The organism is Agromyces sp. NPDC004153, from assembly GCF_053603635.1.
On record NZ_JBSGFY010000002.1, the window covers coordinates 849,649 to 1,074,889 of the forward strand.

Consider the following 225,241-nt stretch of genomic DNA (forward strand, 5'->3'; position numbering starts at 1 on the left):
GCCGTGCGACGGCGCAACCTCACCCGGTACCTCGAACAGCTCGCCGAGCGCGGCCCCACGACGCTACTCGTCGGCGAGGCGCCCGGCTATCGGGGCATGCGCATCACGGGCGTGCCGTTCACGAACACGGCGATCCTCGCCCGCGGCGTCCCGGAGTTCGACCTGCTCGGCACCGCCAACGGCTACGAACTGCCCGACCCATTGCCCGGGGTCGCCGCCGAGCCGACCGCGACCGTGATGTGGACGACGCTCGTCGAGCTCGACGTCGTGCCACTTCTGTGGAGCGCCTACCCGCTGCATCCGCATCGGCCGGGCGCGCCGCTCACGAATCGCAAGCCCACCACCGCCGAGACCGCAGCCTGGACGTGGTCGTGGCAGGAGCTCGAGCGGATCTTCCCGATCCGCTCGATCGTCGCCGTCGGCAACGTCGCCGCCGAGGCGCTTGCGCGAGCCGGCCGCTCGGTGCCTCGCGTGCGGCACCCGGCTCACGGCGGACGCGTCGAGTTCGCGAACGGGCTGCGTGCGCTGCTCGACGATGGCGTGATCAACTAGCCCTGTTCTAAAATCGAACACACTGTTCGACTGATGAAGCAGGAGCCCATGCCCGCCGCCACCGACGAGACCACGCCCGGAACCCACTCGCAGACGTTGTCGCGCGGCATCCGGGTGCTCGAGATCCTCGCCGATGCGCGCGAGCCGCTCTCGATCGACGAGCTGGCGCAGCGGCTCGGCGTGCATCGCTCGGTCGCCTACCGGCTGCTGCGCACGCTCGAGGCGCACCGCCTCACCGTGCGCGACGCGCGCGGACGGATCACCCTGGGGGCCCGGCTCGCCGCGCTCGCAGCGGGCGTCGCGCACGACCTGCAGGCCGAAGCGCTGCCCGAGCTCACGGCCGCGGCGAACGACCTCGGCATGACGTGCTTCCTCGCGGTGCTCGACGGTGATGAGATCGTGACGCTCACGAGCGTCGAGCCGCGCCACGCGATCGCGTCGGTCGCGCAGCGTCCGGGCACGCGGCACTCGATCGGCGTCGGCGCACCGGGCAAGGTCATCCGCACGCTCACGCCGCAGGGCGAGTGGGGCGACGTGGATGCCGCGCACCGGGTGGAGCTCGAGGAGGCCCGGTCGCAGGGCTACGCGATCAGCCACGACGAGGTCATCCCCGGCCTGCGGTCGACGGCCGTGCCGCTGCAGCTGCCGAGCGGGCAGCCGGCCGCGCTCGCGGTCGTCTACGTGTCGAGCGGGCGGACCGACCCCGAGATCGCCGAGCGGCTCACATCCGCGTCGCGGTCGATCCGCAGCGCGCTCGGCGCCTGAGGACGGGCGCGCTCGGCGCCTGAGGACGGGCGCTTGAGGACCGACCGCGCACGCCGGCACCGCGCGGCCGCGCCGCCTCACGCCCTCGCCGGCTGCGCCTGCCTCGCCGAGAGGATCGGCCGGAAGAACGCCGCGAGCTCGTCGGTGGCCGCGAGCGGAAGCACGTTCGCCACGTACTGGTCGGGACGCACCACCACGACGGCTCCCCCGCGGTCGATGCCGCGCTGCTCGAAGACGTCGTCGGCCGGGTCGGCGGCGTACACCTTCTCGTAGTCGGTGAGCTGGAACGGCCCGCTCGCCGGCAGGAACACCCGCGGCACGGCGCCGAGGTCGACGTCGGTGTAGGCCTGCTGGTAGACGACCTTCACGTCGAACCACGCGTCGCGGTCGGCACCCTCGGGCGTCGCTGCGAGCGGCGAGTCGGGCGCGGTCGCGAGCCAGTCGGCGAGGTCGGCGACGGCGGATGCGTCGCCCGCGCGTGCGGCGTCGGCGAACACGTAGATGCGCCACCGGCCGTCGGCCGTCGCGTGGTGACCGAGGTGGACGGGGTTGCCGTCGCACACGCGCGTGACCATCGCGGACTTGAACCGCTTGCCGATCGGGTAGCCGTCGGCGAGCGCCTGGTGCTGCCCTGCGCCCACGATGAGCGACGGCGCGTACTGGGTCATGAAGCCAGCCGGGAACTCGAACGTCGCCGCGTAGAACTCCTCGAGCTCGTCGGGCGACGAGAACTCCTCGGGCTTCTTCGCCATCATCGAGGACCACTGCTTGTCGAAGTCGATGAGGCTCTGCGCCACGACCTGGCGCTCGGCGGAGTACGTGGCGAGCAGCGCCTCGGGGGCGCGGCCCTCGAGCACGTGGCCGAGCTTCCAGCCGAGGTTCCAGCCGTCCTGCATCGACACGTTCATGCCCTGGCCCGCCTTCGCGCTGTGCGTGTGGCAGGCGTCGCCGGCGATAAACACGCGCGGGGTGCGGGTGCCTGCGGCATCCGTCTCGACGTCGTCGAACCGGTCGGTGAGGCGGTGGCCCACCTCGTAGACGCTGTGCCACGCGACGTCCTTCACGTCGAGCGTGTAGGGGTGCAGGATCTCGTTGGCCCGGGCGATGATCTGCTCGATGGTGGTCTGGCGCACGTGATGGTGGTCGTCGAGCGGCACCTCGCCGAGGTCGACGTACATGCGGAAGAGGTAGCCGCCCTCGCGTGGGATGAGCAGGATGCTGCCGGCCTCGGACTGGATCGACGCCTTGAGGCGGATGTCGGGGAAGTCGGTGACGGCGAGCACGTCCATGACGCCCCACGCGTGGTTGGCCTGGTCGCCGGCCATGTGGCATCCGATCGCCGAGCGCACCTTGCTGCGCGCGCCGTCGGAGCCCAGGACGTACTTGGCACGCACGACGCGGGGCTCGCCCGCGTGCTCCCCCGCGGTGTGCACGAGGTGCACCGTGACCGGGTACTCGGCGCCGTCGGCCTCGTCGGCGATCTCGAGGCGCTCGAAGTCGTAACCGTAGTCGGGCTTCGCTCGCGTGGGCGACTTCGCCATGACGTCGCCGAAGTAGTCGAGCACGCGCGCCTGGTTGACGAGCAGGTGCGGGAACTCGCTGACGCCGGCGGGGTCGTCGGGCGTGCGCTTGACCCGCACGATGCTCGACGGGTCGGCCGGGTCGGGCTTCCAGAACACCATCTCGGTCTGCCAGAACGCCTCGGCGATGATCTCCTGCGCGAACCCGAACGCCTGGAACGTCTCGACGCTGCGCGCCTGGATGCCGTCGGCCTGCCCGATCTCGAGCCGGCCCGGGCGGCGGTCGACGATGCGCGTCATGACGTCGGGGAACTGCGACAGCTGCGCCGCGGCGATCATGCCCGCCGGACCGGCGCCGACGATGAGCACGTCGACCTCGTCGGGAAGCTCCTCGGGCCGGTCCAACCCGACGCCCGCGGCGGGCTTCACCCGGGGGTCTCCGGACACGTAGCCGTGGTGGTGGAACTGCACGGGCTCTCCTCACTCCATCGTGTGGCGGCGATCGGTGTTCGATTATCGAACATGACATTCACATATCGCGCATATCGATGGTAGAGCGCGTCACACAGTGGAGCAAGCCGGATGCTACGCGGCGGGCGTCAGTGCATCGCTGCCCACGCGCACCCAGGCGGACTCGTGCTCCGAGCTCTGCTCGACCGCGGCGAGCACGCGCTGCACCTGCAGGCCCTCGGCGAACGTCGGATGCGGGTCGAACCCGTCGACGATCGCCTCGACGAGGTCCTTCACCTGGTGCGAGAACCCGTGCTCGTAGCCGAGCATGTGCCCGGCCGGCCACCACGCGCCGACGTAGGGATGCTCGGACTCGGTCACGAGGATCCGCGTGAAGCCCTGCGTCTGGTTGGGCTTCGTGCGGTCGTAGAACGAGAGCGTGTTGAGGTCCTCGAGGTCGAACGCGAGCGCGCCCTTGTCGCCCGACACCTCGATCGAGAGCGCGTTCTTGCGCCCGGTCGCGAACCGGGTGGCCTCGAACGAGCCCAGCACGCCATTGTCGAACCGCCCGGTGAAGATCGCGACGTCGTCGACCGTGACCTCCCCGTAGCCGTCGGCGGCCGTGCCCTTCAGGCCCGATCCGCTGCCGAGCAGCGGGCGCTGCTTCACGATCGTGTCGACGACGCCCGATACCCGCTCGAGCTTCAGGCCGGTGACGAACTGGGCGAGGTCGATCGCGTGCGCGCCGATGTCGCCGAGCGCGCCCGATCCGGCGTGCTCCTTCTGCAGGCGCCACGCGAGCGGCATCTCGGGGTCGACGAGCCAGTCCTGGCGGTAGCTCGCACGCACCTGCGCGATGCGTCCGACCGCGCCCTGCGCGATGAGGTCGCGCAGGAACGTGACGGCCGGCACGCGCCGGTAGGTGAAGCCCACCATGGCACGGATGCCCCGAGCCGCCGCGCGAGCCGCGGCATCCGCCATGGCTTCGGCCTCGTCGACCGTGTTCGCGAGGGGCTTCTCGCACAGCACGTGCTTGCCCGCGTCGAGCGCGGCGATCGCGATCTCGGCGTGCGAGTCGCCCGGCGTGACGATGTCGACGATGTCGATGTCGTCACGCGCGATGACCTCGCGCCAGTCGGTCGCCCACTCGGCCCAGCCCCACTTCGCCGCCGACTCGGCGACGGTCTCGGGGTTGCGGCCGACGATGACCGCCATCTCGGGCTCGGCGGGCAGGCCGAACACGCGCGGCGCCGTGCGCCAGCCCTGCGAGTGGGCGGCGCCCATGAAGCCGTGGCCGATCATCGCCACGCGCAGCGGCCCCTGAGTCCGTCGCTGGGTCATGCGAGCACCACCTCTCGTTCGACGGGCACCCGGTTGGTGACGTAGCGACCGGGGCCGCCGTCGACGCCCGGCATGATCTGCATGTAGAGGAGTCGCATGGTCAGCACGACCTCGACGGTGAGCTCCTCGCCGTGCTCGGGCGCGCGGCCGAGGTCGACCAGCACGTCGGGACGGTCGGCGACGAACCAGAGCGTGTCCCACTGCTCCGGCAGCTCCTCGATCCGGTATTCGCGGCCCTCCAACGCGAAGCGCAGCCGATCCGTCGGGATCGCCTCGCCGTCGACGGTGACCGCGACGTCGTCGACGGCCGAGAGCCAGAGGCTGCGGTACCAGGGCAGCTGCACCGAGACGGCGATGCCGTCCTCGGTGCGGCGGACGTCCTGCTCGGAGAAGAGCGAATTGTGCGTGGCCACGGATGCCTGCCTTACTTGAACGTGTCGGTGAACGTCTCGTGCGGCACGGGCGGTGCCGGCTCGAGCGTCTGACGGGTCGAGGGGTTGTACGGGTGGTATTCGGTCGGCACCGGCTCGTCGGCCGGCGGCATGAAGACGGGCTTGCCGTCGTCGCCGAAGTACATGAGGTCGAGGTCGAAGGCGGCCTGGTTCTTCTCGCCGAAGCTGATCCAGTCCTCGTGGAACGGGGCGCGCGCGAGCTCGTAGCAGCGGAACTTCCAGATCTTCCACTCGCCGTCCTGGCGGAGGAAGTCGATCGCGTACTTGCACCACACCCAGTGCGCCCAGACCTTCTTGCCCTGCACGTCGCCGGGCGAGTACATGTCGGGGAAGGCCGTCGCGACCTCGGGGTCGGTGAGCCCCGACTCCGTGCCGGCCATGATCCACACCCCCTTCGCGGTCTCGCCGTCGGCGGCGACCTCGATGACCGGCGTGGTCGTCGCGTGCAGGATCAGCTTGCCGACCGGCGTCGGCCGCCCCTGGTGGTAGCGGATGACGCTGTCGTAGTCGGTGTACTGGCCCGCGTTCGTGTACCGAGCGCGGATGCCGGGCGTGCCGCGCTTCACCCACAGCGGGATGATCTGCTCGTCCTGGAAGGCGTTGTGCAGGTACATGTAGCGGTTGAAGAGGTTCTCGACCTCGCCCCGGTCGGCGGCGCGGCGGGCGAGCCGGGTCGCGTCTTCGACCTGGCCGCGGAGCCGCTCGATCTCGGCCTGCAATCCAGCGACGGATGCCTCGGTGAGCTGCTCAGACACGGGCGGCCGCCTCCTGCTCGATCGCACGACGCATGAGCGCGTGCTGCTTCTTCACGAGGTCGATCGGGTCGGCCTCGCCGAGGTCGGCGAACGCGTGCCCCTCCCACTCGCTGGAGAGGTAGCCCGTGTAGCCGCCGTCGACGAACTGCTTCACGATGCGCGGGATGTCCATCGCCGGCTCGTCGCCGTTCGCGTCGATGTCGTAGAACTTCGCGTGCACGTGGAAGATCTGCGGCATGATGTCGAGCCACTCCTCGGGCGGCACGAGCCCGTGCATGTTGAACGCGAGACGCGTGAACGGCCCGAAGGTGAGCGGGTCGACGCCCTCGCCGGTGAGGTAGTCCTCGAACTTCTGGTTGCGCACGTGCATGGGGGTCGGCTCGTGCCAGATCTCCTCCATGACCGGGAAGTGCTTCTCGTCCATGCCCATCTGGCTCAACGTCCGCAGGAGCATGGGCGAGAGGCTGTGCATGGTCGACGAGAAGTCGGCGGTGAAGCCGAGCCGATCACTGCCGAGCTCCTCGTACAGCTCGCGGATGGCGATGACCTTCGGGTCGTTCGGGCCGGACGGCGCGTGGATCTCGTAGCCGAGCCGCTGGTCGTACTGCTCGGCGAGCGGCAGGAGGCTGCGGAGCAGCTCCTTGCCGGCCGAGCGGATGACCACCGTCGTGAAGCCCAGGGTGTGGGCGGTCTCGAGCTGGCGCGCGAGGAAGTCGTGCTCCTCGTCCGGCGTCATGTCGCGGTCCTTGCGACGGCCCATGTCGAGGTTGGTGCCGACGGCGCTCGCCTCCAGGCCGTACTGCTCGAGCGAGTCGAACCAGAGCCTGACGAAGTCGGCATCCACGTCGGGATACGTGCGCAGCAGCTGGGCGATGTTGAACTCGACGCCCGGGCCGATGCCTTCGTCGTGCACCGCCGTGATGAGCGTCCCGGGGGTGTAGAGCCCCGCCGCGAACTCGCTGGTCATCGAGTACAGGGTGGTGCCGAGCTTGATGCCCGTTCCGGCGATGCCGTCGGTGATGTCGGTCATGCCTGGACCGCCTTCCTGAGATGGGTGTCGAGGACGCGCCGCGCCTCCGCGGCATCCGTGATCATGCGCGAGCCGGCGTCGTTCGCCGCCGATCGCTGCACGGCCTGCTCGGCCGCGATGATGTCGAACGGGCTCTGCCAGAAGTTCCAGTGCCAGCCCTCGTACTCGCTCGAGATCGCGCCCGAGTAGCCGTTGTCGACGAGGAGCTTCACGAGGTCGCGCACGGGAACCGAGGGCTCCTCGCCGCGCTCGTCGATGCCGAAGAACTTGCCGTGCACGTGGCGGATCCAGGGCATGATCTCGAGCCAGTCGTCGACGCGGGCCGGACCGAACAGGCCGGTGCCGTTGATCGCGAAGTCGATGCCGAGGTCGGGTCGCCCGTTGCGGGCGGCGAGTCCGATGAACGCGCCGAACCGCTGCCCGTGCTCCGCCTGGTCGGCCGGCGGGCCCTGCTCGGCGAACGTGTTCCAGAGGTCGACGACCTGCGCGAGCAGCTCGTCGGAGGCGCCGCGGCGGCGGTACGCCTCGAGCAGCGAGGGCGCGAAGCCCGTGACGGTGGCGCCCCAGTCGGCGGTGAAGCCGAGGAACGGCGAGCCGACATGTTCGTAGCGGTCGCGCAGTGCGAGGATGCGCGGGTGCGACGCGTACTGGTCGGCGTGCACCTCGAGCGCGAGCGTGACGCCGTAGCGCTCGGCGATCGGCGCGAGCTGCTCCATGGAGTCGGGCGTGAGCGAGATCTGCACGCGAGCGATCGGGAAGCCGAGCTTCGCGGCCGCCTCGATCTGGCGGCGCATGTACTCGATGAGCTCGTCCTGGGTGAGCAGCCGGTCGCGGTGGATGCCGATGTCGGCGTTCACCGCGAGCGACGTGGTGACGAGGCCGACCTCGTCGACGAGGTCGCGGAACCGGCCGGCGAAGCGGTCGTCGATCTCGGGGAAGCCGCGGAAGCTCGAGAAGCCGATGATCTCGAGACCGGGGCCGTAGCCGTCGGCCGCGACCTTGCGGACGAGGCCCTCGAGGTCGTACTCACGGCCGTGGAACGCACGCGTGAAGCTGTAGAGGGTGACGCCCTGCACGGGCGTGCCGAGCTGGGTCACGACTGCACCGCCTTCATGGTCTTGGTGTCGTGCTCCTCGATGTGGAGCACCTCGTTCTCGCCGATGACGATGTAGGGGATGTACAGCGTGAGGTCGACGTCGACCTCGTGGTCGGCCTCCCCCGATGCGACGGGCACGTCACCCGACAGCACGACCGAGTCGGTGGGGAACCACCATTCCTCGGTCTCGTCGACGAGCTCCTCGAAGGTGAACGTGCGGCCGTTCATGGTCCAGCGCAGCGAGTCCTTCGGGGCGGCGACGCCGTCGACGCGGAGTCCCGCGCCGGCGATGCACGAGCCGGGCAGCGCCCGGTACCACGGCAGCCGCACCTCGACCGCGCTGCGGGCGCCGTCGGTCGTGAGCGTGCCCTGTTCGATGATGCGATCGGGGATCACCGGGACCTCCTCGTCAGTGGCGGATGCATCCCGCCGGACTTCTTTGTCATGATTTCCTCATTCTAATGTCTGTTTTCGACATAAGCAAGACGGCGCCCGCAGAATCAGGCGGCCAGGTCGCTCGCGATCCGGCGCGCGCCGCGGATGGCGAGGGCCACGCTCGTGAGCGTCGGGTTGCAGGCCGTGGCCGTCGGGATGACGCCGTTGCCCGCGACGAAGACGCCGGGTATGGCCCAGACCTCGCTGTCGGGGCCGCACACGCTCTCGCCGTCGTCGACGGCGCCCATGCGCGTGGTGCCCTGGTAGTGCAGCGACGCACCGAGCGGCATCGTGAACGGGCGCGGGTCGAGCGGGTCGCCGACGGCGGCGCCCAGCCGCACGATCTCCTCGCGTGCCCGGTCGATGACCTCGTGGTCGCGGTCGGTCAGGCGATAGTGGATGCGCATCGCGGGCAGTCCGTAGGCGTCGGTCGCGTCGTCGGCGAACTCGATGCGGTCGTCGCGCTGCAGGTCCTTCGCGCAGAAGAGTCCGAGGCCGACGATGGAGCCCGGCACGATCGGGTCGTCGTCGGCGAGCGGCACCGGCGAGGCATCCAGCTGCATGATCTGGCCGTGGAACGGCACGTCGTCGGTGAACGGCACCCAGCTGACGCCGCTCTGCTCGCTCAGGGCGCCCTCGGCGGCCACCTGCTCGCGGGCGCCACGCTCGCCGCCGGCACCGGCCAGGAGCCGCTCGGCGTCGCGGATGCGCGATGCGAACACGACCTGGGCCTGGTCGTTGAGGTACCGCCCGAGCGCGTCGGGACGGATGCCCGAGGCCCACAGCAGCTGCGGCGTGCGCAGCGCGTCGGCCGCCACGACGACGGCGCGGGCGCGCACGCGGTGGGTCTCCCCCGTGCGGACGTCGCGCACCTCGACGCCGGCGGCCCGGTCGCCATCCACGAGCACGCGCGTGACGAGCGACTCGTCGACGAGGCGGAAGTTCGCGTTGGCGCGGGTCGCGTCGCCGAGCACGACGTCGGAGCCCGACCACACCAGGCGGCCGTCCTCGCGGCGGTGCACGGCGAGCGGCATCCGCTGCACCTGCGTCGCCGGCGATCGGCCCTCGTCGACGGCCTCGGCGAGCCGCTCGCGCACGACCGCGCCGAACGGCGAGCCGTCGAACGCGTCGGTCGTCACGCCGAGGAGCCGGTCGGCCTCGTCGAGGAGGGCGTCGAGGTCGGGCAGGAACGCGATGCGCTCGCTGCCGCCTGGACGCGGACAGGCCGCGGTCCAGTGCGCGGCCATCCCGCCGACGTTCGTCGACATCGCGGCGACGGGGAGGCCGTCCTCGCCTGGGAATGCGTAGCCGTCGGCCAGGAGGAAGGTGCCGGGCCGCGCGCGGCGCTCGCCGCTCTTCACGGCGCCCGGCGAGTTCACGGTGTCGGCGCCGGCACCCGGGCCCTCCGACGCGCGCTGCGCCGCGGCGCGGCGGTCGGGGTCCTCGATGTTCTTCACGTGCGCGCCGGGCGGGTCCGACACGGTCGGACCGGCCTCGAACATGGCGATCGTCAGGTCGGGCGCCTCCTCGCTGAGGATGCGCGCGTAGGCGGCGCCGGTGGGGCCGCTGCCGACGATGGCGACGTCGACCGCGTCAGGGTAGCGCGCGGCGCGCTCGAGGTCGGTGCCGCTCATGCCGACACCGACAGTTCGCGGATGAGCGCGACGGACGCCTCGGATTCCTGCGTCGGGTAGTACTCGAGCCCGATCGGGCCTTCGTACCCTGACGCGCGCAGGATGCCGAGGCGCTCCGCCCAGTCGAGCGAACCGGACCCGGGTTCGCCGCGGCCCGGAGCGTCGGCGAGCTGGACGTACTTCACGAGCGCGCCCGCGTTCGCGAGCTCGGCGGCCATGTCCTCGCCCTCGACTGCCGAGTGGTAGATGTCGTAGAGCACGCCGAAGAACGGCGAGTCGACGCCGCGGGCCACGTACACGGCCTCGCTCGTGCGGTCGAGCAGCGCGCCCGGGTGGTCCACGCGGATGTTCACGGGCTCGAGCACGAGCGTGATGCCCGACCCCTCGATCTGCGCGATCGCCCTCCGGTAGATCTCGACGAGCTCGTCGAGCTGGGTCTGGCGCTTCGCGCCGCCGAAGCCCGTTCCGCTGCCCACGACGATCCGCGGGCAGCCGAGATCCTGGGCGATCTCGACGCCCTCGTCGAGCTTGCGGTAGAACTCGGAGTGGTCCTTGGGCGGGATCATGAACTGCGTCCGCGGCTCCGAGAGCTGGGCGGTCAGTTGGGTGCCGGTCTCCACGAGTGCGGCCTTGAGCGCCGGGAGGTCCTTGGGCTTCGCCGGGGCGTCCACGCCCGTCGGACCCCACATCTCCACGGCGGTGAAGCCGGCGGCGGACGCCGCGCGAACGCGGTCGTGGTAGTCGCCGGCCTCGGTGAAGAGGAGTTCGATGTTGGGTGCGAGCTGGTACACGTGCATCTCCTGTGGTCAGAACATCGGGTGGTCGTGGACGGCATGCACTGGGACCTGCTGCAGCACGTCCCAGTGCTCGACGATCCGGCCGTCCTCGAATCGGTAGATGTCCGCGACCGCGGCGTCCGGAGCGCCTGGTCGGGTGGCCTTGACGTGCACCATCGCGAGGTCGCCGTCGACGAGGATCCGCTGGACCTCGAACGCGGCATCCGGCGAGCCCTCGAACTTGGGCGTCAGCAGCTCGATCGCGGCGGAGGGCCCGTCGACGATGGTCGGATTGTGCTGGCGGTAGTCGTCCGAGACGAGGAAGGCGAAGGCATCCGCTACGCGCTTCTGCGTGTAGAAGAGGTCGACGAACGTCTCGAACGCCGCGCGGTGGTCGGCGCTCATCGATTGCGCCCCCTCAGCCCTTCAGCCCGCCGGCGAAGCCCTGGATGAACCGCTTCTGGGCGAACATGTAGAAGAGGAGGATCGGCACCATCGAGATGATCACGACGGCGAAGATCTTGTTCCACGCGGAGACGAGGCCGCCGACGTAGGTGTACATCGCCACGGGCAGCGTCTGGGTCTCCGAGCCGCCGAGGAAGATCAGCGAGTTGAAGAAGTCGTTCCAGACGATCAGGCCGGCGAGGATCGCGACCGTGCCGGTGGCCGGCGACATCAGCGGCAGCACCACGCGGAAGAACGTCTGCGTGGGCGAGGCGCCGTCGATCACGGCGGCCTCCTCGTACTCGGTCGTCAGTCCTCGGAAGAAGCTCGCGTAGAGGAACACCGACAGCGGGAGCAGGATGCCGATCCAGAGCAGGATCATGCCGAGCGCGTTGCCCGTGAGTCCGACCGAGCGCGCGCCGATGTAGAGCGGCACGGTGCCGAGCTGCGCGGGGAGGATGATCGCGATCAGCACCAGGTAGTAGGTGAGGTTCGTCCACGTGCGGGTCCGTCGGGCGATCACGTAGGCCGCGACCGAGCCGAGCAGCACGAGGCCGAGGATCGCGCCCGCCGTGATGATGACGCTGTTGAGGATGCTCATCGGGATGCTGTTGCGGCCCGTCGTCGTGAGCACCTCGATGAACGCATCGAAGGTGACGTTCGACGGCGGCGCGACGGCGCTCGTCGTCAGCACCTCCTCGTCGGGCTTCAACGCCGTGACGACGAGCAGGTAGAAGGGCAGGAGCCCGATCAGCGTGACGATCCAGACGAGCACCTCGCGGACCGCGGTGGCCTTGGTGTAGCGGAACATGACTCAGGCCCTTCCCGCCGCGTCGCGGTCGCGGGTGACGTACTGCTGGAGGATGGCGAACGCCAGGATGATGACGGTGAGCACGAGCGCGAGCGCCGAGCCGAACCCGAACTGGCCGAGCGAGAACGCCTGCTTGTAGACCTGGGTCGCGAGCGTCTCAGTCGCGCCGGCTGGACCGCCGCCGGTGAGGGCGAGGATCTGGTCGAAGATGCGCAGGCCCTGGATGATGCCGAGCGTGGTCGCGATGGCGATCGACGGGCGGATGGCCGGGACGATGACGTACTGGAAGCGCCCCCAGATGCCGGCGCCGTCGAGCGCGGCGGCCTCCTCGACCTCGACCGGCACGCTGGCCAGCCCGGCCAGGTAGATGACCATCGTGAAGCCGGTCTGCTGCCAGACGACGGTGATGAGGATGGCCCAGATCGACCACGTCGGGTCGGCCAGCCAGACCCGCTGCAGGCTCTCGAGCCCGATCAGGCCGAGGAATCCGTTCAGGGGCCCGTCGAACTGGAAGATGAACTTCCAGACGTACGCGACGGCGAGCGGGCTGAGGACGACGGGCATGAAGAGCAGGGTGCGCAGGATGTAGCGCGACTTCAGCATGCGGTTGATCGCGAGGGCGAACAGCAGGCCGAGGACGTTCGTGAGGATCACCGAACCGAACGCCAGGAAGAGCGTGTTCCAGACCGAGCCGAGGAGGAGCGGGTCCTGGAAGATGCGCTGGAAGTTCTCGAGGCCGACGAAGTCCCAGTCGCCGAGGCCCGTCCAGTTCGTGAAGGCGAAGAACCCGCCCGTCAGCGTCGCGACGTAGTGCACCGCGATGACCAGGATCACGGCGGGCATCGCCCACCACCAGTGGCCGAAGCTGATGAGCGGCTTCTTGCCGTGCTTCCTCGGCGGCGGCGTGTTCCACGCCTCGGGCGGCACGGTGAGTGTGCGAGTGCTGCTCTCGTCGATCGTCACTGTCATCTGCTCTCTGACCTCGTCGTCACGCGCCCAGTTCGATCGGCGCTATGGCCACTTTCCCATACTTGCGTCTGAATCACACATTAGTTATCTCGATATCGCGTATAAGTGCGGGGGTGATCCGTTCGCACGGTGCGGCTGGAAGGATGGCACCCCATGGGAGACCCGGCATCGACGCCCGACGCGCCATCCGATCCGCTCTGGGACGCGTTCGTCGACCCGCCGGATGACGCACGTCCGCGAGCCTGGTGGCACTGGATGGACGGCAATGTCGACCCGGCCGGCATCGAGCGCGACCTGCGCTGGCTGCACGGCGTCGGCGTGCGGGGCGTGCAGCTCTTCGACGGCGGCATGGGCGGGCCGCTCGTGGTTCCCGAGCCGGTGCGGCCGGGCACGCTGGCGTGGGACCAGTCCGTGGACACCGCCGCCCGCACGGCTGCGGAGCTCGGCCTCGAGCTCGCCGTCGCGACGTCGTCGGGTTGGAGCGCCGCCGGCGGCCCGTGGGTCGAGCCGGTCGACGCCATGAAGAAGGTCGTGTGGTCGGAGCGGGTCGTGCGCGGGGGCGGGCCGATCGAGGTCGAGCTGCCGCCCCTTCCCGCGGTCGCCGGCCTCTACCAGGATTGCCCGCGGTGGGGTGTCGCCGTCGACCCGGATGCCGCGTTCTCGGTCGACTGGCGCGTGCTCGCGTACCCGGCCGATCCGGCGCACGACGTGCTCTCCCCCGCGGCTGTGCACGCGTCCGCGCCGATCGACGATGACGATGCCGGATGCCTCACCGACGCGTCGTTCGGACCGACGCTGTCGCTCCCACGCGATCCCGACGGCTGGTCGTCGGCCTGGATCGAGCAGGAGTTCGCCGAACCCGTCACCGTCCGCTCGGTGGCGGTCGGGCTGCCGGGCCCGCGCGGCTTCGGCGCGGCGCCGCCGGCGTCGGCCGTGCTGCAGGCGAGCGACGACGGCGTCGCCTACCGCGACGTGGCCGACCTGCGGGCGACCACCGTCCCCGCCCGCACCGCGAGCTTCCCTCCTGTGACCGCGCGCCGGTTCCGCCTCGTGCTCTCGGGCGCGAGCGCCGCCGACGCCCTGCCGCCCGTCGCGCCCGGCGTGCGCCGACCGCCCGTCCTCCGGAAGGCCTCCACGTTCGAGGTGTCGGAGTTCGCGCTCCGGGCCAGCGGGCGCGTGCATCACGCGGAGGTGAAGGCGGGCTTCGGCGTCGTGCCCGACTACTTCGCGGTGGCGACCGATCCGGGGGCGGGCGCGGCATCCGTCGACCCGTCGACCGTCGTCGACGTGACCGGACACGTGCGCGACGGCGCACTGCGCTGGGACGCTCCGGCGGGCGACTGGACGATCCTGCGCCTCGGCGCCTCGCTCACCGGGCAGACGAACGGGCCTGCGCCGGCCGACGTGACCGGCCTCGAGGTCGACAAGCTCGACGGGGGGCGCGTGCGGTCGTACCTCGCCGCGCACCTGCGCCGGTTCGGGGTCGAGCCGGATGCCGCCACGCCCGCGCCATCCGCGACAGCCCCCTTCGGCGCGCTGCTCAGCGACAGCATCGAGGCAGGGCCGCAGAACTGGACGGACGCGATCCTCGACCACTTCCGCCGGCGCCGGGGCTACGACGCGACACCGCGGCTCCCCGCGCTCGCGGGCCTGGTCGTCGGCGGGCCCGACGAGTCCGACCGCTTCCTCTACGACTGGCGCCGCACGATCGCGGAGCTCCTCGCCGACGAGTACTACGGCACGCTCGCCGACGAGGCGCACCGCCGCGGCATGGCGTACTACGCCGAGGCGCTCGAGGACGGCCGTCCGCAGCTCGGCGACGACCTCGCGATGCGCGCACACGCCGACGTGCCGATGGGCGCGATGTGGACGTTCGATCCCGTCGACGGGCCACTCCCCACGTACGTCGCCGACCTGAAGGGCGCGGCCTCCGTCGCCCACGTGCATGGCAAGCATCGGGTCGGCGCCGAGGCGTTCACGTCGTTCGACCGCCCGTGGGCGTGGACGCCGCGCACCCTGAAGCATGTCGCCGACCTGCAGCTCGCCCTCGGCGTCACCCGGTTCTGCATCCACACCTCGCCCCACCAGCCGATCGCGGCACCCCCGCCCGGCATCGCGCTCGCACCCTTCCTCGGGCAGGCCTTCACCGTCAACGAGACGTGGTCGCCGCATGCAAGGCCGTGGATCGACTACCTCGCCCGGTGCTCCGCGGTGCTCGCCGCGGGCGTCCCGGCGGTCGACGTCGCCGTCTTCGTCGGCGAGGAGGCGCCGATCACCGGCCTGTTCGAGCACCGGTTCGACACGAGCGTGCCCGAGGGCTTCGACTTCGACTACGTCGGCCGCGACGCGCTCGCCGACGTCCTGCGTGTCGAGGGCGGTCGACTGGTCGCCGACGGCGCCGCCTACCGCGTGCTGTTGCTCGGCGGGTCCAGTCGACGGATGACGCTCGCGACGCTCCGGGCGATCGAGCGGTTGCTCGACGACGGGGCGACGATGGTCGGCGTCCGCCCCGAGGCGTCGCCGTCGCTCGCCGACGATCCTCGCGAGGTCGACGCCGCCTGCGACCGGATCTGGGCGGAGATGCGCACGCGCGGGCGCGTGATCGCCACCTCGGACCTCGGCGCCGCTCTGGCCGACCTCGGCATCCGGCCCGCCCTGGAGGTCGAGGGCCCACCGGTGCGGCGGATCGCCCGGGTGATCGACGGCCGGCTCGTGACGTTCGTGGCGAACCCGTCGCGCGAGGCGATCGAGCTCCGGCTGCGCCCAGCAGATGCGGGGACGCGACTCGTCGCCTGGGATCCCGTCGAGGTGCGCTCGATGCCCCTCGAGGTCGGGCCCGAGGCCGACGGGTCGACGGTGTCGCTGCCGGCGTTCGGATCGGTCTTCGTGCTCCCTAGGACGGAGAGCGTGCCCGCGGCATCCGTCGCCGAGCCCGAGCCCGACCTCGTGCCGCTCCGCGGCGACTGGCAGCTGGCGCTCCCCGGCCGGCCGCCGATCGCGATGCCCGACGGACCACGGCTGTGGACGGAGCTCGACGAGGCCGCGCGAGGGTTCTCGGGCACCGGCACGTACCGGCTCGACTTCGAGCTCGCCACGCTCCCCGCCGACAGCGAGCGGCTCGTGCTCGAGCTCGGCGCGGTGCGCGATCTTGCACACGTCGTGGTGAACGGCGTCGACTGCGGGGTCGCGTGGACTGCTCCCTTCCGCGTCGACGTCACGGCGGCGCTGAGGTCGGGCCCGAACGTGCTCGAGGTCGAGGTCGTGACCCCGTGGCACAATCGCCTGATCGCCGAGGCCGGCACGTCGTCGGGCGAGGTGTTCGAGCCCATGACGACGGTGTTCGAGGCATCCGCCGAACCGCTGGACGCGGGGCTCGCCGGACCGGTGGCGCTGCGACGCGGGTCGAGCCCGCGCTGAACCGGACGAACCCCGGATCAGCGGGACTATTGCGCCGCATAAGCGATACTAATGTCAGAATCGTGCGAATGTGTGTCAGGCTGGATCTGCGGCCAGCGGCCGAGCCAGCCAGGGCTGGCGACAACGACGTCAGGAAAGGTCCGAAATGCCACAGCACCCCAGCTCCAAGCCCCTCCGGTGGTCGCTCCTCGCAGTGCCCGTCGCCGGAGCCATGGTCCTCGCCGGCTGTTCCGGCGGCGGCGACAGCGGAGGCAGCACCGACGGCGCAGCCGCCGGCTTCTCGCTCATGGTCGCGCAGGCCAACGACGCGGATGACTTCTACGCCCAGATGGCCCAGGCCTACACCGAGGAGACCGGTACCGAGATCGAGGTGATCCCCTACCCCTCCGACGCGTACAACACGCAGGTCACCACCCAGTTCCAGGCGGGCAACGCGGCCGACGTCGCGATCCTCTCCCCCGGAACCGGGCAGCCGATCTCGGTGATCACGCTCGCCGAGGCGGGCTTCCTCGAGCCGCTCGACGAGACCTCGGCGGGAGTCATCCCCGAGGGCACCGAATCGCTCTACGAGGTCGACGGCGAGATCTACGGCCAGCCGACCGCGCTGACGCCCGTCGGCTTCGTCTACAACCCCGCCGCTGCCGAAGAGGTCGGCGTCGACGAGTTCCCGGCGACGTTCGACGACCTGCTGACGGCCTGCACCACGGCCAAGGACGGCGGCAAGAGCTTCACCGCCCTTGCCGGCTCGGTCGCGTTCAACACGGGGCTCCTCGCGCAGATCGTCGCGGCGACCCGCGTGTACGAGGCGGACCCCGACTGGAACGAGCAGCGCGCGGCCGGCGACGTCACCTTCGCCGACAGCGGCTGGAAGCAGGCCCTCGAGGACATCGTCGCAATGAACGACGGCGGCTGCTTCCAGGACGGCGCAGCCGGCGGAACGTTCGACTCGATCACCAACGGCATCGGCGGCGGCACGTCGCTGAGCGCCGCGGTGCCCGGCTCGGCCGCGACCTCGATCAACGCCGGTGCCGGCCTCGAGACCGACATGCAGGCGTTCCCGCCGGCCGACGGCCAGGGCGACTTCACGCTCGCGTCCGCCAACTACGCCTGGGCGATCAACGCCGCGGCCGAGGACGGCGCGAAGGCGTCGGCGCAGGAGTTCCTGGACTGGGTCGCGGAGCCCGAGCAGGCGCAGCAGTACGCCGACCTCTCCGGTGCCGTGCCGATCACGGGCGTGAGCGCCGACACCCTGCTGCCCGTGTACCAGCCCATCGCCGACCTGCTCGAGTCGGGCGCCTACACCGGGCTGCCGAACTCGACCTGGCCGAACCCGGCCGTCTACGACGCCCTCGGCGTCGGCGTCCAGGGCCTGCTCACCGGTCAGAAGACCGTCGACCAGGTGCTGGAGGAGATGGACGCGGCCTGGGACAGCTGATCCCGCCACCCCGTCGATGATCGGTCGCCGCCCGGAGCCTCGCGCTCCGGGCGGCGACCCCGTTTCCACCCCCTCGAACTCACCGGGAGCGAGCATGACCCCCAGCCCGCGCATTCGCGACCTCCTGGCCCGCATGACCTGGGCCGAGAAGCTCGGCCAGCTGCAGCTCGTGTTCCGGCCGTCGCTCGACGACGCCGCGCAGCTCGTGCGCGACGGCATCGGCTCCGTGTTCTGGCCGCGGTCGGCAGCCGCGGTCAACGCCCTCCAGCGCGTCGCACTCGAGGAGACCCGGCTCGGCATCCCGGTCCTCGTCGGGCTCGACGTCATCCACGGGCACCGGACGATCGGCCCGGTGCCGCTGGCCCAGGCCGCGAGCTTCGACCCGGCGCTCGTGGCCGACCTCGCACGGCTCGCCGCCGCCGAGGCCCGCTCGGCCGGCGTGACCTGGACGTTCTCGCCGATGCTCGACGTCTCGCGCGATCCGCGGTGGGGCCGGGTCGTCGAGGGCTTCGGCGAGGACGTGCACCTCACGGCCGAGCTCGGCCGCGCCATGGTGCGCGGGTACCGCGGCGACGGGCTCGCGGCATCCGATGCCATCGCCTCGAGCGCCAAGCACTTCGTCGGCTACGGCCAGGCCGAGGGCGGGCGCGACTACGACGCGGTGGATGCCTCGGAGCACCGCCTGCGCAACGTGCACCTCGAGCCGTTCCGCGCGGCGGTCGACGAGGGCGTCGCCTCGGTCATGGCGTCGTTCAACACGGTGGCCGGACGACCGATGCACGCCAACCGGCGCCTGCTCACCGACGTGCTGAAGCGCGAGTGGGGCTTCGGCGGCGTGGTCGTCGGCGACGCCGACGGCGTGCGCAACCTGCTCCCGCACGGCGTCGCGGCCGACCTCGACGACGCGGTGCGGCAGGCCTACGCGGCCGGGCTCGACGTCGAGATGGGCGGCGCGCCGTCCGACCTCCCGCCCGAGGCGATCGCCCCCGAACGGCTCGAGCCCGCCCGCGTCGACGACGCCGTGGCCCGGGTGCTCGCGCTGAAGGAGGCGCTCGGGCTCTTCGACGATCCGTACGTGCCCGAGGACGCGGAGCGACTCGAGCCGACCGACGACGCGCGAGGGCTGGTGCGTCGGGCGGCCGCACGGGCCATGGTCCTGCTCAAGCACGACGGGACGCTGCCGCTGCGCGACCCGCGCCGGGTGCTCGTCACGGGTCCGTACGCCGAGTCCACCGACCACCTCGGCGCGTGGACGCAGTCGTTCGCCGCCCCGGCCGGCTCCATCGTCGACGAGCTCCGATCGCGGATGACGCGCGCCGACGTACGGGCGATCGGGGGCGTCGGCTTCCTCGACGACGACGACGCGGGCATCGCGGGAGTCGTCGCCGCGGCCCGCGAGAGCGACCTCGTGCTGGTGTTCGCCGGCGAGCCGAGCTCGCTCTCGGGCGAGGCGGCGTCGCGCAGCGACCTGCGGCTCCCCGGGCGGCAGGAGGACCTCATCCGGGCCGTCGCCGCCACGGGCACGCCGTTCGTCGTCGTGCTCGAGAACGGGCGGCCGCTCGTCGTCGCGGACTGGATCGACCAGGCCCCGACGGTGCTCGAAACCTGGCACGGCGGCACCGAGGCATCCGCCGCTATCGTCGACGTGCTGCTCGGCGACGAGGAGCCCGCCGGACGCCTGCCGATGTCGTTCCCGCGCTCGGTGGGCCAGGTGCCCGTCTTCTACGCCCACGAACGCACCGGTCGACCGCCGACGGTCGGCGGCAGCCTCACCGAGACGACCGTCGACGTGGGACTCCACGGCCCCGACAACGTGCAGGAGAAGTACACGTCGAAGTACCTCGACCTCGAGCTGGGGCCGCAGTTCGCCTTCGGGCACGGCTCGGGCTACGCGACGTTCGAGCACGGCGAGCCGCGGCTGTCGGATGCGAAGGTGCGACTCGACGTGCTCGGCGCCGGGGGCAGCGTCACGCTCGAGCTCGACGTCACCAACACGTCGGCTCGGCGGGGCGACGACGTCGTGCAGGCCTACCTCGAGGACGTCGTCGCGATCATCGCGCCGCCGGTACGCCGGCTGGTCGCGTTCGAGCGGCGCACGATCGATCCGGGCGAGACCGTGACCGTGCGGTTCGAGCTCGGCGTGGCCCATCTCGGCTTCTGGTCGACGGATGCCGCGACCGCGCGTTTCGTCGTCGAGCCCGGGCTCTTCCGCATCCACGTGGGCGGCACGCTCGACCGCACGCAGGCGGTCGAACTCGTCGTGCTCGAGGTGTAGGGTCGGGGCCACGGCGGGTTCTCCGCGCCGGACCTCCTGATCGGCCGTCCACGCCGGCCGACGTTGCGGGGGCAAAGGGGATTCGTGTCCCCGGTGAACGAGCGAGCAGTGCACCGTTCCCTTATCCGGCGGGCCTCGGTCGCGTGGAGTCCGGGCCGAACGCCGGTTGGAGGACACGATCATGACCGCTCGCAAGCACCTCAAGCAGCTCGTCCGCGACCGCATGCGCAGGACCGGAGAGCGCTACACCGTCGCGCGACGCCATATCGCCGACGCCGACTCGTCGTCGTCAGCGTCATCGTCGTCGTCGTGGGAGCTGCGCGGCGGCGTCCACGGCGACACGGCGGCGCTCGCCAACGTACTGGCCAACCTGGGCGTCGTCGACCCGCACACGGGTGAGCCCCTGACCGAGGCCATGGTGCTCGGGGTCGGCGGCGGGCTCGGCGCCGGCTACATCCTGTGGGAGTTCGACACGCTCCCGTTCCGCGCGCGCGTGCTGACCCTCGGCTTCCGCCGGCTGTGGCAGTACCCCGACCGTTGGGCGCGTGGCACCGCCGAGCGGCTCGGCCTGCACGCCGAGGTGCACGAGACCGGCGGGGCGAAGGGCGCCGCCACGGCGCTCGACGCGCAGCTCGACCAAGGATTGCCGGCCATCGCCTGGATCGACACCGAGACGCTGGGGCACCGCTTCGAGCCGGCGTGGCGCAGCGGCTACGGCGGAGAACCGCTGGTGGTCTACGAACGCGACGGCGACGAGTACGCGATCGACGACCGCTCGGCGGCGCGGATCACGGTGCCGGCCGAGCGGCTGGCCGCGGCGCGGGCGCGCGTCGGCTCGTACAGGCACCGGCTCGTCACGATCGATCCCGACCGGATCGAACTGGACCTGATTCCGGCCGTCGAGGAGGGGCTTCGGCTGCAGGTCGAGCACCTGAGCGAGACGTCCGACTCGTTCTCGCTGCCGGCCTGGCGCAAGTGGGCGCGGATGACCACCGACACCCGCAACCGGAAGGGCTGGCCGACGGTGTTCGCCGATGGCCATGGCGTGGGCAGCCTGCGTGCCTCGATCTACACGGGCGCCGCGCACGGCGCGCACCTCAGGGGCCTGTACGCGGACTTCCTCGACGAGGCGACGGAGCTGCTCGGCCGCGATCTCGGCGCGGACGCGTGGCGCACGGCCGCCGACGCCTGGGACCGGATCATCGACGTCGCGCTGCCGCCGGGCGACGAGCTGCGCACGCTGATCGACCGCACCGACGAGCTCGTGGCCCGCGGGGAGGATGCCGCGGCGGACGTGGCCGGCGCGCGCTGGGCCCTCCAGCGCGAACGCGACGACGCCGTCGACGAGCCGCCCGCCGTCGGCGAGCTCGTGTCGGCGATGTACGACGCGGAGGTCGCCGCGCTGGCGCGGCTCAGGTCGGCCGTGTGAGTCCGCGCGAGTTCGCCGCGCCCGTCAGGCGCTGAGCGGCCGATACGCGAACTCGCGGAAGCGCACCTCGCCGTCGCCGGCGGCGTAGAGGGCGGGCCGCAGGCTCTGGAGGTCGCCCATGGTGTTCGCGTGGTATCCGGATGTCTCGTAGCGCACGCCGTGACGCACCCAGTCCTGCCCCGGCAGCCGATACCACCCCGTCACGGTGTGCTCCTCGTTGCGGAGGCGGAGGCGCAGCGTCCGCGTCGGCTCGACGGGCTCCCGCCAGTGCGTGGGGGCACCGCCCGAGTAGCTCAGCATCCGCTCGCCATCGATCCCCATGCCGCAGAAGAGCCGGTTGCTGAAGAACAGGAGGAGGCCGCCCTCCACGCTGCCGGAGACGAGTTCGACCTCGACCTCCACCTCGTACGAGTGGTCGCCGGTGACGAGGCACAGCGGCGAGGTGTCGCCGGGGCCGCCGCCCTTCGCGGCCACGACCAGCCCGTCCTCCGACCGCAGCCGTCGCGCCTCCCCCGGTCCCGGCGCGTGGAACGCCCACCGCTCGCCGAGCCGAAGTGTCGCGAAGGCCGCGGCGGCGACCTGCGGCGCAGCCCCCGCGGGCGCGGGCTGCGGAGCCCCGAGGTCGCCCACCGTCGCGACCGGCCAGCCGTCATCGGTCCACGAGATCGGCTCCAGCAGGATCTGGCGACCGAGCGTGCGGTAGCCGTTCTCGTAGCCGTGCGAGACCATCCACCAGGCATCCGCCGGCCCATGCAGGATCGTGGCGTGCCCGCGCGACCACCAGCGCTCGGCGGCGTCGCGTGTACGAGCGACCGGGTTGTGCGGGCTGTTCTCCCACGGCCCGTGCACCGAACGCGAGCGGGCGACGATGACCATGTGCCCGGTCGGTGGTCCGGCCGTGCCGCCGACGGCGCTGACGAGGTAGCACCAACCGTCGCGGCGGAGGAGCTTCGGGCCTTCGAGCGCGTACGCCTCGGTCACCCAGTCGTCGGGGTACTGCCAGCCGTCGTACACGTGCTCGAGCTCGCCGACCGTGGAGAGGCCGTCGTCGGCGAGGCCGATGCGGCGGATGCCGTTCACGAACAGCCAGCGCCGGCCATCCTCGCCGACGACGTGCCCCGGATCGATGGCGCCGCGGATCCCGAGGTCGATCGGCTCCGACCATGGGCCGGCCATCGACGGCGCATGGATCACGAAGATCGCGGCATCCGTCAGCGTCGACCACGGCGTCGGGATGAACGGGATGTAGATGAAGAACCGCCCGTCGTGCTCGGCGAGGTCGACGGCGAACGTGCTGCCGAGCGGCTCGGGCAGCGCGGCGGTCTCGAACGTCCAGTTCACGAGGTCGGTCGATCGGTACAGGAGCAGGCCGGGTGCCGACTCGAACGACGAATAGGTCATCCAGTACTCGTCGCCGACCCGGAGGATCGCGGGGTCCGGGCGGTCGCCCGCGAGCACCGGGTTGGTGAAGGTCGTCATCGGCTCACTCCGGGTTCCGGATGCCGCGGCCGATCCACTCGGCCACCGCGTCGATTGTGCGCAGCGCGCCGCCGTCGCCGGGCTGGTCGATGTGGCCGTGCCGCGCGCCCGCCTCGATCCGCAACTCCGCATTCACACCCGCATCGGCGAGCGTGGCGGCGAACGCCTCGCCCGACGGGCGGAGGTCGTCGAGCTCGCACACGACGACGAGCGTCGGCGGGAATCCGTGTCCGTCGCCGAGGCCCGCGAACGCCTGCGGGTCGGCGAGCGCCTCGGCGGAGCCGGCGAAGTTCAGCGCGAGCTGGCCGTGCGGCGACGCGGGGTCCACGTCGGACGAGGCGTCCGGACCGTTCGGGTGCACGACCGGGTAGACGAGCACGAGCCCCGCGGGCAGCCGCTCCCCCGCGTCGCGGAGTCGCGTGACCGCGCCCGACGTGAGCGTGCCGCCGGCGCTCGCCCCGCCGAGCACGAGCGCCTCGGCCGGCACTCCGAGTCGGTCGGCTGCGACCGCGCGCGCCCACTCCCACCCGGCCAGCACGTCGTCGGACGGTACCGGGTGGTGCACGTCGCCGAGGCACTTCGCGTAGTCCACGGACACGACCGGGATGCCGCGAGCCGCGAGCTCCCGTGAGAACCAGTTCGACTCGGGCATGTCGAGGTGGCCGCCGATGAACGCGCCACCGTGCACCCAGACCAGCGCCGAGCCGGTGGGCGTCGCCGAAGCATCCCGGTACACCCGCACCGGCACGGCACCGTGAGGCCCGCGCACGACCTCGTCCACGCTCTCGACGCCCGCGAGGTGCGGGAAGCGCCGCACGAGCGACGCCGTGTCGATGTCGGTCCGCGGGTCGGCGGGCTCGCCGTGCTCGGCCAGCCAGCGGATGGCGTCGGGCACCGACAGCCGCCGGAAGTCGGGGACGCCCGCTTCGGCCTCGAGCGCTTCGGTCTCGCTCATCGTCGTGCGTCCTCCGTCACGCCTCCACCACCGCCCCGTTGGCGGTTCGCAGTCGGTCGACGGATGCCGCGTCGGTCACGTCCGGCTCCTCGGTCTCGGTCGCGCGGCTCACGCCGGCTGCAGGGCCCGCATGCTGCGGCGGATGAGGTCGTGCTGGCGACGCACGAGCAGCAGCGGGTCGACCTCGCCGAGCTCGGCGAACGCGTGGCCCTCCCACTCGCTCGACCAGTAGCCGCGGTAGCCGCCCTCGACGAACACGCGCACGAGCTCGGGGTAGTCGATCGCGGGCTCCTCGCCCTGCTCGTCGATGTCGTAGAACTTCGCGTGCACGTGCAGGATCTGCGGCATGATGTCGGCCCACTCGCGCGGGTCGACGTGGCCGTGCATGTTGAACGCGAGGTGCGCGAACGAGCCCAGGCGGCCCGGGTCGAAGTCGCGCCCGCGCAGGTAGGCGATGAACTCCTCCTGCCGCTGGCGCATCGGGGCGTCGGTCGCCCAGATGTCCTGCAGCACCTGCACGGCGTCGTCGTCGAGGCCCGCCCGGCGCACCGCACGCAGCAGCGTCGGCGACATGGCGTGCATCGTGGCCGAGAAGTCCGCGACGAAGCCGAGCAGGGGCGAGTCGAGCTCGGCGTAGACGTCGCGCACCTTCAGGATCGGCTCGGCATTGGGGCCCATCGGCGCGTGGATCTCGTAGGCGAGCTTCAGCTCGAGCTCCTCCGCGATCGGCAGGAGCCGGCGCAGCAGCTCGGGCTTGGCGCTCTGGATGCGCACGAGCGGGAAGCCGAGCCGCTTGGCGCCGCGGAACAGGGTCTCGCTGAACGCGAACTCCTCGTCGGGGGTCATGTCGCGGTCGCGGCGGCGCCCCATGTCGAGGTTCGCCCCGAACGAGCTCGCGTCGAATCCGTGCCGGTCGAACGCCGACCGCCACGTGCGCACGAAGTCGTCGGACACGACCGGGTAGGTCGGCAGCACCTGCGACCCCACGATCTCGATGCCCGGCCCGATGCCGAGCTCGGCGACGCGATCGAGCAGGCCCTCGAAGTCGTACCAGCCGGCGCGGAACTCCGCGCTGGCGGAGTAGAGCGTGAGGCCGAGCTTGAAGGGGTCCTCCGCGGCGGCGGACGCCGGCGGCGCGGCATCCGTCACCAGTGCCGGCGGCGCCGCGTCGTGGTCGGTGGCCGTGAGCGTGAGCACCTGGCGGACGACGTTCGGCACGTACACGCCCGGCCCGCCGTCGGCGCCCGGTGCGATCTGCATATAGGGCAGCCGCAGCTCGCCGAAGAGCTCGACGTCGTGCGCCTCGCCGAGCGCGATCGGCTCCGCGCGCTGCACGACGAGCAGCGGGTGCGCCTGCAGGTACCAGAGCACGTCGTGCTGCTCGGGAAGCTCGTCGAGGGTGTACCGCACACCGTCGAGCTCGAACGCGAGGTCCGCGGCATCCACCGGCTCGCCGTCGACGGTGAGGCGCAGGGTCGAGACCGACGAGAGCCAGAGGCTGCGGTACCAGGGCAGGGTGAGCGAGAGGGCGAGCCCCTCGGGGTGCGTGCGCAGGCTGTCGTCCTGGATGAGTCCGTTCGGCATGGTCGTTCCTGTCTGTGTGATGCGGTGAAGCGGATGCCGCGGCTCAGAGCCCGGCGGCGATGCGGCGGATGAGGGAGTGCTGGCGACGGACCTGCTCGATCGAGCGCCACGGGGTGCGTTCGCCCTCGTACTCGCTGGAGAGGTAGCCGCTGTACCCGGCGTCCTTCAGCGCACGGAGGACCGGCTCCCACGGGATCTGCTGGTCCTCGAGGTGCTCGTCGATGTCGTGGAACTTCGCCTGGATGAACACGACGTACTTCGCGATGTCGGCGATGTCGGCGGGATCCACGCCGATGCCGTCGAGGAACGCAGGGCGCTGGCCGGGCAGCTCGCCTGGCCGCAGCGGGATGGGGCGGTCCTGGAAGATGCCGGTGTCGAGCAGCAGGCCGAAGTGCTTCGTGCCGGTGCGCTCGATGAGGTCGATGTAGTCGTCGACGACCGGGTGCCTGATCGGCGTCGGCGAGTGGATCTCGGGGCAGATCACGACGTCGAGCTCGGCCGCGAGGTCGAGCGAGCGCTCGACGGACTCGGTCCAGATGGGGTCGGGCACGAGGTCGCTCGAGACGACGCCGATCTTGGGGCGCACAAAGCGGAAGCCGAGGCGCTCGGCCAGGCGCAGGTCGCGCTGCAGCATGCCCGCGCCCTCCTCGACGGAGAGCCGGCGCGCGTTCGGCCCGCTCGAGTGCAGGCGGGTGTCGATCCAGGAGCCGTAGTTGGTCGGCTCGAGCCCGTACTGGTCGAGGAGCGCGAACCAGCGGTCGATCCACTCGGTGGTGGGCTCGGGGTAGCCCGCGATGTGGCCCTCGCCGAGGATCTCGACGCCCGTCGCGCCGACGTCGGCGACGTGGGCGAGCGCCGTCTCGAGGTCGAGCACGGTGCCGTAGTCGGTCATGTAGCTGTAGAGCGAGACGCCGTACTGGAACGGCCCGCCGTCGCCCTCGGGCGAGAGCGTGAGGTGTCGCGTGACCCGGTAGGTGCTCGGCTGGTGCTCCTCGGGGATGTACGACATGCGCAGGCGGAGCTCGATCGACACCTCGTGGATGCCCTGCGGGAGCCCGCCCTCGAGCGGCACGGTGACGACGGCGGCGTCCTCGAGCTGCCAGCGCACGCCGTCGCCGTCCCAGAGCTCGGCCAGCGTGTACGTGCGGCCGCCGAACGTCCAGCGCGGCACGTCGGGACCCACATCGACGAGATCGCCGACGCGCACCGCGATGCCGTCGATGAGGGACGCCGCCATGCCCCGATAGGAGGGCATGCGCACGCGGAACTGGAAGCCGGTCACGCGTCCGTCCTCGCGGACATTGCGGAAGCCGGTGGACTGGAGGAGGTCTCGTTCGAGAAGCACCTTCGCTCGCTCTCTCTGGGTTGGTGGGTCGGTCGGGTCGTGCGGGTCAGGCGGTCGCCGTGACGGATGCCGCGGCATCCGCTCGGAGCTGCTCGACGGCCTTGCGGGCGCCGCGCACCGCGATCGCGACGCTCATGAGCGTCGGGTTCATCGCGGTCGCGGTCGGGATGAGCGCATTGCCGCCGACGACGAGGTTGTCGTAGCCCCAGACGCGCGACCACGGGTCGGCGACCGACGTGCCGTCGTCGTCGGCGCCCATGCGCATGGTGCCCTGGTAGTGCAGGCTCGACCCGTTGGGCATGAGCCTGGGCTCGGCGACGAACGCGCCGAGCGCGCCGCCCGCACGCCGCAGCCGCTCGGTCGCGGCCTCGATCTCCTCGAGCTCGCTGGGGGTGAGCTCGTACGTGATCGTCATGTTCGGGAAGCCGCGGTAGTCGAGCTCGGCGTCGTCGAACGTGACGGCGTCCTCGTAGCGCGGGAACTTGCGCATGCCGTAGCCCATGTTCACGTAGCCCCAGCGGTTCCTGGCGTGCGGGGCGTCCTCGGGCATCGGGAACGGCGTGTTCTCGGAGTACATGACCTGCAGCGAGAACGGATGGCCCGGCTCCGAGAACGGGATGCGGTTCACCGCGGCGACCGGGTCGGCGGGGTTGGCCGCCCGTCGCGCGAGTTCCTCGTCGAGCTGCCCCTCGGTCGCGAAGCGCCCGATCTTCTCGGCGTCGAGGGCCACCGTGGAGATGACGACCGGGTGCTCGGTGAGGTAGTGCCCGAGGGCGGCTGGGCGGATGCCCGAGGCCCACAGCAGCTGCGGCGAGCGGAACGCGTCGGCCGCGACCACGACGAGGTCGGCGGGCACGAAGCTCGTCTCCTTCGTGCGCAGGTCCTCGACCGTGACGCCGGTCACGCGGTCGCCATCGTGCTCGACGCGGCGCACGAGCGTGAGGTCGCGCAGCTCGAACCGCTCGGACAGGGGGTTGCCGGGCTCGATCAACGGACCGAGCACCACGTCGGCGCCGGCCCAGCGCATCGAGCCGTCGGGCTGGGGGTCGCCCGCGACCGGCAGCGTGCCCGGGCCGTAGCCCTGGGGCAGCTCGCCCGCGAACTCCTCTTCGAGCAGCGACCGGATGCCGCCGCCGACCGCCGAGTCGGCGAAGGCTGCGCTCTGCGCGTGCAGCAGGCCCTCGGCCGTGGCGATGAGGTCGTCCCACTCGTCGTCGGCGATGAACGGGACCTTCTCGCTGAAGGCCGGACGTGGGATGGCGCACGTCCAGTGCGCGCCCTGGCCGCCGACGTTCGTGGCGGCGGCCGCCGCCGGGAACGTCGACGCGTGCGCCGATCCGTCGCCGCCGAAGTCGAACAGGTGCGTGCCCTGCCGGGCCGTGAACATGCCCTCGACGACCGTGCCGCCGGGGATGCCGAGCGACTCGCGGAACTCCCCCGCCTGCGGGCCCTGCGACCGCTCGCGGGCGCGGGCCTTCTCGGTCGGGTCGGCGATGTTGCGCACGCTCTCCCCGGGGATGTCGGTGAGCTGCGGTCCGGCCTCGAACATCACGACGCGGGCGTCGGGCAGGCCCTCGAGGAGCAGGCGGGCGTAGGCGGAGCCGATCGGCCCGCTGCCGACGACGGCGATCGTGGGGTGGTGCGACATGTGGATCTCCTCTTCGGGGTCTTCGAGGTCGTGCGGGCTCACGCGGTGAGCGGTTCGGACGCGGGGTCGGTGGTCGGCTCGGTCGGCTCGGCGGCCGGTTCGTGCTCGTCGGACAGCTGCCCGGCGGGCAGCAGCACGGCGGCGACGACGCCGAGGGCGTAGGTGACGGCGAGGGCGATGAAGACCGGCACGAACAGCCCGCCGTAGAGCTGCGCGACCTCGGCCTGGACCGCGGTCGAGGACTGATGCACGAACTGCGGGGTGAGCGTCGAGGCGTCGAGGCCGGCCGGCAGGGCCGCGGCGACGCCGACGCCGATCACGCCGCCGATGACGGCCGTGGCAACGGTCGAGCCGAACTGGCGCACGAGGTTCACGGTGGCCGTGATGGTGCCCGTCTCGCTGCGCGGCACGGCGCCCTGCACGACGGCGACGACCAGGCTCATGAAGGCGCCGGTGCCGATGCCCACGACGGCCATGACCGCCATCGGCACCCAGAGCGGCGTGCCGACCGGCAGCAGCGCCATCGCGAGCAGGCCGGCCGCTCCGAGCGCGGTGCCGGCGATCGGGTACACGCGGTAGTGCCCGGTCCGGCTGACGAGCCATCCGGTCGCGAGGTTCGACACGAGCATGCCGAACACGGTCGCGATCGGCACGAGGCCCGACACGGTGGCGGTGGTGCGGTAGGCCATCTGGAAGTACGTCGGCAGGTACGCCGTGACCGAGAACAGCCCGATGCCGATGATCGCCGAGAGCGCGACACCGGCCGCGACCGTGCGGTCGGCGAACCACTTGAGCGGCACGATCGGCTCGGGCACGCGCAGCTCGATGGCGAAGAACGCGGCGAAGCCGATCGCGGCGAGCACGAAGGCCACGAGCGCAGCGGTGACGGCGGCAGGGTCGCCGATCCACGTGACCGCGAGCACGAGCGCGACGAACGCAAGCGTGAAGACGACGGATCCGGCGACGTCGAAGCGGCGACGCCGGCCGGGCTCGATGTGCGGGATCGCGAACGCCGCGAGCGCAAGCGCGGCGAGGCCGAACGGCAGGTTGATCCAGAACACCCATGGCCAACCCCAGTAGTCGGTGATGGCGCCGCCGAGCACCGGGCCGACGAGGATCGCGATCGGGAACGCGGCCCCGATGATGCTCATGTACTTGGGGCGGTCGCGCGGCGTCGTCACGTGCGCGACGATCGTCTGCGACATCAGGTGGAGGCCGGCGGAGCTCATGCCCTGGGCGACCCGGGCGATCACGAGCTGCGTCATGTCCTGGGCGAACCCGCAGGCGAGCGAGGCGACGAGGAAGACGACGAGGGACGACAGGAACACGAGCCGCGGGCCGACGAGGTCGCCGACCTTGCCGAGCACGGGAAGCAGCACGGTGCTGGCGAGCGTGTAGCCGACGACGACCCAGCTCATCTGCTCGAGCGCGCCGAGCTCGCCGCCGACGGTTGCGAGCGAGGTCGCGACGATGGTGTGGTCGAGCGCACCGAGGATGGACACGGTCAGGAGCGACGCGACGAGGAGGCGGAGCCTCAGCGGAGAAAGCGACATTCGTTGATCGCCCGAACGATCGGGCCGTCGACGCGACCGGTTGTGCCCTCCTCCGCAGCGTCACGGTGAGGATCGGATCCGAATGGATCCCGACGTCACGTCGATTCTAGGCGATCTTTCGTCTGTTTTCAACTAAAGAGTGCTGATTCCGGGACGAACGGCGAGAGCGCCGTGGCCGCCGCCGCGTCGTGCAGGAGGTCCTCGAGGTCGGGCAGGTGCGTCGCTCCCGAGGCCACCGCGTCGACGGCCCGACGCAGCGCCGCACGCTCCCCCTCCTCGAACCGGGTCGGCGCGATCGTGCGACCCTCGGCCGTGCTCGTCGCGACCTCCCAGCGCCCCATGGCCCCGTCGATCTCGACCTCGGTCGCGGTCTCGCCGAGGGCGCGGACGCGCAGCAGTTCACCCCTCGGCTCGGATGCCGCGAGGATGATCGACCCGACCACGCGCGCGTCGTGTGACCGCAGCAACCCGGTCCCGCCGCGTGCCGTCGCGGCCGCCGACGCGACCTCGATGCGGGCGCCGCCGAGTGCGCGGATCCAGCCGACCGCGTCGCGCACGATCGCGTTCAGGCCGTCCGTCGAGCCGCGGGCCTCGGCGACCACGATCCGCGCTGGCGCGCCATCGCGCGCGGCGACCGCCTGGTCGACCAGGTCCAGGCGTAGTCGGGCTCGGTGCACGACGATCGGCGCCGTCGAGGTCTCGAGGAGCCCCCTCACGCGGTCGACCGGCACCGCGCGTGGCTCGGACACGAGCACGGCCAGGGCGCCCGCGTCGACGGCCGCCGCCGCGGCATCCCACCAGCCCGTGATTCCGTCGACGACCACGATCGCGCCGGCCTCGGTTTCGGCTCGGCTCGCGTGTCGCGCTCGCATCGGCAGGCCGCTGACGGCGACGCGGTAGGCGTCGAGCGACGCGACGACAGGAGTCGGGTCCAGGCCGTTCACGCCTGCACCCCCGGCTGCACCGGGTCGAGTCCCCGGCGCACCGCGTCGGCCGCCGCGTCGGCGAGCGAGATCGCGAATCGCGCGTCGTCGAGGATCTCGTGGTACTCCGCCGTCGCCGACCCGTCGAGCAGGGCGGCCAGGGCGCGCCATTCGCGCACGTACCCGTCCTCGGCGTCGCGCCGGTAGGTCGTCTCGCGCACGTCCCCGCCGCGCACCCGCACCACGGCGCTGCCCGCATGCACGAACGCCGGCGGGAAGTCGACGTCGACGCGGTCGGCGACCGTGGCGATCGAGAGCCGCCAGACCGGATCGGGCCCGTCGGGCAGCATCACGGCCGTCAGCAGCACGGGGATGCCGCTCGATCGGAAGCCGATCGTGTACCCGATCGGCGCGACCGGTGCGGCGAAGTCGACGCCCTCGAAGTCGGGCGCCAGGTCGCGCACCGCGGGCAGGTCGTGCACGGCAAGTCCGACGACCAGCTGGCGCACGACGGATGCCGCGACCTCCGGATCGGCGAGGTCGGGCGCGCCGCGTCCGCCAGCCGGTCCCGCGGGTGTGGCGGCGAGCTCGGTCACGACCTCGTGGAAGCGTCCGTTCGGGGGCAGCGCGACGGTCGCGGTGATGGACCGCACCTCAGACTGCAGGGCGACGAGGTGGCGCTTCGCGCGGTCCCACGCCTCGTCGTAGAGGTGGTTCGTGGCGACGAGCAGCACGACGCCGGCGCGTCGGCAGGCCTCGACGACCTCCTCCGCCTCGGCCTCGGTGGTCGCGAGCGGCTTCTCGCAGAGGATCGCGCGCTTGCCCGCCGCGATGGCCTCGCGGATCTGCCGGGCGTGCTCGGCGGGCGGGCTGCAGATGGCGACGACCTCGACGGCCGGATCCGCGAGGAGCTCGGCGGTGCCGTGCGATGCGGTCGCGCCGACCCTGGCGGCGAGCTCGGCGGCCCGTCCACCGCCGTTGTCGGCGACGTGTACGACGGTGAACGAGTCGCGCAGGCGCTCGAGCGTCGGCAGGTGCAGCGCGGCCACTCCCGGACCGGCACCGATCACTCCGACACCCCACGTCATGCGTGCGCTCCCGCCTCATTGCCGTCGACTTCCGTCTCGACTATACAAAAGTTCCTAGCCCGAATGTCCATAGTCGAGCTGAAATCGACGCTGGAGGACGTTCGTTGTGTCAGAATCTTGTGCATGACACGCGAGTCGACCCTCCGTTTCGGCGCCCAGACCGATGAGGTCACGAGCCTGCTCCGCATCGTGAACCTCGTCCGAACCGGCGAGGCCACCACGCGTCCCGAGATCGGGCGCGTCACCGGGCTCGGCCGTGGCGTGGTCACGCAGCGCGTCGACCAGGCCATCGACATGGGCTTCCTCGCCGACGGCGAGTTCGGGCCGTCGTCGGGCGGCCGCGCCCCGCGCACGCTCCGCTTCCGCTCCGAGCAGGGCCGCATCGTGGTGTGCGCGCTCGGCGCCCTGCACATCCGCGTCGGCATCGCGTCCCTCGACGGCGACATCATCGACCACAGCCACGAGCAGTGGGACATCGCGAAGGGCCCCGCCGAGACCATCGAGAAGGCGCTCGAGATGCTCGACGACATCCTCGCCCGTCACCCCGAGGTGCCCGTGTGGGGCGTCGCGGTCGGCATCCCCGGTCCCGTCGACTTCGAGAGCGGCCGCCCGGTCGCCCCGCCGATCATGCCCGGCTGGAACGGCTTCGACGTGCGCCGCCGCTTCGAGCAGCGCTTCGACGCCCCCACCTGGGTCGACAACGACGTCAACCTGCTCGTCTTCAGCGAGCGCGCGCGCCGCGACGAAGACACCCTCGACCTCATCTTCTGCAAGGTCGGCAGCGGCATCGGCGCCGGCCTGCTCTCGCGCGGACGCATCCACCGCGGCGCGAACGGCGCGGCGGGTGACATCGGCCACGTGCGGGTGCGCGACTCCGACGCGCAATGCCGCTGCGGCAAGATCGGATGCCTCGAGGCCGAGGCCGGCGGCTGGGCGCTCGTGCGCGACGCCGAGCTCGCGGTCGCCGAGGGCGGCGGCGGCGCGCTCGCGCGCGTCGTCGACGGCGGAGCACCCATCACGCCCGAGGCCATCGCCCTGGCCGCGATGGACGGCGACGCCCTGGCGATCTCGCTCATCCAGCGCTCCGCGCGGCTCGTCGGCGAGTCCATCGCGGCGCTCGTCAACATGTTCAACCCCGGGGTGATCGTCGTCGGCGGCGCGGTCTCGTCGGCCGGCGAGGTCTTCCTCGCCGAGGTCCGGCAGCGCGTGTACGAGCTCTCGCTCCCGCTCGCCACGCGCGACCTCCAGATCGTGCGCTCGCTGGGCGACGAGAAGGAGCCGCTCCGCGGCGGGGCCGAGATGGTGCGCGAGCAGCTCTTCGATGCGACCTTCCCTCGCTGGTTCGCCGACGGCCGGCCGACGATCTCTGAGGTCATGGCGGCATCCTGACCCGCTTCTTCCCTTTTCAGACATAAGGGTGTACCTTTTCGTCTCAAGTGAGCCGAGCTCGCCTGAGACACGAAGGAGTGCCATGCCCGAGTCGAAGATCCGGACGCTCATCATCACCGGGATGACCGACGTCCACCACGATTGGCGCGCCACCACGCCGGCCCTCACGCAGCTGCTCGAGGGCACCGGCCGGTTCGACGTGCGGGTCACCGAGGAGTTCCGCGGCGCGACCGCGGCCACGCTCGAGCCGTACGACCTCGTCATCGTGAACTACTACGGCCGCCACGACCCGTGGCGCGACGTGCCCGAGGAGCGCTTCGGGCCCGAGGCCGAGCAGGCGCTCTTCGACTTCGTGGCGAACGGCAAGGGCTTCATCGCCTACCACCCCACGCTCGCCGGCGGCGTCGGCTGGGATCCCGAGTACGAACGTCTCCTCGGCGGCGTCATGCGCGAGACCACCTCGCGGCGTGCCCCGAACAATGACTTCCTGCTGCACACGGCCGAGGAGCACCCGATCACCGCGGGCTGGCCGGCGGAGTTCCCGCACTACGGCGACGACCTCTACGTCGGCCTCGAGTGGCCCGAGGGCGTGCGCAAGACCGTCCTGCTCACCGGCTGGGACAACCCGCTGCGCTACACGCAGGTGCCGTCGCAGTGGCGCGCCCTCCCCGGCATGGGCGAGGAGCATCCGGTCGCCTGGACCGTCGAGTACGGCGCCGGTCGCGCGGTCTCGATCGGCATCGGCCACAACGTCGCGGCGATCGGCCACCCGGCCTTCCGCGCGCTCTTCCCGCGCAGCGCGGAGTGGGCGGCGACCGGCCGGGTGACGATCCCGACCCCCGACGACCTCGGCGAGGCGGTCGAGGGCGGCGACTGGTGGCCGACCACGCTCGAGCCGATGGTGCGCACCATGTTCGACGAGTGGGTCGCCGCCGGCGAGCCGGTCTCACAGAAGTGAGCCCGACGTGACCCTCACGGCGCTTCGCGACGACGCGCTCTCCTCGACCGAGGACGGGTTCGCGCTCCGACTCAGCCTCCCGTGGATCCGGTCGCTGCCGCTCGCCAGCCTCGATTCCCTCCAGGTGATCGTCGACGGCGAAGTGGTGCACGCCGTCGTCATCGCACTCGGCGGCCGCCTCATCGACCCGGCTGCCGCCGTGCACGAGCGGGGATGGTGGTTCCTGCAGGACCGGATCGTCATCCGCGGGCGACGGATGCTGGATCCGGGCGCTCATGACGTCTCCGTCTCGTTCCGGCTCGCCATCCCGTACCTGCAGGCCGGACCCGATGGCCCGCTCACCCTCCCGTTCCACGTCGACCGCATCCTCGTGCTCGATGCGCCGGCCTCAGCGGCCTCCGCTTCCCGCGATGTCGCCTGACCCTCGAGGACCCGCCGTGACCACCGAACTCCCCGTCCAGTGGACCCTGTCGGCGAGCGCCTTCAACTGGACGCCCGACGTGATCCGGGCCGAGCGCACCGCTCCCGAGATCGCCGTCGGGATCGTGACCGATGGGGTCGCTCCGACGATCGAGCTCGAGCCGGGCCAGCTGTGGCGATCGTTCCCGGTGCCCTCCGACGTCGAGGTCGACGCCCTGCGGCGCGAGCTCGACATCGCCGGCGGCAGCGTGAGCATCGTCGGCGCAAGCCTCGACGACTGGGCCGGACGCGCCCGACGACGCAGCGAGTCGGAACGCCTGGCCTTCCTGCTCCCCCAGTTGCACGCCGCACGGCGCGTCGGCGCATCCGGCGTCCGGCTGCCCATCGGCCAGGCCGGCGAGACCCTGCTCCGATGGCTCCTGCCCAGCCTGCAGGAGCTCGACCTCGTGCTCTACGAGGAGATCCAGGGGCAGCAGACCCCCGATTCGCCGGCGACCGCCGCGGCGATCGACCTGATCGCCGGCGTCGACGACCCGCACGTGCGCGTGCTCGTCGACATCAGCATGCTCATGCCCGCGCTGCCGACGACCTACCTCGAGCGGCTCGCCCGGGCGGATCTCCCGCCGGACCTGCTGACCCGCCTCGCAACCGACTGGCGCGACCCCGCGACCACGGGCGCCGTCGTCGAGCTGCTCCGCTCGGGCGCGGTGCCGCCCGTGATCCACACCCTGTACATGAACCTGCTGGTGCGGTTCGGCCGATCGCAGGCCTCGGACCTCCGTGACATCCTGCCCCTGGTCGGTGCCTTCCACCTGAAGTTCTGGGACCTCGACGACGCCGACGGCCGGGTGTCGGCCCCGATCCGCGACCTCGGGACGCTGCTCGCCGGCTCCGAGTTCGCGGGCACGCTGTGCAGCGAGTGGGGCGGCCACGAGTGGCTCGACGATGCGGATGCCGCGGACACGACCCGGCGGCACCTCACCCTCGCCCGCGCGGCGCTCGCCGAGGGCGTCGCAGCGGCCTGAGCGTCTGCACGGCCGGCGTGCCCACGAGGATCGGCCGGTGCGCCGTGTGCGAGGCTGCTGACATGCCCTCCTCGCAGTCGCTGAGCGAATCCGATCGCCGTGAGGTCGCCGCGTGGGCGGCCGACTGCGCCGAGCGGGTCCTGGTCGTGTTCGAGACGGAGGCTCCGGACGACGGTCGACCACGTGATGCCATCGCTCGGGCTCGGGCGTTCGCCCGCGGTGAGCTCGACACGGCCGGTGAGATACGCCGACGGTTCGTCGCCGGTCGGGCTTCGCGAGCCGTGAGCACTCCCGCGGCCGTGGCGGCCGCTCGGGCCGCCGCCCAGGCCGCCGGCGTCGCGCACATGGGCGCACACGCGCTCGGCGCTGCCGCCTATGCCGCGAAGGCCGCCGGGCTGGCCGCTCCGGATCGGCCCGAGGCCGTCCACGACGAGATCTCCTGGCAGCTCGCGCACATGACCGACCGAACGAGGTCGGCCCTTCGCCAGCTGCCTCCGGTCGGGGAGGACTCCGCCGGTCCGCTCGGCCCAGGACTTCTCGCCTCCGGCATCCTCGGATCGATCATTCGGGACATTCAGGCCGCCCTGCGCGATGCATCGCTGCAGGAGCGCGCTCGCGAATGAGCGCTACAGTTCCCCCATGAGACTCTCGGGGGTCCCGGTCCTCGTCTTCATCGCGCTGCTGCTCGCCGGCTGCACGGCCGATCCCGCGCCGACGCCGACGCCGACGCCGACTTCACCCCCGATCTCAGACGCGGCAGGGTGCCCCGCGGGAACGAGCCTGCGCGAGGAGCTCTGCCTCGCCGACACCACGACCGCTGACGAGCTCAGCGGCATCGTGCACTCGCAGTTCACCGACGCCCGCCTGAACGCCGTCATCGCGGGCGTCTGGCACGACGGCGAGCCGGTGCTCGTCGGCGCGCTCGGCGAGTCGATGACCGGCGTGCCGGCGACCGCCGACATGCACCACCTCCTCGGCAACCTCTCGACCCCGATGTTCACGACCGTGGTCCTGCAGCAGGTCGAGGCCGGCGCGCTGTCGCTCGACGATCCGCTCTCCACCTGGTTCCCCGACCTGCCGGCGGCCGACCAGGTCACGATCGACATGCTGCTGCACCACACGAGCGGCTACCCGCACTACACGGAGATCCAGTCGTTCCTCGATCGACTGTGGGCGGACCCGTTCCAGCACTGGGCGATCCAGGACCTCGTGGACATCGGCGTCGCAGGCGGACCGGTGTTCACCCCCGGCACCGACTGGCTGTTCTCGGACACCAACACGCTGATTCTCCAGCAGGTGATCGAGGAGGTGACCGGGCGTCCCGTCGGCGAACTGCTGCAGGAGGACATCTTCGACGCGCTCGGCATGGACGACTCGACCGCCGCCTTCGACGCGAACTGGCCGTCACCCGTGCTCCACGGGTACAGCGACGAGCGCGGCGTCTGGGAGGACGTCACCAACTGGAGCCCGACGTGGACGTACACGGCAGGCGGCGTCGGCGCCGACCAGGAGGACGTGCGCGTGTTCCTGGATGCCCTCGGCGACGGCTCGCTGCTGAGCCCCGAGCTCCATGACCTGCAGTTCGCAGCGAGCACCGCGGGCCTCGGGCCGTGGACGGATGAGCAGTACTGGGCGATGGGCTTCCTCCAGCTCGATGGCTGGGTGTTCCTCAACCCGGGCCTGTCCGGCTACTTCGGTGCCGGCGGCACCTTCCCGGAAGAGGGCTGGACGATGGTCGTCTACACGACCGCGAGCAAGGACGGTGACCAGTCCGCGCCGACGGCGACCGAGATCTTCCGACAGTTCACCGCCGTCGTCACACCCGAGCACGCGCTCGCGCAGTAACCGAGTCCACGGGACGACATCGACTGATCGGCGAGCGTCGGAAGGTTCTGCCCGCGTGGGCGCCGGCCGTCCCCTCACATGGCATTCGGCTTCGACACTGCCCGCCGGCGCACCGCGCCCGGCGTCTGGCCCATGGTGCGGGCGAACGCGCGGGTGAAGGCGGCCTCGGACTGGTAGCCGACTTCTGTGGCGACCTGTGCGACCGTGGCGCGGTCATCGCGGAGCCGGTTGGCCGCGAGGTTCATGCGCCAGCGAGTGAGGTAGGCCATGGGGGGCTCGCCCACCATGCCGGTGAAGCGCGCGCTGAACGCCGACCTCGACATCGTGGCGGTGCGTGCGAGTTGCTCGAGGTCCCAGGCGCGGCCGGGCTCGGCGTGCATCGACTCGAGGGCGCTGCCGACCCGATCGTCCTGCAGTGCCAGCAGCCAGCCGTCGCGGGCGGTGGGATCGTGCGCGAGCCAGCCGCGGATCGCCTGCACGACGAGGATGTCGGAGAGCCGCGTTGCGACGGCCTCCGCGCCGGGCTGCGCGCGGGTCAGCTCGTCGGCCATGAGGCGCAGCGTGTCGCGCACCGACGACGCCATCACGGGCTCGTCGCCTCGCACCGTCAGCACACTCGGCAGGCCGCGCACGAGCTCTCGGGCGGCGGGGTCGTCGAACGCGACGATTCCGCAGATCAGCTGCGTCGCCCGCCCGCCACCGCCGTGGTGGAGCACCGAGTAGTGCGGCCCCAGGTAATCCTGCGGGAGGCGGTCGACCCGGGGTGACGACCCCAGGTCGGGTGAGCTCAGGATGTCGTGCCCGCGGCCGTGCGGCACGAGTGCCAGGTCGCCGGCACGCAACTCCACGGGGTCGACGCCGTCGACGCGGAGCCAGCACGATCCGACCGTCGGCACGTGGAAGCTCACCGAGTCGGTGATCGCCGGCATCTCCAGCCCCCACGGCTCGGTGAGCTCGGACCGGCAGTAGAAGACTCCGCGCATCCGCAGCGTCTGCAGGACCCGGGCGACGCGGTCTCGGCCTTCCCACGGTGCATCCATGGCTCCATAGTGCCGCACAGGATGCTCTGACGTCCTGTCCAGTCGGACGAATGAACAAGAAGTGTGGAAGAACCAGCATGGTTACGCCGGCGCGACTCCCATACCGTCGGATGAGCGAACACCATCAACGAAGGGAGCGACTCATGTATGCAGTAGCCGGAGCGACGGGACGCGTGGGATCGGCGACGGCGCGTCACCTGCTTGCGGACGGAGCGGAGGTGAGGGTACTCGTTCGAGACCCCGAGCGCGTCGAGGAATGGACGCGGCAGGGCGCGGAGGTCCGTGTCGTCGATCTCGGCGATCGGGCCGCCGTGCGCGATGCGATCACCGGGTGCGATGGTCTCTTCGTCCTCCTGCCGTTCGATCTCACGGTCGACGACCTCGACGCCTACGCGGACGCGATCACGACGTCGGTTGCCGGCGCGGTCGCCGACAGCGAGGTCCCGCACGTCGTCATGCTCTCCGCCGGAGGAGCCGACCTTCCCGACGGCACCGGCCCCATCAGCGGCATGCACCGGATGGAACAGGCGCTGCGGGCGACGGGCACCGTGCTGACCGCGCTCCGTTCGGGGCACTTCCAGGAGAAGGTCGGCGACCTCATCGAGGCCGCACGTGCCGGGGTCTACCCGGTCTTCGCCGCGTCGGCCGATGTCCCGGTTCCGATGGTGGCGACTCGCGATCTCGGCGCGACTGCCGCGCGGGCGCTGTTGTCGCCGGATGCCACGAGCACCTCGATCGACGTGCTCGGGCCCGCGTACTCCGAACGGGAGGTCGCCGCGGTTCTCGGAGCGGCGCTGGAGCGCGAGCTCGAGGTCGCCGTGCTGCCCGAGGACGCATGGGCGCCCGCGCTGGTCGAGGCCGGCTTCCGTCCCCACGTGGCCGAGAGCCTCGCCGAGCTCTATCGCGCCGACGAGCGGGGCCTGCTGGCGCCCCGCGGGGATCGCGCGGTGCGCGTCGACACTCCGATCGAGATCACGATCGCCGCCCTGACCGCGGCCTGATCAGTCCTAGGCTGACGGCGTGACCGAGGGATCCGAGAGGGACGTCGCCGGCGGGCGTCGTGTGCATTGGCTCGAGCTGTTCTTCGACCTCGTCATGGTCGCCTACATCGGGCAGGTCGCCCACGGCATGCATGGCGACCCCGACTGGGCCGACGCGCTCGTGTTCTTCGTGCTCTTCGCGCCGGCGTGGTGGGCATGGGTGAACATGACGCTGACCCTCAACCTGTTCGGTGCTCGCATCACACCGCTGCTCTGGGCCGCGGTCACGGTCGCCATGCTCGCGATCGGAGTCATGGCGGCAGCGGTTCCGGAGGCGCTCACCGAGCGGGCATGGGCCTTCGCCGTCGGGAACGCCGTCATCCGCCTCGTCTGGATGCTGCCGTGGCTCGTGAAGCGCCGCGCCATCGGAGTGCCCTGGTGGCGACCGATCGCCTACAGCGGATTGCCTGCGGCGCTCTGGCTCGTGTCGGCGGTCGTTCCTCCGCCCGCGCAGTACGTGCTGTGGGCGGTCGCGATCGCCGTCGAGGTCGTGCTGCTCGCCTCCCTCGGCGGTCAGGCGGAGTGGTTGCAGAGCTCGCTCAATGTGGATCACCTGCTCGAGCGGGTGAGCCTTCTCGTCGTCATCGTGTTCGGGGAGTCGATCCTGGCGACGATTGCCGAGCTCGACGCGCACTGGACGCTCGCTTCGGGCGTGACCGCGGTTCTCGCCTTCCTCGCCATCTCGCTCCTCGCCTGGGTGTTCTTCCGCTATGCATCCGGTTCGGCGGAGGCGGGCTTGCGCAGGCTCCAGTCAGCCGGCCGCATCGGGGCGCTGCGAGACGCGGTGATGTACCTGCCGTTCATCCTGATCTCGGGCATCGCGTTGTTCGCCTCCGCCCTCGGCACTGCGGTCGCCGAAGCCGGACATCACCTGGCGCCCGGTGCCGCCGTCTGCATGGCGGGAGGAATCGTCCTGTTCTACCTCGCGAGCGTCGCCGAGTCGCTTCGATACTGGGTTCCGTGGCGCGACGTCGTGAGGTGGGGGATCGCCGGTGTCGTCCTGCCGTGGGCGATCGTCCCACTCGCCACCATCGTGAATGCGGAATTCGTGGTTGCCGCGGTCGTCCTGCTCATCGTGGTGATGATCGGCCTTGCCGAAGCGAACCTCCGTCGCATGCGCGTCGAGCGAGAGGATGCCGCTTCCGCTGGATGACGGGTGAACGCCTTCAGCCGTCAGTCGCATCCTCGGCTGGAAGGCTGTGCCAGATGTCGAACTCGACAGAGGCTGCCCGCTGCACCTCTCCGGCAGCGAGCAGTTCGATCAGCTGCTCATGCAGCTCGACGGACACGTGCCCGTCTCGACTGAAGCGCAGCCGCTCCGCTCGACGCACCACGGGCTCGAACTGCTCGAGCACGGCCTCGAGCGCATGATTTCCGAGGGCTGCGACCGGGATGCCGTGGAGTTCCTCGTCGACGTCCAGTGCCGTGCCCACATCACCCGCGGCGATCGCGTCGGCGAAGCGGCGATTCGCGTCCCGCATTCGGTCGACGTCGTCTCCGCTGAGCCGGCCCGCCATCTCGCGCACGGCCAGTTCGTGCATTGCGGCGACGACGTCGCGAGCATTTCGCACCGCTCGCGCATCGATGGCGCTGACCGTCGTTGATCGGCCCGGCAGAGCCACCACCAGCCCACTCGCACCGAGGCGCAGCAGAGCCTCGCGCACCGGGGTGCGGCTCACTCCGAGCCAATCCGCGAGCTCACCGTCCTTGAGCTGCTCCCCGGGCGTGAACGTGCCATCGACGATCGCGTCGCGAAGGCGCCGGTACACGTCGTCGCGCAGGAGTGAGCGATCCACGGCAGCGGCACCTGGGGGTATTGGCATGCAATATATTGCGCACATCCTCCACCCCTCCGCAACCCGGCAGACGCTTGCGGTCCTCGGCGACATGCAATATATTGCACATCGGAAGCGGCGATCGTCGCCCTCGAATCGAGATCCGCCTGGGTTGCCCGGCGCGAGAAGACAGGAGAGCAACATGAATACGACCGATCAGGAGACCAAGAACGTCGTGCTGGTGCACGGGGCGTTCGCCGATGGCTCGGGATGGCGCGGCGTGTACGACAACCTGACGGCCCGCGGCTACCGGGTCACGATCGTGCAGAACCCGCTCACCTCGCTGGAGGACGACGTCGCGGCCACCACGAGAGTGCTCGACCTGCAGGACGGACCGACGATCCTCGTCGGCCATTCCTGGGGTGGCACGGTGATCACCGAGGCCGGCAACCATCCCGCGGTCGCCGGACTGGTCTACGTATCGGCGCTCGCTCCCGACAGCGGCGAGAACACGTCGATGCAGTACGAAGGGTTCGCGCCGACTCCGAACTTCGTCATCGACGTCGTCGACGACGGATTCGGCTTCCTCAACCACGACACCTTCAAGATCGGGTTCGCTGCCGATGCCAGCGACGAGGATGCCGCGTTCCTGCGTGACACGCAGGTGCCGATCAACATGTCGGCATTCGCCACCCCGGTGAAGCACGCAGCCTGGCGCGACAAGCCCAGCTGGGCGGTCATCGCGACGGAGGACATGTCCTTCGACCAGGCGATGCTGCAGCACATGGCGACGCGCGCCGGCGCAGAGATCACCTACGTCCCGGCCAGCCACGCCGTCTTCATGACGCAGTCCGGCGTCGTCTCCGACGTGATCGTCAGCGCCGCACAGCACGCTGCCGGCAGCGCCGGCTGAACACACCCACCCAGTTCCGACCCCTCGGGCCGCCCGTGCCCGAGCGGAGTCGAGCGAATGACTCGCGCGGCTGGTGCAGACCTACTCCGACGCGAGGCCGGCGCGCCACCGCTGCTGCTCGCGCACGAAGAGCACGGCGAAGATGCTCCACAGTCCGAGGTCGTCGGCGATCCCCAGGGGGCCAAGGACGAGTTCGGGGATCAGGTCGATCGGTGCGAACGTGTAGGCGACGGCGGCGATCGCGGCGGCCCAGGTCGTCGGGGCGACGCGGTGCTCCTTGTTCTTGACCGCCTTGAGGAATCTCCACATGCATCCAGTGTGCGAGGCCACGACGATGAGCAGGGCCGCACATCAGGGGTCACGATGCCCTAGCGCTTCGGATCGACGCGGTTGATAGACTGGCATCCCGGCCCTCATCGAAGGAACACAACGTCGTGTCCGACAAGTCCTCGCTCTCCCGGCTCGACCTCAACCTGCTCGTGTCGCTCGACGCGCTCCTCACCGAACGCAGCGTCACACGGGCAGCCGAGCGCCTGCACCTGAGCCAGCCCGCGCTCAGCGCCTCGCTCGCACGCCTGCGCACGCACTTCAACGACCCGATCCTCGCGCGCACCGGCAACACCTACGAGCTCACCCCGCTCGCGTCCCGGCTCTCCGAGCACACGGCCGCCGCCCTGGATGCCGCGCAACGCGTGTTCGACAGCCAAGCCGAGTGGGATCCGAGCCAGTCGACGCGCGAGTTCTCCATCTACGGCTCCGACTACAGCTTCGCGACGACCGGCCGCCGCATCGCCGCCCTGGCCGCCGAGCGCGCACCCGGCGTGCGGTTCCGCTTCATGATGCACAACCCGCAGATCGTCGACGAGGCCGTCAACCGGCTTCGCGGCGCCGACGCGCTGCTCATGCCGCACGGATTCCTCACCGACCTGCCCTTCACCGACCTCTGGAACGACACCTGGGTGGTCATCGCCTCCGACGACAACGAGGCGGTCGCCGACGGCGTCACGCTCGACCATGTCGGGCGGCTGCCGTGGGTGTTCACCTACCTCTCGCGTTCGGCGTTCACCTCGGCGACTCGCCAGATCCAGCAGCTCGGCATCGAGCCGCGCGTCGAGGCCGTCGTCGAGAGCTTCCTGGCGATGCCGCTCTTCATCGCCGGCACCGACCGCCTCGGACTCCTCCAGGCGGGCCTTGCCGACTACGCCCGCAGCCTTGGCGGCGTGCGCGTGCTCGAACCGCCGTTCGACGCGACGCCCATCCACAACGCGATGTGGTGGCATCCGGTGCACCGTCGCGACCCCGAGCACGAGTGGCTGCGCTCGCTCGCGGTCGAGGCGGCGAGCGGGATCGAGCCGGCGGCGGCCTGAGCGGAGTTCCGGCGCCGATCCCTAGAACGCCGCTGGCCGGTTCCGCGGCCGTGACCGCGCGCGCGGGATCTCGGGAACGGGCGCTGCCGCTCCGACCACGTTCCGGATCTCGCCGATCCCCTCCACGCGCATGACGACCTCGTCACCCTCGCGCAGCGGACGCGGCGTCAGCTCGCCCCGCCTGCCCCACAGCTCCCCGAGGCATCCGCCGTTGCCGGCCGTGCCAGACCCGAGCACGTCGCCCGGCACCACGACCGAGTCGCGCGACGCGTACGCGACGAGCTCCGCGAACGGCCAGCCCATGTTCGAGAGCAGGTCGACGCCGATCCGCTCGCCGTTCACGAGCACCTCCATGCCGATCGGCAGGAAGCCCTCGTCGTCGAGCCGGCCGGCGAGCTCGTCGGCGGTCACGATCCACGGACCGAGCGTCGACGCGAAGTCCTTGCCCTTGCACGGACCGAGCCGCACCTTCATCTCGCGGGCCTGGATGTCGCGTGCCGACCAGTCGTTGAAGATCGCGTAGCCGAACACGTGGTCCCCCGCCTCCTCGGCCGTGAGGTCGCGACCCTCGCGCCCAGCGACGGCGCCGATCACGACGGCGACCTCGAGCTCGAAGTCGAGGCGCTCGGTCGTCGGCGGGCGCACGGTCGCGCGGCTGCCGACGAGCGTGTGCGGGTTGGTGAAGTAGAACGTCGGCGCGTCGTACCACTCGGCGTCGACCACGGCTCCCCCGCCGACGGACTTCACGACGCCCTCGACATGCTCCTCGAACGCCACGAAGTCGCGCACGCTCGCGGGCTCGACGGGCGGCAGCAGCTCGACGTCGGCGGGCGCGGGCGCGCGGTCGAGCGCTCCGGATGCCGCGGCCGCCTCGATCGCGGCCCGCCCGCGCTCGAGCGCCGCGGGCAGTCCGGCCCGCGTGAGGTCCCGCACGGTCGTGCCGTCGTCGAACGCGACGAGCCGGTCGACGCCGTCGACGGACTCCACGACGCCGTCGCGGACGGACCCGGCGGAGCCGCCCGCACCCGCCTCACGCCACCGCGCGAACCTCATGCGCGGCTCCCGACGGGCAGCCGCAGTGCCGCGAGCTCGGCGGCGTTCGCCCCGAGGATCGCCGCCTCGGCGTCCGCGTCGAGCCCCGCCTCCCGAACGCGCTCGATGGGGTCGTCGACTCCCATGTCGAACGGGTAGTCCGTGCCGAGCAGCACGCGGTCGGCGCCAGCGGCGTCCACGAGGGCGCGCAGCGCGCCCGGCGCGTGCACGAGCGAGTCGAAGCGCAGGCGTCGCAGGTACGACGACGGGAGCTCGCGGCATCCGTGCGCCTCTGGACGAACGTGCCACGCGTGGTCGCTGCGGCCCAGGAAGGTCGGCAGGTAGCCGCCGCCGTGCGCGGCCACGAGGGCGAGGTCGGGATGCCGGTCGAGCACGCCAGAGAAGATGAGGTGCGACAGCGCGACCGCGTTCTCGACGGGCTGCCCGACGGTGTTCGAGAGGTAGTACCGGTCGAGCCGATCGTCGAGGCTGCAGCCGAACGGATGCAGGAACACGACCGCGTCGAGCTCGACGGCCCGCGCCCAGAACGGCTCGAGCCGCTCGTCCGAGAGCTCGACGTCGCCCGCGAACGACGAGAGCTCGACGCCCGCGAGCCCGTGGCCGACGACGGCGTCCTCGAGCGCGTCGACGACGAGCTGCGGATGCTGCAGCGGCACGAGCCCGAGGCCGCGCAGGCGGTCGGGCGCGCCTGCGACGTGCTCCGCGATCGCGCGGTTGGCCTCGCGTGCCGCCCAGGCGGCGAGCTCCTCGCCCGCCCACGGGTAGTAGTGGCTCGGCGACGGCGACACGACCTGCACGTCGACGCCCTGCCGGTCCATCTCGGCGAGGCGCGCGTCGAGGGAGGTGAGCAACGGGATGCGCTCCTGGATCATCCGACCCGACGCGGCGAGGCTCTCGGGACCGTTGCGGCGGGCCTCGAGCGCCTGCGCGGCTGCGAACCCGTCGGGGTCGCGCCCGGCGACCGCCTGCTGCAGCGCGGGCAGGAGCAGGTGCGCGTGCACGTCGACGACGGGCGCAGCGTGCCGGAGCGACGATGCGGCGCTCATGCGGGCTCGCTCACGAGCATGGCGATGCGGCGCATCAGGCCGGGCACGTCCGCGTCCTGCACGTGGTCGATCTGCCACTGGCCGAGCTGCACGGATGCCTCGACGACCTCGGTCGCGCGCGGCAGGCGCCGGGCGTGGAACTCGTCCCAGAGCGCCTGGTCGACGGCGTCGCGCTCGAGCAGCAGCTCGGAGAGCACGAGCGCGTCCTCGCCGGCCTGCGCCGCGCCCTGGGCGATGGTGGGCGGGCAGCTGTGCGCGGCCTCGCCGATGATGACGACCCGGCCTCGGTTCCACGCGTCGGGCACGACGTGCTTCGTGAACCACGTGTAGTTCACCCGCGACGCGTCGTCGAGCGACTCGCGGATCTCGTTCCACGGGCCGCCGTACGCCTGCGACAGCTCCTTCATGACCTGCACGCCCTCCTCGGGCGAGAGCAGGTGCCGGTCTTGGGCGGGCTCGACGAGGTAGGCGTACATCATCTCCTCGCTCGTCGGGCAGTAGCCCGCGATGTACACGGGACCGCCGTAGTAGAGGTCGGTCTGCGTGACGTCCTTCGGGCGCGGCACGAACGCGCGCCAGATGCCCATGCCCGTGCGCTCGGGCTCGACCTCGATGCCGAGCTGCCTCCGGATGTCGGAGTTGAGGCCGTCGGCGCCGATGAGCAGGTCGTACCGGCCGGTCGAGCCGTCGGAGATCGTCACGTCGACGCCGTCGTCGTCCTGGCTGAAGCTCGTGACGGTCGTGCCGTAGTGGATGCGGGCGCCGAGCTCGGTCGCGCGGTCGGCGAGGATCCGGGCGAGGTCGGGCCGGTACATGCCCGCGACGGCCGGGTACTCGGGGCCGCCGGTCCGCGCGTCGGGGATCTGGGCGATGACCGGTGCGTCGGGTCCGGGGGCGCGCAGGCCGGTCTGGTCGAAGGAGTAGCCGGCCGCCTTCACCTGCTCCCAGACGCCGAGGCGGTCGAACACGCGCAGGGCGTTGCCCTGCAGCGTGATGCCGGAGCCGAGGGCCGACAGGTCGGGCTTCCGCTCGAAGACGTCGACCTCGACGCCGCCCTCGGCGAGCAGGATGGCGGCGGCGGTGCCGGCGACGCCGGAACCGACGATCGCGACGCGGGAGACAGCGGACATCAGGATCCCTCCATTGGGTTGCTGGCTTACTTCAGGGCGATGGGGTTGACGGGTGAGCCGACGGCCCCGGTGATCGGCAGCGGCGGCGCCACGAGCAGGAACTCGTAGCATCCGTCGGCGGCGCAGTCGGCCGCGAGCGCCTCGAGGTCCCACATCTCGCCGATCGTGAGGCCGAGGTTCGGGATCACGACCTGGTGCAGCGGCTGGAACGCGTCGTCGAACTCGTTGGGCCGCACCTCGAAGCCCCACGTGTCAGTCGCGATCGCGGCGATCTCGGTGCGGTGCAGCCAGCCGGCGGTTGTGAAGCTCAGCCCGGCGCTGGGTCCGCCCGCGTAGCCGTTCCATCCCTCGCGGAGCGCCCGGGCGTACCGGCCGGTGCGCACGAGCACGAGGTCGCCTCGGCCCACCGCGCTGGTGGCGCCCTGCGCGGCGATGCACGCCTCGAGGTCGGCGGTCGTGATGGCGTAGCCGTCGGGAAGTTCGCCGGCGGGGCCGTCCTCGCTCGCCTCGGGCCGCAAGTAGCGGCCGACGTCGAGCAGCACGCCGCGTCCGGTGATGGCGGATGCCGCGTGCTCGATGCCCGTGACGAGGTCGCCGTCGCTCGTCACGACCGAGCCGGCGGGGCGGCCGTTCCACGCGACGCCGTGGTCGAAGATGTGCCCGAGTCCGTCCCACTGCGTGGAGCACTGGAGCGGCATGGCGATGACGTCGTCGGCCCCGCCGAGGCCGTGCGGGAAGCCCTGCGTGCCCGCCGCGGCATCCGTGCCCGTGTCGAGCATGGTGTGCACCGGGTTGGTGCGGCGGCGCCAGCCCTGCTGCGGGCCGTTCATGTCGAACGGCTGCGCGAGCGAGAAGCTCGCGCCCCGGCGCACGAGCGTTGCGGCGTGCGCCCGCTCGGCGTCGCCGATGAAGTTCAGGGTGCCGAGCCGGTCGTCGTCGCCCCAGCGGCCCCAGTTGCGGAACGCCTCGGCGGCCTCGGCGATGTGGCGGCCCGGGTCGGTGCGGTCGAGCGCGCGCGGGTCCTGGGTGGGGGTGTTCATGATCGGGTCTCCGCCACCGCACGCACGGTCTGCGCCCCGAGCCCTTTGATCGCGCCCACCATGACGTCGCCGTCGCGCAGCATCCGGCCGTGCACGATGCCGTTGCCCGCCGGGCTGCCGGTGAGGAGCAGGTCGCCGGGCAGCAGCGGCATGTTCTGCGAGGCGCCGGCGATGAGCGCGGGCAGGTCGAAGAGCAGGTCGGACGTGGTCGCGTCCTGCATCGTGTCGCCGTTGAGCGTGAGCTCGAGGTGCAGGTCGCCCGGCTTCGCGACGAACGGCGCGGGCACGAGGAACGGCCCCGTCGGCAGGAAGCCCGGCGCGTTCTTGCCGCGGTACCAGTCGGTGCCGATCTCCTTCATGTCCTCGCGGAACACGAGGTCGCGGGTCGTGATGTCGTTGACGATGGTGTAGCCGGCGACGTGCTCCATGGCGTGCTCGCGATCGACGCGGTACGCCTCGCGGCCGATGACCACGGCGAGCTCGAGCTCCCAGTCGTGCTGGTCGCTGTACGACGGCAGCACGAGGTCCACGTCGTCGCCGACGACCGCGGCCGGGAGGCCGATGAAGAAGTACGGGGTGCCCTCGCGGGCCCGGGTGTCCATCATGTCGGCGGCCCAGGCGCGCAGCTCCTCGATCGGGCGCGGGTCGTTCTTCGCGCGGCCCGCGGCCACGAGGTCGATGACGTGCGTACGGTAGTTCGCGCCGGTCTGCAGCACCTGCCGCGGCGTGACGGGGGCGGTGAGCGTCACCTCGGCGAGGGGCTGCCACGAGGCATCCGCCTGCTCGGCGACGGCACGCAGCCGATCCCACGACGCGGGCGCCGCGGCGAGGAATGCGTTGAGGTCGGGAGCACCCAGCTCGTCGGGCCCGATCGCGCGCACCCGGTCGCCCGCGACGAGGCCGAGCGCGGGCTCGGCGTCGCCCGCGCGGAAGCGGACCAGGGCGAAGGGGGCGGTCAGGCCGTCGGACGACGATGTCACGGGTGGATCTCCATTCACGCACGCGTCGGTGCCGTGCGTGTCATCCAGTCAAGCGCGTGCCGAGGTATCAGTGAAGGGCCGATCGATGATGGAGTCCATCAGCGTCGTGGATGCGCTGTGCGCTCCGTCAGCGGCTCCCGTCGACGGTGGCGCCGGCCGTGACCACGTCGGGCGGGGTGAGCGTGTGCGACGTCGACGCCGCGGCCGAGGCGTACTCGAACTCGCCGGGCTTGCGCGTCACGCCGCGCGCGACGAGGAGCGCGAGCGCGATGCCGAGCACGCACCAGATGCCCATCGCGATCGACGACCACGAGAACGCGTCGGCGAGCGCGGCGGCCTGGGACGCCCCGTCCGCCACCTGGTTCGCGGTGACCGAGCTGTACACCGACGCGACGATCGCGGTCATCACGGCCGCGCCGACGTAGCGCGCCATGTTCGAGACGCCCGACGCGGCGCCGACCTCGCGCGGCTCGACGCAGGCCGTCGAGATCGACGAGCACGGTCCGTTCTGCAGGCTCATGCCGGCGGCGACGCCCACGAGCGGCAGCACGAAGAGGGCGTATGTCCAGTTCTCCTGCACGAACGCCAGCGCGGCGAACGAGACCGACATGATGACGAAGCCGACGGCGATGGTGGTGCGCGCGCCGATCCTGCCGACGATCGGCGTGATGAGCGGCGCGAGCACGACGGCCGTCGCCGCCACCGGCAGCGTGGCCAAGCCGGCCTGGAAGGCGTCCATGCCGAGCGTCGACGGGTCCTGGAAGTAGAGGCTGACGATGTACATGATCGCGTTGATCGTGCCCGAGCCGAGCAGGATCGACAGCGTCGCGCCGACCAGGATCTTGTTGCGCAGCAGCCCGAGGTCGAGCAGCGGCGCCTTCACCCGGCGCTCGACGACGACGAACCCGATCGTGGCGGCCACCGTGATGGCGAAGCATCCGAGCGTCGGGAGCGACAGCCAGCCCCACGCGCTGCCGTTCGTGAGCGCGAAGATGAGCGGCGCCAGGATGGCGGCGATGAGCACGGTCCCCGTCCAATCGATCGACCGCGGCCGGGTCGGGTCGCTGGACTCCTGCACCGCGAGGAGCGTCACCGGGACGCACGCGGCCGCGATCGCCGCGTCGATCCAGAAGAGCCCCTGCCAGCCGAGCGTCGACGCCAGCAGGCCGCCCACGAGTGGACCGGCGGCGGCGCCGATGGCGGATGCCGCGCCCCAGAGGGTGACCGCGCGCAGTTGCGCCGTGCCGGTGTTCGACGCCGACAGCAGGCTCATGCCGCAGGCGAGGATGGTCGCGCCGGCGGCGCCCTGGATGCAGCGGCCGGCGATCACGCCGAGGCCCTCCTGCGAGACCGCGATGAGCACGCAGGACGCGATGAAGAGGAACAGGCCGCCGAGGAAGATCCTCCGCCGCCCGAACACGTCGCCGAGCGAGCCCGAGGTGACGATGACGGCCGCGCCGACGAGCGAGTAACCCGTCACGGCCCACTGCAGCGTCTCCGTCGACGTCCCCGTGTCCGCCGAGATGGCCGGGATCAGGATCGACACCGCCGAGGTGTTCGCGTTCACCACCAGCGCCGAGACCGACGTGGCGATGAGCGCGCCCGTCGCGTAGCGCTGCGAAGTGGTCGAGGTCGTTCCCGTATCCCCCATGAGGACTTCCTACCACCGCGACGGATGCCGCGACCAGAGCGTCACCCGCGTCGCCGTGCCGACCCCATCGACCGCGCGATGGGCAGCCCGCCGCCGTGCCCCGTGAGCCCGCCGTCGACGGCGATCTCGGTGCCCGTGACGTACGAGGCATCCGCCGACAGCAGGTGCGCGATCACGGCCGCGACCTCCTCGGGGCCGCCGGCGCGGCCGAGCGGTGTGGCCTCGAGATTCACCTCGCGGAAGTCGTCGGGTGCGCCGGCGGTCATGGGCGTCTCGATGAACCCGGGGCTGACGAGGTTGACGCGGATGCCGCGGGGCCCGAGCTCCATCGCCGCCGTCTTCGTGATGCCGCGGAGCGCCCACTTGCTCGCGCCGTAGGCGATGCCGTAGTGCGCCATCGTGCCGGCGACCGAACCGACGTTCACGATGGATCCGCCGGCCCGCATGAGCGGTGCGAGCGCCTGCATGCCGAGCGCCGGGCCGACCGAGTTGACGGCGAACGCCTGCGCGAAGTCGTCGGCCGTCACGTCGAGGAGGCGTGCGCGGCGGGTGATCCCCGCGGCGTTGACGAGGCCGTCGAGGGTGGGCGTGTGATCGCCGGCGTCGCCGGTGCGGGCCCGGCTGGACGCGCCCTCGGCGCCCCCGAGACGTGCGGCGAGCTCAGCCCACTGCGCGCGATCCGCGACGTCGAGCACCACCCGCTCCACGAGGTCGCCGCCTCCGGCGAGGTCGTCCCAGGCGAGGTCCGCGGCGACCACCCGAGCCCCGGCCGCGGCGAGCGCGTCCACAGTCGCCGCGCCGATCCCCGACGCCGCGCCCGTGACGACGTACCGGTGTCCTGCGTGCGTCTCCATCGGCGACCCCTTCCGCTCCGAACGGTCCGGTTCCATGGTGTCGTGTGCCGGGCGTCGTGATGCCGTGCATCACGAATCACGATGATCGGCGCCGGCGCCCGTCCGTACGCTGGCGGGAGGCACTCGACGAGGAGCAGGAGACGCTGATGGCCGACACCGACGACCACGTGCGCTCCGACCTCGCGCCCGCACGCCTCTTCTCCTGCGCCGGGCAGGTCGCGATCGTGACCGGCGGCTCCTCGGGCATCGGCCGGGCCACGGCGGAAGCGCTGGCCGCCGCCGGCGCGCGGGTGCTGCTCGTCGGACTGCCCGAGAGCGATCCCGGAGGCGCGGCCGCCACCCTCCGCGGACAGGGGCTCGACGTGCACGGCTTCGGCACGGATGTCACGGCCGACGGCGCCGCGGAAGCCGTCGTCGCGGCGGCCCTCGACCGCTGGGGTCGACTCCACACCGTCGTCGCGAACGCCGGCGCCGCGCTCGACGAGCCCGGGCCGATCGACCTCGACGCCCTCGACCGGATGTACGCGCTGCATGTTCGATCGGTCGCGGCGCTCGCGAACGCCGCCGTGCCGGTCATCGCGGAGTCCGGCGGCGGAGCGTTCCTCGTGATGTCGAGCATCGCCGGGCTCCGCGGCAACCGGGTGCTGTCGGGCTACGGCATGACGAAGGCGGCGAACGCGCAGCTCGCCAGGAACCTCGCCGTGCAGTGGGGACCGCACGGCGTGCGCTCGAACGCGATCTCGCCCGGCGTCATCGAGACGGCCTTCGCACGGCCGATCACCGAGGATCCGTCGCTCGCGACCGTGCGGCGCGAGCGCACCCCCCTGCGCCGGTTCGGACGGGTCGAGGAGGTCGCGGGCGCGGTCGTCTGGCTCGCGTCATCCGCCGGCGCCTTCGTCACCGGCCAGAACATCGTCATCGACGGTGGGACGTTCGTCACCGATTGACTCGACGACTGCCCACCCCCACCGACACCCTGCTTGGCATATTGGAGACAGCCGCTTCCGATGGAGGACTGCCGTGGCCGATCTCAACGTTCTCGCCCAACGCCACCTCGACGCCGCGCTCGCGGACGAGCACGGTCGCAGCGCGGAGCTCATCCTGCGCGACGGACCCATGCGCCAGACGATCATCGCCCTCCGCGACGGCGTCGAGCTCGCCGAGCACAACTCCCCCGCCGCCGCCAGCCTGCAGGTGCTGGTCGGGAGCGTGCGCGTGACCGGCCAGGACGTCACCGACATCCGCGACGGCCGCATCGAGGTGCTGACCCATCACCGGCACGCGGTGCTCGCGCTCGAGGACGCGGTGTTCCTGCTCACGACCGTGACGAGCGTCGAGGGCAGCGTCGGCGGCCCCGAGCGGGCGCGCTGAACTCACGCCACCGGGCCGCCCGAGGCTCGCAGCGCCGCCCGCGCCGCGGCGATCGACGGAGCGGCCTCGCTGCCTCGTCGGAGCGCGAGCCGGATCGTCCGTGCGCTCCCGCTCGGTTCCAGGGCGCAGCCGGATGCCTCGGCGGAGACGATCGCCGGCAGGAACGCGACCGCGCGCCCGTGTGCGACGAGCCGCGCATGGAGGAGCACGTCGGTCGACTCGAAGCCGACGTTCGGCTCGAATCCGGCGGCACGACAGGCGGCCACGGCCCACTCGCGGGAGCGGGTCCCCGGCGGCTCCATCGCCCACCGCGCGTCGGCCAGGCCGGCGAGCGCGGCCGCGCCACGCGCACGCGGTGTCGCGACGAGCATCGCGTCGTCGAGCAGGTGCTCGGTGCGGATGTTCGTGATCGGCGCCACGGGTGCGCCCGGGTACTGCTCGTACAGCACGAGGTCGACGTCGCGCGCGAGCAGCGCTGGCAGCCCGTGCTCGGCGTGCACGTGCAGGAACGAGACCTCGACGTTGGGATGTTCGGCGGCCAGCCGGTCGAGCGCGGCCGGGATCAGCGTGTGCGCGGCGGACTGGAACGCGGCGATCCGCACGTGCCCCGAGACATCCGTGCGGCTCGCGGCGATGGCCGCCTCGGCCTGCTCGAGCTCGAGCAGCACGCGCTCGGTGTGGGCGACGAGGAGCTCAGCGGCATCCGTCAATCGCACCCGCCGACCCACGGGCTCGAGGACCGGCACGCCGACCTCGCGCTCGAGGATCGCGAGCTGGTGCGAGATCGCCGACGGGCTGTACCCGAGCGCCTCGCCGACCGCGGCGAGCGTGCCGCGGTGCTTGAGCTCGCGGAGGAGACGAAGTCGATGGAGGTCGTACATGTCGCACCATTCGATCTGCTTCATCGATACCGATGACTTACATGCTATCGATCGATGAGTCGTGCCTTCGTATCGTCGATGCATGACCGATCTGCTTCCCACTCGTACGCCGCACACGCTCGCGATCGACGCCGACCGCCTCTGGGCCTCGCTCATGCAGCTCGCTCGAATCGGCGCCTACACGGATGCCGCGACCGGCCTCGTCGGCGTCGACCGCCAGTCGCTCACCGACGCGGACGCCGAGGGGCGGCGCCTGCTCATCCGCTGGATGGAGGACGCCGGCCTGGAGGTGACCGTCGACGAGCTGGGCTCGATCTTCGGCCGCCGCGAGGGCCGCGAGCCCGACCTCGCGCCGGTCATGGCCGCCTCGCACATCGACAGCGTCGCGACCGCGGGCGCGTTCGATGGATGCCTCGGAGTGCTCGGTGCGCTCGAGGTCGTGCGCAGCCTCGACGACGCGGGCATCACCACTCGTCGGCCGCTCGTCGTCGCGGCGTTCACCGAGGAGGAGGGCGTGCGGTTCGGCACCGACATGCTCGGATCGGCCGTCGCCGCCGGCCGCCTCACCCTCGAGTTCGCGTACGACCTCGTCGACTCGGCAGGGCTGCGGTTCGGCGACGAGCTCGAGCGCATCGGATTCCGCGGCGACCGGCCGGTGCGGCTCGATGCGCCGCACGCCTATGTGGAGTGCCATATCGAGCAGGGTCCGGTGCTCGGGCAGCAGGGGTTCGCCGTCGGCGTCGTGACCGGCGTGCAGGCGATCTCGTGGCAGCGGGTCACGATCCACGGCCGAGCGGCGCACGCCGGCACCACGCCGACCGAGCTGCGCGTCGACGCCGGACTCGCCGCGGCTCAGGTGGTCGTGCACGTCCGCGAGATGGTCGACTCGGGCCGCTACGGCCGCCTTCGAGGAACCGTCGGGCATCTCAGCGCCTCCCCCGGACTGCCGAGCGTCGTGCCCGACCGCGCCGAGCTCACGGTCGACCTCCGCAACCCCGACGACGCGCTCATGGCCGCGGCCGAAGCCGATCTGGCCGCGTTCCTGGACGCCCTCCCCGAGCGGCAGCCCGGTCTCCGCGTTGAGGCGGAGCGCATGGCGAAGACCACCGCGGTGCCGTTCGATCCTTCGGTGCAGGACGCGATCGCGGATGCCGCGGCGGACCTCGGCATCCCGACGATGCGACTCTCGTCGGGCGCCGGACACGACGCCCAGGAGATCGCGGCCATCGCGCCGACCGCGATGGTGTTCGTGCGGGGGCAGTACGACGGCATCAGCCACAACCCGCGCGAGTACTCGACGCCCGAGGACTGCGCGGCGGGCATCGCGGTGCTCGGCACCACGCTGCTGCGCCTCGCCGAGGAGGTCGGCGCATGACCGACGCGTACTGGAACCCCGCCGCCCGCGCCTGGCGCACCGAGCGGCCGAGCGAGGTCATCGAGTTCCACCGGACCCTGCCGGGCTACCGTCCGTCGCCGCTCGTCGACGTACCCGAGCTCGCCGCCGAGCTCGGCGTCGGCCGCGTGTTCGTGAAGGACGAGAGCTCCCGCCTCGGGTTGCCCGCCTTCAAGATCCTCGGGGCGGCCTATGCCGTCGCCCGTGCGCTGTCTGCCCGGGTCGGATCGCCCGGCCGAGCCCTCACGCTCGACGAGCTGCGGTCGGCCCTCTCGGAGGCTCCCCCGGTGCGGCTCGTCGCCGCGACCGACGGCAACCACGGGCGCGCCGTCGCGCACACGGCGCGGCTGCTCGGCCTGCCCGCGCAGATCTGGTTCCCCGACGGACTCACGCCCGAGGCGAAGGACGCCATCGCGGCCGAGGGCGCCGAGGTCGTCGAACTGGCGATCCCGTATGACCACGTGGTCGCCGCCGCCACGCGCGCCGCGGAGGAGGCGGGGCCCGATGCCGTGCTCATCCAGGACACGGCCTGGCCGGGCTACGAGCAGGTGCCGCAGTGGATCGTCGACGGGTACTCGACGCTGTTCGAGGAGGCGGACGCGCAGCTGGCCGAGCTCGGGGTCGTGGCCGGCGCGGAGCTCGTTGCGGTACCCGTCGGGGTCGGCTCGCTCGCGCAGGCGGCGGTGCGGCATCATCGGTCGGGTGGCGGCGGTGGCGGCGCTGGTGGGGGCGGCACCCCCGCGCCGATCGTGCTGAGCGTCGAGGCGAGCGCGGCCCAGCCGATCATCGCGTCGCTGAACGCCGGTGATCTGGTGAGCGTGCCGACGAGTCACACGGTGATGTCGGGCCTCAACTGCGGCACGCCCTCAGAGATAGCGTGGCCGGTGCTGGCGGCGGGCCTCGACGCGGCCGTCACGGTCGACGAGGAGGAGGCGATCCGCGCAGTCCACGACCTGGAGGCCCTCGGGATCGACTCCGGTCCGTGCGGCGCTGCCACGCTCGCGGGCGTGCGCCGCCTGCTCGCCGACGATCGCGCCCGGTCGGCGCTCGGCGCGGACGCGACGGTACTGCTGCTCTCGACCGAGGGTCGACAGGCGAACCCGCTGCCCGAGGAGGATCGATGAGCGGCGGGCGGGCGGGCGGCCCCAATTCCGGTTCCGGCTCCGATTCCGGCTCCGGCTCCGGCTCCGGCTCCGACTCCGGCTCCGGCTCCGGCTCCGAAGAGCTCGAGCTGCTCCGCGACCTCATCGCCATCGACTCGGTCAACACGGCCCTCGTTCCAGGCGGCGCGGGCGAGGCCCGGATCGCCGACGCGGTCGTCGCCTGGCTCTCCCCGCGCGGCTTCGAATGCCGTCGGCTCGAGGCAACGCCGGGGCGTCCGTCGATCGTGGCCATCGCCCGCGGCACCGGCGGCGGACGCAGCCTCATGCTCAACGGCCACCTCGACACGGTGTCGCTGGCGAGCTACGACGGCGACGGGCTCGCGCCCGTGGTGCGCGACGGACAGTTGCACGGTCGGGGCGCGTACGACATGAAGTCGGGACTCGCCGCGATGATGGTCGCCGCCGCGCGAGCCCACGGCGGCCCGCACCTCGGCGACATCGTGCTCGCACTCGTCGCCGACGAGGAGCACGGCAGCCTCGGCACCGAGGAAGTGCTCGAACACGTCGTCACCGACGGCGCCGTCGTAGTGGAGCCGACCGGGCTCGACCTCGTCACATCGCATCGCGGATTCGCCTGGGCTGTCGTGACCGTCCACGGACACGCCGCGCACGGCTCCCGGCCCGACCTCGGCGTCGATGCGATCGCGAAGGCCGGGCGACTCCTCACCGCGATCGACGAGCTCGGCGCCCGGCTCGCGGTCGGCCCGCGGCATCCGCTGCTCGGCACCGGCAGCGTGCACGCCGGCACCATCGTCGGCGGCGCCGAGCCGTCGAGCTACCCCGACGCGTGCACGGTCACGATCGAGCGGCGCACGGTCCCCGGCGAGGACCACCTCACGTTCGAGCGCGAGCTCCGGAGCATCCTCGACGAGCTCGAGCGCACGGATGCCGCGTTCCGCGCCGAGCTGGCGATCAGCACGCATCGCGGCACATTCGAGGCCGACGCGGCATCCGAGATCGCCGCCGCCGTCGGTGCGAGCTTCGGCGAGGTGACCGGTCGTGAGCCGGCGCGTCGCGGCGAACCCTTCTGGACGGACTGCGCACTCCTCGCGGCGGCCGGCATCGACACGGTCATGTTCGGCGTCGACGGGGCCGGCGCGCACGCGGCCGACGAGTGGGTCGATCTCGCGTCGCTCGCCACGGTCACCGCCACGCTCGAGCGGACGATCGCGCGGTACGTGGGGTGAGCGGCGCGCCGTGTCGAGGCCTCGTCCTGTCGGCACTCGGTATTCTGTTCGATTTTATCTGCTACTTCTCGCACCCAGCTTCGAATGTATCTGCTAGAATGAACCTACTCGTGCCGGAGTGAACGAACTGGAGACAGTGATGCACCCGCTCCTGCACGAGAACGATCGACCGTGTTGACCGCGGATTCCGCGTGGACCACGGGAGTCGTGGCGACTGCGCGATCCGTTCCGAGCGCGAAATCCGCGACGTCGAGGTCCGACTCGACGGCAGGCACGGCAGTGGCAACCGGTCTCGACCTCATCGTCGACCGGCTCGCCGAAGCGACGGCTGCGCAAGCCGATGCCAATCGGGCCCTTGCTCGTCAGTGGATCGCGTTGGCCGAACTGATGCGGCTCGCTCGCGCGAATCCGCACGTCTACCTGCGCTCCGAGGGAATGGCTCGAGCCGACGCGCTGGAGATGGCGGAAGACGCCGCCGCGTACGACGCGGGGCTGCGCCTCCAACTCTCGGCCAACCAGGTGCGCTCCATGGCCCACGATGCGCAGGTGCTCGAAGACCGGCTGCCCGCGTTGCACGGCGCATTCGTCGCCGGACTCACCACCGTCGGGCACGTCAGCGCCGCCGTCGACCTCGTGGCGGGATGGACCGACGATACAGCCCTGCGAGCCTTCGACGAGCAACTGACCGCGTCGGCATCCACGACGACCGTGTCGGCGTTCCGTGCGCGGGCGCGGCGCCTCAAGGAGCGATTGCTCCAGGAGTCCCCCGAAGACCGTCACACCAGGGCGTTCGCCGACCGCCGCGTCTGGGTCGAGCGAGCCGACGACGGCATGGCCTACCTCCATGCACTGGTCGCGGCACCCGACGCCGTCCGGATCATCGAGCGGCTGAACGCCACAGCACGCGCGGAGCAGAAGCAGACGCGGGCCGGCGAGCCGGGCTGGCGTTCCCGTGATCAGATCCGGGCCGACCTCGCGGTCGGATGGCTCGCAGGCGACGGCACGCCGACCGCGGCCAAGGTGCGTCCGATGCTGCTCGTCCCGATGCTCTCCCTGCTGGGTGAGGGCGACGAGCCGATCGAGCTCCCGGGATACGGCAGCATCGATCGGCACTCGGCGGCGCGCCTCTTCGCGAAGGCTCCATCCTTCCGGCGCGTCGCCACCGATCCATTCACCGGCGAGCTCCTCGAGTACGACCGCACGCGGTATCGGCCGACGAAGGCGCAACGCGACTGGGTCGCGCTCCGCTTCGAGACCTGCATCGATCCCACCTGCTCGCGTCCGGTCCACGACTCAGACGTCGATCACCTCGAGGAATGGGTTCGCGACATGGGGTTCACGAATCGCGACAACCTGTTCCCGCTCTGCGAGAGCGGCAACCGCCGCAAGAATCTGAGCCGAGTCGCCTATCGACGACTCCCCTCTGGGAACGTGTCGATCACCACGCCGACTGGGCATACCGTCATCGCCGACCAGCCTCCATTCTGATCGGACGCACGGACCGTGGGCCTCTGGGGCTGCCTCACAACCGCACCAAGCCCGCGGCGGGCGAACTGACGCGCGCGGATTCCCTCGATCGAGTCATCCACGGCGTGACGAGCGCGTCAGCCGACGGAGGCGTCGGTCGACTGGTCCATGACGTAGATCACGAGACCGTTGGGATCGCGATACGTCGCCAGCTTTCCGCCCGGGATCTCGGCCGGTTCAGCCAGCACGTCGAGCCCCACCGGCGCGTCGGCGTGGAACCGATCGACGCTGTCGACGACGAACACCGGTCCGGCGGGGGCGTCGGGATCATTCGCGTCGAGCATGAGCTGCACGTCGGTGCCGGGCATGCCGAGCGCGACGGTGGTGTCACCCTCGCGCCACACCTCCTCCGCGCCGAACGCGTCGCGGTAGAGGGCCAGTGAGGCGGCCAGGTCGGAGGTGGGCGCCACTAGGAACTCGAGCTTCATCGCGCGGCCTTTCCGTGTGTCGTAACGTGACTTGCCCTCAGCATAACGGCATTATGGTGTCATGCGCGGGTGGATTCCGGTCTCGACGTCCCCGAAGGGACGACTCGTGCTGGCCGCCGCCCGCGAGTTCGGCTCACGACCCTTCGACGACGTGACCGTCGCCGACCTCGCTCGAGCCGCGGACGTCACCACCGGCGCCCTCTACCATCACTTCGACGGCAAGCTCGGGATCTACGCGTTCGTGCGCACCGACGTGGAACGCCGGGTGCTCGACCGCATGGAGGGCGCTGCGGCGGCCCTTCCCGGTGGCTCGGCGAACGCACGCATCGGTGCTGCGATGGCAGTCGGCTTCGACTTCGCGACCCGGGCCGGATTCGCCCGGATGCTCGCGGAGCCGCCCATCGGCGACGCGGACGACGCCATCGCGGGCGCGCTGGCCGAGCTGTGCGCGCCTCCGTCCGCCGAACTCGGCGCGATGCTCGCCGCCGCCTGGCGCGCTGCCGTCGGGGCGGTCGCAAGGGGCGGCGACGCCGCGACCGTGCGCGAGGCGTTGAGCCGACTCTCCGCGAGTTGAAGGCCGAGGAACTACGCCCGCGCGAACACCGCGGCGAGCGCCTGACCGCCACCGATGCACATGGTCTCGAGCGCGAGTTCGCCGTCGAGGGCGGGCAGCTCGTGCGCGAGCGTCGCGAGCATCCGGATGCCGGTGGCGCCGATCGGGTGGCCGATCGAGATGCCGCTCCCCCGCGGGTTGAGCCGCGGGTCATCTGCGTCGAGGCCCCAATCGGCCAGGCACGCGAGCACCTGCACGGCGAACGCCTCGTTGAGCTCGATGACGTCGAGGTCGTCGAACCCGATCCCCGCCCGCGAGAGCGCCAGGTTCGCCGCCGGCACGGGCGCGACGCCGAAGCGCAGCGGATCGTTGCCCGCGACGGCCCACGAGACGAGGCGCAGCATCGGCTGCAGCCCGAGCTCGCGAGCGCGGTCGGGGGTCGTGACGACGCAGGCGGCGGCCGCGTCGTTCTGGCCGCTGGAGTTGCCCGCCGTCACCGTGGCGTCGGCGTCGCGGCGGCCGAGGATGGGCCGCAGCGCGGCGAGCGCCTCGAGCGTCGAGTCTGCCCGCGGATGCTCGTCACGATCGACGACGACCGTGCCCCGACGACCCTCGACCGCGACGGGCACGAGCTCGGCGTCGAACGCGCCCGACTCCTGCGCGGCGACCGCCCGCCGGTGCGACTGCAGCGCGAACGCGTCCTGCGCCTCGCGCGAGATGCCGTACTCCGCACGCACCAGCTCCGCTGAGCCCACATTGCCGTCAGGCGTCGGGAAGCGAACGCCGCCGACCGTCTCCCGGCCACGCGACAGCGCATCGCGCAACAGCAGCCCGGCACCCGCGATGCCGCGTCGACCCTCGACCGTGTAGAGCGGCGCGTTCGACATCGACTCGACGCCGAGCGCCACCACGGCATCCGAGACGCCGGTCTGCACCTCCATCGCGGCGTTGAGCACCGCCTGCAGACCCGATCCGCAACGACGGTCGAGCTGGTAGCCGTTCGTCGTGACGGGGAAGCCCGCGTCGAGCGCAGCGACACGGCCGATCGCCGGCGCCTCCATGGTCGGGTAGCCCTGGGCGCCGATGACGCCGTCGATCGCCTCGGGGTCGACGCCCGTGCGCTCGAGGAGCGCGCCGAGGACGGTCGTCGCGAGCCCGAGCGCCGGAACCGAGGCGAGCGCGCCGCCCATGCGACCGACGGGGGTGCGCAGCGGGGCGCAGATGACGACGTCGCGGAGTTCGGCCATCAGGCGCCCACGGCGAGCTCGTCGGCGACCGTGAACGGCGCGCCCGTGGCATCCGTCACCTGCTCGACCGTCACGCCGGGCGCGAGCTCGACGAGCACGAGCCCGGCGCTGGTCACGTCGAAGACCGCGAGGTCGGTGATGATGCGATCGACGCAGGCCTTGCCCGTGAGCGGCAGCGTGCACTGCTCGACGACCTTCGCGGAACCGTCCTTCGCGACGTGCTCCATGACGACGATCACGTGCTCGGCGCCGTTGACGAGGTCCATCGCGCCGCCCATGCCCTTGACCATCTTGCCGGGCACGGCCCAGTTGGCGATGTCGCCGCCCGACGAGACCTGCATGGCTCCGAGCACCGCGGTCGTGATGCGCCCGCCGCGGATCATGCCGAAGCTCGCGGCCGAGTCGAAGTACGCCGCGCCGGGAAGCACGGTCACCGTCTCCTTGCCGGCGTTGATGAGCTTGGGATCCTCCTCGCCCTCCCACGGGTACGGGCCGACGCCGAGGATGCCGTTCTCGGAGTGCAGCACGACCTCGACGCCCGCGGGCAGGTGGTTCGGGATGAGCGTCGGCAGTCCGATGCCGAGGTTCACGTACGAGCCGTCCTCGAGCTCGCGGGCTGCGCGGGCGGCCATCTCGTCGCGGGTGAGCGGCATCAGCGGGCCTCCTCGGGCTGGTCGACGATAATTCGATCAGTTCCGGATGCCGCAGGCCGCGGCCGCACGGTCACCTTCTCGATCGGCAGGTCGGTCGCCTGCTCGGGCGTCAGCACGATCACGCGGTCCACGTAGATCCCCGGCAGGTGGATGTCGTCGGGATCGAGCACGCCGGGCTCCACGAGCTCGTCGACCTCGGCGATCGTGATGCGCCCGGCCATGCCCGCGAGCGGGTTGAAGTTGCGCGTCGACTTCTCGAAGCGCAGGTTGCCGTGCCGGTCGCCCACGGCGGCGCGGACGAGCCCGTAGTCGGCGCGGATCGCCTGCTCGAGCACGTACTCGCGTGACTTGCCGAAGACGTCGAACGGGCGCAGCTCCTTCGGGTCGCTCGTGAGCGCGACCGAGCCGTCGGGCGCGTACCGCAACGGCATCCCACCCTCGGAGACGGCCGTGCCTGCCCCCGTCGCGGTGTAGAACGCGGGGATGCCGACCCCGCCCGCGCGCAGCCGCTCGGCGAGCGTGCCCTGCGGGGTGAGCTCGACCTCGACCTCGCCCGACAGGTACTGTCGCGCGAACTCCCGGTTCTCGCCGATGTAGCTCGCGATGACCTTGCGGATGCGTCCGGCGGCGAGCAGCTCGCCGAGCCCCCAGCCGTCGACGCCGCAGTTGTTCGAGACGACCTCGAGGTCGCCGATGCCGCGCGCGAGCAGCGCACGGATGATCGTGATCGGCACGCCCGACAGGCCGAACCCGCCGACGGCGAGCGACGACCCCGAGGGGATGTCGGCAACGGCCTCGTCGGCCGACGCGTAGGTCTTGTCCATGGGTCCTCCGGAAGTCGGGAAGTCAGGCGGTCAGTCGTTCGTGTCCGGCGACGCCGCGGCATCCTGCTCGGCGAACACCTCGCGCATGATGGCGAGCGCGCTGTTCGATGCGGGCAGGCCCGCGTAGAGCGCGGTGTGCAGCAGCACCTCGGCGATCTCGTCGCGCGTGAGCCCGTTGCGCAGCGCTGCGCGCACGTGCATCGCGATCTCGTCCTCGTGGCCGCCGGTCGTGAGGCTCGCGAGCGTCGCGATCGATCGCTCGCGACGCGTCAGGCCGGGCCGGTCCCAGATGTCTCCCCACGCCGTGCGGGTGACGAAGTCCTGGAACGCCGCCGTCTCGGGCGTCGTGCCGGCGATCGCGCGGTCGACGTGCGCGTCGCCGAGCACCGCGCGGCGCACGGTCATGCCGTGGTCGTGCACGACGGATGCCGCAGCCGCTCGCTCGGCGGCACCGACGTGCTCCGCGACGAGCTCGGCCACGGTCGCGGGCTCCTCGAGCACGGCGAGGTGCGACGCGCCGTCGAGCGCGATGTGCCGCGCGCCGGGGATGTCGTCGGCGAGGTCCTGCATCGACGCCGGCGTGGTGACCGCGTCGTGCTCGCCGCTGATCGCGAGCGTCGGCACGGCGAGCGCCGCGAGGTCGGGAGTGCGATCGAAGTCGGCGAGCGCCTCGGCGCAGCACGCGTACGAGGCGTCGTCCACGTCGACGAGCGCGGTGAGCGTGCGCGCGCCGGGCCCGCCCGCGTCGCGATCGAGGAAGCCGGGCGCGAACCACCGTCCGGCGCTCGCGGTCACGAGCGACGCGGTGCCGCTCGCCCGCACCTGCGCCGCGCGGTCGGCCCAGCCCTCGGCCGTGCCGATGCGCGCGCCGCTGCAGCTCATCACGAGGCTCTGCACGCGCTCGGGGTGCGCGACCGCGAGCTCGAGCGCGATCGCGCCGCCGAGCGAGACGCCCGCGACGTGGAACCCGCCCCCGCCGGCCTCGTCGACGACCGCGAGCACGGCCTCGGCGAGTTCCGGGATGCTGACGGGACCGGGCACGGCCGGGCTCGCGCCGTGCCCCGGCAGGTCGATGCGCAGGATGCGCAGCCCCGCCGTGCGGGGGTCGGCGCGCAGGGCGGCGACGACGCCGTCCCACAGCGTCGTCGCGGTACCGAGCGACGGCAGCAGCACGAGCAGCGGATTGGCCGCGTCGGGTTCGGTGCCCGGGGCGAACGAGCCGAGGAGCCGAGGGACGGTCATGCGCGGGCCTCCTGGTCGGCGAGGCGGGTGAAGCGGGCGACGGCGCGGTCGACGATGCGATCGGATGCCGCGGCGACCACGTCGCGGTCGGGACGCTCGCCGGCCGGTCCCGACGCCGCGAGCACGGCTGCGGCACGGTCGGCGTCGAACTCGAGGCCCGCCACGAGGCGGAACGCGGACGCGGACGACGACCGCGCGAGCCGCACGAGCCTCCGGAACGCCGACCACTCGGCGTGCCAGCGACCGGCGGGCCGCTCGTCGCCCGCGACCGCCGCGTGCGCGATCACGGAAAGCAGCCCCGGCGCCTCGACGGCCGCGGCCGTGATCGCCACCGCATCGACGGGATTGCGCTTGTGCGGCATCGCCGACGAGCCGCCCGCGTCCGCGAGGAGCACCTCGCCGACCTCCTCCCGCGAGAGGAACGTCGCGTCGCCCGCGATGCGCCCGAGCGCGGCGACGACGTTGGCGGCCGCGGATGCCGCGGCGAGCACTGGCGTGCGCTCCGCGTGCCACGACCTGCCGGGGTCTGCGAGCCCGAGCCGCGCGGCGAGCTCGGCGCGGACCTCGTCGGCGGCGCCCGGACGCCCGGCCGCGGCATCCGCTGCCGTACCGGTGCCCACCGCACCGCCGAACTGCACCGGGAACGCCACGGCGTCGATCGCGGCGACGGCCGAGGTCACGCCGTCGAGCCACCTCGCGGCGAGGACACCGAGGGTCGACGCCTCGGCGTGGCGGGCGAGGGAGCGGGCGATGCGCGGGCTGCGCCGGGCGACTTCCGCCCGCTCGGCGAGCCGACGCCCCGTCTCGACGAGGAATCGCCGCGTCTCGGCCAGTGCATCGCGGGCCACCAGCATGAGCGCCGTGTCCACGACGTCCTGGCTCGTCGCGCCGAGGTGCAGCCGGTCGGCGGCGAGACCCGACGCTTCGAGCTGCGCCCGCAGCGCGGGCACGAGGGCGACGACGGGCACGCCGTCGCGGGCGACGCCGGCACGCAGCGCGTCCCGGTCGAGGGCGTCGGCATCGAGCGCGTCGGCCTGCTCGTCGAGGAACTCGTCGAGCACGCTCCCCCACGTCCGCAGCAGCGCACGCTCGACCTCGACGAGCGCCGCGAGCACGGCGTCGTCGTCGGTGCCGGTCGCGTCGGCGCCACCCGGATCGATGAGTCCCCAGTCGGTCATGCCCTCATCCTCGTCACACCTCGGTGCCGTAGTCGAGGAACACGGTCTCGCCGTCGCCCTGCAGGCGGATATCGAACCGGTAGGAGCGGGGCGCGTCGGAGCGGGCGACGAGCGTGTCGCGGCGGTCGGCGTCGACCCGCGACAGCAGCGGGTCCGCGGCGTTCGCCTCGGGTTCGTCGTCGAAGTACGCGCGCGTGAAGAGGTGGTGCAGCACGCCGCGGGCGAAGAGCGCCACGACCAGGTACGGCGCCGATCCCTCGCGGGCGGCGCCCGGCTTCAGGGTCGTGAACGAGTAGTGGCCGTCGCGGTCGACGGCGGCGCGGCCGTAGCCGCTGAAGCCGTGCTGGTCGCGCGCGAACGAGCCGCGTTCGGTCGACGGCCGGCCCGCGGCATCCGCGCCCCAGATCTCGACGATCGCGTCGGGGATCGGATCGCCCGCGCCGTCGAGCACGGTGCCGTGCACCCGGATCGCGTCGGGCTGCCACGGCGCCCGCACGTCGGGCCCGCCCGGGTACGGCAGCGCGTAGCCGAAGAACGGGCCGACGGTCTGCGACGGGGTCAGGCCGGGAGCGTGCTGGGACAGCGATTCCTCAGGCATGGTCCGCGTCCTCCGGTTCCATCCACGTCGACTTCGGGCCGGTGAGCACCACGTCCCACCGGTAGCCGAGCGCCCACTCGGGCTCCGACACGTCGTGGTCGTACCTCGCGACGAGGCGCTCGCGCGCCGCCGGGTCGACGATCGACTGGTAGATCGGGTCGAGCGCGAAGAGCGGGTCGCCCGGGAAGTACAGCTGCGTCACGAGGCGCTGCGTGAACGCCGTGCCGAAGAACGAGAAGTGGATGTGCGCGGGCCGCCAGGCGTTCCGGTGGTTCTTCCACGGATACGCGCCCGGCTTGATCGTCGTGAGCCGGTACGAGCCGTCATCGCCCGTGATGAGGCGTCCGACGCCCGTGAAGTTCGGGTCGAGCGGCGCCGGATGCTGGTCGCGCTTGTGCACGTAGCGCCCGGACGCGTTCGCCTGCCAGATCTCGACGAGCTGGTTGCGCACGGGCCGGCCGTCGCCGTCGAGCACGCGCCCCGTGATGACGATGCGCTCGCCGAGCGGCTCGCCGACGTGCTGGATCGTGAGGTCGGCCTCCTCGGGCGACACGTCGGTGTGCCCGAACGCGGGTGAGACGAGCTCGATCTCCTCGGGGTCGGCGCGCACGAGCTCATGCGTCGGATGCCGCAGCAGCGTCGACCGGTACGGCGCGAAGTCGCGGCGCGGGTGCGCGGCGAGCGGTGCGCCGGCGGATGCCGCGGCCTCGCGCTCGCGGCCGTGCCGGTCGGCGATCTCGTCGCTGATCGTCGCCTGCGTCAGCTCGGGCTGGGGTGCGGGTCGTTGCATGGTCACTCCGTGGTGAAGGGAAGGCCGGCGTACTGCTCGGCGAGGCTCTGGAGGGCGGCATGCGAGCCGGTGACGTACTCGAGCTGGCCGACCTGGCTGCGGTAGCGGAACGCGCGCGCCGAGGCATCCGGGACCTCGTGGTGCACGTGCAGCATCTCGGTCATCCACTGCGAGAAGTGCTGCACCTTCCACTGCCGGGCGAGCGCGCGGTCGCTGTAGCGCGCGAGGCCGGTGTCGTCGCCGGCGCGGTGCTCGAGGATGCCGCGGGCGAGCAGCGCGACGTCGGCGATCGCCGAGTTCAGGCCCTTCGCGCCCGTCGGCGGCACGATGTGCCCCGCATCGCCCGCGAGGAACATGCGGCCGTGCTGCATCGTGGATACGACGAAGCTGCGCATCGGCGTGATGGACTTCTCGGTGATGGGGCCTTCGCGCAGCTCCCAGCCGTCGACGCCGAGGCGCGTCTGCAGCGCGTCCCAGATGCGGGCATCGCTCCAGTCGTCGATCGACTCGTCGGGTGCGACCTGCACGTACAGGCGCGAGACCTCGAGCGAGCGCATCGAGTGCATGCCGAAGCCGTCGCGGTGCAGCGCGTAGATGAGGTCGTCGGTCGAGGGCGGCACGTCGGCGAGGATCCCGAGCCAGCCGAACGGATACGCGCGCTCGAAGACCTCGATGCCGCCGTCGGGGATGCTGCGACGGCACACGCCGTGGTAGCCGTCGGCCCCCACCACGAAGTCGCACTCGAGCTCTTCGGTGACGCCGTCCTTCGTGTAGATGACGGTGGGACGCGAGCCCGTGACCCCGACCGGCTCGACGTCCTGCGCCTCGAACACGACCTGCGAGCCGATGCGCTCGTGCTCGGCGAGCAGGTGCTTCACGAGCGCCTGCTGGCCGTAGACCGTGACCGTGCGGCCCACGAGGTCGACGAAGTCGACGTGGTGTCGCTGGCCCTCGTACTGCAGGTAGATGCCGTGGTGGGTGAGGCCGCGCTCGCGCAGGTCGGCGTCGAGGCCGTGCTCGGCGAGCAGGTCGACCGAGCCCTGCTCGAGCACGCCGGCGCGGATGCGGCCGAGCACGTGCTCCCTGGTCTGGGCCTCGAGGATGACGAACGGCACGTCGGCCTGCGCCAGGAGGTGGCCGAGCATCAGCCCGGCAGGGCCGGCGCCGATGATGGCCACGGAGGTGGACTGTCGCACGTGGGTACGCCTCTCACGTCGTCGGGAAGGACGTGACGAGGATGCCGCGGTGCCGCGGCATCCGGAACCGCACTTCCGCTCAGTGGAAGAAGTGGCGAGACCCTACTCGCCGGGGGTCCGATAGCCCAGCGCCGACGAGATCCCGCGTGCGGCCATCCGGACGCCCAGCGCGAACTGCGGCTCCCCCACGCGCTCGACGTGGGCGATGACGGACACCGCCGCGACGACCTCGCCCGTGGCGTCGCGCACGGGCGCCGCGACCGAGAACGCGCCGCGCGTCAGCTCCTCGACCGAGGTGGAGATGCCGAACGAGCGGATCTCGGCGAGGCGCCGGCGCAGCTCGCGCTCCTCGGTGAGCGTGTTCGGCAGGTACTTGCGCGGCTCCGACGCGAGCACCTCGTCGAAGACCTCCGTCGGCGCGTGCGCGAGGAGCACGAGTCCCACGCCCGTCGCGTGCAGCGGCAGGCGCGAGCCGACGTCCGAGATGACGGAGACCGCATCGGGCCCCGACAGCCGCTCGAGGTAGATCGCCCCGAGGCCGTCTCGGACCGCGAGGTGCACGTGCTCGGTCGTCGCCTCGAGCAGGTCCTCGAGGTACGGCATGGCGATGCGCCGGAGCCGCATCGCCGTGGGCTGCCGCACGCCGAGCCGCCAGACGCGCATGCCGATGCGGTAGCGGCTGTCGTCGCCGCGCACGAGCCCGCCCCACTCCGCCCACTCGGCGACGAGCCGGTGGGCGGTCGACAGCGGGAGGTTCGCGCGGGCGGCGATCTCACTGAGCGAGAGGTCCTCACGGCCCTGGAACGCGTCGGCGATCGCGAAGAGCTTCTCGGCGACGGAGCGGCCGTCGCTGCCTCCACCGGCCATGCGCACATCGTATGCCTCGGGTGTGTATCAGACTGATCGATCCGAGGCATCATCAGATTCAGCTTCCCTGATGCGCCCTCCTCGCCGAGAGTGGATGCAGTGCCGAAGCGGCACGCACCATCCTGCGGCTCGGCGCCGCCACCCGGAACGAAGAAGGATCGACGATGATCACCCTCCTGTCACATCTCTCGCACGTCGAGATCGCGGCACCCGACGTCGAGGCGTCGGTCGCGTTCTACGAGGAGCGCCTCGGCCTGCGCGAGGTCGGCCGCGACGGCGGCAAGGTCTACCTGCGCTCGTGGGGCGACTACACCCACCACAGCGTCGTCATCTCGGAGGGGCCCGAGCCGGCCCTCGTGGAGATCGGCTGGCGCACGACGAGCCCCGAGGCCCTCGAGGAGGCGGCGCGTCGCGTCGAGGAGGCGGGAGTCACGGGCGAGTGGTCGGACTCCGGCCCCGGTCGCGGCCGCTCCTACGTCTTCACCGGCCCGTGGGGCCACACCATCCGCCTCGCGTGGGACGTCGAGCAGTATCACGCCGAGGACGAGCACGCCTCGGTCTTCCCCGACCGCCCCGAGAAGCGGTCCAGCGTCGCGGGCGCCCCACGCTTCCTCGACCACGTCACCATCGCGGCATCCGACGTGAAGGCCTTCGCGAAGTGGCACCACGACGTGCTCGGCTTCCGCATCATGGCCTACACGGAGCTCGACGAGGCGCCCGTCACGGTGTTCGCGGTCATCACGACCAACGAGAAGTCGCACGACCTCGGCGTCGTGCTCGACAGCTCGTCGCGCCCCGGCCGCATCAACCACTACGCGTTCTGGGTCGACACGCGCGAGGAGCTCCTCATCGCGGCCGACGTGCTCATGGAGAACGGCGTGCACATCGAGTACGGCCCGTCGATCCACGGCATCGGCGAGCAGTCGTTCCTGTACTTCCGCGACCCGAGCGGCCTGCGCATCGAGGTCAACACCGGCGGGTACCGCAACTACGTGCCCGACTGGGACGCCAACACCTGGAAGCCGTCGACGGGCTCGAACAACCTCTACCGCAACGGCGCCATGCCGATGTCGATGACCGAGTCGTTCCCGCCCGACGAGGGCCACCCGACCGCCACGGAGGAGGGCATCGTCCCCGGCACCGAGGAGGCGCTGCTCAACCCCTACGGCAAGCACGGCCAAGGCTGATTCGCAGACAGCCGGCACGACGGCGGCCCCGGCCCGATACCCATGATCGGCCGGGGCCGCCGTTCGCGTCCCAGCGGGTGACGGATGCCGCGGGCGCGCGCTCACCAGGCGGAGACGTACTCCGACACCGCCTCGGGCAGCGTGCCGCGCACCACCGGCAGGCCGCGGGTCACCGCCTGCGCGATGCGCTCGCGCAGGGCATCCGACTCGATGCGGTAGTCGACGAAGTCCGCGTCGCTCGCGTAGACGCCGATCGGCAGCGTGAGCGCCTGGAAGAACGAGAAGAGCGGGCGGAACTGGTGCTCGATGATGAGCGCGTGCCGGTCGCTGCCGCCCGTGGCTGCCAGCAGCACGGGCTTGTCGATGAGCGAGTACTGGCCGACGAAGTCGAACACGTGCTTGAACAGCCCGGTGAAGCTCGCGCGGTACACGGGGCTCGCGACGATGAGCAGCGTGGCCGACTCGATGCGTCGCAGCGCCTCCTCGGCGGCGGGGCTCAGCTCGTCGCGCCGCAGCGCGCCGGCGAAGTCGCGCCCGATCCCACCGAGCTCGATGAGGTGCGGCTCGACGGCCACGCTGCTCGGCACAACCCGCTCGACGGCCGTCGTGAACGACGCGAGGAGCTCGGTCGCGAGCACGGTGGTCTTGGAGGGTGCGTGCAGGCTGCCCGACACCGCGACGATCGAAACCACGCCAGTCATGGGCCGACCGTACGCCCGCTCTCGACCGGTACGGACCCGGGCTCGTCGCAGAGCGTCAGCGGGCGACGCCCGGGGTAAGACGGCGCAACGCGACGCCATGAACGGCGCCGAGCACACGACCCGGTGCGATGTCGGTGGTTGCTGAGATCATCTCAGCATGACCACGATCGACCCCATGCGCACCGACCCCATGCGCACCGAGTCGGCGCCCACCGAGCTGGCGCAGACCCGTCAGCTCGTCGTGGGCGACACGCTCGTCAACGCCGCGGGTTCCGAGTACGAGGTCACCAAGCTCGCCCGGCTCGGCCGTGGCATCCGCGTGCACTACGTCGCCGGCGACGGCCGCCAGGGCCGGTTCACCTCGGCGCCCGAGGCGATCGTGCGGCGACGTGTGACCCAACGCGCCGAGCGCGCGTCCTGATCAGGCAGGACGCGCGCTCGAGCGCCGGTCGGAACACCGATGTCAGGCGGTGCGGAAGAACTCGTTCGCCCGCGCCGAGAACAGCAGCAGCAGGCCGATGAGGGCCAGCGCGCCGCCGATGAGCGACGACCAGAGCAGCGCGGGGTGCGTGAACATCGTCAGGATCGCCGTGCCCAGGTTGAGCGCGAAGACGATCGCGACGATGATCCTCGCCGCGTTGTTGCCCCGGAAGAGGCCGAGGCTGACGATGATGATGATGGCGCCGACGATGATGTTCGCCCACGCGACACCCGCTCCACCGCCTTGGGCGCCGAACAGGATGAGGATGCCGGTGAGGATCTGGAGGGCTCCAGAGATCCAGGCGAGAACGGCGACGAGGGTGACTCCCCCAGGACGAGGACCTGCCACGATGGCTCCTTTGCTCACAGTGAGGTGCGTGGGCTCAACGTACTGCGAGGATGCCTCGCGTCCGATGAGCAACGCCGCGACGGCGTGTCACCGGTGCCGCCGCGTCAGCGGGCCGGCGCGAAGAACGTCGCCAGGACGTGCCACGGATGCCGCGGCATCCGTCAGATCACTCGTCGGCCCTTGCTCAGCACCGGGTCGACGAAGCCCGACCCGTGGTCGAGCTGGTAGTCGAGGTTCACCGCGGCATTGATGAGCGAGAGGTGGCTGAACGCCTGCGGGAAGTTGCCGAGCTGTTCGCCCGTGAGCCCGATCTCCTCGGCGTAGAGGCCGAGATGGTTCGCGTAGGTGAGCATCTTCTCGAACACGAGCTGCGCCTCGTCGAGGAACCCCGATCGCGCGAGCGCATCGACGTACCAGAACGAGCACAGCGTGAAGGTGCCCTCCGACCCGCGCAGCCCGTCGGGCGATGCGCTCGGGTTGTAGCGGTAGACGAGGCTGTCGGAGACGAGCTCATCGTCCATCGCCTCGAGCGTCGAGAGCCACATCGGGTCGCGCGGCGCGATGAAGCCCATGAGCGGCATCACGAGCAGCGACGCGTCGAGCACCTCGGTGCCCTCGTACTGCACGAAGGCCCTGCGCTCGTCGTCCCAGCCCTTCGCCATGACCCACTCGTAGATGGCGTCGCGCTGCTCGCGCCATCGCAGGATGGGCGCCGGCCGACCCCGCGACTGCGCGAGCCGGATGCCGCGGTCGAGCGCGACCCAGCACATGAACCGCCCGTACGTGAACTTCTTCGGCCCGCCGCGGGTCTCCCAGATCCCCTCCTCGGCGGTGTCCCAGTGGTCGCAGACCCAGTCGAGCAGCCGGCTGAGCTGCGTCCAGCCGACGTGCGGCAGCTGCAGGCCGTGGGTGTCGGCGAGGTGGATCGAGTCCATCGCCTCGCCGTAGATGTCGAGCTGCAGCTGGTCGGCGGCGCCGTTGCCGATGCGCACGGGCGCCGACCCGCGGTAACCCGAGAAGTGGTCGAGCGACTCCTCCACGAGGTCCGACGAGCCGTCGACGCGGTACATGATCTTGAGCGGCCCCGACGTGTCGCCGACGCTCTCGTGCACGCGCTGCATGAGCCACTCCACGAACTGCTCGGCCTCCTCGGTGTAGCCGAGGCCGAGCAAGGCGTACACCGAGAACGAGGCGTCGCGGATCCACGTGTAGCGGTAGTCCCAGTTGCGCTCGCCGCCGACCTGCTCGGGCAGTCCCGCCGTCGGCGCGGCGACGAGCGCCCCCGTCGGCGCGTACGTCATGAGCTTCAGGGTCATGGCCGAGCGGGCGACCATCTCGCGCCAGCGCCCGCGGTAGGTGGAGCGCTCGTTCCACTCGCGCCAGTAGCGCCGGGTCTCGAGGAACATGTCGAACAGCTCGTCGTGCGTGATGCGCTTCGGCGGCACGCCGCCGGACTCGAGCATCACGCCCGTCATCTCGCCAGCGTTGAGCGAGCCCGTGATGCGCACGCCCTGGCCGGCGATCTCCCCCCGCCCGGCACGCTGACCGCCGTGCATCACGAAATCGCCCACGCGGTGCAGCGTCAGCGCCTGGTCGGGCGACCGGAAGACGACGCCCTCACCCTCGACGGCCGAGAAGTCGTGCGCCTGCCGACCGTAGTCGAACCGGGGCTGCACCTCGGCGACGAAGTCCAGTGTCCCGCGCACCACGCGCAGCATCCGCACGAGCCGGTGCCGGTCGGTCGCGGGCCCCTCTGCCACGGGCATGAAGTCGATGAGCTCGCCGACGCCCTGCTCGGTCATGAACCGTGTCACGAGGATCGCCGTGTTCGGGAGGTAGAGCTGGCGCGAGACGTAGTCGTCGGTCGCGGGGCGCACGCTGCAGTAGCCCCCGCGCTCGGCGTCGAGCAGCGACGCGAACACGCTCGGCGAGTCGAACCGCGGGCAGCAGAACCAGTCGATGGTGCCGTTCGAGTCCACGAGCGCGGCCGTCTGCAGGTCGCCGATCAGCCCGTGGTCGGCGATGTTCGGATACGTGTCGGCCATGCGCCAGCCCCCATTCCCCAGCGCCATGTTCTCATGGCGGCCGCGACGGGCTCAGGGCCGCGTTCGGGTGTCAGGCGGGCGAGTCAATCCCGCGGCAGGAACGCATGGTGCATGAGCGACCACGCCCGCCGCGCGACGGCGGGGCGCTCCGCGGCATCCGCCCGCGAGATCACGTCGGCGAGCATGGTGATCGCGAGCAGCACGTCGGCCGTCTCGACGTGCGCGCCGAGGCGGCCGGCAGCCTGTTCTCGGGCGAGCACGCGCTCGACGATGCCCGCCAGCTTGTCGCTCAGGTGCGCGACGCGTTCGTCGTGGCGGTTGTGCCAGATGAGGTCGATGAACGCGGTCGAGACCACGACCTGGCCGATGATCGCGTCGAGCAGGTCGTCGAGCGTGGCGTCGTCGGGCTCCACCGCGACCGCGAGCTCGTCGAGGTTCTCGTCGAACACGGCGACCGCGAGCGAGAGCCGGTCGGGGAAGTGCCGGTAGAGGCTGCCCTGGCCGACCCCCGCCTTCTTCGCGACGGCGCTGAAGGGCGCCTGCAGTCCCTCGCTCGCGAACACCTCGCGTGCGGCCGCGATGAGGGCGCGCCGATTGGCAGGTCCGGCGCTCGGCCCGCGATTGGGCTTGCGCTCCGCTCGGATTCCCTTCCCACGCTCAGGCACGGGTGTTACGTTACTACCGGACAAGGATGTCCGGTAGGTTCCGGACGAGCCCGAAGAGAAGGAAGCACCCCCCATGAGCACCCCCAAGCCCCTCACCGGCGACGACTCCATCAAGACCTGGCTCGAGCACCCGGTCGGCGGCCCCATCATCCGCGACATGCTCGCGCAGGCCGGCCAGGACCCGAGCGTGCTGCGTCCCGTGTACCGCCTCGCGCTGAAGCGCCTGGTCAAGCTCAGCAAGGGGCAGTTCAGCCAGCAGATGGTCGACGATCTCGTGGCGCGGGCAGCCGCCGGCGACGTGCCCGTGGGCGCGCCTGCCGCCGCGGTCGAGGCCGATGACGCCTCCGATGAGGCGGTGGCGGATGCCGCGGGCACGCCGGTCGAGCGACCCGAGTGGATCGAGCGCCTCGACCAGGGCCGCTTCGCGGGCAAGACTGTCATCGTCACGGGCGCGGGTTCGGGCATCGGCCGCGCCACCGCGTCGCGCATCGCCCGCGAGGGCGGCCGCGTCGTGGCCGTCGACGTGTCGCAGGAGCGCCTCGACGAGTTCGCCGGGGACCACCCCGGCGCCGACGTCGTGACGCTCGTCGCCGACATCACCGACGACGCGAAGGTCGCCGAGATCGTCAGCGCCGCAGGCGAGCGCATCGACGGCCTCGCCAACATCGCCGGGATCATGGACGACATGACGCCGATCGGCGAGCTCACCGACGCCGTGTGGCAGCGCGTCATGCGCGTGAACGTCGACGGCACCATGAAGCTCATGCGGGCCGTCGTGCCGACGATGCTCGCGCACGGCGCCGGCTCGATCGTGAACACCGCGTCCGAGGCGGCGCTGCGCGGCTCGGCGGCGGGCGTGGCCTACACGGCTTCGAAGCACGCTGTGGTCGGCCTCACGAAGTCGACCGCCTTCATGTACGGCCCGAGCGGGCTGCGCGTGAACGCCGTGGCCCCCGGCCCGACCATCACGAACATCGAGGCGTCGTTCGCGTCGCCCCTCGGTGCCCAGCGGGTCCGCCAGGCGATGGCGATCCTGCCCGACGCGGCCGAGGCCGAGGCGCTCGCGGCATCCATCACGTTCCTGCTCTCCGACGACGGCGTGAACGTGAACGGCGTCGTGCTCGCGTCCGACGGCGGCTGGTCGGCGGCGTAGGCCGGCCCGCGCGACGACGGCGTCCAGCCCGTGACGACGTTCCATCGCGACCTCGCGGTCGCGCGCTTCATCCCGAAGCTCTCGGTGACGCCCCGGCTGCTGCCGCTCATGCGGCAGACGCCGCGGGTGCCGCCGGCTCCCGCCGATGTCCGGATCGACGAGCTCACCGTCCCCGGGTCCCCCGGTGCTCCCGCCGTGCGCATCCGGCGCTACGACCCCGTCGGGCGCTCCGCGACGACGCCGGCCCTGCTCTGGATCCATGGCGGCGGCTTCCTCCTCGGCACGCCCGAACAGGACGAGGAGTCGAGCATCGGCTTCGCCCGGGAGCTCGGGATCCCGGTGTTCGCGGTGCGGTACCGGCTCGCCCCGGAGCATCCGTCACCGGCCGGGCTCGAGGACGCGTATGCGGCCCTGCGCGCGATCGCACGTGATGCGGAGGCCCTCGGCGTCGACCCCGCGCGGATCGCGATCGGTGGGGCATCCGCGGGCGGCGGCCTCGCCGCGGCGCTCGCCCTGCTCGCGCACGACCGCGGCGAGGTGCGGCCCGCGTTCCAGCTGCTCGTCTACCCGATGCTCGACGATCGCACGGTGGCGCGCGACGACCACGTGGTGCCGGGGCTGCGCGGCTGGACGCCGAAGAGCAACCGCTTCGCGTGGACCGCCTACCTGGGCGGCGAGCCGGGGGCCGCCGACATCTCGCCGTACGCCGCTCCGGCGCGGCGGGACGACCTCTCGGGCCTGCCGCCCGCGTGGATCGGCGTCGGGTCCAACGACCTCTTCCACGACGAGGACGTCCGGTACGCCGCGCGCCTTGCCGAGGCGGGCGTGCCGTGCGAGCTCGTCGTCATCGACGGCGCGTTCCACGGGTTCGACGCGATCCTCCGCCGGGCGGGCGTCTCGCGCGAGTTCTGGCGCATGCAGGCGAAGGCGCTGCGGGGGTACCTCCTGGGCTGATCGCACGACGCGGTCGCGCCGCACCGCTCAGTCGGCGTAGTCCGACGCGGGCGGTGCGGCATCCGCCTCGATGCCGAACGCGCACGCGGCGTCGCGGATCGCCCGCGCCCGGGCGATGCGCGGCAGGTCGCTGCCGTCGCGAATGCCGCAGCGTTCGAGCGTGTCGAGCACCTCGCCCGCCCAGGCGAGCTCCTCGCCGGTCGGGCTCAGCGCGTCGTTGACGGCCGCGACCTGCTCCTCGCGCAGGCAGAGCCGGCCGGTCATGCCGAGGGATGCCGCGTGCCGCGACGCCGTGGCGAGCAGGTCCGCGTCGCGCGGCACCGTGGGCCCGTCGACGGGGCCCGGCAGGCCCGCCGCCCGGCTCGCCGACACGAGCCGCGAGCGCGCGTAGAGCAGCGCGAGCGGATCGTCGGCCGCGCCGGTGTCGCGCCGGAAGTCGCCGCTGCCGAACGCGAGCCGCACGACGCCCGGCGCCTCCGCGAGCTCGAGCGCGGACTCGACGCCGCGTGCGCTCTCGAGGAGCGCGACGATCGGCAGCTCGCCGTCGAGGGCGTCGACCGTTCGCCGCACATGGTCGCGCGCCTCGACCTTCGCGAGCACGACGCCCGCGATCAGGTCGCGCCCGTGCAGCAGGGCGACGTCGGCGCGCCACTCGTCGGAGGCCGCGTCGCCGATTCGCACCCACGGCCGCAGGCCCGCGTCGGCAGCCGCGGCGAGCGCGCGACGGGCTCGGCCCTTGTCGTCGGGCGCGACGCCGTCCTCGAGGTCGACCACCACGACGTCGGCGACGGATGCCGCGACGCGGCCCTCGAGATCGGGCGCCGAGCCCGGCACCAGCAGCCACGAGCGGGCGAGCCCGGCGGGCACCGCGGATGCGGTGCCCGCCTCGACGTCCGAGGCCGTGACGGTCACGGCCGACGTCGTCGTCGCCGACGTCGTCGTCGACTCAGCGCCCACGGCCCTGCCCGGCCTTCTCCTCGTCGAGGTCGCCGACGATCGCGGCGATCGCGGCCGTCGACGGGCGCTCCTCGTGACCCGTCTCGCGCGCGACCTCCGCCTGCTCGTCGGGTGACAGGTGGTCGTCGACGCTCATGGTCGCCTCGTCGAACGGACGGTCGCCCGCGAGCACGTGGCGCAGCTGGTCGCGGTCGAGCTCCTTCGTCCAGGTGCCGACGAGCAGGGTCGCGACCGCGTTGCCCGTGAAGTTCGTCAGCGCACGCGCCTCCGACATGAACCGGTCGATGCCGACGATGACGCCCACGCCGTCGACGAGGTCGGGACGGTGCGCCTGCAGGCCGCCCGCGAGGGTCGCCAGGCCCGCGCCGGTGACGCCGGCGGCGCCCTTCGAGGCGACCATCATGAACAGCAGCAGCCCGACCTGCTCGCCGAGCGAGAGCGGCGTGCCCATGGCGCTCGCGATGAACAGCGACGCCATCGTCAGGTAGATCGCGGTGCCGTCGAGGTTGAACGAGTAGCCCGTCGGGATCGTGATGCCCGCGACCGGCTTCGAGACGCCCGCGTGCTCCATCTTCGCGATGAGGCGGGGCAGCACGACCTCGCTCGACGACGTCGAGACGATGAGCAGGTACTCGCGGCCGAGGTACTTCATGACCTTGAAGATGCTGACCCGGGTGACCGCCCAGAGCAGCGACCCGAGCACGACCACGATGAAGAGGATGCACGTGATGTAGAACGCGATCATGAGCGTGCCGAGCGCGAAGATGGCGCCGACGCCCGTCGCGCCGACCACCGCGGCGATCGCGCCGAACGCGCCGATGGGCGCGACCCACATGATCATCGCGAGGATGCGGAACACGAGCCCCTGGATCTGGCGGATCGCGCCGAGGATCGGCGTGCCCTTCGGGCCCATCTTCTGCAGCGCGAAGCCCACGAGCAGCGCCACGAAGAGGACCTGCAGGATGTTGCCGTCGACGAGCGACGAGAGCAGCGAGGTCGGGATGATGCCGAGCACGAACTCCTGCGTCGTCTTCGCCTCGGTCGTGCCGGCGTCGTAGGAGGCGCCCGCGATGTTGAGCCCCTCACCCGGGTGGATGAGGTTGCCCACCACGAGGCCGATGCCGAGTGCGAACGTCGACATGACGATGAAGTAGAGCAGCGCCAGGCCGCCGACCTTGCCGACGGTGGCCGCCTTCGCGATCGAGCCGACGCCGAGCACGATCGTGCAGAAGATGATCGGGGCGATCATCATCTTGATGAGCAGCACGAACGCGTCGCCGATGGGCTTCAGGCCCACCGCGAACTCGGGTGCGGCGAGGCCGACCGTGATGCCCGCGAGCACCGCGCCGATCACCGCGATGTAGAGGTAGTGCGAGGAATCGATCCTGCGCCGGGACTTCGTGCCCGGGGTACGAGACTGGAGCGCCATTGCCGTCTGCCCTTCGTATCGGTCATCGCCGGTCGACGATGAGGTCGGTATCGGGCAAGGATGCGACGACGGATGCCGCGCGCTCGCGTTGTGTTCATAGTGTTCGCACCGCACGCTCGCGCTGGGTTGATGTGGCATCGCGCGCTCGCGTTGTGTTCATAGTGTTCGCACCGCGCGCTCGCATGGCTGCCTAGGCTGAGGTGCAGCGATGGAGCGAGGTGACACGATGGCGCGATGGATCCGGGGCTGGAGCATCGCCACGAAGCTCTTCGTCCTGCAGCTCGTCATGATCGTGGCGCTGGCGACGATCGCCGTCCTCTGGATCTGGGCCGACGCGCGCGCCGACGTGGAGCGCGACGCGGCCGCGAAGAGCATGGCGGTCGCCGAGACGCTCGCCTCCGACCCGTTCGTGCACACCGCGCTCGGCACCGGCGACCCGTCGGCGCGGCTGCAGCCCTACGCCGAGGACGTCATGACCGAGGCCGGGGTCGACTTCGTGACGATCATGGCGCCCGACCGCACCCGATTCACGCACCGCGATCCCGCCCAGATCGGGCAGCAGTTCCTCGGCAACATCGACCGTGCCCTCGCGGGCGATGCGTTCACCGAGACGTACACGGGGACGCTCGGTCCGTCGGTGCGCGCGGTCGTGCCGATCGAGGACGACGCCGGCGAGGTGATCGCCCTCGTCGCCGCCGGTGTCACGGTGTCGAACACCCAGGTCGCGCTCGGCGGGCGCATCGCCACCGTCGTCCTCGCCGCCCTCGCCATGATCGCGATCGGCGCCGTCGGCGCCTGGCTCCTCAGCCGCTACCTCCGGCGGGTCACCTGGGGCCGCGGCGCCGAGGAGATGAGCCGCATGTTCGCGTACTACGAGGGCGTGCTGCACTCCATCGGCGAGGGCCTCCTGCTGCAGGACCGCTCGGGCGCCGTCGTGCTCTACAACGACCGCGCCGCCGAGCTGCTCGGCCTGCCCCGCCGGGAGCGCGGGCGCGACGACGCGATCCCGCTCGACCGGTTCGACCTGTCGCCGGCGGTCGCGGAGGTGCTCGGCCGCACCGACGCCGTCGTCGACGAGATCGCCATCACGCCGACGCACGTGCTCGTGATCGACCGCGACGTCATCGTCTCCCGCGAGCGCGGACGCGACCGCACCCGCGACCGGGGTCGCGACCGCGCCGGCGCCGGGCGCATCGGCTCGGTGACGACGATCCGCGACCACACCGAGCTGCAGGAGCTCACCGGGGAGCTCGCCACCATGACGACCCTCTCCGACGCGCTGCGCTCGCAGGCCCACGAGTTCGCGAACCGGCTGCACACGATCATCGCGCTCATCGAGCTCGACCGGGCGCAGGACGCCGCGGAGCTGGCGACCTCGGAGCTCGCCCTCAGCCAGGCCCTCGCCGACCGGCTGCTCTCGGCCGTCGAGGAGCCCGTGCTGCTCGCCCTGCTGCTCGGCAAGGCGGCGCAGGCGTCGGAGCGCGGGATCGCGTTCGAGCTCGACCTCCCCGATCGGCTCGAGGCGACCTCCGTGCCCGCGCGCGACCTCATCGCGATCGTCGGCAACCTCATCGACAACGCGCTCGACGCGGCATCCGCCACCCCGTCGCCCCGCGTCGAGGTCTCGGTGCACACGGCAGGAGACGAGCTGCGCATCGCGGTCGCCGACAGCGGACCCGGGCCGCGCGACGGCGACCACGTGTTCGACCTCGGCGTCACCACCAAGCGCGCGGCCGGCCACGGCATCGGGCTGGCACTCGTCCGGCAGGCGGTCACGCGCCTCGGCGGCCGCATCCACGTGACGGGCTCGCGTTTCGCGGTGAGCCTGCCGATCGCGGCCGCGCCCGCTCGGGTCACCGCACCCGTGCCCCCGCCCGCCGGCGCGGAGGCGTCGACCGATGGCTGACCCGACCGGCCCCATCGGCCCGCCGCTGCGCGTGCTCGTGGTGGAGGACGACCCCATCACCGCCGAGGCGCATGCGGCCTACGTCGAGCGCGTCGACGGATTCCGCACCGCGGGCGTCGCGCACACGGGCCACGAGGCGATCCGGATGCTGCGCGATGCCCGCGAGGGCCGCAGCGCGCCGTTCGACCTCATCCTGCTCGACGTGAACCTTCCCGACACGACCGGGATCGAGCTGTGCCGGTCGCTGCGGGCCGCGGGCATCGAGACCGACGTCATCGCGGTGACCGCCGTGCGCGACGCCGCCGTCGTGCGGTCGGCGGTGTCGCTGGGCATCGTGCAGTACCTCATCAAGCCGTTCGGCTTCGGGGCGTTCGCGGAGAAGCTCACCGCCTACCGCGACTTCCACGCCCGCGTCGGCACGGCCGTCGTCACCGACCAGCAGGAGGTCGATGCGTCGTTCGCGGCGCTGCGCACGAGCTCGGGCGGCGACCTGCCCAAGGGGCTCACGCGCGAGACGCTCGACCGCGTGCGCGCGGCGGTGCGCGCCGCGCCGTCGGGTGCGGTCTCGGCGACGGAACTCGCAAGCACGCTCGACCTGTCCCGGGTCACCGCGCGACGGTACCTCGAGCACCTCGCCGAAACGGGCGTCGTCGAGCGGGCGAGCCGCTACGGGGCGCCGGGCCGGCCGGAGGTGGAGTACCGCCTGCGCTGAGACTCGACCATGACAGTGCGCGGACGAGGAGCCGCAGCGACCGCGCTACTCCACCCGCGCCGGACCCGCGCGCAGGCGGTCGCGGGCGTACTCGGCGACGCGTTCGGCGGGCACCTGCCAGTCGGACTCGAGCCACCACGTGGCGCCGGCCTCGGCCCACGGGCGCACGCGCGCGGCATCCGCCTCGGGGTCGACGCCGTCCGTCGTGCCCTCCTGCACGACGTCGAAGGGCCGATCGCTGAGGCCGAGGCGCTCGCGCTCGGCGCGGATCCACGCGATCGCCTCGGCGGCGATCTCGGGCGTGTAGGTGCGCTGCTGCTCGTCGGGATCGACGCCGTCGGCGCCGGGGGGCGCGTAGTTCGGGATCCACCCGTCGTAGTGCGCCACGCGCCGCATCGACTTCATGCGCGGCCACACCCCGACCACCCAGGTGGGGATGCGCGGCTGCTGCACGATCTTCGGCGGCAGCATCGTCTCGGCGCGCTTCGCGTGGAAGTGCTCGCCCTCGTACGTGAACGGCTCGCCCTGCCAGAGCTGCTCCATGAGCTCGAGGCCCTCGTCGAGCAGCTCGGCCCGCTCGCGGCGGCCGGGGTCGTCCTCGAAGATCCAGAACCGGTCCTCGACCTCCTCGGCCACGCCGAGCCCGGCCGAGAGGATGACCCGCCCCTTGGAGAGCCGGTCGACCGTCATCGTCTGGCCGGCGAGCTCCCACGGCCTCCGGCGCGGCACGGGCGTGAGCATGGTGCCGAGCCGGATGCGCTCGGTCTCCATCGCGCAGGCCGCGAGCACCGCCCAGGGGTCGGTCGCCCAGATGCCCTCCCACACGAAGAACGCGTCCCACCCGGACGCCTCGGCGAGCGGGGCGAGCTCGACCGCGAGCTCGGGATCGGTTCCGGTGAAGATGAAGCCGTGCCGCATGCGCGCGACGATACCCGCGACCCCCGACACACGCGGCGCGGGTCTGCACCGCCCCGATCGGGGTCCTTCCGTCCGGCGGGCCCGAGCCCTACGCTGAGTGAGGTAATGCTTACCTAACCTCCGCTCGCGGCGGTCCAGAACGAAGGCTCGACATGACGATCGCTCCACCGCCCGCCGTGACCACCTCCACCGAGCCGCTCGACGTCGCCGCCCTCGTGCGCGCGGCCTCCGCCGACGACCACCGCGCCGCCGAGACACGCGGCTTCATCACCGCCCTCATGGGCGGCGAGCTCTCGCTGGCCGACTACACGCGCTACCTCGCCCAGCTCGCGTGGGTGTACGAGGCCCTCGAGGAGCGCGGCGCCCGCCCGGGCGATCCCGCCGTGTTCGACCCCGAGCTCGCACGCATGGCGGCCATCGACGCCGACCTGGCCGCGCTCGGGGCATCCGACTGGCGCGAGGCGCACACGCCGCTGCCCGAGACGGCCGAGTACGCGGCCCACCTGCGCGCCGTCGCCGACGACGACGTGCGCTACCTCGCGCACCACTACACGCGGTACCTCGGCGACCTGTCGGGCGGACAGGCGATCGCGTCGCTCGTCGCCCGCCACTACGGCGCGACGCCCGAGCAGCTCGGCTTCTACCGGTTCGACGTCGCCGACGGCGGCGTGGTGCGCTACAAACGCGGCTACCGCGAGGCGATGAACGCGCTCGCGCTCCGGCCGGAGGAGGTCGACGTGCTCGTCGCCGAGGTGCGTACGTCCTTCCGCATGAACAGTGCCATCTTCGAGGCGCTCGACGCCTGAGCACGGTCATCGTTCGCGGTCGCAGCTCGGGGCGGCAGCGGATGCCGCGCCCTCCCGTCATCCGCTCGGATGATTTCCCGGCCGGATCCCAGTCCGACGCGGCATCGGCTGGGTAGACTGCAACGACACCACGCCGCCTGTTGACTCGGCGATCCGCCGTGTCCGACGACTGGAGCCCAGCTCATGATCCACACCGCCCTCATCCCCTGGCTCGACCCCGAGTCGATCATCGCCGCGGCCGGGCCCTGGGCGCTGCTGGTGGTGTGCTTCATCGTCTTCGCGGAGACGGGCCTGCTCGTCGGCTTCCTCCTGCCGGGCGACACGCTGCTCGTCATCTCGGGCCTGCTGTCGAACCCCGAGCTCGTGCCGCCGAACGGCGTCTTCGGGGTGTCGGTCTGGATCGTGGCACTGCTCATCGCCGTGTCCGCGTTCGTCGGCGGCGAAGTCGGCTACGAGATCGGCCATCGTGGCGGTCCGAGGGTGTTCGAGCGCAAGGAGAGCGGCCTCTTCAGCGTCAAGAACGTCGAGCGCACGAACGCGTTCTTCGAGCGGTTCGGCGGCCTCACGATCATCCTCGCCCGGTTCGTGCCGATCGTGCGCACGTTCGCCCCGGTCGCCGCGGGCGTCGGCCACATGAACCGCGGCCGCTACACGCTCTACAACTTCATCGGCGCCGTGCTCTGGGGCTTCGGCCTCACGATGTTCGGCTACCTCGTGAGCTTCATCCCGCCGGTCGCGACCCTGGTGCGCGACTACATCGACATCATCCTGCTCATCGCGGTCGGCGGCACCGCGCTCATCACCGCCTGGCACTACTTCAGCGAGCGTCGCAAGGCCAAGAAGGCCGCCGCCGCCGGTGAGGACGTCGTGACCGACCACGAGGAGGCGGAGCACCTCGTGCTCGACCCCGAGGTCTTCGAGCGCGGCCCCGAAGAGCGCTGAGCGCGTTCCCTGCTACGCGGATCGTCCCCTGCCGGCGGGACGACGCCGCGTCCGGCGGGTCCCGCTAGCCGACTGAGCGCATGAAGGCGCCGAGCTCGTCGGCAATCAGCCGCGGCTCCTCGAATGCGAGGAAATGACCACCGCGATCGGGCGTCGAGTACTGGCGGATGTCCGTCGCCGCGCGCTCGGCGATCGAGCGCGGGAAGAGCTCCATGCCGGCTTCGTGGCTCCGCGTGACGGCAACGGGCACGGTGATCGCCGGTCGTGGTCCGTTCTTCGGCCAGTCGAGGTACTGGCGGAACGACGTCCCGATCGACTCGGTCACCCAGTACAGGGTGAGCACGGTGCACAGGGTGTCCTTGTCGAAGCGGCTCTCGAGATCGCCGGCCGGATCGATCCACGCGTCGAGCTTGTCGATGATCCACGCCGCGAGGCCGGCCGGCGAGTCGGCGAGGGCGGCCGCGATGGTGTCGGGGCGCGTCCCCATGATCCAGCTGTAGCCCGCGTCCACCTCGTCGCGCGCCTCCTCGCCATCGAGGAACGCCTGCTCCTCCGCGGTGATGGGGCTCGCGTCGAAGTTCGCCGGGAACGGCCCGTGGATCACGTGCAGGCCGGCGACCTCCTCGGGGTGCATCGTCGCAAGCCACCCGGATGCCGCGCCGCCGATGTCACCGCCGAAGAGGAAGTACCGCTCGTAGCCGAGCGTCTCGGTCATGAGCGTGTGGAACGCCTCGGCGATGGCCGCGCGGGTGATCGGGCCGTCGACGAGCTCGGAGAATAGGAATCCCGGCAGCGACGGGATCACGACGTCGACGTCGAGCAGGTCGGCGAGCGGCAGCATCTCGAGGAAGCTGCTCGGCCACCCGTGTGCGAGCAGCACCGGCGGCCGGCTCGCGTCCCGGCGCAGGTGCACGAAGTGCTGTCCTCGATCGAGGAACTGCGGATACGCGTTGAGCCGAGCCTCGGCGGCGCGCCAGTCGAAGTCGCCCGCCCAGTACTCGACGAGCGAGCGGAGGTAGGCCGGGTCCGTGCCGGCCTCCCACCCCCGCGCGCTCGGCGTGGTGTACCGCGTACGCGTGAGGCGTGACCGCAGGTCGTCGAGCACCTCGGAGGGGACGGCGATCGTGAAGGATTCCATCCCTCGACGCTAGCGGCACGCATGATCCGTGCAGGCCGTCGGAGGGCGGGACTACACTCGGCCGCATGAGCTTCCTCTACGAGGAGCAAGCCTCATCGTCTCGGTTCGTCGACGTGGTCTGGCACACGGTCGACACGACCGACGGCACCTACCTCGCGGCGGCCGACGCCTGCTGGGACCTGATCTTCACGCGCATGCCGGTCGGGGCACGCGTGCTGCTCAGCGGCCCGTCGTCACGACCGACGGTCGTGCCCTACCGCGCCGGCAACCGCAACGTCGGCGTCCGGTTCACGCAGGGCACGTACTTCACGCACGTCGATCCGCACTCGATGTGCGACCGCACCGTGCCGCTGCCGATGCCCGACGACGACCATTTCGAGCTCGCGGGCCGCACGTGGACGATGCCCGGCTACGACGACGTCGACGACCTGCTCGCGGCGTTCGACGACGCCGGCCTGCTGGCGCACGACGAAGTCATCGAGGCGGCCCTCCTCGGAGAGGAGCCGCCGGTCTCGCCGCGCACGGTCGAGCGCCACTTCACGCGCATCACGGGAAGGAGCCTGCGCCAGGTGCGCCAGATCGCGCGCGCCAGGGAGGCCGCCGCCCGCCTGCGCACCGGCGAGACGATCGCGGACGTCGCGTACGCACTCGGCTACGCCGACCAGTCCCACCTCACGCGCGACGTGAAGCGACTCACCGGCTACACGCCCGCGGAGTCGCAGCGACGCGACGAGCCGGTGTAGCGGGGCGCGGGCGCACGCAGGAGACGTGTCGTTCCGGTTCACGACAGCGCACGCGGCATCCGCTCGGCGCACGTCGAGCGAGGCACGTGTCGTTCCGGTTCAAGACAGCGCACGCGGCATCCGCTCGGCGCACGTTGAGCGAGGCACGTGTCGTTCCGGTTCAAGACAGCGCACGCGGCATCCGCTCGGCGCACGTCGAGCGAGGCACGTGTCGTTCCGGTTCAAGACAGCGCACGCGGCATCCGCTTCACTCGACGGCGTCGACGCCATCGAGAGGACCCATGACATGGACATCCGGCCGTACACGATCGCGATCCCCGACGAGGAGCTCGCCGACCTGCGGGACCGGCTCGCGCGCACGCGCTGGCCTGCCGCGCTCACCGAGGACTGGGCGCGCGGCACGCCCGTGCCGTACGCGCAGCGCCTCGCCCGGTACTGGCTCGACGACTACGACTGGCGGGCCGAGGAGGAGAAGCTCAACCGACTCCCCCAGTTCCTCGCCGAGGTCGACGGCCAGCCCATCCACGGGCTGCACGTGCGCTCGGCCGACGACGGCGCCGTGCCGCTCCTGCTCCTGCACGGCTACCCGTCGTGCTTCGTCGAGTTCGCGGGCATCGCGCCGCTGCTCGCCGAACCGGGGCAGGGCGGTGCAGCGGATGCCGCGACGCCGGCGTTCCACGTCGTCGCCCCGTCGATGCCGGGGTTCGGGTTCTCGACCCCGCTCACGAGCCACGGCTGGGACATCGCCCGCACCGCGCACGCGTTCGACGAACTCATGCAGGCGCTCGGCTACGACCGCTACGCCGTGTTCGGCGAGGACGTCGGCGCCGGCGTCAGCGAGCAGCTCTGCCTCGACGCCGGAGACCGCGTGCTGGGCTCGATCGCGGCGACCGACCCCGGCGCGATCGCGACGGCGTACACGCCGCCCACCGACCACCTCACCGACGACGAGCGCGAGCGCCACGATCGCCTCAAGGACGCGCGCACCGAGGACTTCGGCTACCTGGCGCTGCAGACGACGCGACCGCTCAGCATCGCCTACGGGCTCACCGACTCGCCGATCGCGCAGGCGACCTGGATCGTCGAGAAGTTCCAGGAGTGGACCGACCCGCGCGCCGGCCTCCCCGAGGACGCCGTCGACCTCGACGCGCTGCTCACGCTCGTGACGGTGACCTGGTTCGGACGCGGCGGCGACGGCGCGGCGAACATGCTCTATGAGGCCGCGCACGCGCAGGCCGCCTGGGGCCGGCAGCACGACCGGCCGCAGGGCATGGCCGCGTTCGGCGAGGAGCCGCTCATGGAGCGCATCCTCAACCCCGACGGGCACCTCGCGTTCTGGCGCGAGCACCCGCGCGGCGGCCACTTCCCCGCCATGGAGGCGCCCGACGAGCTCGTCGGGGACATCCGCGCCTACTACGCGAGGCTGCTCGCCGTCTGAGCGCTCAGCCCTCCTTCGCGAGGCTGCTCGCGGTCTGAGCCGCGCAACACCTACTTCGCGAGGCTGCTCGCGGTCTGAGCGCGCAACACCTACTTCGCGAGGCTGCTCGCGGTCTGAGCCGCGCGGACACCGAGCCCCGAGCGGAAGCCCTCGCGCCAGGTCGCGTAGCGCGGCGCCCAGCCGAGCTCCGCCTTCGCCTTCGCGTTCGACGAGCCGCGCCCGGTCGTCATCCAGGCGACGCCGAATTCGCCGATCGCCATCCGCGCGACCCAGGCGGGCACGCGCATCGGCGACTTCGCGCCGACGACCTTGGCGAGCTCGGGCAGCCATTCCGAGACCGCCGCGGGTTCGTCGTCGACGATGTTGTAGACCCCGGCAGCACCACGGGTGGTGGCGGCGACGGTCGCTGCGGCCGCATCGTCGATGTGGCAGAACGACCAGATCCCGCGACCCCCGCCGACGATCGGCACCTGCCGATTGCGCACGGACTCCAGCATCTCGCCGCCCTCGCCGAGCGACTGCCCGGGGCCGTAGAAGTTGCCGAAGCGGAGCGCCAGTCCCCCGGCATCGAGGGTCGCCCGCTCGGCGTACGCGATCGCCGCGAGCGTGTTCCCGGCCGCGGGGACCGGGTTCGGGTCGATCGGGTCGGCCTCGGTCTTCACGGCGGAGCCGGCGTGCTCGTTCGTCCAGCCGGTATAGCTCTGCACGACGATGCGGCCGGTGCCGGCCTCCTTCGCGGCGGCGAGGAGCGCGTCCGTGCCGCGCGTGCGCAGCTCGTTCGTGACCGCGAAGGTCTCGTCGAACCGCTTGAAGTCGAAGTGCCCCGACAGCGACGTGAGCTGGTGCACGAGCACGTCGGGCTCGGCATCCAGCACGGCACGGCGAACGGATGCCGCGTCCCGCCCGTCCATGACCACCCCGCGACCGCCCGCCGCGGCGATGCGCTGAACGCCCTCGGCGGTACGCGACGTTCCCGTCACCTCGTGTCCCGCCGCGACGAACAGGGGCACGAGCCGGGAGCCGACCGCGCCCGTCCCGCCGGCGATGAAGATCCTCATGATGTTCTCCTCTCCTCACCCCCTCCGACGGACGACCCCGCCCTCGTGTGACAGGCTCGGAGCATGGATCTCGCCGTCGAAGCTCCGACGCTCCGCCCGCTGATGTTCTCCATCGCCTACCGCATGCTCGGCAGCGTGACCGAGGCCGAGGACGTCGTGCAGGCGGGACTCCTGCGCATGCACGAGCGCGAGCGCGCCGGAGAGCTGATCGAGCGCCCCGACGCGTTCGCGTCGACCGTGGCGACGCGGCTCTCGATCGACGTGCTGCGCTCGGCCCGCCATACGCGCGAGGTCTACGTGGGCCCCTGGTTGCCCGAGCCGCTGCTCGCCGACGACGCCGACCCGGCCCGTCGCATCGAGCAGGACGAGACGCTCTCGGTCGCGGTGCTCATGATGCTCGAGCGGCTCGGACCCGTCGAGCGCGCCGTCTTCGTGCTGCGTGAAGCCCTCGGCTTCGACTACGACGAGATCGCCGAGATCGTCGAGCGCGACCCGGCTGCGTGCCGCCAGATCATGCGCCGCGCGCGAGCGCGCGTGGCGAGCGGCGGCGTCCGGTTCGATGTGGACGACGCGGACGCCGCGCGCCTCACCGACGAGTTCCTCGAGGCGCTGCGCGACGGCGACGTCGACGGCGTCCTGCGCGTGCTCGCGCCCGATGTGCTGTTCACGGCCGACGGCGGCGGAAAGGCGCCCGCGATCCAGCACCCGATGTCGGGCGACGTCGCGGTCGCGCGGTTCCTCATCGGCCTCATGCGTCGCGGTGCGCCGCTCGGCGTGCGGCTCGAGCCGACCGTCGCGAACGCCGAGCACGCGGTGCGGATCCGCACGGCCGACGGGGCGACGGTCTCGCTCCTCACGCTGCACGTCGAGGGCGGCGCGGTCCGCTCGATCACGAACCAGCTCAATCCCGACAAGCTGCGGCACCTCGGGCAGGTCGGCGACCTGTTCGCGCTGCTGGGAGGCGGAGCGGGAAGTTCGGGAGGCTAAGGATGCTGCGGCTGCTCCTGCTCGGCACGGCCGGCGGGCTCGAGCTGGAACGTCGAGTGCGCGACGTCGAAGTGCTCGGCGAGGCATCCGCCCAGCTCGTCGAGGAGCTCGCCCGCGCGACCCGACGCGAAGACCTCGGGCTCGACCTCGACGTGGGCGCTGAAGACGGGCGACCCGGAGGTGATCTGCCACACGTGCACGTCGTGCACGGCGACGACGCCGGGCGTACCGAGCAGGTGCTCCCGGATCTCGGCCACGTCGGTGTCAGCGGGCGCGGACTCGAACAGCACGTGCACGACGTCGCGCAGCAGCGAGAGCGCCCGCGGCACGATGAGCACCGCGATGAGGAGCGACGCGATCGGGTCGGCCGCGTCGAAGCCCGTCGTGACGATCACGAGCGCGGCGATGATCACGAGCGCCGAGCCGATGAGGTCGCCGAGCACCTCGAGGTAGGCGCCGCGCATGTTGATGGACTCCTTCGCGCCGCCGCGCAGCACGAGCATGGCGGCGACGTTCGCGAGGAGGCCGATCACCGCGATGACGAGCATGGGCACGCCCTGCACCTCGTGCGCCTCGCCCTCGGCGCCGCTCATGAGCCGGCCGACCGCCGACACGGCCACCGACACCGCGACGACGACGAGGATGACGCCGTTCACGAGGGCGCCCAGCACCTCCGCCCGCCGGTACCCGTAGGTCTGCCGGTCGGTCGCTGGCCGCGCCGCGACGATGGCCGCGACGAGCGCGACGACGAGGCCGATGAGGTCGCTCGCCATGTGGCCCGCGTCGGCGAGCAGCGCGAGCGAGCCGCTCAGGATGCCGCCGACGACCTGCACCACCAGGAACGCGCCGATGATCGCGATCGCCACCACGATGCGGGCGCGGTTCGACGACGCCCCGTGGGCGTGCGCGTGGTTGTGCGTGTGTGCCATCCTCTCCAGCGTAGGCGCGGATGACGCGACCGCCCCGTGATGGGAATGAGTCGCGTTCTCAGGCGGGCGCGGGGCCCTCGGCCGCACCCGGTCGCACGACCCCGGTCTCGTAGCCGAGCACGACGGCGTGGATGCGGTCGCGCAGGCCGAGCTTCATGAGGATGCGTCCGATGTGCGTCTTCACCGTCGACTCCGACAGGTAGAGCTCCGACGAGATCTCCGCGTTGCTCAGGCCGCGGGCGATGGCCGTGAACACCTCCGCCTCGCGTTCGGTGAGCGACGCGAGCCGCGGGTCGTCGAGCGGCTCGCGCGCGTGAGCCGGCTCGGCGGGACCGACCGCGCCGTCGGCGGGGAGCTGCCCGCCGAACAGGTCGAGCAGGCGCCGGGTCACCCGCGGCTCGACGATCGCGTCGCCCGCGGCGACCGTGCGGATCGCGTGCACGAGCTCGGCGGGCGGCGCGTTCTTCAGCAGGAAGCCGCTCGCACCCGCGCGGAGCCCCGCGAACGCGTACTCGTCGAGGTCGAACGTGGTCACGATGAGCACCCGCACCCCCGGCGAGGTCGCCACGATGCGTTCGGTGGCGGCGATCCCGTCCATGCCCGGCATCCGCACATCCATGACGACGACGTCGGGCGCGAGCTCGCCCGTCCGTGCGATCGCCGCGGCGCCGTCGTCGGCCTCGCCGACGACCGTGAGGTCGGGCTCGCCCTCGAGCACCATGCGGAAGCCCAGCCGGATGAGCGGCTGGTCGTCGACGAGCAGCACGCGGATGCCGCGCGCCGGCCCCTGGTCAGGCATCGCCGTTCCCTCCGATCGCGTCGCCCTCCGCGACCCGTCCCCCGTCGGGGTGCGGGAGCACGGCCCGGACCCGCCAGCCGCCGGTCGGGACCGGGCCCGCCTCGACCGTGCCACCGAACACCGCCGCTCGCTCCGCCATGCCGATGAGGCCGCGGCCCGACCCGGCGGACTCCCCCGCCGGCGCACCGCGGCCGTCGTCGGTCACGGTGACCGTGGTGGCCGGCGGACCGTACTCGACTGCGACGGTGACGTGCGCGGCATCCGTTGCGTAGCGGAGCGTGTTCGTGAGCGCCTCCTGCACGACGCGGTAGACGGCCAGCTCGAACGCCGCGTTCGCGACCGGGGTGCCGCGCACCGAGAAGCGCACGGGGAGCCCGGCGGTGCGGAAGCGCTCGACGAGATCGGCCAGGTCGGCGTGGCCGGGTGCGGGCTCGCGGGCGGCTGCGGCATCCGTCGACTCGCCGAGCACCGACAGCGTGCGGCGCATGTCCTGCAGGGCGGAGCGACCCGTCTCGGCGAGCTGGTCGAGTGCGCGGCGTGCGGTCGCGGGATCGCGTTCGAGCGCCGCGTCGGCGCCGTCGGCGAGCGTGATCATGACCGAGAGGCTGTGCGCGACGATGTCGTGCATCTCACCCGCGATGCGGCTGCGCTCGGCGAGCGTGGCGATGCGCGCCTGCGCGTCGCGTTCGCGTGCGAGCTGCTCGGCCTGTTCGGTGAGGACCTTCACGCGCTGCGCGCGCTGCCAGGTGTTCGCGCCGAGCAGCACGCCCACCGTGTCGGCCATCGCGAGGGTGAGCAGCACGACCGGGATGTCGAAGGCGCCGGGCTCGCCGAGCTGCGCCGAGAGCGCGGGCACCCACGCGAAGAGGCTGACGATCGTGACGAGGTAGGCGCCCGCGCCCGCGATCCAGCCGATCGTCGGCGAGCGGAAGGCGGCGACCGCGTAGAGCGCGATCGGCACCGCGAGCAGCAGGTTCGACTGCGCCGAGAACGTGATCACCGTCGTGAGCAGCAGCACCACGACGAGCACCGTGAGCGGCGCCCGGCGGCGGAAGAGCAGTGCGACCGCGGTGCCCGCGATCGTGAGCGCATCCTGCACCGTGACGGTGGCCTGTCCCGTGAGCACTTCGGACGCGAGGGTCGCGACGACGATGGCCGTGAACACGAGCGAGACCGCCGCGTCGACCAGCCACGGCCGCGCGCGCAGGAAGCGGCCGAGCGGCTGGACCGACGCGGCCGCCGCGTCGGCGCGCGGGGGCCCACCCCGGTCGGGGGTGTCCGCCCCGGCGGTGGTGGGTCCCCGCTCGGCCATCACACGTCTCGTCTCTTGAAGAGCACGCCGCCCAGCACCGCTGCGCCGGCCGTCCAGCCGAGGAGGACGAGTCCCCCGGTGGCGATCGGCTGCCAGCCGACCTGGGCTGCGGATTGGAACAGCATCATACCGGCGCCGCTCGGCAGGACTCCGGCGAGGTGCGCCCCGATCCCGGGGATGATCGGGAGCAGCGCGGGGGCGAGCAGCAGCAGGCCGAGCACGGCGCCCATGGCCGCCGCGGTTCCCCGGAACAACGACGCGATGGCCGTCGACATCGCTGCGACGAGGCCGAGGAACACGGCGCCGCCCGTCATCACCTGCAGCGCGTCGGGGGCGAACGGCGAGGAGGCGAGTCCGAGCCCCGCGAGCGCCGGCTGCGCGAGGAACGCCGAGGCCAGGCCGACGACGAGCGCCACGGCGACGCCGAGCGCGGCCGACACGAGCAGCTTCGCGGCGAACAACGGCGTGCGGCGCGGCGCGGCCGCGAGCGTGGCGGCGAGCAGGCCCGACGAGCGCTCGGGGCTCACGAGGAGCACGCCGAGCACGGCGACGAGGGCGTACGAGAAGATGAACGAGAGCCCGAGCACGCCGAGCGTGGGCACGGCGCCGTAGTTGTCGGTGACGACCGCTGCCGGGTCGGGCACGTCGGCGGCGGGCGCGAGCAGCACGAGCTGCAGGATGCCGGCCGCGAACAGCACGGTGACGCCGACGGTCGCGCCGATCGTCCATGGCGTCGACCGCACGGAGCGGGCCTTCAGCCACTCGGCGCCGACGAGCCGCGCGAACGTCACGCGCGGGGCGGTGGTGGATGCGGGTGCGGACATGGGGTGATGCTCCTTCGGTTGCGGTGCGGCGTTCATCGGGCCGCGGCCGCCGGCACGGCCTGGTAGTCCACGGCGGCGTCGGTCAGCGAGAGGTAGGCCTCTTCGAGGGAGGCGGTGCGGGTGGTGAGCTCGTGCAGCAGCACGTCGTGGTCGCGCGCGACGGCGGCGATCTCGGCGGCGTCGATCCCCGTCACCTCGAACTCGCCGGCGGCGACGCTGGTGACGGTGACGCCGGGCCCGGCGAGCGCGGGCGCCAGCCGGTCGGCGTCGGGCGTCCGCACGACGACGCGGGTCTCGCCGACGCCGTCGAGCAGTTCTTCGATCGGGGCGTCGGCGATGAGCCGGCCCCGTCCGATCACGACGAGGTGGTCGGCGGTCTGCGCCATCTCGCTCATGAGGTGCGAGGAGAGGAACACCGTCCTCCCTTCGGCGGCGAGGCCGCGCAGGAAGTGGCGCACCCAGACGATGCCGTCGGGGTCGAGGCCGTTGATCGGCTCGTCGAGCATGATGGTGTGCGGGTCGCCGAGGAGCGCCGCGGCGAGTCCGAGGCGCTGCGCCATGCCCATCGAGTAGGTGCCGACGCGGCGGTTCGCGGCGGCCTCCATCCCGGTGAGGCGCAGCACCTCGTCGACGCGGGCGCGCCCGAGGCCGTGCGTCGCGGCGAGGGCGCGAAGGTGGTTGCGGGCGGTGCGGCCCGGATGCGCGGCGGTGCCGAGCAGCGTGCCGATCTCGGTGAGCGGGGCGGCGTGCTCGGCGATCGGGCGCCCGTTCACGCGGGTGGTGCCCGACGTGGGGCGCACGAGCCCGGCGATCGCGCGCATCGCGGTGGACTTGCCGGCGCCGTTCGGGCCGAGGAAGCCCGTGACGGTGCCGGGGCGCACGGTGAACGACAGGTCGTCGACGGCGGTGGTGGCGCCGAAGCGCTTGGTGAGGTGTTCGACTTCGATCATGGCTCGACGCTACGAAGCGTCGGGCCGGCCGTCGTCGGACCACGGTGCCGACGTGGGGTGGCACCGTGGTACCGCGGGACGAGTCCCGCCGGACGAGCCCGCTCAGCCGGCGGGCAGCAGCCCCGCGACCCGCTCGAGCTCGGGCAGGAGCTCGGCGAACGCGCGGGCCCGGTGGCTGCGCGCGTCCTTCTCCTCGGGAGGCAGCTCGGCCGCGGTCACCTCGAGCCCCTCGGGCTCGAAGATCGGGTCGTAGCCGAAGCCGTGCGATCCGCGCGGCTCATATGCGAGCGTGCCGCGCCAGCGGCCCTCGGCGACGTACTCGTGGCCGCCGTCGAGCAGCGCCGGGGGCACGACGAGCGCGATCGTGCAGCGGAACTCCGCCCCGCGGTGCGGACGGGAGAGGTCCGAGACCTGGTCGAGCAGCAGCCGCAGGTTCGCCTCGTCGCCGGCCGCGTGCCCGGCCCAGCGGGCGGAGAGGATGCCGGGCGCCGCGCCGAGCACGTCGACCACGATGCCCGAGTCGTCGGCGAGCGCGACGAGTCCGGTGTGCTCCGCGGCACGCCGTGCCTTGATGAGGGCGTTCTCGGCGAAGGTGACGCCGTCCTCCACGGGCTCGGGCCCGTCGTACTCGTGCACGACGGCCTGCGGCATCCGCTCGCCGATGATGCGCTGGAACTCGCGCACCTTCTTCTGGTTGTGGCTCGCGAGCACGAACTCGAGGCTCATGCGCCGGCCTTCTCGACGGATGCCGCGAGCGCCGCCTGCTGCAGGCGCGCGAGCTCCGTGGTGCCGGCGAGCGCGAGGTCGAGCAGCGAGTCGAGCTCGCCGCGGTCGAACGGAGCGCCCTCGGCGGTGCCCTGCACCTCGACGAAGAGGCCGCGGCCCGTGGCGACGACGTTCATGTCGGTCTCGGCGCGCACGTCCTCGACGTAGGCGAGGTCGAGCATGGGCGTGCCGTCGATGATGCCGACCGACACCGCCGACACCGTGTCGATGAGCGGCTTCGCGCGCTGGCCGATGAACTTCTGCTCGCGCGCCCACTCGATCGCGTCGGCCAGGGCGACGTACGCGCCCGTGATCGCGGCCGTGCGGGTGCCGCCGTCGGCCTGCAGCACGTCGCAGTCGAGCTGGATCGTGTTCTCGCCGAGGCCCTTCGTGTCGACGACGGCGCGCAGGCTGCGCCCGATCAGTCGGCTGATCTCGTGCGTGCGGCCGCCGATGCGGCCCTTCACCGACTCGCGGTCGTTGCGGGTGTTCGTCGAGCGCGGCAGCATCGCGTACTCGGCGGTGACCCAGCCCCGGCCCTTGCCCGTCATCCAGCGCGGCACGCCGTTCGTGAACGACGCCGTGCACAGCACCTTGGTGCCGCCGAACGAGATCAGCGCGCTGCCCTCGGCGTGTGCGCTCCAGCCGCGCTCGATGGTGACGGTCCGCAGCTCGTCGGGCGCGCGGCCGTCGGCTCGCACCACGTTCGCCGTGCCGCTCGTCGTGCTCGGGTCGGATGCCTCGGTCATGCGTTCTCCTTGTCGAAGTGCGGTGTCGCGGTGCGGGCCCTCAGCGCGCCGAAGGGCGGTGGGGGAGGGTGATCGCGCCCGTCTGCACGAGCTCGACGCTCGGGATCTCGGGGGCGATGAGACGGTGGGCGAGGTCGAGGAAGGCGCTCGTCGACTCCCCCGTCGCCTCGTAGCGGTAGGTGGGCGGCGCGACGGAGGTGCGCTCCATGCCGTTGGAGACGAGCACCCGGTACACGTCGTTGGCGGTCTCGACGTCGCTCGAGACGAGCGCCACCTGCTCGCCCATGACGTACGAGATCGCGCCCTTGAGGAACGGGTAGTGCGTGCAGCCCAGCACGAGCGTGTCGACATCCGCGTCGCGCAGCGGCGCGAGGTAGCCCTCGGCGACCGAGAGCAGCTCGGGCCCGCTCGTGACGCCCGCCTCGACGAACTCCACGAAGCGGGGGCACGCCGCTGAGAACAGCTCGAGGTGCGGTGCCGCGGCGAAGGCGTCGTCGTACGCACGCGACTGCACGGTGCCGACGGTGCCGATCACGCCCACGCGGCCGTTGCGCGTCGTGGCGACGGCGCGGCGCACGGCCGGCTGGATCACCTCGACGACGGGCACATCGTAGCGCTCGCGCGCATCCCTGAGCATGGCCGACGAGGCGGTGTTGCAGGCGATGACGAGCATCTTCACGCCCTGCAGCACGAGGTCGTCGAGCACGGCGAGCGCGTAGCCGCGCACGTCGGCGATCTTCTTCGGGCCGTAGGGCGAGTGCTCGAGGTCGCCGATGTACAGGATCGACTCGTTCGGCAGTTGGTCCTTCACGGCACGGGCGACCGTGAGGCCGCCGACACCGGAGTCGAAGATGCCGATCGGTGCGTCCGTCACGACATCCAAGCTTAGGCGAGCGACGGAGCAGGGTCGGCCGGGGCGCCGCCGGCCGCCGTCGCCCTCCGCAGGGTGGCGAGGGCCTCCTCCTCGTACGCCGTCCGGATGGCGCGGGCCACGCGCCCGGCTGCCGGATGCCGGTGCCGCCGGTGCCAAGCCAGGTGCACCTCGATCGCCGGCGCATCGCCGATCGGCACGAACACGACGCCCGGCCGCGGGTAGTGGTGCACGGTGCCCTCCGCCGTGACGCCGATGGCGTCGCCCGCGGCGATGAGGTCGAGCCACTCCTCCACGTCGCCGGTCTGGGTCATCGACGGAGCGGGCAGTCCGACCGAGGTCCAGAGCTCGGCCGACGTCGTGCCGGTGTTCCGGTCGCCCGCCACGAGGAACGGGACGAGGTCGGCGAGGCCGACCGACGCGCGCTCGGCGAGCGGGTGGTCGAAGGGCACGGCCACGACGCGACGCTCGGTGCCCACGAGCTCGGAGTCCAGCTCGGGGTCGACGCCGTGCCGCAACACGGCGAGGTCGACGAGCCCGTCGCCGAGGCCGCCGTCGCGACGGTTCAGTCGGAGGAGGCGCATGGGCGCGTCGGCATGCGAGCGGTTCCACGCCCGCAGCACGGGTGTCGTGTGCGCGCCGAGCGCGGCCCACTGGTAGCCGACGCGGATCACCGAGCGCTCGCCCCTGGCCTCGGCGACGGCGCGATCGAGCTCGGCCAGCACGCGTCGTGCGGTGGCCGCGAACGACGCGCCGGCCTCGGTGGGCTCGACGCGGCGGGTCGTGCGGTGCATGAGCCGGGCGCCGAGCTCGTGCTCGAGCGCGGCGAGCGACCGGGAGACGGCGGCCTGCGACATCCGGAGCCGGTCGGCGGCAGCCGTGAACGAGCGCTCCTCGTCGACCGCGACGAGCACCCGGAGTTGGCGAACCTCGATGTCCATGCGTCCAGCGTATCAATCATCGCCAATTGCATTTCTCTTCGCACGAATCCCGGCGTACCGTCGAGGACATGTCACGAGAGCCCATCGCCGCCGGCGCCGTCGTCGGAGGCGCCGCGTCGGTGCAGCTGGGCGCGGCACTGGGCGCCACCATCTTCCCGCTCGTGGGACCGAGCGGGGTGGTGGCGCTCCGGCAGGCCGTCGCCGCGGTCGCGCTGCTGGCCGTGGCACGCCCGCGCCTGCGCGACCTGACCTGGCGCGCGGTGCGTCCCGCACTGCTCCTCGGGCTCGTGCTGGTCAGCATGAACCTCGCCCTCTACGGCGCGGTCGAGCGCATCGGCCTGGGGCTCGCGGTCACGCTCGAGTTCCTCGGACCCCTCGCGCTGGCGCTCGTCGGATCGCGCCGCCGCATCGACCTCGCGTGCGCCGTCATGGCGGGCCTCGGCGTCGTGCTGCTCACCGGCACCGTGCCGGGCATCGACCTCGTCGGCGTGTTGCTCGCGCTCGTGGCGGCCGCTTCGTGGGCCGGCTACATCGTGCTCAGCCGGCGCGCAGGGCAGACCCTTCCCGGCGTGCAGGGAACCGCGCTCGCGAGCCTCCTCGCCGCCGTGATCACGTCGCCGCTGCTCGTCATGGCACTCGCGGGCCTCGCTCCCGGGGAGCTCGCGCACGTGCTGCTCATCGGCCTCGCCATCGGCATCCTGTCGTCGGCGCTCCCCTACTCGATCGACCTGCTCGTGCTCCGCCGACTGCCGCAGCAGCTCTTCAGCGTGCTGCAGAGCGTGCAGCCGGCGGCCGCGGCGCTCGCGGGCTTCGTCGTGCTCGGCCAGGCGCTCGGCGCGTGGCAGCTCGTCGGACTCGGGCTCATCTCGCTGGGCAATGTCATCGCGGTGAGCCGGCCGAAGCGGGCGCCCCGCGCGGCGCACACGCCTCGAACGCGCCCGTCGGCCGGTGGAAGGGTGACCACTAGGCTGACCGTGTGACCGGGTCAGCTGCGCTCTTCACCGACCGTTACGAGCTCACGATGGTGGATGCCGCGCTGCGCGACGGCGCTGCTCACCGCGAGAGCCTGTTCGAGGCGTTCGCCCGGCGCCTGCCCGACGGGCGCCGCTACGGCGTCGTCGCCGGCACGGGTCGGCTGCTCGAGCTCATCGACCGGTTCCGCTTCGAGGACGCCGAGCTGGAGTGGCTGCGCGCGAACCAGGTCGTGCGGCCCGAGACGCTCGACTGGCTGGCCGACTACCGCTTCCGCGGCGACATCTGGGGCTACCGCGAAGGCGAGGCGTACTTCCCCGGCTCACCGCTGCTCACCATCCAGGCGAGCTTCGCCGAGGCCGTCATGCTCGAGACCGTCGTGCTCTCCACGCTGAACTACGACTCGTCGGTCGCGAGCGCGGCCGCGCGCATGGTGTCGGTCGCACTCGGCCGTCCGATCGCCGAGATGGGATCCCGCCGCACGAGCGAGCGCGCCGCGATCGCCGCGGCCCGGGCCGCGTACATCGCGGGCTTCGATGCGACCTCGAACCTCGAGGCCGGCCGCACGTGGGGCATCCCGACCATGGGCACCGCCGCGCACGCGTTCACGCTGCTGCACGACAGCGAGGAGGACGCGTTCCGCGCCCAGGTCGAGGCGTTCGGTCCGAAGACCACGCTGCTCATCGACACCTACGACATCACCCGCGGCGTCGAGCTCGCCGTGGAGGTGGCCGGCCCCGAGCTCGGCGCCGTGCGCATCGACTCCGGCGACCTGCCGACCGTGGTCGCCGCCGTCCGCGAGCAGCTCGACTCCCTCGGCGCCGTGAACACGCGCATCACCGTCACGAGCGACCTCGACGAGTTCACCATCGCCGGCCTCTCGGCCGCGCCCGTCGACTCCTACGGCGTGGGCACGGCGGTCGTGACCGGATCCGGCTCCCCCGCCGCGGGCATGGTCTACAAGCTCGTCGCGCGCCGCGACGACGCGGGCGAATGGGTGGCGGTCGCGAAGGCGTCGACCCAGAAGGCCAGCGTCGGCGGACGCAAGAACGCCGCACGGCGGCTCGACTCCACCCGCACCGCGCGCGAGGAGCTCGTGTTCGTGGGCGACGGCCCCGAGGGCGAGGCCGAGTTCGAACCCGGAAGCGAGCTCCGACCGCTCATGGTGCACCTGATGGCCGACGGGGTGGCGGATGCCGCGTACCTCGGCCCCGGGGGCACGCGCGCCGCGCGGGCGCACCGCGCCGAGGTCATGCAGGAACTGCCGATCGAGGCGTTCCGCCTGGGGCGCGGCGAGCCCGTGATCCCGACGACGTACCGGTAGTCGCGTCGCTGCGCGACGTGCTACTCCGCGCGCATCCGCTCGTAGATCTCCTTGCACGTCGGGCAGACCGGGAACTTGTCGGGATCGCGCCCGGGCGTCCACTTCTTGCCGCACAGCGCCTTGACGGGCTTGCCCGTGACGGCCGACTCGAGGATCTGCTCCTTCTTCACGTAGTGCGCGAAGCGGTCGTGATCGCCCGGGTCGAGCGACTCCTCCTCGAGGAGCTTCTCGAGCTCGCGGTCGAGCACGTCGGTGCCTCCGCCGGGTGCGTCGGGGTCGGCGATGCTCGCGCGTACGGGATCGATCATGCGCTCGATTCTACGCGGGGATGCCACGGTGCCCGCCGGTCGGGCACGACCTGCTCCCGGCATCCGCTCGCCGGCTACGCGCGCAGCGCCGCCGCGAGGATCTCGGGTCCGCGGTGGTCGAACACGCGACCGCCGAGCGCGATGCCGGCCGCGAGCACGGCGACGCCGAGGCCGACGCCCGCCGCGAACGACGCCATGTACCACGACGGGTCGTCGAAGAGGCCGAGCGCGGCGAACGCGACGGCCGGGGCGGCGATGAGCAGCGAGCCGAGCATCGTGATCGACTGCACGAGCGCCGTGATGGCACCGGTCGACTGCGGCTGCTGGAACGGACTGTCGCCGGGTTTCACGGCCGGGTACGGGAACCTGGCCGAGACGATCGAGCTGACGCCGAGGCCGCCGAGCAGCAGAGCGGCGCTCACGCCGACGAGTGCGGGCAGCAGGCGCCAGTCGTCGAGCACGAACACCGTGACCGCGCTGCCGAGTCCGATCACGACCACGCCGGCGATGAGCACGGGCACCAGGCGACCGGCGCGGTCGGCCGCGCCGCGCACGCCCGACACGGTGTGCAGCCACACGGCCGTGCTGTCGAAGGCCGTGTCGTTGTGCAGCGACCAGCCGAGCAGGAGGCACATGAGCGGCACCGGGATGAGCGCCGTGTACGCGAGCGGGATCCCGGCGACGCCGAGCGGCACGATCACGAGCACCGGCACGATCGGCACCATGATGATCGACACCCAGTAGCGCGCGTCGCGGAACCAGTAGGTGAAGCTGCGGGCGGCGACCGCACCCGTGGGCGTGTGCGGCATCCGATCGAACCAGCCGAGGCCGCGGTAGCTGCGGGCCGACGCCTCGCGACCGGGCGTGACGAGCATCTTCGCGACGAGGGACTGCCATGCGAGCCAGATGGCTCCGAGGGTCGCCGCGGCGATGATGAGCTTCAGCACCGCCGGACCCCAGTCTCCGGCGGCCGCATCACCCGGGGCCGCGAAGGCCGCGCCGAGCGGGGTCCAGCCGACGACGCCGGCGAACGACTCGAGCACGCGCAGGCCCGAGTTCGCCCAGTCCAGCGTGACGAGCACGACGATGACCGGCGAGAGCAGCACCACGAGCAGCACCCCGAGCACGCCGCTCACCTCTCGTGCGCGCCGGGTCGCCAGCAGCACGGATGCCACGCCGGTCGCGACGCGCGCGATCAGGATGCACGTGCCGAACGCCAGCAGTGCGGAGAGGAGCGCGAAGACCGTCTCGCCGAAGCCCCTGGACCAGGTCACCACCGTTCCGGCCAGCACGATGGCGAGCACGAACGCGGGGATGCCGATGAACGCGGCCAGCGCGAGCCCGAGCGCGAGCGTGCGGTCGGGCACCCCGAACAGCGCGAAACGCCTGGGGTCCATGGTGTCGTCGACGCCGAACGCGAGCGGGAAGATCACGAAGCCGATCACCACGGCGGCGCCCACGATGACGAAGACGTCGCGGATCACCTCGACGTCGTCGACGAACCGCAGGCCGACGAGCGTGAAGAACAGGATCGTGGCGAGGCCGACGCCGTACACGAGTCCAAGGACGATGCCGACGACCTGCCAGGGGCTCCGCCGGAAGATGTTGCCGAGCAGGCGCAGTTTCAGTCGGAGAAACTGTGCAACCATTCCATGCCTTCCGCTGCCTTGCGTCCGCCGGCGAGCTCGACGAAGCGGTCTTCGAGGGTCTGTCCGGCGCGCACCTCGTCGAGGGTTCCGGATGCCAGCACCCGGCCGCCGACGATGATCGCCGCGGAGTCGCACACGCGCTCGATGAGGTCCATGCCGTGGCTCGACAGCAGCACGGTGCCACCGCCCTCCACGAAGCGCTCGAGGATGTCGGTGAGGTTCGCGGCCGACACCGGGTCGACCGACTCGAACGGCTCGTCGAGCACCAGCAGCCGCGGCGCGTGGATCATCGCGCAGGCGAGTGCGATCTTCTTGGTCATGCCCGCCGAGTAGTCGGCAACGAGGCGGTCGATGGCGTCCTCGAGGCCGAACGCGGCGATGAGGTCGGCGCTGCGATCGCGCACCGTGCGGTCGTCGAGCCCACGGAGCGCGCCCGAGTAGTAGAGGAGCTGCGCGCCCGTCAGGCGGTCGAAGAGGCGGAGCCGGTCGGGCAGCGCGCCGGTCAGGCGCTTGGCCGCGCGCGGGTCCCCCCACGCGTCGACGCCGTGGATCCGCACGGTGCCCGAGTCGGGGCGCAGCAGGCCGGTCACCATCGAGAGCGTCGTGGTCTTGCCGGCGCCGTTCGGGCCGACGATGCCGTAGAACGACCCGGTGCGCACGTCGAGCGAGATGCCATCGACCGCGGTGGTGTCGCCGAACCGCTTCACGAGGCCCTGGATCTCGAGCACGCGCGGAGCGTCGGCCGCCGGGGCGGGACGCGCCACGCGCAGCGTGCGCTTCTTGCGCGGCGCGGGCTTGCGCGGCGCCAGGATCACGGCCACGGCCTGCTCGCCCGTGACGTCATCGGATGCCCCGTCGCCGTCGAGCTCGGCACCCGCGACCGCGGGGCTCCCGATCTCAGTGCTCACGTCGCTGCCGGCGACCTCCACACCCGCGGCGTCGGCGAGCGCCTCGTCGAGCGTGAGCGCCGCATCGGATGCCTCGACGGGAGCGGACTCGGCGACCGCAGTGTCCTCCGAAACGCCAGTGGCCTCCGTGACCGGTGCGTCGCCTGCGACCGGATCGGCCTTGGCGTCGGCCTCGACGACCGGGTCGGCGGGCGTCTCGGTGACGGGCTCCGCCACGACGTTCGCGGCCGGGTCGGTCTCGGCCACCGGGTCGGCGTCGGCCACCGGGTCGGCGGGCGCATCGGTGGCCGGCGTCTCGGTGGCGGTCGACTCGGTGGCGGTCGACTCGATGGAAGGCGCTTCGATCGCGGTCGCCTCGCTGACGGATGCCGCGGCCGCCGTCGGGTTCTCGCCCCCGTTCGATTCCGGCACGCGCGGCGCGGTGTGCGCGGGCTCCGCGATCGCGTCGTCGGCGATCGCCGCCGCGGCGACCGCGGCCGCGGTGCGGGCGGCGGTGCTGCGTGCGATCGGGCGCTCGCGCGTGGTCTCGTCGACGGCGCCCTCGGCGGCGCCGGCGTCCGCGGTGGGCGGGACCGGCGTCGAGGATCCCGGTTTGCGGGTCGCGCGCTCGGCAGCCGTGGTCTCGGTGGTCAGCGACGCCGCGACGCGCTGCGTCTGGCGCTTCGTGCTCGCGGCCGCGGCCGCTCGGGTGCGCTGGGACGAGGCGGCCGACGCGCGCGCGGCGCGCGCCGACTTCGTGGCCTCGCCGCGGGCGGATGCCGCCTTCGAAGAGGCGGCTCGCGATGCCGCAGTGCGCTTCGAACCCGTGGTCTGGTTCGGCTCCGCCGCGGCATCCGCCTGCCCGGAGTCGGCCGGTTCGGTCGGTGCGGCAGTCGACGTCGAGCGACTGGTGGTGCGCTTCGTGGTGGTGCGCTTGGCAGCCGGCGCCTTCGCGGTCGTCGCGTCGGCTTCGGGCGTGGTCGTCGCCTCGGTCGCGGGAGCCGTCGAGGCGGTCTTCGCAACGTTCGTGCGCGACCCGGTCGACCTCGAGGCGACCGGCTTCGAAGCGGCCGCCTTCGATGCGGCCGGCTTGGACGCCGCCGACTTCGCCGCTGACGACTTCGCGGCGGTGTTCTTCGCCGTGGACGCCTTGCGCGCGGTCGTGCTCGGGGTCTCGCCCGACGACTCGGGTCGCGAACTCGTGCCACGGGCAGGCGCGCCCTCGGTCGCGGCGGCGCGCGACGCCGCGGTCTTGGACGCGGTTCCCCTCGCGGCGGAGGAGCGGGCGGTGCGGGACGCGGACGCGGCATCCGACTTCGGGGTCGTCGAGCGCGTCGTGCGCTTCGACGCCCCGCGCGGCGCGCGCGGCGCGCTGGACGATCCCCCTTCGGCGGACACCCCCGTGCCGGTGCCTTCGGGAGCTTCGTCGTCGTGTTCGGAGCGCGAAACGGAAGTCACCCAGACAACCTACCAACCGCGACCCGCGTTCCCCAGTCGGGTCGTCATGCGACGCGCGGGGGAACCTGTGGGTTTCCTGAGCGTCGCATCACGATCGCACTACGACGTCGGGCTCGACTCGTTCCTCGAAGGGGTCGCCCGGTACCCTGTATATCGGCATAACGGCGTGTCCACATGTGAACTTCCGGATGAACGACGGGTGAAGAATCGGCGAGGGGCCGATCGCCCGCGGCATCCGACCACCATAAGGAGATGCAGTGACCCAGATCGTGATTCTGGCAGCCGGCATGGGGAGCCGGCTCGGACGGTCCCTCCCCAAACCGCTCACCGAGCTCAGCGACGGCCGCACCATCATGCGCCAGCAGTTCGACAACATCGAGCACGCCTTCGGCAAGGACCCGAACGTGACGATCGTCGTCGGCTACAAGCTCGAGCACATCATCGAGGCGTTCCCGCAGGCGTCGTTCGTCTACAACGAGGAGTACGACCAGACGAACACCTCGAAGAGCCTCATGCGCGCCCTCGCGGCGTCGCAGGCGGGCGGCGTGCTCTGGATGAACGGCGACGTCGTGTTCGACCCGCGCATCCTCGACCGCGCCCTCCCGTTCATCGAGCGCGACCAGTCGTTCGTGACCGTCAACACCGCGAAGGTGTCCGACGAGGAGGTCAAGTACACCACCACCGCCGAGGGCTACATCAAGGAGCTCTCGAAGACCGTCAAGGGCGGCCTCGGTGAGGCGGTCGGCATCAACTACGTGTCGAGCCGCGACAAGGCGGCCCTCCTCGCGTTCCTGCAGCGCGTGGGCGACCAGGACTACTTCGAGCGCGGCATCGAGCTCGCCATCGAGAAGCAGGGCATGCTCGTCGAGCCGATGGACATCTCCGACCTCTACGCGGTCGAGATCGACTTCGCCGAAGACCTGGAGCGTGCGAACCACTTCGTGTGATCGCAAGCACCACAGCAGTGGAGAGCGGATGCCCGACGGCATCCGCTCTTCGCGTCTCGGTACGCTCCGCTCCTCGGAGCCGAGCGGATGCCGCGCGGCATCCGCTCGCGTCTAGGCCGCGTTCTGCCGGTCGCCCACCGACTGCCGGGCCACGCCCGTCTTCGCCAGCTGCGCGGCGATGACGCGGCCGAGCCACGTGAAGAAGACCGGGCTCGCGACGAACAGCGCGAGGTAGAGCGCCCACGCCCAGGGCGCGTAGTGCTCCGCGCCGAGCACGACGAACGTGCCGACGGCGAGCGCCACGCCCGCGAACCCGGCCGCGAGGTAGTAGAGCCACGGGCTCCAGTTGCGGTAGCGGGTGACGAGGAACGGCAGCTCGAGCAGGGCGCCGACGAGCAGGCCGGTGCCGACGAAGCGCCAGATCCAGATCGGCGCGAACACGGCGCCGACGAGCCCGGCGATGAAGCCGACCAGCACGGCGACGCCCGGCCGCCGCAGGAGCGCCAGCGCGACGGCGCTCGGGAGGAAGTGCGTGCCGATCGTGAGCCCGTAGAGCACGGGGATGAACGCCGCGAACGCGGCGGCGAGGTAGGCGGATGCCCCGGCAACGAGCCCCCCGGCGACGCCGATCGCGGCGCAGCTGAGGAGCACACGGGTGCTGGTGCGGTGCACGACGCTCCTTCCGAACTGGCGCGGCCGAACGGCCGGGCGCGGCACGCGCCGCCCGCCTGCTTCCAAACCTACCGCGGCATGGCATCTACGATGAGATCGTGATGAGCGCGGTATCCGTCGGGAGTGCTGGAGACTCGCATCCGCTCCAGCGGACGGCGTGGATCCGTTACCGGCACTCCCTCTGGCTCCTCACGACCCGCGACCTGAAGGTGCGCTACTCGACCTCGGCGCTCGGGTACCTCTGGTCGATCCTCGACCCGCTCGTGATGGCCGGCATCTACTGGTTCGTGTTCACCCAGGTGTTCAACCGACCGGTCGGCACGGAACCCTACATCGTGTTCCTGCTCGCGGCGCTGCTGCCGTGGATGTGGTTCAACGGCGCGATCTCCGACTCGACGCGGGCCTTCCTGAAGGATGCGAAGCTCGTGCGGTCGACGATGATCCCGCGCACGATCTGGGTGAACCGCATCGTGCTCTCGAAGGGCATCGAGTTCCTGCTGTCGCTGCCGGTGCTCGCGCTCTTCGTGATCTTCTCGCCCGGGTCGCGGGTGGGCTGGGAGCTCGTGTTCTTCCCGCTCGCGATCCTGCTCCAGGCGATCCTCACGTGCGGGGTCGCGCTCATCGTCGCGCCGCTCGTGGTGTTCTTCCGCGACCTCGAGCGGGCGGTGAAGCTCGTGCTGCGATTCCTCTTCTACGCGTCGCCGATCATCTACGGCGTCGAGAACCTGCCGGAGGAGCTCCACATCTGGGCGGCGTTCAATCCCCTCTCGGGCATCTTCGGCCTCTATCGCGCGGGCTTCTTCCCGCACGAGCTCGACTGGTTCAACGTCGTGATCTCGGCGGCGATGTCGCTCGCCCTGCTCGTCATCGGGCTGCTCGTCTTCCGGGGCAGCGTGCGCCAGGTGCTGAAGGAGATCTGATGACGGATGCCGCGGCCGCCGCCCTCGCCGCCACCGAGACGTACGCGATCCGTGCCGAGGGCCTCGGCATCCGCTTCCGCCGCAACCGGCGCGGTCGCCGGTCGTTCAAGGACCTGCTCGCCGGGCGCCGGCGTCGGACGCGACCCGGTGAGTTCTGGGCGCTGCGGAACCTCACGATGGAGGTGCGGCCCGGCGAGGCCATCGGCGTGGTCGGACGCAACGGCCAGGGGAAGTCGACGCTCCTGAAGCTCGTGGCGGGCGTCATGATGCCCGACGAAGGCCGTGTCGTCGTCACGGGCGGCGTCGCCCCGCTCATCGAGATCACCGGCGGATTCGTCGACGACCTGACCGTGCGCGACAACGTGTACCTGACGGCGGGCCTGCACGGCATGACGCGATCGCAGATCGACGCGAAGTTCGACGAGATCATCGGGTTCGCCGACATCGCGGACTTCCTCGACACGCCCTACAAGCACCTCTCGAGCGGCATGAAGGTGCGCATCGCCTTCGCGGTGATCTCGCAGCTCGAGGAGCCCATCATCCTCGTCGACGAGGTGCTCGCCGTCGGCGACAAGGCGTTCCGCGAGAAGTGCTACAAGCGCATCGAGGAGCTCCTCGAAGGGGGCCGCACGCTGTTCTTCGTCTCGCACAACGAGCGCGACCTGCGACGCTTCTGCACCCGCGGCCTCTACCTCGACAAGGGCGCCCTCGTGCTCGACGGGCCGATCGACGACGTGCTCGAGCGCTACAACGCGGAGCACGGCACGACCTAGCGCCGTATACCGCATCCGCCCAGGCGTGACGAGCCCCGGGCGGCGATCCGGGGTTCACCCGGGTGCGCGCTCTATGATGCTCGGCATGGCCGAACGGGTGCACAGGATCACCTCGATGGGGCCCTCGGCTCCGCAGGAGGGCTCCCCCGGCGCGCCCGACGAGCGGCCGCAGGCTCCGGGTGGATCCGCGGGCGAGCGGCCCGCAGACACCGGTCGAGCACAGGGCATGGAGCGCGGCATCGACATGGTGCTGTCGATCCAGCGTCCGATCGTGCTGGCGCACCTCCGCGGCATCCGTCGACGCGTGCCGAACGCGACGCCCGAGCAGCTCGTGCGCATCCTCGAGCGCCGCTACCTCGCGGCCGTGACGACCGGTGGCGCGGCCGTCGGCGCCACAGCGGTGATCCCCGGCATCAGCACGGGCATCACGCTCGCGCTGTCGGGCGTCGAGACGGCCGGGTTCCTCGAGGCGACCGCGCTCTTCGCGCAGTCGGTCGCCGAGGTGCACGGCATCCCCGTGGACAACCCCGACCGCGCCCGCGCGCTCGTGATGACGCTGATGCTCGGCCGCGAGGGCGTCGACCTCGTTCGCCAGTTCGCCGGGCAGGCGACCGGGGGTGGGCCGGCGCGCAACGTCTTCTGGGGCGAGCTCATCACGAACAGCATGCCGAAGGCGCTCATGGGCACAATGGTCGACCAGCTGCGGCGCGTGTTCGTGCGGCAGTTCGCGGTGCGCGGCGGCGCGGGCATCATCGGCAAGGCGATCCCGTTCGGCATCGGCGCCGCCATCGGCGGCACCGGCAACCACCTGCTCGGCCGCAAGGTGCTGCAGCAGTCGCGGCTCGCCTTCGGCGCGGCACCCGCGGTGCTCCCGGCCGTGCTCGAGCCCCGCGAGGGCGACACGTTCCTCCGCACGACGGGCTCGCGGATCGGCCGGGCCGGCGTCGCCGTCGGCGAGCTCGCCGCGTCGACCGGTCGCGGCATCCGCGGCGCCGCGACGAAGGTGGGCCGCGGCATCACCCGGCGGCGGAAGGGCGACGACGCGGCGGTCGAGGCGGGCGCTGCCGTCGAGACCGGCGAGGTCGAGAGCGACGCAGCAGGCGCGCGGCCTCCGGCGCCGTCGGACGCGACGGCTCCCGGCGCCGAACGCCGCGACGACGATGACACGTCCGAGGCCCAGCGCGCGAGCTGACCGCGGGGATCGGACGACGCCGGCCCCTAGGTCAGCGCCTCCGCCTCGTCCTCGTCGTCCGCCTCGAACTCGTCGACCTCCTCGTCGCCCGCGTGCAGCGCCGCGAAGCGCTCCCACTCGGCCATGAGGTGGTCGACGGCCTCGTGGAAGCGCGCTGTCGTGACGCCCGGCGTCGTGTCGCCGAAGTACCGCTCGACCCACGCCTCGAGCCGCGCGAGCGCGTCGGCGTCGTGCGCGACCTCGTCGACGCGCGCGAGCATGGCGGCGCCGTCGCGCGCGTCGAGCCACTCGCACGCCTGCAGGTAGCCGCCGGTGTCGATCTGCGCCTCTGGGTTGACCGGACGCGTGATGAGCAGCGGCTTTCCCGCGGCGAGCCGGTCGTAGACCATCGCCGAGATGTCGACGATCGCGACATCCGCCGCCGCGAGCTGCCAGCCGAGCGAGGGGCCGTCGTCGAAGACGTGCTGCGCGGAGGGGTCGGCCGCGTTCGCCGCCGCGATCGCCTCGATGATCTCGCGGTTCGCCGCGCGGTAGTCGGGGTCGACGACGCCCGACCGCGGGTGCGGCCGGTAGATCACCCGGTGCCGGCCCGTCGCGAGCAGGGCCCTCACGAGCGGCACGCCGTGCGTCGCGATCGACCCGTAGGCGGCCGCGCCGCGATCGCCCTCCCACGTGGGCGCGTAGAGCACGACCTCCCGCTCGTCGGGCGTGTAGGGCAGGGGCGAGCCATCGAGGTAGTGGTCGGCCTGCGGCCTCCCGATCGGGATCGCGCGCTTGTCGAAGTCGTAGTCCCAGAGCACCTTCTCGAGCCGGGCCCGGGCCGCGTCGCCCGCGATGAAGGCGTAGTCGTAGGCCTTGAACTGGTTGGTGGTCATGTACATCTTGTCGGACTCGCCGTGGTTGATGAACACGTGCCAGCGCCGCCCGTAGCGCATCATCTGGAAGTTCTTCGCGTTCTGGTTCACGTAGAACACGACGTGCAGGTCCTGGTCGTGGATGACCTGCTCGAGGTCGACGACGCGACGCACGTAGGCGACGGGCAGCGGCGACTCCTCGAGGAGCTCGAGCGCCGACCCCGAGGCGCGGCTGAGGATGAGCACCGGATGCCGCTTCGAGAGCTCGAGCAGCGGCTTGTACCACTGCCGCAGCTGGTAGAGGTTGACGCGGCCGTCGGCGAAGTACACGCCGATGCGGTAGCGGTGCGGCTCGAGGGGCGGGAGCTCTCGCAGCTTCCTCAGCAGCTCGCGCTGCGCCCGCCGCGACCACATGATGTCCTTGGCCAGCTTGACGGCGCGCTGTGCATCTCTCCGCAATCCCACTCGCACAAGGGTACCGAAGGCGCGGATGCCCCGCGGCCCCGAGACGTCGCGCGACGCCGCCGCCCGCGGCGCTCCTCGACGACCGGGATCAGACGATCGGCGGCCGGCCCGCGAGGGTCATGCGCCACACCGTGCGCCACCGCATCGGGCGCCGCTCCCCCGGATCCTCGCGCCAGCCCGCGCGCCAGCCGCCGAACCACGCCTGCAGCGCCGACGGGTTGCGGAACCAGCGCAGCACCTGGATCGCCGTCCACGAGCCGACGTAGAGGGGCACGAGCACGAGCGGCAGGTTGCGCCGCGCGAGCCACACGCGGTTCCGCGCGTTGAGCCGGTAGTAGTACGCGTGGCGTGCAGGGTCGATGACCGGATGCCCCGCCTCGAGGTCGCCCGCGTACCAGGCGACGTGGCCGGTGTCCCACACGCGCCACGCCAGCTCGATGCCCTCGTGCGCGTAGAAGAACGGATCGGCCCAGCCGCCCGTGGCGTCGAACACCGCGCGCGGCATGAGCACGGCGCCCTCCCAGCACGAGAACACGGGGCTCGAGTGCGCCGGGTCGCCCTTGCGGATGCGCGGGATCCACCTCCGCGGCGAGACCTTGCCGGTGGGATCGACGACGCGGGGCTGGATGAGGCCGAGCTCGGGCCGGTCGGCGAGCTCGCGGCATCCGTCGGCCAGGAACCGCGGGCTCGGCAGGAACGCGTCGTCGTCGAGGAAGAACAGCACGTCGCCCGACACCTCGGGCACGCCGCGGTTGCGTCCGGCGGGGATGCCGAGGTTCTCGGGCAGGTGCAGCGTCTTCACCGCACCCGGCAGCGGCGGCTCGGCGGTCGCGGGGTTCCAGCCGTTGCCGACGCACACGACGTCGACGACGACGTCCTGCTGCTCGAGCACGCTCCGGATGCCGCGCGCGAGGTCGTCGGGCCGCGTGCCCATGGTGAGCACCACCACGCCGACCCGCGGCCGCCCTTCGACGGGCTGAGGGAACGAGCGGTCAGGACCGGACACGGCGGGAGGCCATGATCGCGACGAAGTGCCCCAGGAGCGAGAGCGCCGCGAGCGGCAGCAGCGCGATCACGACGATGCGGTCGACGAGCGGCTGCCCGGCGAAGAGGCCCACGATGGCCGCGGCGAGCGCGATGAGCGTGAGCTCGACCGAGTGGTACAGGCGGTGGAACGGCAGGAAGCGCGCGGCCTTGCGGAGCTTCGCGATGAGCCCGCCGCGCGGCGCGGTCTCGCCGTGCGTGTCGGCGAGCTTCGGCAGGCCGGCGTTCGCGCGGGCCACGTGCACCATGTCGTTGAGCGCCTTGTTCAGCACGATGACGAGTGCGAGGAGGGCGCCGACGGTCGTCCAGAGGAAGTCGGCCGGGAACTCGAGCGGGTACGCGGCGGCGCGGATGCCGAGCGCGAGCGGGATGAGTGCCTCGGTCGTGTAGTGGCCGACCTTGTCGAGGAAGACGCCGGCGGGCGACGACGTGCGGCGCCAGCGGGCGACCTCGCCGTCGCAGCAGTCGACGAGCATCTGCAGCTGGCCGAGCACGACCGCGAGCAGCGCGCCCCAGATGCCCGGGATGAGCAGGGCCGCGGCGGTCGACCAGCCGACGAGGATCATGAGGCCCGTGACGCCGTTGGCGGAGATCGGGGTCTTGAGCAGGAACCAGGTGAGGTACGGCGAGAAACGACGGAGGTAGAGCGACGCCGTCCAGTGCTCGGCGTTGCGTCGGCCGCGGACCTCGGGCGGCTGGGTGACGGCGCGGAGCTCGGCGATGCTCGTGGGCCTGGCCTGGGCCGGACCGGCTTGTGACATCCGCGTCACCTTCCCGTGTGCTGTGCGATGTTGCTCGTCAGCGAGAGGTAGCCGAGCACGAAGCCCACTCCCCACGAGACGTGTATGCAGGGCAAGACTACGAGAAACCACCACGCCACGGCGGCTCCGCGGCCGCGGGCGTAGGCGAGCGTCGCGACGACGACGAAGAGCAGGTAGGCCGCGGGCACGAGGAAGCCCACGAGCAGCCACGGCGTCGCGCCCATGGCGGCCTGCACGAGGCCGATGAGGCCGAGGATGAGCCCGAGCGTCACGCCCACCACCATGGCCGGCGGGATGAAGTAGCGGATGCCGTTGGCCGACGGGAAGCGCCGGGCGAGCTCGCCGCGCCACAGGCCCGTCGAGAACATCTGGCGTGCGAGGCGCTCCACGCTCGACCGGGGACGGTAGGTGACCGCGAGCTCGGGCGTGAACCAGACGGTGCCGCCGGTCTCGCGGAGGCGGCGGTTGAGCTCCCAGTCCTGGCCGCGCTTGATGGTCTCGTCGAACAGGCCGACGCGCTCGAGCGCAGTGCGGCGGAAGACCCCGAGGTACACGGTCTCGGCCGGGCCCTCGGCGCCGCCGACGTGGAACGCCGATCCGCCGAGGCCGACCTTCGTCGTGTAGGCGAGCGCCACGGCCTGTTCGAAGGGCGTCTCGCCGCGGGCGTCCATGATGCCGCCGACGTTGTCGGCGCCCGTGCGCTCGAGCACGCCCACGGCGACGCGGGCGTAGTCGACGGGGAGCATGGAGTGCGAGTCGACGCGCACCACCACGGGGAACTGCGCGGCGCGGATGCCGATGTTGAGGCCCGAGGGGGTGGAGCCCACCTCGTTCTCGAGCACGCGAACGCGGGCGTCGCGGGCGGCGAGGTCGGCCACGAGCTCGGCGGTGCCGTCGATCGACGGGCCGAGCGCGATGAGCACTTCGACGGGGCCGGCGTAGTCCTGCTCGAGGATCGACTCCACGGCCGCGCGCACGTGCGAGGCGTCGTTCAGCACGGGCATGACGTAGGAGACGCCGACGAGCGGCGACGCTGCCGCCTCATGGTGCTGCTCGGGCATGTTCCTCACTCGCTCGGGTCGATCGAGCCTAGCAGCCGGTGGGTTCGCGGACGCTGAAGGGGCCGGGGTCCCATGGACCCCGGCCCCGTCGTCCGACCGGTCGTGCGAGCGTCAGCCCTCGAAGGTGCCGAGCGTCACGGTCGCGGTCTGCGAGTCGCCGTCGCGGGTGAAGGTGATCTCCGCCTCCGCGCCGCCGGGCAGCGCACGCACCTGCGCGGTCAGGTCGGTCTGGTCGGTGATCGGCACGCCGTTGAACTCGGTGACCACGTCGCCGGCCTGCAGGCCCGCCTGCTCGGCCGCGCCGCCCGAGCTCACCTCGGAGATGAGGGCGCCGACGGTGTCGCTCTGGCCGTCGGCCTCGGCCGACGTGACGGTCGCCCCGAGGAGGCCGTGCGTCGCCGCCCCGCTCTCGATGATCTCCTCGGAGATGCGCTTCGCGAGGTTGGACGGCACCGCGAACCCGACGCCGATGTTGCCGGCCTCGGTGCTCGAGCCGCCCGCCGAGAGGATCGCGACGTTCACGCCGATGAGCTTGCCCTCGGAGTCGAGCAGCGCACCGCCCGAGTTGCCCGGGTTGATCGCGGCATCCGTCTGGATGACCGGGAGCGACACCTGGCCGGCCGACGCCTGCGGCGCCTGCGACTCACCGCTGTCGGGGTCGGGCAGGTCGAAGAAGAAGTCGAACGGGCTCTCGCCGTCGCCCTGGCCCTGGTCGCCCTCGCCCGAGTCGCCCTGGGAGTCGTCGGGCGTCGTCGGCGCGGCCGATGAGGCCACGTCGATCGAGCGGTTGAGGGCGCTGATGATGCCGTTCGTCACGGTGCCCGAGAGGCCGAGCGGCGCGCCGATCGCGATCGCCGTGTCGCCGACGTTGAGCTTGTCGGAGTCGGCGAACTCGAGCGGCGTGAGGCCCGACGCGTCGACGAGCTTGATCACCGCGAGGTCGGACAGCGGGTCGGTGCCGACGAGCTCCGCCGCGTAGAGGTGGCCGTCGCTCGTCTTGACCTGGATGGTCGGGTCGCCGGTGGCGCCGTCGAGGGTCACGACGTGCGTGTTGGTGAGCACGTAGCCGTCGTCCGACAGGATGATGCCCGAACCCGTGCCGCCGGCCTGGCCGCCGCTGACCGAGATGGTCACGACGCTCGGGCTGGCCTTCGCGGCCACCGCGGTGATCTGGTTCACCGAGTCGGTGTCGTTGACGACGATGTTCTGCGCGCTGCCGGCGCTGTCGCTCGTCGCGGGAGCCTGGTTGCTCGAGATGAGCGCCGTGATGCCGGCGCCCGACGCGCCGCCGATGAGGGCGGCAGCGACGATGGCGGCGGCGACGCCGAGGCCCACCCGGCGCTGCTTGGGCGCGGGCTGGCCGGCCTGCGCGGGCTGGCCGGGCTGCGTGCCGTACGGCGGCACGCCGGCGTTCGAGCCCGTCGGCTGCGCGTCGCCGGGGCGGGGTCCGCCGAATGCGGGCGGCACCTGGCCGCTCACGGGCTGCGTCGGGGCCGTCTGCTGCGCGGATGCCGCGGCGGCGGGCGCGGACGCGGCGTACGGCTGCGGGGCCTGGCCGGGCTGGTAGACCGTGCCGGTCGCCTGGGCGGCCGGGACGGGCTCCGGGGTGGCGGGCGCGGGCGGAGCCTGCGTCGCGGGAGCGGTGGCGGGCGCGGGCGGAGCCTGCGTCGCGGGAGCGGTGGCGGGCGCGGCCGGAGCCGCCGCCTCGGGTGCCGGCGTCTCCGACGACGCGGCGGGGGTCTCGGGGGTCGTCGCGGCGGCCTCCGCGGCCTGGCTCGCGGCGGGCTCAGGGGTTGCGGAGGTGGCGTCGACGACGCCCTCGCGGGCCTCCCCCGTCGAACCGTCCGTGGTGTCGGTCATGGTCTGCTCCTTCCAAAGCGATGCCAGCATCCCGCGCGAGTCTGTGTGCGGCATCGGCGAAGTCTGTGATCCGGCTATCACCAGGCGGTGAGTCCCCCGAATGCGGCGACGGCGCCCCGTCGAACCCGTGCGCCAGCGTAGCGGCCCCACCCTGACGTACGGTGAGAGCGTGAGCGACTTCTCCCCAGCACCCGGCCTGCAGCCCTGGCAGCGCACGGCCGCCGGCGCCGGCCTGCTCGACGCCGACGGCCGCATCGCCGCCACGATCTTCGCCGAGATGAGCGCCCTCGCCGCACGCACCGGCGCGATCAACCTCGGCCAGGGGTTCCCCGACGAGGACGGGCCCGTCGAGGTGCTCGACGCAGCCCGGCAGGCCATCGCCGACGGCGTCAACCAGTACCCGCCGGGCATCGGCATGCCCGTGCTGCGCGAGGCGATCGCAGCGCACCAGCGCCGCTGGTACGGGCTCGAGGTCGACGCGGCATCCGAGGTGCTCGTGACCGCGGGCGCGACGGAGGCGCTCGCCGCGACCCTCCTCGCGTTCGTCGACGCCGGCGACGAGGTCGTGACGTTCGAGCCCTACTACGACGCCTACGCGGCCCTCGTGGCACGTGCCGGCGGCGTGCATCGCACGGTGCCGCTCAGATTCCCCGACTGGCGACCCGACGCGGCCGAGCTCGAGGCGGCGGTCACCGATCGCACGCGCGTCATCCTCGTGAACTCGCCGCACAACCCCACGGGCGCGGTGCTCGACCTCGAGACGCTCGAGCTCGTCGTGCGCCTCGCCGCGCGGCACGACGCGATCATCGTCACGGACGAGGTGTACGAGCACCTCACCTTCGGCGCCCGGCACGTCCCCATCGCGACCCTGCCCGGGGCCTGGGAGCGCACGGTGTCCATCTCGTCGGGCGGCAAGACGTTCTCGACGACCGGCTGGAAGATCGGCTGGATCACCGCACCCGCCCCCCTCGTGACCGCCGTGCTCGCCGTGAAGCAGTACCTCACGTTCGTGAACGGCGCGCCGTTCCAGCCGGCGATCGCGACCGGGCTGGGCCTGCCCGATGCGTTCTTCGCGGAGGCCGCCGCCGAGCTCGGTGCGAAGCGCGACCTGCTCGCGGGCGGCCTCGAGACTGCCGGCTTCGCGGTCTCGCGACCTGAGGCGGGCTACTTCATCGTCGCGGATGCCGCGCCCCTCGGCTACCGCGACGGCGCCGTGCTGTGCCGGGAGCTGCCCGAGCGCGCCGGGGTCGTCGGCGTCCCCGTGTCGGCGTTCGTGCACCCCGACCGCCAGGACGCGTACCGCAGCCTCGTGCGGTTCGCGTTCTGCAAGCGGCACGCGGTGCTCGAGGACGCGTCGGCCCGGCTCGCGGGGCTCGGGGTCGGCTGAACCGGCTCGGTCAGGAGCCGTTGCGCCGGCCTCCGGCTCGGTCAGGAGCGGTTGCGCCGGCCTCCGGCTCAGTCAGGAGCGGTTGCGCCGGCCTCCGGCTCAGCCGCGGCGCTCGGTCACGCCGAAACGGCGGAGCGCGAGCGCCGGGTTGAGTCGTCGCACGGCGTCGATGCGCTCGCGCGACACCCAGGCGACCGCGACATCCGTGCCCTCGCCGATCGTGGCCACCTCGACGCCCATCGGGTCGACGACCATGCTGTTGCCCGCACCCACCGGCGGGGCGTGGTCGGCGGCCGCGACGTACATCGTGTTCTCGAGGGCGCGGGCCGTCGTGAGGACCCGCCAGTGCGACTCCTTCAGCGGTCCGCGCACCCACTCGGCGGGCATGCACACCACGTCGGCGCCCGCGTCGACGATGCGCCGCGTCACCTCGGGGAACCGCACGTCGTAACAGGTCTGCAGCCCGAACCGCAGGCCGCCCGCCTCGAACACCTCGGGCGCGGCGATCTCGCCCGGCGCCACCCACGCGGACTCGCGCTGCCCGAACGCGTCGTACAGGTGCAGTTTGCGGTATCGCGCGACGACGTCCCCGCCCGGCGCGACGGCGACCACGGTGTTGCCCACGCGGTGCTCCTCGCCGTCGAGCCGCTCGATCATGCCGGCGACGAGGTGCACGTCGAGGCGGGTCGCCAGTTCGGCGAGCCGCTCGGTGAACCGACCGCCGACGCGCTCTGCATTGGCGTGCCACTCGGGACCCGGCTCGGCGGTGAACCAGCTCGAGTACTCGGGGAGCACGACGAGCCGCGCGCTCCGTGCGACCGCGAGCTCGACGAGCCGGGTGATCTCGGCGAGGTTCGCGTCGGCGTCGGCACCCGGCGCGAACTGGGCGACGGCGATCGGGAATCCGGCCGAGGCCGCGTCCACAGGCTCCATGCCCACAGCCTACGGCGCACGGATGCCGCGGCGACCTCCCCTGCGCACCGCTCCTGCTGGACGTTCAACTCTCCCGGCGGACGTCGGCCTCGACGTGCCGATACCCGGCCGTCTCGTAGCCGACGGCGACGACGAAGGGCGACAGCATCACGACGAAGAGGCACCACCCCAGGGGGAGGCCGGCAACGGCGAGCATGACACCGAGCACCAGGAAGGCGATCATTCCCGCCGCGAGGAGCACATGGAACGGGTCGACGGCGCGGAAGAGGATCGACCAGAGCACGAAGTACGCCACCAGGAAGACGAACACGGGGATGGCGACTGCCAGCACGACGCCGGTCGTGCCGATGGACGTCTCCCCCTCAGCGGCGTACGCGGCCACGTGCAGCCCGGCGCCGACCGCCGCCAGCCCGCCGAAGAGGACGATGTGACCGTAACCCCACGCCCACTTCCGCTCGCGGTGCCGAGCGAGGACGGGTGCCGACGGAAGGATGAAGTAGGTCCACCAGAGGCCGAACGTGAGTCCGGTGCCCGCGATGACGATGAGCACCGCCTCGCTGCTCCAGCCCACGTGCGCGACCACGGCGGCGACGGCGGCGATGGTCCCGAGGATGCCCTCGCCCAGCGTGATGATCACCATCAGGCCGTACCGCTCCGCGATGTGGCGGGCGTTCCACGGGGTTCCCTGCCAGCTGTCGTCCGCACCCTTGGCGTTCCACGTCGCGAACGGATGCCCGGCGAACTCGGCGATCCAGAGGGCGACGAGCACCGCGACGAGGACGGCGGTATCCGCGATCCCGACCAGCGCGACCGTCAGCCAGCCGGCCTGGATCACCACGTTGAAGCCCGCGTAGCGCAGGGCGACCCGCCGGTTGGCGGGATCCTCCCTGGCGACGCGCAACCACATCAGCACCAGCGACGCTCGCATGACGACGTACCCCACGGCGACGAGCACGAAGTCGAACGGGCCGCCGCGGTCGATCGACTGGAAGACCGCCGGGATGCCGAGCGCGAGCACGATGACGCCGACCATCTGCACCATCGTCAGAATGCGCTGCAGCCAGTCGTCCGTGTCGAACGCCGACGCGAACCACGTGAAGTTGATCCACGCCCAGCACACCGACAGCAGGACGAACGCGAAACCCCAGACGGCGACCGAGATGTGCGCCTCCGCGACGTAGTGCGCGAGTTGGTCGCCCGCCTGCGCGAACGCCACGACGAACGTCAAGTCGAACAGCAGTTCCAGTGGGGTGACCGTGCGATGCGGCTCGCGCGGATCACGACCGAGCATTCGTCGGAGACCGTGCGGGCGCACGTACTCGACGACCGGGTCGGGTGCTGACACGCGATCAGGATAGGGAAGACGAGCTCAGGTCGTCCACCCGAGGAGCGTGGTCTCCGCGCCCAAGTGCATTTCGACGCGGCCATGCGGTCAGGTGACGCCACGGAGCCGGCGTGCGTCACACCAGGCAGGGCAGCGACTTCACGCCCATCCAGCGACCCTCGAACCACATCACCTCGTAGTCGTACGGATAGGCGGGCGCGACCAGCACGTAGCCGGTGGCGGAGTCGGGGTACCACCAGTCCCAGGTGAGCTCCGTCTCGCAACCGGGACGGTAGTCGCCCGCCGCCTCGACGCGGAGAGGCGGCTGGGGCGCGAAGCCCGTGACCAGCGGCGTGCTCGGAGGACGCGGCGTGGTGGACGACGAGGCGCCGGATCCCTCCTCCTCAGCCCCGCCGGCCGCAGCCGCGGCGGCGGCCGCCGCTGCAGCTGCGACGTTGGCGGCGTGGGAGGCGACGACGCGATCGCTCGCGGAACGCAGCCGCTCGAGCGGTTCTACGGTGTCCTCGCCGTCGGCCACCGCTGCACGGACGTCCGCGATCGCCGACGCCGTCTCGTCCTTCGCCGCCTGGTCGGCCGAGCCGTTCGCCGCGACGCGGGCTTCGGCGCCGGCGCAGACGGCCTCGAGGAACACCGCGTGCGCGGCGCGCACCGCCGTTCGAGCGGCGCCCATCGCGCCGAGGTCCCGCCCCTCCATCGCCCGGTCCAGCTCGGTGACGGCGCCGTCCAGCGCGGTGGTCGCCTCGGCATCCGCAAGGTCGCCCGCCGATTCCATGGCCGCGCGAGCCGCGACCGCGACGGGCTCGACGCTGCGCCGTGCGGCGGCGACGGCGCGCTGCCAGCGGTCGGCGGACGATGCACGCTCGGCAGCCGACTGCTCGGCCTCCGCCACGTGCCGCTGCTCGGCCTGCGCGATCGAGACCTGCACGGCGAAGCTGCAGAACATGAGGACGACGAAGGCGAGGAGCGCGGCGGTGGACTTCCCGATGGCAGACATCGAGTTGATCCTAGGGGTCGCCGGAGGGCCATCGCGCCACCGGAACGAGCCGGGAATGCAGAAGATCCCGGCCTCGTGATGAGACCGGGATCTTCCGTTTCTGGTTGCGGGGGCAGGATTTGAACCTACGACCTCTGGGTTATGAGCCCAGCGAGCTACCGAGCTGCTCCACCCCGCGGCACAAGAGATAACACTAGCATGCGGGTCATCCGTCGTCCAATCGAGCCCGGCTCAGACGAGCATGGCGATGATGACGAGCACGGGCAACGCCACCAGCACGATCACGTTGCGCCAGTACCGGATCTCGGTGAAGACGATGACGAAGCCGAGCACGACGAGGACGATGCTCGTGAACGCCACGAGGGTGCGGCCGGCCTCGGGGAAGCCGAGGTTCACGGCCAGAACGCCGGCGAGCACCCCGAGTCCCCACAGCATGTTGACGTACCCGCTGTAGACGGCCCACGGCCGCACTGCCTCCTGGTCCCCCGGCTGGATGTAGAGGAACTTGAAGAGCCGCGGGCTGCGGAAGAAGAACGCCGTGATGATCCCGACCACGATCAGGGCGAGCCCTTCGACGACCGCGAGCACCTGCGCGACCACGCCCATACGGCTCAGTGTCCTCGCGCGATCTCGGCGTCACAATACCCCAGATCGGGCCGTAGAAAGCGCTCTCGGTTCGGATGCCGCAGCACCCCGCCGACGGCGCGACCTCAGCGCTGCCGAGCCGTCGCGACGACCTCGTACGAGAGCGGGAGCCACTGCTGCGACGGCCAGCCGAACATGCCCTCCCCGACCGGCACCGTGACCGGGAAGATCTGCCACGGCACCTGGTAGTGCTCGTCGAACGCGTCGATCGAGAGTCCCGCGTCGCGCAGGGCTCCGAGCACGTCGGCGAGCGGATGCATCCACTCCCACGTGCGGGCGTTCGAGATCGCCACGTCGCGGTCGGCGTAGTCGCTGGCGTCCTCGAGCACGTCGGGCTCGGGGTTCGAGTACGGGAACTGGAACACGGGCAGGCCGCCGGGACCGGTATCGCCGTCGAAGACGAACGCCGCGGGGTGTCCGTCGGCGAAGTAGAGGCGTCCGCCGGGCTTCAGGAACCAGGCGATGATGCGCGCCCACTCCGCGACGTCGGGAAGCCAGCCGATCGTGCCCCACGTCGTGAAGACGAGGTCGAACGACTCGGGCTCTGGCAGCAGGTGCCGCGCGTCGTAGACGTTCGCCTCGACGAACCGGGCTCGATCGTCGACGCCGAGCTCGGCCGCCATGCGCCGCGCCTCCTCGACCGCCGGCCGCGAGAAGTCGAGGCCGACCACGCTCGCGCCGCGGTTCGCGAGCGAGAGCGTGTCCGAGCCGAAGTGGCACTGCAGGTGCAGCACGCGCACGTCGCGCATGCCGTTCGGGAACAGGCGGTCGACGCCCGCCCGCGCGATCGGGTCGAGCACGCCGTCGCCCCGCCGCAGGGGCGACCGATCGTAGAATTCGGACGCGACGTGCACGGGCACGCGCTCGTCCCAGTTTGCGCGGTTGTCGTCGAGCCAGTCACCGCCCCGCAGGTCGATGTCCACGGCTACTGCGGGTTCGTGTCGGGCTGGTTCAGCTCGATGAGCTGGGCGATGATCTCGGCGAGCTGCGCGTCGGCGGCGCCGTACGCGGCCCAGTCGCCCTCGGCCAGGGCCGCCTGCTTGTTCTGCAGCGCGACCTTCGCCTCGTTGAGCAGCGCCTGGGTCTCGTCGTCGGGCACGGTCGGCGTCGTCGGTGTCTCGCCGCCCTCGGGTGGCGTGGTCGGCGTCGTGCCCGGCTCCACCTCCTCGTCGCCGGCTGCGGCGCCGGAGTCGCCGCCGAACAGCACGTCGAGCGCAAGGTCGAGGGTGTCCTGGAACGCGATCTGATCGCCGAACGCCACGAGCACCTTCTGCAGCAGCGGATAGCTCGTGTTGCCGGTCGACTTCACGTACACCGGCTGCACGTAGAGCAGGCCGCCGCCGACGGGCACCGTGAGCAGGTTCCCGTTGATCACCTCGGACTGCCCCTGCTTCAGCAGGTTCAGCGACTGCGACACCGTCGGATCGCCGTTGAAGGTGTTCTGCACCTGGCCGGGGCCCGGCACGTTGTCGTCTTCGGGCAGGGTCAGCAGGCGCAGCGTGCCGTAGCCCTCGGCCCGCTCTCCGTCGGTTGAACCGGCGTCGGAGTCCACCGCGAGGTAGCCGCGCAGCACGTTGCGGCTCTGCTCGCCGCGGGCCTCGGGGATGAACGTGGAGTACAGCGAGTACGCCGGCACGTCCTGCCCGGGCATCTGCATGGTGAGGTAGTACGGCGGCTGCAGCAGCTGCGTGTTCGAGGCCGCGGTCGGGTCGTTCGGCGTGGTCCACGCGTCTTCACGCGAGTAGAACGAGCCCGGGTTGGTCACGTGGTACCGGCCGAGGACGGCGCGCTGCATCTTGAAGAGGTCGGCCGGGTAGCGCACGTGGCTGAGCAGCGCACCCGACATCTCGCTCATCGGCTCGAGCGTCGACGGGAAGATCTTCTGCCAGGTCTGGAGGATCGGGTCCTCGTCGTCCCAGGCGTAGAGGGTGACCGAGCCGTCGTAGGCGTCGACCGTGGCCTTCACCGAGTTGCGGATGTAGTTGACCTCGTCGAACGGGAGCGACTGCGGCAGGCCCTCGCTGTCGGCGATCGCCTCGCTCATGCTCACCTTGTTCGAGTATGGGTACTGGTCGGTCAGGGTATAGCCGTCGACGATCCAGACCACGCGTCCGTCGACGACCGACGGGTAGCTGTCGGAGTCGAGCGTGAGGTACGGGGCGACCTTCTTCACACGCTCGATCGGGTCGCGGTCGTAGAGGATCTGCGAGTCGTCGTTCACGGCGTCGGACAGGAAGATCTGCTCGGACTGGAACTTCAGCGCGTAGACGAGCTTCGTGAAGACGTTGTCGAGCGCCGGGCCGCCGTCGCCCTCGAACGTCGTGTACGTCTGCTCGTCGCTCGAGGCGCCGGCCGGGTAGTCGAGCTCGACCGGGTCGGAGCCCTCGGGCGCTCCCACGATGGAGTACGCCGGCGAGTCCTCGCCGAAGTAGACGCGCGGCTCGAACTCGCCGAGCGAGCCCGTCGAGGGGATGCCCGACTGCAGGAAGACGGGCTGGCCGTCGACCGAGCGCTGGTTGCCCGCCGCCGCGACGAGTCCGTAGCCGTGCGTGTAGACGATGTGCGAGTTGAACCACGTCTCGGCGTCGCCGAGGCCCGAGAGGGCGAGGTCGCGCACCGCGACGACGGTGTCCTGCGTGGTGCCGTCGATGTCGTAGCGGTCGACGTCGAGCGCATCGGGGAACTGGTAGTACTGGCGGAACTGCTGGAGCTGCTGGAACGCCGGACTGATCACGAGCGGGTCCATCAGGCGGATGTTCGCCGTCGTCGCGGCATCCGATCGCAGCGCGCCGGGCTCGGCATCGGTTTCGGCCTCGAACGGGATGGTCTCGATGTCGTCGACCCCGTAGGCGTCGCGCGTGAGGTCGATGTTGCGTTCGATGTAGGGCGCCTCGAGCGAACGCGCGCTCGGGTCGACCTGGAAGCGCTGGATCACCCACGGGTAGAGCGAGCCGATGATGAGGCTCGACACGATGAGCAGCGCGGTGCCGATGAGCGGCAGGCGCCAGCGCCCGATGATCGCGGTCACGAAGAAGAGCAGCGCCACCACGGCGGCGATGGCCGCGAGGATGCCGCGACCGGGGATCACGGCGTTGACGTCGGTGTATGCCGCACCGGTCATGAGCGTCGAGTTCTCGGTGACGGTCGCGTACTGGTCGAACCAGATGCTGATCGCCTGCAGCAGCAGGTAGATGCCCGCCGTCACGGCGATCTGGATGCGCGCCGACTTCGAGATGACGACCTCGCGCCCGCTCACGCGGATCGAGCCGTAGAGGTAGTTCGTCGCGATGACGAGCAGGAGCGAGAGCAGCACGACGGCCGAGGCGAACCCGACGATCGAGCGGTAGAAGGGGAGCTCGAAGACGTAGAAGCCCACGTCGAAGCCGAACTGGGGATCGGTCGTGCCGAACGGCGTGCGGTTGAGCCACATGAGCGTGAGCTCCCACCGGCTCGACGCCGAAACGCCCGCGAAGATGCCGAGCACGGCGGGTATGCCGTACATCGCGAGACGGCGCAGCGGCTCGAAGACCTCCTGGTAGCGGTCGAGCTGGGAGTTGAGCTTCGCGTAGACGGGACGCGTGCGGTACGCGATCTGGATCGACGCCCAGACGGGCACGGCCATCGCGATGAAGCCGACCAGGAACAGGACGATCCGGGCGACCCATTCCGTGGTGAGCACGTTCAGGAATCCGAGCTGGTCGTACCAGAGGACGTCGGCGTAGAGTCCGACGAACACGAAGAACCCGATCACCAGCAGGGCGACGACCCCGATCGTGATCAGGATCGGCGCGCGGCGTCGCGGAATCCTCGGTTCTTGCGTCTGTGCTGACACTCTCGGCCTCTGTTCGGGGTCGCTGTGGGGGCTCGGGATTCCATCCTAGGGTCGCGATGCTTGGAAACGGCTGTTCGGCCGTTCGCTGTCAGCGACGCCTCAGGATGCCTCGCAGGACGCGAATCCGGTGGTGTCGCCGCCTTCGCCGATCGTCTCGACGATGGTGCGCGCCTGGTCGAGGGTCTCGACGGCGAACACGCGGATGCCGTCGGGGACATGTCCCACGACCTCGTCGCAGTTCCCGGCGGGCGAGAGGAACCAGTCGGCGCCCGCCCCCTCGGCGCCCCAGAGCTTCTGCCGGACGCCGCCGATGGCCCCGACCTCGCCCGCGGAGTCGATGGTGCCCGTGCCGGCGATGATCTCGCCGCCCGTCATGGCGCCCGGCGTGAGCTTGTCGATGATGCCGAGCGCGAACATCATGCCCGCGCTCGGGCCGCCGACGTTGTCGAGCTGCAGCTCGACGTCGATCGGGAACTCGTAGACCATCCGCACGCCGACGCCGAGGACGACCGTGCCGTCACGATCGACGGGCGTCACCTGCACCGTGAGCGGGGCGCCGTCGCGCACGACCGACAGCTCGGCCGGGGCATCCGCGCCGTTCTCGCGCACCGCGGCGCGCAGCTCGTCGATGGAGTTCACCGGGTCGCCGTTCACCTCGGCGATGACGTCGCCCTCCTCGAGCACGCCCGCCGCGGGCGAGTCGTCGAGGATGCCCGCGACGGTGACGTCGCGCGGGAAGTCGTAGCCGAGCTCGACGAGGGCGGCCGCGATCGCGTCCTGCTGCGAGTCGACCATGGCCGCCTCGTTCTGCGCGTCGCGGTCCTCGTCGGTGACGCCGGGCGGGAAGATCGCCTCGACGGGCACCGCGGAGCGCGTGCGGTCGAACCAGGCGCCGAGCACCTCGAGCCAGTTCGGCGTCTGCCCCGGGCGGCCGAGCACGGTCACCGTGAGCAGGTTCAGCTCGCCGTCGGTGGGGAAGGTCTCCTCGTCGGGGATCTCGATGAGGGGCACCTCGTCGCCGTCGTGCTCGGCGACGCCCAACGTGTCGTAGACCGGCCCGGGCTGCTCGATGACGTACGGCGACGGGAGCAGGGCGAACAGCACGCCGATGAGGACGGCGACGATGATCGCGATGCCGCCGATCCGCTCCCGGCGCGAACGGGCGCGCGGGCGCGGCGACGGGTCGTCGTCGAAGAGGGCCATCCGATTCCTTCCGGGGCGGGCCGGACGCCGCATGGGGCGCCGGGCGGCGATGTTCGCGAAGGGCGGACAGCCGGAAGGCCCAGCCTAGGCCATTTCCCAGACGCACGCCTGAGCGCCGGGGCTACGGTTGAAGTGACGCGACTGGAGGTGGCGCACGTGGCCGATCGGGACGACGAGCCCTTCGACCGGGACCCCGAGGAGGAGTTCCGCGAGATGCTCCGCGAGCTGCTGTCGGGATCGGGCGGCATCGATCCGTCGCGGCTCGCCGGCGCCGCGGGGCTGCCCAACGATCCGGCGAGCATCGCCGCGCTGTTCGGGCAGCTGCAGCAGGCGATGAACCGTGGCGACGAGGGCATCGACTGGAGCCTCGCGCTGCGCCAGGGCGAGGAGCGCGCGGCATCCGAGCAGCGGCAGATCACGCCCGAGGAGCGCGCCCGGCTCGACCAGGCGCTGCAGGTGGCGGCGCTCTGGCTCGACGAGGTCGTCGACTTCGGCGGCCTCCCCGACACTCCCGAGCTGCTCACGCGTCGCGCATGGGTCGCGGCGACCATGCCCGTGTGGTCGCAGCTCGCGGAGCCCGTGGCGCTCAGCATCTCCGACTCGCTCACGCGCGTGATGAGCGAGCAGGCGCCCGAGGAGCTGAAGTCGATGATCCAGGGCGCCAGCCGCATGATGCGCGGCATCGGCGGTGCCCTGTTCGCCATGCAGCTCGGCCAGGTCGTCGGGCAGCTGGCCGACGAGGTCGTCTCGGGCGGCGACGTCGGCATCCCGCTGCAGACCGACGGTCGCGCGGCGCTCATCCCCCAGAACGTCGCCGAGTTCGGCGACGGCCTCGACATCCCCACCGACCAGGTGGAGCTCTACCTCGGCGTGCGCGAGCTCGCGCACGCGCGGCTCTTCCGGCACGCGCGCTGGCTGCGCCTGCACCTCATCACCGCGATCACGGCGTTCGCCCGCGGCATCGACATCGACACCGAGCGCCTCGAGGAGCTCGCGGAGGGCTTCGACCCGTCGAACACCGACGCGCTGCGCGACGCGGTCGTGAACGGCGCCCTCATCCGCCCGAAGAGCGAGGCGCAGGAGTCCGCGCTCGCCCGCCTCGAGACGATGCTCGCGCTCGTCGAGGGCTGGGTCGACGCCGTGACGGCCGACGCCACGGGGCGCCTGCCCAAGTCCGACGCGATCGCCGAGTCCATCCGGCGCCGTCGCGCGTCGGGCGGCCCGGCCGAATCCGCGTTCGCGACGCTCGTGGGCCTCGAGCTGCGCCCCCGCCGGCTCCGCGAGGCGGCCGCAATGTGGCGCGCGGTCACCGAGGCGGTCGGCGTCGAGGCGCGCGATGCGCTGTGGGCGCACCCCGACCTGCTGCCGACCTCCGCCGACATCGACGACCCGAGCGGCCTCATCGCACGGCTCACCGGCACCGACACCGCCGAGTCCGAGGCCGACGACGAGTTCGACCAGGCGCTCGAGCAGCTGCTCCGCGGCGAGACGCCGGCCGCGCCCGGCGAGGACGGCGAGGAGCCGAAGGCCTGATCGGCCGGGCGGGCGGCTGGCTGGTTGGCCGTGGCCCGCTGACCGGTGTGCCCACCTGTGGACGGATGCCGCGCCGCGGCGCCCCGCTCGGGCATGCTCGCGGCATGGCTCCGCGCATCGACCCGGCCCTCCCCCTCGTCTGGCGCTCTCCCGCCGACCTTCAACTCGGCGCCACGGAGGCCCGCGTCGTGCTCCGCGACGCGGGCGACCTCGAGACGGGCCTCATCTCGGCCCTGCGGCACGGCGCGAGCGTCGGCACGCTGACGACGATCGGCATCGGGCTCGGCGGCAGCGCCGAGCGGGTGCGCGAGGTGCTCGCGGCGCTCGAGCCGGCGTTCGAGGCGGCAGCCCGGGGTGGGGAACGATCGGCTGCGGGTGGTCCGCCGCGCAGCGTGGTGGCGATCGACGCGGCGGGCGAGCTGGGTGGGCGCATCGCCGCCGACCTGGCGGTGCTGGGCTACGAGGTGGTCGATCTCGAGGCGGACGCAGACCGGTCCGCCGACGGGGACGGGCCCGACGCGGCATCCGTGCTCGACCGGGCCGAACTCGCCGTGGTCGCGGCCGACTGGGTCGTGCCGCCCGCGCGCCACCTGCGGTGGCTCCGCCGCGACGTGCCGCACCTCGCGGTCGTGTTCGACGACGCCGGCGTGCGGGTCGGACCGCTCGTCGAGCCGGGTGCAGGCCCGTGCCTGCGCTGCCTCGAGCTCGCGCGACGCGACGCGGATGCCGCGTGGCCGGTCATCGCGGCGCAGCTCGCCGGCCGATCGGCGGCCACGCGCGACCCCCTCGCGGTGATCGAGGCGGCGGCACTCGTGGTCGCGGCCGTCGACGATCGCCTCCGCCACGGGCCGGGCGCGCTCGCGTCGACGTCGATCAGGATCGGTCGCGCACGACCGGCCGGGCTCCCGCGGCCGCATCGGCACGCGACGCATCCCGAGTGCGGGTGCGGAGCTCCTGGAGGAAGCGCGACGGCTCCCGTTCCCCTCGGTGTGCACCGCCCGTCCGCGCCCAGCTCAGCGAGAGCCGGCGCCGTGCCCGCGTGATGCCGACGTAGAGCAGCCGGCGCTCCTCGTCGATCGCGTCGAAGCCCTTCGCGTACGCGATGGGGAGCATGCCCTCCACGAGGCCGACGATGTGCACCTCGTCCCACTCGAGGCCCTTCGCGGAGTGCAGGGTCGCGAGCGTGACCGCGGAGACCGTCGGCTCGTGCTGCGCCTCGGCGCGGGCGCGCACGTCGTCGGCGAACGCCCGGAACGTCGTGCCGTCGGGCGCGTCGTCGACGAGCCGGGCGATCGCGTTGAGCGACTCCCACCGGGCGCGAACCGCGCCGGGACCTTCGGGCGGCTGCACGGTCCATCCGAGCGAACGCAGCACGTCGCTCACCGACTTGAAGAGCGGCTCGCCCGTGATCGTGAGCGCCGCCGCGCGCAGCGCGTGCACGGCCTCGCGCACCTCGGGCTGGTCGAAGAACCGTGCCGCACCGCGGACGCGCGAGCTCACGCCCACCTCGTCGAGCGCCCGCTCGAGGATCGCCGACTGCGAGTTCACGCGCATGAGCACCGCGATCGCCTCGGGCCGGATCCCCGCGTCGATGCGGTCGCGGATCCGGGTGGCGGCCGCCCGGGCCTCGGCGAGCTCGTCGGGGTACTCGAGCACGACGGGCTCGACGCCCGGCGCGGCATCCGCTGCAGCCCGGGCGCCGACCGGCGCGGCGTCCGCTGCGGCCCGATGCTCGTCGGGCCCGGCCGACGGGACCGACCCCACCGGCGCCACCGCCTCGAGGTGCAGGGCGCCCGCCCGGCCGCGCATGAGCCGGTTGGCGATGCCGATGATCTCGGTCGTCGAGCGGTAGTTGCGCTCGAGCCGCACGAGCGTCGCGTCCTCGTAGCGACGCTCGAAGCCGAGCAGGTACTCGGGAGTCGCCCCCGCGAACGAGTAGATGGTCTGGCTCGCGTCGCCGACCACGCAGAGGTCGCGGCGGCCGCCGAGCCAGAGGTCGAGCAGCTGCTGCTGCGCCGGCGAGACGTCCTGGTACTCGTCGACGACGAAGTGCCGGTAGCCCTCGCGCACCTGCATGGCGACCGACGGCTCCGCCTCGATCATGCCCGCGGTGGCGAGCAGCACGTCCTCGAAGTCGAGCATGCGGCGCTCGTCCTTGAGCTGCTCGTAGCCGGCGATGACCGCGAGGAGCTGCTCGGCCGTGAGGTCGCCGGGGGCGCCGCGCGACGCGACGCGACGCTCGTAGTCGGCCATGCCGAGCCCGCTGACCTTGCGCCACTCGATCTCGGAGGCCACGTCGCGCAGGGTCGGCACGTCGACCCGGAGGCGCATCCGCTCGGCCGCCTCGCCGAGCAGCCGTCCCTTGTACTCGAGCACGCGCGGCGCCGACCCGCCGACCACGAGCGGCCAGAAGTGATTGAGCTGCGCGAGCGCCGCGGCGTGGAACGTGCGGGCCTGCACGCCGCCCGCGCCGAGCGCCCGGAGTCGCGCGCGCAGCTCGGCCGCGGCACGCGACGTGAACGTGAGCGCCATGACGCGGGCGGGGTCGTAGGCCCCGGATGCCACGCCGTAGGCGATCCGATGGGTGATCGCCCGGGTCTTGCCGGTGCCGGCGCCCGCGAGCACGCAGACGGGTCCGATGAGCGCCTCGGCCACCACCCGCTGGTCGTCGTCGAGCGGCGCGAGCAGCGGGTCGGATGCCCCGGTCACGACGTCGTCCACGCGAGCGACTCGGGGATCGGGCCGCCGTACCAGCGCTCGAGCATCCACCGTGCGATCGACGTGCCGCCCGGCAGGCCGACGTCGCCGACCGACTCGGCGAGCTCCTCCCTCGTGAACCAGCGCAGCTGCAGGATCTCGACGCCGTCGGGCGCGGCGGACGACGGCGCGGCGCCCGCGGCGACGCGCGCCGTGAACCCCAGCATCAGGCTCGCGGGGAACGGCCACGGCTGGGAGCCGCCGTACTCCACGCGGTCGACGAGCAGGCCGGCCTCCTCGCCGACCTCGCGCACGACCGCCGCCTCGAGCGACTCCCCCGGCTCGACGAAGCCGGCGAGCAGCGAGAAGCGGTTCTGCTCCCACAGCGCGTTCGAGCCGAGCAGCACCCGATCGTCGTCGTCGGTCACGAGCACGATCACCGCGGGGTCGGTGCGCGGGAAGAGCAGGTTGCCCTCGCGATCGCAGCGGCGCGCCCAGCCCGCCTGCACGACGGTCGTCGTCGAGCCGCAGCGCGGGCAGAAGCGAGCGTTGTCGTGCCAGTTCGCGAGCGCGAGCGCCTCGGTGAAGAGTCCGGCGTCGCGGTCGCCGAGCACGGGCGCGGCGGCGCGCAGCCCCGACCATCGGGCGTCCTCGCCCTCGAGGGCCGCCGCGGCATCCGCGTCGACGACCCGGAGCTCGATCGGCGTGCCGGGCGGGAGGCCGTCGGGCGATCCGGCGGTCGCGACCGTGCGCCCGAGGTAGGCGCGCAGCGTGGGCGTCGGCACGTCGGCCGGGCGCAGGAACTGCAGCGACGGCGCCGACCCCTCGATCACCTCGGCGAGGAGCGCCTTGTCGCGATGCACGGCGATGACGCGCGCGGCGGGATCGACGTCGAGGTGCGCGAGGGCGTCGTCGTCGGCCCGGGTGTCGCCGTCGCGATCGAGGGCCGCGCGCGCGAGCGGCGGGGCTGTCGGTTCGCGCACTCGGCCACCTCTCGGCACATCAGGCTCGGCCACGGAGGGCTCGGGCGCTTCGGAGCGGAGTCGGCGGGAAGGCGTGGCGGTCGCCCGGGAGGCGGATCCGCCTGCTTAAGCTGTGTGCCATGGCCAGACCCCCTCTCACTCTAGCCGCGTTGGCCACGGCGGCGGTGCCCGGCCTCGAGGTGAGCGCGGCCCGTGCGCACTCGCGTCGCAGCCACGGGGGCTACGACGCCGTCGAGCTCCGTTCGGCCGACGGGCGGCACCTCGTCATCCGCGCGCCGCGGTCGCAGAACGCCGAGACGGAGCAGTCCGCCGACCTCGTCGCCATCCGCGCGATGACGGCCGGGATCCGTGCCCGGCTGCCGTTCCGCGTGCCGCAGTTCGTGGGCCAGGCGCCCATCGACGGCACGCGCGCCGTCGTCACCGGATTCCTCACAGGCGCCGTGCGCACCGCCGACGAGCTCACCGAGCACCCCGCGCTGGCCGCCGCGGTCGGCGCCGCGGTCGCTGCGGTGCACGCGCTGCCGAGCGGGTTCGTGGGCGACGCCGGGCTCCCGCGCGAGACCGCCGACGAATCGCGCGACGGCGTGATCGAGCTCATCGGCCGGGCCGCCGACACCGGAAACCTGCCCGCGGCCATCCTGCGCCGCTGGGAGCAGGCCACCGACGACGAGTCGCTGTGGCGGTTCCGCCCCACGGTGATCAACGGCGGCCTCACCGCCGACTCGATCCTCGTCGACGGCGACGCGGTCAGCGCGATCATCGGGTGGGCGGCGCTGGCGGTCGGCGACCCCGCGCGCGACCTGCATTGGCTCATGACCTCGCGCGGGGCATCCGCCGAGATCGCCCTCGAGGCCTACGTCATCGGCCGGAGCGGCGGCGCCGACGGCCACCTGCCGCAGCGCGCGCTGCTCTACGGCGAGCTGGAGCTGGCCCGCTGGCTGCTGCACGGCATCGACCAGCGCGACGAGGCGATCGTCGACGACGCGGTGGCGCTGCTCGACGGACTCGCCGCGAGCGTGCACGACCGGTCGAGCGAGCCGCTGTCACCCGAGACCGGGCCCATCATGACGGTCGGCGACGTGGAGCGGATGCTCGACGACACGCCTCGGGGCGCGGTGCCGCGCGAGGGCGGCGCGACGCTCCTGACCGACAGCTACGACTTCTCGGAGCTCGAGCGGCGCGAGGCGGGCGAGCATCCGGCGGCGGCGATGGACCTGACGGCGCCCATCCCCCTCGACCTCAGCGACTGGGGCGACGCGACGCTGCACGCGGGTCAGCCGACCGCGGACGGAGCGGCGCCCGACGCGGCGACCGACGCCCACGAGCGCCGCAACGCCGCCTCGTCGTAGAGCCGCTCGGGCCGGATGACCCGGTCGTCCTCGACGAAGTAGAACACCGCGTCGACGCTCTGGGGCGGCACGTCGGCCCACTTCGCGTACGCGAGACGGTAGAGCGCGAGCTGGGTCTGCTTGAGCTCGAGGTCGTGCGCGTCGCGCGGTGCCTTGCCGGTCTTCCAATCGACCACCTGGTAGCGGATGCCGCGCTTCGCGAGCTCGCTCCCGGCTGGCACCTCGTACACCGCGTCGAGCTTGCACACGAATACGTGCGCGTCGATCGGCAGGTGCAGCTCGAGCTCGACGGCGATCGGCCTTCGGCCGCCCCACTCGGACGCCTCGAACGTGGCCTGCAGGGAGCGCAGGCGCTCGGCCGTCGCGGCCGCGATCGAGGGTGCGGGCGCGGGCGGCGGCGTCGGCGGGTCGTCGGCAGGGTCGCCGGTGCCCTCAGCGGCGCCGGGCCGATCGGAATCGAGCGAGCGGTCGAGCGCGTCATCATCGTGCCAGAGCCCGTCGTGCCCGATCTCGTCGATGGCCGCCGCCTCGCCCTCGCCGGTCGCGCGGTGCTCGACCCAGGCGTGGAACAGGGTGCCCAGCCGGGTCGCGCGGTAGGGCCGCTGCGGCATCGGACGACGCAGCTGCTCGGCGACCGCAGCCGGGTCGTCGACGTAGTCCTTGAACCGCGACGCCGGCACGCGCGCCGGGATCGCCGGCGACGCCGGACCCTCGGAACGTCGCCGTCGATCCTCCAGCAGCAGGCGCAGCTCCTCGGCGAGGCGGGGGCCGATGCCCGCGCCGCTCGGCTGCTCGGCCGCGACCCGCACGGCCTCGGCCGCGGCGAGCACGGGGTCGCGCCGGGCACCGAGCGGATCGAGCGGCCACACCTGGCGCTCGGTGGCGCCTGCGCGCGGGTTGGCGTCGGCGATCGGCGCGGCGGGGAGCACACCGGGCGCGATGATGCCGGCGCGCGACAGCTCGTAGAGGTAGGGGCTGGGCTTGCGGGGCGACTTCTGCGTCGACCACCACGATCCGGTGAGCAGGAGCTCGTCCCGCGTCCGGGTGAGCGCAACGTAGGCGAGCCGCCGCTCCTCCTCGGCGAGGCGCTCGCGGTTCTCGTCGGCGAACGCCCCGAGCGCCCGGTCGAACTCGACCTGGCTCGGCACGCCGCGCCACTGCAGCTCGGGCAGCTCGTCGCGGTCGCCCTTGAAGTCGTTCGGCAACTCGCCGAAGGCGAGCCAGCCCTTCGTGGTGCGCGGCTTCGCCGGCAGCTCCTCGTCGACGAGCCGCGGGATCGCCACCACGTCCCATTCGAGGCCCTTCGAGCCATGGATCGAGAGCACCTGCACGGCGCCGGGCTCGGGCTCGTCCTGCCGGGGGGCCAGTCGGTCGCGCTGCTCGGCCTCGGTGAGCCAGCCGAGGAAGGCGCCGAGCGTCGGATGCTCGGACACGTCGGCGAATCCGGCGAGCAGCTCGTCGAATGCCTCGAGGCTCGGCGCACCGAGCGGCTGGGCGGCGTTGGCGGCGACCTCGATGTCGAGCAGCAGCTCCTGCTCGACGAGGTGCACGAAGTCGACCAGCCCGAGCCCGGCGCGGCGGCGCAACGACTGGAGTTGGGCACCCGCCCGGCGCATCCGGCCCAGGCCCACCGCGGTGAACTCGCGCAGCGCCGAGTGGCCGTCGGGCGCCGTGAGCAGGAAGTCGAGCGCGTCGACGATCGACGGCGACTCGTCGGGCGCGATCGACGCGCGCAGCTCGCGGCGGACGTCGTCGTCGAGGCGCCGGCTGCCGAGGTCGCGGTCGGCGAGCCAGCGCGCCAGTCCGTTGAGCGCGACGAGGTCGGCCGGGCCGATGCGCCACCGCGCGCCGCCCAGCACGCGGATGAGCTCTGAGCCGGCCGTCGGGTCGTGCAGCACCCGCAGCACGGAGACGAGATCGGCGATCACGGGCTGGTCGAGCAGGCCTGCGAGGCCGAGCACGTGGGCCGGCACGCCGTGCGCGCGGAGCGCGGCGGTGAACACGCCCACGTTCGCGAACGTGCGGCAGAGCAGCGCGCCGCTGCGCGCCTCGCGCCCGCCCGCCGTGCCGACGCGCGCGCGGAACCATCGGGCGACGAGGTCGGCCTCCTCCTCGATCGTCTCGGCCCACGCCGTGTCGACGACGCCCGCACCGGCGAACGGCGATGGGGCGAGCGGCGCCTTCGGGATCCCGGTGTCGAGGGGCTCGATGATCGCGTTCGCGGCGTCGAGCACGATGCGCGGGTTGCGCCAGCTCGTCGACAGGTCGAAGACCCCGGCCTCGCCGGGTGCGCCGTCGACGTCGGCGGCGAAGTCGCGCGAGAAGCGGGCCAGGTTCGCGGCGCTCGCCCCGCGCCATCCGTAGATCGACTGGTCGGGGTCGCCCACGGCCATGACCGAGTGGCCGCGGAACAGCGTGGCGAGCAGGCGGGTCTGCACGACGCTCGTGTCCTGGTACTCGTCGAGCAGCACCGTGCGTGCGCGCTCGCGGTGGGCCGCCACGACGTGCGGATGCCGCTCGCAGATCGCGAGCGCGAGCGCGACCTGGTCGGAGAACTCGACGTGACCGCGCTCGCGCTTGGCCGCCTGGTAGGCGTCGGCCAGGTCGAGGAGCGGCGGGAGCGCGCCGACGACGCCGAGCGCGTCGACGAAGGTCGCGAAGTCGGTGCGCTTGCGCGGCGCCTCGATGGGCAGCCCCTCCATCGCGAGGAAGTCGCGCGCGAACGCGCGCACGTCGCGGCTGTCGGCGACGTTCTCGGCGAGCGCTCGGCTCAGCGAGAGCACGGCGCCCGTGACCCGGTCGAGCGACGCGTCGAGCTCGACGAGGCGCGGGTCGGCCGACGCGCTCGCGACCGACCGCGCGAGCATCCAGGCGGATGCCTCGCCGAGGACGGAGGCGTCGGGCTCACGGCCGATGAGCATCGCATGCTCGCGGTAGATGGCGCTCGCGAACGCGTTGTAGGTGCCCACGGCGGCCGACTCGAGCGGATCGAGCTCGACGTCGGCGATGCCCTCGGCGACGAGCTGCCCGACGCGTTCGCGCACCCGCTCGGCCAGCTCGCCCGCCGCTTTGCGCGTGAACGTGAGGCCGAGCACCTCGGGCACGGCGACGTGCCCGTTGGCGAGGAGCCACACCACACGGTTGGCCATGGTCTCGGTCTTGCCGCTGCCGGCGCCGGCGACGACGATGCTCGCACCGTGCGGGTCGGCCTCGATGACCGCGCGCTGCTCGTCGGTCGGCGCGTGGAGCCCGAGCCTCGCGGCGATCTCGGCGGCGCCGATCGAGGCTGGGGCGGGTGCCGCGCTCATGCCGACACCGCCGGCACCAGGTGCACGCGGTACTGCCACGACCCGAAGCGCGACCGGAACCCGAGCTCGCCAGGGCCCTCGAACGCGCTGCCCGACATCGTGCGCGCGACCGCGGCGAGCCGCTCGCGGAATGCGGCCTCGTCGTCGTCGTCGAACGGCTGCTGCGCCCGCTCGGAGAAGCCGAGCCCCCGCACGGGCCTGGCCACGTACACGAGCTTCGCGCCGCCGTGCACGCCCGCGTCGGGCACCTCGCCGAGGCGCGCGGCGAGCTGGTAGGCCGCGAGCTGCGGATGCTGCGCGGTCTGCTCGGCGGTCGGCGTCGTGCGGCCCGTCTTCAGGTCGACGATGACCGTCGTGCCGTCGGGCGACGCCTCGACCCGGTCGATGGTGCCCGTGATCCGGATGCGATCGACGACGAGCGTGAAGCGGCCTTCGGCGCCCAGCAGGACCTTGCGGTCGTCGCGGAACTGGGTGAGGTAGTCGGAGGCGCCCTCGGCCATGCGCCGGGCACCTCGGCGCTCGCGCTCGGCGACCCAGCCGGCCTCGAAGCGGAGGTCGCGCCAGCGCTCCTCGACGGACGTCCACAGCGTCTCGATGCTCGTGTCGCCGTCGTCGCGCCGACCGGCCTCCTCGACGACGGCGTGGATGAGCGTGCCGATGGAGGCGGCGATGCCCGACGGCGGAGCGGCGACGCGGTCGATGAACCAGCCGAGCGGCGACTCCTCGGCGCGGTCGATCTGCGACGGGGACACCGCCACGACGGCTTCGGGGTCGCCCTCGAGGTCGACGATGGGCGCGGTCGTCGACGGCGCCGCCAGTCCGTACCAGTCCTCGGGGTGTGCGCCCGGAACGCCCTCCTCCGCGAGCAGCGCGAGCGCCGCGGCGGCCTCGTGGTCGCGGCTCGCGGCGAGGTCGCGGCGCAGCGCGCCGACGAGCCCGCGCAGGTGGAGCGGGCGGCGTCGGGGGCGGAGGCGCTCGGCCGCGTAGCCCATGAGCATCGACGGCTGCTCGTCGTCGTTGGCGGTGCAGCTGAGCACGAGCTGCCGGCGGGCACGTGACGCGGCCAGCGCGAACAGCCGGAGCTCGTCGCCACGGACCGTGGCGCGGGCCTCGGCGGTGGTCTCGGGCGCGGGCAGCGGGGCGCCGGCGCGGGCGGCTTGCACGACGCGCGGGAGCAGCCCGGCGTGCAGCAGCGTGCCGCGTGGGCGGAGGTTGGGCCAGACGCCGTCTTGGAGGCCGGCGACGACCACGACGTCGAACTCGCGGCCGATGAGCGTCGGCGGGGTGGTGACGAGCACGGTCTCGGCGTTGCGCCGCGGGGCGAGGGAGTCCTCGGGGAGCTCGCTCGCGAGCACGTCGTCGACGAAGCGCAGGGCCGGGGCGTCGGGCTCGCGCTCGACGAACCGCGTCGCCGCGGCGAACAGGGCGACCGCGGCGTCGAGGGCGCGGTTCGCCTCCTCGGCGAGCACGCCCGTTCCGCGTGCCTGGGCGCCCCACTCGGTCGCGAGGGAACTGCCGTCCCACAGCGACCAGAGCACCTCCTCGATGGTGCCGCCCCTCTCGGCGACGACGCGCGCGGCATGCAGGAGCTTCGCGAGCCGGGCGGCTCGGCGCCCGGGTGCGGCGTCGATCGTCTCGAAGCCCCCGGGCGCCGACAGCGCGTCGACGAGGAGCTCGTCGCCCGGGCGCGAGCCGCCCGCGGCGAGCTCCTCGTGCCGAAGCGCGAGGCGGAGCCGGCGCAGTCCCACACCGTCGAGCCGGCCGAGCGGACCCGTGAGCAGGCTCACGGCGAGCTCTGCCGTGAGCGGCTCGCGCCCGAGCACGAACGACGCCGCGGCGAGGAGCGCGGCGGCCGCCGGCGCCTCGCGCAGGGCGGTGCGGGCCGCGTCGCCCGCCGTGGGCACGTCGGCGAGCGCGAGGCCGCGCTCGATGGCCGGAACGTCGGCGCCCGAGCGCATCACGACCGCCATCGACGACCACGGCACGCCGTCGAGCAGGTGACGCTCGCGCAGCAGTCCGGCGATCGCCTGGCATTCGGCGGCGTGCGAGGCCGCCTCGATGCCGAGCACGGGTGCGAGCGGGTCGGCGTCGGCACGGTCGTCGGCGCGGTGGCTGCCGGCGCGCGCGTCGACGCCGCTGCCGTCATCGTCGCCGGAACCGTCGAGCATCGCCTGGCGGTGCACGCCGCCCAGCGCCGTGCCGATGTGCGAGGTGACCGAGTGCACGAGCTCGCGGATCGCGGGACGGCCGCGATGCACCGCGTCGAGGTCGATGCGACGAACCGGGGCGCCGACCACCGCGCCGAGCGAGCCGAGGAGCTCGGGTCGGCCGCCGCGGAATCCGTTGCTCGCCACGTCGGGATCGCCGAACGCGACGATCGCGACCCCGCGGGCGGCGAAGGCGCCGAGCAGCGCGGCGGTGGCCTCGGTCGCCTCCTGCGCGTCGTCGACGACGATGAGCCGCAGCCCGGCGAGCGCCCCGAGCGCCGCGGATGCCTCGGGGTCGACGGTGCTGCGCCGCACGATCGCCGCGGCGAACGCCCCCAGCTCGGCCGAGTCGAACTGCGTCGGCCGCAGCTGCTCCTTGACCTCGGCGTACTCGGCGAGGAACGCGGCGACGGCGACCCACTCGGGCCGGCCCGCCCGCTCGCCGAGCCGGGCGAGGTCGTCGGCGCCGACGCCGTGCTCGACAGAGCGCATCATGACGTCGCGCAGTTCGGAGCGGAACCCGCGCAGGGCACGCACCTCGGGCGTGAGCGGGTCGGGCCACGTGGGCCCGAATCCGTCGCGGATGCCGCCCTCGAGCAGCTCGCCGACGATCTGGTCGTGCTCGGCGCCCGTGAGCAGTGTCACGGGCTCGCCCGTGAACGCGCGGACGAGCTGGAACGCGACCGAGTTCACCGTGCGGGCGAGGGGGCCGCGCGTGGTGACGCCGAGCCGTACGGCGAGCTCGTCGCGCAGCGCCGTGGCCGACGCCCGCGTGGCCGACAGCACGAGGACCTCGTCGGTCGTGTAGCCGCGGCGCTCGACGCGCTCGGCGACGACGTCGATCACGAGCCGGGTCTTGCCACTGCCCGGGGCCCCGAACACCGCCGCGTGCTCGCCGTCGACCAGGGTCGCGACGGGACGCAGGAGGGTCGCGGTGCCGGGCATGCCTGAACGCTAACGCGTTCCGCCGACAGTGAACGCGTACGGCCCGGCGCGGCCCGTGTCGTAGGGTTTCAGCAAGAGCAGAAAGGCGCACCGTGGACGTTCGCATCGGCATCCAGAACTCCCCCCGTGAACTCGCATTCGAGACGTCGCACTCGGCGGCGGAGGTGGAGGAGGCCGTCGGGGCCGCCCTCGCAGGGCAGTCGGCGCTGCTGAAGCTCACCGACGACAAGGGCACCGTCTACGTCGTGCCGGCGCCGGCGCTCGCCTACGTGGAGATCGGCTCCGAGGAGTCGCGCCGCGTCGGATTCGTCGCCTGACGATGGAGCTCCTCTTCGTCGTGCTCGGCGGCGCCATCCTCGGGCTCGGGGCGCGCTACGCGCTCCCGCGTCGCCACACCTACGGCAGCGCCCTCGTCCCGGCCATCGGCGCCGGCGTGGCCGCGGTCGTGTGGGTCGCCCTCACCTGGCTCGGCTGGGCGTGGGACGGCGGATGGATCTGGGTCGTCTCGCTCGCCGTCGCCGCCCTCGCGTCGGTCGGCGCCGTGCTCCTCATCGGGCCGCGCCGCGAGCACGCCGACACGGCGCTCTTCGAGCGGCTCGCCCGCCCCGGGGCATCCGCCCGCAAGGCCTAGCCCGTCTGGCACTGAGACCGCCGCTCGAGCGGTGGGTTCGAAGCTCGAAGCGCGCCGCTCAGGCGGTGAGCCCGAGCGCGTCCATGCGGCGCGTGTGGTCGGCGATGAGCTCAGTGAACACGGGCTCGACGTCGTCGCCGGATGCCTCGGACGCCCGCAGCGCCGACCGCGCGATGAGCAGCGTGTCGCCCACGAGGCTGCGCCCCCAGAGCGCGAGCCGATCGGCGAGGTCGGGATCGTTCGCGATCGCGGACTTCAGCTCGGTCTCGAGCACGACCGACGCGCCCTCCTCGTCGAGGATGGCGCGCACGCGCGAGCCGAGCTCGACCGGCAGGCCCTCGGCGAGCCGCGAGAAGTAGCCGTCGAGCATCCCCGCCGTGATGTGGATCCCGAGCAGCAGCTCGTACCAGTCGGCGCCGGAGGTGGCCGACCGGAACCGGTCGGTGGCGGGCGCGAACGGCGCCATCACGTCGTCGGGCTCGACGCCGAGGCGGCGGAGCTCCGCGATGAGGGCGTGGTGCTTGCGGAGCGCCACGCCCGCGGCGGCGCTCAGCCCCTCCTTCGCGGGCAGCGTCGGCGCGGTCGCGACGGCCCTGGCGAGGTTCTCGAAGAACTCGAGCTGGATGTACGCGGCCTGGCCGAGGAACGGCACGGGCTCGGGCACCAGCTCGGAGAAGTCGACCTTCGCCAGCTCGGTGGGGGCGACGCGGGGACGCAGGCGCGGCGTCTCGGGGCGGGAGGCCCGCCGATTCGTCCAGAACACCACGGGGACAGCCTATATCCGAGCCTCCCGAGCCCCTCGACGAGGTCCTCGGGCGCGTTCCACGCGACTCCCGGCAACCCCGTTCGAGGGCCGCTCCGGCGCCCTCCGAGAGGCTCACAGGCTCACTCCGATAGTGTGGAGGGGCATGCGGGCGTTGGATCCGCGGCCATGCGCCTGTATCGAGACGAGGCGCATCCCCTCATCACGCAACTTCGACAGGCAGATCTTTGACTACTTTCACCGACCTCGGCGTCGCGTCCGACATCGTCGACGCCCTCGCCGGGAAGGGCATCGTCGATGCCTTCCCCATCCAGGAGCAGACCATCCCCCTCGCCCTCTCCGGGCAGGACATCATCGGCCAGGCCAAGACCGGCACCGGCAAGACCTTCGGCTTCGGCCTCCCGCTCATCCAGCGCCTCGGCGACGCGCCCGGGCCGGGCGTGAAGGCGCTCGTCGTCGTCCCGACCCGCGAGCTCGCAGTGCAGGTGACCGAGGACCTCGAGCTCGCCACCTCCAACCGCCCCACCACCGTGGTCTCGATCTACGGCGGCAAGGCCTACGAGGGCCAGATCGAGCAGCTGAAGGCCGGCGCCCAGATCGTCGTCGGCACGCCGGGCCGCCTCATCGACCTCGCGAACCAGCGCATCCTCTCCCTCGCCGACGCCCACGAGGTGGTGCTCGACGAGGCCGACAAGATGCTCGACCTCGGCTTCCTGCCCGACATCGAGAAGATCTTCTCGAAGGTCCCGGCGACGCGGCACACGATGCTGTTCTCCGCCACGATGCCCGGCCCGATCGTCGCGCTCGCGCGCCGCTTCATGACGCGGCCGATCCACATCCGCGCGAACGACCCCGACGAGGGCCTCACGCAGGCGAACATCAAGCACCTCATCTACCGGGCGCACTCGCTCGACAAGGACGAGGTGATCTCGCGCATCCTCCAGGCCGACGGCCGCGGCAAGACCGTGATCTTCACGCGCACGAAGCGCGCCGCCGCGAAGCTCGTCGAGGAGCTCAACGACCGCGGCTTCAACGCCGCGGCCGTGCACGGCGACCTCAACCAGGACCAGCGCGAGCGCGCCATGGCCGCCTTCAAGGCGGGCAAGAAGGACGTGCTCATCGCCACGGATGTCGCGGCGCGCGGCATCGACGTCGACGACGTGACGCACGTCATCAACCACACCATCCCCGACGACGAGAAGACCTACCTGCACCGCGCCGGCCGCACGGGCCGCGCGGGCAAGACCGGCATCGCCGTGACGTTCGTCGACTGGGACGACCTGCACAAGTGGGCGCTCATCAACCGCGCCCTCGAGTTCGGCCAGCCCGAGCCCACCGAGACGTACTCGTCGAGCCCGCACCTCTACAGCGACCTCGACATCCCCGAGGGCACCAAGGGCCGCCTGAAGCCCACGGCTGCCGCCGCCCCGACCCGCTCGAGCACCGCGGGCCGCAGCGAGGGACGCGCCGAGGGCGCCGAGCGCGCGCCGCGCTCGCGCTCGCGTCGCCGCACCCGCAGCGGCCAGCCCACGGGCGAGGGCGGCGCACCCGCAGCCGAGAAGGCCGACTCGGCCGTGGCCGCGGCCAAGGAGCCGGGCACCGGCACCCACGACGGCAAGGGCCACGAGCACCACGACGGCAACGCGGCACCGCGTCGTCGCCGTCGCCGTCGCGGTCCGCGCACCGGCGGGGCCGCCCCGCAGGCCTGAGCCGTCGGCGCCCGGGCCTCAGCTCGGGCGCCCGGCGCGCCCGAAGGGCCGAACGCCGTGCGCCCTACGGCGTCACGATCGCCGAGCCACGCCCCTCGGCGATGATGCGCTCGACGACCTCGGGCGCCGTGCGCAGCTCGCCCAGCCGGTTGGGCTTGCCCGTGCCGTGGTAGTCGCTCGACCCGGTGACGGCGAGCCCGTGCGCGCGTGCGAGCTCGCGGAGGCGGGCCTTGGCGTCGTCGCGATTCTCGGGGTGGTCGACCTCGAGGCCGAAGAGCCCCGCGTCGACGAGCCGCGCGAGGCGCTCGGGCGGGATGACCCGCTCGGCGCCGCGCGTGCCCGGGTGCGCGAGCACGGGTACCCCGCCCGCGGCCCGGATGAGCCGCACGCCCGTGAGCGGATCGGGCGCGTAGTGCGGCTGCGCGTACCCGGCTCGAGGGTGCAGGATGCCGGCGAACGCCGCCGAGCGCGTGGCCACGTGCCCGCGCGCGACGAGCGCGTCGGCGATATGGGGTCGGCCGATCGTGGCGCCCTCGCTGGTCTGCGCCAGCACGTCGTCCCAGCTGAGGTCGTAGTCGCGGCCGATGCGCCGCACGATCTCCTCGGCGCGCGTGAGGCGCGACTCGCGGATGCGCGAGGTCTCGGCGAGCAAACGCGCATCGAGCGGGTCCACGAGGTACGCGAGCATGTGCACGCTCATGAAGCCCTCGCGCGTCGACAGCTCCATGCCCGGGATGAGCACCACGCCCGTGTCGGGCACTGCCGCCGCCGCCTCGGCCCAGCCGCTCGTGGAGTCGTGGTCGGTGAGGGCGACGCCCCAGAGCCCCGCCGCCGCCGCCTGCGCCATGAGCTCGGCCGGCGACTCCGTGCCGTCGGAGACGGTCGAGTGCGCGTGCAGGTCCGCCTCGCCGACGGTGAGGGGGGCTGCTGGCATCCCCTCATGCTAGTCCCGGCATCCTCCCAGCCGATCGGCGGCGGTGCCTCGGCCGCGCGCGCCGAGCCTCGCCTAGGGTGGATGGAATGCTCCCCCGCATCCTCGGCTGGGCACTCGTGCTCGGCACCGCCCTGGTCGCGGCCGTGCTCCTGTGGCCGCAGGCCTTCGGGCTGCAGAACCAGTGGGTGGCGGCGCACGTCGTGGCGCTCCGCGGAGCGGCGGCGGCGTGCGGGGGCGTGGCCGCGCTCGTGCTGGCGCTGGCGGTGATCCCCCGCGCCACGCGCGTGTTCGGCATCGCGATGGCGCTCGTGCTCGCGCTCTTCGCCGTCGGCAACCTCGCGGTGCTCGCCGTGCGCGGCCTGGGCGGGTCGGATGCCGCGGGCGACGCGGCATCCGTGACGGTGCTGAGCTGGAACACGCTCGGCGAGGTGCCCGAGGCCTCGACCATCGCGGGACTCGCGCTCGACGAAGCGGCCGACGTGGTCGTGCTCCCCGAGACCACCGTCCCGCTCGGCGAGGAGGTCGCGATCGCGATGCGGGAGGGCGGTCGTCCGATGTGGGTGCACACGGTCGCCTTCGACGACATCGCGAAGGCCCGTTCGACCACCATCCTCATCTCCCCCGACCTCGGCGACTACGAGGTCGTCTCGGCGCTCGCGCCCGGGCCGCCCGGCAACACCAACACGCTGCCCTCGATCGTGGCCGAGCCCGTCGACGGCGACGGCCCGCGCATCGTGGCCGTGCATGCGGTCGCGCCGATCCGGTGGGAACTGCGCAACTGGCGCAGCGACCTGGACTGGCTCGCCGAGCAGTGCGCGGGCGAGAACGTCATCATGGCGGGCGACTTCAACGCGACCGTCGACCACTTCGCCGGGCGCGGGATCGACGGCGGCGACCTCGGCCGATGCCGGGACGCCGCCGTGGCGGCCGGCGCCGGCGGCCTCGGAACGTGGCCGACCGACCTGCCCGAGCTCCTCGGCAGCCCCATCGACCACGTGCTCGCGACGCCGGGCTGGCACGTCGACGCGTTCCGCGTGATCGGCGAGGTCGACCACGCGGGCAGCGACCACCGACCGGTCGTCGCGACGCTGACGCCCGTCGGATGAGTCCCTCGGACGGTGCGAGAATGGAGCACATGTCCGAGACGAGCGACACCAGCACGACCACCGCACCCACGGCTCCCGACGAGGAGGGCCGCAACGCGAATCGCTCGACCACCCCGGGCTCCGAGGGCTTCAAGCGATTCATCGGCAGCGGCTGGGCCGAGCGCGACGAGACACTGCCTCCCGCACGCGCGCAGGCCGTCCACGCGGCCGCCCGACGGGCTGCGGTCTCCGCGGCGTTCCCGGGCGAGCGCCTCATCGTCCCCGCCGGCGACATGAAGCAGCGTGCGAACGACACCGACTACCCGTTCCGCGCGCACTCCGCGTTCGCGCACCTCACCGGCTGGGGCTCCGACTCCGAGCCCGGTGCGGTGCTCGTCATGGAGCCGACGGCCGGCGGGCACGAGGCCACCGTCTACTTCCGCGAGCGCGCCGGACGCGACTCCGAGGAGTTCTATGCGAACCCCGCCATCGGCGAGTTCTGGATCGGCGCGCGCCCCTCGCTCGCGCACGTCGCCGCCGACCTCGCGATCGCGACCCGCGGCATCGCCGACCTCGACCACGTGCTCTCGAGGGTGGACACCGCGACGCGAGTCGTGCGCGAGGCCGACCCCGCGATCACCGAGCGGATCGACCACGCCCGCATCCGCTGGGCCGCCGAGACGGCGCTCTCGACGAACGCGGCCGACACGCCGTTCTCGATCGAGGTGAATCCCGAGCACGAGCCCGACGTGGGGCTCGCGCGCGTGCTCTCCGAGCTGCGCCTCGTGAAGGACGACTACGAGGTCGCCGAGATGCGCGCCGCGATCGACGCGACGCAGCGCGGCTTCACCGAGGTGCTCGAGGAGCTGCCGCGCATCACGTCCGAGGTGCGCGGCGAGCGCGTCATCGAGGGCGTCTTCGCCACGCGCGCCCGCCTCGACGGGAACGACGTCGGCTACGGCTCGATCGCCGCGGCCGGCCCGCACGCCACGATCCTGCACTGGACCCGCAACGACGGCCCCGTCGTGCCCGGCGACCTCGTGCTGCTCGACGCCGGCGTCGAGCGCGACAGCTACTACACCGCCGACATCACGCGCACGTTCCCGGTGAACGGCACGTTCTCGGCCGTGCAGCGCCAGGTCTACGAAGCCGTGCTCGAGGCCGCGGATGCCGCGTTCGCGGTCGTGCGGCCGGGGGCGATCTTCCGCGAGGTGCACGCCGCCGCGATGGCGGTCATCGCCCGGAAGACCGCGGAGTGGGGCTTCCTGCCCGTCTCGGCCGAGGAGTCGCTCGAGCCCGACAACCAGTTCCACCGCCGGTACATGGTGCACGGCACGAGCCACCACCTGGGACTCGACGTGCACGACTGCGCCCAGGCCCGCCGGTCGCTGTACATGGACGGCGAGCTGGCTCCGGGCATGGTGTTCACGATCGAGCCCGGACTGTACTTCCAGCCCGACGACCTCACCGTGCCGGCGGAGTTCCGCGGCATCGGCGTGCGCATCGAGGACGACATCCTCGTCACCGCCGACGGCGCCGAGAACCTCTCGGCGGGCATCCCGCGCACGATCGACGAGGTCGAGGCCTGGGTGCGCGCGAGCCGCGGCTGAGGGTTCCGACGCGCAGCGACCCGGGAGCGCCGGCGGGTCAGCCCTGCGCCGACGCCGCGCGGCGTGCGCGCCACCACGCCCAGAACCGGGCGAGCTGGCGCCTGGTGAACGCCGCCAGGCGCTTCGCCCACGCGAACTCGGTGCCGAGGATCGCCAGGCCGAGGAACACGACGAGCCAGCCCGGTCCGGGCAGCGGCACGAGCAGCAGTCCGCCGACCGCGATCACGCCGCCGAGCGCGCCGACCCCCACGCGGTAGGCGACGCGCAGCCGAGGGTGCCGGTCGATCCGTCGACGGATGCCGCGCAGCATCCGTCGCAACGGGCGATCGGGCCGCTCGGCCTCGGCGATGTCGCGTTCGAGCTCGGGCTGCGTGACCATGGCGGACACGATATATCGCGAAACTGGACGCGCGCCGCGACCTCGCTGCGCAGGTGCCCGGAGCGCGCCGTCAGGACTCGCCGGCGTCGCGCCGCTCGCGGGCGGCTCGCCGGGCGGCGTCCTGCGCCTCGCCGTAGGTGAGCGGGCGGGCGGCGTCCTCGCCCTCGGCTGCACCGGGCTGCGGCGCCGCGGGCGCCGGCGCGTCGGGCTCGCCGGCGACCGGCTGCGACGAGGTCGGCGGCGCTGACGGGGCGGTCGGCGTCACGACCGGTCCGGGTGCGACGGACGCGACGCCCGCGGCATCCGTGCCCAGCACCGTGCGTGCCCGGGCGACGTGCTCGGGCTCCGCGATGATCGCGTAACGCGTGGCGAGCACCTGCATGACCGACGTGAAGTCGCGACGGCGGCGGTTGATCGAGTACGAGACGAGGCCGAAGATCATGCCGAACCCGGCGCCGATGAGGATGGCCGAGCCGAGGATGCCGAGCCCCGCGCCCGCCGGCGAGAAGATGAAGAAGAGCAGCCCGAGGAACGTGCCGAACCAGGCGCCGGAGAGCGCGCCGGCGCCGGCCGCGCGGCCCCACGTCAGCACGCCCGTGATGCGCTCGACGCTCGTGAGGTCGGTGCCGACGATCGCGAGCTCGTTCACCGGGAAGGCGGCCTTCGCGAGCTTGTCGACCGCCGCCTGCGCCTCCGGGTAGGTCTCGAAGCTCGCCACGGTCTCGCCCTTGGGCAGGGTCGGGAACTGGCGCGCCGTCCGGCCGCCGAAGGGTCCAGGGTTGCTCACCCGGACATTGTCCCACGGCCTCCTGCACCGGGCCGGGAACGGGCGGTCTTCCCGGTTACGGGGGCTAAGTTGGTAGTCGTGAGCGCCACGAGAGTCTTCGTCGCCCGACTCGCCGGGTGCGCCGTCTTCGACCCCGCCGGGGATCGGGTCGGCAAGGTGCGCGACGTCCTCGTCGTGTACCGCAAGAACGACCCTCCGCGCGTGGTGGGCCTCATCGTCGAGATCCCCGGCAAGCGGCGGGTGTTCGTGTCGATCGGTCGCGTCACGTCGATCGGCGGCGGCCAGATCATCACGACGGGCCTCATCAACCTGCGCCGCTTCGAGCAGCGCGGCGGCGAGGTGCGCGTGATCGCCGAGATGCTCGGCCGCAAGGTGGTCTTCAACGACGGCTCCGGCGAGGCGACCATCGAGGACGTCGCGATCGAGGAGCAGGAGCCCGGCGAGTGGGAGGTCGACCAGCTCTTCGTACGCCGGCCGAAGACCAGCGCGTCGCCGTTCGCGAAGGGCCAGTCGGCCTACGTCACCTGGCGCGAGGTGCGCGAGCTCGCGCCGAAGGGCGAGGCGCAGTCGGCCGAGCAGCTCATCGCGACTTACTCCGAGCTGAAGCCCGCCGACCTCGCGAGCACCCTGCTCGACCTGCCGGCGCAGCGTCGGCAGGAGGTCGCCGAGGAGCTCTCCGACGACCGGCTCGCCGACGTGCTCGAGGAGATGCCCGAGTCCGATCAGGTCGACATCCTGGCCCGGCTCGGCGACGACCGCGCCGCCGACGTGCTCGACCACATGCAGCCCGACGACGCCGCCGACCTCATCGCGCAGCTGCCCGAGGAGCGCGGCGAGCACCTCCTCGAGCTCATGGAGCCCGAGGAGGCCGACGACGTGCGCTTCCTCCTCTCCTACGGGCCCGACACCGCGGGCGGCCTCATGACGACCGAGCCGATCATCGTGTCGGCCGACGCGACCGTCGCGGAGGGGCTGGCGCTCATCCGCCGGCACGACCTGCCGCCCGCCCTCGGCGCCGCGGTGTGCGTCACCCTCCCGCCCTACGAGCCGCCCACGGGCCGGTTCCTCGGCATGGTGCACTTCCAGCGGATGCTGCGCTACCCGCCGCACGAGCGCATGGGCACCCTCATCGACCAGGGCCTCGAGCCCGTGACCGCCGACACCTCCGCCGCCGAGGTCAGCCGCATCCTCGCGAGCTACGACCTCGTCTCGGTGCCCGTCATCGACGAGAAGCATCGACTCGTCGGGGTGGTGACCATTGACGACGTGCTCGACTACCTCCTGCCCGATGACTGGCGAAGTCATCCCGAGGAGACCGAAGTGGGTCGCCGCGCCGCGGCGCGGGCCCAGCTGACCACCGGAAGCATCCCGATCCCGAACGGAAGGAGGGCAGGAGATGGCACGCGTTGACGTCGAGGACCGCCGGTTCGACACCCCGAAAGGCATCCGCCGATCTGCGCCCTTCCGCGGCACCGGCGACAACGACCGCTTCGGCCGCTTCACGGAGTGGGTCGCCCGCGGCATGGGCACGCCGGGCTTCCTGCTCGGGCTCTCGGTGTTCGCCATCACCTGGATGGCGTGGAACACCTTCGCGCCCGAGCCGTGGCGCTTCGACTCGATCGCGATCGGCTTCACGGCGCTGACGCTCGTCCTCTCGCTGCAGGCCTCGTACGCCGCGCCCCTCATCCTGCTCGCCCAGAACCGGCAGGACGACCGCGACCGCGTGCAGATCGAGCAGGACCGCCAGCGCGCCGAGCGCAACCTCGCCGACACCGAGTACCTCGCCCGCGAGGTCGTGGCGCTGCGCCTCGCCGTGCGCGACCTCGCGTCGCGCGACTTCATCCGCGCCGAGCTGAAGGCGGTGCTCGAGGAGCTCGACCGGCGTGACGAGGAGGAACGCGAGCATGCCGCGTCCTGACCTCGAGGCGTCGGTGCGCGCGGCGCTCGGGTCGGTGATCGACCCCGAGATCCGCAAGCCCATCACCGAGCTCGACATGGTCGACTCGGTCATGGCGGGCGACGACGGTCGCGTGCACGTGGGCATCCGGCTCACCATCGTCGGATGCCCCGCCTCCGATCGCATCGAACGCGACGTGCGGCAGGCGGCCGAGGCCGTCGCCGGTGCCGGCAACGCCGACGTGACCCTCTCGGTCATGACCCCCGAGCAGCGCGCCGCGCTCACGGAGCGCCTCCGCGGCGGACGCGCCGCGCGCGGCAATCCGTTCGGGCCGGGCAGCCTCACGCGCGTCATCGCGATCACGAGCGGCAAGGGCGGCGTCGGCAAGTCGACGCTCACCGCGAACCTCGCCGTCGCACTCGCGGCGCGGGGCCTCTCGGTCGGGCTCGTCGACGCCGACGTGCACGGCTTCTCGATCCCGGGCCTGCTCGGCCTCGTCGACGAGCACGGCAACGCGGCACGGCCGACTCGCGTCGACGAGATGATCCTCCCGCCGGTCGCGCACGGCGTGAAGGTGATCTCGATCGGCATGTTCGTCGAGCCGACCGAGCCCGGCGGGCGGGCCTCGTCGGTCGCCGTGGCGTGGCGCGGGCCGATGCTGCACCGCACGCTCTCCCAGTTCCTCACCGACGTGTACTTCGGCGACCTCGACGTGCTGCTCGTCGACCTGCCGCCCGGCACGGGCGACGTGGCGATCTCGCTCGGCCAGCTGCTCCCGAACGCGGAGGTCGTCGTCGTCACGACGCCACAGCCCGCGGCCGCCGACGTGGCCGAACGCTCGGGCGTCGTCGCCCGGCAGACCGGCCAGCGCATCGTCGGCGTGGTCGAGAACATGGCGGGCTTCGCCGGCCCCGACGGCATGGTCGAGCTGTTCGGCTCGGGCGGCGGCGCGATCGTCGCCGAGCGCCTCTCCGAGGGCCAGCCGGCGCCGGTGCCGCTCCTCGCGAGCGTCCCGCTGAGCATCGCGCTGCGCCAGGGCGGCGACGCCGGCGTGCCCGTCGTGGTCGCCGCGCCCGACGATCCGGCCGCCCGCGCGATCGAGGACGTCGCCGCGCGGCTCGCAGCGCTCCCCCGCTCGCTGGGCGGCCGTCGCCTCGACGTCACGGTGCGGTGAGCCGGTGAGCCGAATCCCGCCCGCCCGCGTCATCCGCTCGCTCGCGCTCGTGGGCGCCCTCGTGACCGCGGCGGCCATGCTCGCGGGGTGCTCGGCACCCGGCGCCCCGGCCGAGGAGCCGCTGCCCGACGGGCTCGCCGTCGCCATCCAGCAGGGCCGGCTCGACGTCGTGAACGGCCGGCTCGTGGTGCGCTTCGAGAACACCGGCGACGAGTCGGTCACGGTCGAGGGATTCGCCGTCGAGACGCCGACGCTCGCCGACGGCCTCGAGCGCACGACGCCGTTCGAGCTCGCGGCCGATGACGCGATCGCGATCCGGCTCGACCTGCCCGAGAGCAGGTGCGATGCCGAGCCCGGGCCGGTCGTCGTGCACGTGACGGCCCGCACGGCGTCGGGCACGGAGGCGGCGGGCGACCTCACCGCCGAGGATCCGTTCGACACGGTCGCGCGCGTGAACGCCGAGGACTGCCTGGCCGAGTCGGTCGCCGACGTGGCGGCGATCGTGCTGCCCGAGCACCTGCGCTCGACGGGCAGCGGCCCCGACCGACGCGCGTTCATCGACGTGACGATCGAGCCCGTGGCATCCGGCGACACGACCATGCGCATCGACCGGGTCTACGGCTCCACGCTGCTGAACGCCGAGGACGGCATCGACTGGACGCTCGGCGTCGACGTCGCGGCCGGCGACCCGCCACTCGTGCTCACGCTCCCGGTGCGGCCGGCGCGCTGCGACGCGCACGCGATCGCCGACGACAAGCGCGGAACGATCCTGCCCTTCGAGATCGCGACCGGGGACGGGCGCGCGGGCCGGCTCGACGTGCCGAGCGACCCCGGGCTGAAGGCCGAGCTGTACGCGTACTACGCCGAGCGCTGCGGGTTGGAGGCACCGCCCGGGTAGGACCCCCGGAGTGGTCCGTCGACGCGGTGACGCGAGCGGACTAGCATGCGACGCATGACCGACGCGCCGCAGCCGACCGGATCCGCCGCTTCGGGCTCGACGGGCCGTGGCTGGTTCTCGAACCTGCCCGAGTGGGCGCGCTGGGCGATCCCGGTCATGCTCGTCTTCCTCGGCGTGGGCCTCATCGCGACGTTCCTCCGCTACACGGGCGGCGGGGCGTCCGACCCCGACACGCAGGTGCAGTCGCTGTGCCAGGCAGCCGTGCAGGACGACCTCGAGGCCCGCGGCGACACTGTCCAGGACCTGCCGCTCTTCCCCGACGTCGAGCAGGTCGACGACGCCGAGTACCGCGCCCAGGGGTCGGTGTCCTACGAGGAGGACGGCGAGACCGAGCAGCGCACCGTCCGCTGCGTCGTGCGGGTCGACGAGGACGGCACGATGCGGGTCGCGAGCGTCCGGTTCGGCGGCTGAGCAGCTTCCGTGAGCCGTGTCAGTCGGATGCCGCGGGCTGGTCGGATGCCGCGGGCCGCGGCTCGACCACGCGCGCGAGCAGCTCGACGAGCAGTCGCTCGGTGAGCGGTCCGGGCAGCGCCTCGACGAGCGCCAGCACCGGGGCGAGCCGATCGGGCAGCGCGCCCGTCGCGCCGTCGCCGACGAGCAGGCCGAACGCGGCGAGCAGCGACGCGGCCGCCTCGCTGTCGAGCCCGAGGGCGGCCGCGGCGAGCGCGTCCGCCCCACCGGGCAGCTGCTCGGCCAGGCCAGCGAGGAGCTCGCCGCCGTCGATCGGCGGCGCACCGCGCACCGCGTCGGCGGCGGCCGCGAGCGCCGCCGACAGCTCGGGCAGCACCGACTCGGTCACGGGCGTGATCGTGAGGTGCGTCGTGTGCGGCAGTCGCGTGCCGTCGGCCTGCACGAGGCCGGGCTGCAGCTGCAGGTGCCAGCCGGACGTGCGCGCGGCATCCGCCCAGTGATGCGGGTCGACGCGCCGATCGGGCGCGACCCCCTCGTCGGTCGCGACCGCGAGCAGCGGACCGGTCGGGTCGCCGACGACCCGGAGCCCCTCGATGCCGTCGACGAGGGCGCGCAGGGCGGCCGTCGCCCGGGCGGCGCGACCCGTGAGCTCGACGAACCCCGGCTCGCCGAGCGCCTGCACGATCGCCCACGATGCCGCGAGCGGGCCGGCGGGCCGGGAGCCCGCGAGCGTCGGGTTGACGACCGGGTAGCCGGGCCACGCCGTCGTCGCGAAGTACTGCCGGCGCTGCCGGTCGCGCCCGCGCGTGAGGAGCACCGAGACGCCCTTCGGGGCGTAGCCGTACTTGTGCAGGTCGGCGGAGAGACTCGTGACGCCCGGCACCGCGAAGTCCCACGCGGGCAGGTCGTCGGGCCAGAACGCGAGGGCGAACCCGCCGATGCAGGCGTCGACGTGCAGCGCGATGTGGCGGGCGTCGCAGATCGCCGCGACCTCGGCCACCGGGTCGAGCGTCGCGAACGGGTACGACGGGGCGCTCACCACCACGAGCGCCACGTCGTCGCCGAGGCGCGTCTCGAGGTCGCCGACGCGCGGTGCGCCGGTCGCGGGGTCGACCGGAACGAGGTCGAGGTCGAGGCCGAGCAGCTCCGCCGCCTTGTGGAACGCCGCGTGAACCGTGACGGGCGCGACGAGCCGCGGCGTCCGAGGCGTGCCCGCCCGAGCTGCCCGCCAGGCGTCGCGGGCCGTCTTTACCGCGAGCACGCAGCTCTCGGTGCCGCCCGAGGTCACCGAGCCGACGACGACGTCGGCGCCGCCGGAGCCCGCGGCATCGGGCTCGCCGTGGAAGACGCGGCGCGCGAACCCGACGACGGCCGACTCCATCGCGGCGACCGACGTGAACGTGGTGGGGTCGAGCCCGTTCACGGGCTGCACGAGCCGGGCCGCCTCGCCCGCCAGCTCGTCGAGCGCGTGCTCGCCGGAGTCGTAGACATACGAGAGCACGCGTCCGCCGTGGGTGGGCGCGTCGGCGGCGCGGAGCGACTCGAGTTCGGCGATGACCTCGGCGGGATCGCGCCGGAACACGCTCACAGGGCCACCGCCCGGAGCGCGGCATCCGCCTGGATGTCATGCTTGCGGAGCGGGTAGCGTCCGATCGGCACGAGGCTCAGCAGCACGAGTGTCGCGGGCAGGAGGCTGAAGCTCACGACGATGCCGACGACGGCCGCAGCGGGCTGCTCCACCACCGTCGAGCCGGCCGACTCGACGTAGCCCGTGACCGCGAGGGCGATCGTGAGCAGCGTCGCGCCGAACGCCATCCCGGCGGTCTCGCCCGCCGTCCAGATGCCGCCGAAGCTGCCGGCGCGCCCCTCGCCGTTCCGGCGCGCGTCGTGCGAGATCACGTCGGGCAGCATGGCCATCGGCAGCGACTGCATGCCGGCGTAGGCGGCGCCCGCGAGCGCGACGGGCGCATACACCCAAGCGCCGGGCGCCCAGAGCATGCCCACGAGCGAGGCCGCGGCCACGGCGAACAGCACGCTCGCGATCGCGAAGCCGCGCTCCTTGCCGACGCGGCGCGCCACCTGCTGCCAGACCGGCGCGCAGATCACCGCCGGCGCGATGAGCGCGACGAACAGGAACGTGACGGCGCTCTCGTCGTGCAGCACCCAGGTCGCGACGAACTGGGCGCCCGCGAGCATGACGCCGGTGGCGAGCCCCTGCAGCACGAAGGCGGCGAGCAGATCGCGGAACGGGCGGCTGCGGCGGAGTGCCCCGAAGCCCTCGGCGTATCCGGCGCGGAGGCTCCGCGGCTCGTGCCGACCCGTCGGAACACCGCGGGCTGCGGTGAACGAGGCCACGAGCATGCCCGCGCCGATCACGACGCCGGCCACGACCGCCATCACGAGATAGCCGACGTGCTCGTCGGCGAACGCGGCGCGCACCTCGGGGCCGCCCGCGCCGAACAGCAGGATCGCGACCGTCAGCACCACCACGCGCCAGGTGAGCAGTCGCGTGCGAGCGTCGTAGTCGCTCGTGAGCTCGGCCGGCAGTGCGATGTACGGCACCTGGAACAGGCTGAAGGCGGTCGCGGTCGCGAGGAACGCGACGCAGACCCAGGTGCCGGATGCCGCGGGGTCGAGCCCGGCCGGCACCGCGAACGTGAGCACGAAGCCGACGGGCAGCGCGATCGCGCCGACGATCATCCAGGTGCGCCGGGTGCCGGTGCGGGCGAGCGCACGGTCGCTGCGCTCGCCGATCCATGGATCGATCACGACGTCCCACACCTTCGCGGCGGTGACGACGAGTCCGGCCACGAGCGCGGCCACGCCGAGCGTGTCGGTCAGGTAGTACACGAGCACGAGGCCGGGCAGCGTCGCGAACCCACCTGTGCCGATCGAGCCGATCGCATACCGGGTCACGACGCCACGGGACAGGGATCGCTCCGGTGCGGTCATGGAGGCAGTGTACTCATCGAGCGGCGAAGTGGGACAACTGACCTAGACTGTGGCTCATGCGTGCCACGATGGCCTCCCCCGACCTGTATCGGAGCCTCGCCGACGACGTCGTCGCGTCGGGGTCCGAGACCACCCCCGTGCCCACTCCCTCGACCGGCGAGACCCTGTACGAGCTCCCCCGATCGAGCGCCGACGACGTGCGCGACGCGGTGGCGCGGGCGCGACTCGCACAACTGGCGTGGGCGCGCGCGGGATTCGCCACGCGGCGCCGGATCCTCCTGCGGGCGAACGACTTGATCCTCGACCGGCGCGAGCAGCTGCTCGACCTCGTGCAGCTCGAGACGGGCAAGACCCGCGGGCAGGCGGTCGAGGAGGTCTACCAAGCGGCATCCGTCACTCGCTACAACGCGCTGTCCGCCCGTCGCGTGCTGCGAGGTCGCGGCCGCCGGGCCGGCGTCCCGCTCGCGATGACGACCCGGGTGCGCTACCGCCCCAAGGGCGTCGCCGGGGTCATCACGCCCTGGAACTACCCGCTCAGCCTCGCCGCGATGGACGTCGTGCCCGCCCTCGCCGCCGGCTGCGCGGTGGTGCAGAAGGCCGACGACCAGGCGGCGCTCACCGTGCTCGCCCTGCGACGCGCCTTCATCGACGCCGGAGTGCCCGAGGCGCTGTGGGCGGTCGTCGCCGGTCCCGCCGACGTGGTCGGCGAGGCCCTCACCGACCACGTCGACTACATCTGCTTCACCGGGTCGACGGCGGTGGGCCGGCGGATCGCCGAGAAGGCCGGACGTCGACTGGTGGGCGCCTCGCTCGAACTCGGTGGCAAGAACGCCGTGATCGTGCTCGACGACGTCGACCCCGAGCGCACCGCGGCCGACGTCGCCTACGCGTGCTTCTCCTCGATGGGACAGTTGTGCGTCTCGACCGAGCGGATCTACGTGCACCGAGCGATCGCCGGTCCGTTCACGAGGGCGCTGGTCGACCGGATCGCGACGGCGAAGCTCGGCACGTCGCTCGACTTCAGCTCCGACTTCGGCTCGCTGGCGAGCGCCGGCCAGCTCGAGCGCGTCGAAGCGCACCTCGACGACGCCGTGGCGAAGGGTGCGACCGTCATCGCCGGCGGGCGCGCGCGGCCCGGTCTCGGCCCGTGGGTCTTCGAGCCGACGGTGGTGACGGGCGTCACCCCCGACATGCGCATCCATGCCGAGGAGACCTTCGGTGCCCTGGCGTCGCTCTACCTCGTCGACAGCGAGGAGGAGGCCGTGGTCGCGGCGAACGCGAGCGAGTACGGGCTGAACGCGTCGGTGTTCACCCGGTCGCGGCGGCGCGCACGGCGCATCGCCGACGCGCTCGAGGCCGGGAGCATCAACGTGAACGAGGGCTATCGGGGATCGTTCGGCTCGGTCGACGCGCCGATGGGCGGTGTCAAGGCGTCAGGGCTCGGTCGCCGCAACGGCCCCGAGGGCCTGCTGCGATTCGTCGAACCCATCACCGTGTCCCGAGCCACCGGGGTGATCCCGCTGCCGACGAGCGGAGAGGACTTCGCCGTGCTGGCCGGGCCGTTCATGCTGCTCGCCCGGGTGCTTCGGGGCATCCGCCGACGCTGAGGTTCTGCGGGGTTTACGTCGCCTCGGAGTCGAACGGCGCGGCCTCGCCCGCGCCGAGCACCTCGCGCTTGCGCTTGTGCTGGAGGTAGGCGGAGTTCTCGTTGACCGCCGCACGGGCGACGACGGGCTTCGGCGGTTCGGGCTCGGCGAACGGGTCGACGTCGGTCAGCGCCTCGCGGATGATGCGGCGAGGGTCGTACTGCCGAGGGTCGAGCTTGCGCCAGTCGACGTCGTCGAAGTCGGAGCCCATCTCCTCCTTGACGCGGTCCTTCGCACCGGTCGCCATGTCGCGCAACGAGCGCACAAGACGGCCGAGCTGGGCGGCGTAGTGCGGGAGTCGCTCGGGCCCGAGCAGGAAGACGGCGATCACCCCGATGATGAGGAGCTTCTCGAACGTCAGACCGAACACCACTACAGGATAGTGGGCGGCGAGGCGTGTGTTCGCCGCATGCGGCGCGCCGTAGGCTTGGGGGTCGAGAGATCCCCGGGAGCCGCACGTGTCCGATCGAGACCTGAACTGGAAGTACGTCGACGAGTCGGTCGTGGAGTCCGACGCCATCGCGAAGGCCAGGCAGCAGTCCCTCGAACTCGGCATCGATCCCGTGTCGCCGGCCGTCGGCGCGCAGCTCGGCGTCATCGCCGCGGCGGCTCGCGCCGAGTCGATCATCGAGGTGGGCACCGGCGTGGGCGTCTCGGGCCTGTGGATGCTGCAGACCGTCCGCACCGCGATGCTGACGTCGATCGACACCGAGAACGAGTACCAGCAGCACGCCCGTGAGCACTTCGCCGACGCCGGGATCGCTCCCGCGCGCGTGCGACTCATCGCCGGACGCGCGAGCGAGGTGCTCCCGCGCATGAACGAGAGCTCCTACGACGTCGTCGTCATCGACGCGGATGCCCCGTCGGTGATCGAGTACGTCGAGCACGGCCTGCGCCTGGCGAAGCCGTACGGATGCGTGCTCGTGGCCCGCGCACTCTGGAAGGGTCGCGTGGCCGACCCGGCCCGCCGGGACGACGCCGCGACCGCGTTCCGCGAGCTCATCTCGGAGCTCTCGGCGTCGACGGCCGTAGCGACGGCCGTCTCCCCTGCGGGAGACGGCCTGCTCCAGATCGTGAAGCTGGGAGCCTGACTCAGGCGGGGTTCACGACGCCGCCGAGGACGTCGTAGAGCTCCTTGGCCTCAGCGTCGTTCACCGAGACGACCAGGCGACCGCCCCCCTCGAGCGGAACCCGCACGATGATGAGGCGACCCTCCTTCACAGCCTCCATAGGCCCGTCTCCGGTGCGTGGCTTCATGGCCGCCATTGAGCTACCCCTTTCGTGGCTGACCTTTCCATTATCGGCCATCCCGAGCGGCGCTGGGAAATCCCGGTCGGCTTGTGGACAACGCTTCCAGCGCCCGGAGCGCGCGCTCCGCGGCATCCGCACGCTCGATTCCGCTGCTCATCAGGAGATGTGCGCACGCATCACGGCGGGGTCCAGTCGCGGCCGTCGATGCCCCAGCAGATGAGGAGCCAGCCGACCTGCAGGGCGAGGAACAGCACCACGAGCCCCCATCGGTACCATCGCGCCCGCGGGATCGCGAACGCGCCGAGCAGCGGGAACAGCGGCGCGAGCAGCCGGAACGTGCTCGACTGCGGGAAGAACACGGCCAGCAGGTACAGGGCGTAGCTGACCGACCAGAACCGGATGTCGCTTCCGAGGCGTGCGACGGCCGGCGAGGCCACGAGCACCGCGAACACGAGGATGAGGCCGATCACCGCGATGGTGCCCATCGGTTGGCCGAGCCACCACTCCCCCGACTGGAACCACGCGGTGAAGGGCACGAGCTCGCGGTACCCGATGTATGCCGAGCGCCAGGCGAGCTCGGTGTCGAAGTAGGCGTGCAGGTCGCCGGTCGCAGCCCACGCGATGCCGATCCAGGCGAGGCCGGCGAGCCCCGAGAACACGGCGACGGATGCCGCGAGCACGCGTTCGCGCACCGGGAACGGCTCCCGGTCGCGCCGGTACCACCGCCACGCCCAGTGCAGCACGACCGTCAGCGCGAACGCGAGGGCTCCGGGCCGCGTGAACGACCACGCGAGCACGACGGGGAAGAGCCAGCCGTAGCGGCGATCGACGAGGAGCAGCAGCGCGAGTGCCAGCCAGAGGAATCCGAGCGACTCGGCGTAGCCGAACTGCAGGATCGGTGCGACGGGTGCGACGCAGAACAGCACCACCGCGTACAACGCCTGGTCGGGCTCGAGGAACCGCGACATGAGGCGGTGGAACACGAGTGCGGCGCCGAGGCCCGCCGCCACCGAGACGAGCACGGACGCGACGTTCCACGGCACGGCGAGCCAGGTGAGCGCGCCGACGAGCGCCGGGTACACCGGGAGGAACGCCCAGGCGTTCTCGCCCACCTGCCCGCCGTCGGTGACCGGCAGGGACGACGGGTAGCCGCCCAGCCAGATGATCTGGTACCAGAGCGCGTCCCACATGTTGGCGTACTCGAAGTAGCCCGGCCTGGCCTGCGTCCACGGGTTGGGGCCCTGCACGCTCGCGAGCGCGAGCACGAAGACCGTGGTGACCACCCGGGATGCGGCGTAGACGATCGCCACCCTCGCCCACCACGGCAGCAGCCGCCATCGAACGCGCGGCGACGACCGGGTGGCGCGGAACGGATCGCGCTCCCGCTCGACCGGCGTGCTCGTCACGGCGGCCCCGCTCAGGCCGCGCCGGTGAGCCACGCCCGCAGGGCGCGCTCGCACTGCAGGATCTGGTCGGTCGCCACCCGCTCGTCGTCGGCGTGGGCCTTCAGCGGATCGCCCGGGCCGAAGTTCACGGCGGGGATGCCCATGGCGCTGAACCGCGCGACATCCGTCCAGCCGTACTTCGGATGCGCCGGGCCGCCGACGGCGGCCACGAAGCGCTGGGCGAAGTCGGCGTCGAGGCCCGGCCGGGCGCCCTCCGCCTCGTCGACCACCGTGAGCTCGTACTCGGGGAACAGGTCGCGCACGATCTCGATCGCCTCGGCCACCGTGCGGCTCGGCGCGAAGCGGTAGTTCACGTGCAGCATCGCCTCGTCGGGGATCACGTTGCCCGCGATGCCGCCCGAGACGCCCACGGCGTTCAGCCCCTCGCGGTACGCGAGCCCGTCGACCTCGATCGTGGCGGCCTCGTAGGCGGCGAGCCGCTCGAGCGCCGGCGCGAGCTTGTGCACGGCGTTGTCGCCCACCCAGCTGCGGGCGGAGTGCGCACGCACGCCGTAAGTGCGCAGCTCGACGCGGAGGTTGCCGTTGCAGCCGCCCTCGACGCGCGAGTTCGACGGCTCGCCGAGGATCGCGAAGTCGCCCGTGAACAGGTCGGGGCGGTTGCGCGCGAGGCGGCCGAGCCCGTTCAGCTCGGCCGAGACCTCCTCGTGGTCGTACCACATCCAGGTGATGTCGTACGCGGGTTCCGCGAGCTCCGCCGCGAGCTTCAGCTGCACGGCGACACCGCCCTTCATGTCCACCGTGCCGCGGCCCCAGAGGTAGCGCTCGCCGTCGATCACCTCGAAGCGCGTGGGCAGGTTGCGGTTGATCGGCACGGTGTCGAGGTGGCCCGCGATCACGACGCGGCGCTCGCGGCCGAGGTTCGTGCGGGCGACGACCGTGTCGCCGTCGCGGATGAGCTCGAGGTGCGCGGCATCCGCGAGCGCTTCGACGAGGAGGTCGGCGAGGCGCGCCTCGTCGCCCGACACGCTCGGCACGTCGCAGATCGCCTGCGTGATCGCCACCGAGTCGGCGGCGAGGTCGAGCACGGGCCGGGGCGAGGCGTCAGCAGGCATGCTCCGAGTCTACGGAGCGACCACGGGCGTCACGGATGCCGCGGGGGCCCGGCCCGCGGATACGCTGGAGTCATGCCCGCAGCTGACGACGCCGCCTCCTCCCCTGCCCCCCGCACCGCCTGGGGTCACGGCCTGGCCACGGTCGCCGCCGACGGGACCGTGCTCGACACGTGGTACCCGTCGCCGGCGCTCGGCGTCGACGACGGATCCCCCGTCCCGGTCGAGCTCCGCACGCTCGCCGAGCGCGACGAGCGCCGCGCCGTCTCGGTGGAGCCCGTCACGGTCGTGATCGACCTCGACGCGCCGCCCGCCGGCACGTCCGACGCATACCTGCGCCTGCACCTGCTGTCGCACCTCGTCGTGCAGCCCAACGAGGTGAACCTCGACGGCGTGTTCGGCCACCTCCCGGCGGTCGTGTGGACGAACGCGGGCCCGGTGCATCCGGCCGACTTCGCCCGGCTGCGCCCCTCGCTGCAGCGCGACGGCATCCACGCCACCGGGCTCGACAAGTTCCCGCGCCTGCTCGACTACGTCGTGCCCGACCGCGTGCGCATCGCGGATGCCTCGCGCGTGCGCCTGGGCGCCCACCTCGCCCCGGGCACGACCGTCATGCACGAGGGCTTCGTGAACTTCAACGCCGGCACCCTCGGCACGTCGATGGTGGAGGGCCGGATCTCGCAGGGCGTCGTGGTCGGCGACGGCAGCGACATCGGCGGCGGCGCGTCGATCATGGGCACGCTCTCGGGTGGCGGCACGCAGCGCGTCGCGATCGGCGAGCGGGCCCTGCTCGGGGCGAACTCGGGCATCGGCATCTCGATCGGCGACGACTCCGTCGTCGAGGCGGGCCTCTACGTCACGGCCGGCACGAAGGTCGTCGTGGTGGGCGGCGCGGGCGAGGCCGGCCGCACGGTGAAGGCCGTCGAGCTCTCGGGCGTGCCCAACCTGCTCTTCCGCCGCAATTCCCTCAACGGGCAGGTCGAGGTGCTCTCGCGCACGGGCGACGGCGTCGCCCTGAACGCCGCGCTGCACGCCTGACGCGACGCGCGGCGTCGTCGACTACAGTGGGGTCCTCAGGCCGCCGGTCGGCGGCCGTCGCCGTGCGCATCACGAAGGAGTGACGTGGGGACCGACGCACCCAGGACCCATCGGCATCGGGGACTCGCGTTCCTGACGGGCCTGCTCATCGCGGTGCTCGTGCTCGTGGTCGCCGCGGCCGGCCTCGGCTGGTGGACGGTGCAACGCTCCTTCCCGACCACGAGCGGCCGCCTCGAGGTGCCGGGCCTCACCGCCGCGGTCACGGTCTACCGCGACGATGCCGGGATCCCGCAGCTCGTCGCCGAGACCGACCACGACCTCTTCCTCGCCCAGGGCTACGTGCACGCGCAGGACCGTTTCTGGGAGATGGACTTCCGCCGGCACGTGACCGCCGGACGCGTCGCCGAGCTCTTCGGCGCGTCGCAGGTCGCCACCGACGCGTTCGTCCGCACGCTCGACTGGCGCGGCATCGCCGAACAGGAGTACGCCCTGCTCGACCCGGCCACGCGCGCCTACTACGAGGCCTACGCGCAGGGCGTGAACGCCTACCTCGAGGAGCGCTCGGGCGCCGACCTCTCCCTCGAGTACGCCGTGCTCGGCCTCCAGAACCCGGGGTACGCGCCCGAGCCGTGGACGCCCGTCGACTCCATCGCCTGGCTGAAGGCGATGGCCTGGGACCTGCGCTCGAACCTCGTCGACGAGGTCGACCGCGCGCTCCTCGCCAGCGAGCTGCCCGCCGAGGAGGTCGCGCGCCTGCATCCGGGGTTCGCGTGGGACTCGATGCCGACGATCATGCAGGGTATGCCGGCCGCCGCGGCCCCCGCCGGGCTCGACGCCGAGGCGCTGCCCGGCGCGGCATCCCCGGGCCTCTCGACCGCGCCCTCGACGCTCGATCCCGAGACGGCCGACGCGATCGCCGCGCCCCTCGCGTCGCTCGAAGCGCTCCTCGACGATGTGCCCGAGCTGCTCGGGCCCGACGGCGGCGAGCTCGGCTCGAACTCCTGGGTCGTCTCGGGCGCGCTCACCGAGTCGGGGATGCCGCTGCTCGCCAACGACCCGCACCTCGGGCCCGCGATGCCCTCCATCTGGACGCAGATGGGCCTGCACTGCGCCGAGCCCCGGGACGACTGCGCCTTCGACGTCGCCGGCTACACGTTCTCGGGCCTGCCCGGCGTGATCATCGGCCACAACGATCGCATCGCGTGGGGCTTCACCAACCTCGGGCCCGACGTGGCCGACCTCTACCTCGAGAAGGTCGACGGCGACACCTACGAGCTCGACGGCCAGACGATTCCGCTCACCGTTCGCGAGGAGACCATCGAGGTGGCCGGCGGCGACCCCGTGACCGTCACGGTCCGCTCGACGGCGCGCGGGCCGATCGTGACCGACATCGGGTCGGACTTCGGCGAGATCGCGGCCGAGTACCCCGCGGCATCCGGTGCGCCCGACGGCGAGTACGAGCTGTCGCTGCAGTGGACGGCGCTCACCCCGGGCACCACCGCCGCCGCCGTCTTCGCGCTGAACCGCGCCGAGGACTGGAACGACTTCCGCGGGGCGGCCGACCTGTTCGACGTGCCCGCGCAGAACCTCATCTACGCCGACGTCGACGGCAACATCGGCTACCAGGCGCCCGGCTCGATCCCGATCCGGCGTGCCGGCGACGGCACGGTGCCCATGCCCGGCTGGACGAGCGACAACGGCTGGAGCGGCATGGTGCCCTTCGACCAGCTGCCCTCCATGCTCAACCCCGCGCGCGGCTGGATCGTCACGGCGAACAACCCCGTGAGCGCCGACGGCCCGACGCTCACGCAGGACTGGGACCTCGGCTACCGGGCGGAGACCATCGAGCAGATGCTGCAGGAGCGCATCGCCGACGGCGCGAAGCTCACGTCCGACGACCTCGCCGAGATGCAGCTCGACACCGCCGACCTCAACGCCGCCGCCATCCTGCCGGTGATCGCGGAGCTGTCGCTCGAGGGCGACGCGGCACGCGGCGCCGAGCTGCTCGACGGCTGGGACGGCCGCGCCGACGTCGACAGCGCGCAGGCGGCGTACTTCGCCGTGTTCTGGCGGAACCTGCTCGACGACATGTTCGGCTCGCTCCCCGAGTCGACCCGGCCCGTCGGCGGCGACCGCTGGTACGGCGTGGTCGACGGACTGCTCGACGAGCCCGACGCCCGCTGGTGGACGAACGAGGAGCAGGGGATCGCCGGCCGCGACGCGATGCTCGCCCTCGCGCTCGACGACGCGTGGGACGAGGCGTCGAACCGCATGGGCACCGACCCCGACCGGTGGCGCTGGGGGCGGCTGCACACCCTCACGCTCACGAACCAGAGCTTCGGGGAGTCGGGCATCGCCCCGATCGAGTGGCTCTTCAACCGCGGGCCGTACGAGGTCGGCGGCGGCTCGTCGATCGTGAACGCGATCGGCTGGGACGCGACCATCGGGTACGACGTCGACTGGGTGCCGTCCATGCGCATGATCGTCGACCTCGACGACCTCGACGCGTCGCGCTGGATCAACCTCACGGGCGCGTCGGGGCACGCCTTCCATCGGAACTACGCCGACCAGGCTCCGCTCTGGCAGGAGGGCGAGACGCGCGACTGGCCGTTCACCATGGACGCCGTGCGGGAGGCCGCGAGCGAGACCCTCCAGCTGCAGCCGGCGGGCGGCTGACGATCCGGTCGGCGCACGCGGGCCGGCCCGGTGCTGAGCGTCGGTCCGAGGGGGAGCCGCGAGCGTGCTCGCCGGAGCGTCAGGCCGAGGGGTAGCCGCGAGCGGGCTCGCCCACGTACAGCTGCTGCGGGCGGCCGATCTTCGTCTGCGGGTCGAGGTTCATCTCGCGCCAGTGCGCCATCCAGCCGGGCAGGCGGCCGATCGCGAACAGCACCGTGAACATGCGCGTGGGGAAGCCCATCGCCTTGTAGATCACGCCGGTGTAGAAGTCCACGTTCGGGTAGAGGCGGCGCTCACGGAAGTAGTCGTCCTCCAGGGCGATCTGCTCGAGCTCCTTCGCGAGGTCGAGCAGCGGGTCGTTGACGCCGAGCCCCTCGAGCACCTCGTCGGCCGACTCCTTCACGAGCTTCGCGCGCGGGTCGTAGTTCTTGTAGACCCGGTGGCCGAAGCCCATGAGCTTGACGCCGTCCTCCTTGCGCTTGACGCGCTCGACGAACTTGGCGACGCCCTCGCCCGAGTCGCGGATGCGGGCGAGCATCTGCAGGACGGCCTCGTTCGCGCCGCCGTGCAGCGGACCCGAGAGTGCCTGGATGCCGGCGGAGATCGACGCGTAGAGGTTCGCGCCCGTGGAGCCGACGAGGCGCACGGTCGAGGTCGACGCGTTCTGCTCGTGGTCCTCGTGGAGGATGAGCAGGCGGTCGAGCGCCTTCGAGAGCACCGGGTCGATCGCATACGGCCCGGCCATGTTGCCGAAGTTGAGGCGCAGGAAGTTGTCGACGAAGCTCAGCGAGTTGTCGGGGTAGAGGAACGCCTGGCCGATGCTCTTCTTGTGCGCGTAGGCGGCGATCACCGGGAGCTTCGCCAGCAGGCGCACCATCGTGAGCTCGACGTGGTCGTTCTCGTGCGGGTCGGACGAGTCCTCGTAGTAGGTCGAGAGCGCGGAGACGGCGCTGGAGAGCACCGCCATCGGGTGCGCGGTGTGCGGAAGCGCCGAGAAGAAGCGCTTCAGGTCTTCGTGCAGGAGCGTGTGGCGACGGATCTTCTCGTCGAACTCCGCGAGCTGGTCGGTCGTCGGGAGGCTGCCGTAGATCAGCAGCCACGCCACCTCGAGGTACGTCGAGTGCTCGGCGAGCTGCTCGATGGGGAACCCGCGGTAGCGGAGGATGCCCTGCTCACCGTCGATATAGGTGATCTCCGAGCGGGTGGATGCGGTGTTGACGAAGCCGTAGTCGAGCGCGGTGAGGCCGGTCTGGCGGGTGAGGGTCGACAGGTCGATGCTCGAGTTGCCGTCGACGGCGCGGCGGATCGGGAACTCCGCGGTGCCGCCCGGGAAGGACAGGGTGGCGGCGTCGGGGTCCTGCCCGTCCGCCGGGGTCACGACGTCGCTCACGGCGCCTCCTGTGATCGTCACGTTCGCGGTCACCTGCTTTCCGATTTGGGGCCGAAGGGCCGCGGATCCGAATACAGCCTAGACGTGGTCGCGGCACACTGTGGCATCCGCCAAGGAATCATGGCTTCCATTGAGGGGATGCACAGCCCGTGCGATCAGGCGTGGACGGCCGCCCGAAGCCGCTCCGCAGCGGCCGAGATGCGCTCGTCGCTCGCCGTGAGCGAGAGGCGCACGTGCTCGGGGAAGTGCACGCCGTAGAAGTGGCCTGGACCGCCCAGGATGCCGAGGTCGGCGAGACGACCGAGGCTGTCCCACGCGTCGCGGCCCTCGGTCGCCCAGAGGTAGAGCCCGGCCTCGCTGCGGTCGATGCGGAAGCCCGCCTCCTCGAGAGCCGGCTTCAGGATGCCGCGCCGTGCCCGGTACCGCTCCTTCTGCTCCGCGACGTGCGCCTCGTCGCCGAGGGCGGCCACCATCGCGTGCTGCAGCGGCTGCGGGAGCATGAGCCCCGCGTGCTTGCGCACGTTGGTGATGCGCGCGATGAGCGTGCGGCATCCGGCCATGAACGCGGCACGGTAGCCCGCCATGTTCGACTGCTTCGAGAGCGAGTAGATGACGAGCGTGTCGCGGCGGTCGCCGTCGGTGACGGCGGGGTCCAGGAGGCTCGGCACGGGCTCGTCGGCCCAGCGCCCCTCCCACCCGAGTTCGGCGTAGCACTCGTCGCCCACGATGACGGCGCCGAGCTCGCGTGCGCGTGCGCGAGCCGCGCGGAGTTCCTCGATCGTGAGCACCCGGCCGTCGGGGTTGCCGGGGCTGTTCAGCCAGATGAGCCGGGTGCCGACCGGCCACGCGGCCGGGTCGTCGGCGGCCATGGCGGTCGCGCCGACGAGCACGGCGCCCATCTCGTAGCTCGGGTAGGCCGCGCGCGGGTGCACCACGATGTCGCCCTCGCCGAGGCCGAGGAGGAAGGGCAGTAGCGCGACGAGCTCCTTCGAGCCGATCGTCGGCAGCACGTTCGCCTCGGTGAGCCCCGGCACGCCGCGGCGCCGCTCGAACCAGCGCACGATCTCGGCGCGGAGCTCGGGCGTGCCCACCGTGGTGGGGTACGCGTGCGCGTCGGTGGCGACGGCGAGCGCCTCGCGAACGACGTCTGGCGTGGGATCGACGGGCGAGCCGATCGACAGGTCCACGATGCCGCCCGGGTGCGACGCGGCCCGATCGCGGTAGGGACCCATGAGGTCCCAGGGGTAGTCGGGCAGCTCGCCCCGCGCCATGCTCAGTGGCCCTGCGGCGGCAGGGCGGCGATGATCGGGTGGTCCTTGGGGATCACGCCGACCTTCGCGGCGCCGCCCGGCGAGCCGACCTCGTCGAAGAACTCGACGTTGGCCTTGTAGTAGTCGGCCCACTCCTCGGGGAGGTCGTCCTCGTAGTAGATCGCCTCGACGGGGCACACGGGCTCGCAGGCGCCGCAGTCGACGCACTCGTCGGGGTGGATGTAGAGCGAGCGTTCACCCTCGTAGATGCAGTCGACGGGGCATTCGTCGATGCAGGCCCGGTCCTTGACGTCGACACACGGCAGGGCGATGACATAGGTCACGGTGACTCGCTGTCCTCTCGGATGGCTGGGATACCAGTCTATGCGCCGTCGGCGACGGCGGTGCGTCTCGCGGGCAGGCTCGGCCATGCGACCACGAGCACCGCGATGAGCGCTGGCCCGACCGCCCAGACGGTGCCGACGAGGTCGCCGGCGACCAGCACGGACCCGCCCGGTCCGGGCAGCGTGAGCAGCGCGACGATGCCCACGATCCCGGCGCCGGTGGCCGCGGCGGCCCAGCGCCCGCCCGCCACGAGCCGGATGCCGAGCAGGAGCGCGAAGACGCCGACGAGGGCGAGCACGAGGCCCCACGGGAGTTCGACGTCGCCGATGCGGATGGCCTGCCGGTGGCCGATCGTGGCGACCGCGCCGTAGATCACGCCGATGAGGAAGGCGAGGGCGTACGTGCCGACGCGCGCGATGAGCGTCGGGCGCTGCCGGTCGCTCACTGCACCGGGGTCACGGTGTAGACGACCGACGATCCCTGCCCGACGAGCAGCACCGAGTACTCGCCGTCGCCGTACAACTCGGCACCCATGCCGCCGGTCGCGATCGACTCGTCCTTGGTGAAGCCCGCGGACTCGAGGGCGGCCACGGCATCGGCCATCGGATCGGCGGCGTCGGACTTGATCGTGACCACCCAGCCGTCGGTGCCCTCTGCTGAACCGCCGGCGCCGATCGAGATCTCGCCGTCGATCAGGGGAATCGACTCGGGGAAGCCCTCGGGCAGCTCGCCGAGGCTGACGTCGCCGCCGGTCGCGCCCTCGATCGCGTCCTCGACCCCCTGCTGCACGACGTCGGCAGGATTGCAGCCGGTCAGGAGCGACGCGGTGACGCCGGCGATCGCGAGGGCGATCGCGGCACGGGTGCGGGTCGTCGGGGTCGACATGACGGACTCCTCTGTGGCGACGAGTGGCGGAGGGCGAGCCGGTGCGCGCGGCGCGGAGCCGCGGCATCCGCTCGCCTCGGAGTCTACCGTTCGACGCTCGGCGGCGACGATGCCGTAGCGTGGGTGAGGCGCGGCGCCGGCGCCGCCGGAGAGGACTCGATGACGATGTCGGATGCTGCAGCGACCGGGGGCGAGGGCGAGCGGGCGGTTCGCGTGGAGCGCGACGGCGACGTCGCGATCGTCACGATCGACCGGCCCGCCGCGCTCAACGCGCTCTCGGCGTCGGTGCTCGAGGAGCTCGAGGCCGCGTTCCTGGCGCTGGCCGACGACGTGCCGGCCGTCCGGGGGGTGCTGCTCGTGGGCGAGGGCGGGCGCGCGTTCGTCGCGGGCGCCGACATCCGCGCGATGACGTCGCTCACGCCCGAGGAGGCCGCCGCCCTGTCGCGGCGGGGCCACCGGGCCGCCGCCGCGATCGAGGCGCTCCCCGCGCCGGTGATCGCCTGCGTCGACGGCTACGCGCTCGGCGGCGGGCTCGAGATGGCGCTCGCGTGCGACCTCATCTATGCGACGGATGCCTCGACGTTCGGCCAGCCCGAGGTGAAGCTCGGCCTCATCCCCGGCTTCGGCGGCACCGTGCGGCTGCCGCGCGTGGTGGGCCTCGCGCGCGCCAAGGAACTCATCTACTCCGGACGGCGCATCGGCATCGACGAGGCGCTCGACTCCGGTCTCGTCGCCCGCAGCTTCACCGACCGCGCGACGCTCCTCGACGGGGCGCGTGCGACCATCGAGCTGATCGCGACGAACTCCCCCACCGCGGTCGGCACGGCCAAGCGCGTGCTCGTCGAAGCGGCGGGTCGGCCCACCGAGGTCGCGAGCGACATCGAGGTCGGCGCGTTCGAGGACGCGTTCCGCACGGAGGACATGCGGGAGGGCGTCGCCGCGTTCCTCGAGAAGCGCGAACCGCGGTTCGGCGGCGCCTGAAGCGCGTTCGCGCCCCAGTGCTCAGGATCGCGCACAGCGGACGTGATCCGCGGAGCCGACGCATGCGCCGGCCCCGCGGCATCCGTCACGCGTTGACGTGCTCGGAGAGCCAGGCGAACCCGTCGAAGCGCGCGCCGTCGGCGCCGAACATCTCGAGGTGCAGGTGGGGACCGGTCGACTGGCCGGTCGTGCCGACGAGGCCGAGCTGCTGGCCTGCGCTGACGCGCTGGCCCTCGGACACCTGGAGCGAGCCGTACTGCATGTGCGCGTACGAGGTGGTGATGAGCTCGCCGCCGATGTTGTGCTGCACCTCGACGTTCACGCCGAGCCCGCCGCCGTTCTCGGTCGCGAGCACGACGACGCCGTCGGCGACCGACATCACGGGCGTGCCGTTGCCGGGGTTGAAGTCGACGCCGTCGTGGTACGTGGAGCAGCCCGAGCAGGGGGCGTCGCGCGGGCCGAAGCCCGATGCGCGCTTGGACCAGTCGATCACCGGCCAGACGATGCGGTCGGACTCGACGACCGAGACCGAGCCGAGTCCGGCGACCTCGCTCGTGATGGGCGGCGGGGCCGCCTCGACGGCGTAGCCCTCGACCGACATGGGCTCGAGCTCGGCCTCGCTCGCGACGTCGAGCGTCTGGGGGTCGAGCGAGATCGTGTCGTCGACCGGGGCGTAGACCGAGGCGCGGGGCTCGGCGTCGGTCGCGCTGATCGCGAGCGCGGGCACGCTCGTCGCGATCATCATGCCGCCGACGAACGACATCGCGAGCATCGAGAACGCCGGACGGAGCGCACGCCGCCGACGGCCCTGGGGGCGGGTCGACGGCGTCGGGGCCGTGGGCGTCGGAGCCGTGACGGCCGCGCCGGTGGCCGCCGCGGCCGTGCGTCGCTCGCTGGAGCGCGCGGCGGAATCACGGGTGGGTCGAGTGGAGCGGGTGCTGAAGCGGGCAGGGGGCTTGGGGGCGGCGCGACGGCCGTGCTTGGGGGGAGTCATGCAGTGCGTTACGTATTCGGGTTCGGGGGCGTTGAGACAATCCCGGCTACAGTACGTAGCCAGTCTGGGAGGTTCCTCCGTTATCGAACCGTTATCTGGGAAAGCCCTGAGAACGCTTTCCGAAACGATTCACTCGACGAGGCCCCGCAGACGCCGAAGGACGCCCGAGGCACTCCCCCGGGCGTCCTTCGAACGCACCTCTGCTAGCCCTGCTTCTTCAGGCGCGACGCGGCCCGGGCACGGGCCGTCTGATCGAGTTCGACCTTGCGGATGCGCACCTTCTCGGGCGTGACCTCGACGCACTCGTCCTCACGGGCGAACTCCAGGCACTCCTCGAGCGTGAGCTGGCGCGAGGGCGTCATCGACTCGAAGGTGTCGGCCGTCGACGAACGCATGTTCGTGAGCTTCTTCTCCTTCGTGATGTTCACGTCCATGTCGTCGTTGCGGGAGTTCTCGCCGATGACCATGCCCTCGTAGACCTCCTCGGTGGGGTTCACGAAGAAGGTCATGCGCTCCTGGAGCGCGATGATGGCGAACGGCGTGACCACTCCGGCGCGGTCGGCCACGATGGAGCCGTTGTTGCGCGTCGTGATGGCGCCCGCCCACTCGTCGTAGCCGTGCGAGATCGCGTTCGCGATGCCGGTGCCGCGCGTGATGGTGAGGAACTCGGTGCGGAACCCGATGAGCCCGCGGCTCGGCACGATGAACTCCATGCGCACCCAGCCCGTGCCGTGGTTCGCCATGTTGTCCATGCGGCCCTTGCGGGCGGCGAGGAGCTGCGTGATCGCGCCGAGGTACTCCTCGGGCGCGTCGATCGTGAGGTGCTCGTAGGGCTCGTGCACCTTGCCGTCGACGGTGCGCGTGACCACCTGCGGCTTGCCGACGGTGAGCTCGAAGCCCTCGCGGCGCATCTGCTCGACGAGGATCGCGAGCGCGAGCTCGCCGCGGCCCTGCACCTCCCATGCGTCGGGGCGGCCGATGTCGACGACCTTCAGCGACACGTTGCCGACCAGCTCGCGGTCGAGGCGGTCCTTCACCATGCGGGCGGTGAGCTTGTGGCCCTTGACCTTGCCGACGATGGGCGAGGTGTTGGTGCCGATCGTCATCGAGATGGCGGGGTCGTCGACGTGGATCGCGGGCAGCGGGCGCACGTCCTCGGGGTCGGCGAGGGTCTCGCCGATCGTGATGTCCTCGATGCCCGCGACGGCGATGATGTCGCCGGGTCCGGCGTCGTCGGCGGGGAAGCGCTCGAGGGCCTTCGTCTTCAGGAGCTCGGTGATGCGCACGTTCGAGTGCGAGCCGTCGTGGCGCACCCACGCGACCGTCTGGCCCTTGCGGATGGTGCCGTTGAACACGCGGAGCAGCGCGAGGCGGCCGAGGAACGGCGAGGCGTCGAGGTTCGTCACCCACGCCTGCAGGGGCGCCTCGTCGTCGTAGGTCGGCGCGGGCACGTGCTCGAGGATCGCCTCGAACAGCGGCTCGAGGTCGTCGCTGTCGGGCAGGCTGCCGTTCGCGGGCTTCGTGCTGGAGGCGCGGCCGGCCTTGCCCGACGCGTAGACGACGGGGACGTCGAGGATGGCGTCGAGGTCGAGGTCGCCATCCGTTCCAGCGGACGCAGCGTCGTCGGCGAGGTCGCTCGCGAGGCCGAGGAGCAGGTCCTGGCTCTCGGCGACGACCTCGTCGATGCGCGCGTCGGGCCGGTCGGTCTTGTTGACGAGCAGGATCACGGGCAGTCGCGCCTCGAGGGCCTTGCGCAGCACGAACCGGGTCTGCGGCAGCGGGCCCTCGCTCGCGTCGACGAGGAGCACCACGCCGTCGACCATCGAGAGACCGCGCTCGACCTCGCCGCCGAAGTCGGCGTGACCCGGGGTGTCGATCACGTTGATGGTGACGGCCCCGCCGTTCGCGTGCGCACCGCGGTACTCGACCGCGGTGTTCTTCGCGAGGATCGTGATGCCCTTCTCGCGCTCGAGCTCGTTCGAGTCCATCGCGCGCTCGTCGACGTGCGCGTGCTCGGCGAACGAGTTGGTCTGCTTGAGCATGGCGTCGACGAGCGTCGTCTTGCCGTGGTCGACGTGGGCGACGATCGCGACGTTGCGCAGGTCGTTGCGGGTGGCGTTGGCCATTGGTGGGTCCTCAGTGGGTGCGTGTCGTCACATGGCACCGGCGCGGCCCTTGGCGGGCGGCACGACGGCAGCGCGGAAGCGCTGTGTGGTGAAGGTCGGTGGGATGGCGCGGAGCCGAAGCGCGGCGCGCGCCATCCGATCCTACCGTGCGCGGCACGGGTTCGGCTGGGAACGCCGAACGCCCGGCATCCGGGTGAGCGGATGCCGGGCGTTCGAGCGTCGTCGGACTAGGCGCCGAGCTGGATGCCGGCCCCCGGGATCGCCGCGAGCAGGTCGCGGGTGTACTGCTCCTTGGGGTTGTCGAACACCTCGTCGGTGGTCGCCTTCTCCACGATCTTGCCGCGCTGCATCACGCACACGTTGTCGGCGATGACGCGCACCACCGCGAGGTCGTGGGTGATGAACAGGTAGGTGAGCCCGAGCTCGGCCTGCAGGTCGGCGAGCAGGCGCAGGATCTGGGCCTGCACGAGCACGTCGAGCGCCGACACGGCCTCGTCGAGCACCACGATCTCGGGCTTGAGCGCGAGCGCGCGCGCGATGGCGATGCGCTGGCGCTGGCCGCCCGACAGCTCGTTCGGGTAACGGCTGATGAGCGTGCGCGGCAGCGATACCTGGTCGAGCAGCTCGAGCACGCGCTGGCGCCGCTCGGCACGGGTGCCGACCTTGTGCGTGAACAGCGGCTCCGCGATGGTGTTGCCGATGTTGCGCAGCGGGTTCAGCGAGCCGTACGGGTCTTGGAACACGGGCTGCATCCGGCTGCGGAGCTCGAACAGCTCCCTGCCGGAGACGCTCGCCAGGTCCTTGCCGCCGACCACGATCTTGCCGGCCGTGGCGTCCTCGAGCTTCAGCAGCATCTTGGCCACGGTCGACTTGCCCGAGCCCGACTCGCCGACGAGCGCCGTGGTGGTGCCCTTGGCGATCTGGAACGAGACGTCGTCGACCGCGGTGAAGTCGCCGGAGCCGCGGATCTTGAAGACCTTCGTGAGGTTCTCGACGACGATCGCGGGCGGGGCGGATGCCGCGGCCTCGAGCACCTCGGCGCGGGCCTCGGCCGTGGCGATCAGGTCGATGGTGTCGCCGGCCGCCGCGGAGGCGTCCTCGGCCATCGACGACTCGGCCGCCGCGATGCTGCCCGACGCCTGGATGCGACGCGATGCGAGGCTCGGGGCCGCCGCCACGAGGCGCTGCGTGTAGGGGTGCTGCGGGTTCTGCAGGATCTGCACCGACGGGCCCGACTCGACCACGCGGCCCTTGTACATGACCACGAGCTGCTCGGCGCGCTCGGCGGCGAGGCCGAGGTCGTGCGTGATGAACAGCAGGGTCGTGCCGAGCTCGCGGGTGAGGGACTCGAGGTGGTCGAGGATCACGCGCTGCACCGTGACGTCGAGCGCCGAGGTGGGCTCGTCGGCGATGAGCAGCTGCGGGTCGGCCGCGAGGCCCATGCCGATGAGCACGCGCTGGCGCATGCCGCCCGAGAACTGGTGCGGGAACTGCTTCAGGCGCCGGTCGGCGTCCTGGAGGCCGGCCTGCTTCAGCACCTCGATCGCGCGCTTCTTGACCTCCTTGCGCCCGGTCGCGATGCCGTTGGCCTTGATGGCCTCCTCGACCTGGAAGCCGATCGACCACACCGGGTTGAGGTTGGACATCGGGTCCTGCGGGACGAAGCCGATCTTGCGACCGCGGATCGACTCCATGTCCTTCTTCGACGCCTTGGTGAGGTCCTGGCCGTCGAGGAGGATCTGGCCGCCGGAGATGTGGCCGGTGCCGGGGAGCAGGTTGATGATCGCGTGCGCGGTCGTCGACTTGCCGGAGCCCGACTCGCCCACGATGGCGAGGCTCTGGCCGCGGTAGAGCGTGATGTTCACGCCGTCCACGGCCTTCACGAGGCCGTCCTGGGTGTTGAAGCCGACCTGGAGGTCCTTGATCTCGAGGAGCGGACGCTCGCCGGTGCCGACCGAGGTCTCCGCCTGGGTGTCGGTCGTGTCGTTGACGATCTCGGTCATCGCTGCGCCCTCGCCTTCGGGTCGAGCGCGTCACGGACGACCTCGCCGAGCATGATGAAGCTCAGCACGGTCACCGACAGCGCGATGGACGGGAGGATGAGCACCTGCGGCGCGGTCCGGAGGTCGGTCTGCGCCTGGCTGATGTCGTTGCCCCACGACATGGTGGACGAGGGCAGGCCGACGCCGAGGAACGACAGGGTCGCCTCCGCGACGATCGCCGACGCGAGCGAGATCGTCGTGATGACGATGACGGGCGCGATCGAGTTCGGGAGGACGTGGCGCAGCAGGATGCGGAACCGCGAGACGCCGAGGGCGGTGGCCGCCATGACGAAGTCGGAGTTCTTCACCCTGAGGATCTCGGCTCTCAGCACACGTGCTGTCGCCGGCCACGCGAATATGCCGATCGCGAGTGAGATCACCCACACGTTCGCGTACTGCGAGAACACCGACATGATGACCACGGCCGCGAGGATGTAGGGGATCGAGAAGAAGATGTCGCCGAGGCGCGAGAGCACCGAGTCGATCCAGCCGCCGTAGAATCCGGCGAACGCACCGAAGACGATGCCGAGCGTGAACACCAGCACGGTCACGATGATGCCGACCGAGAGCGACGTCGACGTGCCGTGGATGATGCGCGAGTAGATGTCGCAGCCCTGCTTCGTGAAGCCGAGCGGGTGGCCCTCGGTGGGCGCGCCGTTGCTGTTCGCGAGCTGGCAGTCGTTGTTCGGCGGGACCTGCGTGAACAGGCCCGGGAAGAGCGCGACGACCACGACGAGCACGATGAGCGCGGAGGAGATCCAGAACATCGGGCGCTTGCGCACGTCGTTCCAGGCGTCGCGCCAGAGGTTCGACGGCTTGCCCTCGGTCTTGACCTTGTCGATCGCGACGAGCGGGGTCTCCTCGATCGGCGCGACGTAGTGCTGCTGATCGGGTCTGGTGGTGTTACTTGGCATAGCGGATCCTCGGGTCGAGAACGGCGTACAGCAGATCCACCAGCAGGTTCACCACGAGGTAGATCAGCACCATGACGGTCACGAAGGAGACGACGGTGGGTCCCTCTCCGCGGATGATCGCCTGGTAGAGGGTGCGGCCGACGCCGGGCACGTTGAAGATGCCCTCCGTGACCGTCGCGCCGACCATCAGCACGCCGAAGTCGACGGCGAGATAGGTGACGACGGGGATGAGCGAGTTGCGCAGGATGTGCACGGGGACGATGCGGTTCCGCGACAGGCCCTTGCTCGCGGCGGTGCGAACGAAGTCCTGCGTGTCCGTGTCGATGACCGACGCCCTCGTCAGTCGGGTGATCTGCGCGAAGCTGATCGTCGCCAGCACGAGCGCCGGCAATATCAGGTCCTGTGTCGGGGCGCCGGTGCCCACGGTGGTCCTGAACCAGCCGAGTTGGATGCCGAAGATGTACTGCGCGACGAACGCGACCACGAAGATCGGCAGCGAGATGAGGATGAGGCTCACGACGAGCGCGCTCGCGTCGAAGATGCCGCCCTTGCGCAGGCCCGAGATGAGGCCGACCGTGATGCCGGCGACCATCTCGAAGAAGATGGCGAGCACCGCGAGGCGGAGCGTGACCGGGAAGGTCGCCGCCAGGATCTCGGAGACGGGCTGGCCCGAGAACGAGGTGCCGAGGTCTCCGCGGAAGATGTTGCCGAGGAAGATGAAGTACTGGACGATGAACGGCTGGTCCAGGTGGTAGCGCTCACGCAGCTGCTCGATGACCTGCGGGGGCGGGGTCTTGTCGCCGAAGAGGGCGACGATCGGGTCTCCGGGCATCGCGAAGACCATGAAGTAGATCAGGAAGGTGGTGCCGAGCAGGACAGGGATCGCCTGAAGCAGTCGGCGCACGATGTAGCCGGCCATGGATCAGGCCCCGCTGTTCGTGGATGTTGACATGTTGAAAGAAACCTCACCGTTTGCGAGTTCGTCCACACGATGCTACGCCGATCGGCTGCGCACCGGGGATACGTGGGAGTGGGGCGGCAGTCGATTCGACTGCCGCCCCACGGGCGCCTCAGAGTCTAACCCCGAGTCGCCCCTGAACGAGAATTACTCGCTCTTGGTGACCTCGTAGTACAGCGGCACCGAGTTCCAGCCGTACTGGACGTTCTCGACCGACTGGCCCCACGCGCCGTTGACCGTGGAGTACCACAGCGGGATGGCGGGGAGGTCCTGGAACAGGATCTCCTGCACCTGCTGGAACTTCTCGTTCGCGGCGGCGAGGTCGGTCTCGGCGAGACCCTCGTCGAGGAGCTGGTCGACCTCGGCGTTGGAGTAGTCACCGTCGTTCGAACCGGCACCCGTGCCGTAGATCGGCCCGAGGAAGTTGAACAGGGCCGGGTAGTCGGCCTGCCAACCGGTGCGGAACGCGGTCTGGATGGTGCGGTCGGTGATCGCGGTGCGCGCCTCGGCGAAGGTCGGGTACGGAGCGCCCGACGCGTCGATGCCGAGGTTGTTCTTCAGCTGGTTCGCCACGGCGTCGACCCAGGCCTGGTGGCCACCGTCGGCGTTGTAGGCGATCTGGAAGGTGCCGGTCCACGGGGAGAGGGCGTCGGCCTGGGCCCACAGCTCCTTCGCCTCGTCGGCGTCGAAGTCGAGCACCTCGGAGCCGGGGATGTCCTCCGAGTAGCCGTCGATGACGGGCGACGTGAAGTCGTGCGCCGGGGTGCGGGTGCCCGAGAAGATCACGTCGGTGATCTCCTCGCGGTTGATCGCCTTCGAGATGGCGGCGCGGCGGAGGTTGCCCTCCTCGCCGGCGAAGTGCGCCAGGCGCGCCGGGATCGTGAACGACTGGAAGATCGCAGCGGGCTGCGTGATCGCGCGGTCGCCGAACTCGTCCTGGAAGGTCGAGAGCGCGCCGTCGGGGATGGCGTCGAGCACGTCGAGGTTGCCGCCCTGGAGGTCGGCGTACGCCGCTTCCTGCGTGGCGTAGAAGATGATCGAGAGACCACCGTTCTGGGCGACGCGGGGGCCGTCGTAGTCGGGGTTCACGACGAGGTCGATCTTCTCGTTGTGCTTCCAGGCGCCTTCGCCGTCGAGCATGTACGGGCCGTTGCCGACCGGGTTCTCACCGAACGCGGCCATGTCCTCGAACGCCGACTCGGGCAGCGGGAAGAACGCCGAGTAGCCGAGGCGCAGCGGGAAGTCCGACTCGGGCTGCTTGAGCTTCACGGTGAAGGTCGTGTCGTCGACCACCTCGAGGCCCGTGAGCTCCGAGTCCTCGTCGTAGCTGAAGCCCTCGATCGACTCGAAGAAGTAGCTCGAGAGCTGCTCGTTCGAGAGGAGCGCGCCGTAGTTCCAGGCGTCGACGAACGAGCTGGCCGTCACCGGCTCGCCGTTCGAGAACTTCTGGTCGGCCTTGAGCTTGATGGTGTAGGTCTGCGCGTCCTCGGTCTCGATGGACTCGGCGACGTCGTTGTGCGGGGCGCCCTCGGCGTCGTAGTAGACGAGGCCGGCGAAAATCGAGTCGAGGATCTTGCCGCCGCCGACCTCGTTCGTGTTGGTCGGGACCAGCGGGTTCTGGGGCTCGTTGCCGTTCGTCGTGATGACCGCGGACGAGCTCGCGCCCTCGGTCGACTCAGGCGAGCCGCTCGTGCAGCCGGTCAGCACGAGGGCGCCGGCCGCAGCAAGAGCAATGGCGGCGACGCCGATTCTCTTGATCTTCAATGTTCCTCCTGTGAGATGTGCGCAGGACAGCGCGACTTATGGCCGCGTGGTGCGCTGGGATAGATCGAGAGTATGTATCGCTTCCCGTGGAAGCAAACTCCAGAGGAAACCGTTACCGACGCGCAATCTTGCGATCGATCCGGAGGTGGAAACCGCTGTCAACGCGCAGGAATCTTGCACGCGCGACCCGCGTGCGAGGATAACCGCATGTCAACCCCCCGACGGCGGCTCCAGATCGAGGTCGTGATCGTCCTCGGACTCAGCTTGGGGGCGTCCGCGGTGTACTCGATCGTCTCCCTCGTCGCGAAGCTGACCGAGGAGCGCGCGCTCGGCGACCAGTCCGTCGCCCTCAACCCGTCGCGGTCGAGCCGCGAGTGGCTCGACTTCACGTACCAGTTCCTCGACGTCTTCTTCGGGCTGTTCGCGGTCGCGCTCGTGCTGTACCTGCTGTGGCAGCCGGGCGTGAGCCCGTTCCGCCGCATCGGCTTCGACCTGACCCGGCCCGGTCGCGACGCGGCATCCGGCCTGCTGCTCGTCGCCGTCATCGGCGTGCCGGGGCTCGCCCTCTACGCGATCGGCCGGGCGCTGGGGGTCACGGTCGCGGTGCAGACCTCACCGGCCGACTGGTTCTGGTGGACGGTGCCCATGCTCGTGCTGCGCGCGCTCGAGGCCGCGCTCACCGAGGAGGTCATCGTCGTCGGCTACCTGTTCACCCGGTTCCGGGAGCTCGGCGTCGGCCGGTGGGCGACGATCCTCTCGAGCGCCGTGCTGCGTGGTTCGTACCACCTCTACCAGGGGTTCGGGCCGTTCGTGGGCAACGTCGCGATGGGCATCGTGTTCGGCTGGTTCTACGCGCGATGGGGCCGCACGATGCCGCTCGTCATCGCGCACTGGATCCTCGACATCGTGTCGTTCGTCGGTTACCCGCTCGCGGTGGGCTGGTGGCCCGAGCTCTTCGCTCCCCCGGCGGCCTGAGCCGAGTGCGCCGCGGCAGCCGACGGATGCCGCATGCGCGGCGCCTGCGGCACGTGCTCGCTGCGTGCGAGCGCCACGACCGTCGCGGGCATCGGCGGCAGGGCCTCCTCGGGCACCTCGACGCGGAGGTCGGAGTCCGTCGCCCGAACGCGCGCCCCGTCGTGCCAGCTGCGCCGGCTGGGCGAGCAGACGGCCGAGAACCCCTCGGGGCCGAAGACGGTGCTGCTCGAGTAGTCGGTGAACGACTGCGCCCGGCGCAGCGCCTCGGCCGTGGCCGGATCGCGTCGCTCCAGGAGGCCCGCCCGCTGCTCGAGCCCGAGGCCCCGGCCCGCGAGCATTGAGCTCCCGACGAAGACGCCGGCGAAGGCGAGTGTGGCGAGTACTGCGATGAGATCGACGGAGATCATGCGCGCCCCCTCTTCGAGAGAACCTCAGTGTACTCCCGGGGACGGGCATCGGGGCGGCCCGGATCCGCCGCGTCGCCGGCCTCGCGAGCATGGAGGCGGCGCGGGCCGAATCCCTCGCGCCGAAGGGACCGGACGACCATGGACCTCGCACACGCCATCGCCGCGGGCGGCCTCTCCGCGCGCACCACCGACCGTCGCTACCGAGCGACCGATGACGAGATCCGCGACGCGGAGCGCCGCGTCGTGGAGCGCCGCAGGGCCGTCGTCGCGGCATCCGCTGCCCGCGTCTACACCGAGCGCGGACGGCACGTCGCGCCGCGCCCGGCTCAGCCGCGACCCGCGACCGCCTGACGCATCGGATGCCGCTCAGCCGGTGACGCCGCGCATCAGCACGTCGCCGGACGCGACCGCGCGGATCTCGAGCGACGCGATCTCGTCGACGGACAGCGCGCTCCCCGCCTCGAGGCGCGCGGTCGAGCCGGGGGTCGCACGCCACGTCGACACCTCGGTGCTCCGACCCTCGTGGTCGACCACGACCAGCGCGTACGGCCAGTCCTGCCCGGACGCGTCCTCGCCGGGCGGCACCTCGTAGGTGCAGTCCAGCTCGATCCTGGTGCCCCATTCCACCGGGGTGAGCACCGCGCTCGCGGTCACGGGCAGGTCGACGACGGTCTCGAAGGCGACCGACTGCCGATCCGCGACGGGCCGGGTGAGCGCGAACGGCACGGCGACCGCGGCGATCACGACGACCGCTGCGGCGGCCGCCAGCACGATGCGGGTTCGCGTGCGACGGATGCCACGACGGCGCCCTCCACGACGCACGGCGTCGAGCAGCGCCGGGCTCGGCGACGAGGGCGCAGCGTCGGACTCGTCGAGGAGCGCCTCGGCGCGGTCGGCGGACAGCCGGGCGAGGAGCCCGGGCATCGGCGAGAGCTCGGCCACGGAGCGGCGGCAGGCGTCGCAGGTCTCGACATGCTCCTCGTACTCCCGGCGCTCGGCCGGGGAGAGCGCGCCGAGCACGTAGGCGGAGTCCCAGTCGGCGTAGCGCGAGTGATTCGGGTTCATCGCGTCACCCCCTTCTCCTGCAGTGCGAGGCGCAGCGCCCGCAGTCCGTAGTGCAGCCGCGACTTGACGGTCCCCTCCGGGATGCCGAGGCGTCGCGCGACCTCCGCGATGCTGCATCCGCCGTAGTAGGCGTGCACGATCACGGCGCGGTGCTCGAAGTCGAGGCCGGCCAGCGCCTCCTCGATGAGGAGGCTCTCGAAGAGCTGGTCGGTGCCGTCCTCGCGTCCGGGATCGGGCAGCTCGCCGACGCCGATCTCGTGCCGGCGACGGGCGCTGCGGGCCTCGTCGATCACGAGGTTCCGCGCGACGGTGAACATCCACGACCGCGTCGACGCCGGCTCCTGCTCCAGGATGCGCGGGCTCCGCCAGGCGCGCAGCAGCGTCTCCTGCACGATGTCGTCGGCACCCGCCGGGTCGCCCGTGAGGTGCACGACGTACCGCCACAACGAGGGCCCGTGCGCGTCGTACAGCGCGACCAGCCGACGATCGTCGTCCTGCGGCATCCGTCACCTCCTGCGGTGACAACGAGAGGGAGCCCCGCGGGGTTCAGTCTCGCGGATGCTCCGACACCGTCGCGTCGAAGCATCCGCCTCGGTTCATCGGTCGTCTACGCGAACGCCTCCACCGGCGGGCAGGCGCACACGAGGTTGCGGTCGCCGTAGGCCTGGTCGATGCGGCGCACGGGCGCCCAGTACTTGTTGCGCACGAGCGAGTGCACCGGGTAGACGGCCTGCTCGCGGGTGTACGGGTGCGTCCACTCCCCCGCGATGACCGACTCGGCCGTGTGCGGCGCGTTGCGCAGCGGGTTGTCGTCGGCCGGCCACTCGCCCCGGCCCACCGCGTCGGCCTCGGCCTTGATCGCGATCATCGCCTCGATGAAGCGGTCGAGCTCGGCGAGGTCCTCCGACTCGGTCGGCTCGACCATGAGCGTGCCCGCCACGGGGAACGACATGGTCGGCGCGTGGAAGCCGTAGTCGATGAGCCGCTTCGCGACGTCGTCGACCGTGACCCCGGTCGCCGCGGTGAGCGGGCGCAGGTCGAGGATGCACTCGTGCGCGACGAGTCCGTTGTCGCCCGTGTAGAGCACCGGGAAGTGGTCGCGCAGGCGCGCGGCGACGTAGTTCGCCGCGAGCACCGCGGTGGCGGTCGCCTGCTTGAGGCCCTCGGAGCCCATCATGCGCACGTACGCCCACGAGATCGGCAGGATCGACGGGCTGCCGTACGGCGCCGCCGACACGGGGCCGCCGTCGTGCGTGACGCCGCCCGAGTGGTCGGCGCGCTGCGCGAGCGGGTGGCCGGGCAGGTAGGGCGCGAGATGCGCCTTCGCCGCGACCGGGCCCACGCCGGGGCCGCCGCCGCCGTGCGGGATGCAGAAGGTCTTGTGCAGGTTGAGGTGCGAGACGTCGCCGCCGAAATCGCCGAAGCGGGCGAAGCCGAGCAGCGCGTTGAGGTTGGCGCCGTCGACGTAGACTTGGCCGCCCGCGTCGTGCACGGCCTGCGTGATCTGCTTCACCTCGTGCTCGTAGACGCCGTGCGTCGACGGGTACGTGATCATGAGCGCGGCGATCCGGTCGGCGTGCTCCGCGATCTTCGCACGAAGGTCGTCGAGGTCGACGTTGCCGAGCTCGTCGCAGGCGACGACGACGACGCGCATGCCGGCGAGCACGGCGGATGCCGCGTTCGTGCCGTGCGCGCTCGACGGGATGAGGCACAGGTCGCGGTCGACGTCGCCGTTCGCGCGGTGGTACCCGCGGATCGCGAGGAGGCCGGCGAGCTCGCCCTGGCTGCCAGCGTTGGGCTGCAGCGAGACCGTGTCGTAGCCCGTCACCTCGGCGAGCCAGTTCTCGAGCTGCTCGATGAGCCCGAGCGTGCCGACGACGTCGGCCTCGGGCGCGAACGGGTGCAGGTTCGCGAACTCGGGCCAGGTGACCGACTGCATCTCGGTGGCGGCGTTGAGCTTCATGGTGCACGAGCCGAGCGGGATCATGCCGCGGTCGAGCGCGTAGTCGCGGTCGGCGAGCGTCTTCAGGTACCGCATCATCTGCGTCTCGGACTGGTGCGTGTTGAACACCGGGTGCTCGAGGTACGAGGAGGTGCGGCGCTGCGACTCGGGCAGGCTGGCGGGCAGCTCGCGGATCGACACGGGCACCTCGATGCGCGGGTCGAACCCGAACGCCTCGACGACGCGCGAGAGCTCGTCGGCCGTGGTGGTCTCGTCGACGGCGACGTGCACGGTCGCCTCGTCGGCCTCCCAGAGGTTGAGGCCGAGCTCGCGGGCGCGTTCCACGACGTTCTTCGCGAGGCCCGGCACGTGCACGCGGACGGTGTCGAAGTAGGCGTCGTGCGCGAGCGTCAGGCCGTAGCCCGAGAGCACGTCGGCGAGCGCCTTCGCCTTCGCCGCGGTCGTCGTCGCGATGTGCCGGATGCCCCGGGGCCCGTGGTACACCGCGTACATCGACGCCATGACGGCGAGGAGCACCTGGGCGGTGCAGATGTTCGAGGTCGCCTTCTCGCGACGGATGTGCTGCTCGCGCGCCTGGAGGCTCAGCCGGTAGGCCGGGTGGCCCGCGGCATCCTGCGACACGCCGACGAGGCGGCCGGGAAGCTGGCGCTCGAGGCCCTTGCGCACCGCCATGTAGCCGGCGTGCGGGCCGCCGAAGCCCATCGGCACGCCGAACCGCTGGGAAGTGCCCACCGCGACATCCGCCCCGAGCTCGCCGGGGCTGGTCAGCACCGACATCGCGAGCAGGTCGGCCGCGACGACCGCGAGCGCGCCCTGCTCCTTCGACGAGGCGATGACGGAGGCCGGGTTCCACACGCGGCCCGACGCACCGGGATACTGCACGAAGATGCCGAAGTGCTCGCCGAGGGCGGCGACATCCGTGGACTCGTCGAGGTCGGCCACCACGAGCTCGATGCCCACGGCCTCGGCGCGCGAGACGAGCAGGGCGTGCGTCTGCGGCAGCGCGTCGGCGTCGACGACGAAGCGGTTCGAGGCCGACTTCGACCCGCGGCGCGCGAGGAGCATGCCCTCCACGACCGCGGTGCCCTCGTCGAGCATCGACGCGTTCGCGGTGTCGAGGCCCGTGAGGTCGGAGACCATCGTCTGGAAGTTGATGAGCGCCTCGAGGCGGCCCTGCGAGATCTCGGGCTGGTAGGGCGTGTACGCCGTGTACCAGCTCGGGTTCTCGAGCACGTTGCGCTGGATCACCGCGGGCGTGATCGTGCCCGAGTAGCCGAGCCCGATCATCGACGTGCGCACGGTGTTCTGCTCGGCGAGCGCTGCGAGCTCCGCGATCGCCTCCCGCTCGGTGGCGGCCGGCGGGATCACCGAGTCGACCACCTCTCCCATGCGGATCGCCGTCGGCACCGCCGCCGTCATGAGCGCGTCGAGGGAGTCGTAGCCGAGGGCGGCGAGCATCCACTCGTGGTCGTGCGGAGTCGTGCCGATGTGGCGGCGTCCGAACGCGTCGAGGTCGAAGGCCGGGGAGGTGGGCATGGGGATCCTTCGTGTCGTGTGTCTGTCGCCGGTCGGTCCGGCGTCGCTGGTGGGACCGGCGCCTACTCGCCGGTGAGCGCCCGGTACTCGTCGCGCGTGAGCAGCTTCGGGAGGTTCGGCGCGGTGACCTTGATGAGCCAGCCCTCGCCGAAGGGGTCGCTGTTCACGAGCTCGGGTGCGTCGATCACGGCCTGGTTCGCCTCGACGACCTCGCCGTCGACCGGGGCGAACAGCTCGCCGACCGACTTCGTCGACTCGATCTCGCCGACCACGTTGCCGGAGGTGATCTGCGTGCCCGCCTTGGGCAGGTCGACGTAGACGACGTCGCCGAGCTTCTCGGCGGCGTAGTCGGTGATGCCGATCGTCACGGTGTCGCCGTCGACGAGCACCCATTCGTGCTCCTCGGTGTACTGCAGGGCGGTCAGGTCGGTCATGGGGTTCTCCTCGCGGTCGGCGGTGCGGTGGGTTCGGTCGTGGTGCGTCAGGCGGGTCGCTTGTAGAAGGGCAGCGGCACGACGGATGCCGCGACGCGCGTGCCCCGGACATCCACGTACAGCTCGCGGCCGGCCTCGGCGGCATCGGGCGCGACGAACGCCATCGCCACCGGGTGGCCGAGGGTCGGCGACAGCGCGCCGCTCGTCACGACGCCGACGCGCGCGGCATCCGCACCCTCGCCGTCGTAGACCTCGTAGTCGGCGCGAGCGGCGCGGCGGCCCGCTGCGGCGAGGCCGACGAGCACCGGGGCATCCGTCGCCGGGCCGGCCTCGATGGCGGCGCGGCCGACGAAGTCGCCCTCCTTGGCGAGCGCGACGACTCGGCCGAGGCCGGCCTGCACGGGCAGGATGTCGCGGTGCAGCTCGTGGCCGTAGAGGGGCATGCCCGCCTCGAGGCGCAGCGTGTCGCGGCTCGCGAGCCCGGCCGGGACGACCCGGGGGCCGCCGGTCTCGGTGAGCGCCTCCCAGAGGCGTGCGGAGCGGTCGGGCGCGATGTAGAGCTCGAAGCCGTCTTCACCCGTGTAGCCGGTGCGGGCGACGAGCACCGGCTCGCCTTCGAACGTCGCGGGGAACGCGCGATAGTACCTGAGCGCGGCGAGCTGCACGTCGAACTCCTCGACATCGTTGCTCGGGCCGTCGTCGACGCCGAACCCCGGGGTCTCCTCGAGCACGGCGCGCGCGTCGGGGCCCTGCAGGGCGACGAGCGCCACGTCGTCGCTCTCGTCGGACACGAACGTGTCGAAGCCCTCGGCGCGGGCGACGAGCTCCGTCGCGACGACGTCGCGGTTCGCGGCGTTCGCGACGACCATGTACCGGTCGTCGCCCGTGCGGTAGACGACGAGGTCGTCGATGATGCCGCCGTCCTCGTCGAGCAGCAGCGAGTACTTCGCCTGGCCGATCTCGATGGCCGACAGCTTGCCGGCGAGCGCGAAGTCGAGCGCCGCGGCGGAGCCCGGGCCGAGCAGGATGATCTCGCCCATGTGCGAGAGGTCGAAGATGCCGGCATGCGTGCGCACGGCATGATGCTCGGCGAGGTCGCTCGAGTAGCGCACGGGCATCTGCCAGCCCGCGAAGTCGGTGAACGACGCGCCGGCGGCGCGGTGCACCGCATCGAGGGGGCTTCGACGTTCGGTGGTGCCGGGTTCGGTGTCGGTCACGAGTTCTCCAGAGTCGCGTGGGCGGTCGGCGGATGCCGCTGGGAACTCCCCCTCTGTCATGGGCCTGAGAGCTTCACGCGTGGTTCGCGCTTTCACCGTCGGCGGGCCCGGTCGGAGGAGGGTCGATACGGGTCAGGCTACGCCTGCCCTGCTCGACCTGGATCTCGCTCCGCTCGATCCACTTTTCAGAGCGGCCTCGTCATCGCGGTGTGTGACCTGAGAGATTGGCGGGGAGGCTTGCTCCTTCGGTGCCGGCGCAGTGTCTCCTGCTGGAGGTGTGTCTCCTGCTGGAACTGTCCGGCTCTCCCGCGACGCGTCGATGGCCCGGTGTGAGGTTGTATCGCCGATCCTAGCCGACGCGGGCGCGTGCGCGGGCCGCGGCGGAGGCGGTGCCGGCCTGGATGGCGCCATGGCCGGAGAGGGTGCCGGGCGGGCGGTGCCGTGGCCGGAGGCGGTGCGGCCGCGCGGCCGGCGCGAATGCAGGAACGATTGCAGTGACGTCGGCGTGTCACGGCGCGACCTGCCGACCGGCATCCGTTCTTCCTGCATTCGCATCCTCGTTCCCATCCTCGCCGCACGATGACGTCATGGATTCGCGTTCGTGTCAGATTGACTGTAAGCTGGCTCCTAGGACTTCGAGTCATCCTGACTCGAAGGTGTGCAGATGAGTGAGGGGCCACGGATGCCGCAGCAGCACGACCCGGCCGCGCAGGCGCGCCTCGCCGTCTCCACCGTGATCTTCGCCCTCAGCCCCGACGAGGGCGCCGAGCGCCCCAGCCTCCGCCTGCCGCTCGTGCGCCGACTGCGCGAGCCCGGCCTCGGCCGATGGGCGCTGCCCGGCGGCTGGCTCCCCGTCGACGAGGCGCTCGAGGGCGCGGCGGCACGCACGCTCGCCGAGACCACCGGACTCACGCCGAAGTACCTCGAGCAGCTCTACACGTTCGGCGCCGTCGACCGGTCCCCCGGCGAGCGGGTCGTCTCGGTCGTGTACTGGGCGCTCGTGCACTCCGACGAGGTCGAGCGCGCGGTCTCCGACGAGAACGTGCAGTGGTTCGATGAAGACGAACTGCCCGACCTCGCGTTCGACCACCGCGCGATCATCGACTACGCGCTGGGGCGGCTGCGCACGAAGCTCGAGTACTCGCGCATCGCGCACGCCTTCCTCGGCGAGACGTTCACGATGGCCGAGCTGCGGGCGGTGCACGAGGTCGTGCTCCGCAAGCGCCTCGACCCCGCGAACTTCCGCCGCACCATGGAGGCCTCGGGCTCGCTCGTCGACACGGGCGAGCGCCTCTCGGGCACCCGGCACCGCCCGCCGGCCCTCTACCGCTTCGACACGGCGTCCGCGACGGCGCCCGCTCCCGACCCCAGCCGCAACTGACCAACTCCCACCGACCCACCCCCACCGACCCACCACCGACGAGGAGCCGATCATGACCATCGTCCAGCCTCCCGCCCGCGACGTCCGGCTCGCGGCATCCGTCGACCGCTCGATCCGCCTCATCTCGGCGGGCTCCTCGGCCGGCTCCACCTGCGCGCCCGAGCTCGCGAAGGGCCCCTGGGAGTTCGACCGCGGGCCCGCGGGCTACGGGCCGGGCGCGTCGATGGGCGACGTCATCCCGACCGGCTCGCCGCGCCAGGGCGCCCTGCCCGACGAGTACCGCCGCGCGTCCGACGCCGAGTTGCACGATCGCATCCGGGCCGCGAAGGCCACGCTCGGCGACCGCGTCGTCGTGCTCGGGCACTTCTACCAGCGCGACGAGGTCGTGGAGCACGCCGACTTCGTGGGCGACTCGTTCCAGCTCGCGAACGCGGCGCTGACGAAGCCCGACGCCGAGGCGATCGTGTTCTGCGGCGTGCACTTCATGGCCGAGACCGCCGACCTGCTGTCGAAGCCCGAGCAGGCCGTCATCCTGCCGAACCTCGCCGCGGGCTGCTCGATGGCCGACATGGCCGACGAGTCGAGCGTCGAGGAGTGCTGGGAGCAGCTCGAGGAGGTCTACGGCGACCTCGCCGCGACCGACGCCGACGGCCGCGTGCCGGTCATCCCGGTCACGTACATGAACTCGTCGGCCGCGCTCAAGGGCTTCGTCGGCCGCAACGGCGGCATCGTCTGCACCTCGTCGAACGCGCGCACGGTGCTCGAGTGGGCGTTCGAGCGCGGGCAGCGCGTGCTGTTCTTCCCCGACCAGCATCTCGGTCGCAACACCGCGAAGGCCATGGGCGTGCCGCTCGAGCAGATGCCGATGTGGAATCCCCGCAAGGCGCTCGGCGGCAACACCGCCGAGGAGCTCGCCGACGCCCGCGTCATCCTCTGGCACGGCTTCTGCTCGGTGCACCGCCGGTTCACGGTCGACCAGATCGAGCAGGCGCGGCGCGAGCACCCCGGCGTGCAGGTCATCGTGCACCCCGAGTGCCCGATGCCCGTCGTCGACGCAGCGGATGCCGCGGGCTCGACCGATTTCATCGTGAAGGCCATCACGGCGGCTCCCGCCGGCTCGACCTTCGCGATCGGCACCGAGATCAACCTCGTGCAGCGGCTCGCGGCGGAGTACCCCGAGCACACGATCTTCTGCCTCGACCCCGTCGTGTGCCCGTGCTCGACGATGTACCGCATCCACCCCGGCTACCTCGCGTGGGTGCTCGAGGAGCTCGTCGCGGGCCGCGTCGTCAACCGCATCACCGTGCCCGACACGGTCGCCGACCCGGCGCGGCTCGCCCTCGAGCGGATGCTCGCTGCGAAGCCGCCGGTTGCGACGCCGGCCGCGGTTCCGGCGGGAGCCTGACCATGGCGCGGGTGCTCGTGATCGGCGGCGGCATCGCCGGCCTGTGGACCGCGGTGAAGGCCGCGGACGCCGGCCACGACGTCGAGGTCGTCACGAAGGCCGCGCTCGTCGAGGGCAGCACGCGCCACGCCCAGGGCGGCATCGCCGCGGCGTTGTTCCCCGACGACTCGGTCGAGCGCCACTTCGCCGACACGATCGCGGCCGGCGCGGGCCTGTCGGATCCCGCCGCCGTGCGTGTGCTCTGCGACGAGGGACCCGCCCGCGTGCGCGATCTCATCCGCTTCGGGGTCGCGTTCGACCGCGGCGATTCGGGCTTGGCGCGCGGCCTCGAGGCGGCGCATTCCCGAGCGCGCATCCTGCACGCCGGCGGCGACGGCACGGGTGCTGCGATCGAGTCCGCGCTGGTCGCCACGGTCCGACGCCGGGCGGTCCGCGTGCACGAGCACACCATGCTCGTCGACCTGCTGGTCGAGCGCGGATGCGTCGTGGGGGCTCGCCTGCTCGCGGCATCCGGCCTCACCGAGGTGCGCGCCGACGCCGTGGTGCTCGCCACCGGCGGCAGCGGATGCCTCTACCGGCATACGACGAACCCCGACGTGGCGACCGGCGACGGGGTCGCGGCCGCGTGGCGCGCCGGAGCCGAGGTCGCCGACCTCGAGTTCGTGCAGTTCCACCCCACGGCGCTGGCGGCGCCGGGCACGCCGCTCATCTCCGAGGCGGTGCGCGGCGAGGGCGCCGTGATCGTCGACGAGCACGGCGACCGCTTCATGCCCGACGTCGACCCGCGCGCCGAGCTCGCCTCGCGCGACGTCGTCGCCCGGGCGGTGTGGAAGCGCATGGCCCAGCAGGACGACCGACCGGTGTTCCTCGACGCGACGGCGCTCGGCGCGGAGTTCCTCGCCGCGCGGTTCCCCGGCATCGACGCGGCGTGCCGCGAGGCCGGCTTCGACTGGGGCGCGCAGCCCGTGCCGATCACGCCCGCCGCGCACTATGCCATGGGCGGCGTGGTCACCGACCTCGACGGGCGCACGACGCTGCCAGGGCTCTTCGCCGTGGGCGAGTGCGCGCGCACCGGAGTGCACGGCGCGAACCGGCTGGCGTCGAACTCTCTGCTCGAGGCCGCGGTGTTCGCCGACCGCGCGGCTCGTGCGCTCGGTGCGTCTTCGCGCGTGCACGACTCCGGAGACGAAGACGGACACGTCGGCCGGGTCGTACCGAGCGACGGCGTGTCGTCCGCGGCATCCGGAGTTGCGCACGCGATTCACGTCGACCGGAGCGCACTGCAGGAGCTCATGTGGGCGCACGCCGGGCTCGAGCGATCGGGCGAGGGGCTCGCCGCGGCATCCGCAGCGCTCGACGCGTGGCGCGCGCCTGAGGTCGTCGACCGCCGCACCGCGGAGGACCGCAACCTGCTCGACCTCGCGCGCCTCACCGTCGCCGCTGCGCTCGCGCGGACCGGCAGCGTCGGCGCGCACTTCCGCACCGACGACGCGGATGCCGCGATGGCCGAGCCGTTCGCCGTGACGCCCACGACCCCGAACCCCGCCGTCCCCGCCCTCGAGGAGGCTGCCTGATGACCGACGTCCGCGAGATCGACCGCATCGTCACCGCCGCGCTCGACGAGGACGCGCCATGGGGCGACCTCACGTCCGAGACGCTCATCCCGGTGGAGGCGACGGCGACCGCCGAGCTCGTCGCGCGCGAGCCGGGCGTGCTGAGCGGCATCGAGGTGTTCGCGGCGGCGTTCCGTCTCACCGACCCGCGGATCGTCGTGGAGCGCCTCGCCGCCGACGGCGACGCGTTCGAGGCGGGCGCGGTGCTCGCCCGCGTCACGGGACCGGCCCGCGGCATCCTCACGGCCGAGCGCGTCGGCCTCAACCTCCTGCAGCGCATGTCGGGCGTCGCGACGCTCACGGCGCGGTACGTCGCCGCCGTCGCGGGCACGCGCGCCCGCATCGTCGACACCCGCAAGACGACGCCCGGACTGCGCAGCCTTGAGCGCCAGGCCGTGCGCGACGGCGGCGGGCGCAACCACCGCCGCTCGCTGTCCGACGCGATCATGGCGAAGGACAACCACCTCGCCGTGCTCACCGCGGGCGGCCGCGACCTCGCCACGGCGCTGCGCGGGGCGCGGGAGCGGATGCCGCACACCGCCCACCTCGAGGTCGAGGTCGACCGGCTCGACCAGCTCGACTCCGTGGTCGCGGGCGGCGCCGACACGATCATGCTCGACAACTTCACGCTCGACGACCTGCGCACGGGCGTCGAGCGCATCGGCGGACGGGCGGTGGTCGAGGCATCCGGCGGCGTCTCGCTCGACACCGTCGCCGCGATCGCCGCCACCGGCGTCGACGTGATCTCGGTCGGCGCGCTCACGCACTCGGCGCGCGCGCTCGACCTGGGGCTCGACGTCGTCATCGAGGCTCCGTCGTCGGATGCCGCGACCGCCGCGTCGGCCGCGACCGCCCCGGAGGTCTCCCCGTGATCTTCCTCGACCACGCCGCCACCACGCCCGTGCGCCGGGAGGCGCTCGAGGCGATGTGGCCCTACCTCACAGGGTCGTTCGGCAACCCGTCGAGCCACCACGGGCTGGGCGACGAGGCCTCCCGGGCGCTCGCGTCGGCGCGGGCCGAGGTGGCCGCCGTGGTCGGATGCCGCCCCGGCGACGTCGTGTTCACGAGCGGCGGTACCGAGGCCGACAACCTCGCGATCAAGGGCATCGCGCTCGCGAACCCGCGCGGCCGTCACGTCGTCGTCTCCCCCGTCGAGCACGAGGCGGTGCTCGAGTCCGCGGCCTATCTCGCGCGTATGCATGGCTTCACCGTCGACGAGGTCGAGGTCGACGCGGGCGGCCTGGTGCATCCCGAGGCGCTGGCGCGCGTCATCCGCCCCGACACCGCGCTCGTGTCGGTGCAGCTCGCGAACAACGAGATCGGCACGGTGCAGCCCGTCGCCGAGCTCGCCGAGGTCGCGCACGCGTCGGGCGCTCGGTTCCACACGGATGCCGTGCAGGCGGCCGGCTGGCTTCCCCTCTCGCTCGACGGGCTCGGCGTCGACGCGCTCTCGCTCGCGGGCCACAAGGTCGGGGCACCGAAGGGCACGGGCGCGCTGATCGTGCGCGGCCGGATCCCCCTCGAGCCCGTGGTGCACGGCGGCGGCCAGGAGCGCGGGCGACGCTCGGGCACCGAGAACGTGGCGGGCGCCGTGGCGTTCGCGACGGCGCTGCGCCTCGCCGAGGCCGAGCGGGCGGATGCCGCGACCCGCCTCGGCGCGCTCGCGGGCGAGCTCGTCGCGCGCATCGCCGCCGAGGTGCCCGACGCCGTGCTCACGGGCGATCACGTGCGCCGGCTGCCCGGCACCGTGTCGTACGTCTTCCCGGGCACCAGCGGCGAGGCGGTGCTGCTCGAGCTCGAGCGCGACGGCGTGATCTGCTCGAGCGGGTCGGCGTGCGCCGCGGGCAGCGACGAGCCGTCGCACGTGCTCACCGCGATCGGCCTGCCCGCCGAGCTCGCGCAGACCGCCGTGCGGTTCACGCTCGGCGCCGAGAACACCGAACACGACGTGGCGGATGCCGCGGCCGCCGTCGCCCGGGCCGTGTCGGTGGTGCGCGCTATCGTGAAGCCATGACCGATCCCACCGCCATCCCCGCCGACGACGACGCCGAGCGCGACGCCGAAGCGCGGGTCGACGACGAGGTGGCTCCCGAAGAGGAGCTCCTCGAGGGGTGGCTTCCCGACGCCACGCCGACCGACGGGCCCGCGCCCGCTCCGTAGTCCGCGCGCACCGCGCACACCGCCCGTCGTGCGCGACCGCATCGCCGTTCCCATTCGCAACCCGCCCCCGCTCGCGGCTCGAGTTCCATACGTTCCGATCGATCCGTCGATTCGGGAATAGCGCCTCCTCCGGCGCGGGTTGTCTTTCACATTCGACGCAACTCCTCCGGCGCCGCTCTGCGCCGAGATCGATTGGACGCCATTCCTTGACCGAACGCGCCGCTCCCGACCTGACCGAGAACGAGCCCGTCGCCGCCGGCGACGCGGCTCCGCACCACGCCCAGCACCCCCACCACACCGACGCCGAGGCCCTCCACGGCAAGCGCAACTCGCGCGTGATCTGGCTGCTCCTCGCGTCCGCCTTCGTCGTCATCCTCAACGAGACGATCATGGGCGTCGCAATCCCGCACCTCGTCACCGACCTCGGCATCACCATCGAGGCCGCGCAGTGGCTCACCACTGCGTTCATGCTCACGATGGCGGTCGTCATCCCCATCACGGGCTTCCTGCTGCAGCGGTTCGCCACGCGCCCGATCTTCATCGCCGCGATGAGCCTGTTCTCCGCGGGCACCCTGATCGCCGCGCTCGCGCCCGGCTTCGAGGTGCTGCTGCTCGCGCGCGTCGTCCAGGCGAGCGGCACGGCCATCATGATGCCGCTGCTCATGACCACCCTGATGACGCTCGTGGCGCCCGCCGACCGCGGCCGGTTCATGGGTCGCGTCTCGACCGTGATCTCGGTCGCGCCCGCCATCGGGCCGACGATCTCGGGCCTCATCCTGACCTACCTGTCGTGGCGGTACATGTTCTGGCTCGTGCTGCCGATCGCCCTGGTCATGCTCGTCATCGGCATCCGCCGCGTCGAGAACGTCAGCGAGCCGCGCGTCATCCCGATCGACGTGTTCTCGGTGATCCTCTCGGCGTTCGGCTTCGGCGGCCTGGTCTACGGCCTCAGCCTCGTCGGCGGCGCCGTCTCGGGCACGGGCTCCCCCGCCGCCATGTGGATCTCGCTCGCCGTGGGCGCCATCGGCATCGCGACGTTCATCCTGCGCCAGCTGCTGCTGCAGCGTCGCGACCGCGCGCTGCTCGACCTGCGCACGTTCCGGTCGCGCAACTTCGCGATCTCGGTCGGCCTCATGGTCATCGTGATGGCCGCGCTGTTCGGCACGATCATCCTCCTGCCGATCTACCTCCAAGACGTGCTGCACCTCGAGCCGGCCATCACGGGGCTCCTGCTGCTGCCGGGCGGCCTGCTCATGGGCCTCCTCGGCCCGACCGTCGGGCGCCTGTTCGACCGGTTCGGACCGACCCCGCTGCTCGTGCCGGGCGCCATCACGGTGAGCGCGGTGCTCTGGTCGCTCACCATGGTCACCGAGACCACGTCGCCGTGGCTGCTGCTCGTCGCGCACGTGGCGCTGTCCGCCGGGCTCGCCTTCATGTTCACGCCGCTGTTCACGTCGGCGCTCGGCTCGGTCGAGCCGCGGTTCTACTCGCACGGGTCGGCGATCGTCGGCACCGTGCAGCAGGTCGCGGGCGCCGCCGGCACGGCACTGTTCGTCACGGTCATGGCAGCGGTCACGGCCTCCGTCGCCGTGACGGGAGCGACCGCCGAGGCCGCGCAGGCGGCCGGCCTGCGCACGGCCTTCATGGTCGGGGCGATCATCTCGATCGGCGCGGTCGTCGGCGCGTTCTTCGTCCGCAAGCCCGCCGACATGACGACGGACGCGCACGGCGACGCAGCGCTCGAGGCCGCTGCCACCGAGGCGTGACGGCGACGCATCCGATCAGGAACTGACGAAGGGCCCGGCATCGCGCCGGGCCCTCCGTCGTGTGCGAGGCGGTTCAGCCGCAGTTCGGGCGGCAGGTGCGCTGCGAGAGCGCGTCGACGAGCACGGTCCCGAGGTCCTCGGGTCGCGACGCGGAGTACGCCGCGCCCTTCGTCGCCTGCGCGATGCGCTGCATTGCCGCGAGGTCGGTGTCGGGGCCGAAGCCGATCATGATGACCGGCACGGGCTTCGTCGGGTCGTCCATCTTGGCGAGCTCGGCGAGCAGCGTGTCGAGGTCGATTCCGTTCTCGTCCTCGTTCCGTCCGTCGGTGATGAGCAGCACCGAGTTCACCTTCTCGGGGTCGTACGACTCGCGCACGCGCTGCACGGCCGCGAGCGTCGTGTCGTAGAGGCCGGTGGCGCCGCCGAGTCGGGCCGGCAGCGACTGGATGATGCCGGCGATCTCGGCCTTGTGCGCCTGGTCGGCGAGCGGCGCGATGGGCGACAGGTCCTCCCAGTCGAGGTCGCCGTTGCGCGCGGTCGAGAAGACCCAGACGCCCAGCTCGACCTCGCCCGAGAACTTCTCCATGGCGCCGATCGCCGCCTGTTGGAAGATGTCGATGCGCCGCAGGCCGCTCTCCGCGGGCTCCTCCATCGAGCCCGACACGTCGATGACGGCGAGCATGCGCGAGCGGAGCGTCAGCACGGCCCACGCCCGGAGGATCTCGAGCTGCGCGGCGGGGTCGAGCTCGGTCGCCGCTCCGACGGGTCCCTCGGCGGCGAGGCCGGCGACGTCGATCGCGCCCGAGCCGTCGGGCGCCCGGAAGCCGTCGGCCGCGAGCCGGTCGGTCGCATCCCGGGCCGCCGCCGCGAAGGCCGTGAGCAGCTCGGCACGGGTCTTCGTCGCGTTCGCGGCGCCGTCGGCGGTCGCCTCGTCGTCGGATTGCGCCGGGAGGCGCACGAACGGGTAGTCGACCAGCACGGTGCCATCGGCCGGGTAGGCCGCGACGAGCGTCTCCGCCGGCTCCTCGAGGTTGTACGCCGCCACCTGCGCCTCGCTCGTGATCACGACGCTCGGCTGCTGCACCGCGGCGAGCGCCGCGAACGCCGCTCCCGTCGATGCGGGGATGGACTTGCCGAGCTCGATCATGGCGCCCGCGAACTGGCGCGGATCGTCGGGCGAGGAGTGCCCACGCAGGGCGAGGAGCCCTGCGAGGCTGGTCGACGACGCCTCGGGATCGGGCAGGATCGTGGGCATGCCACCGCCGAGCACGCGGCTCCAGGTCACCGGCTCGCTCGCGATCTGGGCGGCCTTGGTGGCCGGTGCGGCGAACACGACGGGCGTCGCCGCGACCGCCTCGCCCACCTCCACCTCGGGCGGGGTCTGCCCCAGCGAGGCGGCCGTGGCGGTCATGCGGTCGACCCACACGTCGGACTCGGGGATCCACGCGTCGGCTTCCAGGCCGCCCGACGCGAGCACCGCCGACGTGTCGGCCGAGTCCTGCGACGTGATCTTCGTCTGCACGCAGGTCTCCGACTTCGCGTCGAAGTCCTTCGCGATGTCGGTGAGCGCCGGCGCGATCGTCGTATCGGCCACGATGACGAGCTGCTCGTCACCGGAGCACCCCGCGTCGGCGGCGGCGAACAGGGGGTTCAGGTAGCCGCCGACCCAGACGAAGACGCCGGATGCCACGATGCCGACGACCGCGAGCGCCGCGACGATGGAAAGGATGAGTGCGCGCCCCGGCCTCTTCGCCGGAGCCTTCACGCTGTGACGCCCCACGGACACTCCAAGCTGGACGGTGCCGTGGCGCCGCCGTTTCCCTCACTGGACGGGTTCCCCCGCCCTGGGGGAAGGATGCCCATCAGCATAGGCGACGCATCCCGATACGCGAACTTCGCTCGGGATCGGCGTGCGGGGCGGCTCGACGGTCCGCGAGTAAGGCGGGAGAACGCTTTCGCGGACCGAGGCGGTGCGGTGTCACGAGACGGTGCGGTGTCACGCGCAGTTCGTGCGCAGACGGAATACGCGGGTCGGATGACCCCCAGTCATCCGACCCGCTCCCCCGCCCTGGGTGCGACCCCTCAGTCGTCACTCAGGCGTCTTCGGTGTTCTCCGTCCCGACGGTCACGCGGCGCCGGTGCTCCGATCGCCCATCGTCCCCTGCCGTCGGATCTCCAACGCTAGGCGGCGGGTTCGGCCGAAGACAGGGCTTGACGCAGTGGGTGCCAAAGGCTATTCGCGAGAGCCCGAGGGGGTGGCATCCCGCAGCACCGAGTGCGAGCATCACGACATGGAGCACTTCACCGATCGACGTGACGCGGGCCGACGGCTGGCGCGGGCGTTCGCGGGTCGGGCGCTCGATCGTCCGGTCGTGCTGGGCCTCCCCCGCGGCGGCGTCCCCGTGGCGGACGAGCTCGCCAGGTCGCTCGGTGCGCCGCTCGACGTGCTCGTGGTGCGCAAGCTCGGGCTCCCGCGGCAGCCCGAGGTCGCCATGGGCGCCATCGGCGAGCGAGGTGCCCGAGTGCTCAACGACGACGTCCTGCGCTACGGCAGGGTGCGCGACGCCGAGCTCGCCGCCGTCGAGCGGAAGGAGCGCGCGGAGCTCGAGGCGCGGGTCGCTCGGTTCCGAGGTGGTGCCGCACCCGTCGACCTCAGGGGTCGCACCGCCGTGATCGTCGACGACGGCGTGGCCACCGGTGCGACCGCCCGGGTCGCGGCGGTCGTCGCGAAGGAGCTCGGCGCGGCATCCGTCGTGCTGGCCATGCCCGTCGGCGCCCCCGACAGCATGGCCGAGCTCGCGGCGATGCCCGAGGTCGACGAGGTCGTGTGCCTGTCGACGCCGCCGGGGTTCATGGCGGTGGGCATGCACTACCTCGACTTCCGGCAGACCTCCGACGCCGAGGTGCAGCAGATCCTCGAGGCCTCGCGCGAGTCGGGAGCGGGCGAAGCCTGAGCCGTCGCGTCAGCGCCGTCCGACGACCACCGTCGCGTCGAGCTCGTCGTCGCGCAGCACGCGCGCCTCGAGCCCACCGGCCTCGACCGCGGCGGTCGTGCGGGCCGCCTGGCGGCGGCTCGTCTCGATGAGCAGGTGACCGCCGGCTGCGAGCCATTCCGCAGCGGATGCCGCGACGCGTCGGTGCACGTCGAGGCCGTCGTCGCCACCGTCGAGCGCGACGGGCGCCTCGTGGTCGCGCGCCTCGGGCGGCATCATCGCGATCTCCGCGGTCGGGACGTACGGCGCGTTCACCGCGAGCACGTCGACGCGTCCCCGGAGGTCGGGCGGCAGGGGGTCGAACAGGTCGCCCTCGACGACCCGGGCGCCGAGCGGTTCGAGGTTGCGCCGCGCGGCGCGCACCGCGACGGGGTCGACGTCGGCGGCGACGAGCTCGACCCGGCCCCCGGCGCCCTCGACCGCGGCGACGACGGCCGCGCCGATCGCGCCCGCACCGCAGCAGAGGTCCACCACGACCGCGGGCCGCCCGGCGACGGCGGACGCGAGCCGACCGGCCTCAGCGGCGAGGAGCTCGGTGCGCCGCCGCGGCACGAACACACCGGGCTCCACCACGATCCGCAGGCCGGCGAACTCCGCCCAGCCGAGCACCTGCTCGAGGGGCTCCCCTGCCACGCGCCGCGCGACGAGGCGCTCGAGCTCCGACGCGGCATCCGTCCGGCCCTCGACCGCCGCCGCGAGGACCACCGCCTCGTCCTCGGCGAAGACGCAGCCGGCGGCGCGCAGCCGCGCGACGAGGGAGGGAACGGGCTCCGACGCCGGCGACGCCGGCGGCAGGTTCTGGGAACGGGGGTCTGCGTGCACCATCGCATCGTAACGGCGCGCCACGCTGGGTGCGCCGGTCGATGGCATGCCATAGAGTGCTCGTCATGACCGCGTCGATCCGCACCTGGTGGCCCGCCTCCTAGGCGGCCCTCCACGCGTACCGACGCACGACGACCGCCCGAGGGCGGTCGTCTCGCATGTGCGGGGACGTTCCGGCCGAGGGCCCGACCGGAGACCGACATGACCCGCCTGCTCCCCTCGCTCCTCGCCGCCGACGCGCCCCCGTTCGCGGTGATCCATCGCGAGCACGAACCGGTGCTCGACGTGCTCGTCGGCGACGCCGTCGACGTCGACCGCCTCGCCGATATCCCGCTCGACGGCGCCGAGGTGCTCGCGCTCGTGCCGTTCCGCCAGGTGCGCGAGCGCGGCTTCGCGGCGCACGACGACGGAGCGCCCATCCGCTGCCTCGTCGTGCGCGACCGCGAGTCGCTCGGCGTCGCCGAGGCGATCGGACTGCTGCCGCGGCATCCGGTGATCGTCGACGACCTCGACGTCGACGTGAGCGACGCCGACTACGCCCACGTCGTGCGCCGCGTCATCGACGACGAGATCGGGCGCGGCGAGGGCGCGAACTTCGTCATCCGCCGCGAGTTCACGGGTTCGACGGATGCCGCGCCCGCCGTCGCGGTGCTCGGCTGGCTCCGGCAGCTCCTCGAGCACGAGCGCGGCGCGTACTGGACGTTCGCGTTCAGCACCCCGGAGCTCGCCGCAGTGGGTGCGACGCCTGAGCGGCACGTGTCGTCGATCGACGGGGTCGTCTCGATGAATCCGATCAGCGGCACGTTCCGGCACGGCGACACCGGGCGCGACGACGATGCCCTGCTCGCGTTCCTCGACGACGTGAAGGAACGCGAGGAGCTCGTCATGGTCGTCGACGAGGAGCTCAAGATGATGAGCGCCGTCTGCCCCGACGGCGGGCGCATCCGTGGTCCATTCCTCAAGCGGATGTCGCGACTCACGCACACCGAGTACCTGCTCGAGGGACGCTCCGCCCTCGACCCGCGCGAGGTGCTGCGCCGCACGATGTTCGCGCCGACCGTCACGGGCTCGCCGATGGGCAATGCGTGCGCGGTGATCGCCCGGCACGAGCCGACCCCGCGCGGCTACTACGCCGGCGTCCTCGCCCGCTTCACCCCGCGCCGTGGCGGCTACGACGTCGACGCGCCGATCCTCATCCGCACGGCCTACCTCGACGGCGTCGGCCACGTTCGCGTGCCCGTCGGCGCGACCCTCGTGCGCCACTCCGACCCCGACGGCGAGGTGGCGGAGACCCGGGCGAAGGCCGCCGGCGTGCTCACGGCCCTCGGTGCGCTCCCACGTGCGGCAGCTCCCGAGCGCCGCCTCGACCCCGGGCGGCTCGACACCCTGCTCGAATCCCGCAACGACCGACTCGCAGCGTTCTGGCGGTCGCCGCAGGCGGCGCGGCCCTCCCGGGCGGCGACCGCACTCGTCATCGACGCCGGGGACGACTTCACGACGATGCTCGCGCACCAGCTCCGCCACCTCGGGTTCGAGCCGCGCGTCGTGGCGTGGCACGACGCGGCCGAGGTGCCATCGGAGGACCTCGTCGTCTTCGGTCCCGGTCCTGGCGACCCGCGCGACCTCGCCGACCCGCGGGTGGCTCGAATGCGCGAGCTCATCGCGGCACGGCTCGCGACGGGTCGACCGCTCCTCGCCGTCTGCCTGAGCCACCAGGTGCTCGCCGGCCTCGCCGGGCTCGAGCTCGCGCCGCTGCTCGCGCCGCGCCAGGGCGTGCAACTCGAGGTCGACGTGTTCGGACAGCGCGCGGCCATCGGCTTCTACAACACGTTCTCCGCGCTCGCACCGGCGGGTCCGACCACGCCGCGACTCGGGCTCGAGGTGGCCGCGGATGCCACGACCGGCGTGGTTGACGCGCTGCGCGGGCCCGGCGCGGCATCCGTGCAGGGGCACCTCGAGTCGGTGACCTCGCCCGACGGCCTCGCCGTGCTCGAGCGTCTGCTGGACGACCTCCTCGCCGGTCGGGCGGATTCTCGGGAGCCCGCCGGCGCGGGACGTGCGCGCGGATGATCCCGCACTCGACCGCGTTTGGCAAGGCGTTGCCGCCACGCGTCCTCGCGGGCTTGGCTGGAGGCGACCCGACCCGAGGAGGCGGTTCCCTGTGGAAACCAGCACCATCATCTGGATCATCGTCGGCATCGTCGTCGTCATCGCGATCATCGTGGTCGCGTGGCTGATGACCAGCCGGCGCCGCCGCGAGGCGCACCTCGAATCCGAGCGCCGCAAGGCCGAGGAGCTGCGCCGCGACGCGTACGAGTCCGACGTCTCGCGCCGCGAGCGCGAGGCGGACGCCGCGACCGCGGCGGCCGCGGCGAAGCAGGCCGAGGCCGCCGCCATGCAGGCGAAGCTCGAGGCTGAGCGCCTCGAGCGCGAGAGCGCCGCCCACCGGGCGGACGCGGAGCAGCTGCGCACGCAGACCGACGAGCGCCTCCGCAAGGCCGACGACGTCGACCCCGACGTGGTGCGGGACGAGGACGCGGCCCGCGCCGCGGTCGCCGAGGCGCGCGCCGGCCAGCGCACGGCCCACGGCGACGAGCACGTCGCCGCCCGCGACGAGCAGGTGGCCGCCCGCGACGAGCGCACGGCCGTGCACGACGACCGCGTCGCCGCCGTGGACGACCGCGAGACCGCCACCGACGAGCGGGCGGCCGCGGAGCGCGAGCAGGTCGCGCGCGACGAACGCGCGACCCTCGACGCGCAGGCCGCGGCGCGTGAGCGCCGCGACACCGAGACCGGGCGCCCCGTCTAAGGGCAACCACCGTGCGGGCGGCGGAGCACCACGCTCCGTCGCCCGTTCGCGCGTCAGGTGGCCGGTGGGAGCATCATGCTCCCGACGCGGCCTCGCGCTCGATGAGCACGCGGACCTCGTCGGCGAGTCCGTCGACCGGTCCCTCGGCCACGAGCCCGGGCGCGACGACCGCGATGGGCAGCGCCGCCACGGCCGATGGGCCCGCGCCGGCCGTGGCGCGCCAATCGGCGACCTGCGCCGACGAGGCGACGAAGACGATGCGGCCGAGTCCGACCCACGCGTGGGCCGCCGAGCACATCGGGCAGTGCTCCCCCGAGGTGTACACGGTCGCGGCGGCGCGGTCGGCGGGGGTCAGGTGCGTCACGGCCCAGCGCGCGATCTCGATCTCGGGATGCCGCGTCGGATCGCCGGTGCTCTGCTCGCGGTTGCGATCGGCGAAGCGCTCCACCCCGTCGCGGTCGACGAGCACGGAGCCGAACGGACCGTCGCCGGCGTCGGCGGCCTCCTCGGCGAGGGCGACGGCGCGGCGGAGGTGGACGAGGTCGGTCTCGGAGATGGCCATGGAAGCAGTCTGCCCCCGGAATCAGCCGAGGGCGATGACCTCGCGGAGCATCGCCTCGTCGAGCGGACGGTCGGCGAACACCAGCCGCTCGAGGTGGGTCGTGTCGTCGGGCCCGGTCGGCGCGGTCGACGAGACGCCCTGCCACACGAGCTCGAGGTCGAGTCGCTCGAGCACGCGGATCGACGCGGGATTGTTCGCCAGCACGCGCGCCGTGACCGGGGCGTCGGGCGCGGTGGCGCGTGCGGCCTCGATCGACACGGCGGCGGCCTCGCCCGCCAGCCCGCGCCCCCACGCCTCGGGCAGGAACCGATAGCCGAGGTTCCACGCCCCGAACGGCAGCATCGCGGCGCCGGCGGTGCCGATGAATCCACCGGGTGGAAGCTCGCCGACGGGTTCGCGCAGCGTGACCGCCAGGTGACCGAACCCGTGCTCGCGGCGACTCTCCATCGAGCGCTCGATGGCGCGGGCGGACTGGGCACGATCGACGTGGCGACCGCTCGGGAGGTGCTCCCACGTGCGCGGGTCGCCGTAGACGCGGTGGTAGTCGTCGAGGTGGTCGAGCGTGAGGGAGGTGAGCAGGAGGCGAGGGGTGTGGAGGTACGTCATCGTCGACAGTCTCGCAGCGGCATCCGACATCGGGGTTCGGCCCCAGCCCAGTGACGCGGAGACCTACTTCAGCAGGCGCGAGAGCACCCGGTCGGCGAGCGGCTTGCCGCCCGTCTGGCAGGTGGGGCAGTACTGGAAGGTCGAGTCGGCGAAGATGACCTCGCGCACGGTGTCGCCGCAGACCGGGCACGGCTGGCCCGTGCGGCCGTGCACCTGCATGCGGCTGCGCTTGCCGTCCTTCAGCTCGTCGGGCGGCCGGCCGGCCGCTCCGGCGACGGCCTCGTCGAGCGTGTCGCGCAGCGCCCGGAAGAGGCGCTCGACGTCGTCGGGCTTGAGGTTCGCGGCGAGCGCGTAGGGCGACATGCGCGCGTTGTGCAGGATCTCGTCGGAGTACGCGTTGCCGACCCCGGCGAAGACCGACTGGTCGCGCAGCAGCCCCTTCACCTGCGTGCGCCGCCCCTTCAGGATCGCCGCGAAGTCGTCGAGCGTGAAGTCGGGTGCCGTGGGATCGGGACCCAGGCGCGCGATGCCCGGCACCTCGGCGGGGTCGTGCACGACGTAGACCGCGAGCGACTTCTTGGTGCCCGCCTCGGTGAGGTCGAACCCCGAGCCGTCGTCGAGCCGCACCCGCAGGGCGATGGGCGACTTGCCCGGGCGGATCACGGTCTTCGGCAGCTCCTCGTACCAGCGCAGCCAGCCGGCGCGCGCGAGGTGGAACACGAGGTGCAGGTCGCCGAGCTCGAGGTCGACGAACTTGCCGTGCCGCTGCGCGCCGTCGATCGTGCGCCCGGTGAGCGCCTGCAGCGGGGGATCGAACGTCTTCAGCGCGGAGATGGCGGCGACGGTCGCCCCGGTGACGGCATGGCCCACCGCCCGCTCGCGGAGGAACCCCACGAGCGCATCGACCTCGGGCAGCTCGGGCACCATGCCATCGTCTCATCCGCGAGCGACATCTGGCCGTTCTCCCCGTACGATCGCCGTGTGGACCCCATCACGGCGCGGCAGGTGCTGCGCATCTTCCCCGACGCACCCCTCACCGTCGAGCTCGTCGAGCGCGCCTACTCCGAGGAGTACTGGACGCGGCATCCGTCGCGCTACCAGGACCCGACCCAGCGCCGGGAGGCCGAGCAGTGGGCGACCACGCTGGCGACCGCCCGGCAGGTGCTGCTGCAGGGGGCGGCGGCCCCGACGACGGATGCCGCGGCCGCGCCCCCGCGGAAGCGGGGCCTTTCGGGCGGGGCGATCGCGGGCATCGTCGCCGGCGGGGTCGCGCTCCTCGCGCTCATCACGTTCGGGACCATCGGCGCCATGAACCTCGTGACGCAGGCGGCCACGACCGCGCAGGAGGCCATCGAGCAGGAGATCGACGAGCGGGTACCGGGCGGCTCGGACGGCTCGGACGTGCCGGACGTGTCGGACGGCCCGGACGTGTCGGAGGACGGCGTCGAGCGGTACGAATCCAGCGAGACGTACTTCGCGTTCCCGGCGGCGCTCGAGTTCTACCTGGACGGACGTTACGACGCCGACTGCTCGGCGGACTTCGCACAGGGCTGCTGGGAGGCGGCGCTCTTCACCGAGTCGGACTGCGAGACGCTGCAGGTGCAGCTCGGGTTCTCGAACGACGCCGACGCCCTCCTGCCCGACGTCACCGACACGATGGAGTTCGACGACGTCGTGGCCGACGAGGCGATCCCCGTGGTCTACGGGAACGACGACTACGCCTACGGCTGGATCAACCAGGTCACCTGCCTCGGCTCGCCGTAGCGAGCGATGACCCGCCACCCCCGTCCGGGGGCTATGGTCGTCTCATGCGCATCGACGAACACCACGGCGTCCGCGTGCTCCTCCTCGAGGCTGAGGGAGAGCCCATCTCGACGCCCGACGACGCCACCGACCTCGTGGGCTCGGCCTGGTCGCACCAGGCCGAGCTCATCGCCGTGCCCGTCGAGCGCCTCGATCCGAAGTTCTTCCGCCTGAAGACCGGCCTGGCCGGCGAGGTCACGCAGAAGCTCGTGAACTACCGCCTGCGGCTCGCGGTCGTGGGCGACATCAGCGCCCACGTCGCGAAGAGCGACGCGCTGCGCGACTACGTGCGCGAGTCGAACCGCGCCGACCACGTGTGGTTCGTCGAGTCCGAGGCCGACCTCGAGCGCCGGCTCGCCGATCGGGCCGGGATCCGCGCCGGCCGCTGAGGCCGAACGGCACTCCGCCCTCGCGGCGGGGCGCACCACGACGGATGCTGGAGGGGCACCGCGCCGTGCGAGCGCGGGAATCGAGGCATCCGATGGACTCGATCAGCAGGAGGCTCACGGCCCTCGTCGTCGCCGCGACGGCCATCGCGGCACTTGCGGGCTGCATCGCGTCCGCGCCGGTGCCCGCGTCCACGGCCCCGGCCGACGGCTCCGCGAAACCCGGCTCGGCCGCACCGCTGCCCCAGGGCGATGACCCCGTCGAGCTCGACCCAGCCGACTTCACCACCGAGATCGACAACCCCTATTGGCCGATGACGCCGGGCACGCAGTGGGTGTACCGCGAGACCGATCCCGAGGGCGACCTCACCGTGCGCGTCACGGTGACCTCCGAGACGAAGCGGATCGCGAACGGCATCGAGGCACGCGTCGTGCGGGACACCGTGACGCGGGGCGGCGAGCTCGTCGAGGACACGTTCGACTGGTACGCGCAGGACGCCGACGGCGCCATCTGGTACCTCGGCGAGGACGCCGCGGAGTTCGAGGGCGGCGAGGTCGTGTCTCGCGAAGGCAGCTTCGAGGCGGGCGTCGACGGCGCGCTCCCCGGCATCGCGATGCCGGCCGACCCGCAGCCGGGCATGACGTACCGGCAGGAGTACCTCGCCGGCGAGGCGGAGGACGCCGGCGCCGTGCTCGGCGACTCCGAGCTCGTCGAGGTGCCCTACGGCTCGTTCAGCGGCGCGGTGCTGACCCGCGACACGACGCCGCTCGAACCCGACGTCCAGGAGCTGAAGTTCTACGCGCCGGGCGTCGGGCCGGTGCTCACGCTCGCGGTGTCGGGCGGCAGCGGCCGCGAGGAGCTCCTCGAGGTGCTGAGCGTGCCCGACGGGACGGGCACCGGTCCCCTCGGGTCGCCCGACTGAGCCTCACGCATGGTCGTCGTGATCGTCCACTGCGCGAAGCCGACCGCCGGCGAGCACGAGCTCGTGGATCGACGCGTTCCCGAACGCGGGCGTGACCGTGTCGGGATGCTCCCCCACCGAGAGGCGGAGCGCGTTGATGACGCCGCGGTGCGTGACCGCTGCGATCGTCTCCCCCGGCAGGGCCCAGCGCTCGAGCGCCGCCGTGGCACGGGCGACGACGGAGGGTCGGTCCTCGACTCCGGGCACGCCGTCGGGGAACTCCGCGGTCGCATCCGCCCAGCGTCGTCCCTCGGCGCGACCGAAGGCCTGCTCGACCAGGCCGGCGTCGACGTCGAAGCCGTCGAGGCCGAGGGCGTCGGCGATGACCTCCGCCGTCTGCGTCGCGCGGCGCAGCGGGCTGCTGACGACGCGACGGATGCCGCGACCCGCGAGCGCCCGCGCCACCACGTCGGCCTGCTCGCGCCCGCGCGCGTTGAGCGGCAGGTCGGTGCGGCCCTGCACCAGCCCCTCGGTGTTCCAGTCGGTCTCGCCGTGCCGCACGAGCAGGATGCGGGCGTCCACGGTACGACCCTACGTCCGCGCCCGATCCAGCCGTAGGATCCCAATCATGACCCTGCCCCCCGCTGCCCCCGCAACGGCGTATCCCGCCGCGCCGCCGGCCCCTGCCGTCTCCCGAACCAACGTGCTCTCGATCGTGGCGATCATCGCCGGATTCATCGCCCCCATCGCCGGGATCATCACCGGGCATCTCGCCCTGCGCCAGATCGCTCGGACCGGCGAAGAGGGCCGCGTGCTCGCGCTCACCGGGCTCATCGCGGGCTACGCGCTCACGGCCTTCAGCGTGGTCTTCTTCATCGTGTGGCTGACGATGCTGCTGTCCATCCTGTCGACGGGCTTCGTCTCGGCCGGCTGAGGCCGCGCCGTCCGAGGCTGGGCCGGCCGGTCGGCCGGCTCCGACGAGCGTCCTCGCCGGGTCCGTCGCTAGGACTCGCGCAGCGGCAGCACCTCGCCGCCCGTCTGGCAGGTCGCCGAGTACTGCGCGGTGGTGCTCGCGAACGAGAAGTCGCGGATCTCGTCGCCGCACCGGGGGCAGGGCTCCCCCGTTCGCCCGTGCACCTGCATGGCGGCGACCTTGGCGGCCTTGAGCTGGTCGATGGGAACCCCGCTCCTCGCCGCGACCGCGTCGGAGATCACGCCGACCGTCGACGCGAACAGGCGGTCGAGCTCGTCGCCGCCCAGCGACGCGGCGTGGGCGACGGGCGACAGCTGCGCCGCATGCAGGATCTCGTCGGAGTACGCGTTGCCGATGCCCGCGAGCGACTCCTGCTCCTGCAGCACGGCCTTGACCTGCTTGCGCCGGCCGACGACCCCCGCGTCGAAGTCCGCTCGCGTGAACGCCGGGTCGGCGGGGTCGGGCCCGAGCTTGGCCACGGCCGGCACCTCGAAGGGGTCGTCGACCACCCAGCCGCCGAGCGAGATCCAGTCACCGGCATCCGTCAGCTCGACCGTCGTGCCGTCGTCGAACTCGATCGAGACGAGCGCGGGCGGTGGCGGCTCGGCCTCGGCGTTCGGCGCCTCGGTGACGGATGGCTCGGTGACGGATGGCTCGGTGACGGATGCCTCGGTGACGGATGCCTCGGCGCCGCCGTAGCGCGCCCAGCCGTGCCGCCCGAGCGACACGACGAAGTGCGCGTCGTCATCGAGGGTGACGTCGAGCAGCTTGCCGCGGCGGGTGACGCCGGTCACGCTGCGACCGATCAACGACTCCAGCGGACGCGCTCGCGTCTTCGTGACCCGGAACTCGAGCACGTCGACGCCGCGGATCTCATGACCGGCGAGCCGCCGGCCGAGATCGTCGGCGAGTGCCTGCACCTCAGGGGATTCGGGCATGCGCCCAGCCTCGCACGGCCCGGCGACAACCGCCACGCCTCGCGGCGGACCTCGACCGCGGCGGCTGTCCGGGCCGCTCGGGGCCGCTGCTAGCCTGTGGCCGAGGCGAGAGAAGGTGAGCATGCTTCACGCCCAGGTCGCGGGGCCCACGGAGGTGGACGGGATCGTCATCCCGATCATCGTGACGCTGATCACGATCGCCGGGGCCATCATCGTGCCGCGCCTCCGCTCGAACGCCGACGACCTGCGACGCGCAGAGAGCCTCACCTCCGTGCTGGACTCGATGCCGCCCTCGTCGGAGCGGCGACTGCTCGAGCAGCTGCGCGACGACCACGCGATCGTCTGGTCGCTCCGACAGGCCGCCCCGCTGCTCCCCACCATGCGCGCGGTCGGCTCGGTCGCGTACGCAGCGGGGATCGTGGTGCTGATCGTCGGGGTCGTGTACCTGTTGGCCGCGCCCGGCTACCAGTGGTGGTTCTGGCTGGTCTACATCGGCGGGGTCGCCGACATCCTCGTCGGCTGGCTCGTGCACCGGTTCCGCACCGGGCGTCGGCGCACCTGGATGGCCGCGGAACTGCAGCGGCTCGGGCTGCGCCTCCCCGTCGACGCACGCCTGCGCCGTGAGGTGTCGGGCCCGCTCGTCGCGGGCGTCAGTCCTCGAGCCGGAATCCCACCTTCAACGTGACCTGGTAGTGCGCGACGTCGTTGCCCTCGACCTCGCCGCGCACCGACACGACCTCGAACCAGTCGACGTGCCGCAGGGTCGCGGTCGCACGGGAGATCGCATTGCGGATCGCGGTGTCGATGCCCTCGGGAGAGGTCCCGACGATCTCGGTGACGCGGTAGACGTGATTGCTCATGGCCGGCTCCCCACCCCCGCGCCGTCGCGGGATGCCTCGACCCTAGCCCTCGGCGCGCCGGCGCCGATAGGGCGGGCTCGCGATCGCGATCGCGACGATTCCGACCGTCACGCGGTCGAGCGCCGGGCCTGCTCGACGTTGGACTGGTGCGGACCGGCGAGCCACTCCTGCTCGAGGCGCGCGTCGACGGGTTCCTCGCCACGTCGCAGCGCGTCGATGTAGGCGCGATCGGCGGCGACGCGAGCCGCCACCTCGGGACCCTCCGCGACGGCGCCGTGCCCGGGGATCAGGACCTCGACGTGCGCAGCGGCCGCCCCGAGCTCGTCGAGGGCGTCTGAGTAGGCGTCGACCTGACCGTCGCGGCGGAAGTCGAGGAGCGGGATGAGCACGTCGGAGAGCATGTCGCCGGCGATCAGGACGCCGCGGTCCGCGAGGAGGACGGCGGCGTGGCCGATGGCGTGCGCCTCGTGCTCGATGAGCTCGCCCGGCACCGGTCCACCGTCGGCGGGCAGCGGAGTGAGGAGCCCGATCAGCTCGAGCGGGACGCCCTCGGCGCTCTCGGCCGCCATCGCCTGCGCAAGCTCCCGCACAGCGTCGACCGCCCGGGCGGACGAGGCGGTGGCATAGCGCGGGACGTCGCCGAAGCGGGCGTGCCAGAGCAGGTGGTCCCAGTGCAGGTGCGTCGAGAATCCGGCGATCACCGGGAGGCCGAGACGTTCGATCTCATCGGCCAGTGCGTTCAGGTCGGCACCGTCGATGCCGGGATCGACCAGGATCAACCCGTCGTCGACGCGGACCACGGTGGAGTTGCTCCACACCCACTCGCTCTGGCGCACCCAGACGCCGTCGGCCACCTGCTTCATCATCGCTCCACTCCGATCGGCGCCCGCCTGCTGCGAGTCGGACGGTCGACGTCATCGCCGGCAGCGACTAGTCGTCGACGAGCTCCTGGCCCGAGAGGTGGCACCCCTCGTTGCAGGAGTACCAGACCTGCGGCGTGCGTCGACCGAGTCGGGTGTCCAAGGCGTCCACGTCCTCGTGGCGCTCGACCGGGAGGTCGTGTTCGGGGCATGCGAGCATCTGCCAAGGGTACGCATCGAGCCGCTCCGGCGCTACGGGCCCGCGGACCCCCGTCCGCGGGCTATTCGGTCGCGAAGTCGAGCTTGGAGTCGGCGACGGCGATGACCGACCAGGTGCCGCCCGCGGCATCCGTGAACTCGTAGGCCGGAACCAGGAGCACGCTGCCGTCGGGCTGCCAGTGGGTCGCGAGCCCGAGGCGGGCCTCGACGATCTCGACGTCGTTGACGGGCCACGCGAGCGCGGTGCCTCCGGACGGGACCGCGGGCGGCTCCGTCGGCGGCACCCACTCGGTGGGTGCGTCGGGCTCGATCGCCGCCGTCGCGTCGGCCGCCCTGGCCTCCATTGCGAACGGGATGGCCATCACCTCGGGTCCGAAGCGCGGGTCGGAGAGGCGCTCGAACGCCTCCTGCTCGCTCACGATCGGGTATTCGCCGAGCTGCACGGGCTCGGCGAGCGCGCCCGAGGCATTGACGATGCCGTCCTCCGCGAGTTCGAGGTACCAGCCCTGGTCGGTGCGCTGGCCGTCGACGAGCAGCCATGCCTGCGCGGTGCGCGTGGGCGAGCCCTCGTAGACCTGCGAGGCGAACTCGAAGTCGCCGGGATCCCGTCCGGCGGCCGAGATGAGCGAGCGCAATGCGTCGATCGCCGCCGCCTCGCTCGGTGGCGTGCCGGTCGGCTCGCAGGCCGTCGCGTCGGGTGCGCACTGCCACGGGTTGAGCTGCGGATCCCAGTACGAGAAGGAGAGCGTGCCGTCGAGCCCGACCCAGAGGGATGCCGAGGTGCCGTCCTGCGGGCCGACGACCCAGCCGCCGTCCTTCAGCTCGGGCGTGCCCGAGAGGCCGAGCGCCGCGGCGAGTGCGCCGACGGTCTCGGCGTTCGACGCCGCGCGCGCGTCGTAGGCGTAGGCGGTCGCGGTGCCCTCGTCGGTCGACAGGCCCGACGCGCTGAAGTCGTTCCGGCCGTAGCCGTAGGGCATGATGCGATCGGTCGCGCCCGAACCCGGCGCCATCTTGGCGCTCTCGGGTGCACCGGCGGCCGCGTCGGGCTGCGGCACGCCCTGCTCGGTCGCGGCGCCGATTCCCGACTGCAGCGAGATGGGCGGCGCGGCACCGCCGGCGACGGTGCTGGTCCCGGTGGTCGTCGCGCCGACGGCGTAGCCGGCTCCGCCGACGATCAGCACGGATGCCGCGACGGCCGCGGCCGTCAGCCACCGGTTGCGGCGGCGGGCCCGCTCGGCGGCGAGGTCGGCGACGGGCGGTGTCTCGGACGACGTGGCGTCGGCCGTCTGAGCGCCCTCGCCCGCGGCATCCGCTGCGGCTCGTGCGACGACCCCGTCGGCGAAGCCGGAGCTCGGCTCGATGCTCGCGGCGGGGTCGGCGGACCGCAGCCGCTCGACGGGGTCGAGCTCGTCGTCGTGCCGGTCGTTCATGTCGATCACCCTCCGTGACATCCGTTCACTGAGGGATGTGTGCCGAGCAGCCCGGACCTTGCACCGCGGGCGGCGCCCACTCCTGGCCCGGTGCACTCGCGTGCCGGCACCGCACGCCCCCGGGCCGTCAGGCGGACGACACCCGCGGGGCCGAGATCCTCCAGGCGCCACGTTGGGCGACTCGCGCCGGCTCGGCGAACTCGAGCCGCACGAGCGGGATCACGGGTGGGTCCTCCCCCGTCGCCTCGGCCATGAGGCGCTCGAGCCTCGGCCAGAGCACCGGATGCTGCGCCGCGTACCGGGCGAGCTTCACCCGACTCTCGGCGGCGTCGAGCACGGTCGCCCGGGCCGACACCCGGGTGCGCCATCCGACGCTGACCCCGCAGCGAGGCTCGGCCCGGAGGTTCTGGAGCCAGTCCGCATGCGGTCCGAATCCCGACGGGACGATGAGGCTCGTCGGGCTCTCGTGCTCGGCGACCTCGAGCACGGTGTACCGTCGCTTGCCCGACACGCGACCTCGGTGCTCGAGCATCATGAGGCGGCCACCGAACGCGAAGCCGAACCCGGCGCGGAACACCGGGATGGGGGCGCGCACGATCCAGCGCGTCGTGACCACCCGCACGGCCATTCCCCGGCGCTCCGCCATGCCTCCATTGTCCGCCCGGGACCTGCCCCGACACGCCGCGTCAGAACGTGAGCCGCTCGCCCCACACCTCGCGGAGTCGCTTGCGCGCACGCGAGAGCGCGGCATCCGCACCCGATCGGGAGATGCCGAGCACGGCGGCGAGCTCCTCGCCGTCGAGGCCCTCCCAGGCGTGCAGCAGCAGGATGCGCCGGTCACGCTCACCGACGCTCTCGAGCGCGCCGCGCAGCTCCGCGTCGAAGAGCGCGCTCAACTCGGGATCGTCGGCGACGCGCGCCGATCCGGTCTCGGGCACCTCGTCGACCGGCAGGTCGACGAGCTTGCGGCGGTGGTTGGCGAGGGTGAAGCCCGCTGCACGGTACAACCATGGCAGCACGGCCTCACGCGGAACGTCGCTGCGGCGACGCCAGGCGGTCGCGAACACCTCCGCGGCGAGGTCCTCGGCGTCCTGACGAGGCCCGCGACGGGCGAAGTAGCGCACGAGCGCCGTCGAATGCTCGCGGACGACGTCAGTGAACCACGCGAGGTCGTCGAGGCTCTGGGATGTCGCATCGGCACCGTCGGGCATCGCCACCCCCTCGGTCGTGTCGGCGGCTGCGGCGGTGCTGACGATCCTCACGCACTGCTTATGTCGCGCCTGGCCCGAGTCTTGCACGGGTGGAGGGAATGTCGCCGTCGAACGTCGCCAGACGCGCGAATGACCCCCAGACAGCCTGAAAGGCCCTGGCGTCTGTCGACTCGTCGGGGCCTTTCTATGCCGGAGCGTCCTCCGGTGGTGAGGATGATCATACGCCGGTCGGCGCAGGATGCAAGAGGTTCGTGACAATCGCTCATGTTCGATCGTGCCGGCTTCCCCGACGCAGCGGTCGTGGCCGGGTGAGCACCGCGGGCCCGGCATCCGCTCGATCGAGTCGCCATCGCATGCCGCGCCGGACATACGGCGTGGCTTACGGTTGCCGGATGCTCCGACGACTCGTGTCCCGCGTCTACTGGGCCTGCAGTCGTTGGCGTCTCGTCAGCGAGCCGGCGCCCGATCGCCCCACCGTGCTCATCGGCGCGCCGCACACCTCCAACTGGGACTTCGTGCTCATGCTCGGCATTGCCTGGCGGCTCGGCATCGACGTGCGCTGGCTCGGCAAGAAGAGCCTGTTCGCCGGATGGCGCGGGCCGATCATGCGGGCACTCGGCGGCATCCCGGTCGATCGCTCCGACCCGGGCCGCGTCGTCGGCGAGGTCGTCGATCGGGTGCACTCGGGCGAGGTGTTCGGCCTCGTCGTGACGCCCGACGGCACCCGCGGTGCGAACGAGTACTGGAAGTCTGGCTTCTACCGCATCGCCCGTGAGACGGGGATGCCCGTCACGCTGGGCTACGTCGACCGCACGACGATGACGACGGGCCTCGGCCCGACGATCGAGCTCACCGGCGACGTGCCCGCCGACATGGATCGCATTCGCGCGTTCTACGCCGACAAGGCCGGCCTGCGCCCGCACCTGCGCACCGAGCCGCGCCTGCGATCGGAGGATGCGGCGGACGGGTCGACGGTCGACTGAGCAGGTCCGTCAGCGCCCACCCGAGATCGAGGCGGGCGAAGCCGGGCCGAACCAGCGCGTGAGCGCGTCGGCGAGGGGTTCCTCGGTCCCGTCCTCGACCCAGGCGACGTGGCCGTCGGGCCGCACGAGCACGGCGGTCGGCGGCGTGACCTCCCCGAGCACCGGCAGCACCCACGCGCCGGTGAATCGCGCGTCCACCACCCGCACGCGGTCCGCCCACGGTGAGGCTTCGAACCGCCGCTGGTCGGCGAAGTCGAGCAGCAGGGGCTTGGCATCGTGCAGGAGGTCGTAGACCCGCGTCGGGGTGCGCGCGATCTCGAGGTCGAGGTCCGGCATCCGTCGGCCGACCAGCGGATGCCCCGAGCCCAGGTCGTAGGCGACGTCGAGGCCGTGGATGCGGGCGGCGAGCTGCGTGCGCGCCGGGTCGATCGACAGGAGGTCGTCGATGGTCGTGTTCAGCGCACCGGTGCGGGCGTCGGCGCGCTGGAGCACCGTCTGGGCCATCGACAGCTCGAGCGCTCGTGCTCCGGCGGGATGCCGCTCGGCGGTGTACGTGTCGAGCAATGACTGCGGCGAGACACTGCTCACGACCTGCGCGAGCTTCCATCCCAGGTTGACGGCGTCCTGGATGCCCAGCCCGATCCCCTGACCGCCGGCGGGATAGTGGATGTGCGCGGCGTCCCCGACGAGCAGGACACGCCCGTTCCGGTACGTCGCAGCCTGCCGCGTGGCATCCGTGAATCGCGAGATCCACGTCGGATCGTGCACGCCGAAGTCGGTGCCGTAGACGGCGGTCAGGGCGTCGCTGAGATCGACCAGCGTCGGTTCCGCGGCCGTGACGAGCCGGCGTTCGGTCGTCACCACGCGATAGGTGGGCCCGCCCGGCATCGGCAGGAGGCCGTGGACGCCCGACTCGTCCTGACGCATGCCCGACGGCGGTTCCTCCGTCACCTCGACCTCGGCGATGAGGTTGCTGCGTGTCGCCTCCCAGCCGGGGAACTCGATCCCCGCCGCTTTGCGGATCACGCTGCGGCCGCCGTCGGCCCCGACGAGGTAGCTCGCGCGCCGTGTCTCGCCGTCGGAGAACTCGACCTCGATGCCGTCCGCGTCCTGCTCGAAGCCCGTCACCTCGCGGCCGTGCTCGACGCGGACCCCGAGCTCCTCGATCCAGCCGGCGAGGATCGGCTCGATCTGGTTCTGCCACAGCGCGAGGCCGTACGGATGCCGCGTCGGGAGGTCACCGATGTCGAGCACGGAGGTCCCGAATCTCGCCGTCTGCGCCGTCTGCCCGGCCGCGAGGAACCGATCGGCGATGCCGCGCTGGTCGAGGATCTCGATCGTGCGCGAGTGGAAGCCGCCCGCGCGGGAGCCGACGAGCTCCGAGGTCGTGCGGCGCTCCACGACGGCGACGTCGACGCCCGCCAGGGCCAGCTCGCCGGCCAGCATCATGCCGGCGGGCCCGGCCCCGACCACGATCACGTCAGTCATCGCTGTGGTCCTCCTCATTTCGCCGCCAGAAGGTCGGACGCCACCAGTACAGCGCGGTCGGGGTCGTCGGGCCACGGATCTCGCATCGAGGTGTCGGGCCATGGATCGAACAACGAGCCACCCCGAGTGCCTCCGGCATCCGATCGGCTCCCGGACTCAAAGTCGTCCTCGTCCAGACGTATGGGGCGCCATCCCGGGTCCAGAGGCTCGGACTCCCGCGGGGGTCGCACGTTGGAGGCGAACCTCGATTCAGACACGCCTGTCGCGGCGAAGGTTCGCTGCGCCTGTATCAACGAGTACCCGTTCGCCCCAGCGGCGAAGTCGGGAAACGAAGCTGGACGGGGTCGTCCTCCCAGAAGCACACCGGGCACAGGTCGTAGCTGCCGTGCGGCGCCCCCAAGGTGAGATGACCGCAGCATGGGCAGGGATACGACATGCGGCACTCCTCTCCCCCTTTCGATGGGTTCACCATTGCCCGGTGCGCACCATGAACACGATCGCCAGTGCCGTCCATACCACCGCGAACACCACGAAGGACACACCCATGCGCCGGTACACCTGCAGGGGATCCTTCTGGGCCTCGATCGACTTGACGATCCAGTTGCCGGGCCCCCAGATCTTCTCGAGGCCGCGTCTGTTCTGCTCTGCGAACCAGAGCGGACTCGTGATCAGGATCACACCCCAGGCGATCAAGAGGAGACCGACGCCGATGTGCAGAAGCAACACGTCCTCCTTTCGACCTGGAGCGAGAGCGCTGGTTCCCCCACGTTAGTGCGGCGCGGAGGTCCGTTCACCTTGTCCGGAGAAGAGCCTGGGCGGAGTCCACTTGATCAGCATCCACGGCCCAGTCGAGCTCCGCGGTTTCAGTCTGGACACGGACGATCGTGCGGGCTTCGCCGGGAACTGGAGGGCCATCGTCGGGTCCCGACATCGACGGCTCGACCGCGACGACCTCGATCACTCGCTCCTCGAACTCGATCACTCCTCGCCGAATCGTCGCAACGCCTTCCCGCCAGCCGACCGTGAAGCCCGGCTGTCGACCTGACACGATCCGGATGCCGCTCTCGAATCGCTCCTCCGGCTCAGCGCGCCTGTCGACCCAACGCCGGAGACGCTCGAACGCTGCCCCGAGGACGGCCTCGAGCAGCCATTCGACCGGCCAGACGAGGAACCTCACGAGGATGCCCACGACGGATTCGATCATTCGTTGAATCGATCTGCCATCATTTCGACGGGCCGCTTCACGTCGGACAGCCGCTTCGTGCGCCCGACCCAGGTCACGAAGGATAAGCCGCCGCCGATAACGAAGAGTGCCGGCCCGATGGCCAACGACACGGGATGCCAGTTGCCGCGGACGATTTCGATCACCGACACGACGCCGTAGCCGAACCCCGCCATCGCGATGAAGGCACCGCGAATGGCCATCCAGACGTCCTCATCGAATATGAACGATCGGACCGTGGGCCATCGTCGCGGCTCGACCGTGAAGAAGGATCGCAATGCGGACGGAATCCCGCGACGATGCCGAGGCATCGGTCGTTGCGCACGCTCAGCCATTCCCAGAGCCCGGTCGTCGGCGGATGCTCGAGAAGCGATCGGGCGTCACGCCCGCGGCCGAACCGCGAGATGACGCAATGTGCCGCTTCCCACGCCGCGAAGCGGCACTTTGCGTCATCTCGACGGGTCTCGAAGGCCGGATGCCGCCGCTATACGTTGACCCCGGAACTCGACCACGTTGCGTCACTGAACAACGTCTGGCATGCAACGCTCCTCGACCTGCTCTTGCGTACGTCGCACTCATTCAGAGCGTTGCCGCTTCAAGGTGGCCCAGTCGCCCGGCCAAGAGTTCGGCGAACGTCGCCACCTGCTGCTCGAGGATGCGACCGTCCGTGAGGACACGCACCTGGACAACGAGGTTGCCGCGCTGCAGGTCCCACACGTACGACCGCCAGCGAGGACCTGGGGTCCCCTCGCGCACCCATCCAACTGCGGCGACTTCGTTCGGCACATCGATGGCCGCTTGCGAAGTGACCTGCACGAGACTGGAATCGAGGCCGCCCGCTGTGGGTATGTCCAAGTCCTGCCAGGGGCAGGCAGCAACTCGCTCGTGGAGGTCGCGCATGAATGCGCTGGCTTCCTCAGTCGATGAGAAGGCGCGGGCCGCGATGTCGACCACCTCGTCGTCCGTCTCCCACGTCTGCACCCAGCTGATCGGGTCTGCTGAGGCGCTATCGGGCCCGGCAGCGACGTACGGCGCATTGGCCGGCAGGAACGCGCATTCCTCGTCTCCTCCGAGCGCGAGCCACTGCGCTCCTGCGGCCGGTGCGACCGCGGCCACAGTGCTCGGCTCGAGCGCCCCCACGCCGTAGCGCTCATCTTGGATCGACAGTTGGGCCACGTCTTCGGCGGAGATCGCCATCCGCGCCACGGCGTCCAGTTCGAAGCACCATTGGGGGCACGCAAGTGGAGCCTTCGCGTCCGGCTGCTGCGGCGAACCATCGATGAACGGCTGGTCCGGACTCGTCTCGCTCAGACTATGCCCGATGTAGGCGAAGACGCCCAGAACAGAGACTGAGAGCACCACGACCACCGCGAGTGCGATCAGCGCCCATGCCCACCACCGCAAGCCACGCCTCCCGGCCGGGCTCGGCTCGACGATGATCTGGCTCAAAGACAAACCCCTCCAACCCACGGACAATGCAGACGATCCCCATGCGAATGAGAAGTTGTCCGGCGGTCAGCGGTACTCCTCGTGCTGGCTGGAGCATATCCATCACCGGAGGGTCCGATCCAGTGGCGCTGGCAATCCCCGGAGAGGCAATGCCAGCTGTGTTGCAAAATCCCTGATCGGGGCGAACTACACGTTGAAGCGGAACTCCACCACGTCGCCGTCCTGCATGACGTAGTCCTTGCCCTCCATGCGGGCCTTGCCCTTGGCGCGGGCCTCGACGACCGAGCCCGTCTCGACGAGGTCGCCGAACGAGATGACCTCGGCCTTGATGAAGCCCTTCTCGAAGTCGGTGTGGATCACGCCTGCCGCCTGCGGGGCCTTCCAGCCCTTGCGGATGGTCCAGGCGCGCGACTCCTTGGGGCCGGCGGTGAGGTAGGTCTGCAGGCCGAGCGTGTCGAAGCCGACGCGGGCGAGCTGGTCGAGGCCCGACTCATCCTGCCCGGTCGACGCGAGCAGCTCCGCGGCATCCGCGGGGTCGAGGTCGATGAGCTCGGACTCGATCTTCGCATCGAGGAACACGGCCTCGGCGGGCGCGACGAGCGCCGCGAGCTGGGCCTTCTTCGCGGCATCCGTCAGCACTGCCTCGTCGACGTTGAAGACGTAGATGAAGGGCTTCGCGGTGAGCAGGCCGAGCTCGGCGATGGGCGCGATGTCGACCTTCGAGGCCGAGAGGGGCGTGCCCTTCTGCAGCTCCTCCTGCGCCTCCTTCGCGGTCGCGAGCACCGAGGGGTCGAGCTTCCTGCCCTTGACCTCCTTCTCGTAGCGCGTGATGGCGCGCTCGAGCGTCTCGAGGTCGGCGAGGATCAGTTCGGCGTTGATCGTCTCCATGTCGTTCTTCGGGTCGACGACGCCCTCGACGTGCACGACGTCGGAGTCCTCGAATCCGCGCACGACCTGCGCGATCGCGTCGGCCTCGCGGATGTTCGCGAGGAACTTGTTCCCGAGGCCCTCGCCCTCGCTCGCGCCGCGCACGATGCCGGCGATGTCGACGAACGACACCGTCGCGGGCAGGATGCGCTCGGAGCCGAAGATGCCGGCGAGCGTCTCGAGCCGCGGGTCGGGCAGGTTCACCACGCCGATGTTCGGCTCGATCGTCGCGAACGGGTAGTTCGCAGCGAGCACCTGGTTCTTGGTCAGTGCGTTGAAGAGGGTCGACTTGCCGACGTTCGGGAGTCCGACGATTCCGATGGTGAGTGCCACGGGCGTCCATCGTACCGGGCGGCGGCCCCGGCGCCGCTGTGCGTCGGCAACGGTGCGGATGTCGGGACCGCCCCATAGGGTGCGAGCGTGACCGTTCCGGCCCTCAACGTCCTCGAGCACGGCTCCGGGCTGCCCCTGCTCGCCCTGCACGGCTTCCCCGTCGACCATCGGCTGATGAGCGGATGCCTCGAGCCGCTCTTCGAGCAGGGCGAGCCGATCCGGCGCCTCTACCCCGACCTGCCCGGCCTCGGCGCATCCTCGGGCGACGGCGTCTCGAGCACGCGCGACGTGCTCGACCGCGTGGACGCGTTCATCGACGAGGCGATCGGCGACGAGCCGTTCCTCCTCGTCGGCGAGTCGTACGGCGGCTACCTCGCGCGGGCGCTCGTGCAGCGGCGGCGGGCGCAGGTGCTCGGGCTCGCGCTGGTCTGCCCGATGGTCGTCGCCGAGGCGTCCGCCCGCCGCGTGCCGGCGCGCACCGTGCGCCGCCCCGACCCCGAGCTGATCGCAGGACTCGATCCCGCCGAGGCCGCCGAATTCACGGATGTCGCGGTGGTCGAGTCCGCCGAGGCGCTCGAACGCTTCCGCACCGAGGTCGCGCCCGGCCTGGCGGCGGGCGACCCCGCCGCCGTCGCGCGCATCCGCGCCGACTACGGGCTCGAGGAGCCGATCGAGCGCGGTGAGCCGTTCACCGCGCCCACGCTCATCGTCGCCGGCCGGCAGGACTGGATCGTGGGGTACCGCGACCAATGGCGTCTCGTGGAGCGCTACCCCGCCGCGACCTTCGCCGTGCTCGACGTCGCGGGTCACAACCTGCAGTTCGAGCGGCCCGAGCTATTCGGGGCGCTTCTTCGTGATTGGCTCGACCGGATCGCTGGAGAGCCCGGACGCTGATCCGTCGAGCCCGACCGCCCCACGCGACCTGTGCTGGTGCAGCGTGAGGTGGACGCCCGCGATCACGATCGCGCCGCCGATGACGGCGGGCAGCTCGAGCGTGGCGCCGAACGCCAGCGCGATGACCACCGTGAACACGGGCAGCAGGTTGAGGAAGATGCCCGCGCGCGACGGTCCGACCTTCGAGGCGCCGATGTTCCAGAGCGCGTACCCGGCCATCGACGGGAAGACCACGATGTAGGCCAGCCCGAGGGCGCCGGCCGGCGACGACGGCAGCGAGACGCCGGTGAACGCGATGAGCGGCAGCATCGTGACGACGGCGAACACCGCCTGCACCGAGGTCGCCGTGATGGGCGGCGTCACGAGGCGCCGCGAGATGAGCGAGTACACGGTCCACGCGAGCACCGAGCCGATGACCAGCAGGTCGCCGACGCCGAAGCCCTGCTCGACGAGCTGCACGAGGTCGCCGCCGGTGAGCACGACCGTCACGCCCACGAAGGCGACGACGATGCCGAGCGCCTGCACCCGGTTCAGCCGCTCGTGCAGGAAGATCGCCGCGGCGAGCGCGATCGTGGCCGGGTTGATGGCGCTGATGACCGCCGCATTCACCGCCCCGGTGAGCCCCAGCGCGGCGTAGAGCAGGAGCGTGTACCCGGTCAGGCCGAGCACCGACTGCAGCAGGTGCAGCTTCCACTCGCGCCACGCTTCGCGCCAGTTCGGCCGCTCGATGAGCCACGCCAGGCCGAGCAGCGGCAGCACCGCGAACGCCCAGCGGAAGAACGTCAGCGAGATCGGCGAGATCTCCCGCGTGACCATCTCGCCGAACACGTAGTTGCCGGCCCAGAAGAGGTTCGCGAGCGCCAGGAAGAGGTACATCCGGCCGCGTTCCACCCGAACAGCGTACGTCCTCGAAGCGGGTCGTCCTGACGCCGATCGGGTGTCGGATACCGCGCCCGGATGCCGCGCCGCGCCGGGCGGGGTCAGGGCGACCCCTCCGCGGCATCCGGGTTGCCACTGAACGTGCCCGTCGACGCTGGTGGGCGGGCTCGCCGCGGTCGTATGCTGCGCCTGAGGGCGAAGTCGAGCACCACTCATGTTGTTGGGCGGCGCGACGAGTCGAGGGGGAATCGGCCATGTACGCCAGGTACAGGCGGGTCGACGGATGCCGCGGGCGGAGGCCCGGGCCATGATGCCGCCGCCGGCGGTGCTCGGTGCGCGCGGCGCGGTGCGCGTGGTCGCCCCGGCGGAGGCGCTCGAATGGACGCCGCCCTCGTCGGGACGCGTGCTCGCGCGCGCCGACCTCGTCGGAACGGGTGGGGGGCCGCCGGTCGTCGTCATCTCGCTCGCCGAGGACGTCGACCCCCGGCGCGTGATCGTGTTCGTGCAGGTCGAGGACCTGCTCTGCTCGTTCCGCCCGACGGGAGAGGACCCCGACGCGCTCGAGGTCGTGCTCCCGTTCGCCATCGGGCCGCGGCGCGGGGTCGTCGTGGTCGTGGAGTGCGAGACCGAGGCGGAGGCCGAGGAGCTCGCCCGCGTCTACGCTGCGCGGCTGGAGACCGCGGCGCCCGAGGCGCCTCGGAGCGCGGAGCCGCCCGCGGAGGCCGCCGAGCCCGGCGCCGAGGAACCGCCGCTCACTCGATCCGCGCCACCGCCGCCGCCGCTCCCGTCGTTCCCGCTGCCCACGCCGGGCCTGCCCCCCGACTTCGGCCCCGAGGATTCGACGGGTGTCGGCGGTGCCGGCGACGAGTCCGCCGAGCGGCGCGCGCTCGCGCACGTGCACGCCGAGATGCCCCGCCGCGTCGTGGTCGACGAGGTCGCCGAGGTCCGATTCCGCCTGAGCCGGCGGCGGCTCGAGGCATCCGCGGGCACGACGAACGCCGAGCAGGGGATCATGATCGATCCGCGACGGGACGTCACGGTGACGATCGCGTTGCGGGGGTTCCGCCTCGTGGAGGGCGAACGCGAGACCATCGCCGAACGCCTGCCGGAATCCGACGCGGACGTCGCCGAGCACGTGTTCCGCGTCGTCGGGCCGATCCCGGGCAACGGCGAGGTGTCGCTCGTCGTGCGCCAGGACTCCGACCTGCCGCTCGCCACGCTGCGACTCACCGCGGAGATCGTCGCCGCGGGCGCACGCGCCGTCGAGCCGACCCGGGTGACCGCCGACGTCGTCGAGCCCGACCCCGAGCTCGTGGCGCTGCCGAGCATCCGCATCGACGAGTCGATCGTCGGCACCGACTCGCGACTGCGCATCCGCGTGACCGTCGGTCCCGACGCCGCCGAGTGCGAGACCCCCATCGCCGACAAGGCCGCCTTCATCTCGCGCACGTACGAGAAGGTGGCCGGCATCCGTGCCGAGCTCGCCGAGATCACCGATCGCGACAAGCGCGCGCGCCGCGGCCGCGACCGCCTGCGGCGGCTCGGCATGGGGCTCGCCCAGGCGCTCTTCTCCCCGAAGGTGCTCGCGTTCCTCTGGACGGCCAAGGACGACCTCGACGGCCTCATCGTGCAGACCGCGGGCGAGCTCGACATCCCGTGGGAGGTCGTGCACCTCGTGCCGCCGCCGGGCGTCGCCGACGACCGGAAGCCGCGCTTCCTCAGCGGCTACGGCCTCACCCGGTGGGTGTACGACACGGCGCACCCGACCGAGCTGACCGTGACGGCCGCGGGCGTTCGCTTCGTGTGCCCCGACTACGCCGATCGGCACCTGCGCCTCGCGCACACCGCCGAGGAACGGAAGTTCCTCGAGGAGCGGTTCGCCGCGACGACCATCGACCCCGACGACGCCGACGGCATCACCGGGCTCATGCGGCAGGGATTCGACCTGCTGCACTTCGCCGGGCACGGACGCTGGAGCGCCGCGCCGCCGCAGGTGCAGGAGCTGCTGCTGGCGGCGTTCAGCGAGACGGAGGACCTGCCGCTCGCGCGGTACTCCGACGGCGAGCTGCGTCGCGACCTGCCCGACCGGGGACGCATCGACGACGCCGACACCGGGCCGTTCGTGTTCCTCAACGCGTGCGACATCGGCCGCCTGCCGGCCGGCCCCGCGGCACTCGGCGGATTCCCCGAGGCGTTCCTTCGCGGCGGCGCCGCCGCGTTCGTCGGATGCTCGTGGGCCGTCGGCGACGAGCCGGCCTCGACGTTCGTGGAGGCGTTCTACCTCGCGCTCGCCGACGACCGGCTCACGATGGCCGAGGCGACGCGCAAGGCCCGTCACGCCGCGAACGAGGTGGCCGACCTCTCCGAGCTCGCCTACGCCGTGTACGCGCACCCGCGCGCACGCATCCACCTCGACCAGCCCGCACCGATCGACCAGCCCGCGCCGCCCGACCAGCCCATCCCGCCCGCACCGCCCGACCAGTCCGCACCGCCCGCACCGATCGACCAGCCCGACCAGCCCATCCCGGAAGGACCGCAGCCATGAACGCCGTACGCCCGCCGAGCCCGTCCGCTCCCCCGTCGCCGCCGACCGCTGCGGCCCCGGCCGCCCCGCGCGGCGGCCCCGACCTCTCGGCGGCGGAGCTCGCCGACCTGCGGCCGCACGTGATCACGCTCGAGGACGGCAAGCTCGCCACGGGCGCGCCCTCCGAGCCGCGCGACGTGGGCGCCTACCGCACGACCACGGGTGACGTCGACGCCGTCTTCGAGACGCACCTGCCCGCGTTCATCGCCGCGCACGCGCCCGGTCCCGTGCCGGTCGTGCTCTACGCGCACGGCGGGCTCGTCGACAAGGCCTCGGGCTTCGGCATCGCGCAGCAGCAGGTGGCGTGGTGGAAGGAGAACGGCGTCTACCCGATCCACTTCGTGTGGGAGACGGGCCTCGGCACGGCGCTGTGGGACGCACTCCGGCGTTGGGCCTCGGGCGGCCGCCGCGGCTGGGTCGACGAGGCGAAGGACACGTTCCTCGAGGTCGCCGCGCGCCTGCTCGGCGGCGGCGGGATCTGGAACGACATGAAGATCGACGCGGCCGCGGCATCCGTCAAGGGTGGCGGCGGCCACTACTTCGTGCGCGCCCTCGCGAAGTTCATGGCCGAGCACCCCAACGAGATCGAGGTGCACGCGGTCGGCCACAGCGCGGGCTCGATCTTCCACTCGCACCTGCTCGACGCTGCACTCGAGGCGGATGTCCCCGAGATCGCGTCGCTCAGCCTGCTCGCGCCGGCCGTGCGAGTGGACACCTTCTCGAAGCTCGTGATGCCGCACGCGCGCAGCGGCAAGATCGCGCGCGTCGCGATCTTCACGATGGACGACGAGGCCGAGCGCGCCGACACGTGCCTGCGCATCTACAACAAGTCGCTGCTCTACCTCGTGTCGGCGTCGTTCGAGCCGCAGAAGGCGACCCCGATCCTGGGCATGGCGAAGTTCCTCACGCGCGACGCCGAGCTCGCCGACTTCTTCACGGGCGCGTCGGCCGACGGCGACCTCGTGCTCGCCCCGAACGCCGTCGGCGTGCGCACGGCGAGCGCCGCCACCTCGCACGGCGACTTCGACGCCGACGCCCCGACCATGGAGAGCGTGGCCCGACGCGTCGCGGGCGTGGGCGCGGTCGCGGCCTTCCCGAAGCGACGCTCGCGCGAGATCGCCCCCTGGCCCGAGTACGAGGACGTGCCCGCGGCCGTCGCAGGCACCCGCTCGGCCGACGGCGCCGGGGGCAAGGATGCCGCACCGGGCACGGGCGCCCGCCGGGCGCTCTGCATCGGCGTCGACGCCTACCCCGACGAGGGCGACCGCCTGCGCGGCTGCGTCGCCGACGCGCGCGCCTGGGCCGAGGCCCTGCGCGCGGCGCAGTTCGAGGTCACCGAGCTGACGGATGCCGCGGCCACCCGCGACGCGATCCTCCGCGCCATCCTCGAGCTCGTGAGCCAGGCCGCGCCGGGCGACGTGCTCGCGGTGCAGTACTCGGGACACGGCACCTTCGTGCCCGACCTCGACGCCGACGAGGAGGACGGCGACGTCGCGAAGGACGAGGCGCTCTGCCCCGTGGACTTCCGCAAGCAGGGCCGGCTCATCATCGACGACGACCTCGCCCGCATCTGGGACGTGATCCCCGAGGGCGTGGCGCTCACCGCGTTCTTCGACAGCTGCCACTCGGGCTCGGCGAACCGCGCGCCGCGCGTGGACCTCACGCCGGTCGGCGACTCGCTGCCGCGCGCCGTCGTGCTCACGCGCGAGGACGAGCAGGCGTACCGCGCCGACCGGGGCGTCGCCCCGGTGTCCGATGACGACGACGCGGTGCGGGATGCCGCGATCGCGAGCGTGCTCGCCTCAGAGGTGGTCGCGCCGGCAGCGCCGAGGGCCGCCGGCGTGCGGCGCGAGGTGCTGTTCAGCGCCTGCAAGGCCACCGAGGTGGCGTGGGAGTCGGGCGGCCACGGCGACTTCACGCGCACGGCGATCCCGCTGCTGACGACCGGGCTCGGCTCGGTCGCGAACCGGGACTTCGTGCGGCAGGTCGTCGAGCAGTTCGGCCCGAACCGCCGGCAGACGCCCGAGTTCCACGGCGAGGAGGTGCTCGGCGGGCGGATCCTGCTCGGCACTGCGAGCGCGTCGGCGGTCGCCGCCGACGGCGTCGCGACGGTGGGGACCGGCACGGTCACGCCGGTCGGCCCCGGATCGCGCACCGACGACGGCGCGGTATCCGATCGGCAGCGCGACGCCGTGGTCGCGATCCTGCGCGCGACGGCCGACCTGCTGGACGGCTGAGCCGGCCCCGCGGGCGGAGCCGGCTACCGGAGGCGTGCGCGGAAGCAGCGCGTGACGTAGGGCACCGCGAGCTCCTCCGCGCCGGCGACGTCGGGATGCGTGTCGAGCAGCGTCTCGAGCGTCGCGATGGTCGACGCCTGCTCCTCGGGCGACGCCGTGATGAAGGAACTGCGCGAGCGCACGAGGTCGAGGAAGCGCGAGCGCGACATCCGCTCGTGCCACTCGACCGTGTGCTCCTCGATCGGGCCGAACGGCCCCCCGATGCGCACGTAGCTCTCGAACGTGGCGCTCGCGTCGTGCCGCTCGTGCATGATCTCGCCGGCCTCGCGCAGCCAGGCCGCGCTCGTGTCGCGGCTGTTCCAGACCAGGCCGAGCACGCCGCCAGGACGCAGCACGCGTGCGATCTCGGGCACCGCGCGCTCGGGCACGAACCAGTGCCACGCCTGGCCGGCCACGACCGCGTCGACCGAGTCGTCCTCGATGGGGATGTCCTCGGCCGTGCCGAGGATGCGCGGCACCCCGGGCACCGCGACCTCGAGCTCTTCGAGCATCTCCTCGACCGGGTCGACGGCGATCACGTCGCGGTCGAGCTCGATGAGCGCCTCGGTGAGCTTGCCGGTGCCGGCCCCGAGGTCGAGCACGCGCTGCGCGTCGCCGATGAGCCAGGCGATCGCGTCGACCGGGTAGCCCGGGCGCGATGCGTGGTACACGGATGCCGCGGCGCCGAACGAGCGCGCCGACCGCACGGTCGCGGGGTCGGTCGGGTCGGCGACGAGGCCGTCGCGCCGGCCGGTGCCCGTGGTCTCGGGGGAATCGCTCACGGCTCGCTCACCCCGTGATGGTCATGCGCTCGATGGCCGCGCCGCCCGGCGCGAGCCGGAAGGTGAACGTCGAGGGCCCGTTGAACCCGTCGCCGCCGACGTCGGCCGCGACGATCACCTCGTCGCCCGCCGCGCGCACGTCGGTGACGTCGAAGGTCTGGTTCACGCCGATCGACTCGCGGCGGCTCCAGCCGGCGATCTCCTCCCGGCCGCGGAACTCGCGGCCCCAGTCGTCGATGACGCCGTCGTCGGCGAAGGCGCCGACGAACCGGTCGAGGTCGCCTGCGTTGGTCGCGGCGAACGCCTCCGCAACCGGTGCGGGCAGCTCGGTCATCGGGTCTCCTCACCTCGCGGCGCTCGTCGGCTCGGTGCGCCCGCAGCCATTCCACGCCCTGCCCGCGGCATCCGTCAACCCGTCGGATGCCGCGCCGCCGAGGCATCCGGAGCCCGATCGCCGACGCGCCACACGACGCGCCCGGCCGTGTCGGAACCGCGTGCGACGATGCACGCGTGCCAGTGGACTTCACCGCGATCGACTTCGAGACCGCCAATCCGTCGAGCGCGTCGGCCTGCTCGGTCGGCCTCGTGAAGGTGCGCGACGGCAGGGTCGTCGACCGGGTGCACTGGTACATCCGGCCGCCGTTCCCGCACGATGAGTTCTCGGAGTGGAACGTGCGCATCCACGGCATCACGCGCGACATGGTCGACGATGCGCCCGGCTGGCCCGTGCACCTGCCCGCGCTGCGGGAGTTCGCCGGGAGCGACGTGCTCGTCGCCCACAACGCCGGGTTCGACATGGGCGTCATCGCGAAGACGTCGACCGCGTTCGGGCTCCCGATCCCCGACTTCCGCTACCTCTGCAGCCTGCAGGTGGCGCGCCGCACCTACCACCTCGAGTCGTACCGGCTGCCGTCGGCGGCGATGGCCGCCGGGTTCGAGGACTTCTCGCACCACGACGCGCTCGCCGACGCCGAGGCGTGCGCGGCGATCATCGTGCACGCCGCGAAGCGCCACGAGGCCGACGACGTCGAGCGCCTGGCGCACATCACCCGCGTGCCGCTCGGCGCGATCGGTCCCGTCGCGACGCAGGCGCAGCAGTCGGCCCACGGGCCGATGGCGCTGCAGTAGCGCACCCGATCTCCGCCCGGCCGAGCGCCGCCGCGTGACGAGTGGCTCTGCGCCAGTTCCACGCCCGCTGCGCCAGTACAAGTGGCGCGCAGGCCGGCAACGTGGCGCAGCGGCCGACGGGCGCCGCCGCGGCCCCGATCCACGCCCGGCCGGGCCGCCTCGCGGTCGATGTCGGATGCCGCTGCAACACTGACGGCATGGACCTCCTCGCACTCGTCATCGGCCTCGTGATCGGCGCCGTCCTCGGCGGCCTGATCGTCGCCGTACGGTCGATACGTCGTCCGACCAGCGACCCCGTCGCCGAGGATCCGGCGCTGATCGAGGCCCGTCACCAGGCGCAGCTGGCCGAGGTGCGCGCCGCCGAGGCGGCCGCGATGTCCGAGCTCCGTGCGCACGAGCAGGAGGCCCGCGCGCGCCTCCAGGCCGACCTGGCGTCGGCCATGTCGACCGTCGAGGGCCTCGAGCAGCAGATCGAGGAGCACCGGTCGCGCTACCGCGATCTGGTCGAGCAGCAGCGCAGCGACCAGACCGAGCGCGAGGCGCGGGCGAAGCGCGAGAGCGCCGTCCTCGAGGCGCTGAGCCCCGTGCGCGAGACGCTGCAGACCATGCACGTGAAGGTCACCGAGCTCGAGCGGCAGCGCAGCGAGCAGTACGGGTCGATCGCTCAGCAGCTGAAGCAGGCCCAGGCCTCCGACGCCGAGCTCCGTGCCACGACCGAGTCGCTCGCCTCCGCGCTGCGATCCAACAGCACACGCGGCGTGTGGGGCGAGACACAGCTGCGCCGCGTGGTCGAGGCGGCCGGGCTCACCCAGTACGTCGACTTCTTCACGCAGCAGAGCATCGTGACCGACGCCGGATCGGGCCGCCCCGACATGGTCGTGCGGCTCCCGGGCAGCAAGTCGATCCCGCTCGACGCGAAGGTGCCGCTCGAGCA

Annotated in this window: 209 protein-coding genes, 1 tRNA gene, 1 pseudogene and 1 riboswitch (2 of these 212 running past the window's edge); of the genes and pseudogenes, 81 read left to right on the forward strand and 130 right to left on the reverse strand. The window is 72.2% G+C overall.

The features are described 5' to 3' along the window. A protein-coding gene (locus ACWEOH_RS17895) for a uracil-DNA glycosylase (RefSeq protein ID WP_452033247.1) crosses the window boundary here: on the forward strand, window positions 1-552 show its 3' portion. Its footprint begins 138 nt before the window's first position; only the last 552 of its 690 coding nucleotides appear in the window; its start codon lies beyond the left edge, outside the window; it ends in the stop codon at window positions 550-552. Between the two features lie 33 nt (window positions 553-585). Then, a complete protein-coding gene (locus ACWEOH_RS17900) occupies window positions 586-1,317 on the forward strand; it encodes an IclR family transcriptional regulator (protein WP_452033249.1) in 732 nt (243 codons plus the stop codon). A gap of 77 nt (window positions 1,318-1,394) precedes the next feature. Here ACWEOH_RS17900 and ACWEOH_RS17905 read toward each other — a convergent pair whose 3' ends face one another. The 12 genes from ACWEOH_RS17905 to ACWEOH_RS17960 all read right to left on the reverse strand — a co-directional run bounded on the left by ACWEOH_RS17905 (window position 1,395) and on the right by ACWEOH_RS17960 (window position 13,030). Next, complete coding sequence (locus ACWEOH_RS17905) at window positions 1,395-3,308, reverse strand: FAD-binding monooxygenase (RefSeq protein WP_452033251.1); 1,914 nt, start codon at window positions 3,306-3,308, stop codon at window positions 1,395-1,397. A 114-nt stretch (window positions 3,309-3,422) separates the two neighbouring features. After that, window positions 3,423-4,628 (reverse strand): Gfo/Idh/MocA family protein, encoded by a 1,206-nt coding sequence (locus tag ACWEOH_RS17910; protein WP_452033253.1) that lies wholly within the window; start codon window positions 4,626-4,628, stop codon window positions 3,423-3,425. Further along, complete coding sequence (locus tag ACWEOH_RS17915) at window positions 4,625-5,041, reverse strand: C-glycoside deglycosidase beta subunit domain-containing protein (RefSeq protein ID WP_452033255.1); 417 nt, start codon at window positions 5,039-5,041, stop codon at window positions 4,625-4,627. The genes ACWEOH_RS17910 and ACWEOH_RS17915 overlap by 4 nt, the downstream gene beginning before the upstream one ends. Before the next feature lie 11 nt (window positions 5,042-5,052). Further along, window positions 5,053-5,835, reverse strand: coding sequence for a nuclear transport factor 2 family protein (locus ACWEOH_RS17920; RefSeq protein WP_452033256.1), 783 nt, complete (start codon window positions 5,833-5,835; stop codon window positions 5,053-5,055). Continuing rightward, window positions 5,828-6,856 carry a sugar phosphate isomerase/epimerase family protein gene (locus ACWEOH_RS17925; protein ID WP_452033911.1) on the reverse strand — a complete coding sequence of 343 codons (1,029 nt, stop codon included), beginning with the start codon at window positions 6,854-6,856 and terminating at the stop codon, window positions 5,828-5,830. The genes ACWEOH_RS17920 and ACWEOH_RS17925 overlap by 8 nt, the downstream gene beginning before the upstream one ends. A 5-nt stretch (window positions 6,857-6,861) precedes the next feature. Next, a complete protein-coding gene (locus ACWEOH_RS17930; protein WP_452033258.1) occupies window positions 6,862-7,962 on the reverse strand; it encodes a sugar phosphate isomerase/epimerase family protein in 1,101 nt (366 codons plus the stop codon). After that, window positions 7,959-8,357 carry a C-glycoside deglycosidase beta subunit domain-containing protein gene (locus ACWEOH_RS17935; protein ID WP_452033260.1) on the reverse strand — a complete coding sequence of 133 codons (399 nt, stop codon included), beginning with the start codon at window positions 8,355-8,357 and terminating at the stop codon, window positions 7,959-7,961. The genes ACWEOH_RS17930 and ACWEOH_RS17935 overlap by 4 nt, the downstream gene beginning before the upstream one ends. A gap of 104 nt (window positions 8,358-8,461) precedes the next feature. Beyond that, window positions 8,462-10,030: a GMC oxidoreductase gene (locus ACWEOH_RS17940; RefSeq protein WP_452033262.1), complete on the reverse strand. Its 1,569-nt coding sequence runs from the start codon at window positions 10,028-10,030 to the stop codon at window positions 8,462-8,464. After that, window positions 10,027-10,821 (reverse strand): TIM barrel protein, encoded by a 795-nt coding sequence (locus ACWEOH_RS17945; protein WP_452033264.1) that lies wholly within the window; start codon window positions 10,819-10,821, stop codon window positions 10,027-10,029. Before ACWEOH_RS17945 ends, ACWEOH_RS17940 begins: the two co-directional genes overlap by 4 nt. 15 nt (window positions 10,822-10,836) lie before the next feature. Further along, complete coding sequence (locus ACWEOH_RS17950) at window positions 10,837-11,211, reverse strand: nuclear transport factor 2 family protein (RefSeq protein ID WP_452033266.1); 375 nt, start codon at window positions 11,209-11,211, stop codon at window positions 10,837-10,839. A 13-nt stretch (window positions 11,212-11,224) separates the two neighbouring features. Further along, complete coding sequence (locus ACWEOH_RS17955) at window positions 11,225-12,061, reverse strand: carbohydrate ABC transporter permease (protein ID WP_452033268.1); 837 nt, start codon at window positions 12,059-12,061, stop codon at window positions 11,225-11,227. Between the two features lie 3 nt (window positions 12,062-12,064). Continuing rightward, window positions 12,065-13,030: a carbohydrate ABC transporter permease gene (locus ACWEOH_RS17960; protein ID WP_452033270.1), complete on the reverse strand. Its 966-nt coding sequence runs from the start codon at window positions 13,028-13,030 to the stop codon at window positions 12,065-12,067. Window positions 13,031-13,183: 153 nt separating this feature from the next. Here ACWEOH_RS17960 and ACWEOH_RS17965 point away from each other — a divergent pair, with 153 nt between their 5' ends. From ACWEOH_RS17965 to ACWEOH_RS17980, 4 genes are all read left to right on the forward strand, one after another. Further along, entirely contained in the window at window positions 13,184-16,447 is a 3,264-nt protein-coding gene (locus ACWEOH_RS17965) for a glycosyl hydrolase (RefSeq protein ID WP_452033272.1), read from the forward strand. A 145-nt stretch (window positions 16,448-16,592) separates the two neighbouring features. Next, window positions 16,593-17,882 carry an ABC transporter substrate-binding protein gene (locus ACWEOH_RS17970; protein ID WP_452033274.1) on the forward strand — a complete coding sequence of 430 codons (1,290 nt, stop codon included), beginning with the start codon at window positions 16,593-16,595 and terminating at the stop codon, window positions 17,880-17,882. A gap of 94 nt (window positions 17,883-17,976) precedes the next feature. Continuing rightward, window positions 17,977-20,157: a glycoside hydrolase family 3 N-terminal domain-containing protein gene (locus ACWEOH_RS17975; RefSeq protein WP_452033276.1), complete on the forward strand. Its 2,181-nt coding sequence runs from the start codon at window positions 17,977-17,979 to the stop codon at window positions 20,155-20,157. Window positions 20,158-20,338: 181 nt separating this feature from the next. Beyond that, window positions 20,339-21,586 carry a BtrH N-terminal domain-containing protein gene (locus ACWEOH_RS17980; RefSeq protein WP_452033278.1) on the forward strand — a complete coding sequence of 416 codons (1,248 nt, stop codon included), beginning with the start codon at window positions 20,339-20,341 and terminating at the stop codon, window positions 21,584-21,586. A 24-nt stretch (window positions 21,587-21,610) separates the two neighbouring features. On the opposite strand, the gene ACWEOH_RS17985 is transcribed toward ACWEOH_RS17980, so the two are convergent. From ACWEOH_RS17985 to ACWEOH_RS18020, 8 genes are all read right to left on the reverse strand, one after another. Beyond that, the gene (locus ACWEOH_RS17985) at window positions 21,611-23,065 is read right to left on the reverse strand and encodes a family 43 glycosylhydrolase (RefSeq protein WP_452033280.1); all 1,455 of its coding nucleotides are present in this window, start codon (window positions 23,063-23,065) and stop codon (window positions 21,611-21,613) included. Window positions 23,066-23,069: 4 nt separating this feature from the next. Beyond that, entirely contained in the window at window positions 23,070-24,020 is a 951-nt protein-coding gene (locus tag ACWEOH_RS17990) for an alpha/beta hydrolase (protein ID WP_452033282.1), read from the reverse strand. A 108-nt stretch (window positions 24,021-24,128) separates the two neighbouring features. Then, window positions 24,129-25,604 carry a C-glycoside deglycosidase beta subunit domain-containing protein gene (locus tag ACWEOH_RS17995; RefSeq protein ID WP_452033284.1) on the reverse strand — a complete coding sequence of 492 codons (1,476 nt, stop codon included), beginning with the start codon at window positions 25,602-25,604 and terminating at the stop codon, window positions 24,129-24,131. A 43-nt stretch (window positions 25,605-25,647) separates the two neighbouring features. Continuing rightward, entirely contained in the window at window positions 25,648-26,949 is a 1,302-nt protein-coding gene (locus tag ACWEOH_RS18000; protein WP_452033286.1) for a C-glycoside deglycosidase beta subunit domain-containing protein, read from the reverse strand. A 46-nt stretch (window positions 26,950-26,995) separates the two neighbouring features. Beyond that, complete coding sequence (locus tag ACWEOH_RS18005) at window positions 26,996-28,597, reverse strand: GMC oxidoreductase (RefSeq protein WP_452033288.1); 1,602 nt, start codon at window positions 28,595-28,597, stop codon at window positions 26,996-26,998. 38 nt (window positions 28,598-28,635) lie between these two features. Next, the gene (locus tag ACWEOH_RS18010) at window positions 28,636-30,150 is read right to left on the reverse strand and encodes an MFS transporter (RefSeq protein WP_452033290.1); all 1,515 of its coding nucleotides are present in this window, start codon (window positions 30,148-30,150) and stop codon (window positions 28,636-28,638) included. 128 nt (window positions 30,151-30,278) lie between these two features. Further along, a complete protein-coding gene (locus tag ACWEOH_RS18015; protein ID WP_452033292.1) occupies window positions 30,279-31,094 on the reverse strand; it encodes a hypothetical protein in 816 nt (271 codons plus the stop codon). Further along, the gene (locus tag ACWEOH_RS18020; protein ID WP_452033294.1) at window positions 31,091-32,161 is read right to left on the reverse strand and encodes a Gfo/Idh/MocA family protein; all 1,071 of its coding nucleotides are present in this window, start codon (window positions 32,159-32,161) and stop codon (window positions 31,091-31,093) included. The genes ACWEOH_RS18015 and ACWEOH_RS18020 overlap by 4 nt, the downstream gene beginning before the upstream one ends. Window positions 32,162-32,284: 123 nt before the next feature. Between ACWEOH_RS18020 and ACWEOH_RS18025 the strand changes: the two genes are divergently transcribed. From ACWEOH_RS18025 to ACWEOH_RS18050, 6 genes are all read left to right on the forward strand, one after another. Beyond that, a complete protein-coding gene (locus ACWEOH_RS18025) occupies window positions 32,285-33,550 on the forward strand; it encodes an ROK family protein (RefSeq protein WP_452033296.1) in 1,266 nt (421 codons plus the stop codon). 82 nt (window positions 33,551-33,632) lie between these two features. Continuing rightward, window positions 33,633-34,508 carry a ThuA domain-containing protein gene (locus ACWEOH_RS18030; RefSeq protein WP_452033298.1) on the forward strand — a complete coding sequence of 292 codons (876 nt, stop codon included), beginning with the start codon at window positions 33,633-33,635 and terminating at the stop codon, window positions 34,506-34,508. 7 nt (window positions 34,509-34,515) lie between these two features. Then, window positions 34,516-34,929, forward strand: a complete 414-nt coding sequence (locus ACWEOH_RS18035; protein WP_452033300.1) for a hypothetical protein — start codon at window positions 34,516-34,518, stop codon at window positions 34,927-34,929. A gap of 16 nt (window positions 34,930-34,945) precedes the next feature. Then, entirely contained in the window at window positions 34,946-35,953 is a 1,008-nt protein-coding gene (locus ACWEOH_RS18040; protein ID WP_452033302.1) for a restriction endonuclease subunit R, read from the forward strand. A gap of 62 nt (window positions 35,954-36,015) precedes the next feature. Next, a complete protein-coding gene (locus ACWEOH_RS18045) occupies window positions 36,016-36,576 on the forward strand; it encodes a putative immunity protein (RefSeq protein WP_452033303.1) in 561 nt (186 codons plus the stop codon). Between the two features lie 16 nt (window positions 36,577-36,592). Then, window positions 36,593-37,798, forward strand: a complete 1,206-nt coding sequence (locus ACWEOH_RS18050) for a serine hydrolase domain-containing protein (RefSeq protein ID WP_452033305.1) — start codon at window positions 36,593-36,595, stop codon at window positions 37,796-37,798. A gap of 74 nt (window positions 37,799-37,872) precedes the next feature. On the opposite strand, the gene ACWEOH_RS18055 is transcribed toward ACWEOH_RS18050, so the two are convergent. After that, window positions 37,873-38,838, reverse strand: a complete 966-nt coding sequence (locus tag ACWEOH_RS18055; RefSeq protein WP_452033307.1) for an AraC family transcriptional regulator — start codon at window positions 38,836-38,838, stop codon at window positions 37,873-37,875. Window positions 38,839-38,981: 143 nt separating this feature from the next. On the opposite strand from ACWEOH_RS18055, the gene ACWEOH_RS18060 reads away from it, so the two are divergent. Both ACWEOH_RS18060 and ACWEOH_RS18065 read left to right on the forward strand, forming a co-directional pair. Further along, window positions 38,982-39,839 (forward strand): NAD(P)H-binding protein, encoded by an 858-nt coding sequence (locus ACWEOH_RS18060; RefSeq protein WP_452033309.1) that lies wholly within the window; start codon window positions 38,982-38,984, stop codon window positions 39,837-39,839. A gap of 19 nt (window positions 39,840-39,858) precedes the next feature. Next, window positions 39,859-41,031 carry a low temperature requirement protein A gene (locus ACWEOH_RS18065; RefSeq protein ID WP_452033311.1) on the forward strand — a complete coding sequence of 391 codons (1,173 nt, stop codon included), beginning with the start codon at window positions 39,859-39,861 and terminating at the stop codon, window positions 41,029-41,031. A 13-nt stretch (window positions 41,032-41,044) separates the two neighbouring features. On the opposite strand, the gene ACWEOH_RS18070 is transcribed toward ACWEOH_RS18065, so the two are convergent. Next, the gene (locus ACWEOH_RS18070; protein WP_452033313.1) at window positions 41,045-41,674 is read right to left on the reverse strand and encodes a GntR family transcriptional regulator; all 630 of its coding nucleotides are present in this window, start codon (window positions 41,672-41,674) and stop codon (window positions 41,045-41,047) included. A gap of 181 nt (window positions 41,675-41,855) precedes the next feature. Here ACWEOH_RS18070 and ACWEOH_RS18075 point away from each other — a divergent pair, with 181 nt between their 5' ends. Next, a complete protein-coding gene (locus ACWEOH_RS18075; RefSeq protein WP_452033315.1) occupies window positions 41,856-42,566 on the forward strand; it encodes an alpha/beta fold hydrolase in 711 nt (236 codons plus the stop codon). A gap of 81 nt (window positions 42,567-42,647) precedes the next feature. Here ACWEOH_RS18075 and ACWEOH_RS18080 read toward each other — a convergent pair whose 3' ends face one another. Then, on the reverse strand, window positions 42,648-42,875 hold the full coding sequence (locus tag ACWEOH_RS18080) for a DUF1232 domain-containing protein (protein WP_452033317.1): 228 nt from the start codon (window positions 42,873-42,875) through the stop codon (window positions 42,648-42,650). A gap of 125 nt (window positions 42,876-43,000) precedes the next feature. On the opposite strand from ACWEOH_RS18080, the gene ACWEOH_RS18085 reads away from it, so the two are divergent. Then, window positions 43,001-43,933, forward strand: a complete 933-nt coding sequence (locus ACWEOH_RS18085) for a LysR family transcriptional regulator (RefSeq protein WP_452033319.1) — start codon at window positions 43,001-43,003, stop codon at window positions 43,931-43,933. A 21-nt stretch (window positions 43,934-43,954) separates the two neighbouring features. Here ACWEOH_RS18085 and ACWEOH_RS18090 read toward each other — a convergent pair whose 3' ends face one another. From ACWEOH_RS18090 to ACWEOH_RS18120, 7 genes are all read right to left on the reverse strand, one after another. Next, the gene (locus tag ACWEOH_RS18090; RefSeq protein WP_452033321.1) at window positions 43,955-44,986 is read right to left on the reverse strand and encodes a fumarylacetoacetate hydrolase family protein; all 1,032 of its coding nucleotides are present in this window, start codon (window positions 44,984-44,986) and stop codon (window positions 43,955-43,957) included. Further along, on the reverse strand, window positions 44,983-46,032 hold the full coding sequence (locus ACWEOH_RS18095; RefSeq protein ID WP_452033323.1) for an amidohydrolase family protein: 1,050 nt from the start codon (window positions 46,030-46,032) through the stop codon (window positions 44,983-44,985). Before ACWEOH_RS18095 ends, ACWEOH_RS18090 begins: the two co-directional genes overlap by 4 nt. After that, window positions 46,029-47,162 carry an FAD-dependent oxidoreductase gene (locus ACWEOH_RS18100; protein ID WP_452033324.1) on the reverse strand — a complete coding sequence of 378 codons (1,134 nt, stop codon included), beginning with the start codon at window positions 47,160-47,162 and terminating at the stop codon, window positions 46,029-46,031. The genes ACWEOH_RS18095 and ACWEOH_RS18100 overlap by 4 nt, the downstream gene beginning before the upstream one ends. A 26-nt stretch (window positions 47,163-47,188) precedes the next feature. Continuing rightward, window positions 47,189-48,202 carry a cyclase family protein gene (locus tag ACWEOH_RS18105; protein WP_452033326.1) on the reverse strand — a complete coding sequence of 338 codons (1,014 nt, stop codon included), beginning with the start codon at window positions 48,200-48,202 and terminating at the stop codon, window positions 47,189-47,191. Continuing rightward, a complete protein-coding gene (locus ACWEOH_RS18110) occupies window positions 48,199-49,182 on the reverse strand; it encodes a fumarylacetoacetate hydrolase family protein (RefSeq protein WP_452033328.1) in 984 nt (327 codons plus the stop codon). The genes ACWEOH_RS18105 and ACWEOH_RS18110 overlap by 4 nt, the downstream gene beginning before the upstream one ends. 127 nt (window positions 49,183-49,309) lie before the next feature. After that, window positions 49,310-50,833: an MFS transporter gene (locus ACWEOH_RS18115; RefSeq protein WP_452033330.1), complete on the reverse strand. Its 1,524-nt coding sequence runs from the start codon at window positions 50,831-50,833 to the stop codon at window positions 49,310-49,312. 41 nt (window positions 50,834-50,874) lie between these two features. Beyond that, a complete protein-coding gene (locus tag ACWEOH_RS18120; protein ID WP_452033332.1) occupies window positions 50,875-51,687 on the reverse strand; it encodes an SDR family oxidoreductase in 813 nt (270 codons plus the stop codon). A 146-nt stretch (window positions 51,688-51,833) separates the two neighbouring features. Here ACWEOH_RS18120 and ACWEOH_RS18125 point away from each other — a divergent pair, with 146 nt between their 5' ends. Together ACWEOH_RS18125 and ACWEOH_RS18130 are read left to right on the forward strand one after the other, a co-directional pair. Continuing rightward, window positions 51,834-52,634, forward strand: coding sequence for an SDR family NAD(P)-dependent oxidoreductase (locus tag ACWEOH_RS18125; RefSeq protein WP_452033334.1), 801 nt, complete (start codon window positions 51,834-51,836; stop codon window positions 52,632-52,634). 73 nt (window positions 52,635-52,707) lie between these two features. Further along, on the forward strand, window positions 52,708-53,058 hold the full coding sequence (locus tag ACWEOH_RS18130) for a cupin domain-containing protein (RefSeq protein ID WP_148734594.1): 351 nt from the start codon (window positions 52,708-52,710) through the stop codon (window positions 53,056-53,058). A gap of 2 nt (window positions 53,059-53,060) precedes the next feature. Here ACWEOH_RS18130 and ACWEOH_RS18135 read toward each other — a convergent pair whose 3' ends face one another. After that, on the reverse strand, window positions 53,061-53,939 hold the full coding sequence (locus tag ACWEOH_RS18135) for a LysR family transcriptional regulator (RefSeq protein WP_452033336.1): 879 nt from the start codon (window positions 53,937-53,939) through the stop codon (window positions 53,061-53,063). Between the two features lie 82 nt (window positions 53,940-54,021). Between ACWEOH_RS18135 and ACWEOH_RS18140 the strand changes: the two genes are divergently transcribed. The 4 genes from ACWEOH_RS18140 to ACWEOH_RS18155 all read left to right on the forward strand — a co-directional run bounded on the left by ACWEOH_RS18140 (window position 54,022) and on the right by ACWEOH_RS18155 (window position 59,170). Continuing rightward, window positions 54,022-55,314, forward strand: a complete 1,293-nt coding sequence (locus tag ACWEOH_RS18140; RefSeq protein ID WP_452033338.1) for a hydantoinase/carbamoylase family amidase — start codon at window positions 54,022-54,024, stop codon at window positions 55,312-55,314. After that, window positions 55,311-56,456, forward strand: a complete 1,146-nt coding sequence (locus ACWEOH_RS18145; RefSeq protein ID WP_452033340.1) for a diaminopropionate ammonia-lyase — start codon at window positions 55,311-55,313, stop codon at window positions 56,454-56,456. Before ACWEOH_RS18140 ends, ACWEOH_RS18145 begins: the two co-directional genes overlap by 4 nt. After that, window positions 56,453-57,682, forward strand: a complete 1,230-nt coding sequence (locus ACWEOH_RS18150) for an ArgE/DapE family deacylase (RefSeq protein WP_452033342.1) — start codon at window positions 56,453-56,455, stop codon at window positions 57,680-57,682. The genes ACWEOH_RS18145 and ACWEOH_RS18150 overlap by 4 nt, the downstream gene beginning before the upstream one ends. A gap of 279 nt (window positions 57,683-57,961) precedes the next feature. Continuing rightward, on the forward strand, window positions 57,962-59,170 hold the full coding sequence (locus tag ACWEOH_RS18155) for a DUF222 domain-containing protein (protein ID WP_452033344.1): 1,209 nt from the start codon (window positions 57,962-57,964) through the stop codon (window positions 59,168-59,170). A gap of 116 nt (window positions 59,171-59,286) precedes the next feature. Here the strand turns inward: ACWEOH_RS18155 and ACWEOH_RS18160 are convergent, their stop codons facing one another. Further along, complete coding sequence (locus tag ACWEOH_RS18160) at window positions 59,287-59,637, reverse strand: VOC family protein (RefSeq protein WP_452033346.1); 351 nt, start codon at window positions 59,635-59,637, stop codon at window positions 59,287-59,289. Between the two features lie 61 nt (window positions 59,638-59,698). Between ACWEOH_RS18160 and ACWEOH_RS18165 the strand changes: the two genes are divergently transcribed. Then, window positions 59,699-60,211 carry a TetR/AcrR family transcriptional regulator gene (locus tag ACWEOH_RS18165; protein WP_452033347.1) on the forward strand — a complete coding sequence of 171 codons (513 nt, stop codon included), beginning with the start codon at window positions 59,699-59,701 and terminating at the stop codon, window positions 60,209-60,211. Window positions 60,212-60,222: 11 nt separating this feature from the next. Here the strand turns inward: ACWEOH_RS18165 and ACWEOH_RS18170 are convergent, their stop codons facing one another. The 9 genes from ACWEOH_RS18170 to ACWEOH_RS18210 all read right to left on the reverse strand — a co-directional run bounded on the left by ACWEOH_RS18170 (window position 60,223) and on the right by ACWEOH_RS18210 (window position 68,785). Continuing rightward, window positions 60,223-61,437, reverse strand: a complete 1,215-nt coding sequence (locus ACWEOH_RS18170) for an acetyl-CoA C-acetyltransferase (protein WP_452033348.1) — start codon at window positions 61,435-61,437, stop codon at window positions 60,223-60,225. Then, window positions 61,437-62,090: a CoA transferase subunit B gene (locus ACWEOH_RS18175; protein WP_452033350.1), complete on the reverse strand. Its 654-nt coding sequence runs from the start codon at window positions 62,088-62,090 to the stop codon at window positions 61,437-61,439. Before ACWEOH_RS18175 ends, ACWEOH_RS18170 begins: the two co-directional genes overlap by 1 nt. Next, window positions 62,090-62,914: a CoA transferase subunit A gene (locus ACWEOH_RS18180; RefSeq protein WP_452033352.1), complete on the reverse strand. Its 825-nt coding sequence runs from the start codon at window positions 62,912-62,914 to the stop codon at window positions 62,090-62,092. Before ACWEOH_RS18180 ends, ACWEOH_RS18175 begins: the two co-directional genes overlap by 1 nt. A 30-nt stretch (window positions 62,915-62,944) precedes the next feature. Then, window positions 62,945-64,156, reverse strand: a complete 1,212-nt coding sequence (pcaDC, locus tag ACWEOH_RS18185; protein ID WP_452033354.1) for a bifunctional 3-oxoadipate enol-lactonase/4-carboxymuconolactone decarboxylase PcaDC — start codon at window positions 64,154-64,156, stop codon at window positions 62,945-62,947. After that, window positions 64,153-65,334, reverse strand: coding sequence for a lyase family protein (locus ACWEOH_RS18190; RefSeq protein WP_452033356.1), 1,182 nt, complete (start codon window positions 65,332-65,334; stop codon window positions 64,153-64,155). Before ACWEOH_RS18190 ends, pcaDC begins: the two co-directional genes overlap by 4 nt. Before the next feature lie 13 nt (window positions 65,335-65,347). Next, the gene (pcaG, locus tag ACWEOH_RS18195) at window positions 65,348-65,932 is read right to left on the reverse strand and encodes a protocatechuate 3,4-dioxygenase subunit alpha (RefSeq protein WP_452033358.1); all 585 of its coding nucleotides are present in this window, start codon (window positions 65,930-65,932) and stop codon (window positions 65,348-65,350) included. Beyond that, entirely contained in the window at window positions 65,925-66,722 is a 798-nt protein-coding gene (gene pcaH / locus ACWEOH_RS18200; protein ID WP_452033360.1) for a protocatechuate 3,4-dioxygenase subunit beta, read from the reverse strand. Before pcaH ends, pcaG begins: the two co-directional genes overlap by 8 nt. A 2-nt stretch (window positions 66,723-66,724) precedes the next feature. Then, window positions 66,725-67,918 carry a 4-hydroxybenzoate 3-monooxygenase gene (locus ACWEOH_RS18205; RefSeq protein ID WP_452033362.1) on the reverse strand — a complete coding sequence of 398 codons (1,194 nt, stop codon included), beginning with the start codon at window positions 67,916-67,918 and terminating at the stop codon, window positions 66,725-66,727. Between the two features lie 102 nt (window positions 67,919-68,020). Next, window positions 68,021-68,785: an IclR family transcriptional regulator gene (locus tag ACWEOH_RS18210; RefSeq protein ID WP_452033364.1), complete on the reverse strand. Its 765-nt coding sequence runs from the start codon at window positions 68,783-68,785 to the stop codon at window positions 68,021-68,023. A gap of 164 nt (window positions 68,786-68,949) precedes the next feature. Here ACWEOH_RS18210 and ACWEOH_RS18215 point away from each other — a divergent pair, with 164 nt between their 5' ends. Then, complete coding sequence (locus ACWEOH_RS18215) at window positions 68,950-69,972, forward strand: VOC family protein (RefSeq protein ID WP_452033365.1); 1,023 nt, start codon at window positions 68,950-68,952, stop codon at window positions 69,970-69,972. Between the two features lie 101 nt (window positions 69,973-70,073). Here the strand turns inward: ACWEOH_RS18215 and msuE are convergent, their stop codons facing one another. Continuing rightward, entirely contained in the window at window positions 70,074-70,673 is a 600-nt protein-coding gene (msuE, locus tag ACWEOH_RS18220; RefSeq protein ID WP_452033367.1) for an FMN reductase, read from the reverse strand. A gap of 157 nt (window positions 70,674-70,830) precedes the next feature. Here msuE and ACWEOH_RS18225 point away from each other — a divergent pair, with 157 nt between their 5' ends. Next, window positions 70,831-71,094: a hypothetical protein gene (locus tag ACWEOH_RS18225; RefSeq protein WP_452033369.1), complete on the forward strand. Its 264-nt coding sequence runs from the start codon at window positions 70,831-70,833 to the stop codon at window positions 71,092-71,094. A 42-nt stretch (window positions 71,095-71,136) separates the two neighbouring features. Here the strand turns inward: ACWEOH_RS18225 and ACWEOH_RS18230 are convergent, their stop codons facing one another. The 3 genes from ACWEOH_RS18230 to ACWEOH_RS18240 all read right to left on the reverse strand — a co-directional run bounded on the left by ACWEOH_RS18230 (window position 71,137) and on the right by ACWEOH_RS18240 (window position 74,212). Continuing rightward, window positions 71,137-71,502: a hypothetical protein gene (locus ACWEOH_RS18230; RefSeq protein ID WP_452033371.1), complete on the reverse strand. Its 366-nt coding sequence runs from the start codon at window positions 71,500-71,502 to the stop codon at window positions 71,137-71,139. A gap of 161 nt (window positions 71,503-71,663) precedes the next feature. Continuing rightward, window positions 71,664-73,547, reverse strand: a complete 1,884-nt coding sequence (locus ACWEOH_RS18235; RefSeq protein WP_452033373.1) for a glycoside hydrolase family 15 protein — start codon at window positions 73,545-73,547, stop codon at window positions 71,664-71,666. An 83-nt stretch (window positions 73,548-73,630) separates the two neighbouring features. Beyond that, window positions 73,631-74,212, reverse strand: a complete 582-nt coding sequence (locus tag ACWEOH_RS18240) for a TetR family transcriptional regulator (protein WP_452033374.1) — start codon at window positions 74,210-74,212, stop codon at window positions 73,631-73,633. Window positions 74,213-74,285: 73 nt separating this feature from the next. On the opposite strand from ACWEOH_RS18240, the gene ACWEOH_RS18245 reads away from it, so the two are divergent. Both ACWEOH_RS18245 and ACWEOH_RS18250 read left to right on the forward strand, forming a co-directional pair. Then, window positions 74,286-75,365, forward strand: coding sequence for an SDR family NAD(P)-dependent oxidoreductase (locus ACWEOH_RS18245; protein ID WP_452033376.1), 1,080 nt, complete (start codon window positions 74,286-74,288; stop codon window positions 75,363-75,365). Between the two features lie 30 nt (window positions 75,366-75,395). Further along, complete coding sequence (locus ACWEOH_RS18250; protein ID WP_452033378.1) at window positions 75,396-76,319, forward strand: alpha/beta hydrolase; 924 nt, start codon at window positions 75,396-75,398, stop codon at window positions 76,317-76,319. Between the two features lie 27 nt (window positions 76,320-76,346). On the opposite strand, the gene ACWEOH_RS18255 is transcribed toward ACWEOH_RS18250, so the two are convergent. Beyond that, window positions 76,347-77,276: an HpcH/HpaI aldolase/citrate lyase family protein gene (locus tag ACWEOH_RS18255; protein WP_452033380.1), complete on the reverse strand. Its 930-nt coding sequence runs from the start codon at window positions 77,274-77,276 to the stop codon at window positions 76,347-76,349. Beyond that, entirely contained in the window at window positions 77,266-78,705 is a 1,440-nt protein-coding gene (locus ACWEOH_RS18260; protein ID WP_452033382.1) for a cation:dicarboxylate symporter family transporter, read from the reverse strand. Before ACWEOH_RS18260 ends, ACWEOH_RS18255 begins: the two co-directional genes overlap by 11 nt. A 226-nt stretch (window positions 78,706-78,931) precedes the next feature. On the opposite strand from ACWEOH_RS18260, the gene ACWEOH_RS18265 reads away from it, so the two are divergent. Both ACWEOH_RS18265 and ACWEOH_RS18270 read left to right on the forward strand, forming a co-directional pair. Continuing rightward, complete coding sequence (locus tag ACWEOH_RS18265) at window positions 78,932-80,611, forward strand: sensor histidine kinase (protein ID WP_452033384.1); 1,680 nt, start codon at window positions 78,932-78,934, stop codon at window positions 80,609-80,611. Continuing rightward, window positions 80,604-81,323: a response regulator gene (locus tag ACWEOH_RS18270; RefSeq protein WP_452033386.1), complete on the forward strand. Its 720-nt coding sequence runs from the start codon at window positions 80,604-80,606 to the stop codon at window positions 81,321-81,323. Before ACWEOH_RS18265 ends, ACWEOH_RS18270 begins: the two co-directional genes overlap by 8 nt. A gap of 45 nt (window positions 81,324-81,368) precedes the next feature. On the opposite strand, the gene ACWEOH_RS18275 is transcribed toward ACWEOH_RS18270, so the two are convergent. Next, window positions 81,369-82,241: an LLM class flavin-dependent oxidoreductase gene (locus tag ACWEOH_RS18275; protein WP_452033388.1), complete on the reverse strand. Its 873-nt coding sequence runs from the start codon at window positions 82,239-82,241 to the stop codon at window positions 81,369-81,371. A 152-nt stretch (window positions 82,242-82,393) separates the two neighbouring features. Here ACWEOH_RS18275 and ACWEOH_RS18280 point away from each other — a divergent pair, with 152 nt between their 5' ends. Continuing rightward, window positions 82,394-83,047, forward strand: a complete 654-nt coding sequence (locus ACWEOH_RS18280) for a biliverdin-producing heme oxygenase (protein ID WP_452033390.1) — start codon at window positions 82,394-82,396, stop codon at window positions 83,045-83,047. A gap of 183 nt (window positions 83,048-83,230) precedes the next feature. Further along, entirely contained in the window at window positions 83,231-83,989 is a 759-nt protein-coding gene (locus ACWEOH_RS18285; protein WP_452033392.1) for a DedA family protein, read from the forward strand. Window positions 83,990-84,053: 64 nt separating this feature from the next. Here the strand turns inward: ACWEOH_RS18285 and ACWEOH_RS18290 are convergent, their stop codons facing one another. Continuing rightward, window positions 84,054-85,127, reverse strand: a complete 1,074-nt coding sequence (locus tag ACWEOH_RS18290; RefSeq protein WP_452033394.1) for an epoxide hydrolase family protein — start codon at window positions 85,125-85,127, stop codon at window positions 84,054-84,056. Window positions 85,128-85,192: 65 nt separating this feature from the next. Between ACWEOH_RS18290 and ACWEOH_RS18295 the strand changes: the two genes are divergently transcribed. Beyond that, window positions 85,193-85,870 (forward strand): helix-turn-helix domain-containing protein, encoded by a 678-nt coding sequence (locus tag ACWEOH_RS18295; protein WP_452033395.1) that lies wholly within the window; start codon window positions 85,193-85,195, stop codon window positions 85,868-85,870. Between the two features lie 286 nt (window positions 85,871-86,156). Next, a complete protein-coding gene (locus ACWEOH_RS18300; RefSeq protein ID WP_452033396.1) occupies window positions 86,157-87,308 on the forward strand; it encodes an epoxide hydrolase family protein in 1,152 nt (383 codons plus the stop codon). Window positions 87,309-87,397: 89 nt separating this feature from the next. On the opposite strand, the gene ACWEOH_RS18305 is transcribed toward ACWEOH_RS18300, so the two are convergent. Further along, the gene (locus ACWEOH_RS18305) at window positions 87,398-88,366 is read right to left on the reverse strand and encodes an NAD-dependent epimerase/dehydratase family protein (protein ID WP_452033398.1); all 969 of its coding nucleotides are present in this window, start codon (window positions 88,364-88,366) and stop codon (window positions 87,398-87,400) included. Window positions 88,367-88,429: 63 nt separating this feature from the next. On the opposite strand from ACWEOH_RS18305, the gene sigJ reads away from it, so the two are divergent. Further along, the gene (gene sigJ / locus ACWEOH_RS18310) at window positions 88,430-89,353 is read left to right on the forward strand and encodes an RNA polymerase sigma factor SigJ (RefSeq protein WP_452033400.1); all 924 of its coding nucleotides are present in this window, start codon (window positions 88,430-88,432) and stop codon (window positions 89,351-89,353) included. On the opposite strand, the gene ACWEOH_RS18315 is transcribed toward sigJ, so the two are convergent. From ACWEOH_RS18315 to ACWEOH_RS18355, 9 genes are all read right to left on the reverse strand, one after another. Next, complete coding sequence (locus ACWEOH_RS18315) at window positions 89,350-90,282, reverse strand: cation diffusion facilitator family transporter (RefSeq protein WP_452033402.1); 933 nt, start codon at window positions 90,280-90,282, stop codon at window positions 89,350-89,352. The genes sigJ and ACWEOH_RS18315 overlap by 4 nt on opposite strands. 58 nt (window positions 90,283-90,340) lie before the next feature. Next, window positions 90,341-91,081: a response regulator transcription factor gene (locus tag ACWEOH_RS18320; RefSeq protein ID WP_452033404.1), complete on the reverse strand. Its 741-nt coding sequence runs from the start codon at window positions 91,079-91,081 to the stop codon at window positions 90,341-90,343. After that, entirely contained in the window at window positions 91,074-92,393 is a 1,320-nt protein-coding gene (locus ACWEOH_RS18325) for a sensor histidine kinase (RefSeq protein ID WP_452033406.1), read from the reverse strand. Before ACWEOH_RS18325 ends, ACWEOH_RS18320 begins: the two co-directional genes overlap by 8 nt. Further along, complete coding sequence (locus ACWEOH_RS18330) at window positions 92,393-93,217, reverse strand: ABC transporter permease subunit (RefSeq protein WP_452033408.1); 825 nt, start codon at window positions 93,215-93,217, stop codon at window positions 92,393-92,395. Before ACWEOH_RS18330 ends, ACWEOH_RS18325 begins: the two co-directional genes overlap by 1 nt. Before the next feature lie 32 nt (window positions 93,218-93,249). Next, window positions 93,250-94,167, reverse strand: a complete 918-nt coding sequence (locus ACWEOH_RS18335; protein WP_452033410.1) for an ABC transporter ATP-binding protein — start codon at window positions 94,165-94,167, stop codon at window positions 93,250-93,252. A gap of 102 nt (window positions 94,168-94,269) precedes the next feature. Then, entirely contained in the window at window positions 94,270-94,893 is a 624-nt protein-coding gene (rdgB, locus tag ACWEOH_RS18340) for an RdgB/HAM1 family non-canonical purine NTP pyrophosphatase (protein WP_452033411.1), read from the reverse strand. Beyond that, the gene (gene rph / locus ACWEOH_RS18345) at window positions 94,890-95,681 is read right to left on the reverse strand and encodes a ribonuclease PH (protein WP_452033413.1); all 792 of its coding nucleotides are present in this window, start codon (window positions 95,679-95,681) and stop codon (window positions 94,890-94,892) included. Before rph ends, rdgB begins: the two co-directional genes overlap by 4 nt. 40 nt (window positions 95,682-95,721) lie before the next feature. Continuing rightward, window positions 95,722-96,555 (reverse strand): glutamate racemase, encoded by an 834-nt coding sequence (murI, locus tag ACWEOH_RS18350; RefSeq protein ID WP_452033415.1) that lies wholly within the window; start codon window positions 96,553-96,555, stop codon window positions 95,722-95,724. A gap of 11 nt (window positions 96,556-96,566) precedes the next feature. Beyond that, entirely contained in the window at window positions 96,567-97,493 is a 927-nt protein-coding gene (locus ACWEOH_RS18355) for a LysR family transcriptional regulator (RefSeq protein WP_452033416.1), read from the reverse strand. A gap of 68 nt (window positions 97,494-97,561) precedes the next feature. On the opposite strand from ACWEOH_RS18355, the gene ACWEOH_RS18360 reads away from it, so the two are divergent. Further along, window positions 97,562-98,473: an EamA family transporter gene (locus ACWEOH_RS18360; protein WP_452033418.1), complete on the forward strand. Its 912-nt coding sequence runs from the start codon at window positions 97,562-97,564 to the stop codon at window positions 98,471-98,473. Beyond that, window positions 98,470-99,789 (forward strand): nicotinate phosphoribosyltransferase, encoded by a 1,320-nt coding sequence (locus ACWEOH_RS18365; protein ID WP_452033420.1) that lies wholly within the window; start codon window positions 98,470-98,472, stop codon window positions 99,787-99,789. Before ACWEOH_RS18360 ends, ACWEOH_RS18365 begins: the two co-directional genes overlap by 4 nt. 20 nt (window positions 99,790-99,809) lie before the next feature. On the opposite strand, the gene ACWEOH_RS18370 is transcribed toward ACWEOH_RS18365, so the two are convergent. The 3 genes from ACWEOH_RS18370 to ACWEOH_RS18380 form a co-directional block, all read right to left on the reverse strand. Continuing rightward, a complete protein-coding gene (locus ACWEOH_RS18370; protein ID WP_148734558.1) occupies window positions 99,810-100,097 on the reverse strand; it encodes a DUF3039 domain-containing protein in 288 nt (95 codons plus the stop codon). A gap of 74 nt (window positions 100,098-100,171) precedes the next feature. Continuing rightward, on the reverse strand, window positions 100,172-101,746 hold the full coding sequence (locus ACWEOH_RS18375; protein ID WP_452033422.1) for a hypothetical protein: 1,575 nt from the start codon (window positions 101,744-101,746) through the stop codon (window positions 100,172-100,174). Further along, window positions 101,722-104,091 carry an ATP-binding cassette domain-containing protein gene (locus ACWEOH_RS18380; protein WP_452033424.1) on the reverse strand — a complete coding sequence of 790 codons (2,370 nt, stop codon included), beginning with the start codon at window positions 104,089-104,091 and terminating at the stop codon, window positions 101,722-101,724. Before ACWEOH_RS18380 ends, ACWEOH_RS18375 begins: the two co-directional genes overlap by 25 nt. 257 nt (window positions 104,092-104,348) lie before the next feature. Between ACWEOH_RS18380 and ACWEOH_RS18385 the strand changes: the two genes are divergently transcribed. After that, entirely contained in the window at window positions 104,349-105,038 is a 690-nt protein-coding gene (locus ACWEOH_RS18385; RefSeq protein ID WP_274379501.1) for a phosphocholine cytidylyltransferase family protein, read from the forward strand. Between the two features lie 111 nt (window positions 105,039-105,149). Here the strand turns inward: ACWEOH_RS18385 and ACWEOH_RS18390 are convergent, their stop codons facing one another. Beyond that, a complete protein-coding gene (locus ACWEOH_RS18390; protein ID WP_452033426.1) occupies window positions 105,150-105,710 on the reverse strand; it encodes an ECF transporter S component in 561 nt (186 codons plus the stop codon). Window positions 105,711-105,811: 101 nt separating this feature from the next. On the opposite strand from ACWEOH_RS18390, the gene ACWEOH_RS18395 reads away from it, so the two are divergent. From ACWEOH_RS18395 to ACWEOH_RS18405, 3 genes are all read left to right on the forward strand, one after another. Then, the gene (locus ACWEOH_RS18395; protein ID WP_452033428.1) at window positions 105,812-106,630 is read left to right on the forward strand and encodes an ABC transporter permease; all 819 of its coding nucleotides are present in this window, start codon (window positions 105,812-105,814) and stop codon (window positions 106,628-106,630) included. Next, on the forward strand, window positions 106,630-107,403 hold the full coding sequence (locus ACWEOH_RS18400) for an ABC transporter ATP-binding protein (RefSeq protein WP_452033430.1): 774 nt from the start codon (window positions 106,630-106,632) through the stop codon (window positions 107,401-107,403). Before ACWEOH_RS18395 ends, ACWEOH_RS18400 begins: the two co-directional genes overlap by 1 nt. Before the next feature lie 85 nt (window positions 107,404-107,488). Next, window positions 107,489-108,595 carry a hypothetical protein gene (locus tag ACWEOH_RS18405; RefSeq protein ID WP_452033432.1) on the forward strand — a complete coding sequence of 369 codons (1,107 nt, stop codon included), beginning with the start codon at window positions 107,489-107,491 and terminating at the stop codon, window positions 108,593-108,595. Between the two features lie 26 nt (window positions 108,596-108,621). Here the strand turns inward: ACWEOH_RS18405 and ACWEOH_RS18410 are convergent, their stop codons facing one another. The 5 genes from ACWEOH_RS18410 to ACWEOH_RS18430 form a co-directional block, all read right to left on the reverse strand. Then, window positions 108,622-109,914, reverse strand: a complete 1,293-nt coding sequence (locus tag ACWEOH_RS18410) for a hypothetical protein (protein ID WP_452033433.1) — start codon at window positions 109,912-109,914, stop codon at window positions 108,622-108,624. Between the two features lie 88 nt (window positions 109,915-110,002). Next, window positions 110,003-110,848, reverse strand: a complete 846-nt coding sequence (locus tag ACWEOH_RS18415; RefSeq protein WP_452033913.1) for a glycosyltransferase family 2 protein — start codon at window positions 110,846-110,848, stop codon at window positions 110,003-110,005. 58 nt (window positions 110,849-110,906) lie between these two features. Beyond that, window positions 110,907-111,719: a CDP-alcohol phosphatidyltransferase family protein gene (locus ACWEOH_RS18420; protein WP_452033435.1), complete on the reverse strand. Its 813-nt coding sequence runs from the start codon at window positions 111,717-111,719 to the stop codon at window positions 110,907-110,909. 5 nt (window positions 111,720-111,724) lie between these two features. Continuing rightward, on the reverse strand, window positions 111,725-112,780 hold the full coding sequence (locus ACWEOH_RS18425) for a glycosyltransferase family 2 protein (RefSeq protein ID WP_452033437.1): 1,056 nt from the start codon (window positions 112,778-112,780) through the stop codon (window positions 111,725-111,727). A gap of 111 nt (window positions 112,781-112,891) precedes the next feature. Next, complete coding sequence (locus ACWEOH_RS18430) at window positions 112,892-114,640, reverse strand: S1C family serine protease (RefSeq protein ID WP_452033439.1); 1,749 nt, start codon at window positions 114,638-114,640, stop codon at window positions 112,892-112,894. Window positions 114,641-114,809: 169 nt separating this feature from the next. Here ACWEOH_RS18430 and ACWEOH_RS18435 point away from each other — a divergent pair, with 169 nt between their 5' ends. Next, the gene (locus ACWEOH_RS18435) at window positions 114,810-116,027 is read left to right on the forward strand and encodes an aminotransferase class I/II-fold pyridoxal phosphate-dependent enzyme (RefSeq protein ID WP_452033441.1); all 1,218 of its coding nucleotides are present in this window, start codon (window positions 114,810-114,812) and stop codon (window positions 116,025-116,027) included. 99 nt (window positions 116,028-116,126) lie between these two features. On the opposite strand, the gene ACWEOH_RS18440 is transcribed toward ACWEOH_RS18435, so the two are convergent. From ACWEOH_RS18440 to ACWEOH_RS18475, 8 genes are all read right to left on the reverse strand, one after another. After that, window positions 116,127-116,960: a carbon-nitrogen hydrolase family protein gene (locus tag ACWEOH_RS18440; RefSeq protein WP_452033443.1), complete on the reverse strand. Its 834-nt coding sequence runs from the start codon at window positions 116,958-116,960 to the stop codon at window positions 116,127-116,129. 64 nt (window positions 116,961-117,024) lie between these two features. Further along, window positions 117,025-118,305: a low temperature requirement protein A gene (locus ACWEOH_RS18445; protein WP_452033445.1), complete on the reverse strand. Its 1,281-nt coding sequence runs from the start codon at window positions 118,303-118,305 to the stop codon at window positions 117,025-117,027. A gap of 115 nt (window positions 118,306-118,420) precedes the next feature. Beyond that, window positions 118,421-119,299, reverse strand: a complete 879-nt coding sequence (locus ACWEOH_RS18450) for a hypothetical protein (protein WP_452033447.1) — start codon at window positions 119,297-119,299, stop codon at window positions 118,421-118,423. Between the two features lie 101 nt (window positions 119,300-119,400). Next, window positions 119,401-119,477, reverse strand: a tRNA-Met gene (locus ACWEOH_RS18455). A gap of 53 nt (window positions 119,478-119,530) precedes the next feature. Further along, window positions 119,531-119,905: a DUF1304 family protein gene (locus tag ACWEOH_RS18460; RefSeq protein ID WP_452033449.1), complete on the reverse strand. Its 375-nt coding sequence runs from the start codon at window positions 119,903-119,905 to the stop codon at window positions 119,531-119,533. A 104-nt stretch (window positions 119,906-120,009) separates the two neighbouring features. Continuing rightward, window positions 120,010-120,867 (reverse strand): class I SAM-dependent methyltransferase, encoded by an 858-nt coding sequence (locus ACWEOH_RS18465; RefSeq protein ID WP_452033450.1) that lies wholly within the window; start codon window positions 120,865-120,867, stop codon window positions 120,010-120,012. A 2-nt stretch (window positions 120,868-120,869) separates the two neighbouring features. Beyond that, window positions 120,870-123,776: a UPF0182 family membrane protein gene (locus ACWEOH_RS18470; RefSeq protein WP_452033452.1), complete on the reverse strand. Its 2,907-nt coding sequence runs from the start codon at window positions 123,774-123,776 to the stop codon at window positions 120,870-120,872. 99 nt (window positions 123,777-123,875) lie between these two features. Further along, window positions 123,876-124,979, reverse strand: coding sequence for a YlbL family protein (locus tag ACWEOH_RS18475; RefSeq protein WP_452033454.1), 1,104 nt, complete (start codon window positions 124,977-124,979; stop codon window positions 123,876-123,878). A gap of 213 nt (window positions 124,980-125,192) precedes the next feature. Between ACWEOH_RS18475 and ACWEOH_RS18480 the strand changes: the two genes are divergently transcribed. Continuing rightward, complete coding sequence (locus ACWEOH_RS18480) at window positions 125,193-126,512, forward strand: zinc-dependent metalloprotease (RefSeq protein WP_452033915.1); 1,320 nt, start codon at window positions 125,193-125,195, stop codon at window positions 126,510-126,512. A gap of 873 nt (window positions 126,513-127,385) precedes the next feature. On the opposite strand, the gene ACWEOH_RS18485 is transcribed toward ACWEOH_RS18480, so the two are convergent. Continuing rightward, window positions 127,386-129,233 (reverse strand): ATP-dependent helicase, encoded by a 1,848-nt coding sequence (locus tag ACWEOH_RS18485; RefSeq protein ID WP_452033456.1) that lies wholly within the window; start codon window positions 129,231-129,233, stop codon window positions 127,386-127,388. After that, the gene (nudC, locus tag ACWEOH_RS18490; RefSeq protein ID WP_452033458.1) at window positions 129,218-130,192 is read right to left on the reverse strand and encodes an NAD(+) diphosphatase; all 975 of its coding nucleotides are present in this window, start codon (window positions 130,190-130,192) and stop codon (window positions 129,218-129,220) included. The genes ACWEOH_RS18485 and nudC overlap by 16 nt, the downstream gene beginning before the upstream one ends. Window positions 130,193-130,311: 119 nt before the next feature. Between nudC and ACWEOH_RS18495 the strand changes: the two genes are divergently transcribed. After that, a complete protein-coding gene (locus ACWEOH_RS18495) occupies window positions 130,312-131,541 on the forward strand; it encodes a phosphotransferase (protein ID WP_452033460.1) in 1,230 nt (409 codons plus the stop codon). Here ACWEOH_RS18495 and ACWEOH_RS18500 read toward each other — a convergent pair. Together ACWEOH_RS18500 and ACWEOH_RS18505 are read right to left on the reverse strand one after the other, a co-directional pair. Next, window positions 131,466-134,849 (reverse strand): UvrD-helicase domain-containing protein, encoded by a 3,384-nt coding sequence (locus ACWEOH_RS18500; protein WP_452033462.1) that lies wholly within the window; start codon window positions 134,847-134,849, stop codon window positions 131,466-131,468. The genes ACWEOH_RS18495 and ACWEOH_RS18500 overlap by 76 nt on opposite strands. After that, window positions 134,846-138,001, reverse strand: coding sequence for a PD-(D/E)XK nuclease family protein (locus ACWEOH_RS18505; protein WP_452033464.1), 3,156 nt, complete (start codon window positions 137,999-138,001; stop codon window positions 134,846-134,848). Before ACWEOH_RS18505 ends, ACWEOH_RS18500 begins: the two co-directional genes overlap by 4 nt. A gap of 92 nt (window positions 138,002-138,093) precedes the next feature. On the opposite strand from ACWEOH_RS18505, the gene ACWEOH_RS18510 reads away from it, so the two are divergent. Both ACWEOH_RS18510 and ACWEOH_RS18515 read left to right on the forward strand, forming a co-directional pair. Continuing rightward, a complete protein-coding gene (locus tag ACWEOH_RS18510) occupies window positions 138,094-138,318 on the forward strand; it encodes a DUF3107 domain-containing protein (protein WP_148734495.1) in 225 nt (74 codons plus the stop codon). A 2-nt stretch (window positions 138,319-138,320) separates the two neighbouring features. Continuing rightward, window positions 138,321-138,632, forward strand: coding sequence for a hypothetical protein (locus tag ACWEOH_RS18515; protein ID WP_452033466.1), 312 nt, complete (start codon window positions 138,321-138,323; stop codon window positions 138,630-138,632). A 58-nt stretch (window positions 138,633-138,690) separates the two neighbouring features. On the opposite strand, the gene ACWEOH_RS18520 is transcribed toward ACWEOH_RS18515, so the two are convergent. Then, a complete protein-coding gene (locus ACWEOH_RS18520) occupies window positions 138,691-139,398 on the reverse strand; it encodes a ferritin-like fold-containing protein (protein ID WP_452033468.1) in 708 nt (235 codons plus the stop codon). A gap of 224 nt (window positions 139,399-139,622) precedes the next feature. On the opposite strand from ACWEOH_RS18520, the gene ACWEOH_RS18525 reads away from it, so the two are divergent. Further along, the gene (locus ACWEOH_RS18525; protein WP_452033470.1) at window positions 139,623-141,104 is read left to right on the forward strand and encodes a DEAD/DEAH box helicase; all 1,482 of its coding nucleotides are present in this window, start codon (window positions 139,623-139,625) and stop codon (window positions 141,102-141,104) included. A gap of 64 nt (window positions 141,105-141,168) precedes the next feature. On the opposite strand, the gene ACWEOH_RS18530 is transcribed toward ACWEOH_RS18525, so the two are convergent. Continuing rightward, a complete protein-coding gene (locus tag ACWEOH_RS18530; RefSeq protein WP_452033471.1) occupies window positions 141,169-142,038 on the reverse strand; it encodes a PHP domain-containing protein in 870 nt (289 codons plus the stop codon). A gap of 86 nt (window positions 142,039-142,124) precedes the next feature. Here ACWEOH_RS18530 and ACWEOH_RS18535 point away from each other — a divergent pair, with 86 nt between their 5' ends. Together ACWEOH_RS18535 and ACWEOH_RS18540 are read left to right on the forward strand one after the other, a co-directional pair. Beyond that, the gene (locus tag ACWEOH_RS18535) at window positions 142,125-143,144 is read left to right on the forward strand and encodes an endonuclease/exonuclease/phosphatase family protein (protein WP_452033473.1); all 1,020 of its coding nucleotides are present in this window, start codon (window positions 142,125-142,127) and stop codon (window positions 143,142-143,144) included. A gap of 29 nt (window positions 143,145-143,173) precedes the next feature. Then, entirely contained in the window at window positions 143,174-144,733 is a 1,560-nt protein-coding gene (locus ACWEOH_RS18540) for an aminopeptidase P family protein (RefSeq protein WP_452033475.1), read from the forward strand. Between the two features lie 37 nt (window positions 144,734-144,770). Here ACWEOH_RS18540 and ACWEOH_RS18545 read toward each other — a convergent pair whose 3' ends face one another. Continuing rightward, the gene (locus ACWEOH_RS18545) at window positions 144,771-145,112 is read right to left on the reverse strand and encodes a TIGR02611 family protein (protein ID WP_452033477.1); all 342 of its coding nucleotides are present in this window, start codon (window positions 145,110-145,112) and stop codon (window positions 144,771-144,773) included. Between the two features lie 70 nt (window positions 145,113-145,182). Then, complete coding sequence (locus tag ACWEOH_RS18550) at window positions 145,183-145,899, reverse strand: general stress protein (RefSeq protein ID WP_452033478.1); 717 nt, start codon at window positions 145,897-145,899, stop codon at window positions 145,183-145,185. 78 nt (window positions 145,900-145,977) lie between these two features. Here ACWEOH_RS18550 and ACWEOH_RS18555 point away from each other — a divergent pair, with 78 nt between their 5' ends. The 5 genes from ACWEOH_RS18555 to ACWEOH_RS18575 are packed head-to-tail and all read left to right on the forward strand — an operon-like array spanning window position 145,978 to window position 150,339. After that, a complete protein-coding gene (locus ACWEOH_RS18555; RefSeq protein WP_452033480.1) occupies window positions 145,978-147,309 on the forward strand; it encodes a magnesium transporter MgtE N-terminal domain-containing protein in 1,332 nt (443 codons plus the stop codon). After that, a complete protein-coding gene (locus ACWEOH_RS18560; protein WP_148734488.1) occupies window positions 147,296-147,817 on the forward strand; it encodes a DUF1003 domain-containing protein in 522 nt (173 codons plus the stop codon). Before ACWEOH_RS18555 ends, ACWEOH_RS18560 begins: the two co-directional genes overlap by 14 nt. Then, complete coding sequence (locus tag ACWEOH_RS18565; protein WP_452033482.1) at window positions 147,804-148,970, forward strand: Mrp/NBP35 family ATP-binding protein; 1,167 nt, start codon at window positions 147,804-147,806, stop codon at window positions 148,968-148,970. Before ACWEOH_RS18560 ends, ACWEOH_RS18565 begins: the two co-directional genes overlap by 14 nt. Window positions 148,971-148,974: 4 nt before the next feature. Then, entirely contained in the window at window positions 148,975-149,868 is an 894-nt protein-coding gene (locus ACWEOH_RS18570; protein ID WP_452033484.1) for a hypothetical protein, read from the forward strand. 54 nt (window positions 149,869-149,922) lie between these two features. Next, window positions 149,923-150,339, forward strand: coding sequence for a hypothetical protein (locus ACWEOH_RS18575; RefSeq protein ID WP_452033486.1), 417 nt, complete (start codon window positions 149,923-149,925; stop codon window positions 150,337-150,339). Between the two features lie 19 nt (window positions 150,340-150,358). Here ACWEOH_RS18575 and ACWEOH_RS18580 read toward each other — a convergent pair whose 3' ends face one another. Both ACWEOH_RS18580 and ACWEOH_RS18585 read right to left on the reverse strand, forming a co-directional pair. Next, on the reverse strand, window positions 150,359-151,927 hold the full coding sequence (locus ACWEOH_RS18580; RefSeq protein ID WP_452033487.1) for a pyridoxal phosphate-dependent decarboxylase family protein: 1,569 nt from the start codon (window positions 151,925-151,927) through the stop codon (window positions 150,359-150,361). Continuing rightward, window positions 151,924-153,291: an MFS transporter gene (locus ACWEOH_RS18585; protein ID WP_452033488.1), complete on the reverse strand. Its 1,368-nt coding sequence runs from the start codon at window positions 153,289-153,291 to the stop codon at window positions 151,924-151,926. Before ACWEOH_RS18585 ends, ACWEOH_RS18580 begins: the two co-directional genes overlap by 4 nt. Window positions 153,292-153,347: 56 nt before the next feature. Here ACWEOH_RS18585 and ACWEOH_RS18590 point away from each other — a divergent pair, with 56 nt between their 5' ends. Beyond that, entirely contained in the window at window positions 153,348-154,898 is a 1,551-nt protein-coding gene (locus ACWEOH_RS18590; protein WP_452033490.1) for a succinic semialdehyde dehydrogenase, read from the forward strand. Window positions 154,899-154,911: 13 nt separating this feature from the next. Here the strand turns inward: ACWEOH_RS18590 and ACWEOH_RS18595 are convergent, their stop codons facing one another. Then, window positions 154,912-155,310: a twin-arginine translocase TatA/TatE family subunit gene (locus tag ACWEOH_RS18595; RefSeq protein ID WP_452033492.1), complete on the reverse strand. Its 399-nt coding sequence runs from the start codon at window positions 155,308-155,310 to the stop codon at window positions 154,912-154,914. Window positions 155,311-155,395: 85 nt separating this feature from the next. Between ACWEOH_RS18595 and ACWEOH_RS18600 the strand changes: the two genes are divergently transcribed. Next, window positions 155,396-156,028: an O-methyltransferase gene (locus ACWEOH_RS18600; protein ID WP_452033494.1), complete on the forward strand. Its 633-nt coding sequence runs from the start codon at window positions 155,396-155,398 to the stop codon at window positions 156,026-156,028. Between the two features lies 1 nt (window position 156,029). Here ACWEOH_RS18600 and ACWEOH_RS18605 read toward each other — a convergent pair whose 3' ends face one another. The 3 genes from ACWEOH_RS18605 to dapE form a co-directional block, all read right to left on the reverse strand. Beyond that, window positions 156,030-156,203, reverse strand: a complete 174-nt coding sequence (locus ACWEOH_RS18605; RefSeq protein ID WP_067875042.1) for a DUF3117 domain-containing protein — start codon at window positions 156,201-156,203, stop codon at window positions 156,030-156,032. 161 nt (window positions 156,204-156,364) lie between these two features. Next, on the reverse strand, window positions 156,365-157,594 hold the full coding sequence (locus tag ACWEOH_RS18610) for a hypothetical protein (protein WP_452033497.1): 1,230 nt from the start codon (window positions 157,592-157,594) through the stop codon (window positions 156,365-156,367). A gap of 11 nt (window positions 157,595-157,605) precedes the next feature. Next, window positions 157,606-158,706: a succinyl-diaminopimelate desuccinylase gene (dapE, locus tag ACWEOH_RS18615; RefSeq protein WP_452033499.1), complete on the reverse strand. Its 1,101-nt coding sequence runs from the start codon at window positions 158,704-158,706 to the stop codon at window positions 157,606-157,608. A 72-nt stretch (window positions 158,707-158,778) separates the two neighbouring features. On the opposite strand from dapE, the gene dapD reads away from it, so the two are divergent. Further along, window positions 158,779-159,741, forward strand: a complete 963-nt coding sequence (gene dapD, locus ACWEOH_RS18620; protein ID WP_452033501.1) for a 2,3,4,5-tetrahydropyridine-2,6-dicarboxylate N-succinyltransferase — start codon at window positions 158,779-158,781, stop codon at window positions 159,739-159,741. An 84-nt stretch (window positions 159,742-159,825) separates the two neighbouring features. Continuing rightward, window positions 159,826-162,417 (forward strand): penicillin acylase family protein, encoded by a 2,592-nt coding sequence (locus tag ACWEOH_RS18625; protein ID WP_452033503.1) that lies wholly within the window; start codon window positions 159,826-159,828, stop codon window positions 162,415-162,417. A 79-nt stretch (window positions 162,418-162,496) separates the two neighbouring features. Here the strand turns inward: ACWEOH_RS18625 and ACWEOH_RS18630 are convergent, their stop codons facing one another. From ACWEOH_RS18630 to ACWEOH_RS18650, 5 genes are all read right to left on the reverse strand, one after another. Continuing rightward, complete coding sequence (locus ACWEOH_RS18630; protein ID WP_452033917.1) at window positions 162,497-163,756, reverse strand: citrate synthase; 1,260 nt, start codon at window positions 163,754-163,756, stop codon at window positions 162,497-162,499. Between the two features lie 206 nt (window positions 163,757-163,962). Then, a complete protein-coding gene (dapC, locus tag ACWEOH_RS18635) occupies window positions 163,963-165,078 on the reverse strand; it encodes a succinyldiaminopimelate transaminase (protein ID WP_452033505.1) in 1,116 nt (371 codons plus the stop codon). Between the two features lie 2 nt (window positions 165,079-165,080). Then, window positions 165,081-165,401, reverse strand: coding sequence for a ferredoxin (gene fdxA / locus ACWEOH_RS18640; protein ID WP_148734475.1), 321 nt, complete (start codon window positions 165,399-165,401; stop codon window positions 165,081-165,083). A gap of 38 nt (window positions 165,402-165,439) precedes the next feature. Beyond that, on the reverse strand, window positions 165,440-165,847 hold the full coding sequence (locus ACWEOH_RS18645; protein WP_452033507.1) for a histidinol dehydrogenase: 408 nt from the start codon (window positions 165,845-165,847) through the stop codon (window positions 165,440-165,442). Then, on the reverse strand, window positions 165,844-166,287 hold the full coding sequence (locus tag ACWEOH_RS18650) for a hypothetical protein (RefSeq protein ID WP_452033509.1): 444 nt from the start codon (window positions 166,285-166,287) through the stop codon (window positions 165,844-165,846). Before ACWEOH_RS18650 ends, ACWEOH_RS18645 begins: the two co-directional genes overlap by 4 nt. A 165-nt stretch (window positions 166,288-166,452) precedes the next feature. Between ACWEOH_RS18650 and ACWEOH_RS18655 the strand changes: the two genes are divergently transcribed. Further along, window positions 166,453-167,268: an enoyl-CoA hydratase/isomerase family protein gene (locus tag ACWEOH_RS18655; protein WP_452033511.1), complete on the forward strand. Its 816-nt coding sequence runs from the start codon at window positions 166,453-166,455 to the stop codon at window positions 167,266-167,268. A gap of 85 nt (window positions 167,269-167,353) precedes the next feature. Here ACWEOH_RS18655 and ACWEOH_RS18660 read toward each other — a convergent pair whose 3' ends face one another. From ACWEOH_RS18660 to ACWEOH_RS18685, 6 genes are all read right to left on the reverse strand, one after another. After that, a complete protein-coding gene (locus ACWEOH_RS18660) occupies window positions 167,354-168,262 on the reverse strand; it encodes a M23 family metallopeptidase (RefSeq protein WP_452033513.1) in 909 nt (302 codons plus the stop codon). Window positions 168,263-168,465: 203 nt separating this feature from the next. Then, window positions 168,466-170,388, reverse strand: a complete 1,923-nt coding sequence (gene typA, locus ACWEOH_RS18665) for a translational GTPase TypA (protein ID WP_452033515.1) — start codon at window positions 170,386-170,388, stop codon at window positions 168,466-168,468. Window positions 170,389-170,615: 227 nt separating this feature from the next. Then, complete coding sequence (locus ACWEOH_RS18670; RefSeq protein ID WP_452033517.1) at window positions 170,616-172,391, reverse strand: dipeptide ABC transporter ATP-binding protein; 1,776 nt, start codon at window positions 172,389-172,391, stop codon at window positions 170,616-170,618. Further along, window positions 172,388-173,344, reverse strand: coding sequence for an ABC transporter permease (locus tag ACWEOH_RS18675; RefSeq protein ID WP_452033519.1), 957 nt, complete (start codon window positions 173,342-173,344; stop codon window positions 172,388-172,390). Before ACWEOH_RS18675 ends, ACWEOH_RS18670 begins: the two co-directional genes overlap by 4 nt. Continuing rightward, window positions 173,334-174,263 carry an ABC transporter permease gene (locus ACWEOH_RS18680; RefSeq protein WP_148734467.1) on the reverse strand — a complete coding sequence of 310 codons (930 nt, stop codon included), beginning with the start codon at window positions 174,261-174,263 and terminating at the stop codon, window positions 173,334-173,336. The genes ACWEOH_RS18675 and ACWEOH_RS18680 overlap by 11 nt, the downstream gene beginning before the upstream one ends. A gap of 186 nt (window positions 174,264-174,449) precedes the next feature. Next, window positions 174,450-176,066, reverse strand: coding sequence for a peptide ABC transporter substrate-binding protein (locus ACWEOH_RS18685; RefSeq protein WP_148734466.1), 1,617 nt, complete (start codon window positions 176,064-176,066; stop codon window positions 174,450-174,452). A gap of 207 nt (window positions 176,067-176,273) precedes the next feature. Between ACWEOH_RS18685 and ACWEOH_RS18690 the strand changes: the two genes are divergently transcribed. Next, window positions 176,274-177,041: a CPBP family intramembrane glutamic endopeptidase gene (locus ACWEOH_RS18690; RefSeq protein ID WP_452033522.1), complete on the forward strand. Its 768-nt coding sequence runs from the start codon at window positions 176,274-176,276 to the stop codon at window positions 177,039-177,041. On the opposite strand, the gene ACWEOH_RS18695 is transcribed toward ACWEOH_RS18690, so the two are convergent. After that, window positions 176,987-177,448 (reverse strand): hypothetical protein, encoded by a 462-nt coding sequence (locus ACWEOH_RS18695; RefSeq protein ID WP_452033524.1) that lies wholly within the window; start codon window positions 177,446-177,448, stop codon window positions 176,987-176,989. The genes ACWEOH_RS18690 and ACWEOH_RS18695 overlap by 55 nt on opposite strands. Window positions 177,449-177,586: 138 nt before the next feature. Between ACWEOH_RS18695 and ACWEOH_RS18700 the strand changes: the two genes are divergently transcribed. Further along, entirely contained in the window at window positions 177,587-177,799 is a 213-nt protein-coding gene (locus ACWEOH_RS18700; RefSeq protein ID WP_452033526.1) for a hypothetical protein, read from the forward strand. Between the two features lie 15 nt (window positions 177,800-177,814). On the opposite strand, the gene ACWEOH_RS18705 is transcribed toward ACWEOH_RS18700, so the two are convergent. From ACWEOH_RS18705 to gcvT, 5 genes are all read right to left on the reverse strand, one after another. Further along, a complete protein-coding gene (locus ACWEOH_RS18705; protein ID WP_452033528.1) occupies window positions 177,815-178,513 on the reverse strand; it encodes an anti-sigma factor family protein in 699 nt (232 codons plus the stop codon). Next, a complete protein-coding gene (locus tag ACWEOH_RS18710; protein ID WP_148734461.1) occupies window positions 178,510-179,016 on the reverse strand; it encodes a sigma-70 family RNA polymerase sigma factor in 507 nt (168 codons plus the stop codon). Before ACWEOH_RS18710 ends, ACWEOH_RS18705 begins: the two co-directional genes overlap by 4 nt. A 104-nt stretch (window positions 179,017-179,120) precedes the next feature. Then, complete coding sequence (gcvP, locus tag ACWEOH_RS18715; protein WP_452033530.1) at window positions 179,121-182,012, reverse strand: aminomethyl-transferring glycine dehydrogenase; 2,892 nt, start codon at window positions 182,010-182,012, stop codon at window positions 179,121-179,123. 62 nt (window positions 182,013-182,074) lie between these two features. Further along, the gene (gcvH, locus tag ACWEOH_RS18720; protein ID WP_452033532.1) at window positions 182,075-182,446 is read right to left on the reverse strand and encodes a glycine cleavage system protein GcvH; all 372 of its coding nucleotides are present in this window, start codon (window positions 182,444-182,446) and stop codon (window positions 182,075-182,077) included. A 47-nt stretch (window positions 182,447-182,493) separates the two neighbouring features. Further along, window positions 182,494-183,663, reverse strand: coding sequence for a glycine cleavage system aminomethyltransferase GcvT (gcvT, locus tag ACWEOH_RS18725; RefSeq protein WP_452033533.1), 1,170 nt, complete (start codon window positions 183,661-183,663; stop codon window positions 182,494-182,496). 195 nt (window positions 183,664-183,858) lie between these two features. Next, window positions 183,859-183,982: riboswitch (glycine riboswitch) on the reverse strand. Window positions 183,983-184,345: 363 nt separating this feature from the next. On the opposite strand from gcvT, the gene ACWEOH_RS18730 reads away from it, so the two are divergent. The 7 genes from ACWEOH_RS18730 to ACWEOH_RS18760 all read left to right on the forward strand — a co-directional run bounded on the left by ACWEOH_RS18730 (window position 184,346) and on the right by ACWEOH_RS18760 (window position 191,988). Then, the gene (locus ACWEOH_RS18730) at window positions 184,346-185,044 is read left to right on the forward strand and encodes an NUDIX hydrolase (protein WP_452033536.1); all 699 of its coding nucleotides are present in this window, start codon (window positions 184,346-184,348) and stop codon (window positions 185,042-185,044) included. A gap of 52 nt (window positions 185,045-185,096) precedes the next feature. Further along, window positions 185,097-186,449 (forward strand): quinolinate synthase NadA, encoded by a 1,353-nt coding sequence (nadA, locus tag ACWEOH_RS18735; RefSeq protein WP_452033538.1) that lies wholly within the window; start codon window positions 185,097-185,099, stop codon window positions 186,447-186,449. A 2-nt stretch (window positions 186,450-186,451) separates the two neighbouring features. Continuing rightward, entirely contained in the window at window positions 186,452-188,023 is a 1,572-nt protein-coding gene (gene nadB, locus ACWEOH_RS18740) for an L-aspartate oxidase (protein WP_452033540.1), read from the forward strand. Beyond that, window positions 188,023-188,934, forward strand: coding sequence for a carboxylating nicotinate-nucleotide diphosphorylase (gene nadC / locus ACWEOH_RS18745; protein ID WP_452033542.1), 912 nt, complete (start codon window positions 188,023-188,025; stop codon window positions 188,932-188,934). Before nadB ends, nadC begins: the two co-directional genes overlap by 1 nt. Next, window positions 188,931-190,076 (forward strand): cysteine desulfurase family protein, encoded by a 1,146-nt coding sequence (locus ACWEOH_RS18750; protein ID WP_452033543.1) that lies wholly within the window; start codon window positions 188,931-188,933, stop codon window positions 190,074-190,076. The genes nadC and ACWEOH_RS18750 overlap by 4 nt, the downstream gene beginning before the upstream one ends. Next, the gene (locus ACWEOH_RS18755; protein WP_452033545.1) at window positions 190,073-190,222 is read left to right on the forward strand and encodes a hypothetical protein; all 150 of its coding nucleotides are present in this window, start codon (window positions 190,073-190,075) and stop codon (window positions 190,220-190,222) included. The genes ACWEOH_RS18750 and ACWEOH_RS18755 overlap by 4 nt, the downstream gene beginning before the upstream one ends. 206 nt (window positions 190,223-190,428) lie before the next feature. Then, complete coding sequence (locus ACWEOH_RS18760) at window positions 190,429-191,988, forward strand: DHA2 family efflux MFS transporter permease subunit (RefSeq protein ID WP_452033547.1); 1,560 nt, start codon at window positions 190,429-190,431, stop codon at window positions 191,986-191,988. Window positions 191,989-192,061: 73 nt separating this feature from the next. On the opposite strand, the gene ACWEOH_RS18765 is transcribed toward ACWEOH_RS18760, so the two are convergent. After that, window positions 192,062-193,768, reverse strand: coding sequence for a VWA domain-containing protein (locus ACWEOH_RS18765; RefSeq protein ID WP_452033549.1), 1,707 nt, complete (start codon window positions 193,766-193,768; stop codon window positions 192,062-192,064). Window positions 193,769-194,279: 511 nt separating this feature from the next. Here ACWEOH_RS18765 and ACWEOH_RS18770 point away from each other — a divergent pair. After that, the gene (locus ACWEOH_RS18770) at window positions 194,280-194,942 is read left to right on the forward strand and encodes a phosphoribosyltransferase (protein ID WP_452033551.1); all 663 of its coding nucleotides are present in this window, start codon (window positions 194,280-194,282) and stop codon (window positions 194,940-194,942) included. Window positions 194,943-194,951: 9 nt separating this feature from the next. Here the strand turns inward: ACWEOH_RS18770 and ACWEOH_RS18775 are convergent, their stop codons facing one another. Beyond that, window positions 194,952-195,806: a putative protein N(5)-glutamine methyltransferase gene (locus ACWEOH_RS18775; protein ID WP_452033553.1), complete on the reverse strand. Its 855-nt coding sequence runs from the start codon at window positions 195,804-195,806 to the stop codon at window positions 194,952-194,954. 198 nt (window positions 195,807-196,004) lie between these two features. On the opposite strand from ACWEOH_RS18775, the gene ACWEOH_RS18780 reads away from it, so the two are divergent. Further along, window positions 196,005-197,873: an anthranilate synthase family protein gene (locus ACWEOH_RS18780; RefSeq protein ID WP_452033555.1), complete on the forward strand. Its 1,869-nt coding sequence runs from the start codon at window positions 196,005-196,007 to the stop codon at window positions 197,871-197,873. Between the two features lie 91 nt (window positions 197,874-197,964). Further along, window positions 197,965-198,612, forward strand: a complete 648-nt coding sequence (locus ACWEOH_RS18785) for a hypothetical protein (protein ID WP_452033557.1) — start codon at window positions 197,965-197,967, stop codon at window positions 198,610-198,612. A gap of 73 nt (window positions 198,613-198,685) precedes the next feature. On the opposite strand, the gene ACWEOH_RS18790 is transcribed toward ACWEOH_RS18785, so the two are convergent. From ACWEOH_RS18790 to ACWEOH_RS18800, 3 genes are all read right to left on the reverse strand, one after another. After that, window positions 198,686-199,174 (reverse strand): nucleoside deaminase, encoded by a 489-nt coding sequence (locus ACWEOH_RS18790; protein ID WP_452033559.1) that lies wholly within the window; start codon window positions 199,172-199,174, stop codon window positions 198,686-198,688. 21 nt (window positions 199,175-199,195) lie between these two features. Then, complete coding sequence (locus ACWEOH_RS18795) at window positions 199,196-199,780, reverse strand: GNAT family N-acetyltransferase (RefSeq protein ID WP_452033561.1); 585 nt, start codon at window positions 199,778-199,780, stop codon at window positions 199,196-199,198. A 63-nt stretch (window positions 199,781-199,843) separates the two neighbouring features. Beyond that, a complete protein-coding gene (locus tag ACWEOH_RS18800; RefSeq protein ID WP_452033919.1) occupies window positions 199,844-200,704 on the reverse strand; it encodes an Fpg/Nei family DNA glycosylase in 861 nt (286 codons plus the stop codon). A gap of 57 nt (window positions 200,705-200,761) precedes the next feature. On the opposite strand from ACWEOH_RS18800, the gene ACWEOH_RS18805 reads away from it, so the two are divergent. The 3 genes from ACWEOH_RS18805 to ACWEOH_RS18815 all read left to right on the forward strand — a co-directional run bounded on the left by ACWEOH_RS18805 (window position 200,762) and on the right by ACWEOH_RS18815 (window position 202,892). Next, on the forward strand, window positions 200,762-201,544 hold the full coding sequence (locus ACWEOH_RS18805; RefSeq protein ID WP_452033563.1) for a hypothetical protein: 783 nt from the start codon (window positions 200,762-200,764) through the stop codon (window positions 201,542-201,544). 44 nt (window positions 201,545-201,588) lie between these two features. After that, complete coding sequence (locus tag ACWEOH_RS18810; RefSeq protein ID WP_452033565.1) at window positions 201,589-201,972, forward strand: DUF4180 domain-containing protein; 384 nt, start codon at window positions 201,589-201,591, stop codon at window positions 201,970-201,972. A 92-nt stretch (window positions 201,973-202,064) separates the two neighbouring features. Next, window positions 202,065-202,892, forward strand: coding sequence for a hypothetical protein (locus tag ACWEOH_RS18815; RefSeq protein WP_452033567.1), 828 nt, complete (start codon window positions 202,065-202,067; stop codon window positions 202,890-202,892). A gap of 3 nt (window positions 202,893-202,895) precedes the next feature. Here the strand turns inward: ACWEOH_RS18815 and ACWEOH_RS18820 are convergent, their stop codons facing one another. After that, window positions 202,896-203,453 (reverse strand): histidine phosphatase family protein, encoded by a 558-nt coding sequence (locus tag ACWEOH_RS18820; RefSeq protein ID WP_452033569.1) that lies wholly within the window; start codon window positions 203,451-203,453, stop codon window positions 202,896-202,898. Between the two features lie 46 nt (window positions 203,454-203,499). Here ACWEOH_RS18820 and ACWEOH_RS18825 point away from each other — a divergent pair, with 46 nt between their 5' ends. Continuing rightward, window positions 203,500-203,805, forward strand: coding sequence for a DUF4190 domain-containing protein (locus ACWEOH_RS18825; RefSeq protein WP_187432673.1), 306 nt, complete (start codon window positions 203,500-203,502; stop codon window positions 203,803-203,805). A 68-nt stretch (window positions 203,806-203,873) separates the two neighbouring features. Here the strand turns inward: ACWEOH_RS18825 and ACWEOH_RS18830 are convergent, their stop codons facing one another. After that, window positions 203,874-204,782, reverse strand: coding sequence for a DNA-formamidopyrimidine glycosylase family protein (locus tag ACWEOH_RS18830; protein WP_452033571.1), 909 nt, complete (start codon window positions 204,780-204,782; stop codon window positions 203,874-203,876). Between the two features lie 121 nt (window positions 204,783-204,903). On the opposite strand from ACWEOH_RS18830, the gene ACWEOH_RS18835 reads away from it, so the two are divergent. After that, entirely contained in the window at window positions 204,904-205,467 is a 564-nt protein-coding gene (locus ACWEOH_RS18835) for a hypothetical protein (RefSeq protein WP_452033573.1), read from the forward strand. Here ACWEOH_RS18835 and ACWEOH_RS18840 read toward each other — a convergent pair. The 6 genes from ACWEOH_RS18840 to ACWEOH_RS18865 form a co-directional block, all read right to left on the reverse strand. Then, window positions 205,433-205,642, reverse strand: a complete 210-nt coding sequence (locus tag ACWEOH_RS18840; protein WP_148734436.1) for a dodecin — start codon at window positions 205,640-205,642, stop codon at window positions 205,433-205,435. The genes ACWEOH_RS18835 and ACWEOH_RS18840 overlap by 35 nt on opposite strands. A gap of 107 nt (window positions 205,643-205,749) precedes the next feature. Further along, window positions 205,750-206,508: an MBL fold metallo-hydrolase gene (locus ACWEOH_RS18845; protein ID WP_452033575.1), complete on the reverse strand. Its 759-nt coding sequence runs from the start codon at window positions 206,506-206,508 to the stop codon at window positions 205,750-205,752. A gap of 64 nt (window positions 206,509-206,572) precedes the next feature. Continuing rightward, complete coding sequence (locus ACWEOH_RS18850) at window positions 206,573-206,722, reverse strand: hypothetical protein (RefSeq protein ID WP_187432672.1); 150 nt, start codon at window positions 206,720-206,722, stop codon at window positions 206,573-206,575. A gap of 61 nt (window positions 206,723-206,783) precedes the next feature. Continuing rightward, entirely contained in the window at window positions 206,784-208,151 is a 1,368-nt protein-coding gene (locus ACWEOH_RS18855; protein ID WP_452033577.1) for a hypothetical protein, read from the reverse strand. 127 nt (window positions 208,152-208,278) lie between these two features. Next, on the reverse strand, window positions 208,279-208,797 hold the full coding sequence (locus ACWEOH_RS18860; RefSeq protein WP_452033579.1) for a nitroreductase family deazaflavin-dependent oxidoreductase: 519 nt from the start codon (window positions 208,795-208,797) through the stop codon (window positions 208,279-208,281). Between the two features lie 40 nt (window positions 208,798-208,837). Beyond that, window positions 208,838-209,413 (reverse strand): RNA polymerase sigma factor, encoded by a 576-nt coding sequence (locus tag ACWEOH_RS18865; protein ID WP_452033581.1) that lies wholly within the window; start codon window positions 209,411-209,413, stop codon window positions 208,838-208,840. A gap of 341 nt (window positions 209,414-209,754) precedes the next feature. Here ACWEOH_RS18865 and ACWEOH_RS18870 point away from each other — a divergent pair, with 341 nt between their 5' ends. Continuing rightward, entirely contained in the window at window positions 209,755-210,345 is a 591-nt protein-coding gene (locus tag ACWEOH_RS18870; protein WP_452033583.1) for a 1-acyl-sn-glycerol-3-phosphate acyltransferase, read from the forward strand. A gap of 9 nt (window positions 210,346-210,354) precedes the next feature. Here the strand turns inward: ACWEOH_RS18870 and ACWEOH_RS18875 are convergent, their stop codons facing one another. The 7 genes and pseudogenes from ACWEOH_RS18875 to ychF form a co-directional block, all read right to left on the reverse strand. Continuing rightward, entirely contained in the window at window positions 210,355-211,833 is a 1,479-nt protein-coding gene (locus tag ACWEOH_RS18875; RefSeq protein WP_452033585.1) for an FAD-dependent monooxygenase, read from the reverse strand. Between the two features lie 14 nt (window positions 211,834-211,847). After that, window positions 211,848-212,347 (reverse strand): annotated as a pseudogene (locus tag ACWEOH_RS18880) (CPCC family cysteine-rich protein). Next, complete coding sequence (locus tag ACWEOH_RS18885; RefSeq protein WP_452033587.1) at window positions 212,299-212,556, reverse strand: hypothetical protein; 258 nt, start codon at window positions 212,554-212,556, stop codon at window positions 212,299-212,301. Before ACWEOH_RS18885 ends, ACWEOH_RS18880 begins: the two are co-directional and overlap by 49 nt. A 67-nt stretch (window positions 212,557-212,623) precedes the next feature. Beyond that, window positions 212,624-213,037: a hypothetical protein gene (locus ACWEOH_RS18890; RefSeq protein WP_452033588.1), complete on the reverse strand. Its 414-nt coding sequence runs from the start codon at window positions 213,035-213,037 to the stop codon at window positions 212,624-212,626. Then, entirely contained in the window at window positions 213,034-213,258 is a 225-nt protein-coding gene (locus ACWEOH_RS18895) for a hypothetical protein (RefSeq protein ID WP_452033590.1), read from the reverse strand. The genes ACWEOH_RS18890 and ACWEOH_RS18895 overlap by 4 nt, the downstream gene beginning before the upstream one ends. 376 nt (window positions 213,259-213,634) lie before the next feature. Next, window positions 213,635-214,504 (reverse strand): hypothetical protein, encoded by an 870-nt coding sequence (locus ACWEOH_RS18900; RefSeq protein WP_452033591.1) that lies wholly within the window; start codon window positions 214,502-214,504, stop codon window positions 213,635-213,637. Window positions 214,505-214,690: 186 nt separating this feature from the next. Further along, a complete protein-coding gene (gene ychF, locus ACWEOH_RS18905) occupies window positions 214,691-215,764 on the reverse strand; it encodes a redox-regulated ATPase YchF (protein ID WP_452033593.1) in 1,074 nt (357 codons plus the stop codon). A gap of 87 nt (window positions 215,765-215,851) precedes the next feature. Here ychF and ACWEOH_RS18910 point away from each other — a divergent pair, with 87 nt between their 5' ends. Continuing rightward, window positions 215,852-216,658, forward strand: a complete 807-nt coding sequence (locus ACWEOH_RS18910; RefSeq protein ID WP_452033595.1) for an alpha/beta fold hydrolase — start codon at window positions 215,852-215,854, stop codon at window positions 216,656-216,658. Here ACWEOH_RS18910 and ACWEOH_RS18915 read toward each other — a convergent pair. Beyond that, entirely contained in the window at window positions 216,599-217,549 is a 951-nt protein-coding gene (locus ACWEOH_RS18915; RefSeq protein ID WP_452033597.1) for a DMT family transporter, read from the reverse strand. The genes ACWEOH_RS18910 and ACWEOH_RS18915 overlap by 60 nt on opposite strands. Before the next feature lie 271 nt (window positions 217,550-217,820). Between ACWEOH_RS18915 and ACWEOH_RS18920 the strand changes: the two genes are divergently transcribed. Both ACWEOH_RS18920 and ACWEOH_RS18925 read left to right on the forward strand, forming a co-directional pair. Beyond that, window positions 217,821-220,082 carry a DUF7363 domain-containing protein gene (locus tag ACWEOH_RS18920; protein ID WP_452033599.1) on the forward strand — a complete coding sequence of 754 codons (2,262 nt, stop codon included), beginning with the start codon at window positions 217,821-217,823 and terminating at the stop codon, window positions 220,080-220,082. Next, a complete protein-coding gene (locus tag ACWEOH_RS18925; RefSeq protein ID WP_452033601.1) occupies window positions 220,079-222,358 on the forward strand; it encodes a caspase family protein in 2,280 nt (759 codons plus the stop codon). Before ACWEOH_RS18920 ends, ACWEOH_RS18925 begins: the two co-directional genes overlap by 4 nt. Before the next feature lie 23 nt (window positions 222,359-222,381). Here ACWEOH_RS18925 and ACWEOH_RS18930 read toward each other — a convergent pair whose 3' ends face one another. Next, entirely contained in the window at window positions 222,382-223,179 is a 798-nt protein-coding gene (locus tag ACWEOH_RS18930; protein WP_452033603.1) for a class I SAM-dependent methyltransferase, read from the reverse strand. Between the two features lie 7 nt (window positions 223,180-223,186). Then, complete coding sequence (locus tag ACWEOH_RS18935; RefSeq protein ID WP_452033605.1) at window positions 223,187-223,513, reverse strand: nuclear transport factor 2 family protein; 327 nt, start codon at window positions 223,511-223,513, stop codon at window positions 223,187-223,189. A gap of 176 nt (window positions 223,514-223,689) precedes the next feature. On the opposite strand from ACWEOH_RS18935, the gene ACWEOH_RS18940 reads away from it, so the two are divergent. Together ACWEOH_RS18940 and rmuC are read left to right on the forward strand one after the other, a co-directional pair. Beyond that, window positions 223,690-224,307, forward strand: coding sequence for a 3'-5' exonuclease (locus ACWEOH_RS18940; RefSeq protein WP_452033607.1), 618 nt, complete (start codon window positions 223,690-223,692; stop codon window positions 224,305-224,307). A gap of 197 nt (window positions 224,308-224,504) precedes the next feature. Continuing rightward, window positions 224,505-225,241, forward strand: the 5' portion of a protein-coding gene (gene rmuC / locus ACWEOH_RS18945; RefSeq protein WP_452033608.1) for a DNA recombination protein RmuC. Its footprint extends 694 nt past the window's final position; the window shows 737 of its 1,431 coding nt (coding positions 1-737); the start codon lies at window positions 224,505-224,507; its stop codon lies off the right edge, out of view.

Excerpts from the sequence above, each read along its gene's own strand:
- ACWEOH_RS17900 (WP_452033249.1), top strand. The coding sequence starts at position 586 with ATGAAGCAGGAGCCCATGCCCGCCGCCACCGACGAGACCACGCCCGGA.
- ACWEOH_RS17910 (WP_452033253.1), bottom strand. The coding sequence starts at position 4,628 with ATGACCCAGCGACGGACTCAGGGGCCGCTGCGCGTGGCGATGATCGGC.
- ACWEOH_RS17940 (WP_452033262.1), bottom strand. The coding sequence starts at position 10,030 with ATGAGCGGCACCGACCTCGAGCGCGCCGCGCGCTACCCTGACGCGGTC.
- ACWEOH_RS17950 (WP_452033266.1), bottom strand. The coding sequence starts at position 11,211 with ATGAGCGCCGACCACCGCGCGGCGTTCGAGACGTTCGTCGACCTCTTC.
- ACWEOH_RS17955 (WP_452033268.1), bottom strand. The coding sequence starts at position 12,061 with ATGTTCCGCTACACCAAGGCCACCGCGGTCCGCGAGGTGCTCGTCTGG.
- ACWEOH_RS17960 (WP_452033270.1), bottom strand. The coding sequence starts at position 13,030 with ATGACAGTGACGATCGACGAGAGCAGCACTCGCACACTCACCGTGCCG.
- ACWEOH_RS17965 (WP_452033272.1), top strand. The coding sequence starts at position 13,184 with ATGGGAGACCCGGCATCGACGCCCGACGCGCCATCCGATCCGCTCTGG.
- ACWEOH_RS17970 (WP_452033274.1), top strand. The coding sequence starts at position 16,593 with ATGCCACAGCACCCCAGCTCCAAGCCCCTCCGGTGGTCGCTCCTCGCA.
- ACWEOH_RS17975 (WP_452033276.1), top strand. The coding sequence starts at position 17,977 with ATGACCCCCAGCCCGCGCATTCGCGACCTCCTGGCCCGCATGACCTGG.
- ACWEOH_RS17980 (WP_452033278.1), top strand. The coding sequence starts at position 20,339 with ATGACCGCTCGCAAGCACCTCAAGCAGCTCGTCCGCGACCGCATGCGC.
- ACWEOH_RS17985 (WP_452033280.1), bottom strand. The coding sequence starts at position 23,065 with ATGACGACCTTCACCAACCCGGTGCTCGCGGGCGACCGCCCGGACCCC.
- ACWEOH_RS17990 (WP_452033282.1), bottom strand. The coding sequence starts at position 24,020 with ATGAGCGAGACCGAAGCGCTCGAGGCCGAAGCGGGCGTCCCCGACTTC.
- ACWEOH_RS17995 (WP_452033284.1), bottom strand. The coding sequence starts at position 25,604 with ATGCCGAACGGACTCATCCAGGACGACAGCCTGCGCACGCACCCCGAG.
- ACWEOH_RS18005 (WP_452033288.1), bottom strand. The coding sequence starts at position 28,597 with ATGTCGCACCACCCCACGATCGCCGTCGTCGGCAGCGGGCCGATCGGC.
- ACWEOH_RS18010 (WP_452033290.1), bottom strand. The coding sequence starts at position 30,150 with ATGTCGCTTTCTCCGCTGAGGCTCCGCCTCCTCGTCGCGTCGCTCCTG.
- ACWEOH_RS18020 (WP_452033294.1), bottom strand. The coding sequence starts at position 32,161 with ATGACGTGGGGTGTCGGAGTGATCGGTGCCGGTCCGGGAGTGGCCGCG.
- ACWEOH_RS18025 (WP_452033296.1), top strand. The coding sequence starts at position 32,285 with ATGACACGCGAGTCGACCCTCCGTTTCGGCGCCCAGACCGATGAGGTC.
- ACWEOH_RS18030 (WP_452033298.1), top strand. The coding sequence starts at position 33,633 with ATGCCCGAGTCGAAGATCCGGACGCTCATCATCACCGGGATGACCGAC.
- ACWEOH_RS18045 (WP_452033303.1), top strand. The coding sequence starts at position 36,016 with ATGCCCTCCTCGCAGTCGCTGAGCGAATCCGATCGCCGTGAGGTCGCC.
- ACWEOH_RS18050 (WP_452033305.1), top strand. The coding sequence starts at position 36,593 with ATGAGACTCTCGGGGGTCCCGGTCCTCGTCTTCATCGCGCTGCTGCTC.
- ACWEOH_RS18055 (WP_452033307.1), bottom strand. The coding sequence starts at position 38,838 with ATGGATGCACCGTGGGAAGGCCGAGACCGCGTCGCCCGGGTCCTGCAG.
- ACWEOH_RS18060 (WP_452033309.1), top strand. The coding sequence starts at position 38,982 with ATGTATGCAGTAGCCGGAGCGACGGGACGCGTGGGATCGGCGACGGCG.
- ACWEOH_RS18075 (WP_452033315.1), top strand. The coding sequence starts at position 41,856 with ATGAATACGACCGATCAGGAGACCAAGAACGTCGTGCTGGTGCACGGG.
- ACWEOH_RS18080 (WP_452033317.1), bottom strand. The coding sequence starts at position 42,875 with ATGTGGAGATTCCTCAAGGCGGTCAAGAACAAGGAGCACCGCGTCGCC.
- ACWEOH_RS18090 (WP_452033321.1), bottom strand. The coding sequence starts at position 44,986 with ATGAGGTTCGCGCGGTGGCGTGAGGCGGGTGCGGGCGGCTCCGCCGGG.
- ACWEOH_RS18095 (WP_452033323.1), bottom strand. The coding sequence starts at position 46,032 with ATGAGCGCCGCATCGTCGCTCCGGCACGCTGCGCCCGTCGTCGACGTG.
- ACWEOH_RS18100 (WP_452033324.1), bottom strand. The coding sequence starts at position 47,162 with ATGTCCGCTGTCTCCCGCGTCGCGATCGTCGGTTCCGGCGTCGCCGGC.
- ACWEOH_RS18105 (WP_452033326.1), bottom strand. The coding sequence starts at position 48,202 with ATGAACACCCCCACCCAGGACCCGCGCGCGCTCGACCGCACCGACCCG.
- ACWEOH_RS18115 (WP_452033330.1), bottom strand. The coding sequence starts at position 50,833 with ATGGGGGATACGGGAACGACCTCGACCACTTCGCAGCGCTACGCGACG.
- ACWEOH_RS18120 (WP_452033332.1), bottom strand. The coding sequence starts at position 51,687 with ATGGAGACGCACGCAGGACACCGGTACGTCGTCACGGGCGCGGCGTCG.
- ACWEOH_RS18125 (WP_452033334.1), top strand. The coding sequence starts at position 51,834 with ATGGCCGACACCGACGACCACGTGCGCTCCGACCTCGCGCCCGCACGC.
- ACWEOH_RS18135 (WP_452033336.1), bottom strand. The coding sequence starts at position 53,939 with ATGTACGACCTCCATCGACTTCGTCTCCTCCGCGAGCTCAAGCACCGC.
- ACWEOH_RS18140 (WP_452033338.1), top strand. The coding sequence starts at position 54,022 with ATGACCGATCTGCTTCCCACTCGTACGCCGCACACGCTCGCGATCGAC.
- ACWEOH_RS18145 (WP_452033340.1), top strand. The coding sequence starts at position 55,311 with ATGACCGACGCGTACTGGAACCCCGCCGCCCGCGCCTGGCGCACCGAG.
- ACWEOH_RS18150 (WP_452033342.1), top strand. The coding sequence starts at position 56,453 with ATGAGCGGCGGGCGGGCGGGCGGCCCCAATTCCGGTTCCGGCTCCGAT.
- ACWEOH_RS18160 (WP_452033346.1), bottom strand. The coding sequence starts at position 59,637 with ATGAAGCTCGAGTTCCTAGTGGCGCCCACCTCCGACCTGGCCGCCTCA.
- ACWEOH_RS18165 (WP_452033347.1), top strand. The coding sequence starts at position 59,699 with ATGCGCGGGTGGATTCCGGTCTCGACGTCCCCGAAGGGACGACTCGTG.
- ACWEOH_RS18170 (WP_452033348.1), bottom strand. The coding sequence starts at position 61,437 with ATGGCCGAACTCCGCGACGTCGTCATCTGCGCCCCGCTGCGCACCCCC.
- ACWEOH_RS18175 (WP_452033350.1), bottom strand. The coding sequence starts at position 62,090 with ATGCCGCTCACCCGCGACGAGATGGCCGCCCGCGCAGCCCGCGAGCTC.
- ACWEOH_RS18180 (WP_452033352.1), bottom strand. The coding sequence starts at position 62,914 with ATGGACAAGACCTACGCGTCGGCCGACGAGGCCGTTGCCGACATCCCC.
- pcaDC (WP_452033354.1), bottom strand. The coding sequence starts at position 64,156 with ATGACCGTCCCTCGGCTCCTCGGCTCGTTCGCCCCGGGCACCGAACCC.
- ACWEOH_RS18190 (WP_452033356.1), bottom strand. The coding sequence starts at position 65,334 with ATGACCGACTGGGGACTCATCGATCCGGGTGGCGCCGACGCGACCGGC.
- pcaG (WP_452033358.1), bottom strand. The coding sequence starts at position 65,932 with ATGCCTGAGGAATCGCTGTCCCAGCACGCTCCCGGCCTGACCCCGTCG.
- pcaH (WP_452033360.1), bottom strand. The coding sequence starts at position 66,722 with ATGCAACGACCCGCACCCCAGCCCGAGCTGACGCAGGCGACGATCAGC.
- ACWEOH_RS18210 (WP_452033364.1), bottom strand. The coding sequence starts at position 68,785 with ATGGCCGGTGGAGGCAGCGACGGCCGCTCCGTCGCCGAGAAGCTCTTC.
- ACWEOH_RS18215 (WP_452033365.1), top strand. The coding sequence starts at position 68,950 with ATGATCACCCTCCTGTCACATCTCTCGCACGTCGAGATCGCGGCACCC.
- msuE (WP_452033367.1), bottom strand. The coding sequence starts at position 70,673 with ATGACTGGCGTGGTTTCGATCGTCGCGGTGTCGGGCAGCCTGCACGCA.
- ACWEOH_RS18225 (WP_452033369.1), top strand. The coding sequence starts at position 70,831 with ATGACCACGATCGACCCCATGCGCACCGACCCCATGCGCACCGAGTCG.
- ACWEOH_RS18235 (WP_452033373.1), bottom strand. The coding sequence starts at position 73,547 with ATGGCCGACACGTATCCGAACATCGCCGACCACGGGCTGATCGGCGAC.
- ACWEOH_RS18245 (WP_452033376.1), top strand. The coding sequence starts at position 74,286 with ATGAGCACCCCCAAGCCCCTCACCGGCGACGACTCCATCAAGACCTGG.
- ACWEOH_RS18260 (WP_452033382.1), bottom strand. The coding sequence starts at position 78,705 with ATGGCGCTCCAGTCTCGTACCCCGGGCACGAAGTCCCGGCGCAGGATC.
- ACWEOH_RS18265 (WP_452033384.1), top strand. The coding sequence starts at position 78,932 with ATGGCGCGATGGATCCGGGGCTGGAGCATCGCCACGAAGCTCTTCGTC.
- ACWEOH_RS18270 (WP_452033386.1), top strand. The coding sequence starts at position 80,604 with ATGGCTGACCCGACCGGCCCCATCGGCCCGCCGCTGCGCGTGCTCGTG.
- ACWEOH_RS18275 (WP_452033388.1), bottom strand. The coding sequence starts at position 82,241 with ATGCGGCACGGCTTCATCTTCACCGGAACCGATCCCGAGCTCGCGGTC.
- ACWEOH_RS18280 (WP_452033390.1), top strand. The coding sequence starts at position 82,394 with ATGACGATCGCTCCACCGCCCGCCGTGACCACCTCCACCGAGCCGCTC.
- ACWEOH_RS18285 (WP_452033392.1), top strand. The coding sequence starts at position 83,231 with ATGATCCACACCGCCCTCATCCCCTGGCTCGACCCCGAGTCGATCATC.
- ACWEOH_RS18290 (WP_452033394.1), bottom strand. The coding sequence starts at position 85,127 with ATGGAATCCTTCACGATCGCCGTCCCCTCCGAGGTGCTCGACGACCTG.
- ACWEOH_RS18295 (WP_452033395.1), top strand. The coding sequence starts at position 85,193 with ATGAGCTTCCTCTACGAGGAGCAAGCCTCATCGTCTCGGTTCGTCGAC.
- ACWEOH_RS18300 (WP_452033396.1), top strand. The coding sequence starts at position 86,157 with ATGGACATCCGGCCGTACACGATCGCGATCCCCGACGAGGAGCTCGCC.
- ACWEOH_RS18305 (WP_452033398.1), bottom strand. The coding sequence starts at position 88,366 with ATGAGGATCTTCATCGCCGGCGGGACGGGCGCGGTCGGCTCCCGGCTC.
- sigJ (WP_452033400.1), top strand. The coding sequence starts at position 88,430 with ATGGATCTCGCCGTCGAAGCTCCGACGCTCCGCCCGCTGATGTTCTCC.
- ACWEOH_RS18315 (WP_452033402.1), bottom strand. The coding sequence starts at position 90,282 with ATGGCACACACGCACAACCACGCGCACGCCCACGGGGCGTCGTCGAAC.
- ACWEOH_RS18320 (WP_452033404.1), bottom strand. The coding sequence starts at position 91,081 with ATGCCTGACCAGGGGCCGGCGCGCGGCATCCGCGTGCTGCTCGTCGAC.
- ACWEOH_RS18325 (WP_452033406.1), bottom strand. The coding sequence starts at position 92,393 with ATGGCCGAGCGGGGACCCACCACCGCCGGGGCGGACACCCCCGACCGG.
- ACWEOH_RS18330 (WP_452033408.1), bottom strand. The coding sequence starts at position 93,217 with ATGTCCGCACCCGCATCCACCACCGCCCCGCGCGTGACGTTCGCGCGG.
- ACWEOH_RS18335 (WP_452033410.1), bottom strand. The coding sequence starts at position 94,167 with ATGATCGAAGTCGAACACCTCACCAAGCGCTTCGGCGCCACCACCGCC.
- rdgB (WP_452033411.1), bottom strand. The coding sequence starts at position 94,893 with ATGAGCCTCGAGTTCGTGCTCGCGAGCCACAACCAGAAGAAGGTGCGC.
- rph (WP_452033413.1), bottom strand. The coding sequence starts at position 95,681 with ATGACCGAGGCATCCGACCCGAGCACGACGAGCGGCACGGCGAACGTG.
- ACWEOH_RS18355 (WP_452033416.1), bottom strand. The coding sequence starts at position 97,493 with ATGGACATCGAGGTTCGCCAACTCCGGGTGCTCGTCGCGGTCGACGAG.
- ACWEOH_RS18360 (WP_452033418.1), top strand. The coding sequence starts at position 97,562 with ATGTCACGAGAGCCCATCGCCGCCGGCGCCGTCGTCGGAGGCGCCGCG.
- ACWEOH_RS18370 (WP_148734558.1), bottom strand. The coding sequence starts at position 100,097 with ATGATCGATCCCGTACGCGCGAGCATCGCCGACCCCGACGCACCCGGC.
- ACWEOH_RS18375 (WP_452033422.1), bottom strand. The coding sequence starts at position 101,746 with ATGGTTGCACAGTTTCTCCGACTGAAACTGCGCCTGCTCGGCAACATC.
- ACWEOH_RS18395 (WP_452033428.1), top strand. The coding sequence starts at position 105,812 with ATGAGCGCGGTATCCGTCGGGAGTGCTGGAGACTCGCATCCGCTCCAG.
- ACWEOH_RS18400 (WP_452033430.1), top strand. The coding sequence starts at position 106,630 with ATGACGGATGCCGCGGCCGCCGCCCTCGCCGCCACCGAGACGTACGCG.
- ACWEOH_RS18405 (WP_452033432.1), top strand. The coding sequence starts at position 107,489 with ATGGCCGAACGGGTGCACAGGATCACCTCGATGGGGCCCTCGGCTCCG.
- ACWEOH_RS18415 (WP_452033913.1), bottom strand. The coding sequence starts at position 110,848 with ATGGGCACGCGGCCCGACGACCTCGCGCGCGGCATCCGGAGCGTGCTC.
- ACWEOH_RS18420 (WP_452033435.1), bottom strand. The coding sequence starts at position 111,719 with ATGTCACAAGCCGGTCCGGCCCAGGCCAGGCCCACGAGCATCGCCGAG.
- ACWEOH_RS18425 (WP_452033437.1), bottom strand. The coding sequence starts at position 112,780 with ATGCCCGAGCAGCACCATGAGGCGGCAGCGTCGCCGCTCGTCGGCGTC.
- ACWEOH_RS18430 (WP_452033439.1), bottom strand. The coding sequence starts at position 114,640 with ATGACCGACACCACGGACGGTTCGACGGGGGAGGCCCGCGAGGGCGTC.
- ACWEOH_RS18440 (WP_452033443.1), bottom strand. The coding sequence starts at position 116,960 with ATGGAGCCTGTGGACGCGGCCTCGGCCGGATTCCCGATCGCCGTCGCC.
- ACWEOH_RS18450 (WP_452033447.1), bottom strand. The coding sequence starts at position 119,299 with ATGTCTGCCATCGGGAAGTCCACCGCCGCGCTCCTCGCCTTCGTCGTC.
- ACWEOH_RS18460 (WP_452033449.1), bottom strand. The coding sequence starts at position 119,905 with ATGGGCGTGGTCGCGCAGGTGCTCGCGGTCGTCGAAGGGCTCGCCCTG.
- ACWEOH_RS18475 (WP_452033454.1), bottom strand. The coding sequence starts at position 124,979 with ATGGCCCTCTTCGACGACGACCCGTCGCCGCGCCCGCGCGCCCGTTCG.
- ACWEOH_RS18480 (WP_452033915.1), top strand. The coding sequence starts at position 125,193 with ATGCTCCGCGAGCTGCTGTCGGGATCGGGCGGCATCGATCCGTCGCGG.
- ACWEOH_RS18495 (WP_452033460.1), top strand. The coding sequence starts at position 130,312 with ATGGCCAGACCCCCTCTCACTCTAGCCGCGTTGGCCACGGCGGCGGTG.
- ACWEOH_RS18500 (WP_452033462.1), bottom strand. The coding sequence starts at position 134,849 with ATGAGCGCGGCACCCGCCCCAGCCTCGATCGGCGCCGCCGAGATCGCC.
- ACWEOH_RS18505 (WP_452033464.1), bottom strand. The coding sequence starts at position 138,001 with ATGCCCGGCACCGCGACCCTCCTGCGTCCCGTCGCGACCCTGGTCGAC.
- ACWEOH_RS18515 (WP_452033466.1), top strand. The coding sequence starts at position 138,321 with ATGGAGCTCCTCTTCGTCGTGCTCGGCGGCGCCATCCTCGGGCTCGGG.
- ACWEOH_RS18530 (WP_452033471.1), bottom strand. The coding sequence starts at position 142,038 with ATGCCAGCAGCCCCCCTCACCGTCGGCGAGGCGGACCTGCACGCGCAC.
- ACWEOH_RS18535 (WP_452033473.1), top strand. The coding sequence starts at position 142,125 with ATGCTCCCCCGCATCCTCGGCTGGGCACTCGTGCTCGGCACCGCCCTG.
- ACWEOH_RS18540 (WP_452033475.1), top strand. The coding sequence starts at position 143,174 with ATGTCCGAGACGAGCGACACCAGCACGACCACCGCACCCACGGCTCCC.
- ACWEOH_RS18545 (WP_452033477.1), bottom strand. The coding sequence starts at position 145,112 with ATGGTCACGCAGCCCGAGCTCGAACGCGACATCGCCGAGGCCGAGCGG.
- ACWEOH_RS18560 (WP_148734488.1), top strand. The coding sequence starts at position 147,296 with ATGGCACGCGTTGACGTCGAGGACCGCCGGTTCGACACCCCGAAAGGC.
- ACWEOH_RS18565 (WP_452033482.1), top strand. The coding sequence starts at position 147,804 with ATGCCGCGTCCTGACCTCGAGGCGTCGGTGCGCGCGGCGCTCGGGTCG.
- ACWEOH_RS18575 (WP_452033486.1), top strand. The coding sequence starts at position 149,923 with ATGACCGACGCGCCGCAGCCGACCGGATCCGCCGCTTCGGGCTCGACG.
- ACWEOH_RS18585 (WP_452033488.1), bottom strand. The coding sequence starts at position 153,291 with ATGACCGCACCGGAGCGATCCCTGTCCCGTGGCGTCGTGACCCGGTAT.
- ACWEOH_RS18590 (WP_452033490.1), top strand. The coding sequence starts at position 153,348 with ATGCGTGCCACGATGGCCTCCCCCGACCTGTATCGGAGCCTCGCCGAC.
- ACWEOH_RS18605 (WP_067875042.1), bottom strand. The coding sequence starts at position 156,203 with ATGGCGGCCATGAAGCCACGCACCGGAGACGGGCCTATGGAGGCTGTG.
- dapE (WP_452033499.1), bottom strand. The coding sequence starts at position 158,706 with ATGCCTGCTGACGCCTCGCCCCGGCCCGTGCTCGACCTCGCCGCCGAC.
- dapD (WP_452033501.1), top strand. The coding sequence starts at position 158,779 with ATGCCCGCAGCTGACGACGCCGCCTCCTCCCCTGCCCCCCGCACCGCC.
- dapC (WP_452033505.1), bottom strand. The coding sequence starts at position 165,078 with ATGGCGCGGGGCGAGCTGCCCGACTACCCCTGGGACCTCATGGGTCCC.
- ACWEOH_RS18650 (WP_452033509.1), bottom strand. The coding sequence starts at position 166,287 with ATGTCGACCCCGACGACCCGCACCCGTGCCGCGATCGCCCTCGCGATC.
- ACWEOH_RS18655 (WP_452033511.1), top strand. The coding sequence starts at position 166,453 with ATGTCGGATGCTGCAGCGACCGGGGGCGAGGGCGAGCGGGCGGTTCGC.
- ACWEOH_RS18660 (WP_452033513.1), bottom strand. The coding sequence starts at position 168,262 with ATGACTCCCCCCAAGCACGGCCGTCGCGCCGCCCCCAAGCCCCCTGCC.
- typA (WP_452033515.1), bottom strand. The coding sequence starts at position 170,388 with ATGGCCAACGCCACCCGCAACGACCTGCGCAACGTCGCGATCGTCGCC.
- ACWEOH_RS18670 (WP_452033517.1), bottom strand. The coding sequence starts at position 172,391 with ATGACCGAGATCGTCAACGACACGACCGACACCCAGGCGGAGACCTCG.
- ACWEOH_RS18675 (WP_452033519.1), bottom strand. The coding sequence starts at position 173,344 with ATGCCAAGTAACACCACCAGACCCGATCAGCAGCACTACGTCGCGCCG.
- ACWEOH_RS18680 (WP_148734467.1), bottom strand. The coding sequence starts at position 174,263 with ATGGCCGGCTACATCGTGCGCCGACTGCTTCAGGCGATCCCTGTCCTG.
- ACWEOH_RS18690 (WP_452033522.1), top strand. The coding sequence starts at position 176,274 with ATGTCAACCCCCCGACGGCGGCTCCAGATCGAGGTCGTGATCGTCCTC.
- ACWEOH_RS18695 (WP_452033524.1), bottom strand. The coding sequence starts at position 177,448 with ATGATCTCCGTCGATCTCATCGCAGTACTCGCCACACTCGCCTTCGCC.
- ACWEOH_RS18700 (WP_452033526.1), top strand. The coding sequence starts at position 177,587 with ATGGACCTCGCACACGCCATCGCCGCGGGCGGCCTCTCCGCGCGCACC.
- ACWEOH_RS18705 (WP_452033528.1), bottom strand. The coding sequence starts at position 178,513 with ATGAACCCGAATCACTCGCGCTACGCCGACTGGGACTCCGCCTACGTG.
- ACWEOH_RS18710 (WP_148734461.1), bottom strand. The coding sequence starts at position 179,016 with ATGCCGCAGGACGACGATCGTCGGCTGGTCGCGCTGTACGACGCGCAC.
- gcvP (WP_452033530.1), bottom strand. The coding sequence starts at position 182,012 with ATGCCCACCTCCCCGGCCTTCGACCTCGACGCGTTCGGACGCCGCCAC.
- gcvH (WP_452033532.1), bottom strand. The coding sequence starts at position 182,446 with ATGACCGACCTGACCGCCCTGCAGTACACCGAGGAGCACGAATGGGTG.
- ACWEOH_RS18730 (WP_452033536.1), top strand. The coding sequence starts at position 184,346 with ATGCCGCAGCAGCACGACCCGGCCGCGCAGGCGCGCCTCGCCGTCTCC.
- nadA (WP_452033538.1), top strand. The coding sequence starts at position 185,097 with ATGACCATCGTCCAGCCTCCCGCCCGCGACGTCCGGCTCGCGGCATCC.
- nadB (WP_452033540.1), top strand. The coding sequence starts at position 186,452 with ATGGCGCGGGTGCTCGTGATCGGCGGCGGCATCGCCGGCCTGTGGACC.
- nadC (WP_452033542.1), top strand. The coding sequence starts at position 188,023 with ATGACCGACGTCCGCGAGATCGACCGCATCGTCACCGCCGCGCTCGAC.
- ACWEOH_RS18755 (WP_452033545.1), top strand. The coding sequence starts at position 190,073 with ATGACCGATCCCACCGCCATCCCCGCCGACGACGACGCCGAGCGCGAC.
- ACWEOH_RS18770 (WP_452033551.1), top strand. The coding sequence starts at position 194,280 with ATGGAGCACTTCACCGATCGACGTGACGCGGGCCGACGGCTGGCGCGG.
- ACWEOH_RS18775 (WP_452033553.1), bottom strand. The coding sequence starts at position 195,806 with ATGGTGCACGCAGACCCCCGTTCCCAGAACCTGCCGCCGGCGTCGCCG.
- ACWEOH_RS18780 (WP_452033555.1), top strand. The coding sequence starts at position 196,005 with ATGACCCGCCTGCTCCCCTCGCTCCTCGCCGCCGACGCGCCCCCGTTC.
- ACWEOH_RS18790 (WP_452033559.1), bottom strand. The coding sequence starts at position 199,174 with ATGGCCATCTCCGAGACCGACCTCGTCCACCTCCGCCGCGCCGTCGCC.
- ACWEOH_RS18795 (WP_452033561.1), bottom strand. The coding sequence starts at position 199,780 with ATGACGTACCTCCACACCCCTCGCCTCCTGCTCACCTCCCTCACGCTC.
- ACWEOH_RS18810 (WP_452033565.1), top strand. The coding sequence starts at position 201,589 with ATGCGCATCGACGAACACCACGGCGTCCGCGTGCTCCTCCTCGAGGCT.
- ACWEOH_RS18815 (WP_452033567.1), top strand. The coding sequence starts at position 202,065 with ATGGACTCGATCAGCAGGAGGCTCACGGCCCTCGTCGTCGCCGCGACG.
- ACWEOH_RS18825 (WP_187432673.1), top strand. The coding sequence starts at position 203,500 with ATGACCCTGCCCCCCGCTGCCCCCGCAACGGCGTATCCCGCCGCGCCG.
- ACWEOH_RS18830 (WP_452033571.1), bottom strand. The coding sequence starts at position 204,782 with ATGCCCGAATCCCCTGAGGTGCAGGCACTCGCCGACGATCTCGGCCGG.
- ACWEOH_RS18835 (WP_452033573.1), top strand. The coding sequence starts at position 204,904 with ATGCTTCACGCCCAGGTCGCGGGGCCCACGGAGGTGGACGGGATCGTC.
- ACWEOH_RS18840 (WP_148734436.1), bottom strand. The coding sequence starts at position 205,642 with ATGAGCAATCACGTCTACCGCGTCACCGAGATCGTCGGGACCTCTCCC.
- ACWEOH_RS18845 (WP_452033575.1), bottom strand. The coding sequence starts at position 206,508 with ATGATGAAGCAGGTGGCCGACGGCGTCTGGGTGCGCCAGAGCGAGTGG.
- ACWEOH_RS18850 (WP_187432672.1), bottom strand. The coding sequence starts at position 206,722 with ATGCTCGCATGCCCCGAACACGACCTCCCGGTCGAGCGCCACGAGGAC.
- ACWEOH_RS18855 (WP_452033577.1), bottom strand. The coding sequence starts at position 208,151 with ATGAACGACCGGCACGACGACGAGCTCGACCCCGTCGAGCGGCTGCGG.
- ACWEOH_RS18860 (WP_452033579.1), bottom strand. The coding sequence starts at position 208,797 with ATGGCGGAGCGCCGGGGAATGGCCGTGCGGGTGGTCACGACGCGCTGG.
- ACWEOH_RS18870 (WP_452033583.1), top strand. The coding sequence starts at position 209,755 with ATGCTCCGACGACTCGTGTCCCGCGTCTACTGGGCCTGCAGTCGTTGG.
- ACWEOH_RS18875 (WP_452033585.1), bottom strand. The coding sequence starts at position 211,833 with ATGACTGACGTGATCGTGGTCGGGGCCGGGCCCGCCGGCATGATGCTG.
- ACWEOH_RS18890 (WP_452033588.1), bottom strand. The coding sequence starts at position 213,037 with ATGATCGAATCCGTCGTGGGCATCCTCGTGAGGTTCCTCGTCTGGCCG.
- ACWEOH_RS18895 (WP_452033590.1), bottom strand. The coding sequence starts at position 213,258 with ATGGCCATTCGCGGTGCCTTCATCGCGATGGCGGGGTTCGGCTACGGC.
- ACWEOH_RS18920 (WP_452033599.1), top strand. The coding sequence starts at position 217,821 with ATGCCGCGGGCGGAGGCCCGGGCCATGATGCCGCCGCCGGCGGTGCTC.
- ACWEOH_RS18925 (WP_452033601.1), top strand. The coding sequence starts at position 220,079 with ATGAACGCCGTACGCCCGCCGAGCCCGTCCGCTCCCCCGTCGCCGCCG.
- ACWEOH_RS18935 (WP_452033605.1), bottom strand. The coding sequence starts at position 223,513 with ATGACCGAGCTGCCCGCACCGGTTGCGGAGGCGTTCGCCGCGACCAAC.